We start from the raw sequence: 230,686 nt of genomic DNA on the forward strand, positions 1-230,686 counted from the left end.
TTCAGAAAGTATTTGCCACGAACAGCAGCGGATTTAGATAAGTCCCGCACAGCAGTCAATCTTCCATTGATGCGCTATGCTGATGTTTTATTATTATTGGCTGAAACCTTAAATGAACGTAATCGTCCTGCGGATGCCATCCCTTTGATCAATCAGGTACGCCAAAGGGCCGATATGCCGGCACTCCCTTTGAATTTGTCTGTTACCGAAGTCAAAAAACGTATTGAACATGAGCGTATCGTGGAGTTTGCCTTGGAAAATACCCGATTCTATGATATGAGAAGATGGGGGAAAGCGAAAGAAGCATTACAAGCCATCGGGCGGAATAGTTTTGATCCGGCTAAGCACAACTTTTATCCTGTCCCATTATTGGAGATCAAGTCAAATGATAAAATTAATTAAAGCGCATGTTTACCGTTTTTTTTATCATGCTTTTAGGTGTAGGAATAGGGATAGGACTTCGGTCCTTTCCTATTCTTAAACATACAGGTATTCTTGTCCGATTGGTCATATTTGTCTTATTGTTTCTTTTGGGACGAGAGGTCGGACAAAATCCAAAAATAGTAGACAATTTGGATACATTGGGGTTGCAAGCTATACTGATCACATTGGCCGGGGTCGCTGGGAGCGTTCTTTGCTCATGGTTAATTTATCGTTTATTCTTTAGCAAACATGAAAGGTAGTTTGATCATTCTCGCATTTTTTATCGTGGGTGTTTTTGTCGGTTTCAAGGGAATTATTCCAGCCGAATTGTTGAAAGAAGAATGGAATACTTATGTCCTCTATGCACTGATGTTGTTGGTCGGAGTTACCATTGGGTATGATAGGGAACTCTTGGTATCTCTCCGAAAAGTTAATTTAAGCATCGTACTCGTTCCCCTGGCAACTATCGTTGGAACATTGTTAGGTACGTTTATCATCAGTTTCTTTATCCGGGACTGGAATGCTGCTGAAAGCATGGCGGTGGGATCTGGATTTGGTTACTACTCTTTATCAAGTATTTTTATTACACAATATAAGGGTGTCACATTAGGAACCATAGCGTTGATGTCGAATTTGATGCGTGAACTATTGGCGCTATTAATGGCTCCATTAGCTCGAAAATGGTTTGGCCCATTGGCACCGATTTCTATTGCCGGAGCCACAAGTATGGATACTGCATTACCCGTTATCACACAATATTCCGGCAAACAATATGTTCTCGTTGCGATCATCCATGGTATTTTGATTGATCTCAGTGTACCCTTTTTAGTTACTTTTTTTTGTTATTTATGAGAAATAAGATCAAAACCTTGTGGGTTACAATTAGCTTTTGTTTGATTTTGATGGGATGTAATACGGTCAAGTCTCCTAAAATGGATAGCTATGGTGGATTGTTAAGGGTCGAGCAGCAACCAGAAGGTTCCACTCGCCGAACAAATCCCTTTTATACTGACCGCGGGGCTTGGATCGGATTTGGCATTCACGAAAATAAGAACGTGACCGGTTTTTGTGGACCCTATGATCTGGATGGACGGACCTGGTTAAGTAGTGCATTGCTGCAGATTGGAACAGCTCCGACAGGAGAACTAAATCTCCTGAGCCGTGACAGCAGCTGTTATTATCCGGATCGCCTGTGGATGCGTTTGCGGGGAAAGGATATGGAAGTAGAACAAACCTTAAAACAGGTCTCATCAACAACAGCCATATTGCATATTAAAAACAGATCATCAAAGGTACTATGGATATATGGCAATCTCAATCAGGGGAAATGGACACTGGTAGGCAATACCCTGTGGTCTAAACTTCCAAATGGAGAACTTCTTTTACTGTCTTTTAAGGCTGGTGTGAAGCTAAACTGTGATCAGGGAAAATATGAAGCTTGTTTAGAAAAAGCAGATACAGAGATTGTCCTGACCCATTATGCCAACCCGATCACTTTAGAAAAAGCACTTGTGGCGGTAGAAGCTGTGCTTGAGCAAAGCAGGACTTTGAGCGTACAACATACAGCACGCTGGGCGAATTATATCAGCTCAAATACTCGTCGGGAACTGTCCATGCAGGAACATCGCATTATGGTAAAAAGTATAATGACGCTGATGAGCAATTGGCGGAGTGCAAAAAAGGAATTAAAACATGATGGTGTGGTCCCGTCCCATGTAGCCGACTACTTTGTTGGATTTTGGGCCTGGGATTCATGGAAGCATGCCGTTGCATTGGCGCAGATAGATCCCGCTTTGGCGAAAGATCAGGTTCGCGCTATGTTTGACTTTCAGGATAGCGTCGGGATGATTGCCGATTGTATCTACACGGACCATCGCGAAAATAATTACCGTGATTCCAAACCGCCATTGGCTGCCTGGGCCGTTAATGCGATCTATGAAGCCGATCATGACCTATCGTTTGTACGGGAAATGTATGATAAACTGGTCTTGTACCATCAATGGTGGTTCCGTTACCGGGATCACAATAAAAATGGTATTTGTGAGTACGGAGCCACAGATGGAACATTGGAAGCTGCTAAGTGGGAAAGTGGTATGGACAACGCTATTCGGTACGACAGTACCCAGATGTTATGGAATGAAGAAGGTGCCTGGAGCATGAATCAAGAGTCTGTGGAGCTCAGTGCTTATCTCGAGCTGGAACGAAAATATCTGCTGCATTTTGCGGAATTGCTCAGTGTGCCATTTCGGGGGAAAAAAGAACCCTACCTTGCCATGGACTACTTCTTCGATCAAGAGCAAGGGTATTATTTTGACCGCAAACTGGATGGAGCGCTTATCCCTTGTTTTGGTCCCGAAGGTTGGTCACCATTGTGGACTGGTTTAGCTACGGTGCCGCAAGCTGAAGCTGTAATTCGAGTGATGCAGGATACGGCTAAATTTGCCTCCTTTGTACCTTTTCCTACTGCGGCTCTAGACAACGCCAAATTCATGGATAGAGGATACTGGCGCGGGCCTATTTGGTTGGATCAAGTCTATTTTGCCGTTTCTGGTTTAAGGAAATACGGTTATCAAAAGGAAGCCGATCTGTATACCAAACAGGTCTTTGAGCGACTGGAGGGATTATCCGATAATGGGCCAATTCATGAAAACTATGAGGCACGCACGGGTAAAAGACTCAAAGCACCCCATTTTAGCTGGTCTGCTGCTCACTTATTTTTGTTATATAAGGAACTGAAAACTCCTCAGCAGAAAAAATAGATAGGTTGAAAATAGTCGAGATAACAACACTTCGGATCTGGTAAGTTGTACGATCTATGCCGAATTTGAAGCGTTGTTTATTTAATATGCATTACTGAAAACTATAGTTATGTAATAGAGATGGACTTTTGTCTTTTTGTATACTATATGTAAGATTTATCTAATTGAAGCCTAGTTTTATTGATTGCCCCTAACTTTTCTTATTTTTGTATCCATGGTCTATTTATACGCAAAAGCAGTTCATATTATCTTTGTGGTTTGTTGGATGGCTGGATTATTTTATATTGTTCGCTTATTCATTTACCATACCGAAGCTAAATCCAAATCTGCAGAAGAGTATGGGGTTTTGCATAAACAGTTTATACTGATGGAGAGTAAATTGTGGTGGATCATCACGACACCTGCCATGTATCTCACCATTGTGGCTGCCCTCGTTATGCTATATATTAATCCGGGATTGTTGACCATGGGCTGGATGCATGTTAAGCTTACTTTTGTATTAGGGCTGATCCTTTATCATTTCGCTTGCCAACGTATTATGTTTCAGTTAAAAGGGGAATCATCGACGTGGTCCTCGACCAAATTGCGCCTTTGGAATGAGCTGGCGACCGTCTTATTATTCGCAATCGTATTTACCGTTGTATTAAAGTCTGCTCTCAATTGGATATTTGGTGTCCTCGGACTTTTAATATTGTCGATCTCCTTAATGATGGCTGTGAAGCTCTACAAAAAGTTCAGAAATAAAAGTAATTCGAACAAAACGTTAAATTCTTAGTTTTCTTAATCCTTTTCTATTCTCGTTAGTCGAACGATTATAAATTGAAAAAGGAATATGTACAAGAGACTTTTGACCGTGATCATGTTGCTTGCTATTGCAACTGGAGGATTCGCCCAACGTTATAGACCTTATGGCGGAACATTAAATATTTATTCGACCGATGTTCCCTTCTTTCTTTATATCAATAATGTTTTGTACAATAATAGACCGTCGATTGACCTTCGTGTGCCAAATTTGCAAAACCCGAGATATAATTTGCGTATCGTATTTGCAAACAGACAGCAGAGAACTTTAAACGGAAGAGGTGTGCAGCTCGTCAACCGAAAAGGTCAATATATGGATGTTGTATTTTCAGTAAGCAGCCGTGGGGGGAATCGAGGGATTGTACTGGAATCCATGCATCCTGTAGGTCGATATAATGATAATTATCGTAACGGGGATAGCTACGATGATGATAACGACGATGATGGTGATTACAATGAGGATAGATACGATCGGGATCAACAACAAGACGAGCGATATGGCCAGTCTGAGGATGATAGAAGTAATAATCAACAATATCAGGAAGATCCGATCGACAATACTGGTTATCAGGATAAAAACGATGCGAACCAGTTGAATGATCTGCTCAATCAAAAGGAAAATGATCAGGATCGTTTGCAGGTCGCTGCGCAGGAATTGAAAAATAGACGATTGCGCAGTTCAGAAATCATAGACCTCATGGAATTATTTATAAGAGACGACAACAAATTGGCTTTTGCTAAATATGCCTATCCAAGCTGTATGGACAAAGAGAATTACGATAAGGTAGGCGATGCATTGTCATTTAGTTCAACTCGGGAAAAATTGACAGCATTTATTAAAACTCAGCGTTAACTGAGAACTAAGGGGCTATTTGTGTCAAATTTCCAAACAACAATGGATTTTGTGTCATAAGCAGCCCCTTTTAGATGAGTATATCGTATTTATTCGGCGAAACAGATGTACTTCAATTCCATATATTCATCGAGTCCATGTTTTGATCCCTCACGACCGACGCCAGATTGTTTTACCCCACCAAATGGGGCTGCTGCATTTGATATTAATCCCGTGTTAACGCCTACCATGCCCGCCTCCAATTGTTCGGCAACACGGAAACAACGATTGATATTGGTACTGTAGAAATAGGAGGCAAGACCAAATTCAGTGTGATTGGCCATGGCGATACCATCTTCTTCTGTTTTGAAACTGAATAATGCGCAGACTGGACCGAAAGTTTCCTCATGGAATATTAGGGCCTCTTTAGGAATATTGGTCACTACAGTTGGCTGGAAGAAGAGGTCTTTGATCACATTACCTCCTGTAGCCAGTTCTGCTCCATGCTTTAGAGCATCTTGGACGTGATGCTGTACTTTTTCCAAACCTTTGGCATTGATCAAAGGTCCAACTTGAACCCCCTTGTCTAAGCCGTTGCCCACCTTTAGTTGACTTACAGCTTGAGTGAGCTTTGTGGCGAAAGCATCGTATACATCTTCCTGGACCAAAAAACGGTTTATTGAGACGCAGGTTTGTCCGGAATTACGGAACTTACCGGCGATAGCACCTTCAACGGCGGCATCAATATCTGCGTCATTAAAAACAAGAAAAGGTGCATTTCCTCCGAGTTCCATGGAGACTTTCTTAATGTTTGAGGCGGACTGTTCGATCAATGTCCTGCCGACTTCAGTAGACCCCGTAAAAGAGAGTTTTCTGACCAGATCGTTGGTGGCAAGTTCCTTTCCGATACCAGCGCTGTCCTTTCCGGTAATGACGTTAAAAACACCTTTTGGCAAACCTGCTTCTTCGGCCAGTTTGACTAATGCGATTGCAGATAAAGGCGTTTGGGACGCAGGTTTGAGTACTACAGTACAACCTGCAACGAGTGCCGGAGCGACCTTTCGGGTGATCATGGCCAAAGGGAAATTCCATGGTGTAATCGCAGCAACGACACCAACTCCCTGTCGGATTGTCATCATTCGTGTGCCTTTTTTCTGAACGGGGATAGTCTCGCCATAGGCCCTCTTACCTTCTTCGGCAAACCACTCAACAAATGAATTCCCGTAATCTACTTCTACTTTCGATTCATTGAGCGGTTTTCCACTCTCTAGTGTCATAATTTCAGCAAGCAGGTCTTTATTTTGTTGAATAAGATTATACCAATTGCGAACAATAGTACATCGTTCCGAAGTTGTCGTGTTTTTCCAGCTTTTCCAGGCTTTATCAGCAGCCTGTATGGCTTTTGTGCAATCTGCAACCTTTAAATCAGGTAAGGCTGCGATTGTTTTTCCAGTGGCGGGGTTGACGACATCAAACGTATTTTTTGATGTGATGAATTTTCCGTTTATATAGGCTTTGTCAATTAAGAGTGGGTTTTTCATTGAATTCATTATTTTTTGTTAAGGCATCGCTTTTACATGTGCCCCTTACTTATTTATTCTTGTGGACATATCATCCTGGCCTGCCTGTTAAAGCAGCTGCTGTTGGAACAAAATTCTTATGCTATTGTTTCGTAAACAAACGATTTTATGGGAAGCCTATCTAGACGAATTTTTTTCGTTGTTGCTCATTGGGAACCGTACAATACTTATTTGTGCCAAACCATTTGTAGCGATTTTTTGCAAAGTAATCATAACCTGCGTCACGCCATTTTTTTGGCAGTATTTTTAAAAAATAGACGATTGAATAGGGAAGGCCTAATGTTTTGCAGATATTCAATATCGCCTCGCTTTTAATATAACTACCTGTAGGTGATAAATAAATGATGGAATCTATATTTTTTGGAATCACATTTAAACTATTTTTAGCGAAGTCAGACTGTAAGGAACTAAACAGAAACCTATTATTGGTATCTATTTTCAATAGAATTTGAACAAAACGATTACAAACTAAGCAATCACCGTCAAAAAAGATGATATGTTTCCCTTGCGTATCCATTAGTATAAAGTTACGTCAATTTCCCGAAAGTACTGCCATGATAACATCACATCTTTCATAAAAAAAGCGGTGTTTTTTCCTAGAAAAACACCGCTTTTTGAAATTCTTTTCGATCTTTATTATAAGTTCTTCATAATGGTATGACCCATACGATCCCTTTTTGTTTTCAGATATTCCTCATTGTAGGGGTTCGCTGTTATTTCAATTGGAACGTTTTCTACAATTTCTAAACCATAACCAACCAATCCTGCACGTTTTGTTGGGTTATTGGACATCAGACGCATTTTAGTTACCCCGAGGTTTCGCAGGATCTGTGCTCCTACACCATAGTCTCTCAAATCAGCTTTAAATCCAAGTTGTACATTGGCATCAACAGTATCCAATCCATTTTCTTGCAATTTGTAAGCATGCAATTTATTGATTAGTCCAATACCACGGCCTTCCTGATTCATATAAACAATCACTCCTTTTCCTTCTTCTTGGATCATTTCCATTGCCTTGTGAAGTTGAGGTCCACAGTCACAACGGCAAGAGCCAAAAATGTCGCCTGTCACACAAGAACTATGAACACGGACAAGAATAGGTTCATCTTCGTTCCATTCTCCTTTATAAAGAGCAAGATGTTGTTCACCAGTATCTTTTTGTGTAAAAGCTTTCATTTGAAAATCACCATATTGCGTAGGCATATTGACCGTTACTTCTTCATTGATCAATGAATCGTGTTTTAAGCGGTATTCAATAAGGTCCTCAATACTGATAATTTTTAGATCAAATTTTTTGGCAACTTCCATTAATTCTGGCAGTCTTGCCATTTCACCATCTTCTTTTAAGATTTCGACTAATACACCTGCTGGTTCAAAACCCGCCAAACGAGCAAGGTCAACAGTTGCTTCGGTATGTCCTGTACGGCGCAATACACCACCGTCTTTAGCAATCAATGGAAAGATATGTCCCGGTCTGCCCAACTCTTCGTAGTGAATATTTGGGTCGATCATTGCCTTGATGGTCTTTGAACGATCAGATGCTGAGATCCCTGTTGTACAGCCATATCCTTGTAAGTCAATAGAAACGGTGAAATTAGTCTCGTAAATGGCTGTATTTTGCCCCACCATAAGGTCAAGATGTAAAGCATCAGCTCTTTCTTTGGTAATAGGAGCACATACTAAACCCCGGCCATGGGTTGCCATAAAGTTGATAATTTCGGGAGTTGCGTTGCGGGCGGCGGTGACGAAATCACCTTCATTTTCACGATCTTCGTCATCTACGACGATAACTACTTTTCCTGCCTGTATATCAGCGATCGCTTCTTCGATCGTGTTTAATTTGAATTCCATTTATTGTTAAATTGTATTGATACAAAGTTAGTGTAGAATCTAATTTTATTTATAATAAGGCTGTCACAAATCTAATGGGACTCCTTTAATTTATTCTTTTTACCAAATTTCTCTTTGATCCATTTCCAGGCTGCTTCAGCTTTTAATTTATACTGATCTATATCAAATAGTGCTGAATCTGTGGTTGATTTATACGTTAAAAATGCCGCTAGTGGCGTCAATATGATAATGGCCATCCACATACCCACAGCTGACGATATCGCACCATCTTTGGCTGTTTTTTCGGCGACAGTAGAGATGATATGATAGATTAAAAAGAAGATGATGGCCATAACGACCGGAAGACCGAGACCGCCTTTTCTAATAATAGCGCCTAAAGGTGCTCCAATAGCAAATAAAAGAAGACAGGATACCGCTAATGTGAATTTTCTATGCCATTCGATCCGATACCGAATATCTTTGGTCTTGTAGTCCTTAAATTCGAGTGTACGGCTATTGAGATCTTCTTTTAAATAGTTTAGCTGGCTCAGGGCATTCATGGTGACCTGTGTCCGTTGTTCAGGCTGTACTAGATCAGCTATTAAATCGTTATAAGGCTTCACTTTCGCTTCTTTTACTTTAGCTTGCCCCGGTTGAACGGCATTAAAATACTTTGAATAGATATTGTACCGTGTATCCAAGGTTCTTGTAATTGCCCTGCCCATACTGTCAATTTTGATATGGTTCGAGTCAATGTACATGTCCAATTGCTTGAGATTCAGCATGGCATGGTGGCTTTTAAAAAGGCTTTCATCCGTTTTGCCCTGTTGAAAACTCCCCATGTCAAACTTCTGTTCCGTCTCCTTAAACTTGAAGCGTGTGAATTGCTGGCGTGGATCGTATGTTTTTGAGTTCTTGGTTCGCGACTCTTCATAGCGTATTCCATCCTTCAATTTGAGGATCATATAGCTGTTGTCAGGCGAATTATAAATGTATCCCTCTTTAGCCATCAAAACATTGTTGGCTGTACTACCTCCACGATGATCATAAATCATCAGATCATATAGAATCGTTCCTTCCTTATTTTTTCCTCTTGCACGAATGGAGTATCCCGGTATTGTATTGTTAAAAATACCCGGTTTGATTAGAAAATCAGCTTTTTTATTGCGGACATCTGTCAATAGGGTTCCCATTTTTAGGTTGACAACCGGTAAGATATAATCGGAAAATAGAAAGGAACTTGTGGCAAAAATTGCGACCAGTACAAATAGGGGAGTCATGGCTTTGCGTAGCGATACACCCGCAGCCTTTATCGCCACGAGCTCATAGCTTTCCCCAAGGTTACCGAAAGTCATAATGGAAGACAATAGCATGGATAAGGGCATTGCCATTTGAATTTGAACAATGCATTGGTACCCAATAAGCTCCATAATGGTGTACCACTCAAATCCTTTTCCGATCAAATCATCAATGTATTTGAATAGAAAAAGCATTAATAATACAAACATCACAATAAAAAATGTGACGATGAATGGTTTAATGAAAGCTTGAAGAATAAGTAAATGAACTTTTTTCATCCGTGACGCTAAGCAAATTGATGCCTTTACATTAAAGCATCTTCCAGCCAAGGAGCTCTTTTAGAGCCCTTGGTGAAAATATATTGCAAAGATAGGTTTTTTTATGCACCTATAACACTCTGAAGATAGACGATTGAATTTTTCCAGATTAATTTTCTATTTTCCAAGTCCTCTTCTTTAGCAAAATCTGTTATTTTAAGTGCAACATCGTTTGTCAGCTCATCCTGATCTATCTCCAGATCGAAATAGTATGGATCATCATCGAGCCACTTAAAACGCACTGATTTGTTTTCTTTGGAAGCTACGATTTTTGCGCGATGCGGTTCATCATCCCAAATGAAGGTATAAACAGTGTCTTTGTAGTTTACATCATCTGCAAACCATTGAGCCAGTTCGTTTGGTTCTTGCAAATACGGAAATAAAATTCTAGGTGAAGAGTTGATGATATATTCTAGTTGGAATTTTATTTTATCTGCCATATAAATGTTTTTTTAAATTTTAGTTTGTTTAAATCAAAAATAAGCTATATTTGCATTCCCAAAATGGCGGGGTAGCTCAGATGGTTAGAGCGTTGGATTCATAACCCAAAGGTCGGCAGTTCGATTCTGCTCCCCGCTACAAATCTCTTTCCATTTTGCTTTCTATCGCATAAACTTATTATTTGTAATAATACATATTTATTTTGTTATTGCAAGTTTTTTTGTGAAAAGTTGAAGGCTTTTTCACAATTTTTTGAATTAAAAATCTTCACCATCTTATCCCGACTTTTTTTGCGACTGAGTCATTATTTTACTTCGTTAAGAATGAGTTTGTTGTGTGGGATATAGCTTTTTGGTCGTAATAAATCCTTAAAAAAAATAAAAAAATCTTTTGAATTGACAGGTGAAGTGGTATATTTGCATACCGAAACGGCGGGGTAGCTCAGATGGTTAGAGCGCAGGATTCATAACCCTGAGGTCGGCAGTTCGATCCTGCTCCCCGCTACTAAAAAAAGGAAAGTCTATATTCAGACTTTCCTTTTTTTTGAATAAATTTTTGGAATAATCCTGACAATCCCCCTTAAGTCAAGAGGGACCGTTTCTTACCTTTTATTCTATTACTATAATGAACTTCAGACCTATTCTTATTCTGGTGTGGCTTATCATCAGTTTTCATGCTATTGCGCAAAAGCAAGCAATAACCCATGTTGTCACGCACAATCGTAGTACTGTTATTTGTGATGCTTCTAAAGGTGCAAATCCTTATCCTGCATGGGGCGTATTTCCTCAGGCCGAATACCCTGTAAGAAAAATAACTATGCATGTCACTTTGGGAAGTCCTGATAGCTTGAACACAGCACATTGGGATTATCTGGATCATATCCTATTGAGACGTAAAGGAGGAGCGAAAGGAGAGGAGCTCAACTACGAATTGGGCCGGATGCTTACGCCTTATGGGAGCATTTACAACAAGGGGTGGAACTGGAAGTGGCAGGTAGATGTGACTGACTTTGCCCCTTTTTTGCGGGATAGTGTTGAGATTGTATATGTACACTCGGGTTTTGAGGATAAAACTGTAGGTTGGGCACTTAGCATAGATTTTGAAATTCTATCGGGTCCTCCAGTTGTTACTCCTCTGGGTGTAACACCTTTGTGGAACAGGGCCTATAAATACGGTGATCCCAACGAGAAGATAGAAGAGAATTTAACGCCGGTGACTTACGAATCGCTGAGGCATGCGGCTTTAAGCCGGATACGTATTCAGCATACTGGACATGGTATGGACAAGCCTCGTGGTTGCAGTGAGTTTTGTACGCGATGGCGTAAACTCATGCTCGATGGAAAGGTTGTTGACCTACGGGATATGTGGAAAAAGTGTGGCGATAACCCTTTATACCCACAAGGCGGGACCTGGATCTTTGATCGGGCGTATTGGTGTCCGGGTGATCTGCAGCAACCCGATGTAATTGATGTATTCACAAAGCCGGGACGGCATACTGCAGCTTTGCGCATGGAACCCTATACTGCCGCTGATAATATACAGGCGGTTGAAAATATCTCAGCTTATTTGTTTCATTATTCGAAACCCAAGCAAAAAATAGATGTAGCCGTCGAATCTATTATGGTACCAAACGACGAACAACGTTTTTCAAGATTAAATCCAGCCAGTTCTGGCCCAAGGATATCTTTTAGAAATCTCGGGGCGGATCCATTGCATTCGCTTACAATAGTGTACGGCACTAAAGGCTTTCCTTCCAAAACATTTCATTGGAGGGGAGAACTTTCTTTTAATCAAGTGGCAGATGTGTTGCTACCCGGGGAAATTCAGGAAAAAGACGGTGAAAATGTCTTTCATGTAGAACTTGTCAAACCGAACGGTAAGAAAGATGCATGGTCGGAAGACAATGAAATGAAAGCTTTTTTTACGGCCCCAGAGAAATTTCCCAATGAATTTGTTGTGAAATTTCTTACAAATAAAACACCTCAAGACAACAGTATTTTTTTAATGAATGCTCGGCAAGATACAATTTTTCAAAAGAAAGCAGCACAGTTGACTGCCCTCACACTTTATACTGATACGATACGCATTGCTGAAGGCAACTACTCTTTTCGCCTGATAGATACGGCTGGAAATGGACTGCAGTTTTGGGCACAACCCGAAAAAGGAGATGGTTATCTTCGCGTTTTTGATCTGAAAGGAAATCTTATTCATGCATTTGAAAGTGATTGTGGAATAGGAGAAATGTTTAGCTTTAAGGCTGTTTCGGGTTTTGAAATGGATACAACAAAGGCTCGTTATGCATTTTCCCTGTATCCAAGATCTGTGGTTGATCAAACGCAATTAAGTGTGGTATCGAATAAGCTGAGCGATATGACCGTGCGGATAACAGTTGACGGTGTGCAGTGGCAAAAGCACGAATATAAAGCTGTTAAGGATGCCGTGTTCAACTACGATCTTAATCATCTTCCTAAAGGAAGGATAATTGTCGAAGCTTTTATGGATGGTATCAGCCGGTTTAAGGGGCGGATCAATAAAAAGTAATGGTGAAAAATACACAGGTTCTGTCTATTGGAGCCTGTGTATTCATGTAATTGCTTAATTGTCATCAAAGGCGAGGCTTTTCCAATCGTCTTTTTGGAGATATTTGAGCATAATAAAAAATAATAACCAGCCAAGCGCCGCTAAACCCCATACCAAAAGTTCATATTGAAAAATCACTTTATGGAGATAACCTAAAAGTCCCAACAAGCCTAAAATCAATAAATTGACCAGCGCTTTGGAACTGGACTGACTCGCTTTGGAAAAAGGATAATTTTTGACCAGAAAGAGCATGATTAGAATACTTTCTATCCCACCGACAGCTGAGGATAGCAATAAATCATTAATCGAACCGATGCCGAATAATGGAACACAGATACAGAGAAATAAGAGATTAAATGGCAGTACATATTTAATGAGACAGGCTTTAAGTACCCCTGTCATAAATTGACCCGGACAGTTCATTGGAGCAACATAGTAGATCCAGGCTGCTTTATATTTATTGCTCTGCGTGATCAGCTGAAATACTGTTAAAATGGTTAGCAGCGATAGATAAAACATAATGATATATAAGCCCGATTCTCTTAGCTTGGTCAGCTTCTCTACAAATGGCAGCCCCTCACCGGTCCGTAAAAACAGGAATATAAAATAGATGGGCAGATAAGCTAAGGATGGATAGAGCTGCTGTTTAAATTCTCTTGTTTTTGCACTTATAAGCCATACAATACTAAATCCAGCCTCTTCGAGCGGAGATGAGCATACGCCGGCTCCCAATTTTTTATAGAATGGTCGTCCTGTATTGGTGTGTGAAATTGCCTGATCGGTTTCAGATAAAGGTGTATCACCACTTGCAAGAGCGGCTATTTTGGCATTAAAACCTTTGGAAAATAATTTTGTACAAGCATAAACACCAAAGAAAGGAACAACTAAGCCCAAAAGGGAAAATATAATGGACTGTAGGCTATGGTTGCCCTGAAGCAAGGACTGAAAAGAGGCGATCCAAGTACTGGGAAATATCCATAGAAATTTAAGTTGTTCAATTGTCAGCTGTGACTCAACGATTGTTTGAATCAGATTGGGACCAAGATAATAGGCTAGAAAAATGACCAATGAAAGTCCGATCTGTATATAGGCAATAATATCCTTAAATTTTTGGATGGGGAGATATTTGATGCTGATCATATAGAACCCGTTAACGAAAACCAGGGCAATCAGTGTACTCAATAGAAGTTGTAGAATCAATAGAAAAATACTCGTAATATCCCAGTTAAATGAGACATAAACCACTACTGGTAGGCATAATGCAATAATCTGATTGAAAAGCTTAATGGCGATAAATGTTATTCGCGATAAAGCCACGGTCCTATCGCTAACAGGCTTGGGCATAATAATGTACTGGTCCCGAGTGTCTAAAAGTATAGGTGAAAAGTCTGATACCAATGTAATGCTGAGCATGCTGGTAAAACAGAGTAACATAATGGAAAGTGCTAAGTAACGATCTGGAATGAGGATGAGAATAACCATGAACATCAAGCCAATGATCATATACATAATAAATTGTATAATGGAGGTGGACGATGAGGATTTCCCGGCATTCCGTTTCTTAAATGTAATCGGTTTTCTATTATCTAAGGTAACTTTTGTTTCTAAAATAATTTTAAACTGCGTATAGTTAACACCCAGGCTTTCCCAGGCACCCTTAAACAGAAGAATAAATCGTAAGATAAATTTTTCCATATTATTGAATAGCGCTAATGATGTTAGATGCATCCAATGCACCGTTATCGGTATTGGTTAATTTTGCGAATATGTGTTCGAGTGATTCATTGGGATCCGACTTCAGTTCATTGATAGTACCATCGGCAATGATACTTCCCTGATTGATCAACAGGATTCTATCGGAAACTTTTTCAACGACGTCCATCATGTGGGAACAGTAAAAAATAGTTTTACCTTCTTTGGCCAGCAGTGATATGAGTTCTTTTACAAAAATCACCGCGTTGGCATCGAGTCCGGACAGGGGCTCATCCAGGATGATAATTTGTGGATTATGGATAATGCCAGATATCAAAAGCACTTTTTGACGCATGCCTTTTGAAAAGGTATCCATTCTACTCGTAGCATTTGCGGCCAGGCCAAATGCACTTAATAATTTTAAGGAACGCTCTTGAATTGTATCGTCTTCCATACCATATAATTTTCCGACAAAATCAAGGTATTCCATCGGAGTCAGGACTTCGTACAGCTCTGCATTTTCGGGGACGTATCCGAGCTGGGATTTTATCGAAAGAGGATCTTTTTGAATATCGATACCTTTGATTTCGACCTGACCAGTAAAATCTTCGATCAAGCCGGTCAAGATCTTGACTGTCGTGGATTTTCCTGCCCCATTGGGGCCTATATAACCGATGACCTGGCCCGGAAATATATCCAGATTGATTCCTTTTAAAATTTCTTTAGTTCCGTATGATTTTTTTAGGTCAATAATACGAATGAGCGGTAAGGTACTTTCCATGTATTTAAATCTTTCAACATAAACTTACATAAAAATACAGAGTTACACACTTTATTTGAATGCTGAATCCCATATTTCTTTGCAAAAATGTAATATACAAAAAAAGGAGTCCTAAGACTCCTTTCAAAACTACTTTATAATCGGAAAACTACCTATCATTTTTTGGATATCCCTCTTCATCAAGATCCGCTCTCAAATCTTCTTCGTTCTCGGCCAATTTTTTATCCAACGGGGATAAACGGTCATGTTTGAAGGTATCTATACGCATATGTGCATCCTCGAGATCCTCTTCCTCCAAATCTTCGCGATCTGCATACTCATCGCCTACAAAAGGGTTGGAATCGTCATAACTGGAATCATCGTCTATTGCCCCTTCAGATAGTGTATCATAATCTGCCGGATGATCATAATCCGGATCATTATCATCTACATCCAGTTCATAACTTTCCAGCTCTTCATTATAAGCTAAGTTTTGATCTGAATCTGGATAATCCGATTCGACCTTTCCCTTCGTTTTTTTGTGTTCTGTGCCAGCCATAATCTTATGATTTATCTACAGTAATAAAACAGGCCAGAAGATAAAAAGTTTTAAAAATTAATGTTGATAATTAGGAAAATGCATTGTTTTTTTTACCCCGAAAATGGCTTTGAAGTAACTGCCATAAAAACGTAAAATTTATCCTGATAAAGCAAACAAATTGAGAACAATAATGTTTAATTAAAAACAGTAAATCTTGGCCACTATGATTTTCAAGCGTTTAAATTATCAGACATTACAGAGTTTACGTCTACAGGGGTATAATATCCTGTTGACTATCGGGCGTTCGGAAGATGAGAACCCAATTTATTTTCCCATGAAAATGGAGTCGTTCAATTCCACGCCGGCAAATACCAATAGCGAGGCAGAGCAGACAGTTCAAGGACAGAAGATATTGGTTTTAGACGAAGCAATACAACGGTCATTGAACAATGACCTCAATGGAATCATTCAGCTTGATCATTAGCTAGATCCTTTCTTCGATCTTTTGTAAGCGCTTGGGGTTGTATTTCTTTTTTTCTTATAAAAGTTGGTGAGGTGGCTTTCGTCATTAAAGCCTAGTTCATCTACAATCTGTTTCATTGTGTATTGGCTAGACGCTAACCTGTCTTCAATAAGTTGGATACGGATATCATCAATGTATAGTTTGTAGCTTTTCTGCTGTCTTTTCTTAAAAAAAGCACCAAAGTAATTAGCTGAAATCTGAAAATGATCTGCTATATTTTTAATTTGTAGTTTGTCAGGGAAATAGATGTTCTGTTGAATATAGGCCTCTAATTCCTCAGACATTTCGCGGGACTCATTGACCGTTAGGTTCAGTTCCTTTAATATATTTTCAATGAATGCAAACAGCGACATCACTTGATGAAAGATAAATGTGGAAGTTGCCGCATCTTCAGATTCCGCCTGTTGATAAATCAGCGACAAGATTTTTTCGATTATCTTGCGGTTTTCTTTTTTTAGGGACAGGCTTTTATTTAGTAATGTTACCGAATTGAAAATATGCTGTGGATTGTGGGACAGACAAAAATTTTGCTGTATATGATGCAGATCTTTGAAGTAGTGACTTGAAAAATATAAAATAAATACACTTGAATCTTTCTTACTTTCAAGTATTTCTGAACCAGTGTTCAGAAAAAGTAAATTTTCTTTAAGAAATTTAGCTCCGGTATTTTTCGATACCAAGAGACCTTCCGAGATATAAACTAAGGCAAAATCAAAGCCTAATTCGTGCAGATTTATCTTTTGTTTATGTTTGATTTTTTCGGGTAGGAAGGATAAACTCATTAGACGTATGTAACTTTTATTTTATAATTGTTGATGAATCAGAATGCCATGATAGTTCTTTAGCTGTCTAGTGTATGCCAATATATTCTGTATATCCAGCTGAATCGAAGAGCCAAATATCGTTATTTTGGCGTTATATCCGTTGATTTTTACAGAAAACAATAGATTTTTCTTGAAATAGGGAAATCACTAGGTACTTTTTGCATTTCGCGTCATTTTCTCAATGTTGTCCCATTGTTCTTCGGGAATAATATCCAGACCGTTAAACTCCCCTGCGCCTTTTAACCATTCTCCACCATCTATTGTTATCACATCGCCATTGATGTAGCTCGAATAGTCAGATACCAGATAGGCGGCGAGATTTGCCAGTTCGTCTAATTGACCTAGACGTCCGAGGGGTATCCGTTTGGTCGGCGATAAAAGCTCACCCAACTCGCCCGGAAGCAAGCGCTCCATAGCGCCGGAAGTCTGAAACGGCCCCGGGGCAATAGCGTTTAAACGTATCCCTTTTTTGCCCCATTCGACAGCGAGAGATCTTGTCATGGCTAAGACACCGGCCTTGGCTGTAGCCGAAGGAACAACGTATCCTGAACCCGTCCAGGCATAGGTGGTTACGATACTGAGCACCGTTTTGTTTTGATCCTTATTTTCGATCCAGCGTTTGCCCAGGGCCAATGTATAATTTATACTTCCCTGAAGAACGATTCCAATGACGGACTCAAAAGCACGATGACTCAGGCGTTCGGTGGGGGATATAAAGTTACCGGCAGCGTTGTTGATTAAGATGTCTATCCCGCCCAGTTGTTCATATCCGTAAGCAACTACACGTTCTACATCTTCATAATTCCGCACATCGCCGGCTATGGCTAGGCATTTGCCTTGATGTTTGTCGGACAATTCTCTTGCTGTATGTTGAATCACATCATCCTTTCGGCTGCTGATCAGGCAGGAAGCACCTAACTCCAAGAAATAATCAGTCATCGCTTTTCCTAGCCCGGTACCGCCGCCGGTAATTAAAATGCGTTTGCCTTTTAGTGAATCTTCTTTTAGCATGCCCATATCTTATTTCATTTTTATGTATGATTAAGTTACATAAATTTGAATGAAAAAAAAAGCGGTAGCTGAAAGACAGGGAAACACGAAAGGCTGATAGCAATTGATAAGGAGATGGACTTGTAAGGGGTGAGCCTCTATATATAAAAACAGGGACTATTTTGTGAATAATCCCTATTTTTATTTTACCGATCTATTGCTAGAAAGGGAACTGGCTTATGCGCCTAATTGTACGCGTTTGAAAGCAGTTACTGTTAATCCTTTAGAAACTGAATCCAAGAATTGAGCGATATTTTTAGAAGAATCTTTTACAAATTCTTGGTTCAACAAAGTCGTGTCTTTGAAGAATTTATTCAATTTACCTTGAGCGATTTTCTCAGCCATATCTGCTGGTTTTCCTTCAGCAATGATTTGTTCTTTCGCGATAGCGATTTCACGCTCAATTGTGTTTTGATCAACACCATCTTTATCAATTGCAATAGGGTTCATTGCAGCGATTTGCATTGCAACATCTTTACCTGCTTCTTCAGCACCAGCTGCATCAGCAGAAAGACCTACTAATACACCTAAGCGGTAGTTACCGTGGATATAAGCGATTACTTTCTCAGCAGAGATTGTTTCGTATTTAGAAACGTCAATTTTCTCTCCGATTACACCAGTTTGCTCAATCAAAGCATCAGCGATTTTCTTGCCATCAAGTTCCAAACCTTTTAATTCTTCCAAAGAAGCTGGTTTGTTGTTCAATGCTAGGTCTGCGATTTTTTCTGCGAAAGCTACGAAATCTGAGTTTTTAGCTACGAAGTCAGTTTCACAGTTTACTTCAACTACGATACCTGATTTACCATCAGCAGTTGCTTTAGCGATGATAACGCCTTCGTTAGAGTCGCGATCCTGACGGCTAGCAGCTACCTTAGCACCTTTTTTGCGCAAGTAATCTACAGCAGCTTCAAAGTCACCATTAGACTCAACCAAAGCTTTTTTACAATCCATCATACCAGCGCCAGTTTGTTGACGCAATTTGTTTACATCTGATGCAGAAATTTGTACTGACATGTTTTATTTCTTTTTATTATTGTTTACTACTGAAAATATTATACAATATTAACTTAAAGCATGTTAAGCTAATATGAAGTTTAACATTCCTTGATCATCAAGTGTTGTTAAACCAAAAAACCGGACAGATAGGCTAGTTCAAGAAAAGTAATCTTTTCCAGAAACTAACGCTACGCTATCCGGTTTGGAATAAAAATATTATTCTCCGTCTTTCGCTTTGCGAGGACGTTTAGCTTCTGAAGCTTCACTATTGTCAACTTTTGCTTTAGCAGCAGCAGCATCTTTTTCAGCTTCTTCTTCTTTGTCGCGTTTGCGCTCGTCCAAACCTTCTTGGATTGCTTGACCAATAATGCTTGCGATTAAGCTAATAGATTTACTAGCGTCATCATTCGCAGGGATTGGGAAATCAATGTTTGAAGGATCAGAGTTTGTATCTACCATCGCGAAAGTAGGGATGTTCAATTTCATTGCTTCAGAAACAGCGATGTGTTCCTTTTTCACATCAATGATGAATAAAGCAGCTGGCAAACGGTTCAAATCAGCGATACCTCCTAAAAGGTTTTCTAATTTGATACGCTCACGTTGAATCATCAACTTTTCTTTCTTAGACAATACATCATAAGTACCGTCTTTTTGCATTTTGTCGATGTTAGACATTTTTTTGATAGACTTACGAACTGTAGCGAAGTTAGTAAGCATACCACCTAACCAACGCTCAGTAACGAAAGGCATATTAACCTCTTTAGCTTGCTGTGCGATGATTTCTTTTGCTTGTTTTTTCGTTGCTACGAATAAAACTTTACGACCTGATTTTACGATTTGTTTAATAGCTGAAGCAGCTTCTTCTAATTTCGTAAGAGTTTTGTTCAAGTCAATGATGTGGATACCGTTGCGCTCCATGAAAATGTACTTAGCCATTTTCGGATCCCATTTACGTGTAAGGTGACCAAAGTGCACACCTGCATCCAATAAATCTTGATAAGTAGTTCTTGCCATTTTTTGATCCTCCTTTGATTAACGTTTACTGAATTGGAATCTTCTACGAGCTTTACGACGTCCTGGTTTCTTACGCTCAACCATACGGTCATCACGTGTTACTAAACCTTTAGCGCGTAATGCAGGTTTAACTTCTGGGTTAAGCTCAACCAAAGCTTTTGCGATCGCTAGACGAACAGCTTCTGCTTGACCTTTAACACCACCTCCGTTAACGTTTACTTTTACATCAAAGTTTGCTAATTCACCCGCTACGCCTAATGATTGTGTAGCGATGTATTGCAAAGGTAATGTTGGGAAATACTCTTTGTAGTCTTTACCGTTTATAACAATGTTTCCGCTACCAGCAGTTAAGTAAATGCGGGCAACAGCAGTTTTTCTTCTTCCTGAAGTGTTAGTTGTTGACATGTCGATTCTCCTTAAAATTTAACTGGTTTTGGATTTTGTGCTTCATGCTTGTGCTCAGTACCAGCATAAACGTAAAGGTTCTTAAACAATTGACGACCTAAACGGTTTTTAGGAAGCATACCACGAACAGCTTTCTCAATGATGCGTTCAGGGAATTTAGCCATTAACTCTTTAGGAGAAACGAAACGTTGACCACCTGGATATCCAGTGTAGCGTACGTAAACTTTGTCGCCTAATTTGTTTCCTGTCAATCTAATTTTGTCTGCATTGATAACAATAACGTTATCTCCACAGTCTACGTGTGGGGTGAATGTAGGCTTGTGCTTACCACGAATTACCTTCGCGATGTTGCTCGCCAAACGCCCCAAAATCTCTCCTTCAGCGTCAACAACGATCCACTCTTTGTTAACGGTGTTCTTGTTGGCAGAGACAGTTTTGTAACTTAACGTATTCACTTGCTTTTGTTTAAATAATTTGTAAAATTTTATTTATCTTCCCCTTATCACAAGGGTCTGCAAAGGTACATCTATTATTCTATATTTTAAAATCTATTTCACTTATTTTATTGAAAACGAGCCAAGTTTCTTGCGGACTGGGCTAATCTCAATATTTTTACAACTTACGCGAATGAATATTGTTACATTAGTTAGTATATTGCAGGAAGAATTTTTAATTATTTAGTGGAAGTAGATGAGATTGACTTTTTTAAATAAGCGTGTTATTTTAAGTTTTGTTGGATTTCTCTTTGGTACTGTCAGCGCTTTGCAGGGGCAATCATTGGAGAAAAAAAGTAGACCTTATGATGCACGACTCAAAAATGTACAAGAGATATTAAAGCAAGGGAAAATTGGTCCAGGCGTGGATTCATTGGATGCTATACTCGCAGATTATCCCAAAGCAGATGATATCTATTTTACAAAAGCGATCCTTTTTGCCCAAATGAGAAATCAGGACGGCGCGATTGATGCAATAAAAGCCGCGTTGGAAATTGAACCAAAACCCGAGTACCTCAGCTTCGCCGTAGATGCATTCAAAAGCAAAAATGATGCAGATAGTGCATTGATCTATTTGGATAAATTGATTGATTTAGATGATAATAATACGGCTTCATTAAAGCGTGAACGAATTATGCTACTTTTTAACGGAGGACATAAAGACGTCGCGTTGGAGTATTTTTATAAAACAAAGGAAATTGAATCTGCTTCCGATACATTGGATATGGTGGGTAGTGTGCTGTTGAACGATGCCGGTAATCACAAGGCGGTAATCGACCTTTTGAAACCCTGGGCTGACAATGGAACCAAATTGGCCCAAGTATATGGGCAACTGGCGCAGGCTTATAATCTTTCCAAAAACTCAAAACTTGCCCTAGAGTATATCAATAAAGGAATTCAAACTTCACAGGAAGATTTTCTTTATTTTGATTTAGCAGATCTGTACCGCTTTGATAAAAAGACCAAATTATCGTTCGATGCCTTAAAAAAAGGCTTTCAATCTAAAAAGATTGATTTTGGTGATAAAAATAGAATCATTATGACTTTGTTGGGGCCAAAAAGCCCCTACACAAATGCGCAGCTTTTGGAGTTGGCTAATATCTTAGTTGAGGTCCATCCGCGAATTGCGGAAAGTCACATGGCCAAAGGACAGGTATTGTGGCTCAACGAAGATAAAACGGCGGCGCAAAGTTCCTTGGCTGTTGCCGTAACTATGAATTCTTACCAGATCGATGCTTGGCGGATGTTAATGAGCCTGGATATGGATAAGGGCGAGTTTGATCAAGCCATTGCCCATGGTGGTGAAGCCCTGCATTATGTGGCCAATAATCCGACCATACTCTATTTCACCAGCATGGCTTATCTGATGAAGAAGGATACAGAGAATAGTCGCAAGTTTATGGAGGCTGCATTAAATAATGCCCAGGATGAAACTCCTTTTTTACAAGCCAATATCTACGGTGGGCTGGGCGATATCTACAATACATTGAAGATGTATAAAGAATCGGATGCAGCTTATATGGAAGCGATTCGACTGGATAGCACAAATGTGACGGCCATGAACAATTTAGCGTACTATTTATCGTTAAGAAAAGAACGACTTGATGAAGCGACAAAGTACGCTGCTATGGCTACAGCAATGCAGCCTAATAACGGTACATTTGAGGATACTTATGCCTGGGTCTTGTTTGCCGACGGTAAATATGAGGATGCGTTAGTCTGGATTCAAAAGGCGCTAAAAAATACAAATCCGCAGACTGCAGTGTTACTGGAACATTATGGAGATATTTTGGTTAAGCTCGGTAAGACGACAGAAGCGGTAAAGCAGTGGAGTCTGGCATTGGAAAAAGGAATGGATTCTGAAGAAAGTAAACAGAAACTAAAAAAGAAGATTGAGACTAAAAGTTATGTGGAATAAAATTGTTTGGGTAGGTATTCTGGTACTTCTGCTTTCTTCCTGTAGCTCAAAAAAGAAACTGCTGAAAGGAGCGGATCTCAAATCAGAGAATGAACTGGTCATCAAAGACGATACACGGGAGGCAAAGAAAACGACTTTGCGTAATCTCTTTTTGACCAATTTAAATTACTCGACCTTTTCAGGAAAAGCAAAAATGCGGCTCGACCTTGGTAAGGATAACTTCGATGTCACCTCTAATATCCGGATTGAAAAAGATAAGAAAATCTGGATTTCGATATCAGCAACCCTCGGGATCGAAGTCGCTCGTGTGTTAATAACACCAGATAGTGTGCAGATCCTGAATAAGTTTCAGAGCGAATATATGGTCAAACCATTTGATTACCTATACCGTTTTGCCAGTCCGGATCTTACTTTTGCTAATCTACAGGATTTATTATTGGCTAATCTGTCTGTTAACCTCTTGTCGGATATTGATGCAGTGAACTTTCAGCAGGATCCGAATTCTGTACAATTGGACGGAAAATTGAATGAGCTTGATTTTCTATATCAATTGAACAATAACAATCGGCCTTACCAGTTCCGGTTGTCACAGTTGTCGAAGAAACAGTTGCTCGAAGCAAACTATGGTGAATATGCAATGGCTTCCGGACAGGAATTTCCGATGCTGTTAAAAGTGATTATCTCCGATGGACGTCAGGAGATAAAAACAGAAATTAATTTTAACAAAGTTACGTTTAATGAACCTGTTGAAATGCCTTTTTCAGTGTCATCGCGATATAAAGTAATCCGATAAGAAGTGATCTATTTCCGTTAGATTTATTACTTTCGCATTTAGTTTGCTAGTGTAGATGAATATAATGGAGCTGGGAAAGGGGTAAATACGAAATAAATAGTACTGTAAATGAACTTTAAGAAAACGATATTTGGTATAGTAGCATTCATTTTGATGATTGGTATTTCTGCGGCCCAGACAAGGGCTGAGCTGGAAAAGCAACGGGAGAAACTCAATCGTGAAATTGCTGAATTGCAGAAAACTGTTAAAGAAATTGCCAAGGAAAAATCGTTGACACAACAACAGGTGACAGCGTTGAGTAAGCAAATCAACTTACGTGAACAAAAGATAAATACAATTACTTCTGAAGTAGCAGTAATCAATAAACACATCAATGCCAATACAGCTGCAGTTAACAAATTGAAAGCTGAACTGGAAAAAATGAAACGTGATTATGAAAAAATGGTCATGTTCGCTTTCCGTAACCGTAATGCCTACAATAAGTTGATGTTTATTTTTGCTTCCAAAGATTTTAACCAAGGATTTAGACGTGTAAAATATTTGCAGCAATTTAATGATTCCCGAAAATTGAAGGCCGCTGATATTGAGAATACAAAGAAACAGATCGAGCAAAAAATTGCGCAGTTGAAGGCTGACCGAAATAAACAGGTAGCACTTATGAAGGAGCAAGAAAATGAGAAGCGAACCATCGCTCAACAGCGCTCTGTTTACTCTGGGCAACTGAGTGAACTTATTGTTACGGAACGTGGTGTGAAGAAAGATATTACGCAAAAGCAAAAAGAGGAGCGTCGTATCAATGCAGCGATCAAAGAAATCATAAGAAGGGAAATTGAAGCTGAAAGAAGGCGTGCAGAAGCTGCCCGTCGTGCCGCTGAGGCTGCCGCTGCGCGTAATCGGAAAGCCAATGAATCAGCAAATGCGTCGAAAGGTAAAAACAATGCGAATACAAAGAGTGGCAATACCGCGCGTAAATCAGATTCTGAGGTCTTGCGTAGCACACCAGAGGCGATCAGGCTTTCCAACGATTTTAGATCTAACCGTGGCAGCTTGCCTTGGCCAGTTTCCAATGCGAAGGTCATGCAGGGCTTTGGTGGAGAAAGTGTTGGTAGAAATGTAAACTGGGATCACGAATCCGTGAAAATTCAAACCTCCACTGGCGCTGCTGTCAAAGCTGTTTTTGCAGGTGAGGTAAGTAGTGTGTTGACGATGTATGGACAACGTATTGTGATGATCAAACACGGTGAGTACTTTACAGTATATAATAATTTAGGTAGTGTAAGTGTTTCTAAAGGGCAAAAGGTAAGTACAGGTCAAACAATAGGTACGGCGGATGTGGATTCAGATACGGGCGTACCAATGGTAGACTTTTCTGTTTATCAGGGGTCAACCCCGCTGAACCCGATGTCCTGGTTGGCGAGATAAGAAATAATTACTATATTTAATAATTATCATTACATTTGTAAGGAGAGAGAAAAGATTTAGTTTAAAAGAATTGAAAAACAAGAAATTATAGTTATGTCAACATCATTATTAATCATGGGAATCGGGGGGCAGGAGTTAATTATCATTGTAGTAATATTGTTACTATTATTTGGTGGCAAGAAGATTCCTGAATTGATGCGCGGATTGGGTAAGGGCGTGAAGGAATTCAAAGAAGGCCAAAAAGATGAGTCTTCCCCTGAAAAAAAATCCGAAGTAGAAGATAATACCAAATAAGGGAGATCACGTCCCTAGTAATATAGATACGATTTTGTGTTGAACAAAATCGTATTTTGTTTTATCCTGGACCTATAGCTGAATAGGCCAGAACCATTTTTATACTAAAATCCATTTCTAAACGTTTAGATTATTGTTGATTTTTTAAGAGAAAAAATCGAACCTGGATTTAACAGTAAATTTATGATCGGAAAACAGACGTTAATTTCAATACTAGGAGGGGTGTGCTATGTGCTACCGCTCATGGCTCAAGAAGGCGCTGTGGAAGGCATGAGAGAAGCCACGCATCAAATCATCCAAGGAAGGATTGAAAAAGAAAAACACGAGATTTATCAATACTTAGACAGTGTTAAATCTTCAGGGAATAGTCGAAATGATGATGCTACCATTACCGATGAAGAAATACAACTTGTTCGCAAACTCAAAGCAATAGAGCGGGAAATACCTTTAGATTACTCTCCACGGGTAAAAGATCTGATCTCCAAATACACCTCTGATAATTACAATCCATATATGTGTAGAATGATGGGACTTGGCCAGTATTACTTTCCAATGTTTGATCGTATTCTGGATGAAGTTGGTGTACCTAGGGAACTGAAATACCTCAGTGTGGTCGAATCGTCGTTGAACCCCAGGGATATTTCGAGCGCCGGTGCTACAGGGCTGTGGCAGCTGATGTATTATGAAGCAAAGACCTATAACTTGACTGTTGATAGTTATACCGACCAACGCATGGATCCAATTGCTTCGAGTTATGCGATCGCGAAGATACTGAAAGAGGCCTATGACCAATATGGTGACTGGCTTTTGGCAATCGCATCCTACAATGGCGGAAAAGGTGCTGTGGGCAGGGCAATTCAACGATCGGGTAAAGAAAAGCCTACCTTTTGGGATATTGCCCCCTATCTTACTCAACAAACCCAAAATTATATTCCCAAATTCATCGCCATGACTTATGCGATGAAATATGCAGAGGAAAACAACATAAATGCCGCTGATACTGAGCTTTCTCTACGAACTCAAGCATTAGACGTCAATAAACGGATCTCGTTAAACCAGATCGCGGAAGTGATGAATGTATCCAAAGAAACACTCCGTGCGCTAAATCCGAGCTTTAAAAAGAATATTTTAAATGGTACGGAAGAAACTCCTCTAAGATTGGTATTGCCTGTATTGGATAAGAAAATAGCGACCGAAGAACTTTACGCTGCACTTAATACACCTATTCCTGCTGCGATAACAACGACGAATAGCGCTGGCACCAGCGAGCCTGCCGAGCTTTTAAAAGGTGGAAAATACAAGGTCAAAGTAGGGGAAACATTCGCTTCCATCGCTGAAAAGTTTGAAGTTACTGTTCAGGATATAAAATCATGGAATAATTTGCGCGGAAATAAGATTGTACCCGGACAAAATTTAACGATCAAGAAGGAAGATAGTTATGTCAGTACAAGGCTAGCGCATAACGCTGAGAAATCGGCCAAGAAGAGCCAACAACGTGCTTCTACACGTACAGCATACTATGTCGTAAAAAAGGGGGACACCTTATCGCACATAGCCAATAAAAATGGTGTATCCGTTGGCCGCTTAAAAAGTGATAATGATCTGAACGGAAGCCGGATTAAGCCGGGAATGAAACTGAAAGTGTCAAAGAAATAGCAACATGGTTATACCAACCATGCTGCATCTTCTTCGTTATCAAATTCTTCGAGGGTAACCGTAACATGTTCTTTTAGGATCGTAGACAATTTAGTGCCATAGTAGTCACTAAAGATCGGGAATTTGTGGTGGCTCCTATCGATCAGTACGGCCGTTCTCATCTTCTTCAATGGAACATTCAGGAATACACCCAAACCGTAAGCCAGCGCTCTGCCACTATTTAATACATCATCCACCAGGATGATCGTTTTGTCTTTTGCCATGTCAACAGGTAAATCCGTGCCCGCACTCAATGACCGGCTTGTTTTCTTCATGGTAACTTTAATCAAAAGAATTTCCTTGTCTGAGATATCCTTTAATATCGCCTGAAGGCGTTGTGCAAATACATAACCCCGATCGGCAATCCCAACCAAAACAAGTGTTTCGTCTTCAAAATTGTCTTCTAAAATCTGATAGGCAATACGGATAGACTTCTGTTTTATTTGTTCTTTATTTAAGATGAGCGTTTTCTTTGAAGACATAATAGTATTTCAATGATTATAGGGTAAAAATAGGATATTAAATTGTATAAAAAAAGTCCAAAGCTGTTTAAAGCTTTGGACTTTTGTATCTCGATAACGGAATCCTTAATTCAGTTTATTATCTTTTTCTGCTTTTAATATTTCGGCAGTGAGCGATTTATGATCTTCTGGCAAACGGCCACCATTATAATAGTAGCGTCTCCAATAGGGCTCGTCCAAGTTGCTGATCATAACACCCTTGCTGGACGAAGCATGAGCAAATTTATTATCACCAATATATACACCTACATGAGTGATGCTTCTGCTTCTGATTTTGAAGAATACCAAATCTCCTGCTTTCAATTCATTCTTTTCTACAGTCTTTACTTGCGAATACTGATTACGGCTGTTGTAGCCCAAAGAGGTGTTAAACACCTTGTCGTATAATTCGTAAGAAAATTTAGAGCAATCAATACCTCGTTTGGAGTCTCCGCCCAACCGATATGGCGTACCTAGCCATTCGTAAACAAATTGATAAAGTTTTGTATTTGTGGTTGCTGAGACTGCAACTCCCATGATTTGTGAGAAGTATTCTTTGGCGAGATTATCAGGATCTGATTCTGGTTTGGAGTTTCTGTTGGTTTGTGCCTGCGACACTAGACATAAGCCGATAAATAGCATTGATGCTATAAATTTCTTTGTTTTCATTAAATCGCTTTTTTGTACAACATTTAACTTTTTAAAATTCAATACTGTCATCTATTTTGGACAGCACTGTTGCGAATATAATACAATATCAGTTTAAGGTCAAATTTTTTTTAGGCGATTTAACGAAATTTTAACAATTTTAACATCTTTCTTAACGCTTTTTGAACATATTGAAATTTAATCGGTCTGTCGAACTTTTACTACACGCAAGTAGAGGTATCGGTTCATATAAAACAACCGGCTTATGTTAGAATATCATTCTTTAAGACTTGTTTTTGTGAATCTGAAAAAAAATATTAATTTTCTTTAGGAATGTGATAATATTTGTTCTATATTTACTGCACATAAGCAATAACAATGAGCACAAACACAATTATTACAACGATTATTATTACCACCGGGATAAAACTTAGGAGGAAGTAGTTTCATTGTATATAATTGTAGACACAATATTTCGAAGCGCTTTCCTCAAAAGGGAAAGCGCTTCTTTTTTATCACATAAATCAAACTAAACAAACAGTATAAATCAGTATGAAAGTTTTAAAATTTGGAGGAACTTCAGTCGGAACAGTAGAAAGTCTCAAAGCAGTCTTAAGCATTGTTAAGAAATCCTATGATGCTAAGGAAAAGCCACTGGTGGTATTATCTGCGATGTCAGGAGTAACAAATTTACTAACCCAGTTGGCAGAGGACGCGGCAGAAGGAAAGTCCTTTTCTGATGGACTTAAATCTTTGGAGGATAAACATTTTGCAGTCGTGAAAGAGCTTCTCGCAGTTAAGTTTCAAAATCCAGTTTTCACCAAACTTAAGTTATTTTTCAATGAGATCGAGGATCTGCTCCAGGGAATTTTTGCACTGAAGGAGCTAAGTAATCAAAGTAAGGACCTGATTCTGAGTTATGGTGAGCGATGCTCGAATTATATGGTTTCTAAAGTAATGGAACAGTATATACCGGAGTCTCTATTTATTGATGCCTCGCATTATGTAAAGACCGATTCCGACTTTGGTAATGCCCATTTAAATGAAGCCCTGACGGAGCAGCTCGTGAAATCAATGTATATCACACACAGTGATAAATTGCTTTTTGTAACCGGTTTTATCGGTAGCAATGAGAATGGTCGCATCACCACCTTGGGAAGAGGCGGATCGGACTATACTGCTGCCATTTTTGGGTCGATACTTGATGCGACAGCGATTGAAATCTGGACTGATGTTAATGGCATGCTGACTGCTGATCCCCGGATCGTGAAAAAAGCCTTTTCACTCCCGGTGCTTTCCTATACTGAAGCAATGGAGCTTTCTTATTTTGGTGCTAAGGTAATCTACCCACCAACCATGATACCCGCATTTTTGAAGAAAATCCCGATTGTCATCCGCAATACTTTTGAGCCTGATTTCTCGGGTACGGTAATCCAATTTGATAGCGGAAAAACAGCGTTGCCAATCAAGGGGATTTCTTCTATCTCGGATATTTCTGTGATCAATTTAAGTGGATCAGGAATGATCGGCAAGTCTGGGTTTAGCGGGCGACTTTTTACGCTGTTGGCAAGGGAGCAGATTAATGTTGTATTGATCACGCAATCTTCTTCGGAGCATAGCATCACCTTTGCGGTTAATCCCTCGGATGCGAAGCGTGCAATACAGTTGATTGAAATTGAATTCGAACTGGAAATCCAGGCAAATAAGCTGGTTATTCCTGCTATAGAGGATAATCTTTCTGTATTGGCCATTGTTGGCGAAAATATGAAACGGACTCCGGGGATGTCCGGAAGGTTATTTGCTGCCCTTGGACGAAATGGTATCAATGTAAGAGCTATAGCACAAGGGTCATCGGAATATAATATCTCCGTCATCATCGGTAAAGAAGATTTGGCCAAAGCGCTCAACGCTGTTCACGATGCTTTTTTCGCGGAGTTGAAAAAAACATTGCATGTATTTAATATCGGTACAGGTAATATTGGTGCAACGTTATTTAAACAATTGGAGGATCAACATGATTTTCTGCTGGATAAGAACGATATCGAGATCAAAGTGGTTGGAATTTCCAATAGCCGTAAGATGTTATTTAATACCGAAGGTGTAGAACTAAATAATTGGTCGGCTGAGCTCGAAAAGAATGGCTCCGAGGCGGATCTGGCTTTATTTATTGAGAAAATGAAAGCCTTAAACTTACCAAACTGTGTGTTTATTGATAATACCGCAAGCAAGTTGCCAGCCACGTATTATGAAGATATTTTTAAATCCAATATCTCCATCGTAACCTGTAATAAAATCGCGAATTCTGGAAAGTATGCACAATATAAGACGCTTCGCGATACTGCCCATAAACATGGGGTGGACTTTTTCTATGAGACGAATGTCGGTGCCGGGCTACCTATCGTAAGGGTTCTTAAAGACTTGATGTTGAGTGGCGACCGTATCTTAAAGATCGAGGCCATTCTTTCAGGTACGATATCTTACATCTTCAACAATTTCAAAGACTATGCTACTTTTTTCAATGTTGTTAAGCAAGCGCAAGAGTTGGGCTATACCGAACCGGATCCAAGGGATGATTTGGGGGGAATAGACTTTATGCGTAAAATGTTGATTTTGGCAAGAGACGCTGGCTATGCCGTTGAAGCGGAAGATGTAGATCTGGGACCGATTCTTCCGGAAGCCTGTCTAAAGGCCGATACCGTGGACGCCTTCTATGCGGAATTACAAAATGAGAATGCTTATTTCGAAGATATGAAAGCAAGAGCTGCCCGTGAGAAGAAAGTAATACGTTATATCGGAAAGCTTGAAAATGGAAAAGTTTCTATAGCGATCCAATTTGTAGACGAAAACCACCCTTTTTACGCGTTATCGGGTAGTGATAACATTATTTCCTTTACCACAGAAAGATACAAAGAACGCCCTTTGGTTGTCAAGGGCCCCGGAGCCGGTGCTGAAGTGACTGCGGCGGGCGTGTTCGCAGATTTGGTTAACGTTGGAGCATAAGACTATTTTGAAGTAAATAACGATTGAAGTAATGGCTAATAATTTAAATGTAGAATATCTAAAAGGTAAAGTCATCGATTTGGACAAGATGCTGCCGGAAGTTCGGGTATTTGCTCCTGCAACTGTTGCGAATATGATCTGTGGTTTTGATATACTGGGTTTTGCGGTGGAGCAGCCGGGAGATGAAGTTATCATGCGGCGCAAACAGCAGCCCGGAGTGACCATAAAAGAGATCACAGGAGATGATGGTAGACTCCCGCTCGACCCCAGTAAAAACACCGTGTCTGCTTGTGTTCAGTACCTGTTGCAAGCGCTAAATATTGCGTCGAAAGTCGGTGTCGAAATTGAATTGCACAAGCACATGCCAATCGGATCGGGTTTGGGCTCCAGTGCGGCGAGTACGGTGGCAGGACTTTTTGCGATCAATGTTATGCTTGGCAACCCATTAACGAAAGAAGAATTGTTACCGTTCTGTGTCGAGGGGGAGCGATTAGCCTGTGGTACCGGTCATGCCGATAATGTTGCGCCGGCACTTTATGGAGGTATAACGTTAATCAGGGGCAATGAGCCTTTGGATGTTGTTTCTATTCCTTCACCGAAGGAATTAGTGGCAGCAGTGGTGTTTCCACAGGTCGATGTCCCTACACGTGACGCACGACAATTAATCAAAGATAAAGTCTTATTAAAAGATGCTGTGACGCAATGGGGCAATATTGCCGGATTGGTAGCGGCTTTATTTAAAGAAGATTATGATCTGATTTCCCGGAGCATGAAGGATATTCTTATAGAGCCCACGCGTGCGATATTGATTCCGCAGTTTTATGAAATGAAGGAAATCGCACTACAGCATGGAGCTCTGAGCTTTGGTATATCAGGTTCAGGCCCCTCGGTCGTTGCAATGACACGGGATGAGCAGATAGCCAAAAAGATTGCAGACAGCATCCAGGCTCATCTCAAGGAAAATGAAATTGACAGCTTTGGCTACGTCTCAAAAGTAAATATAGAAGGACCGAGAGTATTAAATTAAAAATTTGCCATACCGTGTTTATAAAAATAGTACATGGAAGGTGGCGCCTGACTGATCGTATGACCACTGTATCATATACAAGGGGACCGTATTCAGTATAGATGTATGTTAAAGTAAATATTAAAAGATGAAGTTTTACAGTACAAATAATAGAACATTGGCTGTCTCTTTCAAAGATGCCGTATTTAATTCATTGCCAGCGGATAAAGGGTTGTATATGCCTGAACAAATCCCGCAGCTGGACCCTTTATTCATCAAAAATATCCAACAATATTCTTTGCAGGAAATTGCGTTGGAGGTAGCCTCGACACTTTTAGGGAGTGATATTCCTAAGCCGGATTTAAAGAAAATCGTCGATGAAGCGATTAATTTTGATGCACCCGTAAAATTCCTGACCGATAGTACAGCTGTACTAGAGCTATTTCATGGACCTTCTTATGCTTTTAAGGATTTTGGAGCTCGATTTATGAGCCGTATTATGGGATACTTTTCTAAAGCTGATGATAAATTGCTGGATGTGCTCGTCGCAACTTCAGGCGATACTGGAGGAGCTGTGGCATTAGGTTTCTTGGGAGTAGAGGGGACTCGTGTGACCATATTATATCCCAAAGGCAAAGTTTCCGAGGTACAAGAGCTACAGTTGACAACAAACGGGCAAAATATACGTGCCCTTGAGGTCGATGGTACATTTGACGATTGTCAGGCGCTCGTGAAACAGGCGTTTAATGATGAAGGGCTCAATCAAACATTGCGATTGACATCTGCCAATTCAATCAATATTGCCCGATTGATCCCGCAAACCTTCTACTATTTTTATGCTTATGCCCAACTGAAATCCCAAGGCATCAATGAAGTCGCATTTACCGTGCCAAGTGGTAATTTTGGAAATATTGGCGCAGGTTTGTTAGCTTACAAAATGGGGCTTCCTGTCAAACATTTTGTGGCAGCGACAAATGTCAACGATACCGTACCGAGATTTCTTGTTTCAGGACAATACGAACCCAAACCTTCTGTCCAGACATTGAGTAATGCCATGGATGTGGGAAACCCAAGCAATTGGGTGCGGATTCAGGATCTTTTTGCAGGTAATCTTGCAGAGCTAAAAGCAATGCTTTCTTCCTATACGTTTACTGATAAAGAAACAAAAGTTGGGATGGATAGACTCGTGCAAGAAGCAAATTACATTGCCTGTCCACATACGGCGATTGCTTGGCTTGGTGCGAAAGCTTATGCTAAAGAAAATCCGGGTCATTACGCCTCGGTATTCTTATCTACAGCACATCCCTGCAAATTCCCGGATGCGATAGATGCTGAAGTGTTCGCAAAAATTGCATTGCCGGACGGTGCAGAAGCGTTGCAAGGAAAAGAAAAACTAGCGGAACCTTTGGCGGTAGACTTCGAAGCGTTCAAAAGATATCTAATCAACCATAACTAAACGCGGAGGGGGATGTCCAGAAGATTGGACTCCTCCTTTTTTTTATTTTACTCGTAAATCCTCTTACGATCTCTTTCCAAATGTTTAATTCTTAAGAACTTCGCTTTCACTTTCTGGATAGTGTTTTTATAAACTAGCTTTTGTCGTTTAACACTTGGGTATTCGCTGGTTTTATTACTTAGGCTTTTTATATCGTATGTTTCATTTGGATGTCGAAATAATAAGTTAATTTTGCAGTAATGAAATCAGTTTATTTGAATAAGGGTAAGGATAAAGCTGCCTGGCAATTGCATCCTTGGGTATTTTCTGGAGCAATTAAATCATTGTCCGATAAGATAGAAGATGGCGAAGTTGTTGGCGTATACAATGCCGAGCGAGAGTTTATCGCATATGGATTATTTCACAATAGTTCCCGGGTAGCCATTCGTTTATTGGAATGGAATCCAAACGCTCAGATTGATGCGGATTGGTGGCGTACCCGTATTCAAAAGGCGGTAGCGGCGAGAGAGCATTTACTCCAGGATGGTATGACGAACACGGTCCGCCTCATTTTTGCGGAAGCAGATTTTCTGCCTGGATTAATCGTTGATAAGTATGCTGATTTTATTTCCATTCAAGTTCATTCGGTAGGGGTAGAGAAGGTTAAAGATATTATTATCGCAGAATTAAATACCCTACTCGATCCTACAGGTATCTACGAACGGAGCGATCTAAAATCCCGTGAACATGAAGGTTTACCTGATACAAATGGTCTTTTGTCTGGAGAGTTGCCGCCTGAATTTGTAGACGTTATCGAAAACGGCCTTCATTATAAAGTAAATATTATTGACGGACAAAAGTCGGGATTTTACTGTGACCAGCGGGAAAATAGATTGTTGACCGCAGGATATGTCGCCAATAAACGTGTATTGGATTGTTTCTGCTATTCTGGTGGATTCACATTGAACAGCTTAAAAGCTGGAGCAAGTCAAGTCGTTTCGGTGGATAGTTCGGCATTGGCCATTGAAACGTTGGAAAAAAATGTTATCGAAAACGGATTTGAGCCAAGTCGGCATAAAGCAATATTGTCCGACGTCAATAAGCAATTGCGCAAGTTTATGGATGAAGGAGAAAAATTCGATCTGATTGTCCTGGATCCACCTAAATATGCGCCTTCCCGGTCAGCTTTGGATCGTGCGTCACGGGCTTATAAAGATTTAAACCGTAGGGGCTTAATGCTGCTGAATAGCGGTGGATTATTAGCGACCTTTTCTTGCTCTGGCGCAATGGATATGGATACCTTTAAGCAAGTACTAGCATGGGCAGCATTGGATGCAGGCAAAGAAATACAATTTATTAGACAATTCCACCAGCCAGAGGATCACCCTGTACGGGCCTCCTTTCCAGAAGGTGAATACCTCAAAGGATTGTTGGTACGTGTAATATAAATGCAGATATATAGGTTGATTTGAATGAATCGACCTTTTTAATTTAAGCGAAATCATGATCAGAGAAAAAGAAACCAGACCTATTTTTTCTATTTTGTTTGCCGTGAGTATGGTGCACCTGCTGAATGATCTTATTCAGGCTGTAATCCCTGCGACCTACCCTTTATTAAAAGAAGAGCATCACCTGAGTTTTTCACAGGTTGGGATGATTACATTGGTGTATCAGATTGCTGCGTCAATTTTTCAGCCTGTTGTAGGGTCTTTTACCGATAAGCGCCCTGTGCCATATTCGCAGATTATCGGTATGTCCTTTTCCCTTGTGGGCATGTTGCTCTTTTCCCAGGCACATACATATGCATGGATCTTGTTTTCCGTTTTCCTGGTAGGTATTGGTTCCTCGATTTTTCACCCTGAATCTTCGCGGGTAGCCTATATGGCTTCGGGTGGCAGACGCAGTATGGCTCAGTCTATATTTCAAATCGGCGGAAATGCAGGTACGGCTTTGGCACCTATTATCGTTGCTTTTCTGGTCTTACCTCGCGGTCAACAGGCCATCGCCTGGATGTGTTTATTTACCATTGTTGGTCAGTTTATCTCCTATTATATTGGTACTTGGTATAAACGTAGGCTTGCAAATGTTTCCAGAACGACAAAAAGAGTTATTCGTGTACCGGATCTACCCAATTCACGTATTGTGACTACCGTTGTTATTCTACTGTTGTTGATCGTGTCAAAGTATTTCTATATCGCCAGTATTACAAACTATTTTCAGTTTTATACCATGAAAAAATTTGGGATAAATGAAGTTGAAGCACAGGTGTACCTGTTTTACTTTCTGATAGCTGTTGCGGTTGGTACCTTGCTCGGTGGAGCTTTCGGGGATCGTTTTGGCAGGAAATATGTAATTTGGTTTTCGGTTTTAGGTGTAGCACCTTTTGCATTGGCTTTACCCTACGTTGGTCTAACCATGACCGGAATACTGATTGTCATTATCGGACTGATATTGTCTTCGGCCTTTCCAGCCATTATAGTCTATGCGCAGGAATTACTGCCTAAAAAGCTAGGAATGGTTTCGGGGCTATTTTATGGTTTTGCATTCGGCATGGGCGGGATAGGATCTGCCGTTCTCGGTTGGCAGGCAGATCATACCTCCATCGAGTTTATTTATCACCTGTGTTCATATTTACCCTTGATAGGTATCGTCGCTTATTTTCTTCCAGACTTACAAAAGACCCCTTACAAAGAGATTTAGTATACGATTTAATAATAAATAAGAGGGCGGATATTGCCAAAATATCCGCCCTCTTCTCTTGTTTATATTATTTGATGCAATCCATCCAGGCTGTTGCCATCATTTGTGCTCCTGCTAGCGTAGGGTGTACACCATCCGCTGCCCAATAGGCTCCCGGAGCTGTCTTTTGTGCGTTATCAAAGATTTTCTGATAGGGGAGGAGTATCGCATTGAATTCTTTTGCGATTTCACGTGCAGTCTCCTGATAGGCTAAAAATTTGGGATACCAGGCATCTGTGATATGGCCAACACCTTTTACGGCAAAAGGTTCTCCAATTATCAGTTTAACATTCGGAAGTTTCTGCAAGGTCTCTTGCAACAATTGTTGGTATTGGGATTTATATTCTTCAACAGTTGTTTTGGCTCCACGGTCTATGGTTCGCCAAAAATCATTTACACCGATTAAGATACTCAATACGGTTGGTTTGATTGCTAAAGTATCCTCTGCCCAGCGTTTTTGAAGGTCGGGAACACGATTGCCGCTGATTCCGGTATTGTAAATTTTTAGATTCTTTGCGGCATATTTATTCAATAGTTCGCTTGCAGCCAATAAAGCATAACCGCGCCCCAAGGCGTTGGTGTCATTGGCTTTTCTGTTATCCCTATCGCGGCCCACATCCGTAATGGAGTCGCCCTGAAATAGGATGACGTCTCCATCATTCAAACTTATTTTTGAAGATTTGAAGCTGTCTCCATAGGCGTAAGCTTCGTTGTCCAATAAATTAGCACCAGTCAAAAGACCGGCACCAATTATGCTTTTTTTGATAAATGATCTGCGGTTTGTGCTCATTATTAGGTTTTTGTTATGCTTTAAAGTTACATACTTTTAGCATATTTTTCTAAACCTTTTACAATGATGTTACAGGCTTTTTCTATTTCAGCTTCGGTAATGGTCAACGGTGGGGCTACACGAAGTGCCGTTTCACAATGAAGGTACCAGTCGATCATCACTCCCTGTTCAGCACAATACTTACTGACACTATAGACTTGCTCAAAGCTGTCCAATTGTAAGCACATCATAAGTCCTAGTCCACGGATTTCTCTGATTGCCGGATGGCTGAGTTTTTTACGAAATAAATTAGCCTTGTAAGCTACCTGTTCTACCAACTTCTCCGATTTAATTACAGCAAGCGATGCACGTGCAGCGGCGCAACTTACAGGATGGCCTCCGAATGTGGTGATATGACCCAACATCGGATTGTCTTTAATGACATCCATTACTTCTTTAGCGGCAACAAAGGCGCCCAATGGCATACCGCCACCAATGCCTTTGGCCAACATCAGTATATCAGGTACAATACCGAAATGTTCGAAGGCAAACAGTTTTCCTGTACGACCAAAACCAGTCTGGATTTCATCAAATATGAGTAGTGTGCCTGTCTCATCACAACGTTTTCTTACCGCTTGCATATAGGCTATATCAGGAACTCTGACGCCAGCTTCCCCTTGAATGGCTTCTAGGATGACGGCTGCAGTTTTATCTGTAATATTCGCTAAGTCCCCGGGATCATTAAACGTAATAAAGTCTATTTCCGGAAGGAGTGGGGCATAGGCCTGACGGTATTCATCGTTCCCGATAAGACTAAGAGCACCTTGTGTACTACCATGATAAGCCTTCTTGGCTGCGATAATTTGCCTTCGTCCGGTATACTTCTTAGCTATTTTCATAGACCCTTCTACAGCTTCTGCACCACTGTTGGTCAGGTATACCGATTGAAAATTTGAAGGTAATTCTGCTAATAATTCTGTTGCAAACAGGACTTGTGGCGCCTGAACAAATTCACCATAGACAGTGACATGCAAATACTGATCGAGTTGAGTCTTTATGGCTTCGAGCACCTTGGGGTGACGATGCCCAATATTGCTCACATTAAATCCGGAGACAAGATCCATATACTCCTCTCCATTAGGCCCATATAGGTAAACCCCTTCGGCCTTAACCACTTCAACCAATCTAGGTGAGCTAGAGGTCTGAGCGGTGTTCATTAAAAATAATTCTCTATTGCTTAACATGATTTTACAAATGTCCGAAAATAAAAAAGAAGTCTTTAAGACTTCTTTTTTATTTTCGGGATTATCTACCCCTATTTTTTAAAGATTTATAGAGATGTTCCCTGAACTCCTGCTCTACTTCAAAGAATTGTGAAGCCCGGGCATTGCCTATTACTTTGGCAAATTTTGAGCGGTACTCTTTTTTTATCTGTACCTCTTTGGCATCATACTGTAATACATCCCTCGATCCACCTCTAAAACTGTTTTTAGGAGCACCATTTAATTTTTCTTTCCGGATATCCCATAACGTCTGGCTATATTCATTATACAGCGGAAAAAATTGCTGTGCTTCTTTGGGAGTCAAATCTAGTTCTTTAGTGATGTAAGCTATTTTTTCATTTTCAATAGCTTGGAAACGATTTTTGTCTTGTGCAAAGCCCAAGGCAATAGAAAATATACTAAAGAACAATGTTATCCATATGTTTTTTTTGTTGAACATCATTATAAGGTATAGTTTAGATAATCTTCTATCTCTTGTTTAGATATATTAGTGCCAAATCCTTTTGTCGGAAGATTTGTTTCATCCGTATATTGGGACATATATATAATGTCATCCCCTGAAGCAGAAGCAGAAAGATAATTAATAATTTCCTGCTTTGGTATTTCAGATAAATGTTGACTCAACTGTTCTTCGGCTAAGTTATCTTGCTCTTGAGCAAAAGCATTTTGTTGCTGGTATTGGTATCCCCAATACCCCCCAAGGCCTAACATAGCTGTGAACGATGCTGCTACGGCATATCTAGCATACCATTTTTTTGGTTTCCCTAAGTGATGGATAGGCGTTGAATCTCTTTCTTGTTCAGCTTCCTGAATAGCGCCAATAATCTTATCTGAAAGATTATCAAAATAATGAGAGGGAATATCAAAACCTGCCGCGGGAATGGCATCTTTTAATTTTTCTTCAGTAACACGGGCTAAAATAGTTGCTTCAAGATCTGAATGATAATTTACAGGAACTTCAAAACCCTCTGTTGGTACAGCCTCCTTCAATTTTTCTTCAGTAATACGGGCTAAAATAGCTGCTTCAAGATCTAGCTGATAATTTACAGGAACAGCAAAGCCATCTGTTGCAACAATATCCTTTAATTCTGTTTCTGCAAGAGTTGTAGTGATATTTTGCTCAAGCGTTTGAAAATAACCTGTTGGCACCGTAAAGCCATCCGATTGGATTTTTTCTTTTAAGTTTTCTTCTGAAATTCGATGAAAGATATCTTCTGTTAATATCGCAGCATATTGTTCAGGAATAGTAAAGCCCTCCAAAGTGACCTTGTTTTTGAGGGAATCCTCCGCTATTTTGCTCAGCACGAGATCTGGGAGTGAATCAAAGTATCCTTCAGGAACCTCAAATACAGATTCATCCTTGCATTCCATCCATTTGACTTGCCCTATTATTTTAGATTCCAAATCACTGAAATAATTTTCAGGCACGGCAAAAGGATTTTTACGCAATGATTCTGGAAGATGATTAAACTCCAGCCCATCATGATATGTGCTATTTTCCTTCATAGTATCTATTAGAGCCTAGTTGGGCTAAAAGGTTTAATCGTGGTTATTAAAAAAAGACTCTATTTTTTTTACGGCCAAATGATAGGAGGCTTTTAACGCTCCAACACTTGTACCCAGTACTTCCGAAATCTCTTCATACTTCATATCTTCAAAATATTTCATGTTGAAAACCAATTTCTGTTTCTCGGGCAATGTCAATAAAGCCTGTTGCAATTTCATTTGCGCTTTGTCGCCATTAAAGTAATTGCCATCAGCAAGTGTTTCTGCTAAATAAGCAGTCGTGTCGTCGTCCAACGACACGTTCTGCTTTTGCTTTTTTTTATTTAAGAATGTAATACATTCATTTGTTGCGATCCGATATAGCCAGGTGTACAATTGTGAATCTTCACGAAAGTTACCAAGGTTCTTCCATACTTTGACGAAAATATCCTGCACGACATCATCTGCATCATCATGATCGATTACCATTCTTCGCACATGCCAATAAATCTTTTGTTGATATTTTTTCAACAATAAACGGAAAGCTTCTTCTCGCGTATTTTCTTCGGCGAATTTTGCTATAATTAAAGCGTCATCCATATATTGACCTGTGTAGTTTTCTTATTTTCTTTTGATTACCTTTTGAGCAGCAGCAACGATAGCGTCTGCGTTCAAACCATATTTCTCCATAAGTTGTGCTGGAGTACCTGATTCTCCAAAGCTGTCATTTACGGCTACATACTCTTGTGGGCTAGGTAATTCTTTTGCCAATACCTGTGCAACGCTGTCCCCCAATCCGCCTAGACGGTTGTGTTCTTCAGCAGTCACGACACATTTTGTTTTTGCAACAGATTTCAAAATCGCTTCCTCATCCAACGGTTTGATGGTATGGATATTGATGATCTCGGCACTGATGCCCAATTCAGCTAATTTTTCTCCTGCTTGAATGGCTTCCCATACCAAGTGACCTGTAGCGATGATGGTTACATCTGTGCCTTCATTTAATAGGATCGCTTTTCCGATGACAAATTCCTGATCCGCAGGTGTGAAGTTAGGAACTACCGGACGGCCGAAGCGTAAATAAACCGGACCTTCAAATTTTGCTGCCGCAATAGTAGCCGCTTTTGTTTGGTTGAAGTCGCAAGGGTTAATTACAGTCATTCCGGGTAACATTTTCATCAATCCAATGTCTTCCAAAATCTGGTGTGTTGCACCATCTTCACCTAAGGTTAATCCAGCATGAGAAGCGGCAATTTTCACATTCTTATCTGAATATGCAATAGATTGACGGATTTGGTCATAAACACGGCCCGTAGAGAAGTTGGCAAATGTACCTGTGAAAGGAACTTTACCACCGATAGTAAGTCCAGCAGCGATACCCATCATGTTTGCCTCAGCAATACCGATTTGGAAAAAGCGCTCTGGGAATTCTTTGATAAAATCGTTCATTTTCAATGATCCGATCAAATCAGCACATAATGCTACTACATTTTCGTTTTGTTTTCCAGCTTCCAATAAACCAGCCCCAAAACCTGAACGTGTATCTTTTGACTCTGTGTAAGTATATTTTTTCATTTCTAGTAATCTCCTAAAGTTTCAGTAAGTTGATTCAATGCCGACGCCAATTGTTCGTCATTTGGAGCAACACCGTGCCATTTATGAGAACCCATCATGAAATCAACACCTTTTCCCATCTCTGTGTGCAATAAAATAATCACTGGTTTACCTTTTCCGGTACGTGATTTTGCTTCTGCTAAGCCAGCAACTACTGAAGCCATATCGTTTCCTTTAGTCACTTCCATCACATCCCAGCCAAAAGCTTCCCATTTAGCACGAAGATCGCCTAATGACAGTACCTGATCTGTAGATCCATCGATCTGTGCATTATTGTAATCAACTGTAGCAATCAAGTTGTCAATTTTGTTGTGCGGCGCATACATTGCGGCTTCCCAAACTTGGCCTTCCTGCAATTCACCATCACCCATTAATACATAAACTAGATTATTGTCTTTATTCAATCTTTTTGCCTGTGCGGCTCCAATAGCAACGGATAATCCCTGACCCAAAGATCCTGACGCAATACGGATGCCCGGAAGGCCTTCGTGTGTCGTTGGGTGACCTTGTAGTCTAGAATTGATTTTTCTGAATGTTGCCAGTTCGCTTACTTCAAAATACCCCGCACGTGCCAATGTACTGTAAAATACAGGTGAAATGTGTCCGTTTGACAAGAAGAATAAATCTTCACCTTTTCCGTCCATATCAAAGGAAGGATTACGTTTCATTGCATTGAAATAAAGCGCCACAAAGTAATCTGTACAACCTAATGAACCACCTGGGTGTCCTGATTGACAAGCGTGTACCATACGTACGATATCACGTCTTACTTGTGATGCAATTTGTTCTAGTTTGTTAATATCTGCACTCATTTTTTTTGTTGGTTTCACAATTGGTCGTAAAGTTAACTATTTTTAAGCTAGATGCTTGTTAAAAAGTGAATTTCTTTATTTTGATCAGCCCCTGACCTGTGGACTGCCCCCATTTCAACTTTTAACTTTTTGATGTTGACTTTTTTTGTACCTTGCTTTTAATTATAAAACCCACAATTTTCAAGATAATGCCCTGTCATTCTAAACGCTTATTGCTTGTTGCTGCATTTTCCGCATTACAATTCTATTCTTTCGCTCAGGATAAAGCCATTTATCATCAAGATTGGATCGATTTCAATAAAAACGGTAAAAAGGATGTCTATGAGGATTCCAAACAACCCATAGCGAGTCGCGTAGATGATTTATTGAGCCAGATGACTACCCAGGAAAAGGCTAATCAAACCGTTACCCTCTATGGGTATGGACGAGTTTTGAAGGATGAACAGCCTGCCGCCGCCTGGGACAAGGAAATATGGAAGCATGGATTGGCCAATATTGATGAAATGTTAAACAGCTTAGCCTATAATAAGTCCGCAAAAAGTTCTTTTTCCTATCCCTTCAGTCGTCATGCTGTCGCTTTGAATAATGTGCAAAAGTGGTTTATTGAACATACTCGCCTGGGGATCCCTGTTGATTTTACGAATGAAGGGATACATGGTCTAAACCATGATAGGGCGACACCATTACCGGCACCGATCAATATCGGAAGTACCTGGAATACAAAATTGGTTAGAACCGCTGGTGAGATCGTCGGAAGAGAAGCTAAATACTTAGGATATACCAATGTCTATGCGCCTATCCTCGATGTTTCTCGCGATCCGCGCTGGGGACGCGTAGTGGAAACTTATGGTGAAAATCCCTTTCATATTGCTGAAATGGGGAAACAAGCTGTATTGGGTATTCAGCAAAACGGCATTGCTTCAACCCTGAAACATTATGCCGTTTATTCCGTACCTAAGGGTGGGCGGGACGGAAACGCACGGACAGATCCGCACGTTGGATTTCGTGAAATGCATGAACTCCATTTATATCCTTTTAAAAGAGTGGTTAAAGAGGCTAAGCCGCTGGGGATTATGAGCAGTTACAACGACTATGATGGTGTACCAGTTTCTTCAAGTAAATATTTCCTGCAAGATTTGTTGCGGAAGGATTATGGATTTGAAGGTTATATCGTTTCCGATAGCGAAGCGCTCGAATTTATTAGCAGTAAACACCATGTTGCCACAGATTATAAAGACGCCATACGGCAAGCATTGGAAGGCGGACTTAATGTCCGGACGAATTTCGATCCGCCGAACACTTACCTGACTCCCTTGATGGAACTTATCGACGAAGGTGGACTAGACATGAATGTATTGAATCAACGTGTTCGAGAAGTGCTGACGGTCAAGTTTAAACTGGGACTATTTGATCATCCGCTTGTCGACAATACCAACTTAGCGGATCAGAAAGTCCATACCCAAGCCGACGAAAATATTTCGCTGCAGGTGAACAGGGAATCCATTGTTTTGCTAAAAAATGAACAGGATCTCCTTCCTATTGATATCAATAAATACAAGCGCATTTTGGTCACAGGCCCCATGGCCGAGGCAACAAATTACACGACAAGTCGCTATGGTCCATCCAATAATCCAATAACAACTATTAAGGATGGTATTATAGCATATGCCAAGGACAAAGCACTGCAGGTAAACTATACGAAAGGGGTGGATGTTGTCGATAAAAACTGGCCTGAAAGTGAAATTATACCAACGGATCTGTCGAACGAGGAAATTGAAAGTATGACCACAGGTGTCCGCCTTGGGCAGGAATCAGATCTAATTATCGCCGTCATGGGCGAATCAGAACGTGAAGTTGGTGAAAGCCGATCTCGCTCAGATCTCAATCTGCCCGGTAAACAGCGTGATTATTTGATGAAGTTAAAAGAAACCAGAAAGCCTATCATTCTGGTACTCGTAAATGGAAGACCGTTATCCATCAATTGGGAAAATAAATACTTGCCTGCGATTGTGGAGAGCTGGTTTCTCAGTGGTCAATCTGGACATGTTGTGGCAGATATGTTATTTGGTGAGTATAATCCGAGCGGAAAGCTTCCGATTTCTTTTCCTAAATCTGTTGGACAGATCGAAATGAATTTCCCGACCAAACCCGCGGCACAGGCGGGGCAACCCGGTGTGGGGCCCAATGGCTGGGGAAATAGTCGGGTTGTTGGATTCCTTTATCCTTTTGGTTATGGCTTAAGTTATACCGACTTTCAATTTTCAAATTTGCGGCTGAATAAAAAGCAAATACGGCCAACAGACTCGTTGACTGTTACGGTAGATGTACAAAATATCGGAAAAAGAAAGGGAGCGGAGGTCGTTCAACTATATGTCAAAGATGTGGTTTCTTCCGTTACAACTTACGAGATGGATCTGCGTGGTTTCGAAAAAATCGAATTGAATCCCGGTGAGAAAAAGTCTATTCAGTTTTCAATTTTACCGGTACATCTAGAGTTGTTGGATCAATATAACAAGTGGACTGTAGAGCCGGGAAGATTTGAAATCTTTATCGGAAATTCATCCGCTAATCTGCCGTTGAGAGATTCTTTTGATGTCGTCAATTAGTGATGTCGTTGTGCTTGCATCAATAGAGATATCAAATCGCTCTAAAAATAGAAAATGGATCCGGTACATGTGCCGGATCCATTTTCTATTTACTATTGGTTGGTATGAGTTCCTACATTGCTTCTGCAACGACTTCCGTTACACCCGGAACCATACGTTTTAATAAACCTTCGATACCAGCTTTTAACGTAATCGTTGATGAAGGGCAACCACTACAGGATCCCTTTAATTCAACGGTTACGATACCTTCGTTGAAGGATTTGTAATGAATGGCACCGCCATCCTGTTCAACGGCTGGCCGTACATAATCATGTAATACCTGTTGTATTTTTACTTCTGTCTCTGTGCCTTCAAAGTTTACTTCTGAATCATGATGCACAGCTTTTACTGCAAGCTCAGATTCAACAGCACCTTTTACAAAGTCTTTCAATAAGGCTTCAATATCTTCCCATTCCGCATCTTCTGTTTTGGTAATGGTCACAAAATTGCTTGCGAAGAATACACCGTTTACAAAATTGAATTTGAACAACTCCTGTGCGAAAGGTGAATCTTGTGCAGCTTCTTTATTTGGAAAATCCACACTACCGTTGATCAATAATTTATTGACCAAAAACTTCATGGTTGAAGGATTGGGAGTAGATTCTGTATATACGTTGATAGTAGCCATTTAAATTTTATTTTTATTCCAAACAAAGATATATCAAAAGAAGCGTTGTTAAGGTCATCTATAAGTCAAAGCTTATAAAGTGACACCTGTGTAATTAGAAGGGCTGATTGCTTTTAATTCCGCTTTTACCTCTTCAGAAACATTGAGATTGTCCACAAACGATGCAATGGTCTCTTTGGTCACCTGTGTATTGGTGCGTGTGAGATCTTTCAGTGCTTCATAAGGTTTTGGATAACCTTCCCTGCGCAAGATTGTTTGTAACGCTTCGGCAACAACAGCCCAATTATTTTCAAGATCATTCGCTAAGGCCTGTTCATTCAATATTAATTTACGTAAACCTCTCAATGTCGATTTTACCGCAATTAAGGTATGTGCAAACGGAACACCGATATTACGTAACACAGTTGAATCTGTTAAGTCCCTTTGAAGACGTGAAATCGGTAATTTGGCCGCTAAATGTTCAAATATAGCATTGGCAATGCCTAAATTTCCTTCTGCATTTTCAAAGTCGATTGGATTGACTTTGTGTGGCATTGCAGAAGAGCCAATTTGACCGGCAGTGATTTTTTGCTTAAAATATTCCATGGAGATATAAGTCCATATATCACGGCACAGATCGATGATAATATTATTGACTCGTTTTAATGCATCACAGCTAGCGGCAAAATTGTCATAGTGCTCAATTTGGGTCGTGGTTTGTGAACGATCCAATCCCAAGATAGTATTGACAAAGTTATTACCGAAGTCAATCCAGTTGGTTTCTGGATAAGCTACATGATGAGCATTGAAATTACCCGTTGCCCCACCAAACTTTGCTGAATACGGTACGGTATGTAAAAGCTGCAACTGACGCTCAATACGTTCGACAAAAACATAAAGTTCTTTACCTAAGCGAGTTGGAGATGCAGGTTGTCCGTGGGTACGGGCGAGCATAGGAATGTCAGACCAAGAGGTTGCCAAAGACCTTAATTCATGGAGCAATTCATCAATGACCGGTGTATAACATTCTTTGATAGCCTCTTTCCAGGAAAGTGGAATGGCTGTGTTGTTGATATCCTGAGATGTTAAGCCAAAGTGAATAAATTCAAGATAATCCTGCAAGCCCAGTTTTTCAAATTGATCTTTTAAAAAATATTCAACAGCTTTAACATCATGATTGGTAACTTTTTCGGTATTCTTGATCCAGATTGCATCTTCTTCAGAAAAATTTCGATAGATATCTCTTAATTTTTCGTTCAACGTTTTATCGAAATGTTGCAACTGAGCGATTCCTGATTCGCTTAACGCTATAAAATATTCGACTTCGACGCGTACTCGATATTTTATTAAGGCAAATTCAGAGAAAAAAGCCGCAAGTTCATTGGTGTTATTGTAATAGCGTCCGTCAATAGGCGTAACTGCTGTTAAGGATGATAAAGCCATAGATTGAATGATTTTTGGCAAAGGTAAAAAAATGCTTGGAGCTTAGCAATTTAATTGGAATAGATATAGAAAAAGCCTCCGTTAACGGGAGGCTTTTATACTGTTAAAATTCTGTTTCGAAGAATTAGTGAGCAGCTTTAGTTGAGTCAACAGCAGTTTTAGCTGAGTCAACAGCAGTTTTAGCTGAATCAACAGCAGTATTAGCTGAATCTAAAGCAGTGTTAGCTGAGTCTAAAGCAGTGTTAGCTGAATCAGTAGCTGCGTCAGTTTTTTTACCAGTTTCACCACATGAAGCGAAGGCTACAGTTAAAGCCAATCCTAAGAAACCTAATTTGAATGCGTTTTTCATTTTATTAAAATTAAAAGTAATTTCTAAATCTTGTTATTTAAGACTTGATACCGGTAAATGAAAAAGGTAACCCTGCTCTTCAATATTTTTTTAAAAAAAAGAGGCTTCTCTTGCGAAAAGCCTCTCCGAATACGTTATTCAGTTTCTAAAATTATTTTTTAGTAGCAGCTGAATCAACTTTAGTAGCAGCTGAATCAACTTTAGCAGCAGCTGAATCTACAGTAGTTTTAGCTGAATCTAATGTGTTAGCAGCAGAGTCAACTAAAGCAGATGCTGAATCAGCAGCACCTTCAGCTTTTTTCTCAGTGTTGTTACAAGATGCGAAAGCTACAGTTAAAGCTAAACCTAAGAAACCGAATTTTAATGCGTTTTTCATTTTCTAATTTTCTAATTTAAATTGAAATATTTTCTTTTTCATCTCTTAATACACCGAACCCAAAAAGGTAACCCTTTAAAAAAATATATTTTTTTTAAAAGATATAACTACCTGAAATTTAGTTTTTTATTTGTAAAAAATAATCTTCAAATTAGTCCTTTTTAACTGATCTATGGGCGAGAAATTAAAAAAGGCACAAACGAATGGTTCGATATTCTTGTTTGGAGAGTTATATAGGATACGGGTAAAAATAGGAAAGCAGGGTGTTACTTGCTGGTCGTTTGCACAAACAATTTTCAATTATTTTTATTAATTTATGAGGAAACGCTCTAAAAAAGAATGACGATTATGTTTGATAAAGTTAAGAATATAATGGATTTGGCAAAATCAATAGACTTTGGCAAATTGGAGGAAATCTCGAAAAAGGTAGATCTAGGCGCTGTCATGGATGCGGTCTCGAAGATGGACGATAAGCAGCTCCATGGTTTAATGAAGATGCTTAATGCCGGTAATCAGAAAAAAGAATTGCCCCCTATCAATGGAGATTTCTACGATATGGATAGCAAATTAAATGGATCAGACCGCCAACTTCAACTAAAGGTACGTGAGTTTATGGAGGAGGAGGTAAAGCCTATTGTCAATAAATATTGGTTAAGGGACGAATTTCCTTTTGAAATTGTACCAAAACTAGCAGCCTTAAATATCTGCGGATATACTTATGAAGGATATGGATGTATGGGCGGAAGTTCGCTGATGGAAGGCATTATTGCTGCGGAGATTGCTCGGGTAGATGCTTCAGTCGCTACTTTTTTTGGTGTACAGAGTGGTTTGGCCATGGGTTCGATTTATATCTGTGGATCAGAAGAACAAAAGCAAGAGTGGCTGCCAAGAATGCAAAAGATGGAAGTAATTGGTGCTTTTGGTCTTACCGAGCCAGAAGTCGGTTCTGGAGTCGCGGGCGGTTTGACAACAACTTGTAAGAAGACTGACGAGGGATGGCTGTTGAATGGTCAGAAGAAATGGATTGGCAATTCGACCTTTTCTGATATCACGATTGTCTGGGCAAGAGATCTGGATGATGGTGAGGTGAAAGGTTTTATTATCCGTAAAGACAATCCCGGTTTTTCAGTTGAAAAAATCAAGGATAAAATGGCTCTGCGGATTGTTCAGAATGGATTGATTACCTTAGATAATTGTATCGTTTCCGAGGCAGATCGACTGCAAAATGCCAATTCTTTTAAAGATACGGGCAAAGTACTTCAGATGACGCGCGCGGGAGTGGCATGGATGGCAGTAGGCTGCGCGCGTGGAGCTTATGAAAATGCGCTGGATTATACACGCAAAAGAAAACAATTTGGTAAACCTATTGCGTCTTTTCAGTTGATCCAAAATCATTTGGTCGAAATGCTTTCTAACCTTACGGCGATGCAAACGCTCGTCTTTAGGCTTTCTGAACTCCAGGATGCAGGGCAGCTGCGGGATGAACATGCTTCACTTGCTAAGGTCTTCTGTTCATTGCGTACGAGAGATATTGTATCTAAGGCGAGGGAAGTCATGGGGGGGAATGGCATTTTATTGGAATATAATGTCGCCAGATTCCTTGCCGATGCCGAAGCTATTTATTCTTATGAAGGGACCAAAGAAATTAATTCGCTTATTGTTGGACGAAGTATCACTGGGTTTAGTGCCTTTGTTTAAAACGTTTGCCAAATCCTGATGGGAGCGAGAGAAGGCTGTAATGAATAAAAAAAGATAAGGCGCTGTTAATTCCAGCGCCTTATCTTTTTTATTCTATTTGCGCTTAAATCTCATAATGGCAATATCACCCATGATAAAAGTCAGTGTATTTTCACTAACATCGTAGCTGTTTACTTTTTCTAATGTAGAAAAGAAAGTCGCTTCGCCGCTACCCTCACAAGCCATTTTTGTAGACATGATCGGTCCAAAACTGATTTGATGCCCGTTTGTCTTAAAAGTAGCGTTGTAATTGTTACAACTGCTATTTCCATTTATCTTGCCATCTACAGTGTTGAATGTCATCGTTGGTTTACGATTCGGATATAATCCCTCAAAAGCGATACGTGGTCCGGAAATGTAATCGAGTTCCCAGGTTCCGCTTAAATTTTGCTTTTCCTCCAATAATTTAAATTTTGCTAAGGGAGCCATTCTTGCTTTATTTAAACTGAGGATACCATTGTTAATGGTATAGTTGTCTGCTGTGATCAACGCTTTGGATAAAGCTTGCTCGATGGACATATCCGGACACGCCATCATCGTTGACATTCCCTGTGCGAATTTGATTTTTCCATTGGCAGAAAAAGTAAGTTCACCACCTATGCCGTTACAACCAGCGCTGGCGCTGTATCTTTTTTCTTCCAGTTTGAGGAAAGGAACTTTGCCATTGACCTGGGCGGCGACCGCTTTCCCACCGACTTCTATTAATTGCCATTTTTTTCCAATAAGAAGGGTAGATGTATTGTCCGTGTCTTGTTTGTCTGAATTCTTTTTCGATACTGCGCAACTTGTCAGCGCAAGAACAGCCATCATCAATACCAAAATGTTTCTAAATCTCATCTTTTAAATTTTTATATAAAACACTATTTCTAACGTTTGGTTTGGCAAAGCGCTACAAAAGGCACTTAACAAAATAAGGCTTCCCATTGGGAAGCCTTATTTATCAGCTATATAAATTGTACTATTTATTTTTGTTTTGTTGTGCTTGTTGCTGAGCACGCATCATTTCTTCCATTTTAGCTTGGAAGCTAGACTTCTTTTCAGCTTTAGGATTCTTTTTATTTTCCTCCAGTTTAGCTAAGATTTTATCGTCATTTACCATTGAACGGATTACTAACTGTGTCAAGAACGTAAATAATGCACTTAAAAAATAGTAATAGTTCAAACCAGCAGGGAAGCTATTCAAGACAAAGAAGAAGATCAAAGGCATGATATAACCCATGTATTTCATTTGACCAGTTGCGCCCGAAGTCGCATTGTTATACCAAGTGGTCAACAATGTTGTTAGGGTCATCAAGATACACATCAAAGAGATGTGGTTGAATGATCCAAAGATGGGTGCAAATGTAAACAAGGTGTCATAGGTAGACATATCCTTCATAAACAAGAAGCTCTGTCCTCTTAATTCAAATAAATTTGGAAAGAAATAGAAGAAAGCAATTGTAAATGGCATTTGAAGTACAAGAGGTAAACAGCCTCCGAGTGGATTCACGCCGACCTGTTTATACAACTTCATCTGCTCCTGTTGCATCAACATTTGATTGTCTTCACCGACTTTCGCTTTGATCTCATCCAACTGCGGCTTTAATACCCGCATTTTAGCCATAGATACGTATGACTTGTAAGTCATTGGTGAAAGAACCAGTTTTAACAATAATGTAAGTAACAAGATGACAATACCATAGCTCATATGGAAACCATCCAAAAAGTTAAATGCAGGCACGGTGATCCATTGATTGATCCAGCGCATAGGTCCCCAGCCCATGTTGATAATGGATTGGTAGTCATTTCCTTCTGCTTTTAATACATTGTATTGATTTGGCCCAAAAAAGAAGTTCAAAGAATAATTATTGTCTTTATGGTTGTCAAAAGCCAATTCAGCGTTGGTGTTGTAAAATTTTATGACATCACCTTCCGTCGCATGTTTTACATCGATTTTCGCGTTAACGAATCCATCTTTGGCATTTAGGATATTGGAGAAATAATGTTGCTTAAAAGCAATCCATTGTACTTTCTTTTCCAGTGCTTCATCATCATCCTTCGATTCTGACAAATGGTCTACTTTATTATCTTCTTGATAATAAAGGGTAGATTTTTGTCTCTCAGATTCAATATTCTGTTCTTTTTGTCTAAGAACGGTACTCCAGTTCAATGTCAATGTTTTTTGACTCTGTGGGATCAGGTTTTGAATACCTTTTGTATTGACATTAAGAGCTACATTGTAACCTTTTCCGGCAATAGAATATACATACTCAATATATTGATCGGCACTGTAATTCAGTTTGAATTTTACTGATTGTTTTCCTTCGCCGGAAACCTGAATGTCCGAAGATTCAGTATTAAAGAATAAATCGTTTGTCGAGATGTTCTGTCCTGCTGCATTGAAGAGGAAACCAAACTTATTATCTTCACCGTCAAAAAGCATCAAAGGTTTTCCATTGAAATTCTTTTCACCTTTGAGTTCGACTGATTTCACTTTACCACCTTTTGTGCTGATTTTGGCAATGATGGCATCATTTTCAAGTGTAATGATTTTTTCAGTTCCAAATTTTGATGCACCAAAAGGTTTTTTCAGTTCAGCTGAATCTGCAATCACTGCTGTTTGCGCTGTTTTAGCTTTTGCGGTAGAGTCACTTGTTGCAGGTTGTCCTTTTGCAGCCTGAGCTTTAGCCTCCTGTCGCGCTTGTTCTTGTTTGATTTCTGATTCTGAAGGCTTCATCAGGTAAAATGAACCAGTGATGATGGCAAACATCAGGACCAAACCAATTAGGGTATTTCTATCCATCTTTAATAACTAAACTTAATTAATTTTATCCTTCTAATACTACTTTGATTTCTTGTTGGCCAAAGCAGCGGCTACAAAGCTAACAAAAAGTGGGTGAGGATTTGCAACAGTTGACTTTAATTCTGGATGAAATTGTCCGGCAACGAAAAAAGGATGGTTTTTCAATTCGACAATTTCAACTAATCCAGTCTCCGGGTTGAAGCCCGAAGCGATCATTCCTGCTGCCTCATATTGTTTTAAATAGTCATTGTTAAATTCATAACGGTGACGGTGTCTTTCGGAAATTTTTGTTTTTCCATAAATGGCAAAGGCTTTGGTGCCTTTTTTAATTTCACAGTCGTAAGCACCTAAACGCATTGTGCCACCCATATTGGTGATGTTTTTTTGCTCTTCCATCAGATTGATGACAGGATTGCTGGTGTTCGCATCCATTTCAAAACTATTGGCATCTTTTAATCCCAATACATTTCTGCCAAACTCAATGACCGAACATTGCATACCCAGACAAATACCAAAGAATGGAATGTTATTTTCACGTACATATTTGATCGCGTTTAATTTGCCGTCCAGACCACGTTCGCCAAAGCCTGGAGCGACCAATACACCGTCCATACCTTTTAGCTTTTCAGCGACGTTTTCTTTTGTAACACTTTCGGCAGCGATATAACTCACCTTTACTTTACATTCATTTGTTGCACCGGCATGGATAAATCCTTCAGTAATGGATTTATAAGCGTCTGGAAGTTCAACATATTTTCCCACTAAAGCAATGCAAACTTCACTTGTTGGATTTTTGAGCTTACCTAGGAAGTTTTTCCAGTTTTCCAGATCCGGCTCGTTTTTATTGGAAAGTTTTAGCTTTGTTAGGGCCGTTTTATCCAGATTTTCTTTTAACATTAATAAAGGAACGTCATAGATGGTCGAAGCATCGATAGATTCCACGACAGCATTGATGTTAACATTACAGAACTGTGCTAATTTTTTGCGGATTTCCTGAGATAATTTGTGCTCTGTACGGCATACCAGGATATCTGGTTGTACCCCATATTCCAATAATGTTTTGACGGAGTGCTGTGTTGGTTTGGTTTTAAGTTCACCGGCTGCAGCTAAATATGGGACCAAAGTTAGATGAATAACTAAAGAATTATTCGCCCCCAGTTCCCAGCGTAGCTGTCTTACAGCTTCAACAAATGGAAGGGATTCGATATCCCCTACAGTTCCACCGAGTTCAGTAATAATGATATCATATTCACCGGATTCACCCAAAAGCTGCATGCGGCGTTTGATCTCATCAGTGATATGTGGGATGACTTGAACGGTTTTTCCTAAATATGCCCCTTCACGCTCTTGTTGGATGACGTGTTGGTAGATACGACCTGTTGTTACATTATTCGCTTGTGAGGTAGGGACGTTTAAGAAACGCTCATAGTGGCCAAGGTCAAGGTCAGTTTCGGCTCCATCTTCAGTAACATAACATTCACCATGCTCATAAGGATTCAATGTTCCTGGGTCAATGTTAATGTAAGGATCGAATTTTTGAATAGTCACTTTGTAGCCACGTGCCTGGAGAAGTTTAGCAAGGGAGGCTGCAATAATACCTTTCCCTAACGACGAAGTAACGCCGCCCGTAACAAAAATATATTTAGTCATAACAATTAAAGGATTTTCAATTTTATGTGGTCAAAATGACCAATAATAGTTGCTTTATGTACGGGATACAAAGATAGCAATTTTTTATTCAATATTATAATTGAAAGATTCACTGAATAAATAAATTAAAAATAGATGTTGCCCTGGTTATCGATTGTAGCCTTTAAATCGGGTTGCGATTTCGACTTAATCTCAATGCGATAGAACTTATTGGCATTGGAAAAGACAAGTTGATAATGCTTATTGATATTAATGATTTCAGGGTAAAATTTGCTCAATTCATCAAGAGACGTTGCATAGCGCTTATTTGCATTCCAGTAAATTTGTTGCATGTAAAAAATATTCCAGACAGTTTTTTCCAATGCCAAAAATTGTTCATCTACGAATTGTTGTTCGTCTTGATCCACAAATTTGATATGTCCCCATCGTTCGGGATAATGCATGTTAATCAGACCAATGGGCGACCATACCCAGTTTTCTTCCGCAAGTGTCTTGCCAGTATTATCCTTTCTTTTGATATAACCTTTTCCATTGACATCATAGTGCCATTGTACGCGGGAGAAATTTATCTTCCACACTTCATTTGCCTTGATTTGATTTCCTTCACCAAAGTATTTTAGACTTTTGACCGGGATCTTCATTTCGACGGTCCAAAAATTATCTTTATCGGTTGGATTATTTATTGTTCCATCTTTATAAACAGCACTTTGGATATCTTTGGTGTCCCAGTTTAAGTTAGCTTTCCCACCAAAACGATAAGGTTTGGTCATGAGGAGATCCATGATCGTATTCAGAGCATTAACTTCAATTTCAATATATTCAGGAGATTGCAGATTAGGTTTCAGAAATACCTCAAAGTCATTGTCATGATAGATGATGGTGTCTTTCTGTCTGAGGTAACCATTGATATGAGGTTCTTCCAACTTAGCAAACAGATAGAGATTTTCGTTATCCCAGAGCATTTTGACACGAGTTTCTAGCGCAGGTTTTGGTTTACTGTTTCCTTCTATGTCTTTGAATGTATTTGTCCATGCTGCCTTTGCCCAAGATATTTCGTCATCTTTACCATCAATTTCGATCGCGGTTTGAGCTTTTTGGACAAAGTAAATCTCTGGCTTAGACTGTAATCGGAGAAAATCACCTACATTTCGCTGTGCAAAAATGGTTGTCGTCTGTAGGGTAAGAGCTAATATAAAAAAAACAGTTTTCATCAAGATATTGTATGTCTATTAGTTACCAAGAAATTTATGTAAGCGCGCTTAATGGGGCTGTTTTTATAAAATCCTAAAATTTCCATTGATTTCTATGTATGGAAGATTGGCAGTGCTAAAAGTAAGTAAAATGTTTTAGCTAAGCAAAGAGGGGTGATTCTTTTTAAGAAATCAGATTCGATTGTCTTAATTTTATTACATGGGGTTTCGTGTTGATCTAAGTGGTAGGGTGAGCGGGGTGGATTTGTCCCGGGTAGGAAGATGGTTGATTTGGTAGGAAATAAAAAAAGGCTTTGATAAAATTCAAAGCCTTTTTTTATGCCGTGGTAGTCGTAATTAGATTCTTTTTGATTTAATACGAGCAGCTTTACCGGTAAGGCCACGTAAATAGAATAATTTAGCGCGACGAACTTTACCATAGCTGTTTACTACAATTTTTTCAATGTTTGGTGAGTTTACAGGGAAAATACGTTCAACACCTACACCGTTTGAGATTTTACGAACGGTAAAAGTAGCGTTAGCACCTTCGCTGTTTAATTGGATTACTACACCTTGGTACACCTGAACACGCTCTTTATTTCCTTCGCGAATTTTATAATGAACGCTGATGGTATCTCCGGCTTTGAAAGCGGGAATTTCATTTCTTACTACCGCTTGTTCTTCTACAAATTTTACTAAATCCATGATTTCGAGTAATTATTAACGATTTATATCCTGTAAAAATCGGAATGCAATATTACGACTTATTTTTTGAATATGAAAATACTTTTTGAAAAAACTATCGACTGTTATTCAAATCGGACGCAAAGATATGAAAATGAAATGGATAATCTAAAGTTATTTTGAATATTCCTTTATATGGTTATTTGACCGTGTTTTTGCGCTTTAAAATGGTCCTTATAGATGCTGCTGATAAAAATATTGGTCAATCAATCAGTAATTTAGTATAAAAAATGCATTGAGGTATTGACAAATTCAAAAATTGATTCGATATTTGTGCCACACAAAACAAAGGTGATACCTTTTCGGGGTGTAGCGTAGCCCGGTATCGCGCCACATTTGGGATGTGGAGGTCGTAGGTTCGAATCCTGCCACCCCGACTAAAGAGCTCTAACGAAAGTTAGAGCTTTTATTGTTTCTAGGCAGGACGAGAACCTACGGCCGGTTAAGTTGCTATGGGGTTCGATCCGAAGGAGGCTCAGGGTGGTGTCTGGGCCATGTGTGGCTGAGCCAATCCTGCCACCCCGACTAAAAAGCGCTAACGAAAGTTAGAGCTTTTATTGTTTTATCGTTTCCGTCTATTTTTCTTCTTGGCTCCATTATTGTATCAATTCAGTTGCCGATAGCAAGCAAAAGAATAGGGGATCGCGGAAACAAGATGGATATGACCTATAAATAGCCTTTTAGGATCCAATTTTTTCGTGACGATTTACCCAATGTGGATGGAATTCTTTAGTTTTGGCTCTGCTAGCTAAGGAAGATTACACTATTGCCTCCTCGGCAAAGAAACGTTTGGAAAAACTCAGAAATACGGACGAACAATGATATTGAAAGAAAAAATCGGCGACACCTACCTGAAATGCCTGCTTACTGGAGTACTTTCGGCTATGTTAGTTACAGGACATGCGCAGGAAGTGGTGAAACAGCAGAAAGAGAAGCAACAGCCGCAACAAAAAGAAAAGCAACAGCTACCCGAGCAACGAACTGCGGAGCAAGTCCAGACCATGGATTCCATTGATGTCGTACGCGATTACCGGCCGATGCTGGCCGATGCCGTCAAGGTGCGCAGGAGTCCAAATATGCAACTTATCAACCGCGATGCGATCGAAACGGAGCTGCGTCAGATCGCTACCAGCATCTATTTGGCACAACAAAAATATAAACAGGCATACTACCATGAGTTGATGAAACGTCATCCGGACGCTTCGCAAAGCAATATCGACAATTACCGCATCAGCTATCTGGCTTACGGGGCGGGCGAATACAAAAGAGCGAGCGGTATGTTGGAATCGATGAAACCTTCGGATGCCTTTTATCAGGGCGCGATCATGACTTTGGGCCATATTGCTCTGGAAGCGGGCGACAAGCAAGGGGCACGAAATGCCTTTGTCAAAGCGATGAAACTGGATCTCGACCGGCAAGTGAAAGCCGATGCGCTCTTTAACTACGCCAAAGTGCTGTTTGCCATGGATTCCACCCAGGCTGCCCAGCAAGTTCTTGAGAAATATATCGCCCAGGAAGTGAAGCCTGCAGATCCGGGTGCCAAAAGACAGGAAAGTCCGGAAATACTATCAGCTGAGATTCTGCGAGGGACGACCAACTTTCATGCAGGGGTCAGCATGTTGGAATCGCTGAAGGAACGCGGCAAGGAAGTCGATGCGATCTATCAAAAGGTAACCTACTACCGTGGACTGGAGTTCTATAACGAGCGTGCTTTCGAAAATAGTATATCTATGTTTATGCGTTCGGAAAAATTTCCGATCAATGCGGAAATGGCGGCTCTGGCGACCTACTGGAAAGCGGAGGCAATGTATGAAGTGCGCAAATTTGGGGAGGCGGTAGAAAATTTCTCCCGGTTCCTGAGCTTGCCTGCGGCAAAAAACAACGAGGTCTATAATTACGCCAATTATGGGCTAGCCTATGCGGCCTACCGAAATAACCGTTTCGCGCTGGCAGCCGATTATTTTGAGCGCTTTCTGAAGGCCGGGGCAAGTACCGTAGATGAAAATATACGGTATGACGTGATCGCACGTCTGGGCGACTCGTATCTGTGCCTACGTGATTACGGCCGGGCCAACAGCTACTATGACAAGCTGATCAACGGGAAAGCGCCCAATCAGGACTATGCGTTGTTCCAACGCGGTGTACTCTTTGGATTGCAGGGCGATAATGAAACGAAGCTCAGTACCCTGCGGTCCGTTCTAAAACAATTTCCGGCTTCGAACTATGCCGATGACGCGGCCTTTGAGATCCCTTACACCTATTTCACTATGGGCGATTATGAGAACGCGCTCACAGGGCTGCAAGCAATGATCGAAAAGTACCCGCGCAGCAGCTATGTCCCACGTGCGCTGATGACCATTGGGCTTGTACAGTATAATAACGATGAACCCGAACCAGCGAAGGCCACCTTCCAACAGGTGGTGGAAAAATATGCGCGAACCGCCGAGGCAGAGCAGGCGATGCGTTTCATTGAAAACATCTACCTCGATCAGGGCGATGCGACGAGCTACATCCGGTATGCGATCGGTAGCAATGTGGGTAATTTGAGTCCTGCGGAGCAGGATGATCAGGCTTTCCAGGCAGCCCATTCCCTCTTTGCCCGGGGAGAATATGGAGCCTCTGTGGAGGCGATCAATGCTTATTTTGATAAATTCCCGAAACCCAAACAAGAAAAATATGCTCGCTACATCCGCGGGGTGAGTTCGTATAAGACCGGGCATCCGCAGGAAGCGCTGCACGATCTGAATATCATCCTGAACGACTGGACAAGTAAGTATACGGAGAATACTTTGCTGACAGTGGCTGCTTTATATCTGGACTTAAAGGAATACAACGAGGCCATTGTCCACCTAAAAAAATTGGAGCTAAATTCCGAATATAAAAAACACTATGGCTATGCGGTAACTAACCTGATGATCTGTTATTTCGAACTCGGTGATATGGAACAGATGGCCAAATATGTACAGTTTATAAAGGCTTACGATGGTGCAACAGAGGAGGAAATTGCCAAGGCACACTTATACAGTGGCAGGGCTTTTCTGAAGGACAAGGATATAGTGTCTGCCATGAAAGAGCTCAATCTGGCCGCTCTGAAGAGCCAAACGGAGGTAGGCGCAGAGGCACGGTACCGTGTGGCACAATTGCAGTATGATAACAAGGAGTACGACAAAGCCCAAGAGACAGCCTTTGATGTGATCAATAATAGGGAGGCATATGAATATTGGGTGGCAAAGAGCTTCGTATTGCTTGCAGATACCTATGCGCGTAAAGGCAATTCTTCCCAGGCCAAGAGTACGTTGAAAAGTGTGATTGAAAATTATGAAAAAGATGATGATATTGTCCCCTCAGCAAAAGAACGTTTACAGAAATTAAACAAAAAGTAACAGCAATTTTTTTATGATTGAAAAAGCGTTAACGAAAGTTAGCGCTTTTTTGTTTAATCCTAACAGTCAACAAAACCAAAAATCAATACATACGGTAGTTGCATTTCTGAGAAAATAAAGATCCATTTATAAGGAGGCCTGAAACTATATGTATATTATCTTACAAAACCAATAGTTACAGACGATTCTTAAATGATAAATACAATCGTAAGCTAATTTTATTCTATTTGCTGTACTGTTAATGATGACTCCGATAAATGCTTTCTTAATTTCTGTATCGGTAGATATGTAAATAAAATTGATAGTACACCAGCCAGAAGCCCATCTAAAATAGCCATTGCGGTTGCATTTAACCTATAGTGTGTAGACAGATTATATTGTGCCAGCAAGAGACATAGGAATACAAATAAACCCGTTGCGAAGCCATGGATAATACACAGCTTCGTAATAAATTTATTCCTGTTCAGTTCACTGTCTACTGTTAAAGCGATTGACTCCTGTTCTATGGCTGCGATCACCCGTTTGATAATATCCATTGTAAGGACAACAGGTAAAAATATGGCCATCGGTAGCGTCAGTCGAGCCAAACTTTGCGGACCAGCGAAAAAGTGCGTATATCCCAGCTCCTGGAAGCTGGCGTAAGCAACCAGGAAATTGAAGAAAACATTGGGGAGGATATAATAAATTGCGCGCTTTCTTAAAAATCGCCTGAGCGTTGTTTTTTTTATTTTCTTTGATTCCGTAAACTTCGTCATGTGTATTCTATAGGGGCAAGGTCATGAATGCAATAGCCGTATCTTTTATTTTAATCGCTTCTTCTTTTGGTAAAAAATCTTCATTGGACATAAACGTAAAATCCATTTGTTGATTAAAGGTCGTTGTAACCAAGGTATTTGAATTCAACCAGGGGAAAGCCACTGTTGGACTGTATATGGTTTCCAAGGTGAAGTTGTTGTACTCGTTTGGAATTTGGAGCTTACCCATATTGGATAGCGTGAGGTCATGTCCTCCCGGACTTGATTTTAATATGGAAATCATGCGTTCCACCAGCGGGTGCATCTGTTCGCCCATCCAGAGCAGCTCCCGGGCTTCCATCTTTTCTATTTTTTGTGTGAGTGCCCTTTTTATGTCTTTCGCGTTATACATGATATTATCGTTTCCCTTTTTTAGAGAAAGTTCCACTGTCGGAGCAAAGGCGAACATATGATCTTGTTTAATTTCCGGGATAAAGTGGCGGATGTCAACCGGGCTGATCACTTTATTTTTTGCAGCCTTACCTTGCACCTCCCGAAAAGCTTGCATAAATGCCGTACATAAGAGTGCATGGACAGTAATGCCTTGCGCCTTGCAACCTTGGGTTATGGCCGCCGTTGTTTCCGCATCCAGTTTCCAGTGCATCGCATAGTTTTTCCCCTGGTTTCTTTTTCTGCTCTTTCGTTGCAGGAAAAAGAAGAATCTCGCCAGCAGTAAATAGAACTTGGCTTTGCGTGATTTTTTTCGGAGCTCGAAGCTCTGTGGTAGAAAGTCATTAACCGATTCAAAGAGCTGGTAGGGTTCGAGTTCCTTATCGGGGTTATCCAATAGGTAAAGTAGCTCCCGCATCAACGTTACAATACTGGTTCCATCGCAGACACAATGTGGTAATACCCAAAGCAACTCCGAATTGGAATCCCCTTTGATCCATACCAATTGGGCTAGTGGTTTACTGTCAGCTTTAAATGGGCGATACCATTCCCGTTCCGATTCGGCGAGCCAGTCCATATCCGTTTGACGGCTGACTATAACGAGTGGAATGGATTCCATGTCTTCCTGTACAACAAAATGGGGCTGTTGTGCATCTGCCATCTGGATGACTGATCGGAGCAAAGGGTGTTTCCGTTGAATTTTTGCCAGCGCGCTCCGAAGATGTCCTTCAGCGATCTCCCCATTGATTTTAGCTGCAAATACACAGTTTAAGGGCGTTTCGGTATCAACATACATGATCCGTTCCACCATCATTAGTTTTCTTTCGATCATGATGCCACCTGATAATCTAATTGTTGTCTGATCCGGTCTATGATCACATCCCGGATGGCCAATGCTTCACTATAGGGGAGGTAACCTTCGCTTCCCATAAAGGAAAAATCCATTTGTCCACGAAAGGTAGAGGTGACCATTGTCGTTGTATTGCCCAAAGGACCAATGACCGAAGGACTGAAGATTGTTTCCAGGTTGAATGTGCGATATTGATCGGGTATCTGTATACGGCCCAAATTAGAAAACATACAGTCATTGGATGATTTACCCCGTTTTAAGAGTTTGGTAAAGTTCTTCAGCGCATCATGGGCCGATTCCATCACCATCATGGTGATATAAGGATTGAGTTTCGCTGTTTTGCGTTCCACTTCATCCTGCATCAACCGGAGGTTATCCAAAAAGCTCATCTTCTGGTTCGAAGACATGACAATCATCAATCCGAACGCAAAAATATGGTCATCTTTTATCTGTGGCGCAAAACGTCGGATATCTACGGGACAGGAAATTTTATTGAACGCTGACGAACCACGTACGCTATGGAATGCTTCCAAGACCGTAGCCCCCAGAAATGTGTTAACAGTGATATCCAATGACTTGCAATAAGAAATAAGTTGCCTGCTGGTGCTTTCGTCCAGCTTCCAATGAATTAAATAGTCCGTCTGTCGATCGATCGCTTTTCTGCCGACCGGAATACATTTAATCGCTAAAGCTGCTAATCGACCGATTGTTTTTGCCTTAAATCGCTTCTTACCACTCTGTAAGATATGTTCCGGTACGACATCTTCAATACCACGGATAGGATTTTCCAGCCCGATCTCCGCAGTAGGGTTGTCCAACACCTTTAAAAATTCATGTAATAGTGCCATGGCCGAGCCGCCATCGCACAGACAATGATGGAAAACAAATAGCATATCCGAAACATCTTCACCCCTTATCCAGACAAATCGGATTAGCGGTTTGGACTGATAATCGAAGGTCGAATGCCATTCCCTTTTGGACTCTTCCTGCCAGTCATCATCGCTTTGTCGGTTTACGAACCGTACCGGAATCGATATGGTTCGTTCCGGAACTTGAAACCAAGGTATATTCCTGTCATCATGTTGGATGAGTGCCCGTAGCCAGGGATGCTTTTCCTGAAGGCGGCTTAGGGCATATCGAATGTCCTCTTCGTTGAAAACACCACGTAGCCGAAAAGGAATAACGGCATTGAAGGGTTCGGTTCCATCCCCCAGCAGCATACGTTCACCAAATAGTAGTTTTCTTTTCATAGCCTATACCTGTGCCAACGTCGAACATTCTTGTTTTACAAAGCCTTCCAATAGCGCTACAGCCTGATCGTTGCCACCAGCTGTTTGAAAAGTTTTTTGTACCTCCTTAGCGGCATTTCTGTATTTGGGGTTATTCAATAACTCAAATACAGTGTCGCGTAGGGTGTCAATGCGCATGCGTTTGTACCGGATACTCAATCCGCATCCGGCCTGCTCAATGAGTTTGGCCGTATGAAAATGATCATACGCAATCGGCGTGATCAGCATGGGCAGACCGTTTGTAAAGGTATCGTTGACCGTATTGAAGCCTCCGTGGCAGATAACCATGTCCATCTGCGGCATCAGAGCGGATTGGGGAACGAAGCCGCTCACGATAAAATTGGAAGGCCATTCGTCGAATATTTCCGGTGGAGTAGCCGCAATAATTGTCACCGGCTCATTTGCGAAAGCCTCGATCAGTTTACCAAAAAATGCTTTTCGAATATCCACGAGTAGTGTACCTAAGGATACAAATATCTTCGGAGTACTGCTTGCTGCCAAACGTTCCCAGTCAAAAGGAGTGTTATTTGGACGACCTTTGACCGGTCCGACAAATTTCATGTGTGGCGGTACCGTTTCAAAGCCGGCGAAAGCTTGTGACGTAAATATCAGGTTGAGCTGATGAGAGTGTATAAAGATGCCATCGTCATAAATTCCTACGGCCTTCTGAAGATCTTTGATCAGGTTTTGCTGCCATTCAAATATCTTAGGTGCATTCTTTTCCGTGTCACCCATGACGTCCGGAGGAACAGGGGTTGTTGTCACACAAGGGATCTGATGTTTATGTGCGAATAGCGCGCCTCCAAAGGTAATGCAGTCGTTTACGATCACATCGGGCTGCCATTGGCCGAGAAGACGTTCCAATCCCGGCATCATCATTTTTGCGATCGGCACATAGGTTTCTTCCAGTGCCAGTTTCATGACTTCGGGGCCTGAACAGGAAGGACCATCGTCCTGACGTTTCAATAGCTGTTGGAGTTCCTCCTGAAAAGGTACCAGATCTTCTTCCGGATAGATATAACTTCCACCTGTAGGAATATGATGATCAGCTAATGGCGTTATGCCAAACCATCGGACTTCATGCCCACGGGCAAGCAGGCTCGCACCAACGCTTAACGTTGGACTGATATGTCCGAAAAATGGTGGTACAACGATGAGGAACTTCGCAGGCATTTCCGCCCTTGGGGTAACAGAGACAGCTGCCTTTTCCAATAAGTCTGCTGCAGATTTTGTGCCTCCGGCTTCGATAAAGGACTGCCGTACAGTATGTGCAGCTTCGCGGTAGGATGGATTGTTTAGAATGGTATGAACACACTCTTTTAAGTGATGCGCCTTAAAACGATTGAAATTCAGTCGTTCACCGGCACCAGTACGAACTACGCGGCCAGCTACATGCGACTGGTCGTAAGCGATCGGGATGACCACAAATGGCAGACCCTGTGAAAGAGTTTCGGAAACGGTATTATGGCCGCCATGGCATACGACTGCATCCAGATGCGGTAACAAATCCAGTTGTGGGATGTGTTGATAAACCATGAAATTCTGGGGCCAGGATTCAAATAGCTGCGGATCTGAAACAACGACGACAGTCAAGTCCTCGCCGGCAAACGCATCGATTACTTTTTGGAAAAATGCTTTCTTATGATCATGATCAAAAGTGGTACCGATACTGACCAGGATTTTTTTTCGATTACTGGTATGCAGTTTATCCCAGTCAAATCCCACGGATATCCGACGTTCGGACAGGACAGGTCCCGTAAAATGATAGTTTGGGGCGAGCTCCATCTCTCCAAAGAAATAACGGGATGTTAAGACAAGTGTAAGCAGATCCGAGCAATCCAAAGATTTATTTCCAGTTACCCCGAGCTCCTGTTGTAAAGCGACGATCTGCTTTTCTTCCCATTCGTGCACTTTTGGGAGTTCACTAACAATTTTAATGGCTGCGGGAGCCGTTACAGTAGTCGCATAGCGAAATCCCAGTTTTTTTGCCGCAACAGCAGCGGCGAATAACTGATGGTCACCAATGACGAGATCGGGTGCACATGTTTCTAATAAGTCAAGAATACCTTTATAACAATGTCTATTTAAAGGAATAAGCACATCTTCGTATAGAAATTTAATGCTATCAATACCATAAACAATCTTTTTTGAAATAATATCGAGATATTGTTCACTTTCTTTTTTTTCTTCATCGGTCTGGTCATACTGAATAAGCAATAGCTTCCCTCCAGCCGGAAGTTTATCGGTTAAGTTTTTGTCAAGACTGATCCAGGCCACCTCATGTCCTCTTTCCAAAAGTTCAGCACCAATGCTCAACGTCGGATTGACATGACCTGTCAGTGGGGGGACAACAAACACAAATTTAGCCATGGTTTTGTAATAAAGGGTTAGATAAAAAATGAACGATAGTTTCAGCTATCCGTACAGGTTCTTGTATGGGAATATTATGGTCTCCGGGAATAAGCTCTAGCTGTGCACCGGGGATTTTTGTTTGTAGCCATTCGCCCGTTGGCTTGCAATTGGAAACATCTCCATACAGCAACAGGGTAGATGGTGGCAACGCCGTTGCATCTATTTCATGGAGGAAATATTTCTCCTTGATCATATCGGCTTTGATACTCGTCTGATTGAATAAAAATTCGTAGAGGCGATGGTTTTTTTCAAATTGTCGCTTACCCATTTTCATTTTCGTCGTATCGGTAAAATTTGCGATATAATGCTCCAAAAACTCCTTGCTATATTCATCTATAATATTGCGTGCTTTTTCATCCTGCGGATCCGGAGCTTCCATAACGACTAACTTTTCCACACGCTTAGGCATCCGCAATGCCGTCTTAAGTGCAATAAGTCCACCAAAACTATATCCTAACAGATGGATGTTTTTAAGCTGTAGCGTATCCAACAAAGCAATTAGATCGGATGACATATTTTCAAGATCATAGCCTTCCAATGCACGGTCGCTCATGCCATGACTTTTGAGGTCATACATGACGACGTGAAAATGCTGCGCCAGGACTGGGGCAATATTAAAATAGTAAATAGAGAGGTTGCTGAACATACCGTGGATCAGTACCACGGTATGTTCAGCGCCTTTGTTAAGTTCTTGTATGTGAACTTTCCTGTTGTTGACCGTAATTATTGGCATTCGTAGATATAATTGATGATCATACGGAGGTCAAGATTGATCAGTTGATCCAGGTCCATCGAAGATAACCAGCCGGTAAAATCAATCTGCTCACCAAAATGTGCTTTGATTTTCTCGGAAAAAGAAACAATTTCAATGCTGTCCATTTCGAGATCTTTTGTAAAGGAGCTTTCCGGCGTGATATCCATCTCTTCAACAAATTCTTCGCCGATAACTTCTGTGATAAAGCCTTTTAATAAAGCGAATAATTCTTCATGATTTAATTTTAGTGTCGTGTTTACAGTGTCCATCCGATAATATAATTTTGGTGTTTGATCGTTTTTATTTCTATTTGATTGATCCAGAGATGATCTCCCTCGATACGTTTTACTTCGTGTCTTTTGGGGTTACCTTTTAAGCCGGTGCCCAGGAATTTTCCATAAGCTTCCTTCGCTACCCAAAAACGGGTTGTCCATTCGGCCTGCTCTCTGCCTTGGAGCAATTCCATTTCCGCATCGGTAAAAACCAGTGGGTAAAAACCGGCACTCCGTTCCTCGATGACTTCCATGTCAATGCCAACCGGTTTGTCCTTCCGGGCTATAGCCACAGCATCCTTACCTTTATGAGCCAGTGAGATATGAATATCGTTTGTCATATCGCCCAAAAGATAAGGTTTGCCTACTTCGTCTGAGCGGATTTCAAACGTAATCGGATAACAGGGATGATTTTTCTGACGGTTTAAAAGCTGTCGTACCGCGTCTTTTACCGCAACACGACTTACCATCCAACTTTTTCTGCGATTGGGCAGCAACTGTTGGTAATGCTGTTTTTCAGTTTGGTTGAAATAACGTTTCAGAATAAAGTCCCAGGAAGCGACACGCGTATAAGCCTGGTGAAAGAAGAAAACAGCTGGTGCGATTTCCGTTGAGAGTCGGTTGTGCAACGGTGACATGGAAACATTCCAGAGTGCCTCATCGATTTCCAGCCGTCTATTTTGCCAGCCACGGATTGCGCACCATACTTTTCCGTTTCGTTGGAGCGTAATGTTTGCGATAGCAAACTCATCGTTCAGCTCCGTCAACATACAGGTGCATTCGAATAGACCTTCTTGGTTATGTATATCGTCGAAAAATTCAATTTCCTTAATTTTAACAGGAAATGCAATGCGATCTTTTGTCAGCGTGAGCTGCAGCCATAAACCAAACAGTTGCCCCGCATTATCCAGTAAAGAGCCTTTGCCGCCATTGCCTTTGATCTTACCTGTTATCCCTTTTTTACCTATGGCAGTTACCTCCATAATCCCTTGATAAGCTGTTCCGTGAAACATATGCTTCTCATAAATCTCTTCAGAAGTACGTGTAATAGGTAAGGTTTCGCCGATGGAAAGGTCAAAGCTTGGCGGTGGGGGATATGCAGTTGATAAGCCTACCTCCGCATTTGCAAAATTCTCAATATCCAGATAGGCGCGTTGTGGAGTGCGCCATTCACCCTTAACTGTTTTTTCAAAAGGTTTGGCTACGTTCATCCATTGAAACACACTTACCTGCATGATTTTATGGATTTTTGAGCCGGATTGCTCCGCCTGTGCCATTTCAGCTAGCAATTCAAAGATCATGGTCATCGGAATCACAGGTTCCATATCGGCAACCTCTGACCATCCCTGTGGCTGCCTTAGTAGACTATGGTCGATCAGGTAGGGATGGCTCTCCAGATTGATCTGTAGTTTATTTGAGAAATGGGTACTTACAGGTTTCTCTAAGACAGCAGGTGGCGCTACAACCGAGACAAAAGCAGGTTGTGGCCTATTTTGGAAGAGATTTAATACTTCCTCTTGCATCCTGATCATATCGGCGATATTCTCCCGAAATGTCTGTACCAAAGGATGGTTGTCTTTTACAACGGTATTTGCGTTCAATTGAGCCTGGGCTGTCCCCAAAGATTTTCCTAAATTTTTGAGCGCCTCAAAATCGCGGACAATAGGTGATCCAAGCTGCAACGTCATCCCTTTATTTGCTGCTTTTTTTGTGTGGTTTTGTAACGCCAGAAAATCCAGCGCGACCGTTTTACCTTCCACAAACAACGCGGCGACGACACGTTGTAACTGGGCAAGCGCCGAACGCGTTGTGACACTGGAGGCCAATGTGCTAAATGCTTTTCCTTTTAAGGTGTCGTCAATAAAACCGATCAATCCACCGGTACCCACCTGGATGAAGAAACGGACACCTTCTTCATATAGCTTTTCCGTCAGCTCACGAAAACGGACTGGCTCGACAAGGTGTTCAGCACTCAATTGACGGATAGCCTGTTGGTCCGATGGGTAAGGCATTAATGTTGTCGCTGACCACAGAGGGATCTTGGTCTGCTGAAATTGCACTTTTTCCATGCCTGCCAGGATCAGGTCAAGTTTGTCTGCTACAAAAGGTGAGTGAAAACCCGACTGGAACGGTAAGATCTGATGAAATATCTGCTTTGCCTTCAATAGGGGGACAAGCTCATCCAAAGCCGCATTACTGCCACAGAGTATGACCTGATGTGGGCAATTGTCATTGGAAACATAAATATTGGCGATCTCCGCGATCAGAGGGGTGATTTCCGCAAGGCCTGTTCCGATGGCAATAAACTTGGAATCCTTGAGTTCAAATGTCTGCGGGTTAAGTACATCAATAAGATCTTTGACCGAACTTGCTTCCGCCAGCTCCGAAGAGTAGCCGGCGAGCCATTCGCCCAAACTATGTCCGGCGTTCATATCAGGATAGATCCCCAGTTTTTTGAGGGAATTATCAAGGATGCTACAGGCATTGAAAATATCCAGTGCATCGTTCAATAAACCTTCACCTTCCGTTTGTATGGGCGCTGTCAATCCAAAATAGCGGCTGACCGAGTCTACCTCTCCCTTGGCTAAGCCATCTAACCCCGGGAAGACGAAGGCAACCTTGCCTCCCTCTTGTAATAATGGCATAGAGGTATACCAAATATCTTGTTTGTTGCGCCAGTCCCTATCTTTAGCGACAATTTTGATTGCTTTTTCAATCCGTTCCGGTGTTGGGTCAAATAGAGCGAGACGATAATTGCCTTCACCTACTGCTGTGTCGTTATGCTGTAAGGCCGCAAGCAGTTCCGCATGTGTTGGCCGGGCAAGTAACAATACCGGATCTTTTTTCGGCATATCGTAACCCGTTAATACCACATGTGCATTGATACCGCCAAAACCAAAAGCATTGACTGCTGCCACTTTGGGTAGACCTGTCTTTGACCAGCTTTTTGCTTCCTGCACGGGTGCAAATCGCGTTGTCTGCATATCAGCGGTCGGATTTTCGCAATAAAGCGTCGGTGGTAATGTATCGTGATGAAGCGCCAAACAGGTTTTTATCAGCCCCGCGATTCCTGCCGCAGGCATGGCATGACCGATATTGGATTTGACCGAACCGATTCCAGCAACAGGCGCAGCCACATCCTTACCAAAAAATTGCGCTAAGGTCTGCAGCTCTGTTTTATCCCCAAGTGGAGTTCCCGTACCGTGTGCTTCCAGGTAACCGATCTGTTTTTCGTCCAGTTCAGCATTTTTCCAAGCCTGTTGTAGTGCCTTTAGCTGACCTTTAACGGACGGACTCATGAGACTTGTGCCATGACCATCGCTGCTCACGCCGACCCCTTTGACGACAGCATAGATTTTATCTTGGTCATGTATAGCATCTTCAAGCCGCTTTAATACAACAAAACCACAGCCTTCACCGATTAGTAAGCCATCGGCATCCATGCTGAATGGTTTGATCTGCTGGTTGTGGGAAAGGGCTCCCAACTGTGTAAAGATACTCCAAAAAGCAGCATTTTGCCCTGTATGTACGCCACCGGCAATCATTAGGTCACTACGGCCACGCTGCAATTCCTGCACCGCATGGTCCACCGCGATTAGTGCGCTGGCGCAAGCTGCGTCTACCGTAAAGGCTACGCCGCCTAGATTGAAGCGGTTGGCAACAAGGGAGGCAACAAGGTTGGGGATTAAGCCCATGGCCGTATCAGCGGCAAAGCGCCCCTTGCGTTCCTGGAATGCTTGCTTTACCTTTTCGATATCAGCTGTAGGAACTTGCGGTAAAAGTTCCTGTAAAAGTGATGAGATCTGTTCGCCCGTGCGTACGATTTCTATGGCACGCGTAGCACCAGGACCAGTATAATTTCCTTTTCCGATCACAATTCCTGCCCTTTCCAGGGATTTTTGCTTTTGGAATACGCCGGCATCTTCCAATGCTTTCTGTACCAGGTCAAGCGTGAGCAGGTGGTCGGGTTCGGTACCCTCAACAGCAAGGGGCAATATGCCAAATGCTGTCGGATCGAAAACATAGTCCGAAATAAAACCACCACGTTTGCAATAAAAGCGGTCCACGGTTCCCGGACTTCCACTAAAATGGATCGGGTCAATCCGATCAGCCGGCGCAAATTCGGTAGAATCAACCTTATTGACGATATTTTGCCAGAACATATTGGCATCCTGTGCTCCCGGAAAGACACAGGATAAACCAACGATGGCAACATCTGTTTTCTTCATAATCAATGGATGTGACGGTTTACCAATTTTTGCCTGACATAATTAAAACTTGGCTGTCCGTGCCGTACTTGATCTCATTAAGGAAAATTTCTTTTCCTTCATCCAAAGGAATCAGGGAGATGCCACGACGTTCATATTCTGTCTCCAAAGTTTGTGAAACCATACCGGCACCCTTCCATGGTCCCCAGTTGATTGAAAGAACTTTTCCTTTTAGGCGTTTATTCAATACATTGGCATAATCATCCAAAACACTGTTTGCTGCAGCATAATCTGTCTGGCCTTTGTTTCCATAAACAGATGCTATACTGGAGAACAGGACGACGAATTGACAATCTGAACGCAGTTGTTCGGCCAGCACGCGCAGTGGTTTTACTTTGGTGTCAAAGACACGTCCGAAGGAGCTGGTTGTCTTTTGCTTGAAGAGCTTATCTTCCAACAGCCCGGCACCGTGAATAACACCATCGAGCTGTCCATATTGCTCATAGATCTGGTGGAGTAAGGCGGTTAATCCAGCTTCATCACAGAGATCCAACGACTCATAAACGACGGTGTTTCCCAGTTGCTCCATATCACGGACCGTCCGCAGAATCTGATTGTTTTTAAAGATGCGCAGGGTCTCTTTCTCGATTTGTGCCGGAGCATGGAATAGCCCCGATTGAATGAGGTGGGCCCTGATCTGTTCCTTGGAGGTCATCGTCTCCAATTCTTTTGCAATAGGCGTATCTTTTCTCGGATCTACTGATCTACCCACAAGAATGTAGGTACAGGGATAGGAGGCTGACATGTGTTTTACCAATTCGGAAGTAATACCCTGTCCGCCACCAAGTACAAGGACAACAGATTTTTGATCCAGTTGGATTTGCACTTCTTCGTTGCCTGTTGATAGGGGCGAAGGAATAATATCGATGGTATGTCGTTTGTCATTTTTATAGATAACCTCTACGGTTTTATCTGTCGTTAAGATTTCTTTTAGTGCAATTTCTGCAATTTGATCCGACTCCTGTGGCGTGTTTAAACTGATCAATCGACAGCTGGTCTGTTCAAACTCACGGGCCAGACTTTTAAATAATCCTGGGTAACCCTGGTAATGACGTAGCGCATGTGTATCGTTTGCTTTTGTGACATGTGCCGGGATGTCTGAGATTAAATAGACCCATTTGGCCCGATCCAGATTCATTTTTTTGATCAGATCAACTTGGTCTATAATATTATGTTGGATTTTTGCTGAAAATATGTCGGAGATAATCAGTCCATCGAAGACGGCAAGATCATTTTGCGGATTGACCAATTCCGCAATAGCACCATGTTTTTCGAGCATGTTTTTGATAGCCAAGGTCTGTTGCCCATGGTCCGGAGCAAGGGCAAAACGTTTGCCTTGCAGAATTTCAGTATTCTGTGCTGAAGCATTATCTGTAGGTGTCAGATCAAAACGAAGTCTGGATAAGAGGTTCTGTTCCGGAGCGGTATCACTGACTTCACTGATCCATGAAGCAAGACCGTTAAGGGTCTTAATGGCTGCGAGGGTTTCCATCAGATCTTCGGCCTGTTCAAGGTCCTCACCAAAACCGATTTTGGTTTTTAGTTCGGCAATGATTTCCATACGTTTGATCGAGTCTATGCTCAAGTCCGCTTCGAGGTCCAGGTCTAATCCTAACATCTCCTTTGGATAACCGGTTTTTTCACTGACAATATTTAGGATTGCTGTCTGTAGTTCCGGAAGGGAGAATGAAGACCTGTTTGCTGATGTTATTTCCATTGTTGGTACTCCTGTTGGAATGCCTATTACCGGTTCCTCTGTTGCGCCGCTGAATTCCGTTAACCAGGAAACCAGGCCATTCAAGGTTTTTATGGCGGCCAATTGTTCCATGATCGTGTCTTCATTTGCATCATCGAACCTTAATGTTCCGAGCTCAGTGCGCAGTGTTCCGATAATTTCGACCCGTTTGATGGAATCGATACTGAGATCCGCTTCCAGATCCATTTCCATGCCCAGCATTTCATGCGGATAGCCGGTCTTGTCGCTCACCACCTGTAACAATAAAGTTTTAATGTCTTTAGTTGCTGTTTGTACGGCTGTTGCGACAGCGGGACTTTCGTTGAGAACTGGTTGTACCGGAATCTGAGCAGAACGATCTGTGGTCCCATTTACCGTTGGGTTCGAATAGACCGGCATCGGTGCCACTTGTGGGTTTTGTCCCAAAAAGGAAAGCATGACATCACGTTGTGCCTGGATCAGCATTTTCATGCTGTTCAAATATTCTTGCAGCATACGTTCTGCAGCTGGTTGTGCAGCTGTTGATGCGGCTATAGGATTATTAAGGTTACTCATTTTAATGGGGCTTATTATTGGCAATGCGCCATTGACAGGTAAAGTTCCTGTTGTTGGATAGGCAGCCTGTCCATTGACACGCCAGATAGCAGGGTTTTTCTTATATAAGTTTGGCTGATCTAGCTGGATAGGATGAACCTGACGTCCTTCAAAAAGTTTGTCAATAGTGAAATTGCGGCCAGTTCCCAAATATTGCGCAAACATACAGAGGAGGTGCGTGAGTTTGTTGCGGTTGTTGTCCTCCACATATAAGGTCAATTGATCTTGCTCCAGACAGGATTTGGTCAGGCCTGTCAGCACTTTGCCCGGGCCTACCTCAATAAATATCCTTGCGCCATCTGCATACATGGCCTGAAGTTCCTCAACAAAGCGGACAGGTTGGACCAGATGATTTGTTAGTTGGACCTTTATTTCTGATGCGGTAGTAGGATACAAACCTGCAGTTGTGTTTGACCATACGGGCATTTGCATTTCACGGAAAGGAACATCCTTTAATACACCTGCATAAAGCTCCTTCGATCTGGCGACCAAAGGGCTGTGGAAAGCACAGGCCACTTCCAGTTTTTTAGCAGAGACACGTTCCTGTTTTAACAGCTCCAGCAGTTTCCCGATGGCTGCTGTGCTACCTGCGACAACACATTGTGTCGGTGAATTGTAATTCACAGGATAACAGCCTTCGACACGATCGAGGAGCGTCTTCAACCGTTCGGCATCTGCATGAACAGCAACCATGGCACCGGGATCGCCATTTTCTACCGAATCCAGGATGGATTGGGCACGTTTGCTGCTCAGTTCGACTAGTTGATCTTCGTCAAATACACCTGCGAAACATAATGCCGGTAACTCGCCGTAACTATGTCCAGCCAGCATATCCGGGATGATACCCAGTGATTGGAGAAATTTCGCTAAAGCTAAATCGACAATACCCAAAAGTGGTTGTGCCAGACGTGTATCTTTAATGGTTTCTTTTTGTTGTTTTAAGGATTCGGCATCAAACGTACTTGAAGGAAAGACCACTTTTTCCAGTTCAGGATATTGTGCAATAAGTTTCCGCATTTCAGGGAATACCACAAAGAGATCACGAGCCATATTGATGCGCTGACTGCCCTGTCCCGGAAACAGGAATGCTGTTTTACCTTCGCGTTTATTGACAATAAAGGTGTCTTTGCTTTCAATGCCAGATAATGCTAGTTCGATTTTCATCATCAGGTCTTCGGCGGTATCGGCAACAATACTGAGCTGGATCGCTTTTTCAGAAACTATGGCTAAGCTGTAGGCGATATCTTTTAGCAGGAGGCTATCGTTGATATCTAAAAGTGCTTTTACCTGACCCAATTGTCCCTTAGCTTCGTCGTAGTTATCGCCACGAAAAACGAATAGTTCCGATGGCCATGATTGCAATGTGATTGTACTATCCTCCTGCGGATGGTTTGCAATCACGGTATGGAAATTCGTCCCGCCAAAACCAAAAGCACTGATGCCGGCATAACGTCTTTTTTCTCCCCATAAGCCAGTTTCGGCATGGAAAGCAAAGGGGCTAGTTTGTGCGTTATAATATGCATTTGGCTGTTGGAGATGGAGTGTCGGCGGTTTTACGCCATGAAATACAGCCAGGGAAGCTTTGATCAATCCTGCTAATCCCGCGGCGCATTTTGTATGGCCGATCTGCGTTTTGACTGAACCTAAATGCGTTTGTGCCGGTAGTGCTCCTGAACGGCTGAATAAGTTTGTCAGTGCGCTCAGCTCTGTTTTATCACCGACCACTGTGCCCGTACCATGGGCTTCGACCAGTCCAACAGATGCTGCGCTGATACCCGCTTGGCTATAGGCCCGTTCCAAGGCCCGTACCTGACCGATTTTTCGCGGAGCTGTAAGTCCTAGCGCTTTACCATCGCTGGAACCACCGACACCTTTGATGACTGAGTAGATGCGGTCACCATCACGTATGGCATCTTCGTAACGCTTGAGTACCAATATGGCTACCCCCTCACCCAGAGCGATACCATCCGCTTCGCTGTCAAATGTAGCACATCGTCCTTTGCGTGAGAGTGCGTGAGTGCTGGAAAACATCAGGTAATCGTTAATCCCGTTATGGAGATCAGCTCCACCGGCAAGTACCATATCCGATTTACCAAGGATAAGCTCCTGGCAAGCAAGGTCAATCGCCGCGAGAGATGAGGCACAGGCGGCATCAACAGTGAAATTCCGGCCGCCAAGATCTAGTCTATTGGTGATTCGACCGGCAATGACATTCGCTAGAATACCGGGGAAGGAATCTTCGGTCGTATGGGGAAAAGCTTCTTTCACTTCCTGATGAAGTTCTCCGAATACCTGTTTGTAGTATCCTCTAAAGCTGTAGCTATTGGCAAGGTCATTACCACCTTCGGCGCCGATGATAACAGAAATATTTTCGCGGTTGATTTGCTTTTCGCCATAACCGGCATCTTCCATAGCACGTTTGGCAACCAATAAAGTCAGTAGTTGTGTCGGTTCAATGGCGGCGAGGGATTGCGGTGGAATCCCGAAAGCTAGTGGATCAAAATCAATTTTCGGAATAAAACCACCCCATTTCGAGTGGGACACATCGGGGCCGTCTGTGTTAGGTTGATAGTAGATATCTTTGTTCCAGCGTTCATCCGGCACTTCGGTAACGCTATCTTTTCCAAGGATGATATTGCGCCAAAATTCTTCTAGATTTTTGGCTCCAGGAAAGATACATTCCATCCCGACAATGGCGATATCCAACGGTTTTTCGCTGGAAAGCGGTTCTTCCGGTAATATTGCTTCATGGATATACTGCTGATTGCCAATGCCGACATGTTGGTGCAGCGTGTCTAGGGAGATCACCTGGTTCTGCATGGTTGCAATCTGGCCGATCATATACATACCCAGATCCAGTTGTTCACTCTTGGGGATGTTGACCAGTTGATCGCCTTGACGGTCGAGACCTTTAGCAGCGATACGCAGGCGGCCGACGTTTAATTTTTCGAGTTTTTCCCAGACTTCTTTCTTATCTATGCCTGCAGTCAATAGTTTGGCTTTCTCATGGTTGAAATGTTGGGCAAAAGCGGTATTTAGGCAACGTGTTTCATGACCCGGTGCGGTCTCCAGTAGAACGGTATCTTTGGCTTGCATAGCTTGTCTCTGAAATTCTTCCTGAATAGCTCCGCTGCTTACCGCTTCATGTGTATAAAGATATGCAGTTCCCATCAGTACGCCTACTTTTACACCACGCGCAGCTAAAGGAGCTGCCATAATGGAGACAAATGCCGTAGAAAACGCATCGTGGATACCGCCGGCAAAGAAGACGCTGATCTGTTCCGGGTGATCTTCTTTTAAGATACGTTCAATTTGTTTTTCCCAGAGGACAGTGCTTGAGAGAGGCCCTACATGACCGCCGCATTCGCGACCTTCGAAAATGAAATTTTTTGCGCCTTCTTTGAGGAACATGTCGAGCAGTGCTGGGGAAGGAACGTGCAGGAACGTTGTTATACCTGCTTTTTCAAAGACTTTAGCCTGTGCGGGACGACCACCGGCAATCAGAACAACGGGAGGTTTTGCTTCTAGAATATAAGCACTCTGTTCTTCACGCAATTCCTGTGGTGCAAAGCCTAAAATCCCCACTCCCCAGGTTTTGTCTCCTGCAAGCTGTTTGGTTTCCATCACCAAGGCTTTGGCCTGTTCGCCGCGAAGCAGAGATAGCGCGACAAAGGGGAGTGCACCGGCTTCTGCCACAGCATTTGCAAAAGCAGGCACATCACTGACACGGGTCATGGGGCCTTGTGCGATCGGGTAACGTAAGCCAAGTTGTTTCGCTAACGCATTATTTCCGTCGATGGGGCGCAAGGCTTTGGCCTGTTTTAAATGGCCATACATCGCCTCTTGAAACCCAAAAACAAGTTTTTTCAAGGTCCTAAAATCTTCGTAAAGATCGATGGCTAGGGAAATGTCTTGTCCCATAGGGATATAGCTGACTGCTGGATTTAAGTCAGTAAAATACCTTCTGAGTTCGGAGGCATCGACCTGGTCAGATAGTACAGGTGAGTTTGGCCGCACTAGTACACGATGGTTCGCGATCACCTTAGTTTCTGTTCCGTTTAATTTTTCACAGCGTGTTTTAAATTCCTGTGGAATGGAACACTCCGGGAAAAGAGCAAGTTGACTGTCCAATACGATTCCAGTGGCACCGAGGGCTTTCGCTGCAGCAGCGGTATGCAGACCTATGCCGCCTTGTACCCATACGGGGATAGACTGGATTTCTTTGATAATGCGCTGGAAGAGCACAAATGTGGATTCATAGCCGACCAAGCCTCCGGCTTCATTTCCTTTGACGATAATTCCTTTTGCATTAAGTTTTTGGGCTTGAATGGCCTCTTCGAGACTGCTGACCTGATACACAATGGACAGTTGCGGGGCTTTGGGAGCCGGAGTTCCGAAAGGAACAATGACGACACTCACTTTTTCCGGAATATGAAGGGACAGAAGTTTGTCATCTGGAAAATAAATTCCATAATTAAATACAGCAGTCTGATCAAGTTGATTCAGTGCTTCCTGAGCGCAGGCTAAGTCGTACCCCAAACTTAATACGGGAAATGCCCCCGCCTGATGGAGTTTGGGCATAAGATTGACGTCAGGCTTTTCAAAAGGTGTTAATCCAATAATGGTTAAATTTTTCATGCATTGATGAATTTGAACATATAATAGCAGGAGATCCCATAACAAACATCAAAATCTTTGTGGTTTTGATAGGAGGGTTGTTATGTTGGAATAAAAGTAGTTAATTTTTATTATATATTTAATGATAAAGGTAATTTGGTAATGATTTTTTAACAAAAAAGTAGTAGATACTTGAGTGTTGTTAACCGATAGGCTACAAATTTATTTAAATTTGGTTTTGATTTTTATTTTTTGCTGACTCTTGAGAAAAATAACAGAATACGTTATGTTTGAATAACTAAATGGATAATTTTATCTCATAAACTTTTATTGATAATGTTTCTTGGTAATTGCTTGTTTTTTTTAACTGTTTGATCATCGTTGTAAGAACTTATTTGGGATGTTTAGAAATGATAAGAACAAATCGACAGATTGAATTTTGTGTATGGTATAATAGTTGGTGTATTTAACTTTAAAATTAAATATTAATAATAGTCAATATATCAGTTAATTAGTTTTATTTTTATGGTAATGCTTGCAAAACATGCATAAGAAGCGTATATTTGTGCCACACAAAGCAAAGGTGATACCTTTTTCGGGGTGTAGCGTAGCCCGGTATCGCGCCACATTTGGGATGTGGAGGTCGTAGGTTCGAATCCTGCCACCCCGACTAAAAAGCTCTAACGAAAGTTAGGGCTTTTTTTGTTTCTAGGCAGGACGAGAACCTACGGCCGGTTAAGTTGCTATGGGGTTCGATCCGAAGGAGGCTCAGGGCTGGTGTTTGGGCCATGTGTGGCTGAGCCAATCCTGCCACCCCGAAAAAAGTCACTTATTATCGGTGGCTTTTTTGGTTTTCGGACATATTTCGGATAGAATCTTTAAATTTTAGATCTGGTAAAGTTGGAGGAAGTGGGGTTCATGATGACATATAAGTACTGATATATCCACCAATAACACACGGTGTTGACTTCAACCTTAAATTTATCTTTCTCAATGAAGGATTTCTTCCAACAATGTTTTCTAAAGGATAAAACCTCTATCTGGATCGCTGTGGTCATGAAGGATACGGCTAAATCTCTCGGTAGTATGGTTTTCTAAAGCAAATATGTCTTCGCGACCTTTAAAAAAGTTGAGAAGATAGGTTATGTCATCGTTAGTGAATTTCACTTGTTTTTATTTTGGTTTTAAGATAATGAATTGAGATATACATCTTAAAAATATTAATAAACTGGTACGCTTTCGTTTATTAAAGGTGCTTACTGAGATTTGGTATTAAACGTTGTTTTTTGGATAATTGTTACTTATCTTTACCAATCGTGGAACGATAAGACCCAATTTTTAGGTCTTATCGTTCCACAAAAGGTAATATGGCAGACAGCGTTTATATATCAGCACACCTCACCAAACCCCAACTCGAGTTCTTGAAGTTGCTGGATGACTATGAAATTCAGCTATTCAAATTTACCGAAATCGAACAGTTGTTGGGGCAAAAGTTTGACAACTTAAGTGAAATCTTAGAAAATCTGGTGGACAAGGAACTGATTGTACGGATTGAGAAAGGTAAATTTTGCAAACAAGGTTTTAGGGATGAATATGTCATAGGGACTTTCGTTGCTGAAAATAGTGCTGTTGCGTATTGGTCTGCACTCAATTTACATGGGTTGACGGAACAATTTTCTAACACTGTCTTTATTCAAACGACACATAAAAAATACGACAAATCAATTCTAGGTACTTCTTATAAATTCGTTAAGATTGCGCCCAATAAAAAATTGGGTATCATGCACAATGGTTACGGCAACCTTCAATATCCGATCACTGATGTAGAGAAAACAATAGTTGATTGCTTTGATCTGCCCCAACATTCTGGTGGCTACGCAGAATTGATCAGAGCAGTTGGTCAAGCGCAAATGCACCCCACTAAATTAGTCGAGTACTGCAAGGCTGTGAATAATATAGCGGTTATCAAACGAATTGGCTATTTGGTCGCACTTCTCCAAATTACTGGTATGGATCCTTTTATAGATTTTGCAAAGAAACAGGTAAATAATAGATATAACTTGTTTGACCCCCAGGGATTGGACGAAGGTGAATTTGTTGCGGAGTGGCGATTAAGGTTAAATATCAGCCGGGAAGAATTGTTAGACATATCCAATAAGCAATATTAAATGATACTGAAAAAGGAAATAGAGAAAAAAGCTTTGGAACACGAAGTGTCCAGAAGTACCATTGACAAGGATTGGGCATTAGGACATTTTGTCGACGCTATATTTTCGATAGATTCCTGCAGAGAAGCGCTAATCTTCAAAGGAGGAACATGTTTACGAAAATGTTATATACCAGATTATCGTTTTTCAGAGGATTTAGATTTTACATCTATCAATTCAGATTTTCAATTGGATGAAGACTTATTGCGGCAAGTAATGTCAATAGTACAAGAACGTACTGGTATGCAATTACATTTAGAAAAGCTCACCGATCTTCGGCACAATGATATGCCGACTGGCTACGCTGCGGTTGTTAAGTTTTGGGGAGCCGATCATTCCAAGGACCAAATTCCACCAGATCCTTCCCGTTGGACGACTTCGATTAAAATTGAAATTATTCTGTACGAGAAGATGCTATTTGCACCGACTTTGAAGACGGTGTACCATGACTATTCTGATCAGCTGAGTTCTGCAGTCGATGAAATTGCCTGTTACGATATAAGAGAAGTGTTGTCTGAAAAGTTAAGAGCCTTGATCCAACGCTCCTATACAGCACCTCGAGATTATTATGATATTTGGTATTTATCCAAGTATGCAAGTGATCTTGATTGGGCAGAAATCAAACATGCTTTCTTAGAGAAAATGGCTTTTAAAGGGCTTGAATTTACTGGGATAGATCAGCTTCTGAATGCTAAAAGTGAAAACACGGTTAAACGAGCATGGAAAAATAGTTTAGGACATCAGATCGCAACTAGAAAGCTACCTGCTTTTGATGAAGTTAAAAAGGACTTGGAATTATTGTTTAATACAATCTTCAAAAGGATATAATGGCATTAAATGAAAACTCACGAGTAAAGATTCCGACGTTATTACATTTAATGCGTTTGGGGTATACGTATGTCTTTTACGAGAACGAATTAGGAGACAGGATTAGTTAGATAGCATACAGCGAATTAATCTAATCTGAATATGCTTACTCTATGAATCAAAGCTGAAATCATAAAAACAAGAAAGTGGAGTTGAATTTGGAGCTTAAGAAGCTAAAGGAGCAGGCTGAAAGTTTATCGTTAAAACGTTACCCCAATTTTCTAATATCAAAGATTATCTTTGCCCTTTCAGCATCTTCATGAGGTCTAGATCTTTCAATCATACCACGATCTGCCAATTGGTTTAATCTATTAAACAAAAACATGTCACCTATACATCCTCCACCGAAGCTATCCCAGATATCACAAAGCGTGTAGCCAACAACCAATGAAGATCTTTGCGGAGCATCACTAATTCTATTCAATAGATAACCGTCAAAAAAATCCTCATCTCCCGAAACGTATTCTCCTGACCTATCTTAACAAATGAATTTACCGCATGAATTCGTTGAAAAGGATTATTGGGTAACATTCGCTTTGTTCCATATTTTCAAAAATGATATAGGCAAAGAAACCGTTTTTAAAGGCGGAACAGCATTATCAAAATGCTTTGGAATGATACAACGGTTTTAGGAAGATATTGATTTGTTGGTATTGAGAAACGAAAACGAAACAGGAAACCAACTGAAAACAAAAATCAGAAAGATTTCCAAATGCGTTTCAGACGTACTTCCCGTTATTGATATTCGGACAGCAAAACAATTCGTTTTACCGGACTTATGTCATGCTGATGATTGGAGTTTGGTATAATACTTGTAAATGTACCCCCAAAATATAAATCATGAGCGGTAGTATTTTTGAAATTATTTAACAATATATCAGTAAGTTAAGTGTGTTGTTGTGAAATAGTTTGTTTTCAAAATATTTTTAGTGTACTTTTGTGCCACACAAAACAAAGGTGATACCTTTTTCGGGGTGTAGCGTAGCCCGGTATCGCGCCACATTTGGGATGTGGAGGTCGTAGGTTCGAATCCTGCCACCCCGACTAAAAAGCTCTAACGAAAGTTAGAGCTTTTATTGTTTCTAGGCAGGACGAGAACCTGCGACCGCTTAGGTTGCCATGGGGTTCGATCCGAAGGAGGCTCAGGGTTAGTGTTTGGGCCAAGTGGGACTGAGCCAATCCTGCCACCCCGACTAAAGAGCTCTAACGAAAGTTAGGGCTCTTATTGTTTCTAGGCAGGACGAGAACCTGCGACCGCTTAGGTTGCCATGGGGTTCGATCCGAAGGAGGCTCAGGGTAGTGTTTGGGCCATGTGTGGCTGAGCCAATCCTGCCACCCCGACTAAAAAGCTCTAACGAAAGTTAGGGCTTTTATTGTTTCTAGGCAGGACGAGAACCTGCGACCGCTTAGGTTGCCATGGGGTTCGATCCGTCGGAGGCTCAGGGGTGTGCATGGGAACTGTGGCCAAGTGGGACTGAGCCAATCCTGCCACCCCGACTAAAAAGCTCTAACGAAAGTTAGGGCTTTTATTGTTTCTAGGCAGGACGAGAACCTGCGACCGCTTAGGTTGCCATGGGGTTCGATCCGAAGGAGGCTCAGCCAATCCTGCCACCCCGACTAAGAGCGCTAACGAAAGTTGGGGCTAAAGAGATTTCCGGATGATAACTTGAGTAGGATTGCGTTCGTTTAAAGTTTTCTTTTGAAGTATAGCTTCTGCCGCCGCCTTTCCCATCGCCCAAAAATCAGTAGATATGACCGTAATGCCCCCTTCAAGGATCTCTTTGACGTCAGTGTCATTGTAGGAAATAAGACCTATATCCTCCCCCAATGTAAACCCATGTTTCTTTGCCAATTTAATTAAGGATACATCATCGGAATCATAGCGGCTAAAGGTGATAAAGGCGGTGTACTGCTCAAATTTTGTCTCATCTACTTCTGGTAGAATGTCATAATTGATTCCCGATTCCTTACAGTAACGGACGAATCCATTGATAACATGTTGGGCATGTAAGGCTTCTGGATGTGCTATAAGTATAATTCTTTGATATTTTTTGATATTGTGCTGCAGTAGCGTAAGACTATTATAAATATCGAATTCATAATCCTGATAAATAGCCGTATAATCTCCTGAGAGCCCAAGTTGATTATAGTCGATGATAATCCGCTTATTTGGTGGTATGAGGTTGATGATGGGGGCGGGATCATCTTTCAAAAATGTAACAATGACAAAATGCGTATAGTTGTTGATGTTTTCGGTAATAATATTACGGAATACATTAAAGTTGTGATGGTGAAAGTAGACATCGATCGCCGCTGCACCTTTAGTTTCAGTTAATAACGATTGATAGATCTGTTCACGCATGGTATTCATTTTGTCGAGAAGAAGCAGGATACGGTAAGAATGTTGTACCTGTTTTTTCTTGACATAATATCCTTTCCGATAAACAGACTCAATTACCCCCTTTTCGAGTAGATAGTTAAGACCTTTCAAAACCGTTTCTTTGCTCATGCCGAGCTGATCCTGCAATTGATTTAATGAAGGGATGCGGTCTCCGATATGTAAATCATCCTTTTCGATCAATGTATGGATGTGATCGACCAATTGAAGATACTTCATTCGGGAGCCGTTGCCTGTTTCGCTTGTAATGGACATGTGATGAATAGTGATTTACGATAATAGAGTCAAACTTAGATAAACTTGCTTTTATATGCAAGTTTTGGTGTATCCTAATCCAGAGGTAGGTTTAACTATTTTCTCTCCTTTTAAGACGATCTCTAAAAAAAATAACATCTTTTTTCACTTTTTTTTTGCAACGGCAAAGATAATTTATACTTTTATAAAAGCAAACCAGTCTAGACCAGACTAGATTGCAAAAAATAACTAATTATAAATACGACTATGATGCTATTTAATTTAAGGGTTGCCCTGCTCTTGGGTACTCTTTTTCTCTCCTACTTTGCTTTTGGTCAACAGTCCTCGACTGTGAAGGGTGGAGTATTCAATACGGAAGGAAATCCTTTAGTTGGGGTTACGGTTTCAAATCAAAATAAATCTAAGACAACGACCACAGATTCGCTCGGCAACTTTTCAATAACTGTAATTTCACCTAATGAGCCACTGCTATTTTCAATGGTGGGTTATGTTGCTGTAAAGAAAACAGCAGCATTGGGCCAGTTTATGCAGGTCAAATTACTGCAAGATACGCGCATGCTGGATGATGTTGTCGTTATCGGTTATGGTACGACCACTAAACGTGATCTGACCGGAGCGGTAGGTCAGGCTAATCTAACAGATATGCGCAAAGCCCCCGTAGCCAACTTTGAGGAGGCCTTAGCTGGTCGGGTAGCTGGCGTTAAGGTGAGTTCAAATGATGGACAACCGGGTGCGGAACTCAGTATCGTTATTCGGGGTAATAATTCCGTCACCCAAGATAATTCCCCACTATATGTGGTTGATGGATTTCCCGTCGAAACATCTGTTGGCAACACCATTAATCCCGAAGAGATTGAATCTCTGGAAGTATTAAAGGATGCTTCTGCGACAGCGATTTACGGAGCCAGGGGAGCAAACGGGGTTGTCCTCATAACAACCAAGAAAGGTAAGGTTGGAACTCCGGTTATTAACTACAACGGCTGGGTAGGACTCAATCAGATCATCAAAACGCAGGAGCTGCTAAATCCTTATGAATTTGTGAAATATCAATTGGAACAGAATCCCACCCTCTATACAGATATTTATCTAAAGGATGGTAAGACTCTGGAAGATTACCGCGGCATGGAGGGTATCAATTGGCAGGACAAAGTTTTTAGAAATGCAGTTACCCATAATCATTCTATAGCTATACGTGGTGGTACCGATCGTACACGATATGCCGTTTCCGGATCATTATTAAATCAGGATGGGATCATACTAAACAGTGGGTTTAATAAATATCAAGGAAGAATTGTGCTGGATCAGACCATAAACAAGAAATTAAAAGTAGGGTTGAATTTAAACTATACAGCCTATAAGCGATATGGTACCGTAGTGTCAGAGTCTCAGCCTAGTCCGACAGCGAGTCTGATGTATGGAATATGGGGATTTAGGCCAATCACCGGAAATCCACTTACAGATGCCTCGCTGATAGATGATCTTTTTGACCCGGATATGGATCCTAGCTTAGGTACTGATTTGCGAATCAATCCCTATCTAGCCGTGCAGAATGAATATAATCCACTGTTCAGTGCAAATCTCGTGGCCAATGGCTATTTCGAATATAAATTGGCAGATGAGTTGACGTTTAGGGCGACTGGTGGTTATACACGTATAAACCAGCGACGGGAAGTGTTCTTTAACTCAAAATCCAGAGCAGGACATCCATTTTCAAACAATAAAGTAAATGGTTCTATTTGGAACAATGAGATCACAAATCTATTGAATGAGAATACGCTGTCTTATGACAAGAAATTTAAAGGTGGGCATAGGCTAAAGGCTGTAGTCGGGTTTACAGTGCAAGATATTCGAAACTATACCAACGGTTTTACATCTATTTTGGTACCTAATGAAACATTGGGTATCAAAGGGTTGGACGAAGGGCAGATTACGATGGCGCCGGTTACGGACGCTTCCAGCGGACTGATTTCCTATCTAGGGCGGCTTGATTATAATTATCGCTCAAAGTATTTGCTGACATTGTCTTTCAGAAGTGACGGCTCCTCCAAATTTCCAAAATCAAACAGATGGGCTTATTTCCCTTCGGGATCTTTTGCATGGCGATTGAAAGAAGAGAATTTCATGAAGCCGATAAAGATCATCAGTGATGCAAAGTTGCGAGTTGGAATAGGTTCAACCGGAAATAATCGCGTATCAGAATATGCTTCATTGACTGCCTTGCAGATGAATCCAGCCTCAGGCTACAGTGTGGGCAACAGCGCCGGTCAGGGAATGGTACCGACGAATCTTGGAAATCCAAACTTAAAATGGGAGACCACCGTTCAAACCAATGTTGGCCTCGACCTATCCATACTCAAGAATAGAGTGTCACTTACTACAGACTATTATCACAAAGAGACGCGTGACCTATTATTGAATGCGACCTTGGCTCCCAGTATGGGATTCCTTACCGGATTCAAAAATATCGGTCGGGTATCTAACAGCGGAATCGAATTTACATTGGAGACCAAAAACGTACAAACGCCCAATTTCTCCTGGAATTCGAGCTTCAATATCGCATTTAACAAAAACAAGGTCCTTGAACTCAACGAAGGGGAGCCGAGTTTGGCTACACGCGTTACCTGGGGTAATTTCAATAATGCCTATCCTTATATAGCAATACCCGGACAGCCGATCGCTTTATTTTATGGCTATCTTTTCGATGGTGTATACCAATACGCAGATTTTGATCTGGCCAACGGGAATTATCTACTTAAAGCAGGTCAGCCTAATAATGGTACCCCCAGAACAAATATTAAACCGGGCGATATCCGTTTCAAGGATATCAATGGTGACGGACAGGTAGATAATTATGACCTCACAATAATAGGTAATCCAAATCCAAAACATATTGGCGGATTCAACAACAACTTTAATTATAAAAACTTCGATCTGAATGTCTTTTTACAATGGAGTTATGGAGGAGACATCTTAAACGCCAATCGCATTGAGTTTGAAGGTGGGGATCCTGTTGCGCGTGGTTTTCTGAATATGTTTGCATCTTTTGCCGATCGCTGGACGCCAGAAAACCAGACCAATGCACTCTATCGTGTCGGAGGCCAGGGGCCAGCTGTTTATTCTTCCAGAACGATTGAGGATGGATCCTATTTGCGACTAAAGACCTTGTCTTTAGGATATACATTCAGTACTGATCAGCTCCGAAGATTACGAATGAAATCCATACGACTCTATGTGGCTGCACAAAATCTAGTTACATGGACAAAATATTCAGGGCTCGATCCCGAAGTGAGCACCCGTCCTGGAGCATTGACCCCTTCATTTGACTGGTCGGCTTATCCGCGTCCTCGTACGATGACCGTAGGACTTGACATTAATTTTTAAACTAACCTTTGATCAAGATGAAACGCATTTTTATTTTTTCCATATGTATCGCTTGTCTAACCAGTTCATGTTCCAAATTGCTGGATAAAGAACCTGACTTTGTGACCACTGAAAACTATTTTCGAAATGAAAGCGAATTGATGAACAGCCTCAATGGCGTTTACAACAGACTCATCGATACCTATGGGCGCATGTATAGTCGAGGGCTTTTCAGTTATTTTGTCGTGAGTGACGAAGCCTATTTCAAGAATATATCAATCAACAATATTCGAGTGATGGTCATGGACGCTGCTGATCTGGACATTACTAGATTGTGGGAGACTTTATACGAAGGGATAAATCGGACAAATTTATTATTGGAAAATGTCGATCGCGTAGAGATGGATGGCACCAAGAGAAACGCCATCAAGGGCGAAGCACTCTTTATGCGTGGATACTACTATTATCTCTTGACCGATTTCTTTGGAAAAGTACCTTTAAAACTGTCCTCTACGCAATCACCCAACGACCCTTATCCCGCTCAGGCTACACTGCCCGCTTTGTATGCACAAATTGTGAAAGATATGCAAGAAGCAGAAAATTTGGTCCACGAAAGCGGTGTCGTAGCCAACGAAAGAGTGTCCAAAACAGCCGTTCAGGCCGTACTGGCCCGTGTGTTCTTAAAAATGGCCGGACAGCCTCTTAATGACCGGTCTCGTTATCAGGATGTTATCGAATATACGGATAAAGTAATTGCTTCAGGGAAACATCTGCTCAATCCCAATTATAAGCAAATATTTATCAACCATTCACAAGATATCAACGAACCGAAGGAATGCCTTTGGGAAGTTGGCATGTTTGGAAATAAGATCGGCAACATCGATCAGGCTGGTATGGTTGGTATCGAGAACGGTATAGAATGTCCCGATGAACGTATTGGGTTTTCAGGCGGAGCAATGCGGGTTACAGCCAAATTATACGATCTATTTGGTCAGAAAGATACAATGCGGCGCGATTGGAGTATCAGCCCCTATCGATTTGTTACTACTGCAGGGGTTACGCAAAAGCAATATTATAGCACAGCTCAGCTTTACGAACGAAACCCCGGAAAATGGAGACGGGAATATGAGGCCGGTACTAAAGTGAGGAGTGCCAATTCGACCAATTTTCCAATTATAAGGTATAGCGATGTCTTGCTGATGAAAGCGGAAGCAGAAAATGAGGTCAATGAATCCCCCACAATAGCAGCCTACGAAGCACTTAATCAAGTTCGTAGGAGAGCTTTTGGTAAGGCATTAAATGAGGTCAATGGAGCTAGTGATGCGCCGATCGGAATGGATAAACTAGCCTTTTTAGACTACATACGCGACGAGCGCCTGCGTGAATTTTGTTTCGAAGGTACCCGTAAGCATGATCTGATTCGTTGGGGCATTTACGTGCCCATTATGAATGCCTTGGGACGTGAAATTTCGGTCAATGCACCCGCTGCACACCGATATGGCGGTAATGCTGGCCTGAATACGACAGAGAGAAACGTGCTGTTTCCCATACCAAACACAGAAATAACCATTAATAAACAGATTATTCAAAATCCGGGTTGGTAAATCTGGTGGATCATAAAATAAATAGATGAAGATGAAAATAGTGTTAATATATCTCATGCTGGCCATTTTGTGCGTCAGTTGCATGAAAGAAGATATCGCCAGTGCCGATATGGAGGTCAGGACAGATGCCGCTAGTTACAAGGTTGGCGACACCGTTGTCTTCCGATTTGAGGGTGCTCCAGACAATATTGTATTTTATTCTGGAGAGAACGGACACAACTATGAACTGAAGGATCGTCTTTATGCGGATAACGATTTACAGGTGGATTTCAAAACACTTGTCCAATGGGGTGTTATTTATGACAACCTAAAATTATTGGTTTCCAATGATTTTACCGGAATATACACAAAAGAAGAGATCGACAAAGCCACGTGGACCGATATTTCCGAAAAAGCTACTTTCTCCACTGGGCAAGACAATACACCTTCTGGAATCGTAAGCCTGAAATCATATCTCAGTCCAGTTGATACGGCATCACTTTATCTGGCATTCCGATACACAGACGCTCAAAAGGCCCAACAAAATAGATGGGTCGTTCGCAGTTTTAATGCGGTAAAAGTATCACCTGAGGGCGTGCAGACTAATGTTGCCACGATATCCAATGCGGGCTGGAATGCCGTAAGTTTTCTAAATGACAGTAAGGTATGGACCATTTCCGCAACACAGCTATTGATGCATGGCGGTGTTGCATCCGATACCGACAATGATGATTGGGTGATTACCAAAGGCTTTAAAGTAAGGGAGTCCATCGCGGACAAAGGCGTAGCACTAAAAAACATCAGCTCAAACCTGCGGGAATACAAATATGTATACAAAACTCCCGGAGTCTATAAAGCCGTGTTTGAAACCTCCTCCGTGTGGTACAGTGGCCGCAAAGAAGGGTACGCCGAAGTAACAATTAATATCCAGCCATGATAGATATGCAGCTGTTAACTAGAAGATACGGTCATTGCGACGGAGTATGGAGGACGATGATAATACTGCCATTGCTTTGCTTTGCGAGTGTTTTCGCACAAAGCGGGGCTGATGTGAGCTTGAAAAATAGTAAGCTACAACTGATCTGGAGTCGCGATAAAAATGGTTATCATCTTCAGTCCGTTACCCTAAACGATGGCCTGGGGCAAAAGGAGCATTTAACGATGGCTGCACAGCAGCGAACGATCCTTTACGCAAAAAATAAGCCGCTGGACAGATCTACAATTGTTTATGATCATGCTGGGAAGCTTATTCACTTCCCCGATTCTCAATATCGCTATGTGATTCCAGTGTGGTCACAGAGTTTGTCACCTGTGAGCCTGAATACTGCAGGTGAAATATGGCACTATCAACCGACTGCAGTGACTTCAACTTCACCCTCGGGGCTGAGATTTCAATACGAAAACGAAAAAATTGCCCTGTCAGAAGAATGGAACCTTGATCCGGATCAAATGCATGATATCCGTGTAAAGATAACTTTAAGGGCGAAAGAAAACGGTTATTATTCCTTGTCCACGCCATCACTGGCGATTGCCGATCGCCAGCAGTTTCAGTGGGCGGTGATTCCGGGATTATTTCAAGGAGCGGCGCTCAATCCTGACTTTGTGGATGCCTACGCTTACGGACACGGTATCCCGGATCGTCCGGTCATCGTCCGCGAACGTACTGTCTCCACCTTAGCTTCGCTATTGACCACGCAATCTGGAGTGACCTTAGCAACCGTGGCCGAACCGGGAACAGCAAGGGACCCTTGGTCAAAAGATGCAAAGACACATTCAGACTGGAAGCTCGGATTGTCATTGATGAACCGAAATAAGGAGCTAACACCGACACTCTATCACCCGGTTCTAGGTGAGGAGGGGTCCTATTTGAAAGAAGGACAAGAGATAACATTTTCTTTTCGCTATACAATTCAGAGAACTTCTTGGTATAATGTACTGGGGCATGTGATAAAAGATGTTTATAAGTTTAGTGATTTTTTAAAACTGAAAGAAACAAATCGCTCCTTAACGGATCGTCTTTACGCGATGTATGATTATGTCATTGCCGATAGCACCTCCAAGTGGCGGACAGCAAACTATAAGAATGCAGTAATCGGAGCCCAGGATTATCTGGGGGGAGTATACGGGTCTGAGAAAGATGCCATGAAAAACTCCGATTACGGTGCCATGTGGATGCTGGCTACGCTGACCGGAGATAACAAACTGAAGCAACAGCGACTACCGGCAGCCTTAAACTTCAAGTTGCAACAACAGCAACAGCAACCGGGATTCTTTTATGGATCAGCCGCAGGACAGTATTTCCTATATCGCGGTCAACGGTTTACCGAAGAATGGGGGCCCTATAGCGAACCCATTGGTACCAGCTATTACATGTTGATGGATATCGGTAATATATTACTTTTTGAGCCAGATCGCTCTGATCTTAAGCAAGCGTTACGCAAAGCCGCAGATTGGTTGTTGTCCAAAATGCATCCCGATGGGCATTGGGAGGTTGCCTATGATAATAAGACCGGTAGCGCCATGTTTGAGGATGTATCCGATCTCCGGCCAACATTTTATGGACTATTGGTTGCGCATCAGTTGTTAAAGGACGAAAAATATAGAGAAGGAGCAATCAAAGCCGCAAACTGGTTTGTCAGACACGCAGTGGAAAAAGGATGGTTCCTGGGAGTTTGTGGCGATACGCGATTTGCACCTGATTTTGCAACGGCACAGTCTATACAGGCCCTCCTCGATATGTATACATTGACCGGCGATCTACGCTATCAGACAGCAGCCTCTCAGGTCGCCAGATATTATACAACATCAATCTATACACACCCCATCCCCACTCGGGAGGTTAAGCATGTGAATGGTATCGATCGTCAGGATTGGGAGATTAGTCAAGTAGGGTTGGGATTTGAACATGGCGGTATTATGGGGTCTGCAAATCATCATGGTCCTATTTTGCTGTCGAGTCATGCGGGGCTGTTTGTAAGACTGTATGCACAGACGAAAGACAGCTTATTGTTGAATATGGCAAGAGCCGCTGTCTGGGGACGGGATGCATTTGTGGATGCAAATACCGGGGTTGCTTCTTACTACTGGGATGCGATGAATAAAGGGGCAGGGCCATTTCCGCATCATGCCTGGTGGCAATTGGGATGGATTACCGATTATCTGCTCTCCGAAGTAACGGTTCGTTCCAATGGTAACATCTCCTTTCCGAGTGGATTTATAACACCTAAAGTAGGGCCACATCGCAGCTATGGTTTTGAAAAAGGGAGCATATTCGGCAAGCCTGTTAATCTGAAAATGAAAAAAGGGCTTATCAGCCTTGATAATGCACATATAGACTACATTCTTGCTACCAACAGCGACAATAAAGAACTCTATGTTGTTTTGCTGAACAATAGCGTGAATCCACAACAGGTTGGGCTGAAATTAGATGCAGGCCAATCCCGGGATCTTTTTGAACTAATTCATAAGGAGGCCTATCTTCTCAATTCCGACGGGACGGATGAGATGCGGATGGCAGCATCCTCAGACTGGAAAATTTCCCTGCCGGCAACAGGGCTAAAAATAATGAAAATCAGTTATCAATAACCATTTAAACAACCAATAACATGAATAGCAACATGAAACAGAAAAAAAAATACTGGATTATATCCATATTCTTTGGAATGATGTTTACGGTCTTAAGTTGTACTGGAGTCGAAAAGAGTTTACAGGCAAATGAAACGCAGGTAGAAAATAAGCTTGCACGAATGGCATCTGCAGCCGGACAGTTAGATTCACCCATGGTGAAAAGTCTGGCTTATCAGGTGATCGTCAACAACGATACCCTGGACGTATGGCAAGAAACCTGTTATGATCTGGCTGAAAATGGGGGGCAAACCGATGTACATACCGCTTTATTTACGTATGTGCCAGGTACTCAGGTCAAGATTATTTGCAGCAGTTCTTTCTCAAATTTTACGCTGTCGCCCAAAAGGTTGGATATACCGGTTACCAAGAACGGAAATGAATTGACGTTTACCATCCCGGAGTACTACAATTATGCATTGGCTATCCCAGGTCGTGCACCCTTACTTTTGTTTGGATCTCCGAATTATAGCGCCTATAAACAGGGGGCAGTTGTTTTTGCCAAGGGAATCCATCATGGTGTAAATGGAGTTTTTAAACTTGAATCCAATAAAACCTATTATTTAGAAGAAGGGGCGATTCTCAGGGGAAAAGTATTGATAGAAAACGTATCCAATGTCAAATTGATCGGTCGGGGCTATATTGATGATCGCACCGCTCCTGTAGCGGGAAATTTTGTTAAGGTCTACCGTAGTCAGCATGTGGAACTTCGGGGATTTGGCGTCCGGCATGCGGCTTTAGGCTGGCAAGTAGATATGGTCAATTCGTCTAATGTCGATGTGTCCCATCTCAACCTGTTGAGCTTTGGGCAGAACAATGACGGCTTGGATTTGGGCTCAGGATGTCAAGATGTGCATTTCTCCCATTGTTTTATCGGATCAGGAGATGATGGTTTTGGTTGGCACGCAACAAATGCAGCTGCAGATGGTGAAACACCGCTTTTAAATTGTCATGCCCACGACTGCATGATCTGGAAAAACCAGGTAGGCGTGGGTATCCGCATAGGATCTTCCTTGGAAACCAGTAGTGTCGAACAGCTCACCTTTAAAGATATTGATATCGCCAAAATGGCCTGGGGTGGTCATTCGGTAGCGATCCCACATTCTGACTGGGCGGATGTTAAGAATATCACGTTTGAGGGCATCCGTGATGAGACCTCTGGAAATACCCGATTTGTACTGATGTATATTAAGCAAAATGCAAACTCAAATCCTGTTTATAGGCCCGGGACTATTTCTGATATTCGATTTATTGATTGCGTCAGCAGTGCGACGGCGGCAATTTTCGAGGGCTATGACGCCGATCACATGATTAAGGATGTGACTTTCAAAAACGTAAAAGTCGGGGGTAGGGATATGTTGCAGTCTGATATCGTAGCGAATTCCTTTACCTCGAATATCACCGTCGTGAATTGATGTTCAACTAAATTATGATCACTTAAATCAACGAGATGCGTACCTATCAATCAGTTATAACTTTCCTATTGGTTTTTTTAATAATGACCGATCTGAGGGCGCAGAATAGTGTGGAGCTCAACAAGATTGCAGCCTCACAAGGTGCCGCTTCGCAACTGTTATTTTCTGTGGATCTGGCGAAAGAAGAACTTATTGCGCCTGGTGATTTTAAGCGTGATGATGAGTGCGTCGTGCGTGGTGGTATGCCTAATTTTTTTGCCAAGGTCAGCAAGGGGCAGGATGTAACAGTAGCATTCATCGGTGGAAGCCTGACACAAGCCAATTATTGTTACCGGATGCAGATTTCAGCTTACTTGCAGGCACGCTACCCATCCACCAGATTCAAGTGGGTCAATGCTGGCGTATCCGGAACAGGCACGGACTTGGGATCTTTTAGAATCAGGGAGCAGGTTTTATCACAGAATCCCGATCTGGTCATCATTGATTTTGCAGTCAATGGCGCCTATGCTGCAGGCATGGAAGGTATGGTCAGGCAGATTATCCAACATGATCAGCATACCGATATCTGTTTAATCTATGCCATCTTGGCTGCGCAGACCAAGGTATATAATAATGGAAAGATACCGCCACATATTGAAGCTTTGGAAGCATTGGCCGATCATTACAGTATTCCTACAATACATTTGGGAATGGAGATTGCGCGCTTGGAATCTCAGGATAAGTTGTTGTGGAAGGGAGAGGTAGATTCTGCAGGAGATCGTATTTTATTTTCTACGGACGGAATCCACCCGCTGAAAGCCGGTGGTGATCTTTACGCTGCAGCCATTGCCCGCGGGATTGAGAAGATGAAAGGACATTCACAAATGGAGATACATCCATTGCCCCAGCCGCTGATATCTGATGAGTGGGATATCGCAGGGATGTACATACCCACCGATCTTGCTGATTTTGATGTTAAATGGACCGCGTTTCCTACAGAAGGATCTAAATTAAGGGCCTTCAATGGATGGTTTGACAGCTTGATGGTAGCTGATGAAAAAGGCGCGCGCTTTTCATTCACTTTTGAAGGTGATCTATTTGGCCTGTTTGACATAGGTGGGCCAGAGGTGGGGCAGCTTGAAGTATGGGTAGATGGTCATCAGATAGGGCTCCATAAATCGCCGTCCGGGGGATTTCAACCTTATCAAATGACGGCAGAGAATCACGACAATATCCTGTTGAATCGATTTAACGCATACTGTAATAACCGATATCGAGGTCAATATGATGTGATCAAGGTACCCAAAGGAAAGCATGAAGTCAGTTTTCGTATATCGCCATTGAGAGCGGATAAAAAGATGATATTGGGTCCGTCCCAACAAGAAGATATTGACCGGCATCCTGCGAAATACGATTCATCCAAGATTTATTTAGGACGGATACTGTTACGTGGCAAACCAATTTTAAAGACTACTGGAAAAGAAAATGGATGAGACGACCGAAGGCCGCGTGAACCGAGTGTACCAAACGATTGAGCTTACGAAAACCTTAAAAACCAATTTAATGAGTAAACGATGAATATCATAGAAAATAAATACTTATGAAGAGTGCCTTGGTTAAAGAATAATTGATGAACAAATAATTTAAACGGATGAAAATAACTCAGCTACTAAAGCGATTAAACTGCCTGTTACTCTGTTTGGGTATGACATACACTTATGCCCAATCTGTATTGACGCAACAGCAGAAATGGGAGCAAAAGATACAACGTTACGAACGTCTGGATGCGCAAAATCCACCGCCCAAAAACGTCATTCTTTTTGTTGGTAGTTCGACTATCGAAAATTGGAAAACGTTAACGGATGATTTCGCAGGGCAGGCTGTACTGAATAGAGGAGTATCCGGCACCAAGACAGTGGATCTTTATACCTATAGAGAACGGTTGATTACGCCATACGATGCAAAGCAGATTTTTATTTATGAAGGCGACAATGATATTGGACTTCGTTGGTCGACAGACCGCATTGTTGAACAGTTCGCTGCTTTATTTGGTGCAATAAGAAAGTCGAAACCGCATGCCGAAATAATCTATATATCCATCAAGCCCTCACCACGCCGATTGAAAGATAAAATACAGATCGAAGAGGTTAATGCTAGAATTAAACAATTTATGGAGCAGCAGCCCAATACCGGATATGCTGATGTGTATGCCCCGATGCTGGATGCCAGTGGGGATTTAATACCAGCATATTATCGCGCGGACGGACTGCACCTCACTGCCGAGGGATACCACATCTGGAAAGATGTGATATCCAAATTTATAAAATAGGTGGATGTACCCAGGAATAATTAAATAATAAATTGAATTACAAAAAGGATAAAAAAGAAAGAATATATGATTTATAGTAAGGGAGGAGCCTCCAGGACGTTGAAGAAAGAAGTTATTGCCGCAGATCTCGTAGTTGTTGGCGGTGGGATGTCTGGCGTGTGTGCTGCGATTACGGCAGCCAGGCAAGGTTTGCGTGTCATCTTGGTGCAGGATCGCTCTGTACTCGGAGGGAACGCCTCCAGTGAGGTGAGGTTGTGGATATTGGGCGCCACTTCCCATATGGGTAACAACAATCGTTGGAGTCGGGAAGGTGGTGTTATTGACGAGATATTGGTTGAAAATGTGTATCGAAATCCGGAGGGCAATGCTGTTATATTGGACATGATTTTACTCGACAAAGTAAAGCAAGAGGCCAACATTCGATTGTTGCTCAATACCAGTGTCTACGAAGTCCATAAGGAAGCTGGTGATCGTATAAAATCTTTGAGCGCTTTTTGCAGCCAGAACTCGACACAATATGAGCTATTGTCATCCTTATTTTGTGATGCGTCCGGAGACGGGATAGTCGGCTTTTTATCTGGAGCAGCTTTCCGTATGGGCGCTGAACCCCGGGAAGAATTTGACGAAGCTATGGCACCCGACACCTCCTATGGAGAGCTTTTGGGGCACACGCTCTATTTCTATACCAAAGATGTCGGAAAATCAGTGTCTTATACAGCCCCGGCTTTTGCCATGGATGTCACCAAAGAAATACCGAGATTCAAAAACTTCAATGCCAAAGAACATGGATGCAAGCTGTGGTGGGTGGAATACGGCGGGCGTCTGGATACGGTGCACGATACCGAAGAGATCAAATGGGAACTTTGGAAAATCATCTACGGTGTGTGGGATTATATCAAAAATTCCGGACAATTTCCCGAAGCCGACACCCTGACATTGGAATGGGTTGGAATGGTTCCCGGAAAACGGGAAAGCCGTCGGTTTGAAGGCGATTATATCCTGACACAAAAAGACGTCGTCGAACAGCGTCAACATCCGGATGCCGTAGCCTATGGGGGCTGGTCCATCGATCTCCATCCTGCGGATGGCGTCTTTAGCGACCGTCAGCCCTGTAACCAGTGGCATAGTAAAGGCGTTTTCCATATCCCTTATCGTTGTTTATATAGCCGTAATATTGAAAACCTCTTTTTGGCGGGTCGTCTGATCAGTGTATCCCATGTCGCATTTGGAGCGACTCGGGTAATGGCGACATGTGCGTATGTTGCACAGGCTGTGGCGATGGCCGCAAAACTATGTGTTCAGCAGCAGCTTTTACCAAGAGAGATCGGTCAGCCAGGTTACATGAAGGAATTACAGAAAGAACTGCAACGATCCGGTCAATATATCCCCGGCTTTCATTTATCCGATAGCAGCGATCTTGTACAGCAGGCCGAACTAACCTCTTCGAGCAACCTGGACTTTAAGGGATTCTCCAAAGAGAATATGCTGTGGAAACCCCTGACTATAGCTGCAGCACAACTTATTCCTGTCACTGCTGGTACCTTGCCCATCTTTTTTTTGGATATTGAAGCCACGCAGACAACAGTGTTGGATGTGGAGCTCAGGGGCAGCGAAAGAAAAGGTGGATTCACGCCAGACCGGGAGCTGGCGAAAATGCAAATTCGTGTAAAACCCGGCTTTCAGACAATAACACTGGATTTTGGATTGGAGATCAATGAGGATCAGTATATTTTCCTCACATTTCTCCAAAACGAGCATGTGCGATTGGCCTATACCCATCAACGGGTATCCGGATTACTATCCGTTTTTAACGGCGTGAACAAAGCTGTTTCAAACAACGGGAAACAGGTAGCCCTGCCGGGATCTGGAGTAGATTCATTTGAATTTTGGACGCCACAACGTCGCCCTGAAGGTCATAATCTCGCCATTCAGCTAACAGCGGGCCTTTCCGTCTTTGGAGTCGAAAATGTGCGTAATGGCATAGACCGGCCGACAATTCGTCCGAATGCCTGGGTTGCTGCAACTGACGATCGGCAGCCTGTAATTTCGATTAAATGGAAGCAGAAGCAGCGCATAAGAAGGATCGAAATTAATTTTGATACCGACTGGGATCATGCAATGGAGTCTGTATTAATGACCCATCCCGAGACCGTTATGCCATTCTGTGTGCGGAATTATACTATCGAAGATGGTAATGGAAAGATTATTTATACGCAGCAGGGAAACTTTCAGACCAGAAATGTGATTGAACTTCCGGAATCCTGTGTTACAGACCAGCTGATTATAGCTCTCGAGCACCCTTCTGCGGAAGTGCCAGCCGCCATCTTTGCTATTCGGTGTTATGCATAGTCAATAAATGATAATATTCAGTAATTTAATGTTTAATACAGATGATAGATACAGTAGTTATAATCGTTTTTTCGGTATTCATAATGCTTGTTGGGATAAGCTTCTCACGAACCGGAAGAAACCTGAAGTCCTTTTTTGCTGGCGGCGAATCCGTGCCCTGGTTTATAGGAGGGATGTCCCTGTTCATGAGCTTTTTTTCAGCCGGAACTTTTGTCGCATGGGGCTCCATAGCCTATAGCCATGGCTGGGTAGCAATTACCATTCAGTGGACGATGTGTATAGGCGGACTGATTACAGGGCTTTATCTAGCTCCTAAATGGAAGGCTACAGGAAATCTTACTGCTGCCGAGTTTATTAAGGAGCGCCTGGGGAGCGCTGTGCAGAAGTGTTACATCTACGTCTTTATGATCGTGTCGGTATTTCTCAAAGGGTCGGTTTTGTATTCGGTGGCCAAACTTGTTTCCGAATCGTTGGACTATCCTTTGATACCCGTTACTATCGTTTTGGGAATCTTAATGATTGCTTATACAGCCATCGGAGGGTTGTGGGCGGTCATGGTGACAGATATTTTACAATTTGTCGTCCTGACAGCAGCGATCGTGATTGTCATTCCATTGGTTTTTGAGGAAGTTGGCGGTGTGCAGTCCTTCTTGGATAAAGTGCCTGATGATTTCTTCAATGTTGTCAATGGTGAATATACATGGGGTTTTATTGTCGCTTTTGCCTTATATCATATTTTTTATATTGGAGGTAATTGGACGTTTGTACAGCGCTATACAAGTGTTGATACACCCCGGTCAGCATCCAAAGTTGCTTATTTATTTGCTGCCTTATACATCGCTAGCCCGATTTTGTGGATGATTCCGCCCATGGTTTACAAGGCGATCAATCCGGATTTGACCGGATTGGCTACAGAGACGGCCTACATTATGGTCTGTAAGCAAGTGCTGCCTGCGGGATTACTTGGATTGATGCTTACGGGGATGTATTTCTCTACATCGGCATCCGCAAATACAGCCTTGAATGTTGTATCAGCTGTTTTTACAAACGATATTTATAAGGGAACATTAAACCCGCAGGCATCGGAAAAAAAGCTGATGTTTATTGCTCGTGCGTCATCTTGGTTTTTTGGATTTTTTATGATTATTGTAGCGCTGATTGTACCACTGATTGGAGGGATAGTAGAGTTTACTTTGAGTATAGGCGCCATTACAGGAGGTCCTCTATTGGCGCCGCCGATATGGGCATTGTTTTCAAAGCGATTGACAGGAAAGGCAACCCTGTATATAACCGCTGTTAGTCTGGGCGTCAATCTTCTGTTTAAAATTATTTTCCCTTTGTTGATAGACTATAAACTTACCAGAGCCAATGAGATGCTGCTTGGTGTTATGCTGCCCTTCGTTTTGTTGGCTTGTGTTGAACTGTATGCGAAATCACGTGGACAGGTAAGTTCGGAATATATTGCGCTCAAACAAATTAAAGCCGCGCGTAAGGAAAACGTACAGCAGATTGATAAAGAAGAGGAAATAGCATTGAAAAGCCAGAATAAATTTGGATTGAAGATGATCGCATTTTCGCTCACCTTTATTGCGCTGCTACTTTATATATTGTGTTTTTTCTTTGCAGACCGTTCGCCATTAGTTGGCGGAATTGCCACGGTAATACTTATCACTGCGTTGATTCCATGGCGAGCAGCTAGTAAAGTTTTTATAAATCGGGTTTAAATTGATGTCAGCACAGATTATCTGCGGCACTTCGTTTTCTTAGTGTTTTTTAACTTTATATGCTTGTAAACCCGCTATTAAACAGTTAAATTGCTTAAAATTTATTGTCAATTAGAATATAAACATAAATAAGATGAAAAGAAATACGGCTTTTCTTTTGGGGATTTTAGCTTCTTGCGCATTGCCACAAGTGATTTCTGCTAAACCACTCACAAAAGAATATGTACATTACGGGCAAGAAGTTGAAGGAAAAGAGTTGATCGGACGCTGGGATATTGAAGTCGATGTCAATGGTACTCCGGCACCTTCCTGGCTTGAAGTGAAATTGTCAGGCTACAAGACTTTGGTAGGCCACTATGTAAGCACTTCAGGAAGTGCACGGCCTGTTTCACAGGTTTTTTATGAAAACGGGAAGTTCAAATTTGCGATACCACCACAATGGGAAGGCGGAAAGATGAATTTAAGTGTAGAAGGGGAGATCTTAAACGGAACATTGCAGGGCACTATAACGGAACCAGATGGAAAAACACATCGTTTTAAAGGAGTACGTGCACCCGAGTTAAAAAGAACGGCCGCCGTAAAGTGGGGGAAACCGATCCAGCTTTTTAATGGAAAGGATCTGTCGGGATGGAAAGCGACTGGAAAAACCAATCAGTGGATTGTGAAAAATGGTATTTTAACCAGTCCACAATCGGGTTCTAACCTAGTCTCGGAACAAAAATTTGAAGATTTCAAATTGCACGTTGAATTTAAAATTCCTTCGGGCAGCAATAGTGGAGTTTATCTTAGAGGGCGCTATGAGGTACAGATTGAGGATAGCCCGAAAGATGCGCATCCTAATGCCGTCCTTTTTGCGGGCGTCTATGGTTTCCTGGCAGCCAATGAGATGGTGAACAAAGGAGCCGGAGAATGGCAGACCTATGATATTACATTGGTGGGACGCCTGGTGACTGTCGTTGCCAATGGTAAAACAGTGATCAGCAATCAAGAGATTCCGGGGATTACCGGCGGAGCACTGGATAGTAAAGAGGGCGAACCTGGTCCGATCTATTTCCAGGGTGATCACGGACCGGTTGAATTCCGTAAAGTGGTTATTACCCCGGCCATTAAATAACCCTAAAAGTTGGACCAAGTTAGAAAGTAATTATTCATGTGATGAGCTCGATATTTTATCGGGCTCATTCCTTTTAGATTCCAATTACAACGACCACCACGTCTTCGTTCTGGTAAGAAGTATAGTACCGATCAATTGAACCACTTTCTTTGTAATCCTGTAGTTCCTTAAATATCATTTTTTTTAAGGTACCTTTTCCCTTTCCGTGGATAAATTTGATTTCGTTCATCTCCCAATAAATGGCTGCATCCAGGTTGGACCTGAGGTAATCAATAGATTCTAGCATAAGTTCGTCAGCCGAGTAGTCTTCCCAGTCTTCGAGGAAAGCATCTGCGTGTAGATCAACTATAGCGGGTGGTTTGCGCATGATTCAAATATATAACAATGCCGCAAATGTAAAACAAAACAACGACTTAGTAGGCGAGATCAGCGATGAAATCAACAGCCCGGACGAATTTTTCATACCATTTTTTTATAATGGCAGCAATTTCATATTCCTCTCTTTCAGCATGATTTAACATCAATAACTCCAGCGATTGCAATAACTGCTTATGATCCAGGAACAAACCGTCGTAATCACGATAAGCAGAAACTGTTTCTTGAATAAGTTGCAGACTTTCGTGTCTGGACAGGATTGTCACATGCCGGGAGGAAATTCGGTCTAGGAGACATTCTTTCTGAAAATCGGACGCGATATGCCTATCGCATGCTTGATTAAACAATAATTCAAATTCAACGAGCTGGCTTTCTAAACCATGTATAGCGGACTGGAGCTCCTCAAAAGTGCCGATGATCCTTTCCTGTATTTCCATGTTTTTTGATATAATAGCCATGATATTTTTATCTAAATTTTATATAATGTTGGTTATTAGAATTTTAAATAAAAGCATGTAAGGTATATACAAATGGTTTGAATAAATGTTTTTCTTAATTTGAATAATAGTTGACCAACGATAGTCGGAGTTCCACATAACAGTTATTGGACCTTGAGGGCTTCCGTGAAAAAGCGGAGTAGATTATCCTAATTGCCCTGTAGCTGAAAAATAGGTATTTTGCTTTTTTTTTGCGTTATTCGCATTGCGTAAAAACGGGTTAAAAATAGAATTGAATGAAGGAGAAAACAATCGGAAGTTATCAATTGGAAATATGTTCCAATTCAGTGGCATCAGCAATCGAGGCGGAGAAAGGCGGTGCGACACGTATTGAATTTTGTCAGAATCTGGAGAATGGTGGAACCACACCTTCTTTTGGTCAACTGAAACTGGTGCGTAAACTCGTTCATATCGGAATTCATGTCCTGATCAGACCACGGGGTGGAGACTTTCTGTATACGGAAGAGGAAATGCTGGAGATGATCGCCGATATTGAGCTCTGTAAGGAATTGGGTATGGATGGTGTTGTCATCGGGGTATTGAATGCCGATGGTACCGTGGACAAGGTCAGTACGAAGCGTCTGGTTGATGCTGCAAGGCCTATGCATGTAACATTTCACCGTGCTTTTGATCGTGTACAGGATCCCCTTGCTGCATTGGAAGACGTTATTGCCCTAGGGATTGATCGTATTTTAACTTCGGGTCTGCGGGATTCAGCGTTATTAGGTGCGCCATTGCTCAAACAATTGATTGAACAGGCTGCCGGACGTATTGTGATTATGCCGGGGGCTGGAGTGGATGCCTCCAATATGAAGACGATCTTGGCGGAGACAGGAGCCATTGCCGTTCATAGTTCAGCAAAGGAGAGCCAGCCATCAAAGATGAAATTTTCGCAGGATCAGGTGAAAGGAATGGATGAGGCGCAGTGGATGAGCTCAAAAGAAAAAGTCCACCAAATGGTAGACTTATTAAAAAGCCTTTAAAGTATAACTTTAAAGGCTGCTAATTTCTTTGTGCTTATTTAGCTTCTGCAGCTAATTGATTTAAGATAGCATCGTTTTTAACGATTTGGTTGTCAGCTTTCATTTTTGATCTTGAACCTAACTCAACGTTAGTTCCCAATTTCAAGAACTGAACTTCAACACGTGAAACAGTTTTATTTCTTCTATCTTTTCTTTTTAAACGTGTAACTCCCATTTTGATAATATTTTTATTGTTTAAAATAAAACGAGGTCGGAAGCGGATTCGAACCGCTGTAGGAGGTTTTGCAGACCTCAGCCTAGCCACTCGGCCATCCGACCCTATTTTTTTCCTTTTGAAGGTCTGCAAAAATAAAACTTATAATTGGAATTAAAAAATCTTTGTGATAAAACTTTTGCGTTTTTGAGCATTATCTTGAAAACCAAGGGGGTAGTTTTTGAGTATGTTGCTTATGCAGGCTTTAAGAGTAGAAATACGAATGTATACGATCAGTTGAAAACGTTAAAATTTCTATAAGCTACTGTATCATTTAGAGGACATTCAAAAAAAATATGGCACGAGTTTTTTCTTTTGTTTTGAAGTGAAAATGAATAGTTTATGCATTTTGGAATAGATATTGCAAATGTCACTGTAATAAATCTCATACAAGAAATATATGAGAGTAAATGATAGAAGAACAAAGTAAATTAAATTAGGAAACATGAAAAAACTATTATTATCTGCAGCAATTTTATTTGGTTCATTAGGAGCTTTTGCGCAAGGTGGATTGGGATATGGACTCCGTGCGGGTGTAAATATTCCTAAATACTCATTAGATAATGAAAGCACAGAATCGAATACAGGATTTTTTGTAACGGGTTACTTGGATGCTCCTGTGTCACCTAACTTTTCCATTCAACCGGGATTATCTCTTCAGAATAAGGGTGGCAAATGGACACCAGGATCTTCTTCCGAAATTAAGGAGAGTGTGATGTCCTTGGACATACCGGTGAACGCTGTAGCGAAATTTCCTACGGGTTCAGGTAATTTCTTTATCGGAGCTGGTCCTTATGTTGGATTTGCATTGAGTGGAAAACGTAAAGGGGAAATTGGAGAAGGAGATGTAAAAATAGAACGAGACCTTAATTTTGGAAGTGATGATACAGATGATTTAAAGCGTACTGATTTTGGTGTGAATTTCTTAGCAGGGTATCAATTATCCAATGGATTTCAGATCAATGCTGGTTACGGTTTAGGTTTAACCAATTTGGCTCCTGCACCTGGTGATAAGGCTAAAAACCGCGTATGGTCGATAGGTATCGGTTTTGGACTATAAGAAATATAAGTATTTAAGCTTATTATGAGGAAAGAGTCCCTGCATTAGTAGGGACTTTTTTATTTCCCTCAACTTAAGTCAACCGAAATTGTTATTTTTATTCAAAAGAATATTCAATGAAAAGATTCCTCTCTTTACCATTCTATGTCAAGTTAGCCTGCGTATTAATCAGTATCCTGCTATTGGGATATCTGGCCAAGATTGGTGATACCATACTTATCCCGATGATTTTAGGCTTACTGTTTTCTCTGCTTTTGATTCCACTGAGCAATTTTATGGAGCGTAAGTTGCATTTTCCAAGAACATTGGCCGGAATACTCAGTGTGATTCTCTTTTTTGGCGCGTTAGGTTACGGCTTATTTCTTCTGGCTTCACAGCTTACATTGCTCAAAGAAGATTTCCCAGCATTTAAAGAGCAGATTATGGACGGCGCAGGTAAATTGCAAAGCTGGGTCAGTCAACAGTTTGGAATACAGCACAAAGAGCAAATGGAATTTATCAATAAAACAGCTTCAAAGTCGGTTGATTCAGGTACGCTATTTTTAGGGACGGCGTTGGTTTCACTGTCCTCCCTGTTTATTTTATTTGTTTTCACATTTCTTTATACCTTCTTTCTACTGATTTATAGAGGTCATATAGTGAAGTTTCTTTTATTTGTCAACCGTGTTGAAGATCGACTTATTGTTGTGGATGTTGTTAGGCAAATTCAATATGTCGTCAAAAAGTATCTGATCGGTTTGTTGATCCAAATGAGTTTGGTTTCGCTTTTGGTTTTTATTTGCCTCTCCTTAATTGGTGTGAAGTACAGTCTACTCTTGGCTTTAATCACCGGCGTATTCAATGTACTGCCTTATGTGGGTATTTTCTCATCGATGCTGATTATTTCCATTCTTACCTTTGCTACCTCATCGTTGACACATGTGGTATTAGTGATCTTAGCATTGATTATTGTACACATGATTGACAGTAATTTTATTGTCCCCAAGATTGTCGGATCCAAAGTGAAGGTCAACTCCCTTTTTGCCATGTTGTCCATTATTATTGGCGAGATGGTCTGGGGTATTTCGGGAATGTTTTTAGCAATCCCTATTTTGGCGATAGTCAAGATTGTGATGGATCGCATTAAAGAGCTTAAACCTTGGGGATTTTTATTAGGGGAGGAGGATAGCAAGGATGAGGTCTACAAAGACTTATTTGAGACTTTAAATCCGATTGAGAAGAAAATTATTGAGAATGAAGCGAAGGAGTAGGTTTGCATTTGGTTTTGGGCTTGTGAGCAGTTTTATCTTCTAATCCGCGATCTTTTAATTGTTGAATTTGGTCATCTATCGTGAAAGCTTTCTTTTCATACATAGAATGTGGCTTAAAAAGGTTATAAAACAAAAGACACGCCCTGGGACGCTGTTCTTACGGGTAGCGTGGCGTGTACTGTTACTACAAACATAAGTATCTGTTTACTTTTTTGCAAATTTAAAATAAAAGTAATGAACATAAATATTTAACACTCTTTTTCATTCAAAATTAAATAAATATAAGGGTAAAATTGTTCCCAACTTTTTCCGTTTTCTGAATTTTGAGATAGTTTTATCCCTTCCTGGGGGGAATGTGGATGTTACAACACCTGATACAAGTCAAAATCACGAAATAGCTTTTTAAGGCTGTACATATTCCGAGGATATGACGGAATGCCATACCATAGCGGCGCTTTAACAAACATAGTATACCTAAACCAGAACCGGAATCGAGGGGGCAGCATGCTCCGGTAATATCTGAATCTCATTTTTTTTAAAAAGGATTTGTTTCGTTTACTTGCTGTTGATTGTCGTTGTTTGCTTACTTCTTAGCTTGATAAATATTTGTTTTCTTTTTCTTATGTGGGTGTAGTCTGTGTTTAATGAAACTAGATTTTTGTAGATCACTTGATAGATTGGTAAGTTTCAGCCCAGGATAATATTTCCATATGATTTGTTTGACAAATTTCAATTCTAACCCATTACTACTAATGAACTCATCATCCTTTGCCAAAATTTCATCTATAATAAAAGGAACAGATGGGGCGTCTGATAGTATTTTATTGTATTCACTGTTTCTAGAATGTTTCTTTTTTAAAAATTCACGAAAATCTTCTGGAACAGTTTGTAGCTCGGTGGTAAATTTTCTAAAATCGGCAATAAAAAAATCACATGCTTTTTGAATTGTATAAGGAGCAAGTTCATAATTCTTTTCTCCAGCTAAAATGTATTCAAGCCATCTTTTTGAAACTTCTAATATGTTTGCAAATACCTCGATAGTTAATCCACTTTTTTCAAAATGATTCTTAATGTTTTCAGTCGTTATTTTAGCATTGTAAGCTTTCATAACTACAAACAAATGATCTAAATCAATTAATAATCCGCAATTAATTTCTTTTTAATAATTAATTTGTGTAGATTTGAATATTGATAATCAAATAAATGTTTGATTATAGGTATTGAATACAAGAGTCTCTCGTGCAAATTCCGAGTTTTGTTCAGGACGAGGCAATAGGTTTTCAATGTCCGTAATGATATTTTGTGTATTTTTGATGCACACTATAGCATTATGGGCCCTATTGTTTATCGGTCCTATGGCCCTCGGAAGCCTGCACGACGATAGCATAGGGCCTTGCTATAGTTCCTTTCTTCAATGAGACTCGTAACTATAACGAGTTATGAAAAAACAAATTATCAAAAACAAAATCAAGCCAGCAGAGTAGCTCTGTCTGTAAAGTCATATAATGACTTTCCCATAATCTTGAAGAGCGTAGCGACCCTATTATATACCTTTGAAAACACCATTCCAGCGCTCTTAGATTTAGCTATTAACCATTATTTTTTATTGTGGCCTAAGCTAGGTTTAGGAGCTTTGGATACATTCGTTTATATCGATATCTGAATTCTTTCCTTTAGGCCGCAGCCATTAAAACCTTTTAAAAATGACCAATTTTTACAAGGGTGGGAGAGAACTGTCTAAAGGAAAAGATTCCTCCGGCTCACCAGAAATTAAATCAAAAAAAATCAGGGTTCAATTACCTGAGTTACTAGCCAGTTTTCAACTGTTTTTTACCCACATATTTCAAGTATGCGTTAAGCACTACTTAAGCACAGATATAGCACTATTTACGCAATCGTTGCGTAGGAAAATTGACAATGGAAAAATGTACTATAAAGGTACTTGTCCAGTGCTACAAAAACGTTTGCAGAGCAGCGATCAAAAAATAACTAAGCAGGAGATTTCTTCGGGCGTCCTTCGGGCTTTGTTCGGGTGGCCTTCGGATCTGCTCCGTACCTGCGTCGGCCCTTCTTCGGGAGTGCTTCGGCTGCTGTTCGGCTGTTCTTCGGGACGTTCCCGAAGCGCAGTCGAAGCGGACTCGAAGCCGAGCCGAAGCGTAGCCGAACATGTCTCGAACAAGCCCCGAAGAGGTCCCGAAGCGTTGCCGAAGAGCACCCGAAGAAGGGTAGGAGCGTCACCTTCTTCGGACCTTTGCCTAACCAACTTCGCCCCAACTTCTGCCTTTCATGCAGTGGGTCATCAGTCTTCCTCGAATTTTCCTTTGATTTTTCCCGTGGGTGACCCGAAGCCCACCCGAAGAAATTCCGAGCAACGCTGGGAGAAAGGGCGAAGTTGGTCAGGAGTTGGTAGGTACTTAAATGGTCTATTCCTTGGCACGAAAGGTACCGTTAGTTCACCATTAAGCTACCGGGAGTGTACCGAAAGGGTACCAAAAAGGTACTGGGAATGTACTAAAGAGCTACCGGAGATATACCAAAGAGGTATTAAACAGGTACGAGCTGTCAGTAGCTCACTGGTGGATCTTGGGTATAAGTCTGATACTGCTGTAGCACAGTCTGCAAAAGGAGAGGATACGGAATTGGATAATGGAAGAGAGGGAAGTTGTTTTAAATTTAATGGTTTTAAGACGTTTTATGAGCGTGTTGTCTCTGTTATCGATTCTTTTATTGTTGATGTTGTTTCAAAGGCTCAGAGGGCTTTAAAATGCTTTGCTTATTTGTTCGATAATAAAAATACTTTTCGCATGTCGCTGACATGCTTGGCTTTAGTTTTTCGATCATCTAATTTTTCTTTTAAGGCATTAAAGAGCATCAGAGCTCTTATGGTATTAGCTCTGATGGTTTCTATGTTTAGTTTATCGGCTCAGACGCCCCGCAAGGACAGCGGGGCCGATGGGCTATCTGATCTTACCGCACTAAAGCCGGGAGATAAGATCCCTGATGCGGTTTGGAATCAGTCGCTCGAACTGAACTATTTTAATGGTAAAAAGAAAACGATCAGGTTTTCCGATCTGAAAGGTAAGCTGATCCTGTTGGATTTTTGGTCAACGGGCTGCCCGAGCTGTATTGAGGGGATCCCCGACATGGAGTTGATCCAACAACGCTTTAAGGATAAGGTAAAAGTTGTCATGGTCAACAGCAAGCGCAATAAGGATACGCCTGAGCGGATAAATAAGCGTTTTAAAAAATATAAAGAGGACTTTAATTATACGCCTGTATTACCGACACTACTTGATGATACATTATTCACATCGCTTTTGCCGCATAATACTTTGCCGACGATAGGGATTATCAGTGCCGAGGGGCAATTTGTCCTTAATTCATTTGCAAGTTCCGTAACGGAGGATATTATCCAGGATTTTTTGAAAACTGGAGTTTCAAACAGGTTTATCGAAAAATCGGAAATCAAAAATACCGCTCGGATAAACACGCAGCCTTTGGTGGATACCACAGGTCTTGTATTTTGTTCGGTCATGTCAGGTTATCGGGAAAACTATCTCGGCGTGTATCCCGCTGTGTCCTACAGCAAAGGAAGCTCGCTGTTTCAGGTGGGGAATTACTTTCTCAATACCTGCTATCAGCTCGCTTTTCCTGATGTCTTCCAGGGGGCAAAATCGAGTCTTTTCGTTTTTGATGACCGGATCAATAAGGAATTTATTGATCTCATATACGATTTTAAAACAACAAAAGGACAGTTTTGGTACCAATTATACCTGCGTGATAGTATCACACAGGAGTTAGCTTTCGATTATTTCAGAAAGGCATTGATTGAACGTTTTCATGTTACTGTCGAGCGGAAAAAAGGTGTTGTTGAGGCTTATGCACTTTCGCTAGATGAATCACGCCCGCTATGGAAAACCAAGGGCGGAATGTACATCAATAGTGTGGATAAAGGCAATGAATCTTTGATCCTGCAAAATGTGCCCATAAATGGTGTGATTAGTTTCATCAGGTCTATTCTGGATAAGCCCGTAATTTTCGAGCACAAAAGTGCGGAACGGATTGATCTGCGTTTGCCTGGAAACTTTCTTGATCTAACTATCGAAGAGAAAGTAGCTGTTCTGGAACAGCATGGTATAAAGTTGAAACCAGCAGAATACAATGGTGAATATCCCTATTTCTACTCAGTATCCACGCTACATACGAAGTAATGAAAGTGTTGTTAACAGCGCTTTTTACAAGCGTATTGTTTTTCGTGAGCAAGGCTCAGGAAAAAATATGGGTACAGGGTACAATTGTTTCAGCTAATGGCGGCAAGGTACTCGTAGGTGCATCCATACGGAACAAAACGTTGCATAACCAGGCCGCAAGTTCACTGAAAGGGAAATTCGATATTCAGGTAGGTAATAAAGAAGATTCTTTATTGATCAGTTGTATTGGTTATCTCGATAGGACAGTAGCAGCTGGATTTTTTGAGAAGAATAAGGTCTTAGCCCTTTCTGTCAAAGAGACTTATCTCGAAGAGGCTATTGTCAGTACAGGTTATCAAACATTGAAAGCCAATGAGGTGACAGGTGCTATTGATGTGGTAGATAATAAGATGCTCAATCAGCAGGTGGGAACTAATATTTTGGATCGGCTCAATAACATGACATCAGCAATTCGTTTCGACAATCAGCCGATTCAAAATGCCGACCTGCAGAAACTGAATATCTCTGTACGGGGTCTGAGTACAATCAACGGAAATCTGGATCCACTCATAGTGCTCGACGGTTTTATCTATGAAGGTGATATCAGTAATATTGATCCCAATAGCATTGAGAGTGTATCTATCTTGAAAGATGCTGCCGCGAGTGCAATATGGGGCGCACGTGCTGGGAATGGTGTGATCGTCATGACTTCAAAAAAGGGTGCTTTCTCCAAAGAGCAGATGACAAAAATAACGCTCTCGAATACAATAATTCTGAAGGAAAATAATGATCTGAATAAAATCTATCAGCCCCAAAATGCTGATTTTATAGCGCTAGAGAAATATCTTTTTGAAAAGGGTTATTACGATTCGGAATTGTTATATCAGCCATATCTAGCACAGTCGCCAGTGATCGACCTGTTGGATAGGCGCAAGCGTAACCTTATTTCCCCGGCAGATTCGGCCAGCGGTATAGCTAAATTCATGAGGCAAAATGGACGACAAAATTATATGGACGCTTTTTATAATGTGCCATTTGTCAATCAACACGCCTTGAATATATCGGGCGGAGGGACACGCAACTCCTATGGATTTGGTATTGGATATACGGGGAATAAATCCGAACTGGATGCTTTTGATCGAAAAATTAATATTCAACTGTCCAATAGTTTCAGGCCTACCGACAATATACAGTTAGACTTACAGGTGCTGTATACAAATCAGGATAGTAGAAATGGCAAACCTGAATTCTCATCGTTGAGCTATGGCAGTATGAAGGCTCCATATCTTCAATTTCTAAAGGAAGATGGAACTGAAATTCCATTTGAAAAGGAGTATAGGGGCAGTTATCTGAAAGAAAACTATGCGAAAGGTTATCTGCCATGGGATTACTATCCACTGTCGGAATACAAATATGCAAAAGACCGACGGCAGAATAATGAATGGTTTTCGAGCCTGAACCTGAAATATAAGGTATTGCCGTACCTTCACCTGAATATGGGCGGACAGATTCAGCAACAGCGCACAGAGAATAACGAGCTGAATGCGTTGGAAAGTTATGAAGCACGTAAGTGGATCAATGAGTTTACTATCATTGGTACAGGTACCACACCTACAAAATATAATATTCCTCTCGGTGGTATCAAACGCTATTCAGCTGCTGAGGGAAGATCGTATACCATGCGTGGTCAAATTGATTTTAACAAATCTATAGGTCGGCATCTGCTGGTCGGTATTCTTGGTGGAGAGGTACGGGAGAATAGGTCGAACACAAATTCCTATACAGCCTATGGATACAATGAATTGCCGATGTCAAGCACTTCGGTGGACTTTGTAACTCGCTTTCCAACTTTGCCAGATGATGGCATGCGGCGGATACCGGGAGCGCCTCAGTTTTTTAAAAATGTAAATCGATTTGTTTCGCTTTATACCAATATAAGCGATCGTTTTATGGACCGTTACGGCCTATCTATGAGTTTGCGTAAAGACGGGGCTAATATCTTTGGCGCATCGACCAATGATAGATGGTCGCCGCTCTGGTCCGTAGGCGGATCTTGGGACATTCATAAGGAGGCTTTCTTTAAGCTGGCCCTGTTTGATTATCTGAAATTGAGGGCAACTTACGGAACGAGTGGTAACGTAGATCTGCGACGATCGCCAGATCCAATTGCCTATATCGGCTCGGCAACTTATACCAGCTATCCAATGTATCAGATAAGCACCTTGAATGATCCCTTGCTAAAATGGGAAAGAGTGGCAACCACTAACTTTGGTCTGGATTTTTCATTAAGAAGAGGAAGATTGTCCGGACGTATTGACTACTATGTAAAGAAAGGCAAGGATCTATATGGACTGAGCGAATACGATTATACGGCATGGGGCTTACAGGGTACAGTTGTCAAGAATTTGGCAGGAATGCGGGGGCAAGGATTTGACATTGACTTAAATTCAAAGAATATAAGCGGAAAGATCAACTGGGATACGCGAATGATAATAAGCCTAAATAGGAACAAAACAACGCAATATTACAACCTACAAAACAGTATCACATCCTTTCTCTCGGGTGGAAATACCATCACACCGATCGTCGGTAAACCGCTGAACGCATTGGCGGCCTATAAATGGATGGGGTTGAATGAATTTGGTGAAGGGCAGGGCTTGCTGGATGGGCAGCTAAGCACAAACTATACGGCCATACGTAATCAGGCCGATGCATTACCAGAAGGAAATGAAAGTATCGTTTATTTTGGATCCTCCAAACCTCAGGTCTTTGGTAATGTAATCAACACACTGTCTTGGAAGTCTTTGATTTTTTCTTTCAACGTCAGTTTTAAGGGGAACTATTATGTAAGACGTCCTGTGACGTCCTATTTTTCATTGTTTGCCAACGGTACGGCCTATCCGGACTTTGATCAGCGATGGCAGCGGCCGGGGGATGAACAGCATACGCAGGTTCCCGGTATGAAATATCCTATAAATTCAATGTCAGACACATTCTATCAATATGCTGATATCAATGTCTATAAAGGGGATCATCTGCGGCTGGAATATGTTTCGCTAACCTGGCAAGGTAAGTATACCGTCGGAAATCGTGCATTTAATATGGGGCTGTCAGCAAATGCGGCCAACCTAGGGGTACTATGGCGTGCAAACAAGCTCGGTATCGATCCGGAATTTCCGTACCAATTAAGTCCACCGAAGACATTTTCCATTGGATTAAAAATTGATTATTGATCTAATATCATAAATGATGAAAAGATTTCTTAACATATTGTGGCTAGGGGTAATTGTTTTCTCCTTGTCCGCCTGTCAAAAATATTTAGAAGTGCAGTCAAACTATGGTTTGGCTGTACCGAATAGTTTGGACGACTTACAAAAGCTATTGGATGATAGTCAGATTATGAATCTGAAGTTTCCTTCTTTTGGGGAAGCGTCGGCAGATAATTATTATCTGAGCCAATCCGTATATGATGCATTGATTGACTATGGCCAACAGACCTATATCTGGCAGAATGATCATATGAATTTCGGAAATGACTGGTCCTCATCGTACAGCACTGTTTACAATAGCAACCTCGTGTTGGACCGTATAAAAAAGATCAATCGAGATGAAAGTAATGCTAATCAATATGATGCCATTTATGCTTCTGCTAAATTTTATCAGGCGAGCCAATATCTAGCGTTATTATGGACCTATTCAAAAGCCTATACCCAAGAATCGAAAACAGATATGGGGATTGTGCTGCGAAACAGTTCGGATTTTCATGCCCCATCGTATCGGTCATCCATAGCGGAGTGTTACGAAAAAGTAATCACAGACCTGAAAGAATGTAGTGGTATGCTTCCTGAGAAAACCAGTCATGTCATGCGTCCCAACAAATATGCGGCTTATGCGACATTGGCTCGCGCTTACCTATCAATGCAGGTATATGATTCGGCCAATTATTATGTTGATTTAGCCCTAAAATACAATGCTGACCTGCTTGATTTTAATAATTTATCAGAAGTAAAGATGACGGCATCCTACCCATTTACGATTTTTAATAAAGAGACTTTGTTTTACGCTGAATTATTAGTAAATATCAATTTGACTAGTTCGCGTGCTTTGACTGATACGCTCCTGTATCGGTCTTATGAAAGTAATGATCTGCGCAGGTCAGCATACTTCAAAGTAGCAGCCGATGGAACGACTACTTTCAAAGGCAGTTACGCAGGATCTTCTAAACTTTTTTCGGGAATAGCAACGGACGAGCTGTATCTTATGCGTGCGGAATGCAATGTGAGAATGGGAAATGTAGAGGCAGGAATGGCGGACTTAAACTATCTACTCAGGTACAGGTATAAGGTGGGCACATTTATTCCTTATGTGATAAAAGACAAAACAGAAGCACTGGCTTTAATCTTAAAAGAACGAAGAAAGGAATTACTTTATAGGGGGCTGAGATGGATAGACCTTAAACGGTTGAATGCAGAAGGAAGAGAGATTTCAATAGCAAGGAAACTAAATGGGCAATTGATTGCTTTACAGCCAAATTCCAACGCTTATGCACTTCCTCTTCCTGAAGATATCATTAGATTGACGGGAATGCAACAAAATCCGAAATAAAGAAAATGTACATAAAAAGAGGGAAGGGATAGTCCAAACGGACTATCCCTTCTTTTTCATTTATCCCCTATTGATCGGAGTAAATGGTGTGGAGCTGCTGCCACCAGTTCTAGATGGAATGTGATTTCCACCCGAGGTAGCCGTAGCACCTAACTGAATCTTTGCCGGATTCAGCTGATCTGAAGAATTCAGATCTGATTCATCTACAACCTGTGAGCAAGCCATAACGTTTGCACTGTTACAGTCCTCATCGTTGGATGTGGTATTCCAAAGTGATGCATCTTTAACCTGATTCGCATCTTTTGGATCACCATGGAAGTAAATAGTTACAGGAGCTAAACTCTTTCCTGCATAAGCCTCAGCACCTTTAAATGCTGAGAATCCGATAATCATGGCTCCTCCTAATATCATGTAGCCATAATTGTTTAAAAATTTGGTTAGCATGTAGCTACCCTCCTTTCTGTACAGCAAGCCATCTATTGGTTAGTAAAGATGTTGGCTTGCTACTTTTTTTTGTAAATAATTGTCGGTACGGTCCTGAGTACCGATCGTATCTGTATGCCAGGCTGCCTACTATAGGCCTACTGACGTCGTTGTGTTCTGGATAATAATATAGACTGTCCGGTGCATACCATACATCCTTTGACTTTGTATAATGGATATTCCTGTAGCTGATGGCTCCCATTGCTATAAAGCAAATCAGAAATAATGCGATGTTTGTCTTGCCCGTGATTACTCGCTCGCTATATTTGGCGACCTTGCGATGCAACCCCCATCCCGTTATAGAAAGGCCAAGAATCACAATATTTATCAATAGATGCGCAGTCCAGGAAATACGGCTCAGAAAGCTTGTGCACATACAGGGTTTCTGTGCATAGACATTTAATACGCCTAATCCAATATAGATCGTAAAAACGATGATCAATAGGGTGGAGGCTCTCCATCCCCATGCACGCAGTCCGACTGATGGTATGGCTAGTAATATCCCAACAGCGATTTCCATGAGCGGAAGTAACCAAAAGAGTATTGGAGCCAGATAACTGATTATGGGCTGCTGCTCGAGAGCAATCCGAAACGCGCTCAGCTGCCAGATCTTGTCCATACCTACATAGATCCAAAAAAGGATCATTACCGACCGAAGGATCTTATATATGATGCTACTTGTTTTATTCGCTTCCATAGCTTTAATTATTTGTACTGTGGTAGTTATTATTTCTTTCCGCTGATTTATTATTTCCGGCTGCGGTTTTATTATTTTCGTTTTCCAGCCTTAACTATCTAGTTTAGCACCTTTATTATTTATACTTAACTTATGCTAACTATTTGTATTTCTCTCCTAACTATTTATATCCCGGGCTTAATTATTTGTATTGCCGTGTTAATTATTTTTGAATGGGCTTTTATTATTTCTATGCTTCTTTAAAAACAGGGCGCCGTACCTGCCCCTCCATTAGGTACAGCGGCCTGCCTGAGCGTCAGCTTCTACTTTTTCGTACGCCTTAAATCAAAGGTACCACGGAAAATAGGCGAGCGTAGGTGTAACGAAATGACTAATTCGGAGAGTTCACCTGCCTCTATTCGGTTTAAACAAAGGGTGGGATGTAGTGAAGGGGTAATATGGTGGCAAAAAGGTTAGGTGCGGCTTCTTGGTAAAACCATTGGTTTTAGGATTGTAATGGCTGTTTTTGATAGATAGAACGAATGTGCTGAGGGGGTGTAACGCTAACATACCCCTATTTTTTTTAATTCTGTGTATTTTATTTATTTAATTCGGGAAATTGTTCATTCAGCTCGGCAAGCATGGTGTTTAATACTCTACGGATACGTACAGCTGCATGAAATTCAGCACTTTTGTCCATCCTTGTCAGGCTATGGGCAGAAAGTAAGGTGCCCTCCCTCGTTTTGATGAGTTTGGAAAACTCCTCGGCAACTTCTTTTTTCTCAGACGAGCGCATGATATTAGCCTTGACAGCGATGTGCATCCAGATCTTGAGCTCCTTGCCATTGAAATTGCTATGGATAAATCGTTGTGAATGATCATGCAATGTTGAATGCGGTTGCGTATTTTCGGCCTGAATGTACTCGCACATCAACTCAAGCAAACTCCTTCGATTGCTGTCATACGCAAAGTTGGGAATGCAGGAGAAATGTTTTGGAAAGCGTAATAGCGCATCCATAAATGAGGGATCTGAAATGTACAGCTCTTTCCAGCGGTTAAAGAATCCCATGTGGTTAAAATTGAAATTGACCATCACTACTAAAAACCGGTAATGCCAGTTCTTACCTTGGCGCTTGTCTTGTGCCAACTGCCGTAGCGATTCGACCAATTGGATCAGATAATCTTGATGTCGGTATTGAATATAAGGGATCTTGCCATTTTCAAATAGACTGTCCATGGCTGAAAGAATTTCACCAAGATAAACTTGTGGTATGTCTTTTTGAGCAAGACTATCGAGGATATAGGGCATATTGATGTAGACATATGCATACATCCTTTTGCGGTAATGGCTTGGTAAGGATGTAGCAGGATCGATGTCTCTTTTAAATAAAAATTCAATACGTTCGAGCAAGTCTTCCAGCGCTACTAACGCCGTACGGTCTCCGATATTGTTATCCCTACAGAAGCTATCGAGTTTTTGGTGTAGACGAAGTAATTGGGTATGGTATAGACGCACAGCCTGACTGGCGGAGTCGACATTACTGATCTGCCGGAAGGCCTGTAATGACAGCGCAAAATTATCGGAGCAGGCCACTGAAATCTCGTGTAAACGTGCCTGCGCTCCCTTGTTTTCCAAGTGATCCAAAGCTTCGATAAGTAAAGTCAGTGGGTATAGACTTACAATCATTTGTACCTCCTTTTGATATCTTTGTGGTACCACGGCCAGCCATAGACCCCAGGATGCATTTGCAGCAGGAGTGTGTCACCTACATTGGTCTGTTCATGTAACTGTGGGTTGACGTTTATGGACACCGTTTGCTCTTGCCCTTCATGCTTGAACGAAAACCACAATTCATGGATGTCACAACAAGGAGGGCATTTTTGGATGACAATGGCAGGTATGCGTACAGCTTTCGCATTTGGGATATGCTGACAATTGGCCATAATCAGCAGCATACGTATATACCAGATACAGGCAAGGATCATAATCGGAAATTGGATCCCATAAAGTTTGAAAAGGTTTATCTTTCTCCAAGAAAATAGATGTGCTAGCACACAGACGATGAAGGCTATCGGTATGCCTTTTCTTACAGCTGTCCAAAATGGCTGGGAACTGATCAATAGCTGATAGGGGAGGCGATCAAATAATGCTATGCTGCTAACTTGGATACAGGCAAAAAAGATAAAGAAAAGCTGCATCACGCGCTCTTGGTTGCGGATCTCTAAAAAGGGGATAAGCACGACCAGTACACCAATGCTATATACACGTTGGTCATGTGTCCGCGCCCAAAAAAGCCCATATAAGGTAATCAATACAGCAATCGTAATAAATATATAATTGCGGCTAAATGGGAGGACTGTTTTTGTTGTTCTCATGATCTATGGGTTTATAATCAGTGAACTATTACTTTTCAAAAATACCGATAACGACAGGAAATTTTTGCTGAATACCGCCTTAATTTCAACGAAGACCTGTTTTTTACAACGAAGGCTGATTTCTTTACAACGAAAGGTGCATTTTAAACAATAAAGGTTGAAAATTTTCATCCAACAGGGTAATTATTTAGGTTAGAGGGCGGAATGAAAAGGCCTATTTTTGAACTAGAAATATTGTTTAAAAAATAATTGGCTAAATTTATATAGTAAACATTTCTTCGTATAGGGAAATTTTTAACAAGAGTCCTTAAGCAATATCTAGCCATATATGCTTGAAGGAACCTCGGTATGTTGAAAAGTAATTTATAATAAGGTAAACTCTACCCGAATGAGAAAGAGCAAGCAAACTTGATGCGCATGTATGTTTGGATAGAGCTTTGATAAAATAGTATTGGAGTATATGAAAAGTATCGGTCAGGACAAATATCAAGATAATAAAGATTTGACTGTAAATTACCCGGATGTAATCTGGCTATTGATCGCGTCTTTCGTCTTTGGCGGTGTTTGCTGGTATTTGGGTTATCAGGGGGCTTTAGCTGATCGGCTTGCAAACTGGTCAATCATCTCTAGCTATCTATTTTTTGTGCTGATGGTGGCTATCACTTTTCTCTATATACGTTTGGTTATCGTGCTACTGGACAAAAGGCAAAATTGGTTGACCGATCCGGAGAAACGCATCGGTACACAACTGTTTTTTTGTTGTGTATTGCCCACACTATTTTTGTTCTGGATTATCGGTCCAGATGCAATGGCTAAGGATGAATGGCTTTTATTTCCTCTAATGGTCATATTTAGTGGGGTTCTGGTCTTGAATATGTGCTATACAGTGTATTTTTATCTCGCCAATTATCAAAGCCAAAAAAAGCTACTTGTTGAATTGACCGAAGTAAACCATCAGCAGCAATTAAAGATAACAGATCTTGAGGAGCGGATTGATCTGTTATCTCCGGATCTGGAAGAGGTGAGGGAAATCCTGGAAGCTGAGACGGGAGATAGAGATCCTGATTCCATGGATGAAATAGATTTAGTTCTGGTCAAATCCATGGATCCGGAGCAGGAAGTATTCTTGCTCAATAACAAAATCTTGTCCCAGAAGATACTGTATAAAGATTTGGGAATTTTTACTTTTAAAAATAGTATCGTCAGCCTTTATTTAAAAACTGCGATGCACGAAAATCTTACTTGTGGTGAACAGCGTAGCCTAAAGGAAGTCGTAAATAGTACAAAAGGATTCGTACAAAAGATAGATCGGGATAAGGCGATACCGTTTGGTATGATCCAGTCTTGTCATCAACTGAAGCGTGGCAGGTTGCGTATTGTGCTCAAGCTTCCGTTTGAAGGGCGTTATAATTTTGAGGTGTCTGATAAGATTGCTAAGCATATCAAAGAATGGATCATGTTGCAGGTACCAATAGAAAAGGAATGATACAATAAGAGATAAACTTTTAAAGATAGATTATGGAAAAAGCAAAGGATAATACCTGGAAATGCCGTGCTACTGGTAAAGTTGGATTTCCTTCTTTAATTGAAGCCCAATGGGCAATGCTTCATTTTAAGTTCAAATCACGGGTGAGAAACAAATTAGACGGCAGACGTATCAAACACCGGATGGGAAAAGATGCCTGCAAAAGGGCTTATTATTGTAAGTTTTGTAAAGGTTACCATATTACCAAATGGGATAAAGGACACTTTAGCAACTACAAAACTAAGGCGGAGTCTTGGAAGATACCGGATGTATTAGGAAACTGGAATTATTTGATTGAGTAGAATCAGTAGATGGTATTGGTTAACGCTCGCAGCTTCTACTATGGGAAAATTTTTGATTAAGTCTTTGAATACGTGTGTAGTCTAAATTACAGGCGGATAGAATAATCTTATAGCGAATCATTTACGAAAATTATTTTGCTTAATTTTCTTGTTGTGTTTCAGGAAATTATATCTTATTTTAGCTCTATATTTAATTTATTTTTTATGAAAAGAAAATTACTCTCAATTGCAGCAGCATTATGTTTTATTGCTGGAGCAAAAGCACAAACTTCTTATGGTTTTAAAGCAGGGGCAAACTTTGCGAACGTGAAAGAATCTCTTAATGGGCTTTCTTATACCTCCGACGCGGCAACGTCATTTTATGTGACAGGTTATGCGGATTTGCCATTGGCAAACAATTTTAGTATTCAGCCCGGGATTTCTTTACAAGGTAAAGGGCGTAAAATTTCGGTTGAGAAGTTGGCTGAGATCATCGGGGTAAGTGGAGCGACAGGGAATATCAAACAAGATTTTATGTACATTGAGGTACCTGTGAATTTTGTATATTCTATTCCGACGGGAAATGCCGGTAATGTCTTTTTGGGGGCCGGACCTTATGCGGGAATTGGAATTCATGTGAAAGAAAAAAGAGAGAATATGAGCGGACTCGACGAGCTTGGTGGTAATGGAACGGACAGTGGAAGCTTTAGTGATGCGGGTTTGAAAACTTTTGATGCTGGAGCAAACCTTTTAGCTGGATTTAAATTTACTAATGGTTTCTTGATTAATGCTGGTTATAGTCTAGGGCTAACGAATATAATGAAGGATTCTGGTGATAGTTCAGCTAAAAACCGCGTGTTTTCAGTAGGTATCGGTTATCAGTTATAATATTAAGGCAAGACAATAAAAAAGGGCTTTTCTTACGAAAGGCCTTTTTCGTTTATTGTCGACATATTTTAGCCATACTTCTTCCTCACATTCATGACAGCTAGACCTTATTCTCATTTCAACCGTTACTTCCGATCTTCGCAAGCTGCATCTACCAGTAAACATGTTTTCTTCTTTGGGCAATAGAGCTATTACTGCTATACAATTCAGTAAACTCGGGAACAGAGCATATCTATGGGTTAATATCGAGAAGTCTATCCCTTACAAGTAAACATGCTCCGATGACGCCTGCCTTTTCTTGCAGTTGCGATAGCTTGATTTTCGTGTCTGTACTTACGAGATTTAATGAATATTTATTGATTGCACTCTTTATTGGAAGTAAGATATAATCATTAGTTTGTGCTAAGGGGCCGCCTAGAACGATTAATTCCGGATTATAAAGATTTATTAGAATAGCTATCGCTCTGCCTAGCTTTTCACCGATTTTCGCTAGTAATTCAATCGCGAGTACGTCATCAGCATGAATGGCTGAAATGATGTGGCTTAAATTAATATTGTCTATCGGGACGGTCTGCGTTAAGGTTGTGGCATAGCCTTCGTTTACTTTCTGTATAAAAAGATCTTTTAAGGCACGCCCAGAAGCTTCGGTTTCCAAACAACCTTTTTTGCCACAATGACAGATGATTTCGTTGTCGAACATCGGGATATGGCCAAACTCGCCCGCGAATCCAGATTGGCCGTAATAAATCTGTCCATTTATTAGGGTGCCCATCCCAATGCCATAATCAAGATTAAGAAAAAGCACATTTTTTTCATGTTTAACCACCCCCGACATAAACTCTCCATAAGCCATTGCACGTGAATCGTTCTCGATAAAGGTTTTTATCTTTAAGGTTTCTTCCAGGTATTTGCTGAGCGGTGTCTCGCTGAAATAAAAGAAACTATAACTATATCCTGTTTTGTAGTTGATCCTCCCACTTAGGTTCAAGCCGAGGGCTAAGATCTTTTCCTTTGGAACGGCAGATTTTTTTATAAAATCCTTAATGATTTTACAGAGATCGTCTAATGACGCTTGATTATTGGCCAACTTATAGGGAAGATTCTCAGCAATAGATACAACATTTTTGTTGAGATCGATAAGCCCTATGTTCACATGGCTATGCTTGACATCGACACCCACAAAAAATCCTGAGGTGGGAAGTAACCCGTAGATATTTGGTTTTCGTCCACTAACGCTGGTCGATTTTCCGTAATCTTTCACTAGTCCTTCCTCTATCAATTCATTGATTACATTCGTGATCTTGGGCACGCTAAGTTTGAGTTCCTTGCTTAACTCTGCGATGGTGCTATTGCCATATACAGATAGGATCACAATAATATTCTTCTTGATAGAGTTGTTTTTATAAGCTACCCCAGAAATATTCTCGTCTTCAATATGCTCAAAAAATGTCATTGGATATAAATTGTAAGAAACAAATCTAACAAATTTAAATGGAGATATTTAATGTTATGTGTATTTAAGGTTACTATAATGTTATATATTTTTATAAAGGCTTTATTTATTAAATATTTTTAATAAATGTCTTTTATTATTAAATTTTATTTTTAATTTAGCATTGTCTTCTGCCGAGTACGCCTTATAACCCGGTTCAGAAGGTCGCAAAAAAGCCAACTAATAATTATGGATAAGCAGAATCGTAGAAAATTTTTAAAACAATCGTTTCGTACCGGACTTGCCGGAGTGGGAAGCTCGATTCTGTTGCAGCGTTGCGGTATAGAAGATGGGGCTGATTTGGAAAAAATCCCCACGATCAATACAGAGATTCGAGATACTTACTTGGTAAATTCCAACGATGCTCTTCCAATAACGGCAACTTTTCTTGATGAAATATCGCATGATATTCCACATCAGAATTGGGGCGAGCTGGAATGGGACCTAGATTTCAGGCATATGAAAAAAATGGGGATAAATACCGTTATTTTGATCCGATCTGGCTATCGCAAATTCATTACTTATCCTTCGGATTATTTACTTGCCCAAGGCTGCTATAAACCTAGCACTGATTTGCTTGATATGTTTTTACGTTTGGCGGACAAATATAACATGTTGTTTTATTTTGGCCTGTATGATTCTGGTGCATATTGGGATACAGGGGATTTATATAAAGAGGTAGAACACAACAAGTACGTGGTAGATGAGGTGTGGTCAAAATATGGGGTAAAGCATAAAAGCTTCGCCGGTTGGTATATCAGTGGCGAGATCAGTAGAAAAACCAAAGGGTCCATCCGCGCATTCCGCGATTTGGGGAGCATGTGTAAATCAATATCAGGTGGTTTACCGACCTTTATCTCTCCTTGGATTGATGGCAAAAAAGCCGTAATGTCAGCTTCAGCAGGTCTTTCCAAGTCAGATACCGTCAGCGTTAGGCAACATGAAGAAGATTGGTCGGAGATATTTGATGGTATACAGGGCGTTATCGATGCCTGCGCATTTCAGGATGGGCATATCGATTACAATGAACTCGATGCTTTTTTTACAGTAAATAAGCAACTTGCGGATCGTTATGGCATCGCCTGTTGGACAAATGCCGAAACATTCGATCGTGATATGCCTATTAAGTTTATGCCAATAAAATTCGATAAGTTGCGCTTGAAGTTGGAGGCAGCCAAGCGGGCCAACTACGAAAAAGCGATTACCTTTGAGTTCTCCCACTTTATGAGTCCGCAATCTGCTTATCGTCAGGCGGCAAATCTTTACGACCGCTATATGCAATTCTTTAACCGTTGATAACAATAAATACCAAGATACCTAATGAATAATATCATCGATATGAACAATAACCAAATAAACTTAAATTATATCGGCTTCCTCTCGGTCGTGGCAGCTATAGGCGGATTTCTATTCGGATACGATACAGCGGTTATATCTGGAACCATCGCACAGGTAACGACACAATATGGCTTGGATAACGTTTCTCAGGGATGGTACGTAGGCTGCGCATTGGTAGGTTCCATACTGGGTGTTACCTGCGGAGGCTACCTTGGTGATCGTTTTGGTCGTCGTAAAATGTTGTTTATCAGTGCTGTTCTATTTTCTGTTTCGGCAGTTTACTGTATGCTTTCTTCTGATTTTCAACAGCTTATTTATGCACGTATCATCGGAGGGATAGGTATTGGGGTGGTTTCGATCATATCACCTATGTATATTTCAGAGCTTGCCGTACCCCAATATCGAGGCAGGTTGGTGTCTCTCTATCAACTGGCGGTTACGATCGGGTTTCTGGGTGCTTATATCGTGAACTATTTACTTATGCAATATGCGATTGGTGATGCACAAAATTTACAAGGTGAATGGCTTCGGCTCATATTCTATCAGGAAGTATGGCGTGGCATGCTTGGGATATCTGGATTGCCGGCTGTTTTTTTCTTCCTCATTATCTTCTTCATTCCGGAAAGTCCACGTTGGCTGGTCATGCATGGTCGATCAGCAAAGGCGCAAGATATCTTCCGGCGAATTTATGGCTCAGACAGCGCTGCTAGGACAGAGCTCAATAAAATTCAGGATGCGAGTTCTGCAGAAAAAAAAGTCGATTGGAAACTGTTGGCTCAGCCTGGCGTGCGTAAGGCTGTGTGGATCGGCGCAGCAATAGCTCTTTTGGGGCAGTTCATGGGGGTAAATGCTGTGCTTTATTACGGACCGACAATTTTTGAGAGTAGTGGTATTTCTGGCGGTGACTCCCTTTTCTATCAGGTGATCGTTGGATTGGTCAATGTCTTGACGACCGTACTGGCTGTTTTTATCATTGATAAAATAGGGCGCAAGAAGCTGGTATACCTAGGCGTTTCTGGCATGATCGCTTTTCTTTTGCTTATTGGTATATATTTCTTTTGGGGCAAAGTCCTTGGGCTCCCAAGTTTGTTCATGTTAAGCTGTTTTTTAGCTTATGTATTTTGTTGTGCCATTTCTATATCAGCGGTAATCTGGGTATTGCTTTCAGAAATGTATCCAAATTCCATTCGTGGGTTGGCCATGTCCATAGCGGGTCTATCCTTATGGCTGGGTACTTACCTGGTCGGGCAGCTTACCCCTTGGCTATTGGATAATTTAAGTCCGGGTGGAACCTTTTTCCTTTTCGCAGCAATGTGCGTGCCCTATATGCTCATCGTGTGGAAACTCGTGCCGGAAACAACAGGCAGATCCTTGGAAGATATTGAACGACATTGGATTCATTAACCTGCTTATTGTAAATGAAAATATAAAGAATAATTAGATTATAGATGGATTTTAAAAAACTTACTGAACAGTACAAATCGGAACTGTTAGAGAACGTATTGCCCTTTTGGTTGGAAAATTCGTTGGATAGGAAATATGGTGGATATTACAGTTGCTTGGACAGGAAAGGGCAGGTTTTTGACACCGATAAGTTTATCTGGTTGCAAGCGCGTGAGGTTTATATGTTTGCAAGCATGTATAACAAGACGGAGAAAAAGCAGGAGTGGCTTGAGGCAGCAGAACATGGCGCCGCCTTTTTGCTGGAGCATGGACATGATGGTAACTACAATTGGTACTTTGCAATAGATCGTGTAGGTAACCCGCTCGTAGAGCCGTACAACATTTTTTCCTATACGTTTGCGACCATCGCATTTGGACAACTTCACTTGGCAACAGGCAACCCACGTTATGCTGAAGTAGCGAAGGAAACCTTTAGGCTGATCCGTTCGAAGCTTGATAATCCCAAAGGAAAGTGGAACAAAGCGGTCCCTGGCAGCCGTAGTCTCAAGAATTTTGCCCTTCCCATGATCCTCTGTAACCTGGCCTTGGAAATTGAACACCTGCTTTCAGCGGAGCTGTTGGATGGCTTTATTGATAACTGTTTGCATGAAGTGATGGCGGTTTTTTACAGACCGGAACTCGGTGGTATTGTTGTAGAAAATGTAACCTTGGAAGGGCAGTTGTCGGATACCTTTGATGGACGCTTAATCAATCCTGGGCATGCGATCGAAGCAATGTGGTTTATCATGGATCTCGGCAAACGCCTAAAACGCGACGACCTGATTCAGAAGGCCGTAGAGATAACGCTCAATATGGTCGAATATGGATGGGATCAGCAACATGGTGGAATTTTCTATTTTATGGATCGGTCGGGCAATCCCCCGCAACAGTTGGAATGGGATCAAAAGCTATGGTGGGTGCATATTGAAACCTTGATTTCGCTTATTAAAGGATATCAATTGACCGGATCGCCGGAATGTCTAGCTTGGTTTGAACGTGTGCACGATTATACATGGGCGCATTTTAAAGATACAGAATATCCAGAATGGTTCGGGTACCTAAACCGAAAGGGGGAAGTGTTATTACCTCTTAAAGGGGGGAAATGGAAAGGATGTTTTCATGTGCCGCGGGGCCTTTATCAGTGCTGGAAAGTACTCGAAGATATTGCCTGTAAAGATTTGTTTGTTCAAGTTGTTTAGGTTGGGGCTGGCCATTGCCTTAGGTCGGCCCCCTCTAAACGTTAATTTGCCTATTATGATAAAGTCAGTTTTGTTACTTTCGTTAAAACTTTCGCTCTTTTGCTATATTCCTTTATGCGCTTTTGCACAAGGAGCTAAAAAACAACCTTTAGCCTTATCGTTGGAAAAAGCGGTACTGGAAGATAAAATAAAGGGCGGATGGGCGGGACAAACAATAGGCGTAACCTATGGTTGGCCTACAGAATTCCGCTATCAAGGTACGTTCATTCAGGATTACGAACGTATTCACTGGGAAGATGATTACGTAAATCGCGCTATGCGCGAGTTTCCTGGATTATATGATGATGTGTATGTGGATCTTACCTTTATGGAAGTACTGCATCGATTGGGGCTAGATGCTCCGGTGGATTCCCTTGCGCAGGCTTTCGCAAAGAAAGAGTATGAACTTTGGCATGCCAACCAGGTAGCACGATATAATCTTAATAACGGCATTCCACCAGATAAATCCGGGCATTGGCTAAACAATCCGCATGCAGACGATATCGATTTTCAGATCGAAGCTGATTTTGCAGGCCTGATCAACCCGGCTATGCCGCAGGCTGTTACGGGTATCTGCGAAAAAACGGGAAAAATTATCGCCTCTGGTGATGGGTATTACGGCGGGCTCTTCGTTGCACATCTATATGCCCAAGCATTTCGAGTGAATGAAGTGAAGCCCCTGATCGAAGAGGCGCTGCAGGTGTTGCCGCCGCAAAGTAAATTCTACCAATGTATACGTGATGTTTTGGCATGGCACGCTCAGGAGCCGTTCGATTGGAAAGAGACTTGGTGGCAGATCCAGAAGAAATGGTCGGAAGATCACGGCTGTCCAAACTTTGTTTTCGACCCGCTGAATATCGATGCAAAGTTGAATGCAGCTTATGTTGTCATGGCATTACTGTACGGTAACGGCGATTTTTTTCAGACCATGAATATTGCAACCAGGGCGGGTCAAGATTCAGACTGCAATCCTGCGACAGCCTGTGGGATACTCGGTACCATGTTGGGGTATAGTCACATACCGCATACTTGGATGGGACCATTAAAGAAAGCAGAAGGTGTGCCCTTTAGTTATAGTAGCTATTCCCTCAATGATATATATCGTGTCAATATGGAACTTGCACTAGCAAGCATCGTTAAGGCAGGTGGTGTGGTGGGCAAAAATCGCGTAACCATACCCTACCAAAAAACAGTGCAAGTACCTTTCGAAGAAAACTTCGCCGGCCATTACCCAAAAGAGCGTGTAAAGGTTGCGAAATCTTTTCCCGAAAGCTATCAATTTAATTTCGAGGGTTGCGGTGTGGTGGTCAGTGGACACTTGCAAAAAGCGGATAATACGGTGAGCGATAAGGCGGTACAAGTGGGTTTGTATATCGATGATCAATTAGTAGAAACGGCAAGTCTTTTTTCCAATGCGAATATGCGCCGTCCGGAATTATGTTGGAGGTATCAAATGCCCGATAAAAAGCATCGGGTAGAGATAAAACTATTGACGGAAGAACCCGGGTATCAGCTCTACGTCACTGACTACTTGGTGTATGCATCTCATCCGCGAACGCTAATCCCATACCATCATGATTAAAATGACACTTTTGTTTACGGCGTTACTGTCGATGATCTGCCTATCAACAGCATGTTTTGCAAGGGGATTGGAAGTGCAGGGACAGGTGCGACAGGTCGAAGGCCAGCCGGTAGCAAAAGTGGCCGTTACTGATGGATATAAAATCGTCTTTTCTGACCATCGGGGACACTATCGTATCATTCCTTCACCTTTGGCCCGTTTTGTCTATATCACGGTTCCTGCTGGCTTTGAGATGTCCGCAAAAAATAACGGGGGTAATTTTTTTATCCCATTGCCCAAAGCGGGGACAACAGATGCTTTCAATTTCGTTTTGGAACCTATAGGAATTGATTCAACGCATGCATTTTTCGTATTGGGCGATCCGCAGGTATATAATGCTGCTGATGTGCAACGTTGTGAGCTGTTTGCAGCGGATATAAAAAACTACAAGGATAGCGCTTTGCGCAATATTCCCGTGCATGGAATGGTGGTGGGCGATATGGTGGGTGATAGGCCAGACCTCTTTGTTGGAGTGAAACAGGCATTTGAATTGGCAAATATGAGCTATTTCTTTAGCAAAGGTAACCATGATCTGCTTACAGACCAACGTTCAAATACCACGGCAAGTATGTTATACGAAGAAAATTTTGGCCCACGTTACTATGCATTTGATCGCGGTTCCATGCATTACATTGTGCTCGACGATGTTTTCTATTTGGGGCGCAGGGGCGAGTATGTAGGGTATATCTGTGAAGAACAGTTTCGTTGGCTCAGGCTGGATCTTCAAAAAGTGCCCAAAGGTAGTACGATCGTCATGATGTTCCATATTCCGACGGCTAGTAAGGATTTTCGAAAAATAGAGCGCAAGCAACAAGTCGTTAATGCTCAACATTTGTATACGATGTTGAAGGACTATAAGGTGCATATATTGTCTGGACATACTCATTTACACGACCATTTTCAGCCTGCGCCCCGTATTTTGGAGCATAACCAAGCCTCGATTTCGGGCATCTTTTGGCAAGAGAAAAATTCCTGTGCGGATGGAACTCCAGTTGGTTATTCCGTTTATGTGGCTAAAGGCGACAGCCTCACTTGGAGATATAAATCCCTCGGCTTGCCGGACAACATCCAATGCAGGGCATATGGTCTAGGAGAAAATCCAGAACGCCCCAATGAGCTCACAGCATTGGTATGGAATTATGATAATGCCTGGCGAGTCTCCTGGTATGAAGACGGTGTTTATGTGGGGGAAATGCAGCAGTTCACTGGACATGATCCGCAGACAAGAAAGAAAATCGTCGAAAATAAAGATAAATACGCTTACGATTGGATTTGGACGACAACAACAGACCATTTGTTTGCAGCGAAACCACTGAATCCAGATTCAGAAATGATGGTTTTGGTGGAGGATAGATTTGGAATTAAATACAAAACATATGTTCAACAGAAAAAAGATAGATAGCTTGTTCATGATGGCCCTGGTGATCCTTTTGTGCATCACATCCCCATCAATCCTGCTGGCTCAAACACCGTCGATTTCGCTTAGCAATTACACAATCCCACTGAATAGCAGGGGAGCTTATGTCGCATCCGTTAACGGTCCGTTGCCGCTGAGCCAGCTGCGGATGAAGATTGTCGGTGATACGGCAAAGCTTTTTACTTTGGGCAAAAACGGAAAAATTTATCTCCGGAAGTCAAAGCTGGTGTCCGCAAATGATGGTATCCGCGCGTATGGAATAACGGTAGAATTTGACAAAAAAAGGTACGAAGTGGAACTGGTGAAGGATGAATTCCTGCGCAACAAAGTAATCGCACATCGTGGGGCATGGCGTGCAGAAGGTGTCATGCAGAACTCCATCCGTTCTTTTCAACAAGCCGTCGCCCTAGGTTGTGCCGGTTCTGAGTTTGATGTATGGTTGTCTAAGGACCGACAGGTTGTGCTGTCTCATGATCCACATATCGGCGGTCTCGCTGTAGAAGAATCTACAGCACAAGAGCTTTATACATCAACGCTGAAAGGGGGCGATCCTGTACCCACGCTAATCGAATTCATCAAGCTGGCAAAACAGCAGAACAAAACGAAAATGATCCTGGAGATAAAGTCTTCGCCAACGGGTAGAAGCCTGGAGCTTGCGGATTCGGTTTTAGCTGTCGTGCACCGCCTTAAAGCACAGGGCTATATCGAATATATTAGTTTTGATTATGCTGTACTCTGCCATATCGTTAAACGTGATCCGAGTGCTCGCACGGCTTATCTATACGGGAACAAGACTGTCGGCGAACTTAAAGTAGATGGGCTCGCCGGACTCGATTATGATTTCTACCAGTATAGGAAGGACCCTACATTGATTAAGCGCGCAAAGGAAGCAGGACTATGGACCAATGTGTGGACAGTCAATACCGTAAACGAGCTGCGCAAGTTTCTCGATAGCGAAGTAGACTGGATTACCACTGACGAACCCGAGCTACTGTTAAAACTAATCAATGAAAAAAAAACTAAAATTTAGACTATGAATAAGCTGAGAAAACTTTTGCTGTCCTGGATGCTAATCCTTGTCTTGGTACCATTTGCTGTGATTGCACAGGAAGGTATATCCCTTACGTTAATTCCACCGACGACGATTACTAATCAGGTTGATCTCGACATCCGTGCTGGTTTAAGAAATGAGGAAGGAATGGCTAAAATTGTAGAACTATCTGTTTATTTAGGGAAGGAACGGCCCGAAAACCTGTTGTATTATTCAAAGAAGGAAGTAATGCCCCAAACAGCGTACGAAATCAAGCATATCCTCCCGACAAAAAATTTGGTGGGAAATCAAAAGATTACCCTTGTGGTCAAGGACGGTAATAAAAAATATCGAAAAGTTCGCGATATAGAAGTTATCGCTTCCCAACAACGTTCCACTGGGCTTATTGATGGCGCATGGGCAGGCATTTATCATTGGAGTGAAACTGAAGGTAAGCACTGGAATAATGATATCAAACAAATGACCGAAGAGCAGTGGCGTGAAATGGTGCGCGCCATGCACAAATTAAAAATGGATATTGTTGTTGTTCAGGAAGTCTTTCGAAATGAAGAATATGTTGGCAAGCATGAGACGACGGTAGATTCCTATAAAGGCAAGGCATTTTATCCATCTGTACTGTATCCGGAGCGGGTTCCGATCACAGCAACAGATCCCGTGGAGGCCATTTTAGATGAGGCCGATAAGCAAGGTATGCATATTTTTGTCGGTGTGGGGATGTTTGCTTGGTTCGATTTTACCAAAGAATCGCTGCTTTGGCATAAGAAAGTGGCCAAAGAGCTGTGGGACAAATATGGACATCATCCATCGTTCTATGGTTTCTATGTTTCGGAAGAAAGTGGTGGTAACTTAGATAATTGGGAGCATAGCGAAGTGATGCGAATGCAGCGCAAAAAAGAGATTGTTGACTTCTTTCGTGAATTCAAAGCCTACTGCAACCAAATTGCACCTGCTAAACCCGTCATGCTGGCCACTAATAGCATGCAGGTACCCGTGGGGCTAGATGCTTATCCAGCACTGCTACAGAATCTGGATATTCTTTGCCCCTTTGGCTTCGCTCGGATGCCCGAAGGTGACCTGACGGGCAAAGAGGCTGCCGATCTATTGCAGTCGCTATGCAATCAAGCGGGAGCTCATCTTTGGTTTGATTTGGAAACTTTTTTGTTTAATGAAGATCAATCGCTTTATCCGCGGCCCGTGGAGGAAATTGTCCGTGACCTTAATCTTTTTCAAAACTTTGAAAAAATACTTTGTTATCAATTTCCGGGTGTATTTAACGATCCTAAAATGTCGATCCGAATTGGTGAAGAGCGTACAATAGATCTCTTTAAGGCATATCAGCACTATCTGGAAAAAACAACGAAAGAGCGACTATCAAAAGACAGGCGATCCAGTAAGTAAGGGGTAGCGCAGCAGCATTGTTAATTTCAGATGAAGTTTTTTTAAAGGAATTTATTTGACATATTTTATATTTTAAAATATTTTAATATTGTACCGTTTTATAGATATTTTTATTAAAAATATAGGGTACAATTACAACTACTAACCACAAACTTTTATGAAACCATTTAAACAAAAGAAATCAAGCAGAAAGGGGCGGAGACGTAATCTTACGTTCTCTCATTCCTTGTTTGCGCTGTGTCTCGTTTCTTGTACTCTCACAAGATCCTATGCACAACAGTCACGACTTGAAGGTGTCGTTCGCAATGCCACAAACAGGCAACCAATAGAAGCGGCGAGCATACGCGAAACAGCAATGAAGCTCAATGCAGCGACAGACGTACTGGGCCGCTTTTCGCTACCAGTCGATGGAAATAAGGTCCGCCTGTTGCTTACGGCGATTGGGTACGTCTCAAAGGACACTGTAGTCACAGTGGGTAATGGGCCCATTGAGTTTCTGCTGAAAGAAGATAATACCCAATTGGATGAGGTTATCATTGTGGGCTATGGGCAAATGAAAAAAGCAAGTGTTACAGGAGCCATTGCACAGATTAGCGGCGATGAATTAAAAACAGCGCCGACGGCCAATCTTTCTTCGATGCTACAGGGACGTCTACCGGGATTGGTGACCCGCCAAAGCAGCGGCCAACCGGGATCCGATGGCGCTTCGCTCATGGTGCGCGGCTATAGTACATTGGGAAACAACTCACCACTGATTATCGTGGATGGTATAGAACGTGACTTTCCGCAGATCAATCCCGATGAGGTAGAAGCGATCACGGTTTTAAAGGATGCGTCGGCGGCCATATATGGTGTAAGGGGTGCTAACGGCGTAATCCTAGTAACAACAAAAAAAGGAAAGCAACAGAAACCTACCCTACATTACAAGGGATCTTATGCGCTAAGTAAAAATACCGCTTTTCCCGAGTTTTTAAATGCTGCGGATTATGTAAAATATTACAATAAAGCACAGGAACTCGATGGTGTTGCTGAAGCGTCGCGTCGTTTCAATGCAGATGAGATTGAACGCATCACCAATGGTGACCCACAAGGGATATTTGGGAATACGGATTGGTTCGGTATGCTTTTTAAAAGCAGCGCTCCAACTGTGACCAATAACTTGACTCTCAATGGTGGTTCAGACCGGTACCGTTATTTTGTATCTGCAGGTGCTTTTAATCAAGATGGTATCATCGATCGTACATCCTACGACCGGTATAACGGGCGTATAAATTTCGATGCAGATATCTTTGATAACTTCAAACTTTCACTAAATGTTGCTTATCGGGATGACATCCGTAAGGAACCGGGATTATCTGCTGGTCTGGGCAATAGTTATGCCTCAGTGTTTGCACAAGCCATGATGTCCTATCCGTTTTTACCTGCTTACAACGCCGCTGGCATTCCTGTCGGAAGCCTGAATCCAGGAAATGGTAATCAGAATCCATTGGCTGCAAGAGATTTATCCGGCGAAAACTCAACACGGTCCAACCGTTTCCAAAGTAATCTTTCCCTTGAGTATGAAGTGCCCGGTGTGTCTGGCCTTCGGCTGAAAGTAAATGGCGCCTTTGATAAAGGGTATACGATGCGTAAAGCCTATCTGTTGCCTTATCAATTGGATGTATACAACAATGCTACCCGGCAATATACATTAGCTTTTGCACGGCATGCAAATGGTGGGGTAGCAAATTTAAACCAATGGTTTACTGACTCATGGCAAAAGACGATCCAACCATCAATAAGCTATACCAATAAGTTTGGAGCACATTCGGTCAATGCGCTATTTCTCTACGAATATTTGCGCACAGATAATAGCTCGTTATCTGGCGGGCGACGTGGCTATCCGATCACAGACATTATGGACTTGAACTTCGGTGAGGAAGTTATTGATAATCTGGTGAAAGGAGGGCATGGGATGTTCAGTAGAGCCGGCTATTCGTTCCGTTTCAACTACGACTACGCAGATAAATACTTGTTGGAAGTGTTGGGACGTTATGATGGCTCGCCAATGCTCCCCGCCCATACACGCTGGGATATCTTTCCTGCCGTATCTGCCGCTTGGAGAATCTCCAAAGAACCTTTTTTCCAAGAAGCATTTGATATGGTGGACGATTTAAAAATCCGTGGATCGATTGGTAGGCTCGGAAACGACAGGATTGGAGACTATCAATTCTTACGGACGATGAGTCTCGGTGCTGATCCCGTGGTCCTGATCGGAAATACGTTAGGTAAGCCTCTTAATGTTAGTACGTTCCCTAATTTTGATATAAAATGGGAAACAACCACGACCTATAATGCTGGTCTGGAAGCTACCTTATGGAAAGGCCTTCTTGGCGTGGAAGCCGATGTATTTTATAGGGTCACCAAAGATATCTTGCAGAATCCATCTAGTTTAAATCCACCATCATTTGGCGGATATTTTCCCAGCTTTGTCAACTCGGGTATAGTAGATAGCCGGGGCTTTGAGCTTATTTTATCGCATCGGAACAATATCGGTGATTTTAATTACAACGTACGTGGAAATGTAAGTTTTGCACGTAGTAAAGTAATCGAAACAACCGAAGATGCCAATGTACCCGATTATCTTCGTCGTGCCGGAAGACCTATCGGTCTGAAATATGGTTTCGTAGCAGACGGATTTTTTCAAAGTGAAGAGGAAATTGAGCGCAGTGCACTTTTTGGCCCTACCCGCGTTGGAGAGATTAAACTGAAAGATCTTAACGGTGATGGTCGTATCACGTTCGATCAGGATTGGACGGTAATTGGTAAGGGTGATTTGCCAGAAATGATGTTCGGGCTCAATTTGGGAGGCTCTTATAAAGGTTTTGATTTCAACGCTTTCTTTCAGGGAGCAGCACGTTCTGATGTCGCTTTGTCAGGTCTTTATACCAATTCAGGAATCTATGATAATACCTTCTATACGATGCCTTTTTATCAGGATGGGAATTCGCCAAAATATTTAGTGGAGAATGCCTGGACACCGGAGAACACAAATGCGAAATATCCTCGTTTGAGTACGCAGTCGGCACAGAGCGGCGGCAAATTCTCATCTTTCTGGATAAAAGACGGCGCTTATCTACGTCTGAAAACAGCGCAGATCGGTTATACGTTGCCCGCATCTTGGTTGAATAAAGCCAAAATTCAACAAGTACGCTGTTTTGTTTCGGGTAGCAACCTGGTTACATGGAGCAGTTTGCCCTATCTGGATCCCGAAATGCCGAGTGTGAATCAAGGCTATTATCCGCAACAGCGTGTTTATGAATTTGGCTTATCTCTTACCTTTTAATTTTTTAATTAGTACAACGATGAAATTGATATATAAATATAGCATATTGGCCTTAACCGCCATGCTGAGTTTTCAAAGCTGTTCGATAGAACCGGAACTTACCGATGTATACGATGAACGGGTGGCCTGGAGCGGTGAAGCCAATGTAGAGCTTTCTCTAAACAAGTTTTATCCATTGATAGGGCAATCCTATTATTCTGCACATGTCAATCAGGATGCCTACGCTGACTTGCTAAAGAAGAATACTCCGAATGATGAGGTCAATCTTTTGATCTTAGGTTCATCTACGATTACACCGGGAGCTAATCCACTCGACAACTGGTCTTGGGGATACACCTGGATCCGACATTGTAATGAATTTTTGGATGGGTTGAAAACAAAGGGTACGGGATTGCCCACAGAATTTTATCAACGGGTAGAGGGGGAGGTTTTGTTTTTCAGGGCTTACGTGTATTTTGAATTGGCAAAGCGATATGGGGCTAGCGTAATTTTGTATGATGGCCTGAATGATGGGGTCGGACGCTCACTCAGCATGCCAGATGAGGTGTGGGATTTTATTGCTGCGGATCTGGACAAAGCTGCAGCGCAGCTGCCCGCGATTGTTCCGGCTGCAAAAAGGGGAAAGATAACCAAGGGGGCAGCCTTAGGTCTTAAAGCGCGTGCGATGCTCTATGCAAGACGTTGGAAAGCCAGTTCTGATGCAGTAACCGCCTTGCAGGCACTTAACCTGTATGATCTTTATCCTGATTACAAAGCTTTATTTAACCAACGCCGGAGCGAGGGAACTGAAAATAAAGAGAGCATTTTGGAGTTCGGTTTCTTGGCACCTAATTTTACTTACTCTTTTGACTATTTCTTTTGCCCGCCGTTGGATGGTGGATATGCCCAGATTAGCCCCACAGAAAATTTGGTAAAAGAATACCAGATGGCAGACGGAACAGACTTTACTTGGAACAACCCTGTACATGCAGCCAATCCGTACCAAGGGAGAGAACCTCGTTTCTATGCGTCAATACTTTACAATGGTGCTCCATGGAAAGGGCGTATCTTGGAAACCGTAGTGGGATCGAAAGAAGGATATGCCGTGGGCGGTGGAACGACCTCAACCGGTTACTATATGCGTAAATTCTTTGATGAAAGACTGACAGATCTCGGAAGAGGCGAATTGACTTTTTATTTCATGCGGTACGCAGAAGTGCTCTTGATCCAAGCCGAGGCCATGGCCGAGCAGGGACAATTGTCGGCAGGACTGGAAGCTTTGAACAAAGTGCGCCGTCGCGCTGGCTTTACAAGGGATCTCGCGGCGACAAATACAGGGCAGTTGTTGAACCTAATTCGCCGAGAACGGATGGTGGAGCTGGCATTTGAAGGACACCGTTTTTGGGATCTTCGCCGATGGGGACTGGCACCGAGTGTATTGAACGGTACACATGCTACAGGTGTTAAAATTACCAAAGCGGCCAACGGAGACTTGACTTATGAATTGGTGGATGCCGATAATGGACGCAGTCGTGTTTATCCAGAAAAATACAATCGCTTCCCTATTCCGATAGCGGAACTGCAACGAAATCCAAATATAGAGCAATTTAATGAGTGGAAATAAACCAAGATACGGACCGATGAAAAATTATCTAAAATATACACTGCTGGTGTTGTCCAGCCTCAGTTTGCTATCCTGCCAAAAAGTGGAATTGCATAAAGATGTTGAATTTAATCGTGGATTGTTAAATTTCATGTTGGCTATTCCAGGGCAGACTACCGAGTACATGGCTAAAACCACTGGACCTTATGCTGATGGGGATACCATCTATGTCGAAGTACCGACAACGGCGGAAGAGCCTATTGATATCTCAAAGTTAAAAGCTACAGCTAGCTTGGAAAATAATGCACGCATGGAGCCGGCGCTGACAGGTGTGATGGACTTTACCTATCCGCTTGAAGTACGAGTAATTGATGGTGATGGAAATAGCAAGCGCCATATTATCAAGGCTGTGCCGACCCTTCCACGCACTGTATTCAAGAAACGCTGGTTCTATACTGCTGACAAAATGGGGATACTTCGCACCAATATCTCTGGAATGACAGTGGTAAAAGACCAACTATTGGTTGCCGATTTTTCAGGAGGCAGCCTTGGGGAAACAGTAGGGGTGCGGGTGTACAATGCCAGCGACGGCACCTATGTGAAGACTATCCCTGCGCCAACAACATTCTGTATGCAGGTGAGCGCAGATGACGCGGATCATTTTGTGATCAACCGATACAATATCTATTCGGCAGGATTGATGTTGTATTACTACGAAAATGTGGATAGTGAACCCAAGCTTATCCTGAACTATACAGCTGCGGATGGAGCTCCAGCTGAGCTGGGACGTAAAATTTCTGTCATCGGTAATTTAAAACAGGGCAAAGCTTATATTTATGCAACAGCGCCAGCGGTCAATAATCAGATTTATTATTGGGAGTTTAACAACGGTGTGGTCGTGAATTCAAGCCCAACGGTAATTCGCTATGCTGCGGCAGATCCATGGACATTTGCAGCGGTACAGCGTAAATCTTTGGATGCCAATTCAGATCACTACCTGACATACTGTAACTACGTGGCTTCAGATGCCAACCGGGAAAAAGGAAGCCGCTTTGTTAAATTTACACCAACAATGGATGTCGTTCAAATGGCTCCATCGAGCCATTATTATAAGATCTTAGACTTCGAAGTATTTAATGTAGAAGGAAATCAGTTCATGGCTGTTCTTACGCAAGGTTTTTTCGCTTGGGATGCAACACACATTAAGGTCTATGATATTACAGACCCGGACAAAATGATATTGCTGGAAGATTCTCCATTTTATCGCGATTTTATGCTATTCGAATCGGATGCCTATGGTGGTACAAACTACAACCGCTACGGTGACATCGATGTACGCGTGGTGGGTAAAAAGATTTCGATCTTCGCTACCATGGCAACAAATGATAAAGCGTATGCCGGAGTGATGGCCTACGACATGAGTTATAACAGGTAAATTACATAAAGTAACAAAACTCGACACTTTACCCTCAAGGATAACGTGTCGAGTCTTTTTTTAAGATGGAAAAAATAATAGCAATTTTATTCTTTGTTTTGGGATGCGTTTGCAATTGCCTTTCACAGGATAAAGCAGGGCGACAGCTCCCCGCAAACACAGCAAGTGTTACCTATGTCGGACGCACGGTTACCAATGCATGCGGGGAGGTGACGTTTGATTGGGTTGGAACTTATTTTGAGTTTACGTTGGCCGGACAATCTGTAGCTATGCGCGCTTCGGATACAGGGGAAAGTTATTACAATGTTTTCGTTGATGGTAGACTAGAGAAGACTTTTCTGATCCATAGCAAGGATACCGTGATTACGATCGTTTCAAACCTAAAAGGCAACAGGGCACATCACATACGTGTACAAAAACGCTCGGAAGGCGAGTTCGGTTGCACGACGATAAAAGGTTTTATGCTTGGCAATAAGTCTTCACTCGATGGTGCTTTGCCTCGACCAAGTCGATTTATAGAATTCATCGGCGACTCTTTTACGGTAGGATATGGCGCGGATGGAACGAACAGAGAGCAGGACTTTAGTGTGGAAACTGAAAATGCGGATAAGACCTACGCCTGTATACTGGCGCGGTACTTTCAAACAGACTACGCCCTGATTGCACATTCGGGACGTGGTGCAGCTAGAAACTATGGCGATTCGTTAACCAGTTCCCGATACACCATGAAGGATGCTATGTTGAATACCTTGAATAGCGATTCATCCACACGCTATAAATTTGATCAGTACAAACCTGATTTAGTTATTATCAATCTGGGATCAAACGATTTTTCTACGCAACCAATTCCTTCGCAAATAACATTTGAAAAAGCGTATCTCCGCATCATTCGACAGTTGCGTGATGCATATGGTCCCGAGGTGAAAATTTTATGTGTCGTATCTCGGTTAGCGGATCCGGTTGAAAGCTACATTGCCGAAATTGTAGAACGTGCTGGAGACATCAATCTGCACCATACAGCATCCTTAAAAAATGTTATGAACAATGATTCGGACATGGGAGCTGCTTGGCACCCTGGCGTACGTGGGCAGCAGAAGATGGCTACTTTTTTGGTGCCTTACGTCGCTACAGTAATGGACTGGTCGCTGGAAGACCGCGTTATAAAATAAAGTGATTATGAAAATGTACAAACTTACATCCTATTGGCATAGATTATTATATCTAGTGCTGATCGTTGGTGTCCTCCCCAGCTGTGGTACAACAGCACCAGACCCACTAATAATTCCTACACCCGAACTGCCCAATGGTTCCGAAAAGGAATCATTTATTGAAACACCTGCACTAAAAAAAATAAAGGGCAACTCCATACAGATTGATCCGGAGATACTTTACCAACAACAGATCTCCCCGGAGATGCTGGTTGCTGATCTTCGTATGGCCAATGTACGATCGGTACATTTTTTTATAGTTGGTAACTGGGATGGCAGTAAGAATGACCAATTGTTGAAGCCTGCGTATTTGCAGGCTCTTAAAGCAGAAAAAATTGCTGTTTGGTTTATGCTGCTCGGGAATTGTATCTATGGCAATTCTGATCTGCCCAGCGACTGGCAAATGGAGTTCCTTAAACCTTATCCAAATCCCGGTATCAAGTTTTATTCTTTCCACAGACCGGAGTTTGTCGATTGGCAAGTAAATCGCGTGAAGCGAATCTTGCAAAATTATGAGGTGGATGGGATCGAATTTGCGGAAAGTTACTTTCCCGAATGGAAAACATTGAATGGAAATGGTTTTTATGGTGATGTGAGCGCGTTTGCGCGAAAGAAGTTTACCGAGAAATATATAGGAGCTGGATTAGCTACCGTTTCTTTTGATTATATCGTAAAGAATCCGGCTATTTATAGCAAGTGGATGGATTTTAGAGCAGAAGCAATTTTGTCCTTTAACAAGCAGATAAAGAAGGCCATTAAAGAGGTTAATGCCGATGTCCTTTACGCGATATGGGGGATGGGCATCAGACAAGGCACCATTGCTGAAATTCGGGAACACTTTGGCTTAGATATGCCTGCACTTGCCAAAGAAGTGCAGCCGGATGTTATGGTTTTGCAAACTGCAGCTCAGGATTGGCTGGATCCAAAACTTCCTTACAACTATCTACAGGATTATGCCCCTTTTGCTAAGGCCATACAGGCAGCCAACCCAAAGGTTGCATTGAGTATCCAGGCAGATATCGTCTCCTTGAGCTATAGCAATCCGTCTGTAGAAAAGCGATACCCAATTTGGTGGTTGTCGTTTTTTGATTTAGCTCTGCAATCGGGGTACTATAGCAATGTGGCTTACGAATACGCCTTTTCAAAAAAAGAAGGTATCTGGCCAACAAATAATATCGACAATCCGGTGTCAAGAAAACTCTATAGGGACCCTTCGCTGCAATCAGCTGTGATTAGCGATGCCATCGCACCATTAGCACTAATAAAAGAGCTGGATGCGCACTGGAAAATGGTCTATACGGAGAAAGGGTTAGGCTGGTTCTATATCAATTAATTATATTTTATACTAAAATTTTGCCTAAATATCATGAAAAAATTATTCGTTAAAATAGGATGCTTTTTGTTTGTCGTTAGTTTGCTGACTGCTGCGGTTGCTGTAAAGCTCCAGGCACAGGACTTAAAACCATTAAAAGGTACATGGCTTAATTTACCTTACCAAGATGTACGTAATAAATACATGAATCCGGCGCATGTCGATTGTCTTGCGCCAGCATTCTGGAAAACAAAAATTGGGGAATACGCGCAGATGGGCCTCAGGTATCTCGTTCTCATGGCGGTGGCCAACGACGGCAAGGCATTCTATCCTTCCTCTTTTATGCCGGCAGCGTATCCAGCGGGGCAACAAAGTCCTGTCGAAGCCATCGTGGAGGCTGCGGATCAATATGGCATGCACGTATTTATGAGTTGTGGTTGGGCTGAAAATCAGGATGATAACATACGCGATCCGAAGATTAAAGCGTTGCAACAACGTATTATGCAAGAAACCGCCGCTCTATTCGCAACAAACAAATCATTCTACGGCTGGTATCTACCTGTGGAGGATAGCATGGAACCTATTCTTTCTGATGAAGCGGTCCATGCTGCAAATACACTTACAGCGATAGCCAAAAATTTAACTCCTGATAAGAAGGTGATGATATCACCTTACGGTGTTTGTTACGCCGCGTTGGAAGACCCGAAGTTTGCCCAACAGATCAAGAAGCTAAACGTCGATATCATCGCCTATCAGGATGAAGTTGGCTGCGTGCGCGAACCGATGCCTTTGCCACGTGTTAGGGAAAACTTTAAAAAACTGGGCAAGATACATGAAGGCACAGGGATAGAATTTTGGTCCAATATCGAATCGTTTACCTGGCAGAAGGAGGACAACTCTCGAGAATCTGCGTTGATTCCGGCTGCTTTTCCACGCTACCTGTCGCAGCTTGTTGCCGCTTCACTGGCTGGAGCAAAAAATGTGATCAGTTTTTCAGTTTATGGTATTATCGATGATGCAAACTCGATTATGCCAATTGGCCAGCCCATCGAGTCGGCACAGGCGTTCATCGATTTTACGGATTGGAAGCAGCGTAAGGGACGTTGGCCTTTGTTGGAAGCAACCTTTAAAGGCGATTTGGCCAACGGTGCGATCGGTTCTGCCGTAAAATTGGAAGACAACAATTTAAAAGACGCTGTACAACAGAAATTGACGGATGGCAAATTCGGAATGGAACATACAAATGACTTGAACTGGCTAGATTTTGGAAATGGAAAGATGAGCGTCGTACTGGACCTGAAGAAGCAGTCGCCGATTACCTCGTTAGCAGCACGTTTTCTGCACTACCGTCCTGGGGGTGTTTTATTGCCTTCGGCCGTGCATTTTTATGTTTCTACGGATGGAAAACATTTTGACCGAATGAAAACCGTGATCATACCAGCTTCCAACAATGATCAACATGATTGCTGGATCGACATCGCCTGGACTGGGGAGATGAAAGCAAAGGGAAGATATGTTAAAGTAGTCGCCGATCAAAATGCTACGTTTCGGATATTATGTGATGAAATACTGGTTAACGCTAATTTTGGCTCTTAGTTTTTCCCATATATGACCCCATAACTATAGACACGGCAATGACTTTGGAAGAAATTATTCTTTAAAAAGGACGCCAAACGTAACATCCTCTACAAATAATCTTTATATAATTAATGCGATGAAGGGGCATCGCTATTAGACGATTATAACAAAAAAGGGCTTTTCTTACGAAAGGCCCTTTCTTTTTTCAGTGACTGAAATCTATCACACTTTGATTTCTACTTCAACACCTGAAGGCAATTCAAGTTTCATCAATGCGTCAACAGTTTTAGCGTTTGATGAATAGATATCCAACAATCTTTTGTAAGCACACAATTGGAATTGCTCACGTGCTTTTTTGTTAACGTGTGGTGAACGTAATACCGTGTAGATTTTTTTCTCAGTAGGCAATGGAATAGGACCACTAACAACTGCACCTGTAGGTTTTACTGTTTTTACGATTTTTTCAGCTGACTTGTCAACCAAATTGTAATCGTATGATTTCAATTTAATTCTGATTCTTTGGCTCATTTTTATTTATTTAAAATGATTGCTAATTAGAGCTATTCACAACTAGCAATCGGTGTGTATTTTTTGATTAAAGAACAAAGAGAAAAGACTAGCGTCCTTTATCTTTGTTCCATTATCCTTGTGTTATATTATTCAACAGAACCTTTGATTCTGCCTTTTGATTTTGCGATTACTTCTTCAGCAACGTTACGTGGAGCTTCAGCATAGTGATCAAATTCCATTGTAGATGTTGCACGACCTGAAGTGATTGTACGTAATTGTGTTACGTAACCGAACATTTCAGAAAGTGGAACCAATGCTTTGATTACCTGTGCACCGTTACGTGAATCCAAACCTTGCATTTGACCACGACGACGGTTCAAGTCACCCATTACATCACCCATGTTTTCTTCTGGAGTCAATACTTCAACTTTCATGATTGGCTCCATCAATACTGGAGAACATTTAGGTAATGCCTCACGGTACGCCATTTTAGCTGCCAATTCGAATGACAATGAATCTGAATCGACTGCGTGGAATGAACCATCAATCAAACGAACTTTCATGCCAGAAAGTGGGTAACCAGCTAATACACCATTATTTAATGACGCTTCAAATCCTTTTTGAACGGATGGGATGTATTCTTTTGGAATCGCACCACCCACAATTTCGTTTACGAATTGAAGTGCTGATTTTGTTGTATCGTAATCTGCATCGATAGGAGAGATAACAACTTTGATATCCGCGAATTTACCACGACCACCTGATTGTTTTTTGTATACCTCACGGTGCTCAGTAGTACCATTGATAGACTCTTTGTATGCTACCTGAGGAGCACCTTGATTAACCTCAACTTTGAATTCACGTTTCAAACGGTCGATCAAGATCTCTAAGTGAAGCTCACCCATACCTGAGATAACTGTTTGACCAGTCTCTTCGTCAGATTTAACAACGAATGTAGGATCTTCTTCAGCCAATTTACCAAGACCAATACCTAATCTATCAACGTCAGCTTGTGTTTTAGGCTCAATCGCTAAACCAATTACTGGCTCAGGGAAAGTCATGGACTCTAATACGATAGGCGCTTTTTCGTCACATAGTGTATCACCAGTTTTGATGTCTTTGAAACCTACAACAGCACCGATATCACCTGCCTCGATAAAAGGAATAGGGTTTTGTTTGTTCGCGTGCATTTGGAAGATACGTGAGATACGCTCTTTGTTTCCTGAACGTGTGTTCAATACATAAGAACCTGCATCTAACTTACCAGAGTAAGCACGGATGAAACATAGACGACCTACGAATGGGTCAGTCGCAATTTTGAAACCTAAAGCTGCGAAAGGCTCACTAACAGATGGTTTACGCTCAATTTCTTCACCAGTATCAGGATTAGTACCTTTTACAGCCTCTACATCAAGAGGTGAAGGCAATAATTCCATTACAAGATCCAACATGGTTTGAACACCTTTGTTTTTGAAGGATGAACCACAAACCATAGGAACGATAGAGTTATCCAATACTGCAGCACGTAATGCATTTAAGATTTCACGCTCAGTCAATGAATCTGGATCTTCGAAGAATTTCTCCATCAAAGACTCATCATAACCAGCTACTGCTTCCAATAATTTCTCACGGTATTCAGCAACCTCGTCCAACATATCCTCAGGAATTGGAACTTCAGTGAAAGTCATTCCTTTATCATGCTCGTTCCAAACGATACCACGGTTGTTGATCAAGTCAACCACACCTGTGAACGTATCTTCAGCACCGATAGGCAATTGTAAAGCTACAGCATCAGAACCCAACATATCTTTTACTTGTTTTACAACTTTCAAGAAGTCAGCTCCTGAACGGTCCATTTTGTTAACGAAACCGATACGAGGTACTTTGTAACCATCAGCCAAACGCCAGTTTGTTTCAGATTGAGGCTCAACACCATCAACTGCTGAGAACAAGAATACCAATCCATCCAATACACGTAACGAACGGTTTACCTCAACCGTGAAATCCACGTGTCCAGGTGTATCGATAACGTTTACTTGGTATTTGTTGTTACGGTAGTTCCAGAATACAGTTGTTGCAGCAGAAGTGATCGTGATACCACGCTCAGCCTCTTGCTCCATCCAGTCCATTGTTGAAGCACCTTCGTGAACCTCACCAATTTTATGGTTTACACCTGAGTAATAAAGGATACGCTCAGTTGTTGTAGTTTTACCAGCATCGATGTGTGCAGCGATACCGATATTTCTAGTGAATTTTAAATCTCTTGCCATAATATTTTTAAGCAGCTGGCCTTACGGGCCTTATGTGTTTAAATGTAATGTTAAATAAGTACACCGACCTTGATAAAAGAGTGTTCGTTTATCGGAGGTCGGTGTAATCATATTTTTTTGAATGTCTTCAAAATTAGAATCTGAAGTGTGAGAACGCTTTGTTAGCTTCCGCCATTTTGTGCGTATCTTCTTTCTTCTTAACAGCAGCACCTTCACCTTTAGAAGCTGAAATGATTTCTCCTGCTAATTTTTCGAACATTGTTTTTTCACCACGTTTACGAGCGTATGAAATTAACCATTTCATACCCAAAGCAATTTTACGCTCTGGACGAACTTCCATAGGAACTTGGAAGTTGGCACCACCCACACGGCGTGATTTAACTTCAACAGCAGGCATAACGTTGTTCAAAGCTTTTTTCCAAGCTTCTAAACCGCTTTCTTGTGTTTTTTGTTCTACTAATTCTACTGCATCGTAAAAAATATCGTAAGCAATGGATTTTTTACCATCTACCATCATATTGTTTACGAAACGTGTTACCTGAACGTCGTTAAACTTTGGATCAGGTAAAATGATTCTCTTTTTCGGTTTTGATTTTCTCATTTTTCTTTCCTCCGTTTAATTATTTCTTTTTACCTTTTGCTGGAGCTGCCGCTGGTTGTCCTGGTTTAGGACGCTTAGTTCCATATTTAGAACGACGTTGGTTACGACCTGCTACACCTGAAGTATCTAATGCACCACGGATGATGTGGTAACGCACACCTGGTAAATCCTTAACACGACCACCACGGATCAATACGATCGAGTGCTCTTGTAAGTTGTGACCTTCTCCAGGGATGTAAGCGTTGACCTCTTTACCGTTTGTTAAACGTACACGAGCTACTTTACGCATTGCTGAGTTTGGTTTTTTAGGGGTAGTAGTATATACACGTGTACATACACCTCTTCGCTGTGGACATGAGTCCAACGCTGGTGACTTACTCTTATCAACCAGAGCTACTCTACCTTTTCTAACTAATTGTTGAATAGTAGGCATTTACCTGTTTTTGTTTATAAATTTGATACCTAAATTATTTTAAGTTCGCAAAGATACTGATTCCGTTTTGAATATTAAATAGTTAGTGTATAAAATTTAGATTATTTTTTCGCACTGACAGCTCTCTTTTCCCCGAGGCGGAGCCATTTCCCCTCGTGGTTTGACAAGTCCGCGCTCCTTCTTCTGGATATTCTCCATCGTCTAGATGATTTAGTCGGGTGGAACTTTCATTTACTCACCTGTCGAAATCATTTCGACACACGACTAAGTCATTTTCCCTTGTGACGATATGGTTTTGTCAGGCGTCGGAATGATTTAGTCGCCTGTCTGTTCCGTTTTTTCCTTGGTCTGGATGATTTAGTCAGGTGGAATTTTCATTTCCCCACATGGAAAAATAGCTTCGACACTGGTTTGGCTCATTCCGACACGACGCAGAATTCATGTTTTACTTGGCGAAATGGAGTAAACACAGTGCGGAATGTTTCCTTTTTCGCGATAGCGCAATAATATGTAAGATTTGCTGTGATAATATTGCGCTCGCAAGTTTAGCAGCTGTTACTGGGTTAATATGATGTTGTCAAATAAGGACAATTCGGGCAATCTTGTTGAGCTGATCGTGAAAATAGACAGGCTCCGTGTATGATTCATAAACTATCCTTACCTTATTGATTACTAGTTATTCCGTATTTTTTCAGAAAAAATATTCTTCTACTGGTTTTCCAGTATATTGATCTTTTTGCGTGTTTTTGCATCTATTTGGCAAGAGGTTTGTCAAACACGGACAGATAATTAACAGTAAAAACAAATTAAAGTATGCAAATTATGAAAATCAAATCGATGTATTTAATGGTATTAACGCTTGTGACGCTTGCGTTTGTGGGATGTTCGAAAGATGATGATCCAAAACCGGTGAACTTCAAAGATCATGATATCACGGCAACAATCACTGTTTCGAAAGAGTTTAAAAAGGCTGAAAATGATAAATTTGACGTATCTATCAGTGGAATGAAAACAAATAGCGTTTTTGTGGATTGGAATGTAAATGGTGTGAAAGTGACTGATGATATTATAAACTTAGGAGCCGATGATTTTAATGGTGGAAAAACGGTCATTTTCAAATCATTGGAAAAGTTTCAGGTTGGTGATTTAACTATGAGTGGGATTAAATTTGGAGCTACACCATTTACCGTCACCTGGAAAATTGAAGATAATGGGAAAGTAGTGGAAGAAGGTAGCAAAGTGATCGTTAAGGGTGCTGATCCTAACTTTTTGAAAGTATTCAGATTTAGCGAGGTCGAATAAAAACAGCGTAATATTTTCAAAAGTAATTACAAAATAAAAAAGGAGAATGAGTTCTCCTTTTTTATTTTGTAATGCTACGACAACAACGTAAAATCTATCTGCCTTTTATCCAGGTCCACTTTCTTTACACGGATCTGCACCTCATCACCCAGCTGGAATTTCTTTTTCTTCCGCTGGCCAATAATCGCATAGTTCTTCTCATCGAGTACATAGAAATCATCCGTGATATCGCGCAAGCGTACCATACCCTCACACTTGTTCTCCTGAATCTCCACATACATACCCCATTCGGTCACACCTGATACGATACCAGTATATTCGGTGCCAATCTGGTCTTGTAGGAATTCTGCCTGTTTATATTTAATGGATGCACGTTCAGCTTCTGCTGCCTTTTTCTCCATCTGCGAAGAGTGCTCTGCCATCTTTTCATAGTGCTCGGCATTGACCTTGGTGCCACCATCCAGGTAGAACTGCAAAAGACGGTGCACCATCACATCGGGATAACGACGGATAGGGGAGGTGAAATGGGTGTAATAATCAAATGCCAATCCATAATGGCTCGTTTTCTTTGTCGTATAGATGGCCTTGGCCATGGAGCGCACCGCCAATGAAGTCAGCATATTCTGTTCCTTGCTACCTTCGATCTTGGTCATGATGGCATTGAGGGATTTTGCTGTTTCCTTGTCTGTTTTAATGGTCAGCTTGTGACCAAATCGTGCAGCGAATTGCGAAAATGTCGTTAAGGTCTCTGGGTTTGGTACATCGTGATAACGGTACACAAACGTTAATTTGTTTTTACCGCGACCTTGCTTGCCGATATATTCGGCCACCTTACGGTTGGCCAGCAACATAAAGTCTTCAATCAGCTTGTGGGCATCTTTACGTACTTTGGTATATACACCCGTAGGTTTGCCATTCTCATCCAGGGTGAATTTGACTTCCTCACTTTCAAAGGCGATCGCTCCATTCTTAAACTTACGCTCACGAAGGATATAAGCAAGTTCATTCAATTTTAAAATTTCATGGCTGAAATCACCGGATTTCGTCTCAATGACCTCCTGTGCTTCTTCATAACTAAACCGTCTGTCCGAATGGATAATTGTACGGCCAAACCATTGATCATGTATCGTAGCCTTGTCATCGAGCTCAAATACTGCCGAAAAACAAAGTTTGTCTTCATGTGGCCGTAATGAACAGACGCCATTGGACAAACGTTCCGGAAGCATTGGAATAACACGGTCTACCAAATAAACGGATGTCGCACGGTTAAAAGCTTCTTTGTCCAGTTCGGTATCCGGAATCACAAAATGGGATACATCGGCAATATGCACACCGATCTCGTAATTGCCATTCTCCAGCTTTTGGAAAGATATGGCATCGTCGAAATCTTTGGCATCGGCGGGGTCGATCGTAAAGGTTGGGACGCCTCTGAAATCACGTCTTTTGGCAATCTCTTCCTTGCTGATTTTCTCCGTGATCTTATTAGCTTCTTCTTCTACCTTCTTCGGGAATTCTAATGGGAAACCGTAGTCCGCCAAGATCGCATTCATCTCGGTGTTGTTTTCTCCTTTGACCCCAAGGACATGTTTGACCGTTCCTACGGGGTTTTTACTGCCACTCGGCCAGTCAATGATCGAAACCACGACTTTCTCCTTGTCCTTGGCACCATTCAGGTTATCCAAGGGGATAAAGATATCGTGGAGCATCTTGCGGTCGTCGGCGATAAAAAAAGCGAAATTATTTGAGATGCTGATCGTTCCGGTAAAGTCGGTTTTGGCCCGTTGTAAGATTTCGACAACTTCGCCTTCTTTTTTACGGCCACCTTTTCTTTTCTCAAAAGTATGGACTTTGACAATATCCCCATGCAGGGCCTGTCTTAATTTACGGGGTGCAATATAGATATCGTTCTCAAACTCATCGTCTGGGATGATATAGGCGGAGCCGTCAGCCGTCATATCCACTCTTCCGGTCACATATACCTTAAGCTGCTTTAGGTTGAATTTTCCGCGCTCGACCTCGACAAATAGCCCGCTCCGGACATTGTCCTGCAAAATATCGGCAATAGCCACTTTGGAATCGTTGTCTGTCAGGTTCAGTTTGGAAGAAACTTGCTTGTAATTAAGCGGTTTGTTGTCTGATTTTTCGAAAATATCAATAATCAGCTGCGTTAATACTTCTTTATAGGGATTTTCTTTTCTTGTCTTCATTCGTGTTATTTTTATGCATTTGTTTTGGCCTCTAGGGGCATTTGCATGGCCACCTCATACCTCTACAAGGTACAAAAAAATCAGCATTTGCCCGTATAATAGCCAAGCTAATCGGAGTAATTCCGATTCCCAAATTATAGACAGATCAAGCGGGAAATTGTTTTGTCGTTGTTCAGTGGACTTATTTTTTACAGTGATTACATACGCCAAGTGCGTTTACAGCAATCGCCTCCAGACTGAACCCATTGGGGATAGAAACTTTTGGTAATGTAATTTCATCCAAGCAATAAACGGAGTTGCATATCCGGCAGATGAAATGCACGTGCTGATCGTGGTGGTCGTGTTCGGAACAGTTGGTGGAACACATGGCATAGGTGGCGGTACCGTGTAGGTCAAAGATCTTATGGATAATACCTTTTTCCTCAAAACTGGCCAGCACACGATACAAGGTCACACGGTCGATATCCTTACCCAGTAATTTCTCCAATTCAGGCTGGGAGATGGCCGAATCTTTTGTTGAAATAATTTCAAGCACCTTCAGCCGGGGCTGGGTGACTTTTAAGCTATTCCGTTTCAGAATTTCTGGATATACGGTATTGGATTGTTCCATGGACTTCTTCGTTAAACCTTAGATCAACCACAAAAATACGGAATTTATCCACATAAGAAAACCGATAAGGTTAAGAATATTGTCATCTTCCCCTTATCGGTTTAAAAACTATACTGAAATACAGCTTATTTTATTTACCTGCAGCTTTTGCGTGGTCAGCTAAGAATGTGGCTAAACCGCTATCTGTCAAAGGATGTTTCAATAAAGATAAAATTGCCGACAATGGGCCTGTCATTACATCTGCTCCGATTTTAGCACAACCTAAGATGTGTGCGCTATGGCGTACAGAAGCGGCCAAGATTTGCGTTGGATATTGGTAGTTATCATAGATCAAACGGATGTCTTCGATCAATGCCAACCCGTCAGTTGAGATATCATCCAAACGGCCAATAAAAGGAGAAACATAAGTTGCGCCTGCTTTTGCGGCCAATAAAGCTTGTCCGGCAGTGAATACTAATGTACAGTTTGTTTTAATACCTTTTTTGCTGAAATATTTAATTGCTTTCACACCATCTTTGATCATAGGAACTTTGACCACGATCTTGCTGTCAAGAGTTGCCAAGGCTTCGCCTTCTTTGATCATTTCTTCATAAGTAGTCGAAATAACTTCAGCACTCACGTCGCCGTCAACAATAGCACAGATTGCTTTGTAGTGGTTGATTACGTTCTCATCACCGCTGATACCTTCTTTAGCCATTAAACTTGGATTGGTCGTTACACCATCTAATACGCCTAAATCTTGGGCTTCCTTGATTTGCTCTAGGTTCGCTGTGTCAATAAAAAATTTCATTGTGTATGTTATTGAATGATAATTATTTGATTATTTTAACGTTCGAAATAATAGGTGCAAAGTTATTGATTATATTCCAGTATTACACATTGATTTCAATGAATTGCATCATTATTTTTGCAAATTAGAATCTCTTCTCTTTCTTTTTTGTTATACTTTTATAGTATTATCTTTCAATATGCAGGTTTTTAGGTCTCTCCATTATAGAAACTTCCGTTTACATGTTATAGGACAAGCAATTTCCCTGATGGGAACTTGGATGCAACGGATAGCGATCAGCTGGCTGGTGTATGAACTGACAAGTTCTGTGTTTTGGTTGGGTTTCGTTCAGTTTATTTCCCTATTGCCCTCGTTGGTGTTGTCGCCTTTTATCGGAAGCTTCGTCGATAAGCACAAAAAATACAAATTGGTATTATTGACGCAGATCGGCCTGATGATACAGGCCGGTATACTCACTTTGGTGGTTTACCTCAAGTGGGAGAGTGTCCTGTGGCTCTCGGTCCTTGGTCTGATACAAGGGGTCATCAACTCCTTTGATGTGCTCGGCAGGCAGTCGTTGATGATGTATCTGGTCGGTGACCGTAAGGACTTGCCAAATGCGATTGCACTCAATTCCACCATCTTTAACGCTGCACGGATGCTGGGACCTGCGATTGGGGGCATTTTGCTCAGTACTTATGGCGAGCTGGTCTGTTTCGCATTGAATTTTATCAGTTTTGTACCGGTTATCATTACCTTGTTAATGATGCAGGTGGATGAAACTAAAGGGCAACTCAGTAAAGGGAGCAACTGGGAAGGCTTGGTTGAGGGGTTCCGCTACCTCAAGCGTTCGCCACATATCTCCTCCTTGATTATTATCATGACGTTCTCCAGTTTGATTGTGATCCCTTATACCTCGCTCTTACCGGCCATAGCAAAAGAAATGTTCCATGGGGATGAACGCACATTCTCCTGGTTTGAAAGTGCGGCTGGATTGGGAGCCATGATCGGTGCATTTAATATGGCTCGCTTGAAGTCAGGATCAAACCTACGGTATCAGGTGATGGGGGCTGCTGCATTGATGGGATTGGCCTTGCTCTTCCTTGCTCATTCGAGCATGTTGCAGATGGCGCTCGTCTATGTCATGCTGGTTTCCTTTGCAATGATGATGCAGAACTCGAGCATCAATACGTATATTCAGACCCATGCCATACCGATATACCGGGCCCGGGCTATTTCATATTATGTCATGGCCTTCCAGGGCATTTTTCCGATAGGAACATTGATGATCGGCTCCCTGGCCAGTTATTGTGGTCTAAGGGCGACTTTATATACCATGGGGGGATTGGGGATATTGATCGCTATCCTCTATTATACTTACCTTCGTCTACATATTCACAAAAGGCTTTTTAAATTCTAGTATTGCGTAGTTAGTCGTGCGATTTTGCTACAGCAAGCGGGCGGCTTACTTACTCTTGATTTTTCGGTCGCGTAAGCGTAATGTCTGCTTGGCGTAATCAATGACGGCACCGTAGTCGGCAAAAATATCACCCCCCAACACCCCAATGACGGGATCAAGTTCCATTTGCCCGTAGGCATAATTGATGGAACTTAAGTCCAATACTGCGGTTTTTAATTTGTTGATTCGCCAGGTGCCGATCGCCAGGCTAGGGATTTCCATTGTAAAGCTCTCCATGGAATTGGTACCGAGACCTGTTGAAAGGGTTTCTGATGGCTCCAGCAGCAACTGATCTTCCAGAAGATGTGCCATTTGGGTTTTGTCAAATACAGTTTTGGATGCCCCCGTGTCGATCACCATTTTAAAATTGCGTTCGTATAGCGTTACATCAACTAGAATATGCGTTCCTTGCCCCTGAAGATCCAAGATTTGAAATGGTACTTTCGTCATATTCCCAAACATAGCCAAAAATTTAATTAAAAAAAATTTTGACGCCGGCTTATTATCTTCACCTCTAAGGTAAATTTAGGTTGTCATCTGTCAGATAGATGGTAACGGATAAATAATCTATTCTTTTAATGGCGAACTGTAGCGTGGGGGCGTCCGGTCGGGATATGACAAAAAAGGCTGTCATTTTAAAATAACAGCCTTTTTTTTCGTTTGCCTATACCAATTATAATGCGTTGATTTCTTTTAATACGTTATTCATGGCGCGTACCGCATCGGCACTCTTACTGAATTTTTCTTTATCCTCCTCATCCAACTGCAATGGAATAATACGGTCCCATCCTTTTTTGTTAATGATAACCGGAACACCCAGGTTAATATCTTCTTGTCCAAATTCCCCTTCGAGGTAAACGGAAGCAGTGAATAATTTACCTTGGTCGCGCACGATGCTTTCCACGACCGCAGCAGTAGCGGCACCAGGGGCGTACCAAGCTGAAGTGCCAATCAGACTGGTTAATGTGGCCCCACCGACCATCGTCTTATGGACGACCTCTGCCTGCTCCTCGGCTGTAAGGAAGTTGCTGACCGGAATGCTGTTCCACGTGGAGTGCTTGATCAACGGAATCATGGTGGTATCACCATGGCCACCAATGACAATGGCGTTGAGATCCGCCGCCGAAGCATTTAATTTTTCACTCAATTGATATTTGAAGCGTGCAGAGTCCAATGTTCCTCCCATTCCGATAATCCTATTTTTAGGCAAGCCACTCGATTTGAGCGCAAGATAAGTCATCGTATCCATTGGGTTCGATACAATAACAATAATAATATCGGGAGAGTGTTTTACTAAATTTTCTACCACTGATTTGACGATATTTGCATTTGTTCCGATCAATTCCTCACGGGTCATTCCCGGTTTACGGGGAATACCAGAAGTAATGACAGCAACAGTGGAGCCCGCAGTCGACAGATAATCATTGGTTACACCTTTGATTTTGGATTCAAATCCCAATAGAGCCGCCGTTTGCGCCATATCTTGCGCTTTCCCTTCCGCAAATCCTTCCTTGATATCCAATAATACAATTTCTTCGGCGACATTTCGACGGATTAAATTGTCTGCTGTAGTTGCGCCTACAGCTCCAGCACCAACAATAGTTACTTTCATATGTAAATTATTTGTTTATTATGGGCATATGGAATATCCAGTCCATTTTCACGAATGCTTGTACCGTTCTTTTGCATGGATATTTCATGAGCATTAATGTGGATTAGTAAATAATACTTGAATTTAATGAATTATTATCAGTAAATCAATCAATTTCACGGGAATAACTTGATTTTGGTTTAGAAAGGATATCCAATAGCTAAATTGAACATCAGGTTATCTTTTCGCCACTTCGAACTGCCAAAATCGATATCTTTAAATACCCAACGTTCTCCTTTTGGTAAGTAAGGGATACGGAAGGGAATCGAAAAATCCGTCCGGACAATTAGGAAAGTAAAGTCAAAACGTAAGCCGGCGCCACCACCTACGGCAAGTTCATTTAGAAAGTTTTTACTGAACTTGGCTCCGGGTTTGTTGACATCTTCACGTTGCAACCAGACGTTACCGGCATCAATAAATGCTGCCCAATGTACAAAACCAGCCAGCTTAGCCCGGTATTCGGTATTCAATTCCAATTTGATGTCACCGGTTTGATCAGCATAAAACAGGCCATTGCTCAGTTTTTCCGGAGCAAGAGTTCCCGGACCAATAGCGCGGGCGCCGAAAGCACGGATACTGTTTGGACCGCCGACATAATATTGTTTCAAATAGGGAAGGGAACGCGAGTTTCCATAGGAATAACTCAGACCGAGGCTCACCCTTGAGGCCAGTTGTGAATTCTCCGATAACTTAAGATAATGTCTTCCGTCACCGCTTATTTTGATATACTGAGAGAAGTATGCGTCGAATAACTTGAAGGTTTTGCCTTTATTAAAATCCGCTCCCTTGATCAGACCGAGGATATTTCCCGACAGGTCTAGATTTCCTTTGAAATAGAACGTATTCTTCAAATGCTGCTTCATCGTATTCTGGAACGTGAAGTTGTAATTTGGTCCGATCGTAAACTGGGGATCGATCGCATGCCGCAAAGCAGGGATCGTATCCATTTGCTTTTGGTAAGTCTCCGAAATGCCTTTCGGCTGTACATAGGTAATTTCCAGTAAAGCCAAATCATGCTGCTTTTCTTCCGATTCCTGCCAGATGTAGCCATAATCCAATGCAATGGAATTGAGGGTGTATGCCTTGCGGCGGTTCAAGAATTCGTATCGGCCTTTCACATAGGTTTTGGGAATAAAACGACGCGAGGGATTGATATGCCCGAAAGGAGAGAGTATCCTCGGAAAAGTTACTGTAGCTTCCATTCCGTAGCGGTAATAACTGGAATTTAGATCCGCATTTCCCCCAGTCTGGGTTTCATATCCGCCAAAGACGTTAAAGCTCAATTGCTCCGCGCCTTTAAATGCATTGCGCAACGTCCAGTTGACGTTGACCTCTGTACCGTTGTAGACTGATGCCATTTTTCCTAAAAGCTCTACCCGCAACGATTTTTTCGGCAACGGTGTCAGATAGTAGTAGACATCCAGTGCATTGGGGACTTCCTTGCTATCCACAAAATTGTTCTTCACAAATTTCCAGCTATTCAGGTTTACCAAATGACTGATTGTCTGATTGTGTGCCGTACGGTTATAAACATCTCCCGGCTTAAAGAAAATATGGTTGGCAATGACCGGCTTGCGAAAGGTACGCCTTCGATCAATAAAATAGTAACTGCTGTCAAAGAGTTCGGCATTGCGCGTTGACCGCTGGTAGCCCGAACTGGTTTCTGTGTAGTTGGGGAAAATATAGATTTTATTGATTTTAGACGGGATCTTCGCTTGGGCAGGTGTTTCCTTTTTTACGGTCACATACATGTCTACCCTATTATTTCGATGTGAGCTATCGACTTCCACCAAAATATAATCCGGACTAAAATAGTAGTAGCCCTTGTTCTTAAGGTCATTGTCAATACGGTCGCGCTCATTCAGAATAACATCAAGACTGTAATTTTTCCCTATCTGGAGTAAGCTTTTGTCTGAAGATGAAAGAATATCCCGCCCCAATTGGCTAGTGCTATCTATGTCAAACTTGACCGATTGTATCCTATAGATCAGATTCGGTTTAGCCGTATAATTGATAGTTGCCTTTTTTTCTTCAACCAGGGTGTCTGATCTAACCTCGGCATTGAAAAAGCCAATGTTCTCCATGCGGTTACGTAGCAGATTTTCATTGTACTCACGGTTGACGTCGCTCAACAGTACGGGTTCTTCTCCAATTTTCTTGAAGAATCTTTTGATCATGTTTTTGTTAGCGGAATCTCCGGCCATATTGTTAAAATATAGCTTAAATGGGACACCCGCCAGGCGTTTATTGGGTTTTGGCATCAAGGACGACTGGAGATAGGTCGAAAGTTTTTCCTTGTTCTCTTTTGAAATGGTGTCTGAATCTATAATGACATTGCCTTTGACATACAGGCTTTCCCCTTCTTTCAAATTCTTGGTAGAAGAGCAGGATGCTATGATCGTAGTCAGTGTCAATATTCCGATAGCAAATTTCAGCTTAGCTCGCATGATAACTCCTTTCCTCATCTTCATTTTTAATCGCAGTCGTTCTGATCGTATCTAAATTTGTTTTTGGATCCTGATTTTTTGGTGCATTCTTGCTTGAGTCCAATTCTTGTTTACGTTTTTCTTTTTCGCGTTCTTCAATACGTTTTCGATATGCAGGGCTATGGAGCATCAAACTGTCTCTAATCACTGTACGTACGCTGTCCCGATAGACCGAGTCGGTTTCCATCCGCTCCACATTAAAGCGTTTTCTAAACCCTTTGCTGTCGGTATCATAGTACTCTTTGAGTTTTTTTGAACTCATCCATATCTCTTTAAACTTATTATAATCCATATTAATAATGAATCCGATACCGGTCTCCACATATTGCCCTTGAAGGGTCACCTGATATTGGTTTTTACGATACATACGGGCAAAATAGCGGCCATCTTGTGAAAGTTGGTAATCCAATTGAATATCGCCAGCGATATTATTGGATGCTTCGCCAGGACGGGTATTGCCTTCAACTTCAAAATTGGAACCTATCGTAATTTTTAGCCGGTCATTGAGGAGCATTTTTGAGACACCGATATTCAGATCTGTCCTTGTCTGCCCAGCCCCGGTAGTATAGTCCTCTTCAGAAGTCAAGTTGAAATCCAATTCTACACCCGTAATTAATTCTGAAGCCAAACGATTTAACTGTCCACTCAAAAACGAACTGATGCTATTTCTGACAATGGCTTCTGTGCCGCCGCCTCCGGATAAACTTTCAAATGGATTAGTTGACATAAATCTTCCCAATACAATGAGTGAGAATACCTGCTTATTAAGTTCTGACGGGTTTTCGCGGAGGGTAGTCAATGCATTATTTACTTTACTGACCACATCTTGAGACACAATAGAGTTGTTCTCATCCAAATCAATGTCAAAACCCAATTGCGGCTGGAACAGCTTATCCGTAATTTTTAGCAACACGTTGAATGGTACACGCTGTTTATACAGATTTGAGTTTTCCGAACCCAATTGCGTCGCAACTAATTCCAAGGTAGGTGCTTTGGTCGTATATGCTGCTGTGATATTCAGTCGTGCATCCAAGGGATCTCCATTCCAGGTGATGGTACTTCCTTTTTGAAAAGTAAAATCTTTTTTCACTGGACCAAAGCTAAATGAGTAACTCCCTTTGTCTACAGTAAATGTTCCGGACAAAGTAATTTTACTGCTGGCATCTATGCCGGCATTTAATTCCGCCTGACCTTGGATATTAAGGGCATCCTGCGAGCCTGCATCCAGAAGGATTTTAAATTTAGCCTCTTTGTCCGTCTGCAGGTTCAGATCCACATCCATTCCTGTCAATTTGGTAACGGTCATCGAATCCAGCTTGGCAAATATATTCGCACGGGTTGTATCACTCTTATCAACAAATTCGACCACCCCTTTACGGTCAGCCATCCCCGGGTTTTCATTAGGCATGACAAAGGTGAAGTCAGTTTCGTCAAGTACTTTAATTGTTCCATCGACAACAGGCTTATCTAGGTTTCCTCTGATCCGCAGATTGGAGGTTAGGTACATCTTGCCATAGAACATGTCGTTGTCTGTCTGGGTAGAGTTTAACACCTCAAAATTGTCGGTATTGACGTTGAGATTAAAATCAAAATCAGTATAGGTTTTTGTATCGATCGAACCCGTCACCTTAGCGATATTTCCTTTTTTGTCTTCCAATGCAAATTTTGGAAAGCTGATCCCGCTATTATCAAAATGCACCGTCTCATCTTTTGCTTTGAAAAGGGCGTTGAGCATTGCAATGTTAAATTGAGCATCTTTAAACTTGACATCGCCAGCTATAAGCGGTTTGGAAGGGGAGCCTGTTATTTTTAATTGACCTTCGAGGTTTCCTTTTGATTCCTTCAGATAGCCCAAACTAAATGCTTGCACAGTCTGCATGGTCAATGGCTGAATATCCAAGGTGAAATCCAGGCTCGATTCTCCTTTCGGTGGACTGATAAAATCCCCGCTTAACACCACGTTGTTGCCATTTTCGCTGATACTGATGTTTGCATTATAGGTATTTTCCTTTTCATTATTGACTTTGATGTTCACGTTTCCAACGGTATCTTTTCCGACATAGAATTTATCGATGACCAGATCCGAAACAAATACAGGATTACTTTCCAGCCGTGATATCGTAGCCTGCCCATTGATGCCACCGCCCAGATCCATAATATCGCTTTCGAGCATTTTACTTATAGTCTCAATACGGAAATTATTGAAGGAAATATTGACAGGCGAATTCAAAACGCTGTCCTGCGAAGAGATACTCAATTCTTGTCCCTTGTTGCTCAGGACAAAGTCTTTTGCCTGAATCCCCGTACTTCCAAATTTGAGCACGTTGGACGGGTTTACGGTCCATTTGTCGTAGTTCAGCATGAGTCCGTCCTGGAGTAGACTAAAGACAAAAGCCCCATTGTCCACGCGCATATTGGCACCTAAATGATATTGTTCCTTCTCTTTCTTATCCTTGATCCATAACCCGAAATCCAGGTTATTCTGGATGACCTTACCACTAAACACGGTATTGACTAGCTCAATATTACTGACCTTGATCTTATTGATCAGAGCAGAATAATAAAGGGTGCTATCCAAGGTATTGATATCCAGGGTAACGTTATTTATTTCTGTTCCGTTATAGATTATTTTAGGGGCATCCAGTTTGGCCAATATGGTTTTCGTCGCACTATTGAACATTCCATCTAAGGTGATATCTTTCATTTCTGTCAATTCCGGAACAAAATCCTGTACAAATTTGGTCCGGGTCAATTGTGCTGAAAACTCGATGTTCTGTGGTTCATAAGGTGGTACCTTTACAGGTTTTCCAGGTTGATAATAAACTTGTAAAATATCCTGAATGGCATTTTGTAGCTCTAGAATCTTATATTTCCCGACCAAGTGGGCATTGAAAAAAGCAGATTTAAGAAGCAACAAATTTCTGGATGTATCCGATTTTGCAATCAGGGAAATACTGTCCAAAGAATAATAGGCATCGTTGTAGGCGATTGATGAGTTGGTGATATGTGCCTCCCCATTGAGAAAGTTTGGATCAGCTGAAGTAAAATGCCCGACCATCTTACCGTGGTATTTAAAATCATCCGCCATTAACTTCAGATTTTTGAGGTTGATGGTATCCACCATCAATTCAAAATCCACCTGGGGATACTTGGATTTCATATTGGCCGTGGCATCCAGTTTCAGCTTAATATTGGGGTCAGGACTCACGACCGATGCTTTGATATCACCTTTGTCTGCAGTGAGATTCATATCGATATTCTGATACCGATAGCCCATGGCATCCATGCGGTTTACTTTACCATCGAAATTGGCGACAAGTTTCTTGGGATCCGTGCCATGTCCTTTTATTTTTCCTTCAAAGGAAAGTATCCCTAAGGTACTGTCCATTTTCATGATCTTACCGATATCAAAATCGCGTATGCTAACAAGAGCATCATAGCTGGTATCTCTGTTTGCCATGCTGACTTTACCGTCAAATTTTGCTGTTCCTTTTTCGGTCACCAGTGAGAGATTGGTGTCAAAAGCAGTCATACCGCCTTTAAAGGTACCTGTTAGTCCGATCGTATTTGGCAGTTCGATATTAGCTGGAAGCATGGATTTCGCAACGAGTTTTTCAATATCCGAACGTCCTGTGGTTAATTTTTTCAGATTCAGGTCCATGGACATTTTATCCACATTTGGCAATCCTTTCAGTCGCATACTGGCGATTACCCGCGTATTGGATAGGGTCTGGAAATCAATATTAGGAATATTGAGGTCGTTTAACTTGCCGATCACACGTCCATCAATATTGAACTTTTTGTCCATCAAGGGTTTCATGACCTGCATCGTATCAAGGAAAGGAGCAAAGTAATAAATGTCGCGCATATCGACATGGCTCTTTTTAAGCGTCGCATTCACATAGATCAATTCCGGTTTTTTGGTAATGATATCCAGGGAAGGGTAGGTTACTTTGAAGTAGTCCCGAATAAGCGTGCGCGGTGTTTCCGCGTAGAGGTTTTTAATTTCTGCCCCGGTATTTGTATACTTGAATTCACCTTTGAGCTGTTTGATAACCAAGCCTGAGTGATCGGATGCGGTCAGCTCGTTCAGTGCCCCACTAATGGAGTCCGCACTATAATATAAGTCGGTTAGATTGGTTTTTATCCCCGGAATTTTAATATTGAAATAATCAAAGCCTTTCATGCGTGCCTGATTGTCATCCCGATAAGCCAGTGCAGTATTATTGATCGTGATGTCTTTGGCAGAGACGATCCACTTGATTTTTGTGGTATCCGTTGGGGTATTGCCCGTAGGCTGTGTTTTCTTCGCTATTTTTCCAAAGAGCACCTCATTGTCGGAGCCATCGAGCTGGATGGTTTGAATATCAACTAGCTCCTTGTTTAAATCAATCTTGTTGATATCTGCTCTTAGATTTTTGATGTTAAACTTTGTTTTAAGCGAGCTGGATTGATCCTCATAGCGGACAAGGATATTGGCAAGGTCGGCAATTTGTATTCCCACATCCGGAAGAAGGGTAGTGGTTTGTGCGGTTTTGTCCGTAATGCCAAAGTCTTCGACCGATGGAGCAGTGCCGTCCATGACAGGTTTCCATTGTTTTACGGTCGCATTCAAACCGTCTATTTTTACCTTCGGTAGGTTGAAGGCCATATTTTTGGTCAGGTCAAATTTTTTAATATTGGTATTTAGCGTGCCCAGATATACATCAGCGCTTGTTCCAATAACATCATCAGCATAAACGATATGAGCTTTATCAAGCTTTACCTTGTCCAGATTAAAAATGAGGGCAGAAGTGGTATCTGCCGTAGGTTTACTTTCCTTTTCGGAGGCAAATGCTTTGACGATATAATCAAAATTAAAGGAACTGTCAGGCAATGTTCTTCGGATTTTTGTAGTGATCCCCTCCGCTTCGATACTTTGGATTTCTACGGTGTTTTTCAGAAGCTTGAGCATGTTGATGTCCACAGCAATACTTTTTCCGGCAACGAGCGTGTCCTTGCTCTGATCCTCCATATAGATATCTTGCAACACTAACTTTTTCGGAAAATCAATATTGATGTAACCGATTTTAACCGGAGTGCCTATTTTTCCTTCGACATAATGCGTTACTTTTCCGGCAATATAGTTTTGAACGGCGGGTATCCGGATTAAAAATACAACTAGAATAATCAGCGCAATTATTACTCCAATAATCCACAATATTGTTTTGAATGCAATTCGGGTAAATCTGTTCAACGTATAATTTGATTTAAGTATCTATTAATAAAAACTAAAACGGAAAAAAGTTTGCAAAGTTTTTCAGATATTAAGTTATATCCCCGCCATTTCAGCAAACTAAGATAAATTTGCTTGTATATGCAAGTTTAATTTCTGCTACATAACGTTTAATTTGCGCTACATATACGCATATGTAAACCTTGAACCGTCCTCCATCTCCCGCTAAATTCCCTGCTATCGAGGAGGTATTCTATAAACCCATCAAATAATTGACCAAACCATTTTTGGAGTATAAAGTTTTTTATTTTTTAATTTTATACTAACAAAAACATACAATCCCTATCAATTTCTTAACAATAGGAATTTCTCCCTGACAGGATCCTGTCGTTTTTGTTTGGACGAACAGGACAATTACGCCATCAGTTTTTTGTATTTCCCCCAATTTTCAAATACGACCCATAGCCAAATGACGAAAAGTACGGCCCAGATAATTAATCCCTGTTGGCTATAAAAAACCATATTATGCGTAAAAATACCAATTAGTATTGGCAGGATAACCAGTGCACCAACAGTTCTTGTTTTAGGGAACAGAAATAACAATCCACCGATGATTTCGATGACACCGACAAGGGGCAACAACCATTTTATTGTGCCGAAAGCTTCAAATACCTTTTGCATGTCCATGTCCATTGGTGGGATAGGCATATAATGAAGGATTTTATCTAAGCCTGCATTCATAAAAAGCAGACCAAACAAAACGCAAACAATATTCTTTAGGATTTTCATGATCGTAAATTTTTAAGGTCAAATTAGTTGACAGTGATCGTTGTCGGTGGTTCTGAGGGACCATCCTTTTTATCCTCTTCCTTCTTTTCGCTATTGCGTTCTACCGTAATTGTGCATTCGGTTAGCAAGGCTGCCACGGCGCCAATTGCGGCAAATACCGGCGCCAGGATCAGTCCGATCGCGCCAACTGTAATCGGAAAACTCATGATTTCTTTACCATGCTTGTCCGAGATACTGATTTTATTTACATTACCCTCTGCAATGATTTCTTTGATCTTTTGTAAGAGGTTTTCTCCGTTGATTTGAAATGTTTCCTTGAATCCCATAATGATATAATTTAAGTTCGTTCTTATAAAGTTATTCATTTTTTTACAGGAATCCGTATAAAGTTAAAAATCAACAATGAAGCTAGCATATAAAAGGATACGATTCTACCAAACCATAAACGGATAGGGAAGTGCACCTCAAAAAAAAAGTCCCGCGTGCTTCGCGGGACTTTAAAAAATCAGGATATTATAGGTTTTAACCTAAAGCTGTTAAGCTTTCTTGAAGTATCTTAATTTTAGTTTCCGCGTCTGCCTTCTTGCTTTTTTCGTTTTCAACGATTTCAGGTTTTGCATTTTGTACAAAGCGCTCGTTTGAGAGCTTTTTGTCTACAGACACCAGGAATCCTTTCAGGTAATCCAGCTCTTTTTCGATACGCTCACGCTCAGCATCGACGTCGACATTATTTTCCAATAACACATAGCATTCATCTTTTCCTGCCAGGAAGCTTGTTGCGCCGGCTACTTTTTCAGTCACAAAAGTGACCGACTCCAAGTTGGCAATTTTTGTGATGATGGCAATATATTGCCCAAGATCAATATCAGATTGTTGATTAATCGCTAGCGGTAATGCTACTTTTGGAGAAATGCCTTTTGAGTTGCGAATATTACGCACTTCGGAAATGATTTGTTGCGCTACCGCAAAATCTTTGATAACCTGCTCCTCAAAAGCCTTGACTTTTGGGAATTCAGCAACAATGATACAATCTTTCTCTTCTTTTGCACCGAACAGTTCATCATGCCACAGTTCCTCCGTTAAGAAAGGCATAAACGGATGTACCAACTTCAACACACGTTGAAAGAAAGATGTTACTGTGTCTAGGGTTTCCGAAGCGATAGGTGAACCATAAGCCGGTTTGACCAATTCAAGATACCAGGCACAGAAATCGTCCCAGACCAATTTATAGGTTGTCATCAGGGCATCTGATAAACGATAGTGTTTGAAGTTTTCTTCAATTTCTGCCAATGCCTGGTTGAATCTTGCCTCAAACCATGACGCGGAAATTTTATCGGATTCCGAAGCCGGAGCATCGGTAATCTCCCAGCCTTTTACCAGACGGAAAGCATTCCAGATCTTATTGGCGAAGTTACGGCCTTGGACACAAAGCTCAACATCAAAAGGCAGGTCATTCCCTGCAGGAGCTGTCAATAACATGCCCATCCGTGTTGCATCGGCACCATATTCATTCATTAGATCAATCGGATCAGGTGAATTACCTAAAGATTTTGACATCTTGCGGCCTAGCTTGTCGCGGACAATACCAGTGAAATAAACATTTTCAAAAGGCAATTGTCCTCGGAATTCGTAACCCGATACGATCATACGTGCTACCCAGAAGAAAATAATATCCGGTGCAGTGACTAGATCTTGCGTTGGGTAGTAATAGTTGATCTCTTCATTTTCAGGTTCATTAATACCATTGAATACCGAAATTGGCCATAACCAAGCTGAAAACCAGGTGTCAAGCACATCTTCGTCCTGACGTAGATCTGCAAGTGTTAGACCCGCATTGCCCGATTTTTGCTGTGCCAGTGAAAGCGCTTCTTCGGCGGTCTGTGCAACAACAAAATCATCGTTACCATCACCATAGAAATAAGCAGGTATTTGATGTCCCCACCACAATTGTCTTGAAATGTTCCAATCTGTTACATTTTCCATCCAGTTGCGGTAGCTATTTTTGAATTTCGTTGGATGGAATTTAATGGTATCGTCCATGACATTATCCAGGGCAGGTTTTGCCAGGTCTTCCATTTTCAGGAACCATTGGTTGGAGATTTTTGGCTCAATAACCGCACCGGTTCTTTCCGATGTGCCGACATTATTGGTATAGTTTTCTACTTTTTCCAGCAATCCCTTTTCTTCAAGTTCCTTTTCAATCTCTTTACGGACTTTGAAACGATCCATACCGGCATAATGTAAGCCGTTGTCATTTAACTTTGCTTCGTCTGTAAAGATATCCACAAATTCCAGATCATGCTTTTTGCCGAGTTCGTAGTCATTGACATCGTGCGCCGGAGTTACTTTAAGGCAACCCGTACCAAATTCAAGATCCACATATTCATCTTCGATGATATTCACTTTACGGCCTACAATCGGTACGATTACCTGTTTTCCTTTTAACCAAGTGTAGCGTTCGTCATTTGGATTGATACATACGGCTGTGTCACCAAAGATTGTTTCTGGACGGGTCGTGGCAACGACAATATATTTGTCCGTTCCTTCAACCTGATATTTTAGGTGGTATAATTTACCGTTCTTTTCCTTGTAAATAACTTCTTCGTCGGAAATATTGGTTTTTGCTTCTGGATCCCAGTTAACCATGCGGTAACCACGATAGATTAATCCTTTATTGTAAAGGTCAACAAATACACGGATCACCGATTGATACAATTCAGGATCCATGGTAAAACGGGTACGGTCCCAGTCACAGGAAGCGCCTAGTTTTTCCAGTTGCTTTAAGATAATGCCACCGTACTTTTCTTTCCATTCCCAAGCATGCTTTAAAAAATCCTCACGCGATAGGGATTTTTTATCAATGCCTTGCTCCTTTAACATAGCGACGACCTTAGCTTCAGTGGCAATGGAGGCGTGATCAGTCCCCGGTACCCAACAAGCGTTTTTACCCTGCATACGTGCGCGGCGAATCAAAACGTCTTGAATGGTATTGTTCAGCATATGACCCATGTGCAATACGCCAGTGACATTCGGTGGCGGCATTACAATCGTATAAGGTTCACGTTCGTCAGGAGTGGACCGGAAAAATCCGTTCGCTTTCCAATAGCTGTACCATTTTTCTTCAGCTTCTTTTGGATTGTAAGTTTTCGCTATGCTCATTTTAAATTTTATATTCAAATTTTTAAGGAATACAAAAGTAAGGAATTCTATGTTATTTTCCTTGTTATCATTGATCTTGTTGTTGATTGTAGATCAAAGACCAAGGATAGGGGCGCAATACTCAAACCTTAATACTTTTTTAATCTTTTCTTCATATTACTAGTCAATTAGCCTAGTTTTAATGTAAATTAATGTAAATTTGCCTGTTTTATTTTTACACGAAGGGATGCAACGATTTGCGAACGAACTTAGAGCGTTAACACAATATTTCTTGTTTTGGCTAATTATCTGTTTTCTAGATAGATTTATTTTTATTTTTGCTTTTTTTGAGAAGATCGGAGCAGGGCATTTCACCGAAATTTTTAGAATTTATTTTCATGGATTAAGCCTTGATTTTTCAGCAGTATCCTATATTTGCGCCCTTCCATTTCTTATTTATTGTATTCTGGGATTCTTTCCAAAGGTTCAACCAAAGCGTACCATCCTTGATATTTATACCGTTATTGTACTCGTTTTATTTTTCGTAACAAGCTTTATCAATGTCAATATCTATCGCGAATGGGGCGACAAAATATCAAAACGTGCGATAGATGCTTTCTTGGCTTCGCCTTCCGGAGCTGTAGCTTCAGCGGAATCTACACCGGTTTTTCTTCCGATATTGGGTATGTTAGCGGGCATATTCTGTGGCTATTTTCTCTATCGCTGGATGTTTAAAAAGGTACATTTTTATAATGTTAAATCACCGATTGGCAATTTTTTCAAATTGGTGGTAGGCGCCTTTGTTCTTTTTACCTTTATCCGCGGGGGCTATGGCCGCGCGACACTAAACCCCAGTAAAGCTTATTATTCCGAAGTGACCTTTTATAATCATGCGGCGGTGAATACACAGTGGTCGCTTTTGCGTGACTTTTTTACGAAAAGCACCAAGTTAAAAAGTCCATATGATTTCTATGGATCGGACGATAGGGCTATTCAGGAACTGCTAAAGCCAGTTTTTCAGAGCCAGCCCGATTCTGCAGTTGAGGTATTAACCACCACACGTCCGAATGTTGTGATCATCATGCTGGAAAGTTTTGTCGGTGATCTTGTTCAATCTTTGGGCGGTGAGAAGGGAATTGCACCGCATATGGAAGAACTGATCAAAGGCGGGATTTTATTTGATCATATCTACTCGGCGGCTGACCGTTCGGATAAGGGGATGGTTGCTATTTTAAGCGGCTTTCCGGCCCAGGGACCGGAAAGTATCATTAAATACATCGACAAGCATGAAAATATGCCTGCCATTGGGCAGGAATTTGATCACGCGGGCTATGAAACCTCATTTTATCATGGCGGACAAAGTGAATTTTATAATTTCAAGTCCTATATGCTGACACACGGTATCTCCAAAGTAGTTGATAATGGCAGTTTTGGACTGGATGCCGAAAGAGCTTCCTGGGGCGTATACGATCATGTCGTGTTTAATCAGATGATCAAAGATTTTAACAAAGAAAAACAGCCGTTTTTTTCAACAATCTTTACCTTAATCAATCACGAACCATTCGAATTAAAGCATGGTTATAAATTTGGCAGTACCAATAATGCGGATAAGTTTAGAAGTACGGCCAACTATACGGATTCGGCTGTTTTCGATTTCATTGGCAAAGCCAAAAAGGAAGCATGGTATAAAAATACGCTTTTTGTCATTGTTGCGGATCATGGACATCGTTTGCCCTCGGAAAAATGGGAGCTTTATCACCCGAATAGATTTCATATTCCATTGATCTTTTTTGGCGATGTAATTAAGCCTGAATATCGGGGCAAAATCTTCGATCGCATCGGAAATCAAACAGATTTAGCAGCCACGTTATTAACGCAACTGAAGCTCCCGACCAATAGATATCATTGGAGCCGTGATTTATTTAACCCAACGACATCGCAAATTGCGTTCTATAACTCCAAAGACGCCTTTGGTGCAATCACAGCCAAGCAGGCGGTATCTTTTGATAATGTGGGCCGAATTATCAATTATCGAGCTAACAAAGATTATCCTGCAGCTAAAACAGACAGTATTTTAAATATTGCCAAAGCATATTATCAACAGGTCTATCGTGAATTTCTAAAATATTAACCGGATGAAATTAAGAGGAATACTAGCACCCTATATTGCAGTCGCCATTCGTTTTGCTTTTCTTTTAATCATTTATGCCCTGCTGAGATGGGGATTTTACCTATTGAATTCCTCCTTATTTCCCAACGTAAATACGGGAAAACTTTTTGTGATGTTTGGCGGGGGCATCCGTTTTGATACCGTTGCTTTGCTCTATCTGAATATTCTCTACATCGTTATGCAAACGGTACCCGGACCATTCATCTATAATCCGACCTATCAGCGGGTTTCCAAATGGATCTTTGTCGTAGTCAATTCACTGGGGATCGCGTTGAATCTAATCGACTATGCCTATTATCCTTTTACACTAAAACGGACGACAGGTACGGTGCTAAGTCAATTCTCAAATGAATCCAATCTTTTTAAATTGGCATTTGACTTTTGTCTTGATTATTGGTATCTCCTGCTGGTATTTGCACTGCTCGTTTATGGCCTGTCCAAATCGTATCGGTTGATCCAACTGGAACAACCAAAACGTTATTCCTGGAAGCCTTTCCTGATTCAGCTTCCTTTCTTTCTACTGACCGCTTTTCTTTTTATAGGTGGTGTCCGTGGCGGATGGGCACACAGTACGCGTCCGATCACTTTGAGCAATGCCGGTGATTATGTAGATACCCCCGAGGAAATGAATATTGTGCTGAATACGCCATTTAGCATTTTGAAAACTTTAAAAGCCGTGAGCCTTAAGCCAGTGAATTATTATCCGGAACAGGAGCTGGTAAAGCTTTATGATCCAATTCATCTGCCGCAAACGGGCAAGCCCTTCAATAAAAAGAATGTCGTTGTCTTGATTTTGGAGAGTTTCGCGAAAGAACATTTTGGTGAATTGAACAAAGACATTCAAGGTGGTCAATACAAAGGCTATACACCTTTTCTAGATTCGTTGATTCGCAATGGCTATACCTTTACAGATACTTATGCCAATGGTCGTAAATCCATTGATGCATTGCCTTCGGTCATTACGGGTATCCCTTCCATCGGTGAGCCCTTTGTACTCTCGGTGTATTCTGGTAATGAGACGACCAGTCTAGCTAAACTCCTGGGGAAAAAGGGCTATGAGACTGCATTTTTTCATGGTGCTCCAAACGGAAGTATGGGCTTCTCGGCCTATATGAAACTAGCGGGAATCCAACACTATTTTGGCAAAACCGAATACAATAACGATCAGGATTTTGACGGTATCTGGGGAATCTGGGATGAACCCTTTTTACAATTCACCGCCAATAAGATCAATACGTTAAAACAGCCATTTTTTGCAAGTTTCTTTTCGCTGTCATCACACCATCCTTTTAAGGTGCCTGAAAAGTATCAGGGGAAATTTCCCAAAGGACCACTGCCGGTACAGGAGCCGATCGGCTATACCGACAATGCCCTGCGTGAATTTTTTGCGACGGCCTCTAAAATGCCCTGGTTCAACAATACCTTATTTGTAATCTGTGCCGATCATGCCACCGTAAGTTACCTGCCGGAGTATCAGACCACAGCGGGTGGTTTTCAAATTCCGATCATATTTTATGCCCCCGGAGATGGATTGGTCGGCAAAGCGGATAAATTGGTCCAACAAATTGATATTATGCCGACAGTCTTAAATTACCTCCATTATGACGAACCTTATTTTGCATTTGGCGCTGATGCATTTAAGCCGGGGCGGGATAATTTTGTGCTGAACAATAATGCAGGAAGCTATAATTTTTATTATAAAGATTACATGATGTCTTATGATGGTCTTAAACCGGTATCTCTTTATAATATGAAGCAAGATCGTTTGATGAAGCAAGATTTACTCAAACAGCATCCTGCGATCCTAGATACAATGGAAACCAAGATGAAAGCTTTTATTCAGCAATATAACAATCGAATGATTGAAAATAAGCTGACCTATAAAAAATAGGCCGGCTTACTCCGGTTGTCTTTGCTGAAATTTAGCCCTGATACTCCTGTCAACAACAAATAAGGCGAGGCCATAGATAATATAAATCAGAGGTAGCGTAAATAGAACCAGGAGGATATAACCCCGGGCGTTATGCGCAAAAATGCCATTGACCAAGTAATTTGCCAGACTGGTCCAAAACCAGCAAAAGCCGTAAAATGATGCCGGTACAATAAGATTTCCCAGCAGTAGCGCATAGCGATAAGCACCGGTTTTGTATTTTTTGTAGATATACCTGATGTGTAAATAAAGCAGGAGAATGGATCCGATCAGGGCAAGGACTTCGGGATGGATCCAAAGGAGTGCCTTTGCGGGGAACGCTATTTTTTCACCTACCTCGATTTTAAAACTGCTTTGTTTTCCGGGGGATTCAATGATCCAGTGAACGAGCGTGTCTGTTTGCTGTTTAGGAGCGCCCAAATTCTGCGCATAAGCCTTCATCTTATTTCCCGTATGCAGGTACAGATCAATTGGTCCAAAGGAAGACCAGTACTTCGAAGGAAATAGGAGGTATTCAATTTCATATTTTGTGAGGATATCCCGACGGTCATAACCCATCAAAGCACGGTACTGAATTTTAATACTGTTTTCACCCTTATGAAGTTTGGCTGTAAAATAAAAGGCGTCATTTAGGTTAATTTGCTCCCATTCCGCATTTCCATAGCTGATCTCATAGTAGCCATCTTTGAACCGTAAAAACGGTAATTTAGGATTTTTTTGATCTAATGGAATAGATTTAATCTCTTTTTGGTTAACAGTCACGTTTTCTAATCCATCTAAATTGAGCGCAAGAAACACCAAGGGAAAGTCCATGTTTTCCTCTGCATGGATGATATACTCGATATTGAATAGGCTCTGATAATCATAATCTACCGTGTCGCGCACAAGGTGTATATCAATTCGTTCGCGAAGTACTTTTGCTTTACCCGCAGGAACCAATTGGGCCGTAATGCTATGGGGACCAAATGGATTGGCCATGTTGGCTGAGAGTGCCAACACCGAAAGCAAAAGAATAATCGTTAGACCTATTATCTTACTGTTCATAATTGTTTATTTAATGCATCTTCCATTCCGCTGGCTATAAATGAACCTCGTAGGCTTATTTAATTCGCTGATTGCTTCTTAGCAAACAAATATCTACAGGTGAAAGTATAAATTAAAAAGAAGAAATGAAAACCTTGATATAGATTCGCAGCGGCAAGTTCGGCAAAAGGTACGTTGGACGGTCTAATGTGGTGCGGGATAGGGAGCAATGATTAATATCCGCAAAAAGAAAAGACCTATACGACAATCGTATAGGTCTTTTTGTTATCATATTTTGGCAACAATTATACACCCAACAATAAACGAGCTGGATCTTCCAATAATTGTTTTACACGAACCAAGAAGCTTACTGACTCACGACCGTCAATAATACGGTGATCGTAAGAAAGCGCGATATACATCATTGGACGGATCACAACCTGACCGTTCTCAGCGATCGGGCGTTGAATAATGTTGTGCATACCCAAGATTGCTGATTGTGGTGCGTTGATGATAGGCGTTGACATCATGGATCCAAATACACCACCATTAGTGATTGTAAATGTACCACCAGTCATCTCGTCGATCGTTAATTTGTTGTCACGTGCTTTACCTGCCAATGTAGCAATCGCTTTTTCGATTTGCTCCAAAGACATAGATTCCGCATTACGGATAACAGGTACAACCAGACCTTTAGGTGCAGAAACTGCAATAGAAACGTCAGCGAAGTCCGAGTATACGATTTCATTTTCTTCGATACGAGCATTTACTGCTGGCCATTCTGCCAATGCTGTTGTTACTGCTTTAGTAAAGAAAGACATGAAACCAAGACCGATACCAAATTTCTCTTTGAACGTATCTTTATATTTGGCGCGAAGATCCATGATTGGCTGCATATTGACTTCATTGAATGTTGTCAACATGGCCGTTTCGTTTTTAACAGCTACCAAACGTTTTGCGATTGTTTTACGTAAAGACGATAACTTCTCACGACGTTCATTTCTTGAACCAGCAACTGGAGCCGCTGCAGGAGTAGCAGCCGGAGCCGCAGGTTTTGCCGCTGGAGCAGCAGTTTTAGCAACAGGTTGTGCTTTTTCAGCATCTTCTTTCGTGATGCGGCCATCTTTACCTGTTCCTTTTATTGTTGAAGGATCAATTCCTTTTTCTCTCAAAATTTTTGCGGCAGCAGGAGAAGCCGTACCAGCAGCGTAGCTATCTGGATCTTCGTCTTTTGCAGCAGCAGCTGGAGCTGCAGTTGATGATGCCTCAGCAGCAGGTGCAGCAGCCGGAGCTGAACCGCCAGCAGGAGCTTCACCTTCTTCAATTGTACAAACGACAGCACCGATTTCTAAAGTATCACCTTCTTGTGCAATGATTCTTAAGATACCTGCTTTTTCAGCTGGTAATTCAAACGTTGCTTTGTCTGACTCCAGTTCGGCGATGTTTTCATCCATCTCCACATAATCGCCATCTTGTTTCAACCATTGTGATAAGGTTACCTCCGTGATAGATTCACCTACGGTTGGTACTTTAATTTCTAAGCTCATATATAATGTTCTTTATTGACAATTGCGTCCTGTAGATAAGACGCAATTGATTTTAAATTGTTTTTATTCGAATGATTTATTTAAGATTGCTGCTTGTTGGGCAACGTGTTGTTTCATATAACCTGTCGCTGTACTTCCGCTTTCTTTACGTGCTACGAAACCTGTAAACGCAATGTCGGTACCCATCAGTTTGCGGCAGTAGTAAGACCATGCGCCCATGTTCTCATTTTCCTCTTGCACCCATACAAACTCTTTAGCCTTGTTGTATTTTTTACGGATCGCTTTCAACTGCTCAGCCGGAATTGGGAATAACTGCTCGATGCGAACAATTGCAATATCTTTACGTTTGTCAGCTTCTTGTTTTTCCAATAAATCATAGTAAACTTTACCAGAACAGAACAATACACGTTTTACATCTTTTGCAGCAACATTTGCATCGTCAATCACTTCCTGGAATACGCCTTCCGTGAAGTCTTTCAATGGAGAAACCACTTTCGGGTGACGCAACAAGGATTTTGGCGTAAAGACCACCAATGGCTTACGGAATTCGCGTACCAGTTGACGGCGCAACAAATGGAAGTAGTTTGCCGGTGATGTACAGTTTGCCATGATCATATTCTCATCCGCACATAATTCCAGGAATCTCTCGATACGTGCCGAAGAGTGTTCAGGCCCCTGTCCTTCCATACCATGTGGAAGCATCATGACCAAACCGTTTGAACGTTTCCATTTTGTTTCCGCACTTGACAGATATTGATCTACGATAATTTGAGCTCCATTGTAGAAATCACCGAACTGTGCTTCCCAGATTGTCAATGAATTTGGATTAGAAGATGCATAACCATATTCAAAACCCAAAACAGCATATTCTGAAAGTAAAGAGTTGTAGATCGAGAACTTGTCACCACCTTTGATATTTGCCAATGGAACATATTTCTCTTCGGAATCTTCTAGCGTCAATACCGCATGGCGGTGTGAGAAGGTGCCCCGTTGTACATCCTGACCGGAGATACGAACACGATTGCCCTGATCCAATAAGGTCGCATAGGCCATTAATTCACCCATTGCCCAATCGTATGCATCATTGCTAATCATTTTGGCACGGTCTTCAAATAAACGGGTGATCTTACGGAAGAATTTTTTGTCCGCAGGTAATGTGGTAATCTCTTTCGCTAATTTCAGGAACGTATCTTTCGCAACTTGTGTTTTATCGGTTGTTGTTAATACTTCTCCTTTTTTCGCTGGACGTAATCCTTCCCATGCACCTTTAAACATCGGAATTTCTTCAGTCAATACTTCAACTGTTTTTGCTTCCTCAAATTTAGTCTGCAATTCCGCTTTAAATTCTTTCTCTATATTTTTCGAATACGCTTCATCAACGCTTCCTTCAGCAATTAATTTTTTTGCGTATACTTCTTTCGGATTTGGATGTTTTTCAATGATTTTGTACAACAAAGGTTGTGTAAACTTAGGCTCATCCGCCTCGTTGTGACCAAATCTTCTGTAACATAACAAATCAATAAATACGTCTGTTTTGTATTTTTGACGGTATTCAACAGCTAAGTTGATCGCGTAAACGACAGCCTCAGCATCATCTCCATTGACATGGAATACGGGCGAAGACGTAATTTTTGCTACATCTGTACAATAGGTGCCAGAACGTGCGTCTTTATAGTTTGTTGTAAAGCCAATCTGGTTGTTAATAACGATATGGACGGTACCTCCTGTTTTGTAACCATCTAGTTTGGACATTTGAGTGACCTCATAGACAACGCCCTGACCGGCGATTGCAGCGTCACCATGGATAATGATAGGTGCAATTTTCGATGAATCGCCATCGTATTTGAAGTCGATTTTAGAACGTACCATACCTTCGACAATTGGATCTACTGTCTCCAGATGGGAAGGGTTTGGTGCCAGACTAAGATGCACAGATTTGCCGTCGTTGGTTTTTACTTCTGAGGAGAAACCCAAATGGTATTTTACGTCACCACCGAAGTTGACTTCAGGATCATCCGCATAGGTTTTGCCTTCAAATTCAGAGAATACGGATTTGTAGGATTTACCCATAATGTTGGTCAAAACATTCAAACGACCACGGTGCGCCATACCGATCACAAACTCTTGGATACCGATGTCAGCACCTTTCTCGATGACAGAGTCCAATGCAGGGATTAAACTTTCCGCACCTTCTAATGAAAAACGTTTTTGACCCAAAAATTTGGTTCCCAAAAAGTTCTCAAAAGCAACAGCATCGTTAAGTTTGTTTAAGATTCTCTTTTTGGTATCCAAAGAAAATTTTGGCATATTACGATCCGCTTCCATGCGGTCTTGCAACCATTTTATCTTTTCTGGATTACGGATATATTTGAATTCTGCACCAATAGAACGGCAATAAGTGTCTTCAACCAGTTGACGGATGTCTTTTAATGTTGCTGGACCTAAGCCCACTTCGACACCTGCATTGAAAACCGTATTCATGTCTGCTTCAGCAAGACCAAAGGTTTCCAATTCCTTCCCAGGGTAGTACTTACGTCTTTCGCGAACAGGGTTGGTGTGTGTGAAGAGGTGGCCGCGGTCACGGTAACCGTTGATCATGTTCAGCACATTGATTTCTTTCAATACGTGCTCAGGAGTAGCTTCGCCTACTGAACTTGTCGTTCCACCAGCATTTTGACCGAAATCAAAACCTTCAAAGAATTTTTGCCATCCGAAATCTACCGATTGGGGATCTTGCTTGTACGATTGATATAAGCCATCGACATAAGCCGAATCAGCATTACTCAAATATGTCAGATTGTCCATTTACAATTAAAACTATGAAATTTGTCAAAGTTATGAATAAAAAAAGAGTTTCTAATACTGAAATTGAATAATTTAATCAATAAATCTATCCAATTCTTAACATTTTTAGCATGATTTAAAAAGGGCTTACAGTGCCTTACAAATTTCTTTTGTTTTGAAATTATTTATTTCTGCCGAAGATTTATTTAGCCAATATTTCATCCAATTTTGGAAGTCCATTTGGGAAATTTGTTTTGATAAGTTTTTGCCAGTCCAAGGCCTTATTGTCCTTGTCACTCGTCCCGACACCGGCGACATGTGACCATTGGCCATATAACGTAGCCGGAGAATAATCCAATAACTGTTCTTCAAACCAGGAAGCGCCCTTTAACCAATTCACATGATATTCATGCACAAGGTAACTTGCTGCAATTAATCCGGCCTGGTAGGGGATGTAACCTGTTTTTTTGAGTTGTATCATGGTGCTATTGATAAAGTCATGATCCGTCTGTCCGGATTTCCACTTCTCAAATAGATCCTCGTTTACCGTTAATGATGGAATATCGACTGCATTGCTATTTTTCGTGCCCAAAGGCTTGAAAAATATATTGGGATATTTTTTGAGCATAAAACGGAAATAGTCCCGCCAAAGTAAAATGTCTATTATTTTCTCAAATCGTTTATCTTTTTTTCCTTCTCCTAATTTCTTAATGTTGTTGTAAAGAAGAATTGGCGATAAGGCTCCGGCAGCGATAAAGGGACCCAATATGACCGGATCCTGCTCTGTTTCCGGATAAGTGGACAAAACCGAATGCATAATACTCAATGCCGTGTCTTCGCCGCCCAATATATAGATGTCATCAACAGACTTAATCTGCTGGTCCGAATAGCCTAGGTCCTTTAGCGTTGGAATCTTGGTGTCTTCCAGATGTGGTGGCGTCAAGAAATTTGACGGGAAAGGAATCGGTTGGCGCACCGAACTTTCACGTTCTACTTTTTTCTTAAAAATGGAAAATCCATTAGGAATATCCTTAATTGGAAAAGGGAGATCTTCTTTGTGGTAAAGTGTATGGCCTATAAAATGACGGAGATTGATTTTGCTGCTCCATAATTCACTTTCTACTTTCTCGGAAATAGAAGTCTCGCGAAGGGCAACTTCCCGGTGGTGGTAGACTTCGTTGACCTGGTATTTTTGAGCAATTCGCGGGATAATATCTTCCGGCTTGCCAATATAAGTCAGCAGGTCACTACCATGGCTTTTTAATTTCTCTTTTAGGGCCGTGACCGCTTCGATCACGAAAGCTGCACGCAGCACACCTGTATTTAGCGTACCAAATCGATTGCGCTCAAAATAACGGGGATCAAAACAATAGACCGGAATGATGAAAGAACTCTTCTCAGAGGCTTGATAAAATACTTCATTGTCATGAAGTCTTAAATCATTTCTAAACCAGATCATTGTAGCCCTTTTGTCCATAGAGGTGAAGATAAATACTTTTTAGTGCAGCCTATTTTCAGAAGATTTACAAATATATAAGGATATTGTGTTTATGAAAATATTTGGGCATGAATTGACATAAAAAGGACAAAGAAGAGGTTTGGGACAAAATTGCGGCGGGGAATAAATACCGAACAGTGTCTTTGCCGGTTTTTAATTCAGTGATAGAAAATGGCTTAACTGACCGATGATCATCCCTTTGGTAGGAAAAACAAGGTCTCCGAGTAGAAAAATAAAAATAGTGTTAAACTTATTTGATGTTTCTCTGTTCTAAAATCAGGGAATTATGATATTAGTTAGTCAGCATTTTGGAAAACAAAACCATCTGGAGCTTACACAATTTATTGGACAGCTCGAATGGGATAGACCGATAAAATCAACTCATTTATGCCATTGAAAGCGAGTGCTCAGAAATAATTATAAGGATGAAAAAGGTTTTAATCAGTGGGCTAAATACCTATTTAGGACGGCGGGCGTCATGCTATTTACAAACGAAAGATTTTCATGTTACGGGTTTGGTGCGAAACCTATCTATTTTTAATAAAATTGTGAAAGAGAAGGTGACGGCAAAACTTTTTGAGCTGGATCTTTTACGAAAGGGACCTGCGTATGATAATTTTCAGATCAGTGACTTGAATTTCGGTATTTATTTTACACAGGTTCCTTCGCTCGATAATGATATTCAGCTTCAACTGGAACTGCTGGGGCTCCGTAATTTTGTTGAAATCTGTAAGCGGTCGGGCAATGATCGCGTGATTTATGTGGCTCGATTAATGGATGAACATTTTTTGGATCCTGTTCGCAACCTCCTGGAGGCTTTGCGCGTACAGTATACCATTGTAGTCAAAAGCAGCGTTATCGGAAAGGAAAGTGTCTTAAATCGAATCTTTGGCAAACTGGCCAAAAAGCAGACTATATTCTATTGGAACTGGGTGGCCTCCCTGAAATTTCATCCTTTACCTTTGCTGGATGTTTATCGCTGGCTTCGGGAAATGCCCTGGGAAAACAATTTTATTTCTGAGGTGATTTACCTCGGCGGACATGAAGAGGTGACATTTAGAAGCTTATTTTATCAATTTCTTAGCTCCACTTCCAGTTCACAAAAACGCGAGATCGGAGTGAATAAATTCTTTGCGAAATTACTCTTGAGCCGGTTTAACGATATCAATAAAGAAGATATTGATGAATTTAGACGGGTGCTTTATTACGAAAAAAATGTAGACAACTCGACTTGGCAGAAAGTCCAGACCTTTGAATTCACCCCTTTGAAAGCCTATGTCAGTATGGATACCTGATTGTCTAATACCTGTTTATCCAGTGCCAGTCAGGTGTAATCCCTTCCTTTGATTTTACGGTCTTTGATGCATTGTGCACGAGTTGGTTTTTTCTGGTGTGAATAATTATTTACTTCTGATTTATTCTGTTAAATTTGTGGATTAACGCGTTGATACAGATTTAATATATGGGATACAATAGTCTCGCAGCATGTGTTGCGGATCTTGAGAAACATGGTCATTTAATCCGGATTAAAGAGGAGGTCGACCCTTACCTTGAAATGGCTGCAATTCATATGCGGGTGTTTGATGTGGCCGGACCGGCACTGTATTTTGAAAATATCAAAGGGTCGGAATTCCCTGCCGTATCAAATCTATTTGGAACGTTGGACCGTTCTAAGTTTATGTTCCGTGATTCATTGGACCATCTAAAAAAATTGGTAGATGTCAAAATGAACCCGGGGGCTGTTTTAAAAAAGCCATTCCAATATATCGGTTCATCCATGACCGCCCTGGGCGCCTTGCCCTGGAAGAAGAAATCAGGGGCTCCGATCCTACATGGTAAAACAAGCATTGGTAAACTTCCTCAAATTGTCAATTGGCCAATGGATGGTGGGGCCTTTGTTACCATGCCACAGGTGTATACCGAAGATGTAACTAAGCCGGGAATCATGCATGCCAACCTGGGCATGTACAGGATTCAGCTTTCAGGCAACAATTACATTCCGGATCGGGAAATTGGACTGCATTATCAGTTGCACCGCGGAATAGGTATTCATCAAACGAAAGCCAATGAGCTCGGTATACCACTTAAGGTCAGTATCTTTGTGGGCGGTCCGCCGGCGCATCCTTTGTCTGCGGTCATGCCGCTACCCGAAGGACTTTCTGAAATGATCTTTGCCGGCGCATTGGGGAATAGAAGGTTTCGCTATTTTTACGATAATGAAGGTTTTTGCGTTTCGGCAGATGCAGATTTTGTTATTACAGGTACAGTATACCCCAATGAGAACAAACCGGAGGGGCCTTTTGGCGATCATATTGGCTACTACAGTCTTACCCATCCTTTTCCCCTGATGAAAGTACATAATGTGTACCATAAGAAGGATCCGATCTGGTCCTTTACCGTGGTAGGACGCCCGCCACAGGAGGATACAAGCTTCGGGGCACTTATTCATGAAATCACAGGGGCTGCGATTCCACAGGAGATCTCCGGACTGCATGCTGTCAACGCAGTAGATGCGGCAGGTGTGCATCCCTTGTTGTTTGCGATCGGATCGGAGCGCTATACACCTTATCAGACCGTGGACCGTCCGCAGGAAATTTTAACCATTGCCAATCAGATTCTCGGAAAAAATCAGCTGAGTTTAGCCAAATATCTTTTTATCTCGGCGCATGAGGATAATCCCAAATTGGATATCCACGATATTCCGGGATTCTTCGGTCATATCCTGGAGCGCATTGATCCGACTAGAGATCTCCATTTTCAGACCAATACGACGATAGATACCTTGGATTATTCAGGTGATGGATTAAACGCGGGGTCAAAGGTGGTGTTTGCCGCTGCAGGGACCAAGAAAAGAGTGCTTGCGCGTGAACTGCCGGCAAATTTTGATCTGCCAAGACCTTTCAACCGGGCGAAGTTTGTTATTCCGGGTGTATTGGCGGTTGAAGGTGCGGCCTTTACGAACTATGCGGATGAAGCTACGCTGATCAGGGAATGGTGCCGTGCCGCCGAAGGGCTGGCTTGGGAAGGCTTTCCGCTGTTGGTATTGTGCGATGATGCTGGTTTTACCGCTGAGACAGTCAATAATTTTGTCTGGACAACCTTTACACGCAGTAACCCCGCATTTGATATTCATGGCATTAAGAGTTTTACTGCATTCAAACATTGGGGCTGTGAAGGGCCAATTATTATTGATGCACGTAGCAAACCACATCATGCCCCGGCACTGATCAAGGATGCGGCCGTTGAGAAGCGAGTTGACGAATTGGGAGCTAAAGGGGGCTCGCTGCACGGAATTATTTAAGGACAACTAAACAAAATAAGTATAGACAATTTAATCTGATGAAAACAGAAGAATTATTAGCCAGATCAAAAGAGAATCAGCTGCAGTTTCAGGAGGTTCTGGATCATATTGCAGAAAACTATCATTATAGTCCAGCGGCATTTCAAAATGGAAGCCTGAAAAATATGGCAACGGAAAATCAGGGAAGTGCAAAAGTATTGTATTTTGCCAAACGCCACGATCTTTCGGCAGCAGACACCTTGTTTTTGTTTGCCGAGCATTATCAAAATGTGTTGGATAACCCAACAGGCGAAGGGCATCAAAATATCCGACAGTTTATGGCGAATGGCTGGAACGGTGTTGTTTTTGATGCCGAGGTCCTAAGCGCTAAGTAAAATCAGGTAGGTAGCTTTGCCGTTTAGTCGAATGCAAACCAATGTCGCACAGAATGGTGTTGTTACCATAAAATAGAAAGGGGCTTCAATTGGAAGCCCCTTTTCTATATGCTGATCTATCGCATCACAATTTTTTTAGTCTTTGCTTTCACAATCTTCATCTTTGCTGCCACCGAAATAGACCATCCAGCAGATGCCAAACTGATCTTGGAATGAGCTGTATAGCTCCGCGAAAAATGTTTCACCCAAAGGCATTTCCACTACTTTTGCGTTGACGCTGAGGGCTTCATGGAGTGTTTTGGCTTCATCAGCATTGTCACACATCAACATGACATAGGTATTGTTGCCCTGTACATATTGCTGGCCGAAAGCAGGAATAACGTCTGCTCCCATAAGCATGCTCTCGCCATTGATTGAAATGGCGGTATGACAGATCTTGTTTTTGGCTTCATCCGGAACTGGGGGCATTTGCGGATCTGCAGGAATATCACCATATCGCATGTACCCCGGATTTTTTGTTTTAAAGACTTTTTCGTAAAATGTGAAAGCTTCTTCACAGTTACCGTTGAAATTTAAATAAGCGTGTAATTTTGCCATGATTTCTAATTTTTGGATATATTGATTTTCTCAAATTTTTCTTTCCTATAGTATAGCAACCAGGAGGGCTATCTTCGGAAGTGAAGATAAAATTAAGCGGAACTTTCGATAAAAATCTTGCCCTAAGGCAAGATTTGAAAATAGACTTTTGTCGATGGGAAGAGCATTAATTGCCGTGAACAATTTCTTTGCGGATTCGGCTCAACGAAGTATCTGTGATGCCCAGGTAAGAAGCAATATGTTTCAGCGGGGCCTGCTGAATCAGGATGGGTTTTTCTTTTATCAGGTGCAGATAGCGGCTAGTCGCTGGCTCGGTAATCATTGCGATAGCTCTATTTTTGCTGTGAACCAGTTCCTGTGCCATCCATGAACGCCCCCATTCCCTAAATTCGGGGATGCGATGAAATAATTCCTGATGATCTTCAAATCGTATTTTCCAAAGTTTTGTGTCCGTAAGCGCCTGTATATTTTCCACGGTTGGGGTGCGCTGGAAAAAAGATGCGACCTCGATCACTACGTCATTATCACTACAAAAACCGATGGTGACTTCGTTGCCTTCGTAGTCGTGTAAAAAAGACCGTGTAAGTCCATGTTCTATTAAATAATAGGCATTGGAAACCTGCCCTTTGCTTAAGATAAAATCGCCTTTTTTTATTGTAATGGCCTGGTGTTTCTCTTTTATGGAATTCAGTTCGTCCGTCGTGATAGCGAGGCCACTGTAAAAAGTTCCTATTAGATCCATTGTCCTTGGTTTATTTGATTACGTAGTGAATTTAAAGATAAATCTTGAAATGCTTTGTTAATTTGATGTGTGATTATTGTAAACAAAAAGCTGTTTTGTTGCTAATTTGATTTGTTTGAATAATGTTTGTTGATAAAAATATAATAAAATTTAAAAATTATTATGAATTTAGTTTTTAATTGTTTTACTTTGTATCAATAACATAATGTAAAAACGAAATATTTAAAATTTTCATAATATGTGTGGAATTATTGGCGCTTTTGAATTGAAGCAACCCGCAGACTCATTGAGATCCCAAGTATTGGAAATGTCGAAACGTATTCGTCACCGTGGTCCAGATTGGTCTGGTATATTCACTGGCGAGAAGGCTTTATTGGCGCATGAGCGATTAGCTATCGTTGATCCGAAATCGGGTAGTCAACCTTTGTACAGTCCGGATGGCAAAGTAGTACTGGCTGTGAATGGCGAAATCTATAACCACCATGAATTAAGAAATAGTCTTCCGGATTATGAATTTGCAACACAGAGTGATTCCGAGGTGATATTGGCGCTTTATCTGGCCAAGGGGCCATCGTTTGTCGATGAGCTGAATGGTATCTTTGGTTTTGCCCTATATGATTCACGTGATGATTCATTTTTTGTAGCCCGTGACCACATGGGAATTATCCCGTTGTATTATGGAAAGGATGCACAGGGACAACTGTTCGTGGCCTCTGAATTAAAATCACTGGAGGGGTTCTGTGAAACGATTGAACAATTTCCTCCGGGACATTATGTATATAGCAAAGAAGGTATGGCCCCACAACGCTGGTACCAACGGGATTGGGAAACTTATGATACGGTAAAAGACAACGAGACGGATATTGCTGTTTTGCGTAAAGCCCTCGAAGATGCAGTACATCGTCAGCTGATGTCGGATGTACCTTATGGTGTATTGCTGTCGGGGGGACTTGATTCCTCGGTGATTGCTGCCGTGACCAAAAAGTTTGCGTCCAAGCGTATTGAAACGGACGATAAAGAAGAGGCCTGGTATCCACAATTGCATTCTTTTGCCGTGGGGCTGAAAGGGGCTCCGGATTTAATCGCTGCAAAAAAAGCAGCAGATCATATCGGAACAATCCATCATGAAATCAACTTTACCATTCAGGAAGGCCTGGATGCTATCCGTGACGTGATCTATCACTTGGAGACCTATGATGTCACGACCGTGCGTGCTTCAACACCAATGTACCTTTTGGCGCGTGTGATTAAATCAATGGGCATTAAAATGGTGCTATCCGGTGAAGGTTCTGATGAGCTTTTTGGGGGCTATCTGTACTTCCATAAGGCGCCAAATGCACAGGAGTTTCACGAAGAAACTGTCCGTAAGCTAAAAAAACTGTATCTCTACGACTGTCTACGTGCCAATAAATCACTGGCAGCCTGGGGTGTTGAAGGGCGTGTTCCTTTTCTTGATAAGGAATTTATGGATATTGCCATGCGTATCAATCCATCGGATAAGATGATCCGTGATGGCCGAATGGAGAAATGGGTCGTACGTAAGGCTTTTGAAGATTATCTTCCGGAAAGCATTGCTTGGCGCCAAAAGGAACAGTTTTCAGATGGGGTCGGATATAGCTGGATTGATACCTTAAAGGAACAGGCTGAAAGCAAGGTTTCAGATCAGGAATTTGCTGCCGCTGCAGAACGTTTTCCGATCAACACGCCAAAAAATAAGGAGGAGTTTTTGTACCGTACAATCTTTGAATCGCATTTTCCGTCTACTGCAGCTGCGCAGACCGTTCCGTCAGTGAAGTCTGTCGCCTGTAGCACGCCAGAGGCACTGGCATGGGATGCTTCATTCCAGAACCTGAACGATCCATCGGGTAGGGCTGTAGCCTCCGTACATCAGGAAAGTTATGAGAAATCCAAAGTCGAAGCCGTGTAACTAATCAACCAATCTCATATAATGTTGTAATAGGGGTATCCGAGGATATCCCTATTTTTTTGAGCTGTAGATTCTCAAAGTCTGATCCCTGCTTCGTAAAGGCATAGGCAGCTGAAGAATTGCTTTGACATAAACAAGGGCTATGCGTATGTTTTTTGAATTATCTTTTGTAATTTTCCGAAAACCAATCCTGCCGAACCTACAGGATGCTGAACGAATTAACATACGAATGAAAGAATATACGAAACAAAGAAATCTGAAGTCTTTTGGACTGGCATTTTTGCTGTTGAGCAGCACAGCTATTTTTGCGCAAAATAAGGATGCCGTCGTTGCTGCCATTGTCCAGGAAGCTCAGGTCAATTCGCAGCTCGAAAACTATGCGTTTGAACTCGTTGATATGATCGGTCCACGGCTGGTCGGAAGTCCGCAGATGCAGCAGGCACATGACTGGGTCGTGAAGCAGTATACCGCGCTGGGTGCGGATGCACGTAATGAGGCCTACGGTGAATGGCGCTCCTGGGAAAGGGGCACCTCCCAGGTGACCATGACTTATCCGCGGATTAAATCGCTCGAAGGAACACAGCTGGCTTTTAGTCCGGCGACAAAAGAAAAAGGTGTGGAAGCTGAGGTGGTGGCGATGCCGCCATTTCGTTCTCAAGCTGACTTCCAGTCCTGGCTAAAGACAGTTAAAGGTAAAATTGTCCTGATCGGGATGAACCCCATTTCAGGTCGATCCGATGCCAACTGGAAGGAATCGGCTTCTGCCAAAGCTTATGAAAAATATCAGGCGCTCAAAAGTGAGCAGCTTAGGCAATGGGAGCTCAGTATGTCCTATACGGGGAGTACGCGACGGACTTTGCCATTGGCACTGGAAGCTGCCGGAGCTATAGGGGTAATCGATTCCTATTGGACCGAACTGCCCGGTATTACCCGTATTTTTGACGCAAAATCCAAACAGATTCCGGTCTTTAATATCGCTTTGGAAGATTATAGCCTCCTTTATCGCATGGCTGAACGTGGTGTCAAGCCGCGCATACTTTTGCAGGGAAAATCCCGGGAACTGGGAACGGCGAAGACGTATAACAGCATTGCTGAGATCAAGGGAAAAGAAAAACCAAATGAATATGTGGTCCTGTCGGCGCATCTGGATTCCTGGGATGGAGCTTCAGGGGCAACGGACAATGCAACCGGGGTCATCACGATGATGGAGGCTGTTCGTATCCTGCGAAAAGTGTACCCTGATAACAAAAGAACCATTCTGGTGGGCAACTGGGGCAGCGAGGAACAGGGGCTGAACGGCTCGTCGGCTTTTGTCGAAGATCATCCCGATGTCGCTAAAAATATTCAGGTGGTTTGGAACCAGGATAATGGAACCGGACGTATTGTGCGCATCGCTGGAAGTGGTTTTGAAAAAGCTTATGAATATATTGGCCGCTGGTTGCAATATCTACCCGAAGAATTTCGTACTGAAATCCAGACGAGCTTTCCTGGAATGCCGGGAACCGGTGGGAGTGACCACTCTTCTTTTGTCCAAAAAGGAATTCCGGCTTTTGGTCTTTCTTCCACCTCCTGGGATTATGGAAAGGTAACTTGGCATACCAATCGGGATACTTACGATAAAATTGTCTTTGATGAGGTTCGGCAAAATGCGATTATCGTCGCGGTGTTGACTTACCTCGCCTGCGAGGAACCGACCTTGGTGTCGCGCGACAAAATTGTGCTGCCCATTGATAAGGCAGGTAAACAAATGTCCTGGCCGACAAATTTACAATCCAAAAGAACAAGTGGTAATTGATGCTGAAGAATGGACTTGTGCCGTCTGTCTTTTTCCGCTGTCCGGGGTTGGTCTTCGGCCGTGCCGTCAGCGAGAAACTGCTATCTTACGGTCTGATCAGCGTTGGCTCCGATGCCTGGTTGGCTTAAGGGCAGCAGGTGCGCAATGGCAGCATTGTGCTGATTCCTGGCAATGGTAATAAGTTATGTTTTTTTATTGTCTTTCCCTTGCGTAACCGGATTGCAGAATAATACCGGTATCTTCTAATCGACTAATAATACTGGGCCAAATCCTTATTCAAAGGCGCCGATCGGAAAGAAAGGCGCCTTTTATATGCTCGTCTATTTTTTAAGGTGCTGATTAAAATAATCGGCAATTTTCTCGTACATATGAATGCGGTCCTTGCCCATTACATTATGTTCGTGGGTAGGGTATAAGAAATAATCGACCTGTTTTCCGGCTTTAATGCATGCTTCCAAAAATTCCATGCTGTTTTGTTGTACAACGACCGGATCCTGTGCGCCATGGATGATTAATAAACGTCCTTTCAGTTGATCCGCTTTATTTAGTAAAGACGTCAATTTATATCCTTCAGGGTTTTCCTGTGGGGTGTCCATATAGCGTTCACCGTACATAACCTCATAAAATTTCCAGTCGATCACCGGCCCCCCGGCGACTGCTGCTTTAAAAATGTCGTTATGATGCAACATAAATGACGTTGTCATAAAACCACCAAAGCTCCAGCCGAAGATGCCCATGCGTTGTTGATCGACAAAGGATTTTGATTTCAGAAACTCAATTCCTTTTAGCTGATCGGCCATTTCATTTTGACCAAGGTTACGATGGGTAGCGGTATAAAAATCCCGGCCCCGGTAATTGGTGCCGCGATTGTCCATGGTAAATACGATGTATCCCTGTTGCGCCATATAGAGATCAAAGTAGCCTGCACCACCCAGCCATTTGTTGGAAACCAGTTGGGAATGGGAGCCACCGTACAAATAGTACATGACCGGATACTTCTTGGCCGGATCAAAATCATTTGGATAGATAATGCGGCCGGTCAATGGGTATTTGCCATCTGCCGAAGTCAGCTGGACAAATTCTATTTTTGGATTATTGATTTTTCCGTTGAACGGATTGTCAGCTTTGATCAGTACTGTTCCTTTGCCTGATTTGACCGCTTTGACCTGGATCATATTCGGCGTCTTGAGATCGCTATATTGATCATAGATATATTTTCCGTCATCACTCAGCGAGGCCTGGTGTATACCGGGTTCGTTTGTCAACTGAACCGTTTTTCCGGATTTAAGGTCTACCTCAAATAGCTGACGGTCCATGCCATTGTTGGTGACACCGATATAGCTTACTTTGTTTCCGTCCGCAGAAAAATCCAATAGATTGTCCAGCACAATATCCTGATAACCTAATTTTTTGATCAGTTTTCCTTCTGTATTGTAGAGGTACAGCTGGTTGTAGCCCTCTTTGTCGGACTGGTAAAGAAATTGGTCTGGCTTGTTAGGTAAAAATGTGAGCGGATTTTCCGGTTCTACCCAGGTCGTTGCAGTTTCCTCAAACAATGTTTTGACCAATGCGCCGTTTTCGGCATTGTATTTATTGAACTTAAGGTCATTTTGATCCCGGTTAAGTACACCCACATAGATAAATTTACCTGAAGGGTCCCAGGTTACGCAGGTTAGGTATTGCTCACTGTGGTCTCCGGTTTGTAATGTTACCTTTTGCCCTGTCACTGTATTATAGATGACTAAGGTTACCTCTTCTGACTTCTGCCCTGTCATGGGGTATTTTATCCATTTAATCTCGGCTACTTTAGGGCTCCATTGTGGCAGTGGATAGTTGGCAACCATAGTCTCGTTCTTGCGATAATAGAGCAGCTTGTCATTTTGAGCATTCCACCACATTCCTTTTTTTATGCCAAACTCCTGACGGTGGGTATAATCACTGCCATTGACGATACCTTTGTCGCTGTCACTGGTAACTGCAGTCACTTTTCCATCTTTGTCAACGATAGCAATGTTGTTGTCGAGTAGATAAGCAACTTTTGAAAAATCTGCGCTCAATTCACGGTTTGCTCCCTGACTATCGTTTCCGATAAAACTTTCGATGCTTTTTGATTTGACGTTGTAGGTTACGGTGTATACCTTTTCCTTTCCGTTTACCTGAAGCAACAATGAATTACCGTCACGCCATTTGTAGTCATAAGGAAACATTTGCAAATGGAATGTCTCGTTTGGAATCGCGGCTTTTAAAGCTGCCTCAAGTTCTGTTTTCGACAGCAAGCTTGTTTCAGTCCAGTTGTTTTCCGCGCTTTTGGAGAACAGGTTTTGGTACGATTTATCGAGGTAAGAGAAGCTGTTTGATTTTGGGATCCAGGAAGTGGCAGGGATGGATGCTGGTGCGTAGGTGCGTGGTCCAAATACCGTTTCTTCCAAATTAAGGTTTCGTTGGGCATGGCTGGTTAGAGCGCTTGCCAACAAGAAGAATAGCGCAATTCTTTTCATTAGAATATTTTATTTTTAATGATGCTGTACCATCATAAGTGCTTTTTGTCGCTATGATGGCATTTGCTTTTAAATTTTATAGGGCTAAATTAGGTAAATAGCCCTATAAAACCTAGTACAGAATTGTTGCTTGTCTAACTGAAATTGTTGCCAATGCCTATAATTTGCGGAGCCAGATGTTCCTGAACTGCACCAGATCCCCATGATCTTGCAGGATAATAGGGCCCGGCCCATGGCTCACCTGTTTCGGTAGTCCGATGTATTCCGTTGTACCGTCAATCTGGGTGTTGTTTTGGACAATGACACCGTTGTGAAGGACAGTAACTGTACCTTTGCTGATCAATAGACTGTCTTTATTAAACTGAGGTGCTTTGTAGATAATGTCGTATACATGCCATTTGTCGGCTACAATAACCTGCGCTAGTGGTGGACGCTGCTTGTAAAGGCTTCCGGCGCCGCCATTGACATAGGTTGGATTGTTGTTGTTGTCGAGGACCTGGATTTCATAGAGGCCCTGCAAGAATATGCCGCTATTGCCCCGACCCTGGCCTTCACCTTTGATCAGTTCAGGACTTTTCCACTCAATATGGAGCTGAAAGTCGGTGAAATGCTCGGTGGTCTCTATATTTCCGCTTCCGGGTTTTACTTCAAGCGTATTATTGGCTACCGTCCAATTTGCTTTCCCCTTTTCGCTCTTCCATTTGCTCAGATCCTTGCCGTCAAAAAGTACGATGGCATCGCTCGGGATTCCTTTGTCAAGCGTTACCGTAGGCGGGACAGGACTATAATATTCTGTGTCGCTAGCTTTCATATTTGTCTGGGCATAGACTGCGCTGGCGCCGCATAGGATCGCCATCGTTAGTGCCGAAGGTAAAGAAAAGTTCATCTGTTGGGTTTTTGTTGTATTTAAACTTAGGAAAATTTGTTTTTATATACAATTATAATTTCAGAATAGCGCGTATCCCGCTGCTAATGTTGGCGTATTGAGGCCGTTTGCATGAGCTGGACATCATGGAATTCGCGGAGACCATTGTTTTTTTGATTTGGAACAATTTGCTTAGGTTTGTGCATGGCAACCATTTTACAGACAGTATCCCTGAAAGAGGCGCGATTTTATGCGCCAATTGGCTATTACGAAGAAGAGCAGATTCTCGGTAATGAATTTTTTGTGTCCATTGATGTCTGTTTTCCTTTTCATAACACGGAAACAGAGGATTTGCGCAATACTTTAAACTACGAAGAGCTGTACCAGATTACGGCAAAGGTGATGCAGCCCCGACGGAAATTGCTGGAATCTGCCGCCGCAGAGATTCTGGAGCAGATTAGAACGGCCGTATCACATGCCGAAACAATCGTGGTTGTTATTCGTAAATCAAACCCACCTTTCGGCGGAGATCTGTCCTTTTCGGAGGTCAGTCTTAAATACCTGAAAGATTAATTTTCAAACTGGACCAGCGGAAGCCCGGAATGCTTGCTTAATTTTGCAGACCCATTGTATTAAAGTATTAAACTGATTAAATGAATATTTACGATCTTGTTATAGCCGATAAGGAAAAGATAGCACTAGCAGATGTTTTTTTAGCGGCTGATAGCCGGCAGAAGCTTCTGCAGCTGATCAAGGAACATCGTTATATCCGCGAACTTTCGGGATATGGCCTACCTGTAAGCAATAAGATTCTATTGCACGGTTATTCTGGCTGTGGAAAAACAACAACGGCAAAAGCGCTGGCGACAGCACTTGAGAAGCCCATCTATGTATTGAATTTAAGCAATCTGATCTCCTCCCGTATCGGTGAAACTTCACAGCATATCAAACAGGTCTTTGATAAGGCAGGTCGTGAAAAAGCGGTGCTGTTTCTGGATGAGTTTGACCAGATCGGGAAAGCACGCATCAGTGAAGAAAAAGATGTGGGTGAGATGCGACGCCTCGTGAATACGATTATCCAGCTGATCGACTATTTTCCAGCTGAAGCAGTATTGATTGCGGCAACCAATCATCCCGAAATACTGGACACGGCGATTATCCGACGATTCCAGCTTCGCCTGGCTTTTGAATTGCCCACTCAGGTACAGTTGGATGCTTATTACGATAAGTTGTTTTCGCCTTTTCCGCAATATGATGCCCTGGTATCACGCGTCTATGGAATTTCTTATGCCGAAGCAAAAGATTATACCTATAACGCGGTCAAATTTTTACTGATTGCGGCGCTGGAACATGGAGAAAAGCAGGGACAGGAAAGCTAAAGCCGTATTTTGATGTTTTGTCAAATTAAATTCTTCTGAAAACAGTTTGCCTACTGTGACGTTAATGCTATAACGGATAATGGGACATCGGCCCGTACTAGTGACAAAATCGTTCAATTTTAAAGCTGTTTTAAATCTTGATATGTCAATATGTCTTTTATTTCTGTAATTGAATGACATTTTGTCTTTGTTTTACGACTGGTACGTGAATTGAATATTCCCTACAAAAGAGTTAGAAAATAAAGCTTAACAAAAAATAAAAAAATTAGGAGGACAAAAAATGGCATTAATTAAATTCCCTACAAAAAGTTTAAACACCGATGCAGTAAACCCATTTGTGAATACCGTATTTGACAATCTGTTCAACGACAATTTTATCTCAGATCGTTTGGTATCACGTGTTCCTGCAGTAAATATCTCGGAATCTGAAAAATCATTTAAGATTGAAATGGCCGCTCCGGGATTGGATAAGTCAGATTTTAAAATCAATGTGGATAAAAATTTGATCACGATTTCAGCAGAGAAAAAAGACGAACAAACAAGTGAGGACAAATTGTACAGCAAAAAAGAATTCAATTATAGTTCGTTTTCAAGATCATTTACTTTACCCGAAACTGTTGACTACAGCAATATTGAAGCAGCGTACGAAGGTGGAATATTGATCTTAACTGTCGGTAAGAAAGAAGACGCGATCATTGCAAAGCGTTTGATCGAAGTAAAATAGTTTATACAACAGGTATCGTCTGACTTAAGGTCGACGGATGTTTCATAAGATAGTTTTTAGGTTTAGTTTATGTTTTAATCCCCCGGCATCCATTTAGATTCCGGGGGATTTTTTTATCCAATTTCTTCGTATCCTGTGGCGCGTGGCACTTTGGCCAAATAGGGTTCCATTTCTTCGGGCAGTTTGGTCAGCTTTCGTCGTTTTAAATCAAGCCAGGCGCCGTCAACGTTGACCGTACAACACAGCGCACCATCCTTGCGGTAGACCTGATGTACAAAAGAAAATCGGCTGTTTGTCTTATTGTATTTGGTTAATTCGACCTTTACCTGTACATACTCGTCGAGATGTACTTCCTTGGAGTAGATCAGCTCTTCCCTGAATAGAATCGGTCCGATCTGAAACTCGGCGAACTTATCCAGCGAAAAGCCCATTTTGTTTAACATATTGCTCCGTGCCTGTGCACAAATATCCGCATAAGCAGAATGGCGCATATGTCTATTGGCATCGATTTGCGCCCAGATGACCTGGCCTTCGTAAAATATATTTTCCATAATTATTATCCTGATTTGCCTCCTTTTTATGAACAATTTACATATTTTTAAATTAAGCTGTAACACTTTGTTTGTTTGCTATACTTATTAGCTGAAAAGATCTAAAAAAAATTACCATTGGCTCATTCGGAAACAGAATTTCTTCGATTGATTGACGAAAATAAAGGAATTATCGTCAAGGTGAGCCGTATGTATATGGATGACCATGAGGGGCGGCAGGATCTTTATCAGGAAATTGTATATCAGCTCTGGAAGTCTTACGCCTCGTTTAAGAATCAAAGTAAGTTTTCGACCTGGATGTACCGTGTCGCACTAAATACCGCGATGGTATTTTTAAAGAAAGAGAAGAAGCAGCAGATTTACGATAGCCTCGAGGAACGTCATGATTTTGCGGAAGAGTCCTATAATCCGGATAAAGATGAGCAGCTAAAAATATTCTATCAGGCAGTACATGAATTAAACGCGGTGGAAAAAGCATTGATCTTTTTATTTCTGGAAGGTCAGAGCCACCGCGAAATAGCCGCGTATTTAGGGATATCTGAAGTGAATGCGCGGGTTAAATTAAATCGTACCAAAGAGCGGATTCAACAAATCATTAAAAAATACAATTATGAATTTTGATGAATTAAAAAAATCTTGGCAAGAACAGCCCATGGATGAGGATTTGCAAAATCCAAATCTTAAACATTATAAGGAAGTCGGCAATATCATGGCCAAACTAAGACGTAATATCAAACGTGAATTTATTTCCTGGGTAGTCTGCATGTTTTTCCTGATTGCCGTACCTATGCTTCCTATCTATAAAATCTCCGGATATGCGGCTTTTGCCTATTACTTTTTTATTGTGCAGATCTCCCTGTCAAGCCTGCTTTACTATCGTCGGTTTTATTATCTGATCAAAAGTGCCAAACAGATTGATCTGCTCGCATCAAGGGAGCACCTTCTCAAACTGTATTATGATCTCAAATATGCCGTAGAGACCTATCGTATTGTCGCCTACGTCATGATTCCCCAGGGCTTATTTCTCTACCTCATTATGATTGGCCAAAATAGGGCAGTCGCCTGGTTTGAAAAATTGTATCACTTCAAGGAAACTTTACAGCAGGATCCTAACTTTATTTTTTGGATCATCTTGTCTGCAATTATTTCTATCGTAATTATTGTAGTGATTACTGAAATTATGATCCGTGTCTATTACGGGGATTACGTTAAACAGATTAAAGAAAATTTGGATCAGATGGAAGCTGAATAGCTTGTTTTTGGACGGCCGAAACCTGCTGGAGTAAGTGAATTTTTACTTTCAGCAAACCGTAAAGCGAAAAAGGTAAGGTTTTTGTTCCGTATCTTGTTTTCGAAAATCCTTGTCCATGATGTACAATCCGACCAAGAAGTTACAGCGAAGTTCCCAGATATTAAGCATATTGGCAAAATATGGTTTCAAGGATGCTATTGCCCGGCTGCCCTGGAAAGGGTCAAGAGCGAGCTTAGAACGTAATATTGATGTTGACAAGATTAGTGTATACACACGTATCCGAATGGCTTTGGAGGAGCTTGGGCCTGCCTTTATTAAGTTAGGGCAGTCTGCTTCCACACGTGAAGGGCTGCTCCCAAAAGACCTGGTCGAGGAACTCAAACGTTTGGAAGACAATGTGCCACCCTTTGAAGTCAACATTCGGGAATACCTTGCTGAGGAACTGGGATTAGACGTTACAGCGCAGTTTCAAACCATTGAGACCGAACCTTTTGCCGCAGCCTCTATCGCACAGGTATATCGGGCAACGCTAAAAGACGGAACAAAAGTCGTTTTAAAAGTACGCCGGCCTGGAATAGATGAGGTCATGCGCGTCGATCTTGCGCTCATGCGGGATATCGCCAAGATCCTGACCATGTACAACGATGCCCTGGAGAATCTTAATCTTTCGTTGATTGTCGAATCTTTTGCAATGACGCTGCAGGAAGAAATGTCCCTGGTCATTGAACGGCATAACATCGAACGCTTTGCCAAGAATTTTAAAGGCAACAAACTGATCAAAGTGCCCAAAGTCTATCCTGATCTGTCTACCGACCGCGTGCTCTGTATGGAATACCTCGACGGATTCAAAGTGACGGATGTTGCTGAAATAAAACGGCGAGGAATGGACGTGGAGACCTTAGTGAAAAATGGGATCAACCTTTACCTGGAACAGGTGATTATCCATGGCTTCTTTCACGGCGATCCGCACCCCGGTAATATGATGGTAATGCCTGATGGCCGTATTGCCTTTCTCGACTTTGGCAACATGGGGAAATTGCTCGGAATTGACCGACGGCAGCTCGAAGAGTTTATTCAGTCTGCAATTTCCGAAGATGCAGTGCGACTCGCCGACGTTATTGAAGACGTGGCTGTCGTGAGCCATATCCCTGACCGAAATCAATTTGAGCGTTCCCTGTACGAAATATTCGATATGATCGATAATGTTTCCCTGGGTGATCTTAGCCTCGATCTGCTGTTCAATAAACTCTGGAAAATCATCGGTGATAATCGTTTGTATTTCCCAGAATATATCTATCAGCTGATGCGCGGCATCTCACTGATGGAAGGCATCGGCCGTCAGCTTTATCCTGATCTGAATATCATGGAAAGTATTAAGCCTTTTGCACGTCGGATTATGATGGAGCGGCTTTCGCCCGAAGCTATTTTCAAGAAAGGAAAGCATAAGATCGAATCTTTCGCACGGGATGTGGAAAAGCTTCCGGAAGACATGCGCGCTCTGGTGCGCCTTTTTCGTACAGGGAATTTTACGCTTAACCATCGCTTGATCAGCGCGCGCTCGTTCAATGCCATTCTCCGCAAAGGGGTAAACCGGATTGTGATCGGTATTATGTTTATGTCTCTCAACTTATTGGGTGGAATGGTTATTGTCGCACGTATTGAACCTCAATGGCTGGGGATTCCTGTTTTTGCCTGGATATGTCTGGGGTCAGCCTGGATCTTTGCCGTATATTTGTTTATCGCCATGATCAGGGCGAAGGATAATGATTAAATGGCTTGCTGGCATTAGCCTATTTTTTTGAATGATTTATGCAATGAGTAATCTCGGATAATCTAATAGCACAACACATATAATGGAAATCAATCTAATTGGAAAAAAGGCCCTGATCGGTGCCAGTTCTACCGGTATCGGCGCGGGCATAGCCCGAGTGCTGGCATCCTGTGGCGCTTCGGTTACCTTGGCATCACGCAGTGAAGAGAAATTGAAGCATACGTTGGAAAGCTTGGATACCTCAAAAGGGCAGCGGCACCAATATATCCTGGTCGACTACAATGATCACGAAGCTTATAAGGTAAAAATAGATGACTATTTTCAGTCAAATAAAGTGGATATTCTGGTCAATAATTCCAATGGGCCGCAGGCGGGGACGATCGACCAGAAAAACCTGGCGGACTACCAGAATGCCTTTGAACTTTTGTTCCAGAATCATTGCTATACGACTTCCTGCGCATTGCCCTATATGTTGGCAAATCGATATGGACGGGTGATCAATGTATCGTCCTCTACAGTGAAGGAACCTGTATCCAATCTGGTTTTGTCCAATACCATCCGTACCGCATTGATCAGCTGGAGCAAATCGCTTTCGGATGATGTCGCAAAAGATGGCATAACAGTCAATAGTATTTTAACAGGGTTATTCGATACCGAAAGGATTCAATCGTTGACCAATTTGGATGCACAGCGGTTAGGTATATCGTATGAGGAAGCGCTACAGTTGCGTTTAAAACAAGTGCCGGCCGCACGCCTGGGCAAGCCCGAGGAATATGGTTATCTGGTTGCCTTTATTTGCTCGGAGTACGCCAATTATCTCACGGGGACCAATATTCCCCTCGACGGCGGCATGTTAAAAGGCTTGTAAGGTAAAAAAGAAATTCGCCCGGGAACAGGGAGCTTTTGGCTAAGTAAGCTGTAAGCTTTAAAAAAAAGTGGCTATCCAAAATCTTGAGTAGCCACTTTTCGTTAGTCTGTGTGATTTAATAATCTTTGCTTAGTTCAATACCAACTCCGTATTGACAATAATGTCGACATCAGAAGCAACAGCTTCTACACCCGAAGGTAATTTGTCGTTGTATTTTATACCAAAATCATGACGGTTAATTTTAGCTTTTGCTGTAAAGCCTGCACGTGTTTTCCCCCAAGGATCGGTAATGACTCCACCATTTTGGGTGACATCGAAGGTTACTTTCTTCGTTACGTCACGGATGGTCAGATCTGCTACCATGATGTATTTACCTTTCACTTTGGCATTTTTGAAGGTAATTGATTTTAACGTCATTTTTGGAAATTTCTCTGCGGCAAAGAAATCATCCGTTTTTAAGTGATTGTCACGTGCTTCAATGCGTGTATCAATGCTATTGACATCAATGGAGAAATTTACTTTTGCATTGTTGAAACTTGTTGCGGTTGCAGTTTCAACTGTTCCCTCCACTTTGGTAAACTGGCCGTCAACGAAACTGATGCCAAGGTGTTTGACATCAAATCGTGCATTGGTGTGCCCGGGGTCTGCCGACCATTTTACTTGTGCTACAGCAACATTAACCATTAACACTGCTACTGCCAGAAATTGGAAAAATCTATTCATGTTGTTTTCTATTTGTTTATTTATCAAACGTTTAATTGTTCAAAATGTTTGTTTGAACAAGCTTTTGCAAAGGTGAGATAATCTTAAATAGAAAAAATTGATGTAGGTCAAGAATTTCGATTGGGCTTTAAAATTTGTCTTTTTAAACGGCTTAAAAACTCTTGTGTGACCCCGAGATAGGAGGCCAGTTGCATATTTGATATCCGTGGATAGATTTTAGGATACCTTTTGATAAAATCCAAGTAGCGTTCCTGGGCTGTAAAACCTATGCTTGATATGATGCGGTGCTGGGAGGCGATTTGTGCCCGTTGGGCCATAATTCTGGAAAGCTTCTCATAGATCGGATGGTCTTCGTACAATTTATCTTTATCTGTTTTTGATAAGGTAAGTACAACCGAATCTTCTAGGGCCTGAATATTCTGCAGGGCCGGTTCCTGATAATTGAAACTGGCAATATCACCAACCCACCAGTCTTCAATGGCAAATTGCAGGATATGTTCGATACCGTCGGCTGTGACATAGAATGATTTAAACAGACCACTGAGGACATAGGCTTCATAGTGACAGATTTCACCGGCCCTTAAAAAGTATTCCTTTTTCTTGATTTTTCTGACATGATAACGCGATACAATATCATCTAATTCTTCTTCGCTGACATTGATACGCTTTTTTACAAATTCCTTGAATTGTTCCATTAGGGTGCAAAATACAAAATTTTGCTTTGCTAATTTAATACGCTGGTTGATTTCAGCCAATTTTAAGGCAAAATAACTTAGCGGCGAAACTTTGGGTGAAAGAAATAACGGTATTTGCTGAATATGAACAATATGATGGTTCAGGTATCTAGTAATTTGGACATTTTGGTGTAATATTTGAATAAAGAAAACGTAATTCAACTTGGTTTCATCAATAATTGGTATCTTTTATTGAAATTTTAAATTTTGGTAGAAGTCCAACGTTAAACATGTTCTAATGAAGTTTGTAGCACCGAATAAACTTGAAAATGATAAGGTCGTATTAAAATTGATTGACCCGGTCGATTTTGATGTCCTGTATCAAGTGGCTAAAGATCCTTTGATATGGGAACAACATCCTAATAAAGACCGCTGGAAGGAGGATGTCTTTCGTGCTTTTTTTGATGCGGCCCTGGAGAGCAAAGCAGCTTATCTTATTTTAGATAAAACAACCGGGCAATGCATAGGAAGCACCCGGTATTATGGTTTGAATGAAGCTGAAAAGTCTATTTTCGTTGGTTTTACCTTTTATGCGAGAGCCTATTGGGGAGCAGGAATAAATCCTTTGGTCAAGGAAATGATGTTTGACTTTGCCTTTAATTTTGTGGATAGGATTTATTTGCACGTAGGAGCCGAAAATTACCGTTCACAAAAAGCGGTAGAACGTTTGGGTGCGAGCAAGGTGGCCGAGAAAATGGTGTCTTATGTCAACGAGCCCGAACGAAAGAATTTTGAATATGCCCTGGATAAGTCCACATGGCTCAGAGCCAAGCGATAAACAGCTGTTGCTTAGCTGAATTATCCCTTGACTCCGCTCAATATACTGCCGATAATAACGGTCAATACAATCAATGTAATGATGATATAGAGCTTATCTTTTTCAATGATAAAACCGAAGAGGGAGCCGATTACCCGTACAATAGGTGTACAGATCAAGAGCAAAACCCCAAGTTGTATAATTTGGGGAATATTTTTGTTGAATACCCCAACAATAATCCCATGGATGGTGGTATTTGATTTTCCCTCACCGATAAAGTCTCTGTAGTTGGGTACTGAATCCTGTCCATGGACTACCAGATACCAGATACCACCGATCACCAGGATGGAGGAGGCCAGGATAACGCCTATGCGTAAAATTTGTCCCACCAAAAGTGAGATATCCTTATCACCCCAATAGTTTTTTGAAAATACCTGTTTCATCTGCAAATAATTATTTTTAAATGTTTATCGCCAACGGCAAAACGAAACGTATTATTGTTATTCGTTAAAGATTTGCTGCTTAAAATTTTTGTTGAAATCCATTAAAAATCATTTCGAGTGCGACCAATGTGATGGCTACAGCAAAAATAATACGCAAGGTCTTGGGGTTCATTCGTTTCAAAAGCTTTGACCCTGTAATAGCGCCACAAAGTACACCCAGAATGACAGGAAAGGCAATACCAGGATCCATATAACCCCGTTGTAGGTAAACCACGGCTGAAGCCGCTGCCGTCACCCCGATCATGAAATTACTTGTTGTTGTACTTACTTTAAATGGAATTTTCATCATGCTGTCCATGGCGAGTACTTTCAGGGAACCTGAACCTATGCCCAGTAGTCCCGAGAGCACCCCGGCAACGCCCATTAATGAAAAGCCACCAACGACATTAGTCAGTTTATAGGGAACGAGCTTGCCTTCCGAAGGGTAGGTACTGTTCAGTTTTAACTTTTCGGCCAAAGCCGAACCACCGGATAGCGCATGTTCATTTTTCTTGCGCACCGTCATTGCGGCCGAAAAGATCAATACCACACCAAAGATAATGGCAATGGTGTTGGTGGGCATGTAGATCGCGATAACGGCACCAATGACAGCGCCGATTGTCGTTGCGATTTCCAAAAACATCCCGAGCCGAATATTGGTAATCCCTTCTTTGACGTAGGCTGTAGCTGCACCCGAAGAGGTTGCTATTGACGCCAGTAATGCTGCCCCAATGGCGTAACGGATGTCAACGTGGAACAGGAGGGTCAGCAGTGGAATGACGACAACCCCGCCCCCTAAGCCTGTCAGCGAACCTAAGAGTCCTGCTACAAATGCACCCAAAAGGAGGATGAGTGTAAAGGTGAGAATAGTCATATAGTTGTTTGTTGCTCCGGGGACATCAGTTAGCCTCCGGAAGATAATTTGCTGTAAACTTAAGGGCTTTTTGTTGTTTTTGAAACTTTGTGGCCCGAATAGATACAAATGTTACATCAATAGGTGCCCCATTGCATCCGGTGAAAGAGATGCTGCCTTACACCTCACGGCGTAGGCAGCAGCGTCATCTTTCTGTTTGAAGATTGCAATATTGTTTTGCCAGCAGTGTTTTCAGGACTGCCAACAATATTTTGTTGACCAGTAGCATTGGCGGTTATAGCCGTTTTCTGTTGGGCGAATGCAATTGAAATTAAAAATAGAAAAAATAGCAAGGTTTTCTTTGTCATCATGATCATATGAAGCAAAGAAAAAGGACATAGATTAAAAGCGCCTTAATAAATGCTTAAAAAAAACTTAAAATTTAACTGTTTGACGATAAATAAAAGATGGTTCGATTTGTTTTTTAACCCATTATGGGTAAAAATGCGAATGGGTTTGAAGGAGCGGTCTATTGAGCATTGGTTAGGATATTTGCCTCTTTAGCTGCTGGTAAGGGAAACTTTAGCACAAATATATGCGTAGATTGCTGCATATCGGCTTTGTATTCAATGCTTGCTTGATGTGAGTCCATAATGCGTTTGACAATCCTTAGGCCTAGGCCCGATCCAGTAATTTCTGAAGCGTTCTCCCCTCGGCTGAAGGCCTCAAAAATACGCTTTTGATCATTCGTGCTGAGCGGGGCACCATGACTGCTGACCACTACTTTTAGCTGGCTCGAGGACTCATGGATAACAACAGTCACCTCGGGATGATAGGAATAGAGTGCTGCATTTTTGAAAAGATTGACAAATGCTATTTCAATCAGTTGGGCGGAGCAAAAAATACTCAGTGTAGGGTCGGCGACGCCTTTTATAGAAAAGTCGATCTGCAGGTCGGGAAAGGTCTTTACTGCCTTTTCATATGCCATAAAAATAATCTCATCGATGCGTTCTTCCTGATAAGTGGTCTGTAGTGTTGCCGAATCAAATTTTGAAAGCAGCATCAACGAGTTTGTTACTTCCGAAAGATGCTGTGTCTCCTTTGAGATATTGTCAAGTATATGGCTGACGTCTTCATCCAGCTGATGTTGATGGCGGAGGTTCTCCAGTTGAAATGACATTCTGGCCAGCGGTGTCCTCAGCTCATGGGAGGCACTGGAATTGAATTCTTTTTGGGATTCAAATGCATTGGACAGCCGCTTCAACATGGTGTTGAATGCCTGGGTCAATACCGCGATCTCGTCTGTATTTCCGGCATATTTAACCGGATTGGTCAGCTTACTGGCATTGATCTGCGTGATGTCATTTTTTAGCCTGTCTAAAGGACTTAATAAACGTAGAATAAGGTTGTAACTAAAAAACCAGATCAGCAGGGCACTCAGTAAAAATAAGATGGTTAATACGATGGCCAGGTGGTCCAATTTTTCGTTGCCCGAATAATCCTGGGCCTTTACCAAAAGATAGTAGGCCTGTTGGTTAATCAGATAATATTTGCCCAATATTTCATATTGATCCTGTTTATAGAAGATGCGTTTTTCATTTTCCAGTCGGTTGATAATGCGCTGATCCCAGGCAATGGTTTTGTCTTTTACCGTGCTGAAAATAAGTTTTTTGTTCTTGTCCAGGATAATGACGTCTTCATAAGAAAGTCCATCTTCAATATCCTGGAAGTAGATTTTATAAGATTCGCGGTCAAAGGAAGGGGTATTGGCAATGTAATGTGAAATATAGTCCAGCTTATCTATCAGGCGCTGGCGGAATTGATCATTCCTGAAATCGACGCTGGCGTAATAGATAATTAGCATTGCGATTCCAAATAAAATGGAGAAGGCAATGCTAAAACCGATCGCTATTTTCTTTTTTAAAGTCATTTATCGGCAGCAAGGTAATAACCAAATCCGGGGCGGGTGTGGATAAGCTTATTTTCAAAATTCTTGTCTATTTTTTTACGTAAAAAATTAATGTAGACTTCGATGGTATTTTGTGTTGTCTGAAATTGATTCTTCCATACTTCTTCTGAGATATACTGCTTGGACAAGGTGCGCCCATTGGCTTGAGCCAGGATTAGTAGTAACTGAAATTCTTTTTGTGTCAGGCTGATTTCTTCATTGGCCCGGAGGACGCGGGCTTCTTCGGGATAGATAACAAGATCATCAATAACCAAAGTTTTTAAGCTGAGGCTTTCCTTATACTGTTGCCGGCGCAGGAGGGAGTTGATGCGCATCAACAGCTCATCCAGCACAAAGGGTTTGACCAGATAATCGTCTGCGGCACGTAGGAATGCTTCCTTTTTGTCGTCGATATCATCATAGGCTGAAAGAATGATGATCGGGGTCAGCGCATCATGGCTTCTTATCTTCTTACAGATTTCAAGACCGTTGATCTTTGGGACATTGATGTCCAACAGGTAAAAATCATATTTTTTTTGATGCGTCTGCGCTAGAAACTCAATGCCGTCATAAGCCAGATCACAAGTAAAGCCCTGACTCAGTAAAAAGGATTTGATTTCAGTCGAAAGAACCCTGTCATCTTCGAGTAGCAAAATATCCACCATAATGTATGCATTGTCGTTTCGTAAAAGTAAACAAATTTTGCCAACCGCATCAAAAGTAACTTTGGGATAGCATCCTTTTGGTAAATCATTTAGTAACATAACATTTACACGAAGAAATATGAAACAAAAAGAAATCTAAGTAGATTCAAATCGAAATTATAGATAAACATTATGGAAAGCAGAAGAGAGTTTCTTCGAAAGACCTTGTTATTTTCAGGGGCCGCTGGTATTGCCAGCTTTATGCCGGCATCCATTCAAAAAGCCTTCGCGATAGATCCCGTGGCAGGGAGCAGTTTTCTGGATGCGGAGCATATCGTGATACTGATGCAGGAAAACCGTTCTTTTGATCATACCCTGGGAAGCCTATCCGGTGTACGTGGCTTCAATGATCCCCGTGCCGTACGCCTGCCCAATGGTCTGCCTGCCTGGTATCAGACGGATAAATCGGGTAAGGTATTTGCTCCTTTTCGCTTAAATCTCAAAGACAGCAAGGTGACCTGGATGGGCTCGCTTCCGCACAGCAGGGCAAGTCAGGTTGATGCCTTTAATGGGGGGAAATACGACCAATGGTTGACGGCAAAGCAATCCGGGAATAAGCAGTATGCCGCCATGCCCCTGACACTGGGTTATTTTAACCGCGAAGACTTACCTTTTCATTATGCCCTAGCAGACGCTTTTACCGTATGTGATCAGAATTTCTGTTCGGGTATGACCAGTACAACCCCCAACCGATCGTTCTTTTGGACAGGAAAGATCACCGAGATGAAGGATGGTCTGCAGAAGGTCAATATTCGCAATGATGATTTTGGTTATGGCAAAATGACCTGGCAGACTTTTCCGGAGCTGTTGGAAAAGAATGGCATCGATTGGCGCTTTTATCAGAATGAAACAAGCTGTGGCGGCGGCTTATCGGGTGAAGAACGTGCTTGGTTGTCCAACTTCGGCTGTAATCTGCTGGAATTTTTTCAGGCCTATCAGGTGAAGTTCAAAGATACCTATGTCAGCAACCTTGCAGCGCAGGTGCGCGATCTGCCGGGGCAGATTTCGGCACTCGAAGAGCGGTCGCCCGAATCGGAGCAAAAGGCAGAGAAAATCCGTGCTGATATCCGTAAGAAAAGCGAAGCGCTGGGACGGGCCGAAGCCGAACTGAAAGAATTCAATGCCGATCAATATAATAAGCTTTCTGATTTCACCAAATCGCTGCATCAGCGCGCATTTACCATAAATAATGGGGATGATAATTATCGTAAGCTTGAGAATCTGCAATTTAAAGATCAAGGTAAAAAACGGACGGTCGAAGTACCCAAGGGTGACGTGCTCGATCAGTTCCGAAAAGATGTTGATGGCGGAAAATTGCCTGCGGTATCTTGGCTGGCTGGTCCTAAAAACTTTTCGGATCATCCCAGCGCACCTTGGTATGGTGCTTGGTACGTCTCGGAGGTCTTGGATATCTTGACCAAAAATCCCGAAGTCTGGAAGAAGACTATTTTTATCATTACTTACGATGAAAATGATGGGTATTACGACCATGTGAAACCTTTCCTGATTCCCGATCTGATGAAGAAAGATACCGGGGCCTGTTCCGCGGGGATCGACAGCGAGGTGGAAATGGTGCGGTTGGACAATGAACTCAAACAGGGGATTCCGAAGAAACAGGCCCGTGAAGGGGCTGTCGGATTAGGGTTCCGTGTGCCGATGTATATTGCATCACCTTGGTCGCGTGGCGGAAAAGTCTGTTCACAGGTATTCGACCATACGTCTACCTTACAGTTTTTAGAATACTTCTTTAATCATAAATACAACAAGAATATCCGGCTAGATCATATCAGTGCCTGGCGAAGAACAATCTGCGGTGACCTGACATCGGCCTTTACACCTTTCGTCCAAAGACAAGAACAGCTTCCTTTTCTGGAGCGGAATCAATATATAGAAACTATCTACAATGCACAGTTCAAGAAAGACCCCGGCGGATTTGCGGAGATCACCGATCTGAACCGGGCTAAACAGCAGGTATGGATGCCGCAATTCAACCGTATACAGGAAAAGGGAATTCGTAAATCGCCCGGTTTGCCTTATGGCCATGATGCCCTTGGCTATGTGCAGAACGGTCAATTTCATATGACGATGCTGGTAGATACCGCCCTGTTTGGCAAGAAGACCAGTGGTGCGCCTTTCAATGTGTATAGTCCGCTTGCCTATACCGATGTGGAGGGACAAACCGAAACCTATCGAAACTGGAATTTTGCGGTTAAGGCGGGAGATCGACTTAGCTATCGATGGGATCTTAATAAGTTTGAAGGTGGAGAATATGCCTTTGAGCTGCATGGGCCAAATGGCTTTTACCGGAGGTTCGCGGGGCATAAAGATGCGCCGGCCCTCGTGGCTACGGTGTCGCCGGAATTTAAATCACTGACCAAAGCGCCAAGCGGGAAGCTGTTGCTGACTTTGAAGAACCTTGACGTCAAGACCGTTCAGGTGGAAGTCAAAAGTTTGAATTATCAAACCTATAGAACGACAAAAGAAATCGAAGCGGGCAAAGAACTGGTCCTGATTTTGGATGTTGCCGAACAGGGCAATTGGTATGATTTTACCATTTTGGGGCTGGGTGGCGCAAATTTCGGGTTGCAGCTTGCCGGACGATTGGAGAATGGCACGGAAACCACCACTGATCCTTTATTGGCCTAGTTTTTTGTTCGGCAGTATAGACGGGATAAGATTGCGGCAACAGAACTGAATTCGCTGCGAGATCTTTTGCGTCGTTAATTAGGCATTGGCTAATTATGCATAGAATACCGCAATGTGAAGATACCGTGACTTGCCTTAACGCGTGGCAGATAACGGTAAAGTCGGATCTGCGAACTGCCAAATGACATTATAAGGGATCAACTGTTATATGACAATAAAGTTGGTTTCCGGAAACCGGGTTTGAATATATGTCCGCAGATAGCGCTGTGTTTCTGCGCTAATGGTATTGTCTTCAGGTACAGGGAATGTGTTGTAGATCACTGTGTGCAGTTGAATCCTACGTCTGGCAATCGCCTCCAGGCTAAGAAGGGTATGGTTGATGCTACCTAATTTTCCGGACGTTACAAAAAGCAAAGGGTAGTCCATTTCCTTGATATAGTCTATAATCAGGTAATTCTCAGTGAGCGGCACCATTAAGCCTCCGGCGCCTTCAATCAGTACAGCGTCATAACGTTGGCTTAATTGTATTGTTGCCTGCCTGATTTTTTCAAAATTGATTTCCCGTTTATCTATGCATGCAGCCAGATGAGGAGAGGCCGGGTAGCTGAAAATTTCAGGCATGGTTATTTTTTGCATGTCCTCTTCCGTAAAAGTGATTCCCATAAGTTTACGGTGTAGGATAATATCTTCTGAAATTGACGTATTTCCTGTCTGTACCAGTTTCTGCGTTATTGTGCGCAGCCCCGCTGCATTCCATTGTTTTGCGATAAAGCCGGTTGCATAACTTTTTCCGATCCCTGTATCTATGCCAGAGACAAAATAAATGTTGTTGTTCATTTCTTTTTTATCATTTAATTAACTGCTTGCTTGTCCTTCGATAGATTTTTCTTTCGATCAGCCGATGTGTATACATGCATTTTTTCTGTTTAGCGATCCTTTCTTTTCTTTGCAATGATATAGATGGGATGGTAGGTCAGTGTAACCTCCCTTCCTACCGTATAGCGTGCCGTATAGGCGTTACAATACGCCTGCAGTTTGCCTTTTGTCCAGCGATGACTTGTTATGCCTGTCACGCCGGTTTGTTTCAGGTGATTAAGTACCTGTAAAGGGCTTTCAAGGTATAGTCTGAGCAGTTCTTCTTCCGCGAGCAGGATTTCATACCCCAGGGCGACTAGTTCTGCCACAAGTTCAGATTTCGAACCATAGTTGAGACCGACTTGTGTTGTTGCACTCATCTCGCGCATATTTTCCTCGCCAAAGGTGCTAAAAGCCAGAATGCCATTTTCAAGGAGGGTGGAATGACAGCGTGCAAAGAAAGAACCGCGGCCTTCAAACCATTGGATTGTGGAACAGGAAGCAATCACATCCAATTGTTGGGGGAGGGGACAGCTTTCGGCGTCATCACAGATAAAACTGTATTGGCTTGAAGGGTGTTGCGGCTTCACCATATCCGTCACCCGGGTTATCATTTCTGGACTGATGTCATTGAAGATGATATGCTTTGGTAAGAAATGTTGGAGCAATAGGCTGGAGAAAAGGCCGGTTCCGCAGCCTATTTCCAATACACGGTCTGGTTTCATTGGAATAAATCCCTGCAACAGCGTGATCATTTTTTCGGCAATTTGACCTTGGATCACCGCTGTGGAATGATAACTCATTGCGGCTTTGGAAAAGCGGGATCTAACACGCTGTTTGTCGATCGCTATTTTCATTTTAAACTATATGCATTTTAAACCTGCAGCAAAAGCTCTTGAACTAATTTTTGGGGGTAATGGCCAGCATCGAAAAACCTATGTGGGGTATGATTCCAGGCGCGTCGCTGATTTTCTGGGCTAAAAATTCTGTCTTCCGTTCCGATGTAAGCCTGATCCCATTGAAAGGCTGTGCCTGAATACGCTGCGACCTGCTCCCCAATAGCGATCAGCTCCTTTCGCAGGCTTTCGATATCACGCTTGGGTGTGTTGGCAAGAAATTGTTGCAACAGCTCCTTTGAGCCACACATCCGTAGCCGGAATTTATCCAGTGTCCGTTCGCTCAGGGTAGCGAGGGTACCTTTGAATACTTGGTTGGGAATACCTTTTTCATCATCGATCGGAAACGCTGTACCATTGATGGCTGTACAGGTACGAACCGGGTAATTTCTGGATTTCAGTCCGGGTAATACCTGTGCGGCAGCCCATACCCCCATAGACCAGGCAAAAACCTGGATCTCCTCATATCCCCGGAGCAGGCTTTCGTCCAGTGCCAGGGAATGGTAGTCATAGGCAATGATCAGATCCCGGTCGGACCTACCGTTTGATAAAAAGGGCTGTTCATCCATTCCCCAGCCCGCAAAGAATAATATGAGCTTTTTGTTGGGCGGGCTGATATAATCCATCAGAATTGGATTGTCCGGCTTTACGGTATGAAGCACCGGGGGGATTTTTTTGAGTATCATAAGCTTGCTGCAAGTTGATGGATGAGTGACGTTTTTATGCCTGCTGTTAATGAAATGCGTATCCTTGAGGTTCCTTCCGGTACGGTGGGTGGGCGGATAGGGAGTACATAAAACCCCTTCCGTTGTAGGTCTTCGGCTTTCAGTACCGCCGTCTTGCTGTCTCCGATAATCAGGGGAAGAATATGGCTTTCCGAATGACAATCATAACCTTTTGCGAGGATCTGCTGTTTGAGCAATTCGCTGTTTTTATGGAGTTGCTGACGGCGCTCTGTGAAACCGTCCAAGCGTTTTAGGACAAATAAACTCCACATGAGATTGACCGGAGGAAGAGCTGTTGTAAACAGTAGTGTTCGCATTTTATTGACCAGATAATCGCGGATAACTTGCCGGCAGACCAGATAGCCGCCCAGGGAAGCCAGCGCTTTTCCAAAGGTTCCGGTCAGGAAATCAATCTCAGCAATGCAATCTTGTTCTTCGGCACAACCCAGCCCCTTTACACCGCGGACACCCACGGCATGCGCCTCGTCGACATAAAGCAGAACGTTGGCATAGCGATGTTTGAGACTGACCAGGTAACCTAAGTCTGTGCAGTCGCCGTCCATACTGAAAATACTTTCGGTGACGATAATGATGCGCTCAAAGCGGGAAGCATACCTTGCCAATAATTCTTCGAGATGGGCGTGGTCGCCATGCCGGTACCGGAAATGCGGAGCCTTCGAAAGTCGGATGCCGTCAATTAGACTGGCATGTACCCATTTGTCGGCCAGGATGAGGGTGCCGCTATGGCAAATGGCAGGAAGGATACCCATGTTCATGTGGTAGCCACTGTTAAAAACCAGTGCGTTTTCAGTCCCAAACATCATGCTGAGCTGCGTTTCAAGTGCTGTGTACAACATATGGTTGCCTGTCAACAGGCGTGAGGATGAGGCGCTGAAAAACGCATTGTCCTTATCGAGCGACTGAAGGAATTCTTCGCGTAGTGCGGTATCTCTTGCGAGATCCAGGTAGTCGTTTGAGGAAAGATTATAGCTCGTTTGCTCTCCCTTTCGTATGGTATTTCCCTGTTGGGTAATCCAGGGGAGCTCGCGGCAATTACCTTGTTTTTTGAGTTCGTGGAGCTCTTCCGCGAAGCTATGCAATCGATTTTTTTCCATTAATTGATTTCTTTGACAACCCGGAGTAAAGCCTGTGTTAACCTGTCTAGCTCCGCTGTACTAATGATAAAGGGCGGCGTGATATAAACCAGTTTGCCAAAAGGCCTGATCCAGACACCTTCCTCAATAAATCGTTGTTGTATGTCGGCCATGGAGACTGGGCTTTTCATCTCGATAACAGCGATGGCGCCCAGCACCCTTACATTTTCCACCTGAGGGAAGTCTTTTGCTGGAGCAAGCGCTTGAAGTAGCTGTGCTTCGATGGATTTTACCTTTGCTTTCCAGTCTGTAGACAACAATAATTTGACTGACGCATGAGCTACAGCACAGGCCAGCGGATTTGCCATAAAAGTCGGGCCGTGCATAAATGTGCCGGGATTACCATTGGAAATCTTTTCTGCAATAGCAGTAGAGGTAATGACGGCCGATAAGGTCATATACCCACCTGTCAATGCCTTGCCGATGCAGAGGATATCCGGTTCTACGGCGGCATGTTCGTAGGCAAAGAGCTTTCCCGTGCGGCCGAATCCCGTGGCAATTTCATCAAATAGCAATAGGATGTTATGCTCTCTGCAAAGTTTAGCTGCCCGGCGCAGGTATTCGGGATGGTAGAAACGCATCCCGCCGGCACCCTGGACAATGGGTTCAAGGATTAGTCCGGCCAGTTCGTCCCGATGTGTTCGGATCAGTTCTGCCAGGGAAGCAATATCGCTTTCGTCCCAGGATTCATCAAACCCGATCTTGGGGGCTTCTGCAAAATAACGTATTGGAAGGGAATTGCCGAAAATGCGGTGCATTCCGGTTTCAGGATCGCATACGGACATGGCATTCCAGGTGTCACCATGGTAGCCTGAACGAACGGTGACAAAATTAGTTTTGTGAACCATGTTTTGCGCTACCCAGTATTGTACGGCCATTTTAAGTGCCACTTCCACGGCAACGGAACCGGAATCGGCGTAAAATATTTTGTCGAGCGAAGGTGGAGTGATCTCGAGAAGTGTTTTACCCAGCGCAATCGCCGGTTCGTGTGTCAATCCGCCAAACATCACATGGGACATGCTACCGAGCTGGGCAGTTACCGCAGCATTTAGTACCGGGTGGTTATAGCCATGGATGGTACACCACCAGGATGACATCCCGTCGATAAGCTGCTGCCCGTTGTCCAGTTCGATGGTACAACCCTCGGCGCGACGGACCTTGTAGGCCGGTAGCGGATCTGTGATGCGGGTATATGGATGCCATAAATGCTGTCTGTCGAAATCGTCCGTAGCGTTGTATTGTGTCATTATTTTTATTTTGTTTTCAAAAGCTGAACACTGACTTTGTTTTATTTCTCCTGTTGTTTGGCAAGGTTTCGTTCAATGCTATGATCAGGTCTCGACCATTGCGGGCGTTCGCCCAAAGCATGATATTGGGCAGCTTCTGCCGCGATGGTTTCGGGCTGGCTTTTTTTCTCAAAGGGCTGTTGCGGAATCAGGCCCAGAGTTTTGAACATCGCGAGGTCTTCATTGATGTCGGGATTGGGGGTCGTAAGTAGTTTGTCGCCTGCAAAAATCGAGTTGGCACCCGCAAAAAAGCATAGTGCCTGTCCCTCGCGGCTCATGTTACTACGGCCTGCGGATAGACGGACCTGTGTCTGTGGCAGTAAAATACGTGCGGTAGCAACCATACGTACCATTTCCCAGATGGATACAGCCTCCATTGCTTCCATCGGTGTGCCCGCGACGGGAACCAGCGCATTGATTGGTACTGATTCAGGTTGTGGTAGGAGAGCGGCAAGTGTAATCAGCATATCCGCACGGTCGGCTATGGTTTCGCCCATACCTATAATACCGCCGCTGCATACAGTAATGTTGGTTTTACGCACATTTTCGATGGTCTCAAGACGGTCACCGTAACTTCTGGTCGAGATGATTTCTTCATAATATTCGGCAGAAGAGTCCAGGTTGTGGTTATAGGCATAGAGTCCGGCCTCCGATAGCCGTTGTGCCTGATTTTCGGTCAGCATCCCCAAGGTGCAGCATACTTCCATGTCAAGCCTGTTGAGTGTACGTACCATATCCAATACCTGGTCAAACTCAGGCCCGTCTTTGACATTACGCCAGGCAGCACCCATGCATATCCGCGAACTCCCGCCAGCCTTGGCGGCCAGGGCCTGCGCTTTGACCTGCTCAACGCTCATCAGTCGTTCGGCCTTCACATCAGTATGGTAGCGCGCCGCCTGGGGGCAGTAGGCACAATCCTCCGGACATCCTCCTGTTTTTATGGAAATCAATGTGGAAACCTGTACTTTATTCGGGTCATGGTGACGGCGGTGGACTGTCGCCGCTTCGTACAGTAGTTCCATAATCGGCTTGTTATATAGGGCGACGACTTCGGCTTGTGTCCATTTTCTTTCTATACTCATGTTCTTCTGTTTGATCGTTTGTAAACCAGTGTGTTGTTGTTGTTGTTGTTGTTGTTGTTGTTGTTGTTGTTGTTGTTGTTGTTGTGAAATTACCTGTGTTTTAATTTTTTATAGACGTGTTTTTTTTGATGAATTGCAAAGATTACAGTTTAAACATTAACTTTGGTAGTCCGAAATAAACATAATGAGTAGTCCGGTAAATATAGCTTTTCATTCAATTATTAAGATTGATCGCCGCAAGGAGGATGCTGTTTATATACAGATCGTCTATCAATTTATTAATGCTGTCAAACGCAACCTGCTGGAGGAGGGGGATCTTCTCCCGGGAAGCCGAAAGGTTGCCATGGAACTGAAGGTACACCGGAAAACCGTCGTCGCCGCGTTAGCCGAACTGCAAGAGCAGGGCTGGGTGGAGATACTGCCAAACCGAGGTACCTTTGTGAAAAACCCCGAACGTGTTGCTAGTGCAGCTTCTCCGGCTGCAGCTTTTCGGCAGCCTCCGGATCGGGCTCCATATCCTTTTAGACGGGAATTGATTCTGGATACGCCTGTGTTTGAGATTCCCGAAAAATATTATTTTACAGACGGTACCCCGGATTACCGGATCATAGAGAGCGAAGAACTGGTACGTTTTTATGCTTCGATGGTGAAACGGAAAAAGAAGAGCGATGAATTGCCGGCCACGGCTGACGGGAATCTGTTTTTCAGGGATCAATTGAGTTATTATCTCAACCTAACACGTGGGTTTCATCTCTCCCGCAACTTTTTACTGCCCATTGCCAGCCGGGAACAGATCTTTTCTATTTTATCACGTTTATTGATCCAGCAGGGAGATATCGTGCTGATTGAGAGTTTAAGCTATTTTTTGCCGAATATGATCTTTAGCCAAGCCGGCGCCAGGCTTAAAACGGTGCCTTTGGATGCCGGGGGGATGGATATTGATTACATCGCAGCACAATTTAAGCCGGGTGAGATCAGATGTGTGTATATCAATACAAAATGCCAGTACCCGACTACCGTAAGCCTTTTGGAAAAAAGAAAAATACAACTGCTGCAGCTGGCCGAGCAGTATGATTTTATAGTGATCGAAGATGATGTTGATTTTGAGTCTTCGCTGGTCAAGGGCAAAGAGGAATCCCTTTTTCGGAAGAATGGCGGTCAGCGTGTCATTTACACAGGTACTTTCGGCCGTTTTCTGGATCCCGGCTTTCAAATGAATTTTTTGATTGCCCCCCAGGATCTTTTGGAAGAAGGGAAAAAATACCTCAGTCTCTTTGGGAAGCCCAATTTTATGATTGAAAAAACATTGGGTGAAATTATCCATCAAGGTGATATTTTTCGTTATCAGCGCAAGTTTCAAAAAATAGTCGCTGAGCGAAAAGACTTATTTGCGCAACTGCTGCATAACCATTTTGGAGATCAGATCACCTTTGAGGTTCCGGTGTCGGGATTGGCCTTTTGGGTCCGGTTTAATTCCAGTTTTTCGCTAACCGCCTTGCAGGAAAGAGCAAAAGAAAAAGGTGTGTTGCTGCCCAGTAATTGCCTGTATCAGAACAGGACCATCACTGCTCTCCGATTAGGTTTTGCCCATCTCGATGAAAGGGACCTATGCGAAGCAATTCAGCTACTGCATGAGGCTTATCAGGAACTGGAATCTGTGCTTGTAGTCTAAAACCTATTATGCCCTATGCTGAAGATATATGGCGGATTGTAGAATTATTGACGATTGTTATGTTTGTAGGGATGGGGTAAATATAACTAATTATAAAATCCGGGCAGAAAATCCTACGCAAGCCGCATTCGGAGAAGGAGAGAAGATCCATCGAAGATTGATTGCTGTCGGAGTGAGCATCATGCCGGGGAAGCGAAAATAAAAATGACAGGAAAAAGCCCGGAGAGGAATCAACCGGGCTTAGAGATTATATAAGGGGAATAATACTTGCTTAGAAAAGTGAAGACCTAGTCTTCATCGGTGATAATGTCATCACCATCTAACTCGAAACCTTCACCAAGGAAGGTATGTTCTAGTTCGAATAAATCTGAATCTTTAATCATTTTATTTCTTCTTTTTTGATATTCAAATTTATCCCCCTTATTTAAGCTTATCGTCAATATAACATGAAGTTTTTGTTAAGGTGTCGATTAGATTTTCTTTAATGAAATATCCAGTTTCTGTGCTTGGATGATCCGGCTAAAAAACTCTTTTAGATCAAAATACTCTTCGGGTAGAAACAGTGGTTTGTTGAATTGGGTTGCGCTCTCAATAAGAAGGACATTCGGATCTGTATTGCTGACTTTAAAAATATAACGGGCTGCACGTTCAGGTAAGGCCATGCTGATATTTTTTAATTTTGTTTCGGGAGCGTAGGTGTATCCTTTGGGCAGTTTTATCTCCATGTAACTTTCTTCCTGGATCAGGGAGCCAAAATCAATCGGGTAATTACGTTCGGTCAGATTAAACGGGTTTTTGGTGGTTTTGCTATCAAGATAGGGATTAAATGCCAGTTGGTCATTTTGTAGATTGGCAAAATTTTCAATTTCAATTTCAAACTCTTCTTTAAGCGGTTTGTCCAGAGAATCGCGATTGGATACCTTAAAGCTGTTGATTTTGATCCGGTTGTTTTCCTCATCCCATTTTTCGTAAAACTCCTCTTCAGAGTTGCTTTCTTGTAGACGTTCACGCATTCTTGACGCCATATAGCCATTCCGGGAGGTTATCCATTTTCCTTTAAGCGTGCCGTTCTCCATTAATTCACCGGAAAAGAAATTATGTTGCGAGGAAGATAGTTTTGATTCCAGTTTCACCCAGTCGGACTCGCCGGTCAAAGGAATAGAACGGCCTTGATAATTGACACATTTTAAGGGGATATTTCCGAAGGGTTCATAGGGCGAAGTAGCATCCAATAAATAATATTCCTCCCCAAGTTTTACCTGGGCAACGACATGGTTGAATTCCGATATTGCGGGCGCATACAGTCCCGCATAACCATTGTCGCGAGTTGATAAGATAACCGGGATAGCCTCCAGTTGCGCGTAACGAAGCGCATTGACCAGTCCAAGATTGATGTCGGCGCTGTTGCCCGTTCTTTTCTCCAGCGCTTCTTTAATGTTTTTTGCGTAGATGGAGTGCTTATTGTTCCATTTGATCTGTTTCTGGAAGTAGGTGTAGAGACGTGACGCCTTTGCGATGTCATTATTTGCCCCCCGCAATACAGGTTCAATAAAATCCTTCAGCGCACCTTTTCGTTTAACCTGGCCACCAAAACTTTCATCTGCGACCAATTTTTCCCGCACATTCTCCCAAGTAAGAGAGAAGTCTTTTGTGGGACCCATTGGGATACTATACCGCCCGAGTTCAAAAAATAGAATAGACCGAAAGTTTTTCGAAGAGGTCATATAGTCTTCACTGTGGAAGGCCGGAATATTCTCCATGATATAGGTCGTTCTATTGCCCAGAATATCACCGATTTCACTATGCAATCCTGTGTTGTAATTATCTGTTTTGCGGTCTTTGATGGGAAATCCCCCCTTTAAATTGGATTTATAATGACAGATTTCCGGTATACGCGTGACATACTCACTATAGATCTTGGGGATTTCCTCCTGAAATTCCCAGGCATTGAGGTTGAAAATAAAGGGTGATTCCGTTTTATAACGATATTCAATAATTGTTCCCTCCTGGACCTGTGGGATGGCTGCCTTGGTTAGGGAAAGGTTTTCCGATGAATTTTCGTTAAAGATATTGGCCTTTGTCATTTCGGTTTCGACAACTTTGTCTCCCTGAAGATGATAGGAGGCTCCTTTGATATCAGTGACAGTTTCGCGGTCATTTCCACTTTTGTAGAGTGGGATGCTGAAGTTTGCATGCTGGTAACCTTCCTTGTTCAATATTTTGATCCGGACGTGTTTGACGAATTCGACAACAAGGCCGGCATGCGAAGTGTAGTTGACCTGGGCGGAACCGTATTCTCGGATCACAAATGCATTGGCTGCGGTGTCCAGCTTACCAATATCAATGGAGAAATCCTCTTTTTTTACTTTACCAAATGAAAAATCTTGGGCATGAGCCAAAAAACTGCCGAAAAGAAGCAGACCGGTGAAAAAACATTTCATAAAAAGTCACTATATGGTTAAGAATTATATAGCGAATGTATGAAATAATTTTAAATTTTATCAACTAAAATTTCGTGTTGATGCTAATTATATAGGTTTTATTATTGCCCTGGTTTTGTCGGACTTTAATAGGTGAAATCGAAGGTTAGTGTGACGTATCGGTTGTCTTCACCTTTCCATTTTGGCCCTGAAAGTAAAATCTCTTTGGCTTTATTGTCCAAATAATCATTTGCACTTTGTAAGATGTTGATATTGGACGGGAACCCATCTTTATCTATATAGAAACTTAGGCGTACCGTGCCTTCATATCGGCTGTTGGCTGTTTTTTTCTTGACGTAATTGTTAAATGATTTCCAGCCCCAGACCGGTTCTGCGCTTTTTGTTTTCCGGGAGGACATGGTTGTGACGACCACCTCGTCCAGTGTTGCGCCGGAAGGCTGTAGTTTTACGTTCAGGTTCTTGTTGCGGCGCATATTTAATGCAACTGTATTATAACCCACAGCCATAATATCAACCAGCGAGTCTACTGTGCTTGGCTGAATAGTGGCTTTGCCTTGTGCATCGGTATTTGTAGCCAATTTACTATTTGGCTGCATGATCGTAACACCCGATATCGGCAGACCTGTCTCTTTATCACGTACAGTGACCTGTAAAGGGCTTCCGCTCGTTTGCGGGCTAACATTTATGCCAGCTACACGGCCGGCAAGGGTATTAAGCTGGTCTCCTCTGATAATAACATTACTTTCTGTGACACGCTGTTTTGCTTTTGGAGCGTAACCGTAAACAACGGCACTGTCCATCAATTTTGAATCGCGATTGGATCTATCCGATTGAATACCCCTGTTCATTTCAACCGGGGCTACACGCAGGGATTGTTCCTTTAGAGGGGGGATGCTCTCCTCCTGTCTGTGCTGAGGGTTATCGGACGGCTTGCTGTTGTTAGCCAAACGAGGATTATCCGGTTCCTTGAGATCGGGTTCAATAACAGTTGAGGCAGCAGAATCCGCTTGAGGGCTTAATTTTGATGACGGTGCATCAGCCGGCAAGGCAACATCGGCTGTACGGTTTGCTTCGGACGGGCTTTTCTGTTGTTGGAAATAGATAATTCCTATGCCTAAAATAGTAACCACACTGGCGGCAATGGCCAGTCGTTTCCAGTCAAAGACTTTTACTTTTGTCTTTCTATCGTCTTCGACACGTCGTGCAATACGTGCATTGAGATCGGAAGGAACAGCGTTTTTTTGATCTATTTCTATACCCATAAGAATATCTGCCAACATGGGATCACGTTGGGCCTCACGTTCAATGGCGTACATCTCTTTGGGAGAAAGTAGGCCGTTGACGTATTTCTTTAAGTATGCTATGTCGTAATTACTGTCGCTCATTCCAAGCCTCCATGCAATTTTTTAAATTCCGCTTCCCATTCTGGATATAACTCTTCACTTCATTTAAGCTATATCCTGTCGAGTCGCTGATCTCTTTGTAACATTTTTCCTCCAGAAAAAAGAGCCTGACGGACTGTTGCTGTTTGTCCGGTAGTTTTTCCAGACAGCCTTCCATGGCCGTCAATTGTTCCTCTTTTTCATCATGTTGTTCATACTGATGCAGATCTTCGGGATATTTCACAAATTCATCCAAAGAAATTTGTGATTTGTTCTTTTTCGATCTTAAATACATCAGGCAATGGTTTTTGCTCAATACATATAACCATCGTGGAAAGTCTTTGATTTCTTGTTTATTAACTTTGTAGATGAGCTCTTCAAAAATATTCATCACTGCATCTTTGCTCAGTTCCGGATCTTGAAGATACCGTAAACAGACATAATATACCATTTCAGTATGTCGTTGATAGAGGTCGCCCAATACCTTGAGATCTGTTGTCTCCTGATATTGTTGCAAGAGCTCATGGTCTTGCGTTGAATCCTTTTTTGACGACTTGAATGCGAACATTTTATTTGCTAAAAATATTTTTTTTTTCTGGTTTATGGAAATTTAATATTTGTCGCATCCCTTGACAAAAATGTGAAGGATATGAGAACAATACTTTTTTTAATAAGCCTGCTGTTATCCATCGGTGGATATGCCGGGCAAAAATATGAGGTGAAAGGGAAAGTAACGGATGCAACGACAAAATTGGCGCTAAGTGCCGTGGTGGTAACAAATGTGCAAACGAAAGAAAGCACATCCACCGATCGTGATGGGAATTACCGGATTCAGGCGGAAGCAGGGACGACAATCCTGGAATTCAGTTATCTCGGTTATATTACACAACGTATCCAGGTAAAGCGCAAGACGAAAGTGGACGTAGCCATGGTGCAGGATAACCGTGCACTGGATGAAGTTGTCGTTATGGGGGATCGTAAAGTTGCGAAAAGAAATACAGCAAATATGATGACTGCCTCTACGGCCTTAGCAGGCCAGACTCAGGGACTCTATATTCGTGGAGGGTATATACCCGATCAAAATCAGGAATCCTATCAAAAAATCAAAGAAAATAAGTTTATCAATCCACTGAAAGAGCCGCTGTCAACATTTGCTGTTGATGTGGATGCTGCTTCATATAGCAATATCCGTCGGTTTATCAACGCTGGCAGTTTACCCGATAAAGATGCCGTACGTGTTGAGGAGATGATCAATTATTTTCAGTACCGCGTAGCAGGACCGAAGAACGGCGAACCAGTAAATATTGTAACCGAATTGACCAAGGCCCCCTGGAACAATCAGCATCAGTTGATGCGTGTGACGTTAAAAGCCAAAGATATTCCAACGGACAAACTCAAAGCCTCTAATTTAGTCTTTTTGATTGATGTATCCGGATCAATGATGGGCGCCGGGCGATTGCCTTTGGTAAAATCTTCCTTAAAAATGTTGGTGGATCAGCTGCGCGATATTGACCGTGTTGCTATTGTCACCTATGCTGGTTCGGCCGGCGTGAAATTGGAGAGTACCAGCGGTAGTCAGAAAATGAAAATCAAAACGGCCATAGACGAGCTGGAGGCCGGAGGAAGTACCGCCGGTGCTGCGGGGATCAAAAAAGCCTATGCTATTGCCCGCCAAAACTTAATCAAGGGTGGAAACAATCGAATTATTCTGGCCAGTGACGGCGATTTCAACGTAGGGGAGAGTAGCGATGAGTCTATGGAAGAACTGATTGGTAAAGAGAGCAAATCGGGGGTTTTTCTGACCGTGCTCGGTTATGGTATGGGAAATTTGAAAGATGGTAAGATGGAGATTTTAGCCGATAAAGGACATGGCAATTACGCTTATATCGACAATATTTCCGAAGCCAGGAAAGCGATGGTCACCGAGTTTGGCGGCACATTATTCACAGTGGCCAAAGATGTCAAGATTCAGGTCGAGTTTAATCCAAATTATGTTCAGGCCTATCGCCTGGTCGGTTATGAAAACCGCCTGCTTGAAGCGGAAGATTTCAACAACGATCAAAAGATGGGCGGCGATATGGGGGTAGGTCATGTGGTTACCGCGCTTTATGAGATCGTTCCTGTCGGGGTCAATTCGACGATGGTTGGGACAGTAGATCCATTAAAATACCAGAAAAATTCGACGAAATACATTGAGGTCAGGGGAAATGGGGAATTGGCAGCAGTCAAATTTCGTTACAAAGAACCCGAGGGTGAAAAAAGCAAATTGCAGCAGCAGGTCGTGCCGACTAAGGTAACTGATTTGAATAAGGTCAGTGAAGATTTACGCTTTGCAACTGCAGTGGCCGAACTGGGACTTTTACTTCGTGATTCGGACTTTAAACAGCAGGCTGATTTTGATCGTTTGATCGCACGGGCGAAGACCGCAAAGGGAGCAGACGATGAAGGCTACCGTGCCGAATTTATCCGGATGGCTGAAAATGCACGTGACTTATCGAAAGCAAAATTGTAGTTAATTGCCCTGTTTAAATTTAAAGGAATAACGTGTTGAGGAAAAGAAGGGGAAAGACCCGGTGCAATGGATTGACAAATTGCACCGGGTTGATTCATTTTAAAGTGTTGTACAGAAAGAATAGCTATCAAATTGTTGTATGTTAAGTTTGTGCAAGCAGACTTTTGAAAAATAGGCATCGGAAAATCATAAATAAATAGATATTTTTAAGGCCGAATAATTGCTTACCGTTTTGTGTGCCGGCATGAACACCAGTACAGATTCAGAAAGAGCAGATAAATAACAAATTTCGAATGAAAAATTTCCTTTTATGTTGCTTCCTTTTAATAGGAATGGGGACACCGTCACAGGGGCAACATACGGCGCTCAACAAACAGCAAACCATAGCCTATATTAACAAGCTGTATAAGATGGCTTACCACTACAAAGAAACCAAAATTGACACCGTTACGGTGGACGGGAAAGTCCTGACTGTATTTCTGTCAACAGGGCAACATTACCGGAGTGATATTTCTAAGTCGGAACCCCTTATCATCGCAAGGGTAAAGGCCGGCTATCAGATCCGCTATAAATCGGCTGCGAGTACCGAAGAAATCTTATGGGCTATCCAGACCGAAGATGATGCCAAACGTTTGCAAAAGGCCTTACAGCATCTGATCGGGATCCTGAAAACAGAAAAGAAGACTGATCCTTTTGGAAGCTAATAGCTGAATAGGGTACCGTTGTTAAATTTATTTTGTGTTCTAAGATGTTCGGCGATACACGAACTCGCCGAACATAAGAGAAAGCAGTGGACCTCCACACAGAAGGTGTGTTTCGGAGTTGCTGAGTGGGTTAACCAAAATGTCCACTGATATAATTACGGGTGGTTTCGTGTTGTGGGTTGTTAAAAATCTGCTGAGTATCCCCCTGCTCGATAATCTCACCGAGATACATGAAAACTGTTTTGTCGGCCACACGCTGTGCTTGCTGCATATTATGTGTGACGATGACAATCGTATATTTTTTTTTCAAATGGTGAATAAGTTCCTCAATCTTCAGGGTACTCACCGGATCTAATGCCGAACACGGTTCGTCCATCAAAATAATTTCGGGGCGCAAGGCTACCGCGCGGGCGATGCAGAGTCTTTGCTGCTGTCCACCGGAAAGCCGGGTAGCAGGCTTTTTGAGATCGTCTTTGACCTCTTCCCAGATATATGCTTCTTCCAATGCCTTTTGCACGGTTGCCTTATCAGCAAGCAGATTGTTGATCTTGAGGCCATAGGTGATATTCTCGTAAATACTTTTGGGGAACGGATTGGCTTTTTGGAATACCATTCCCACACGCTTGCGCAAGTCCGTGACCTCCACATCCTTTTGATAGATCTCGCGGCCATCCAGTTTGATCTGTCCTTCTATCCGGGCTTCCGGATAGAGGTCATGCATCCGGTTGAGGCTTCGCAAGAGGGTACTCTTGCCACAGCCGGATGGCCCGATCAATGCCGTAACTTTATTTTCTTCAAATTCGATATTGATATTCTTCAACACCTGTTTGCTCCCAAACCATAGGTTGAGATGTTCAGCGACCAATTTACTTTTCATTATTTCTAAACTTATACCGAATATAGAAAGCTGTTAAATTCATAAGGAAGACCACGACGATAAGAACTAAAGCGGTACCGTAGGCGATGGGTCTGACCTCTTCGATAGACTGATGTTGTGTTGACAACATATATAGGTGATAGGGGAGTGCCATAAACTCCTGATTGATGTTGCCAAAGGAATTGGTGATATAGAATGCAGCCCCTGTAAAGAGAATGGGGGCTGTTTCGCCGGCAGCTCTGGAGAGTGTCAGGACAATTCCCGTCAGTATGCCGGGCAAGGAAGCGGGAAGCACTACGTCTTTGATGGATTCGAATTTGGTGGCACCCACGGCCAATGCTGCCTCACGCATGCTCCGGGGTATACGGAGCAGGGCCTCCTCAGTTGTTGTGATAATATAGGGAAGGGACAAGAGACCCAAGGTCAGTCCAGCTGATAAAATTGAAGTTCCGAAATTCAACGCCTGAACAAACAACGCCAGACCAAAGAGACCATAGATAATAGATGGGACACCGGATAAATTACGGATGGAAGCACGGATCGTTCGGGTCAGCCAGGTGTTCTCAGCATATTCGTTGAGGTAAATGGCGCAACATATTCCAAAGGGAATGGAGAAGATCGCTGTGATCAATGTCAGAAATACAGTACCAATAATCGGGGTTAGAATGCCGCCCTGTGTCATGCCATTGGTAGGCAGTTTGGAGACAAATTCCCAGGACAGCACGTGATAGCCTTTGGTAAAGATATCGTATAGGATCACGCATAAAAAGAAGCAGACTAGTCCTGTGGAGAGGAGAAGTGTACCCCATTCAACGATCGGCGCCAGTTTTTTGAATTTATGCTGCATGATATTTTCTAAAGCGGTTAATAAAATATTCACCAATTAGATTGGCTACCAAAGTCATAAAGAATAAGACAATCGCTATGGCAAATAGGGCATAATAGTGTGTTGTCTGATAAGGTACTTCACCCATTTCAATGGCGATCGTTGCGGTAATGGTTTTGACCGAATCAAAAAATCCTTTCGGAAAGATCGCTGCATTGCCAGTTGCCATGAGTACGGTCATGGTTTCGCCGATCGCTCTTCCCAGTCCCAGCATGACCGCTGCAATGATTCCCGGAGCTGCTGCCGGGATCGTAATCTTGCGCAATGTCTGCCAACGCGATGCGCCGAGGCCATAACTTGCTTCACGATAGGTTTGTGGTACCGCATGAATGGCGTCTTCGGAAATGGTAATGATGGTTGGCAGGGCCATAATCGCTAGTAAGATCGCACCATTTAACGCATTTAGTCCATTGGGCAAGTTGTTCAGATCTGCTATTCCGGGACCAACGAGCACGATCCCCAAAAAGCCGATCACGACGGAAGGGATTGCGGCAAGCATCTCTATGGTCGGTTTTAAAACTGTTTTGAGTTTGGGACTCGCATATTCGGAAATAAAAGCTGCTGTTCCCACACCAAGTGGGATGGCAATTAGCATGGCGCCCAGCGAAACAATCGAGGTGCTCACAATTAAAGGCAGGATACCGTACGCAGGCTCTGCAGCAGTGGGATTCCATTGGCTTCCAGTAATAAAATCGAGCGGTGAAACTTCCAGAAAGAAGGCAATGGCGTTATAGAGCAACATAAAGAAGATGCCTCCCAGAAGCGCAAGAACCAAATATCCGGTAGACTTGAATATGATTTTGGCGATCTTATCGATGGTTATTCGTTTTTTGTACTGCATGTTATTTTATTGGATAAGGTAATAACCTGAGTTTTCAATAATCTTCGTTCCTTCCCCTTTGGTCTCGAATTGGATAAATGACAGGACCTTGTCCCATGATTTTTCGGGAATAAACTGATAGAGGGGCCGTTGGAAAAAGTACAACCTATTTTTTATAGCTGTCGGATCTAAGGGGGAAATGGCATTGGAATCTACTTCATTTTTGATTTTCAATACCTTGATTCCTTTGTTGTCCTGAATCTTTTTGGATATATAACCGGCACCGACATAACCGATACCTGACTTGTCGATTTTGATGGCTTCCAATATCTGTGCATTACCGGTCATTTCTTTGGCCTTTTGGCTGTAGGCTATTTTTAGCTTCTTGCGAATAAATGAGTAAGTTCCCGAACTGCTCTGTCTACCATAGATATTGATTGGGACATCCTGTCCAGAAATTGATTTCCAGTTTTCAACCTGTCCACTCATGATTTTTGAAAGTGTTTTTACATCGATTTCCGTGATCGGATTGTCACTATGAACAACGAAAGCGGTAGCATCTTCGGCAAAAACAACAGTTTTCAGCCGTATATCTTTCTTTTGAAAGAGTGTCTTCTCTTCGTCAGTAAGCGGGCGTGAGGAGTTGGCAATATCTGCCTGTCCATTCAAAAGTGAAGTAATACCCAAACCTGAGCCGCCGCCGGAGATGGCTATGCTGAAGGTTGGATCCGTCTTGTTATATGCTTCGGCAAGATTAACAGCAAGGTTGACCTCGGTATCGGAACCTTTCATCTTGATGGTATGGTCATTATTTCCACAGGCGCATAAGAGGATACTGAAACTTAAAAGTACAGTAGAAATAAGACGATGGAAAGTCATGTTATTCATTCTTACTAAGTTAAACAGAAGAAGAATGATTTTGTGTTAGCGTTATGTTATCTTATTGTGAAGTCATATTTTGTAAATATATTTTCTGTTATCTGCCCATTGCACTCCTGAGTCCCTTTGGCGGAAAACCGATCACTTTTTATGAACTTTTTAGCAAAAAAGGGTAAGCGGACACGAAAAATGAAGAAAGATATACAATAGGGTTTGCATGTAGGCTTTGATGTTGGACGGGAGGAGGAGATGTGGATCGTGCAAAAAAAAACAGGCAAAAGCCTGTTTTCGTGTTATTATATCATAAAGAATTTCTGCGGGGATGTTTTAAAATAAGAGTATTGCGAAGACAGGAATCAGTGCAACCAAGGAATACATGACAACTGTCCTTTTGTGGAGATATAGACTGATGGATAGTAATAGCTCGTTGTTTTCCACACTCGCTATTGTTCCACTATTTCCCATAGCAGAGGGATTTATTTCGGCAATTTGGCCCTGTTCGTTTTCGATTTTCCAGGCTGACATCCACATATTTCGCGGGCTCCATTTGTATTTCTTTTCAATGAGGCTAATGGTCGCTCCACCGGTCCAATCGTTGTATTCGATGTCACCGATCAGTTCACCATGTTTATTGCGTATTTCAGTATATGGGTTGAAAAGCCCTTTGTTTTTAAAACTATATTGATCTGAGCGAATAGAAACATTGGCATCTAATGTCCAATCATTGGACTCCAACGAGCCGATCAGGCTATCATTGTTATATAACTTTGATTTATTTCCCAATAAATTGCTTTTCCAGTTGTAAATAGATCTCTTTTCCATAATTGTCTAGTTTAATATGTTTATTTTTCAAATTAGTATGAGCATCGGGAATTATGTTACAGTTTTTTTAAAAAATGTGATAAATATCTTATAGCCACCCTTATTCTAATAAAAAGATCGGCGATGTAAAGTGACCAATGGCGAGCCTGGGACGAAAACACCTGTTGATAACGGCGGATGTCATTTTGGGCGGTCTATTTCGTTTGCATCGTATGTTCAGTGATATGGACCGGGAGGTCGAGAAAGGAAACTCTTCTTTTCTGATGTTCTATTACGCTGTTTAAATGGGTGTTATGTTTTAGAAGTGAGTTATCCACACTATGTGGATAACATGTTGATAAGTATAAATGTGGCTATCTGTACTTTTCTGTTTCTTTTTTGGCTGGACACACAGCATTCATCATTTTGTCGTCAATAACTTTCAATGTATGTCATATCGGGCAAGAAAACTCAGGAAGTGCTACGGAAGTACGGTGTTCGATTTAATGATCTGGGTACTTTCAAAAGGGCTAACCGTTTTCGGAAGGTTTCGACGTAGTGCTGCTTTTTTTTCGATATTCCTTAAAATTACCCCGTTGTTTATATTCCAGTGCACCCTCCTCGCAGTAAGCGGAAAGATGCACGGAGAACTTGTTGCTTTGGCTTTTATCCACGCCCAATTCATCTAGAACCTCTGCTACGCGCTTAGGCGTATGAAAGAAACTGGAATGATAAACCAGATCGTCCAACTTTTTGCTAAGGGCAATTCTTTCCTGTACATCGGGAGGTAGGGAATAAGGAGGCTTGAATTCGATATCTTTTTCAAAGAAAGTTTTGGGCTGGATCTGGAGACTTTGACATAATAACAAAAAGTTCGTTAGGGTAAGGTCTTTTCCCTTTTCTATTCCATTAAGTGTACCTGTAGAAATTCCAGTCAGGTTTGATACATCCCGTAAGGAATAATAAAGCTCATGCCGTTTTGCACGAAACCGTAGCCCTATAGCTTGAAGTTTTCCTCTATCGTTATCCGTCATGCAACGAATTGAATGATATTTTGCGCAATAATATTATTAAAATTTTGTTTAAAAATTTGCAGTTATATTTTTCTTTTTTATATTCGTTGTAATATGATATTTAGAGAATATTTGGTATTTCAATTTTAAATATCTGTTCTTTTAGTGATATGTTGTTGAAGTGATGTTTTCTTTTTGGTCAGCGCATTTTAAAAATTGCAAAATTTCCCTATATCTGTTGTTCCGGGATAAACCGGTACATACCAATGAAAAGCAATAGAAATAAGTCAACTTGCCCAGCTCCGGCATTCCATCGAATCCGTCAATTTCGCCGAAGCTGGGGTAGGTTGCACAAGAGTATACATGTAATGTAAGGGTCTAGCGCATAAGTGGCTAAGCACACTTTGACTCGGATAAGCTCCTTTGATGCCAGCTGGCATCCATGCATTCTAATTGTGCAATTGGAATTATTACAATTTTATCGAGAAGATAAAATATAAAGCTAAGACGGTACACAAAAAACGTGCACTCACCTTTAATCTGCACTCATAAAATAATAGATCAAATAAAATACAATCAGCACACAAACGGCAATGATTAATGTGCGTTTGATATTGCGGCCTGCAGGTGCATCGTCTTTTTCTTCAACGGCTACATCAGGTAATTTTTCCTCCGGCTTGTCCTGGCTATGCTCTGGAGTATTGAATTGATTTTCCATTTTTTTTTGTGTTGTCCTATGCATAGAACATGTTTGGTGGGTAAATCGTTTAAGATGTTCAATTTTTTGGAAGAAAAAAGATTCCTCTTGTTATAGAGAACAGGCGGTGTGAATAAATAAAAGTCCAAAAGCGTTGCGTTTTTTAGAGTATTTGCATACATTGCAACTGCACTTAACACGAATAAACCTAAACAACCCGTAAACGTATGTTTACCATAACTTTCGTGTTGGATAGGTCGGTAATAAATAAAACACATGAAAAGAAGAACGCTTATCGGATCATTCATGGCTGGCTGTATGCTATTGGCCATCAATCCGACTTTTGCGCAACAGAAAGCCGCAAAGAAAGAAATTGGTCTACAGTTGTACTCCGTACGTGAGGAAATCAGCAAGAACCCAAATTTCGATCAAATTTTACAAAAGATCGCTGCACTTGGGTATACGGGCGTAGAAGCTGCCGGTTATAATGCTGGCAAACTATACAATCTGAGCCCGCAGGAATTTAAAGCCAAGGTAGAAAAAGCAGGGATGAAGGTCCTTTCTTCCCATGCAACCAAAACATTGTCTGCGCAGGAGCTTGCCTCTGGAGATTTCTCCGAATCCTTGAAATGGTGGGACCAATGTATCGCTGCCCACAAGGCCGCTGGAATGAAATATATTGTGACACCTTGGATGGATGTGCCTAAGACACTCAAAGACTTAGAAACACAATGCCGTTATCTAGATGCTGTGGGGGCAAAATGCCGTGAGCAGGGATTGCTTTATGGATACCACAACCACGCTCATGAATTCAAAAAGGTTGAGGATAAAGTAATGTACGATTACATGCTGGAGCATACCAATCCCGAAAATGTATTTTTCGAAATGGATGTCTACTGGGCAGTAATCGGTGATGTCAGTCCGGTTGATTACTTCAACAAATATGCGGGTAGATTTAAGGCTTTACATATTAAAGACCACCGTGAAATCGGTCAAAGCGGAATGGTCGGATTTGATGCGATCTTTAATAATGTCAAAACAGGTGGACTGAAATACTTGTTTGTTGAATTGGAAGAAACACATAATGATATTTACACAGGTCTTGAGCAAAGTATAGACTACCTGAAAAAGGCTCCTTTTGTAAAGGCCAGCTATTCTAAATAGCCGTTAATCGGGAGAAAATTGACGATGCTGAGACAATTGTCCGGTTGATAGATTTATTATTTTTCGTTAACTTGAGTGGATTAAAAAGGGATTTTTTAATCGTATTAAAACGGAAAATATGAAACGGATTATTGTTGCTACAGACTATGCTGAAGAGGCAGAACATGCCCTAAAGTTTATACTCGAAGTTTTTGCTGGTAAAAAATATGAGATCATCTTGTTCTCCCTGCAGAACCCTTCAATACATGCGATGAACGCACGTCTTTCTCCCGATTCCATGTTCAAAATTTTTGAACATCAAAACAAGGTTTTAACCGATAAAGCGGAGGGTATCACGCGGCAAAGTGGGGTGCCTGCTCTTCCTTATCTGGCAACGGGTTTATTCTACGATCAGATTACAAAATGTATTCAGGAGACGGGTGCCGACTTATTAGTCATGGGTATGGCCAAACGTTCGTTTGACCAGGATATGTTGGGTAATACTACTACGTCTGCCATCAGTAAACTAAAAATTCCTATTCTATCTGTTCCACTTGGGGCACAATTTAGCGGGCTTAAGCATATCCTCTTCGCCTGCGACATCGTACGCGGGGTGCAAAAAGAGATTCTTGAAAAGGTGAAAGATTTCGCAACTGACTTTAATGCCGTATTGGAAGTGCTTAATATCCGTAAAACCGTTGAGCAGCTAAATGAAGAAAAGGGAAATGAAACCCGGGCGGCAATCGGAGACGTCATGGGCATTGTCAGCTACTACTATAAAAATGTAACGTCTAATGAGGTGGTCAAAGCCATTCGTGACGAGGTTAAAGAAAGTAATACTGATCTTTTGGTCATGATTCCCTATAAATATGGTTTCTGGAACTCACTGACGCATCGGAGCAAAACGCGTATGATGGCCTCAGGCCTGGATGTTCCGCTGCTGACCATTTCAATATAATTGGTCAGGTCTCCTGGATTATTTGTAGTGTCTATAAAACTTGTTGTTGAAGAGTTCCGAAGGATCGTATTTTATTTTAGTTCTGAAAAAACTGCCTGCTTGCGGATAGACTTTTCTCATTTTGTCTTTTGCGATATGTAGGCGATAGGGGAGATAGTATGTCCCCTCGTTTTTAATGGCTGCATCTACCAGAAGATTCGTGAGGCTATGCATATCAGTCTCTTGCAGGGCTGTTTTTTTCTGATTGAACAAGAGCACAAAACCAAATACATCTTCCCGCGCATAATTTAAATAAGCGTCATGGTCCCGATTGACGGCGCGGATGGTAATGTTCAGCAGATCCAGTTTCGATTTTAATAAAATAGGTTTTATGTCCTGGATGAAATTCATGAAATTTCGTTCTGGAATAAAGTATTCGTGGAGCAGATCCGTCGATGTGGTATCTTTGTTTTCGATTAAGGAGACTTGGCTATCCATGATCTCATTTCGGGTAAATGTGAGATGCCGTGCAGGAATGGCCGAAGATGTTTCAAGATCCCAGCGGAGCCGCTTTCCATATTCGCTATTGACACTACCCCTAAATATCAGTCTTTTGGTTTCTTCAATTTTCTTTTCCTGTCGGAAAAGCTGTATCGGCGGTTCTTCTGTCTGTTCAAAATAATTGAGTGTCGCCTCCGCTAGAAAATGTTTTTTGGAAACGCGTAATCGCCCAAAAACCAGATCTACTTTCGGATTGTCAAGAATATATTTTTTATAATACTTCGTATAATTTTCTGGAGCTAAGTTGACGTAATGATATTTTAGGGACTGATTATCGACAACTTTGAGCTTTACATCGAGTATAATACCAAATAGACCATAGCCACCAAGCACATGATGAAACAGTTCCGTGTTCTCGTCGCGGCTGCAGAGGAGTACCTGACCTCGGGCATTCATTAGTGTAAAGGAAAGTACGCTGGAAGCTAAGGGCGGCGAATTCTTTTGCCATCCATGTCCATTGACACTCAGTGATCCGCCAACAGAAAATGAACTAAAAGCTTGCATCACAGCAATTGATTTACCATAATGGTCTAAATAGTGAATGGCATCCGACCAAAGTGCACCTGATCCGATGCTCAGTATATTGTTTACTGTGTCAAGCTGCATGTGGTTATAAGGGAGCATATTGATCACTATACCACCGGGATACATTGTATGCCCGCCCATACTGTGACGGGCTCCAGCCAACGCTATTTTTAACCCCTCGGTATTTGCATAATGCAGAATTTGCCGCAATTGATTTTCAATTGCCGACCTGTCTTTTGGTATAGCAATGATGGTATCGACTCTGGTCAGGTTAAGCGCGCTAGCATCATCCACATGCCGAGCAGGAAGCACCCTGTGATTATCTGTTTCTCTCCATTTGGTTCTGAGGAGATGGATAATGGGGAATGCAATAACCACTAAAAGAATAAGCAAGGTTAGCAATGAATAACGTTTGGTCCTTTGGGTTATACGCATGGTCTCCGTTCAATTTAATAATGTGAACGATCCCAAGGATAGTTCACTACCAAAATAATATAAATTTATTGTTTTTTAATTTTATTTTTATCCGAAAAGATAGTTAACCGAGTTCTGTAAAAAGTCTCAAAAAAAAATAATATGCGTTATGGAATTCCGTTGCTTGCTGCATCCCTGTTCAAATTATTACTTGAAAAGATGATAAAATATATCTCTTTGTGTTTATTTATCTGTGCTGCTCAGACGCTATTTGGTCAGGTACAACGTTACGAAGGTAAGATTACAGACGCCTTCGGAAGGCCATTGAAAGATGCTGCAGTGATTCGTGTTGCCGACAATGTCGTATCCAGTTTTGACGAACTGAATGCCGGATTACATAAAGGCAAGGTGATACACACTGATATCAATGGTGTATTTGGAATGGATCTCAATGACCGTGATAAAATACAGTTATGGAAATATCCAGTTCAGTTACCTAAGGCTTACCAGTTATATGAGTTTCGATCGGATCCCTTTAATAAGTCCGGAGGTTATCTTGTGGAGCTTGTGGCGGCAAGAGAACAACATACCGACGTGAATTTGTTTCCAATGGATACCTCGATCGCCAGAAGTTCCTCCAGGCCTGTCGTTTTGAGAAATAATGGCGGTTCTTACTATAGTATGAGTGAGAACAAAAATCGAGTGTATATCTATCAGAACCCAAAGCCGGGGTATGGATTACTAGATATCAATCTGACACTTGGTGGATCTATCAATAAAGCGGATGATCGTGTAAAATTACAAAGGGATTATGTACAGGGGCATGCGCTGAGTGGGCAATTGGTGGCTTCGAAAGATGTTCCTTACAGCTGGGGACCTTTGGTCGCCCAGACAGACCTACCTACAGTTTACAATAACAAAAATATCTATCGGAGCGGATATCAAGCCTCCACGACACTGGATATGACCTATAAGCAAGATGGCCTGGGAAAATTCTATGGAGAAGTCGAATATAGCAAGAAGCAGGGGGTATTTGATCCGAACAAAACTAATTCCTGGGGGGCGCAGCTAAATTATTCCCGTCAATTTGGAATAGGACATCGGCTCCAGGTTTTGAATAAATTCAATCAATCCGATGAAAAAATGCCTATGATAGGTAATAACTACGCTAATGTACTCATGGGAGCCTATCTATCGCCAGTAAATTTTGATGCTAAATCACAACCGAATGCTAATATTTCAACTGTATATACCAATCCCTGGTTTTTATTAAAAAATAATCGCGATAATCAATTCAATCAGAAATATCTAGGGACACTGAAATATGAATGGGATCATAACCGCTTTTTTTGGGGGGCACAGCTCAGTTATCAATACCAACAAAATACATTAAACTATGGCCTTGTTGGAAACATGGACGAAGGGGATCGGGATATATTTGTCAACCGTAAATTAAAAACAAAATTGTTTGATACGAATATACAGGGTAAGTATTATTTGGCGGCAGGCAAAAAGTTGTATTTACAGGGGAATTTCTGGTACAAAAACCAATGGATGTCTTTAAACCGTTCTGTAGCGAGTTTTGCGCCGGTCTCTTTGCTACATCGGTCTTCGGAATTCCAGGCCGGACTGATAGCGAAGGAATTTGGTGGTTACAATAACAACTGGACCTTTGACCTATTGCCGAGTATGTTGGTAAGCAACAAAAGCAAAAATAAGACAGTCTTCAATTTTGTTGGCCAAGTGGAAAGAAGGTTTGATTTTGATTTGTTTGACCGGGGAGATATTATCGCTAATGTATGGGGGCAATTCAATCTTTCACATCTTGAACCCAATCAGATCAATAATGATATACAATTTGGTCTGATGCGATATTCCATCAAGGATTTTCAATCCTTCCTACCCATGGACGAATTGCTATTGCGGGATCCTGTGGATAAATTGCAACGGAAAGTTAATTATGAGTTCGGTGCTTCTCTAAAACGACATGGGTGGAGCCTTGAAGGGAATTTTTATCAATTTTATGTGAAGAACGGTTATGCCCCAATTTGGCAAGACAATCAATATCGCTTGAACAATGCGGTTGATTATCAACAAAAGGGATTTCGGATGGCCATTTCTTCTCAGTTTGGAATCTTCAATAGCCCGTTGAACTGGTATCCAAGACTGGATTTTCACCGCTATATCAATAAGGTAGATAAAATCCATTTGGAAGCTGATCGTATCCAGATAGCTGGTATGCAGGAGATCAGTAAAAACTATATTGTTGGACAACCAGTCGGCGTGATTATGGGAACAGCATATGCGCGTACCGCTGACGGCCAGCTACAGATTGATGGAGATGGCTATCCTATTGTGGCCCCTGAGCAAAAGATTCTGGGAAACCCAAATCCCGATTTTGCTTTGATCTTTGGTAATACATTGCAATATAGGGGAATCCGTTTCGATATTGATCTCGAATGGAGCAGGGGAGGTAAAGTCTGGAATGGAACACGACAAATGCTCAATTATATGGGGCGCTCGTTAGAAACCGCCTCCGGACGATTGTTAAAAGATCAATTATTTCCGGGGATTGACGCACAGGGAAATAGAAATAATAAATTGGTAGACTATTATGATCCAGCAGCGGGTACTGAAAATAATAGGTGGGTGCGTTACGGTCTATCAGGAGTGGCAGAAGATGTTATCGAAGACGCAAGTTACCTACGTCTTTCCAGAATAAATCTCTCACGTAGTTTTGATATATCCTGGCCATATCTCAACAAAATTGATCTGACGCTTTATGCGGAGAACCTGATGTATTGGAGTAGATATAAAGGGAATTATCCCGGGGCATCCCTCTTAGGGCAGAGTAATGCCGTGGGCTTGGATTACTTTAACTCACCATTGATGAGGACTTTTGGTTTTAACGTTGTACTGAATTTTTAACCTAGATGCCATGATTAACGACAATATAAATGCTAAGGGAAAAAGGCTGGATAAAGGATCTGTGTTTGAGACCA

Annotated in this window: 179 protein-coding genes, 6 tRNA genes and 1 pseudogene (2 of these 186 running past the window's edge); 87 read left to right on the forward strand and 99 right to left on the reverse strand. The window is 41.9% G+C overall.

Annotated features, from left to right (window positions below; genetic code table 11):
* The 6 genes from DCO56_RS26525 to DCO56_RS26550 all read left to right on the forward strand — a co-directional run.
* Window positions 1–402 carry the end of a RagB/SusD family nutrient uptake outer membrane protein gene (locus DCO56_RS26525; RefSeq protein WP_108636716.1) on the forward strand. 1,122 nt of this gene lie to the left of the window's left edge, so 402 of the gene's 1,524 nt are visible here — the last part of the coding sequence; its start codon lies beyond the left edge, outside the window; its stop codon occupies window positions 400–402.
* A gap of 26 nt (window positions 403–428) precedes the next feature.
* The gene (locus DCO56_RS30145) at window positions 429–683 is read left to right on the forward strand and encodes a LysO family transporter (RefSeq protein ID WP_425444085.1); all 255 of its coding nucleotides are present in this window, start codon (window positions 429–431) and stop codon (window positions 681–683) included.
* Entirely contained in the window at window positions 673–1,275 is a 603-nt protein-coding gene (locus DCO56_RS26535) for a LysO family transporter (RefSeq protein WP_108636718.1), read from the forward strand. The genes DCO56_RS30145 and DCO56_RS26535 overlap by 11 nt, the downstream gene beginning before the upstream one ends.
* 50 nt (window positions 1,276–1,325) lie before the next feature.
* Window positions 1,326–3,182 (forward strand): MGH1-like glycoside hydrolase domain-containing protein, encoded by a 1,857-nt coding sequence (locus DCO56_RS26540; protein WP_181390687.1) that lies wholly within the window; start codon window positions 1,326–1,328, stop codon window positions 3,180–3,182.
* 214 nt (window positions 3,183–3,396) lie between these two features.
* Window positions 3,397–3,957 carry a CopD family protein gene (locus DCO56_RS26545; RefSeq protein ID WP_108636720.1) on the forward strand — a complete coding sequence of 187 codons (561 nt, stop codon included), beginning with the start codon at window positions 3,397–3,399 and terminating at the stop codon, window positions 3,955–3,957.
* 57 nt (window positions 3,958–4,014) lie between these two features.
* Window positions 4,015–4,836, forward strand: a complete 822-nt coding sequence (locus DCO56_RS26550) for a proline and serine-rich protein 1 family protein (protein WP_108636721.1) — start codon at window positions 4,015–4,017, stop codon at window positions 4,834–4,836.
* Window positions 4,837–4,925: 89 nt separating this feature from the next.
* On the opposite strand, the gene DCO56_RS26555 is transcribed toward DCO56_RS26550, so the two are convergent.
* From DCO56_RS26555 to DCO56_RS26575, 5 genes are all read right to left on the reverse strand, one after another.
* The gene (locus DCO56_RS26555) at window positions 4,926–6,356 is read right to left on the reverse strand and encodes an NAD-dependent succinate-semialdehyde dehydrogenase (protein ID WP_108636722.1); all 1,431 of its coding nucleotides are present in this window, start codon (window positions 6,354–6,356) and stop codon (window positions 4,926–4,928) included.
* Window positions 6,357–6,516: 160 nt separating this feature from the next.
* Window positions 6,517–6,912, reverse strand: coding sequence for a thiol-disulfide oxidoreductase DCC family protein (locus DCO56_RS26560; RefSeq protein WP_108636723.1), 396 nt, complete (start codon window positions 6,910–6,912; stop codon window positions 6,517–6,519).
* 119 nt (window positions 6,913–7,031) lie between these two features.
* Window positions 7,032–8,246, reverse strand: a complete 1,215-nt coding sequence (locus DCO56_RS26565; RefSeq protein WP_108636724.1) for a bifunctional 3,4-dihydroxy-2-butanone-4-phosphate synthase/GTP cyclohydrolase II — start codon at window positions 8,244–8,246, stop codon at window positions 7,032–7,034.
* A gap of 71 nt (window positions 8,247–8,317) precedes the next feature.
* Window positions 8,318–9,802 carry an LptF/LptG family permease gene (locus DCO56_RS26570; RefSeq protein WP_108636725.1) on the reverse strand — a complete coding sequence of 495 codons (1,485 nt, stop codon included), beginning with the start codon at window positions 9,800–9,802 and terminating at the stop codon, window positions 8,318–8,320.
* 101 nt (window positions 9,803–9,903) lie between these two features.
* Complete coding sequence (locus tag DCO56_RS26575) at window positions 9,904–10,281, reverse strand: START-like domain-containing protein (RefSeq protein WP_028070596.1); 378 nt, start codon at window positions 10,279–10,281, stop codon at window positions 9,904–9,906.
* A 65-nt stretch (window positions 10,282–10,346) separates the two neighbouring features.
* Here DCO56_RS26575 and DCO56_RS26580 point away from each other — a divergent pair.
* The 3 genes from DCO56_RS26580 to DCO56_RS26590 all read left to right on the forward strand — a co-directional run bounded on the left by DCO56_RS26580 (window position 10,347) and on the right by DCO56_RS26590 (window position 12,823).
* Window positions 10,347–10,420: transfer RNA gene (locus tag DCO56_RS26580), tRNA-Met, on the forward strand.
* 292 nt (window positions 10,421–10,712) lie between these two features.
* A tRNA-Met gene (locus tag DCO56_RS26585) sits at window positions 10,713–10,786 on the forward strand.
* Between the two features lie 120 nt (window positions 10,787–10,906).
* Window positions 10,907–12,823, forward strand: a complete 1,917-nt coding sequence (locus DCO56_RS26590) for a peptide-N-glycosidase F-related protein (RefSeq protein ID WP_108636726.1) — start codon at window positions 10,907–10,909, stop codon at window positions 12,821–12,823.
* A 54-nt stretch (window positions 12,824–12,877) separates the two neighbouring features.
* Here the strand turns inward: DCO56_RS26590 and DCO56_RS26595 are convergent, their stop codons facing one another.
* The 3 genes from DCO56_RS26595 to DCO56_RS26605 form a co-directional block, all read right to left on the reverse strand.
* Window positions 12,878–14,557, reverse strand: coding sequence for a hypothetical protein (locus DCO56_RS26595; protein ID WP_108636727.1), 1,680 nt, complete (start codon window positions 14,555–14,557; stop codon window positions 12,878–12,880).
* 1 nt (window position 14,558) lies between these two features.
* Entirely contained in the window at window positions 14,559–15,335 is a 777-nt protein-coding gene (locus tag DCO56_RS26600) for an ABC transporter ATP-binding protein (RefSeq protein ID WP_108636728.1), read from the reverse strand.
* 148 nt (window positions 15,336–15,483) lie between these two features.
* Window positions 15,484–15,873 (reverse strand): hypothetical protein, encoded by a 390-nt coding sequence (locus tag DCO56_RS26605; RefSeq protein WP_108636729.1) that lies wholly within the window; start codon window positions 15,871–15,873, stop codon window positions 15,484–15,486.
* Window positions 15,874–16,078: 205 nt separating this feature from the next.
* Between DCO56_RS26605 and DCO56_RS26610 the strand changes: the two genes are divergently transcribed.
* Window positions 16,079–16,339, forward strand: a complete 261-nt coding sequence (locus DCO56_RS26610; protein ID WP_108636730.1) for a hypothetical protein — start codon at window positions 16,079–16,081, stop codon at window positions 16,337–16,339.
* Here the strand turns inward: DCO56_RS26610 and DCO56_RS26615 are convergent.
* The 6 genes from DCO56_RS26615 to rplM all read right to left on the reverse strand — a co-directional run bounded on the left by DCO56_RS26615 (window position 16,336) and on the right by rplM (window position 21,122).
* Window positions 16,336–17,160: a helix-turn-helix domain-containing protein gene (locus DCO56_RS26615; protein ID WP_108636731.1), complete on the reverse strand. Its 825-nt coding sequence runs from the start codon at window positions 17,158–17,160 to the stop codon at window positions 16,336–16,338. The two genes, DCO56_RS26610 and DCO56_RS26615, sit on opposite strands and share 4 nt — an antisense overlap.
* Window positions 17,161–17,349: 189 nt before the next feature.
* Window positions 17,350–18,213 (reverse strand): SDR family oxidoreductase, encoded by an 864-nt coding sequence (locus tag DCO56_RS26620; RefSeq protein WP_108636892.1) that lies wholly within the window; start codon window positions 18,211–18,213, stop codon window positions 17,350–17,352.
* A 216-nt stretch (window positions 18,214–18,429) separates the two neighbouring features.
* Entirely contained in the window at window positions 18,430–19,266 is an 837-nt protein-coding gene (gene tsf, locus DCO56_RS26625; RefSeq protein ID WP_108636732.1) for a translation elongation factor Ts, read from the reverse strand.
* A gap of 198 nt (window positions 19,267–19,464) precedes the next feature.
* Entirely contained in the window at window positions 19,465–20,262 is a 798-nt protein-coding gene (gene rpsB, locus DCO56_RS26630; RefSeq protein ID WP_104385702.1) for a 30S ribosomal protein S2, read from the reverse strand.
* 18 nt (window positions 20,263–20,280) lie between these two features.
* Window positions 20,281–20,667: a 30S ribosomal protein S9 gene (gene rpsI, locus DCO56_RS26635; protein WP_108636733.1), complete on the reverse strand. Its 387-nt coding sequence runs from the start codon at window positions 20,665–20,667 to the stop codon at window positions 20,281–20,283.
* 11 nt (window positions 20,668–20,678) lie between these two features.
* Window positions 20,679–21,122, reverse strand: a complete 444-nt coding sequence (rplM, locus tag DCO56_RS26640; RefSeq protein ID WP_077437655.1) for a 50S ribosomal protein L13 — start codon at window positions 21,120–21,122, stop codon at window positions 20,679–20,681.
* A gap of 235 nt (window positions 21,123–21,357) precedes the next feature.
* On the opposite strand from rplM, the gene DCO56_RS26645 reads away from it, so the two are divergent.
* The 5 genes from DCO56_RS26645 to DCO56_RS26665 all read left to right on the forward strand — a co-directional run bounded on the left by DCO56_RS26645 (window position 21,358) and on the right by DCO56_RS26665 (window position 27,244).
* Entirely contained in the window at window positions 21,358–23,079 is a 1,722-nt protein-coding gene (locus tag DCO56_RS26645; RefSeq protein ID WP_108636734.1) for a tetratricopeptide repeat protein, read from the forward strand.
* Window positions 23,069–23,872 carry a lipoprotein insertase outer membrane protein LolB1 gene (lolB1, locus tag DCO56_RS26650; protein WP_108636735.1) on the forward strand — a complete coding sequence of 268 codons (804 nt, stop codon included), beginning with the start codon at window positions 23,069–23,071 and terminating at the stop codon, window positions 23,870–23,872. The genes DCO56_RS26645 and lolB1 overlap by 11 nt, the downstream gene beginning before the upstream one ends.
* A 108-nt stretch (window positions 23,873–23,980) precedes the next feature.
* The gene (locus DCO56_RS26655; RefSeq protein WP_108636736.1) at window positions 23,981–25,294 is read left to right on the forward strand and encodes a murein hydrolase activator EnvC family protein; all 1,314 of its coding nucleotides are present in this window, start codon (window positions 23,981–23,983) and stop codon (window positions 25,292–25,294) included.
* 93 nt (window positions 25,295–25,387) lie between these two features.
* Window positions 25,388–25,588: a twin-arginine translocase TatA/TatE family subunit gene (gene tatA, locus DCO56_RS26660; protein ID WP_108636737.1), complete on the forward strand. Its 201-nt coding sequence runs from the start codon at window positions 25,388–25,390 to the stop codon at window positions 25,586–25,588.
* A gap of 183 nt (window positions 25,589–25,771) precedes the next feature.
* Window positions 25,772–27,244 carry a LysM peptidoglycan-binding domain-containing protein gene (locus DCO56_RS26665; RefSeq protein ID WP_108636738.1) on the forward strand — a complete coding sequence of 491 codons (1,473 nt, stop codon included), beginning with the start codon at window positions 25,772–25,774 and terminating at the stop codon, window positions 27,242–27,244.
* Between the two features lie 8 nt (window positions 27,245–27,252).
* Here the strand turns inward: DCO56_RS26665 and DCO56_RS26670 are convergent, their stop codons facing one another.
* Together DCO56_RS26670 and DCO56_RS26675 are read right to left on the reverse strand one after the other, a co-directional pair.
* Window positions 27,253–27,765: a phosphoribosyltransferase family protein gene (locus DCO56_RS26670; RefSeq protein WP_104385696.1), complete on the reverse strand. Its 513-nt coding sequence runs from the start codon at window positions 27,763–27,765 to the stop codon at window positions 27,253–27,255.
* A gap of 105 nt (window positions 27,766–27,870) precedes the next feature.
* Window positions 27,871–28,452 (reverse strand): C40 family peptidase, encoded by a 582-nt coding sequence (locus tag DCO56_RS26675; RefSeq protein WP_104385695.1) that lies wholly within the window; start codon window positions 28,450–28,452, stop codon window positions 27,871–27,873.
* Between the two features lie 531 nt (window positions 28,453–28,983).
* On the opposite strand from DCO56_RS26675, the gene thrA reads away from it, so the two are divergent.
* The 5 genes from thrA to DCO56_RS26700 all read left to right on the forward strand — a co-directional run bounded on the left by thrA (window position 28,984) and on the right by DCO56_RS26700 (window position 36,572).
* Window positions 28,984–31,431, forward strand: coding sequence for a bifunctional aspartate kinase/homoserine dehydrogenase I (gene thrA / locus DCO56_RS26680; protein ID WP_108636739.1), 2,448 nt, complete (start codon window positions 28,984–28,986; stop codon window positions 31,429–31,431).
* Window positions 31,432–31,519: 88 nt separating this feature from the next.
* Window positions 31,520–32,458 (forward strand): homoserine kinase, encoded by a 939-nt coding sequence (locus tag DCO56_RS26685; RefSeq protein ID WP_108636893.1) that lies wholly within the window; start codon window positions 31,520–31,522, stop codon window positions 32,456–32,458.
* Window positions 32,459–32,585: 127 nt separating this feature from the next.
* Window positions 32,586–33,893, forward strand: coding sequence for a threonine synthase (gene thrC, locus DCO56_RS26690; protein ID WP_108636740.1), 1,308 nt, complete (start codon window positions 32,586–32,588; stop codon window positions 33,891–33,893).
* A gap of 239 nt (window positions 33,894–34,132) precedes the next feature.
* On the forward strand, window positions 34,133–35,320 hold the full coding sequence (locus DCO56_RS26695; RefSeq protein WP_108636741.1) for a class I SAM-dependent rRNA methyltransferase: 1,188 nt from the start codon (window positions 34,133–34,135) through the stop codon (window positions 35,318–35,320).
* A gap of 55 nt (window positions 35,321–35,375) precedes the next feature.
* A complete protein-coding gene (locus DCO56_RS26700; protein ID WP_165309068.1) occupies window positions 35,376–36,572 on the forward strand; it encodes an MFS transporter in 1,197 nt (398 codons plus the stop codon).
* A gap of 67 nt (window positions 36,573–36,639) precedes the next feature.
* On the opposite strand, the gene DCO56_RS26705 is transcribed toward DCO56_RS26700, so the two are convergent.
* From DCO56_RS26705 to DCO56_RS26735, 7 genes are all read right to left on the reverse strand, one after another.
* Window positions 36,640–37,401 (reverse strand): SGNH/GDSL hydrolase family protein, encoded by a 762-nt coding sequence (locus tag DCO56_RS26705; protein ID WP_108636743.1) that lies wholly within the window; start codon window positions 37,399–37,401, stop codon window positions 36,640–36,642.
* Window positions 37,402–37,427: 26 nt separating this feature from the next.
* A complete protein-coding gene (locus DCO56_RS26710; RefSeq protein ID WP_108636744.1) occupies window positions 37,428–38,624 on the reverse strand; it encodes an aspartate aminotransferase family protein in 1,197 nt (398 codons plus the stop codon).
* 61 nt (window positions 38,625–38,685) lie between these two features.
* A complete protein-coding gene (locus tag DCO56_RS26715) occupies window positions 38,686–39,105 on the reverse strand; it encodes a hypothetical protein (RefSeq protein WP_241254843.1) in 420 nt (139 codons plus the stop codon).
* Window positions 39,105–40,169, reverse strand: coding sequence for a hypothetical protein (locus tag DCO56_RS26720; protein WP_108636745.1), 1,065 nt, complete (start codon window positions 40,167–40,169; stop codon window positions 39,105–39,107). Before DCO56_RS26720 ends, DCO56_RS26715 begins: the two co-directional genes overlap by 1 nt.
* Before the next feature lie 33 nt (window positions 40,170–40,202).
* On the reverse strand, window positions 40,203–40,748 hold the full coding sequence (locus DCO56_RS26725; protein WP_108636746.1) for an RNA polymerase sigma factor: 546 nt from the start codon (window positions 40,746–40,748) through the stop codon (window positions 40,203–40,205).
* A gap of 21 nt (window positions 40,749–40,769) precedes the next feature.
* On the reverse strand, window positions 40,770–41,723 hold the full coding sequence (locus tag DCO56_RS26730) for a transketolase family protein (protein ID WP_104385685.1): 954 nt from the start codon (window positions 41,721–41,723) through the stop codon (window positions 40,770–40,772).
* A gap of 2 nt (window positions 41,724–41,725) precedes the next feature.
* On the reverse strand, window positions 41,726–42,574 hold the full coding sequence (locus DCO56_RS26735) for a transketolase (RefSeq protein ID WP_108636747.1): 849 nt from the start codon (window positions 42,572–42,574) through the stop codon (window positions 41,726–41,728).
* Window positions 42,575–42,762: 188 nt separating this feature from the next.
* Between DCO56_RS26735 and DCO56_RS26740 the strand changes: the two genes are divergently transcribed.
* Window positions 42,763–45,180 (forward strand): glycoside hydrolase family 3 N-terminal domain-containing protein, encoded by a 2,418-nt coding sequence (locus DCO56_RS26740; RefSeq protein WP_108636748.1) that lies wholly within the window; start codon window positions 42,763–42,765, stop codon window positions 45,178–45,180.
* Between the two features lie 112 nt (window positions 45,181–45,292).
* Here the strand turns inward: DCO56_RS26740 and DCO56_RS26745 are convergent, their stop codons facing one another.
* The 4 genes from DCO56_RS26745 to DCO56_RS26760 form a co-directional block, all read right to left on the reverse strand.
* Window positions 45,293–45,847 carry a NifU family protein gene (locus DCO56_RS26745; RefSeq protein ID WP_108636749.1) on the reverse strand — a complete coding sequence of 185 codons (555 nt, stop codon included), beginning with the start codon at window positions 45,845–45,847 and terminating at the stop codon, window positions 45,293–45,295.
* Window positions 45,848–45,919: 72 nt separating this feature from the next.
* Window positions 45,920–47,269: an adenylosuccinate lyase gene (gene purB / locus DCO56_RS26750; RefSeq protein WP_108636750.1), complete on the reverse strand. Its 1,350-nt coding sequence runs from the start codon at window positions 47,267–47,269 to the stop codon at window positions 45,920–45,922.
* Window positions 47,270–47,393: 124 nt separating this feature from the next.
* Entirely contained in the window at window positions 47,394–47,618 is a 225-nt protein-coding gene (locus DCO56_RS26755; RefSeq protein WP_108636751.1) for a hypothetical protein, read from the reverse strand.
* A gap of 151 nt (window positions 47,619–47,769) precedes the next feature.
* Entirely contained in the window at window positions 47,770–47,994 is a 225-nt protein-coding gene (locus tag DCO56_RS26760) for a PG1828 family lipoprotein (RefSeq protein ID WP_108636752.1), read from the reverse strand.
* Between the two features lie 348 nt (window positions 47,995–48,342).
* Between DCO56_RS26760 and DCO56_RS26765 the strand changes: the two genes are divergently transcribed.
* Window positions 48,343–49,692 carry an acyl-CoA dehydrogenase family protein gene (locus tag DCO56_RS26765; RefSeq protein WP_376786675.1) on the forward strand — a complete coding sequence of 450 codons (1,350 nt, stop codon included), beginning with the start codon at window positions 48,343–48,345 and terminating at the stop codon, window positions 49,690–49,692.
* A gap of 93 nt (window positions 49,693–49,785) precedes the next feature.
* On the opposite strand, the gene DCO56_RS26770 is transcribed toward DCO56_RS26765, so the two are convergent.
* The 5 genes from DCO56_RS26770 to rplS form a co-directional block, all read right to left on the reverse strand.
* Complete coding sequence (locus tag DCO56_RS26770) at window positions 49,786–50,568, reverse strand: META domain-containing protein (RefSeq protein ID WP_108636754.1); 783 nt, start codon at window positions 50,566–50,568, stop codon at window positions 49,786–49,788.
* 121 nt (window positions 50,569–50,689) lie between these two features.
* Entirely contained in the window at window positions 50,690–52,513 is a 1,824-nt protein-coding gene (gene yidC, locus DCO56_RS26775) for a membrane protein insertase YidC (RefSeq protein ID WP_108636755.1), read from the reverse strand.
* Window positions 52,514–52,552: 39 nt separating this feature from the next.
* Entirely contained in the window at window positions 52,553–54,163 is a 1,611-nt protein-coding gene (locus tag DCO56_RS26780; RefSeq protein ID WP_108636756.1) for a CTP synthase, read from the reverse strand.
* A 125-nt stretch (window positions 54,164–54,288) separates the two neighbouring features.
* Window positions 54,289–55,374 (reverse strand): carbohydrate-binding family 9-like protein, encoded by a 1,086-nt coding sequence (locus tag DCO56_RS26785; protein ID WP_108636757.1) that lies wholly within the window; start codon window positions 55,372–55,374, stop codon window positions 54,289–54,291.
* A 336-nt stretch (window positions 55,375–55,710) separates the two neighbouring features.
* Window positions 55,711–56,058 carry a 50S ribosomal protein L19 gene (rplS, locus tag DCO56_RS26790; protein WP_077437627.1) on the reverse strand — a complete coding sequence of 116 codons (348 nt, stop codon included), beginning with the start codon at window positions 56,056–56,058 and terminating at the stop codon, window positions 55,711–55,713.
* Between the two features lie 342 nt (window positions 56,059–56,400).
* Between rplS and DCO56_RS26795 the strand changes: the two genes are divergently transcribed.
* Together DCO56_RS26795 and DCO56_RS26800 are read left to right on the forward strand one after the other, a co-directional pair.
* A tRNA-Pro gene (locus DCO56_RS26795) sits at window positions 56,401–56,474 on the forward strand.
* A gap of 441 nt (window positions 56,475–56,915) precedes the next feature.
* The gene (locus tag DCO56_RS26800; protein WP_108636758.1) at window positions 56,916–59,480 is read left to right on the forward strand and encodes a tetratricopeptide repeat protein; all 2,565 of its coding nucleotides are present in this window, start codon (window positions 56,916–56,918) and stop codon (window positions 59,478–59,480) included.
* A 218-nt stretch (window positions 59,481–59,698) separates the two neighbouring features.
* On the opposite strand, the gene DCO56_RS26805 is transcribed toward DCO56_RS26800, so the two are convergent.
* The 8 genes from DCO56_RS26805 to DCO56_RS26840 are packed head-to-tail and all read right to left on the reverse strand — an operon-like array spanning window position 59,699 to window position 77,476.
* Window positions 59,699–60,235: a hypothetical protein gene (locus tag DCO56_RS26805; RefSeq protein ID WP_108636759.1), complete on the reverse strand. Its 537-nt coding sequence runs from the start codon at window positions 60,233–60,235 to the stop codon at window positions 59,699–59,701.
* A 7-nt stretch (window positions 60,236–60,242) separates the two neighbouring features.
* A complete protein-coding gene (locus tag DCO56_RS26810) occupies window positions 60,243–61,496 on the reverse strand; it encodes a condensation domain-containing protein (protein ID WP_108636760.1) in 1,254 nt (417 codons plus the stop codon).
* Window positions 61,493–62,764, reverse strand: a complete 1,272-nt coding sequence (locus DCO56_RS26815) for a condensation domain-containing protein (protein ID WP_108636761.1) — start codon at window positions 62,762–62,764, stop codon at window positions 61,493–61,495. The genes DCO56_RS26810 and DCO56_RS26815 overlap by 4 nt, the downstream gene beginning before the upstream one ends.
* A 3-nt stretch (window positions 62,765–62,767) precedes the next feature.
* Window positions 62,768–65,173, reverse strand: coding sequence for a glycosyltransferase (locus DCO56_RS29810; RefSeq protein WP_108636762.1), 2,406 nt, complete (start codon window positions 65,171–65,173; stop codon window positions 62,768–62,770).
* Entirely contained in the window at window positions 65,166–65,948 is a 783-nt protein-coding gene (locus DCO56_RS26825) for an alpha/beta fold hydrolase (RefSeq protein WP_108636763.1), read from the reverse strand. The genes DCO56_RS29810 and DCO56_RS26825 overlap by 8 nt, the downstream gene beginning before the upstream one ends.
* Complete coding sequence (locus DCO56_RS26830; RefSeq protein ID WP_108636764.1) at window positions 65,939–66,238, reverse strand: acyl carrier protein; 300 nt, start codon at window positions 66,236–66,238, stop codon at window positions 65,939–65,941. Before DCO56_RS26830 ends, DCO56_RS26825 begins: the two co-directional genes overlap by 10 nt.
* Window positions 66,226–70,470, reverse strand: coding sequence for a type I polyketide synthase (locus DCO56_RS26835; RefSeq protein ID WP_108636765.1), 4,245 nt, complete (start codon window positions 70,468–70,470; stop codon window positions 66,226–66,228). Before DCO56_RS26835 ends, DCO56_RS26830 begins: the two co-directional genes overlap by 13 nt.
* 19 nt (window positions 70,471–70,489) lie before the next feature.
* Complete coding sequence (locus DCO56_RS26840; protein WP_108636766.1) at window positions 70,490–77,476, reverse strand: type I polyketide synthase; 6,987 nt, start codon at window positions 77,474–77,476, stop codon at window positions 70,490–70,492.
* A gap of 575 nt (window positions 77,477–78,051) precedes the next feature.
* Between DCO56_RS26840 and DCO56_RS26845 the strand changes: the two genes are divergently transcribed.
* From DCO56_RS26845 to DCO56_RS26855, 3 genes are all read left to right on the forward strand, one after another.
* Window positions 78,052–78,125, forward strand: a tRNA-Pro gene (locus tag DCO56_RS26845).
* A 697-nt stretch (window positions 78,126–78,822) separates the two neighbouring features.
* Window positions 78,823–79,623, forward strand: coding sequence for a type IV toxin-antitoxin system AbiEi family antitoxin domain-containing protein (locus tag DCO56_RS26850; RefSeq protein ID WP_108636767.1), 801 nt, complete (start codon window positions 78,823–78,825; stop codon window positions 79,621–79,623).
* A complete protein-coding gene (locus tag DCO56_RS26855) occupies window positions 79,624–80,490 on the forward strand; it encodes a nucleotidyl transferase AbiEii/AbiGii toxin family protein (RefSeq protein ID WP_108636768.1) in 867 nt (288 codons plus the stop codon).
* Between the two features lie 247 nt (window positions 80,491–80,737).
* Here the strand turns inward: DCO56_RS26855 and DCO56_RS30150 are convergent.
* A pseudogene (locus DCO56_RS30150) lies at window positions 80,738–80,989 on the reverse strand (DUF3658 domain-containing protein); the annotation flags it as partial.
* A 25-nt stretch (window positions 80,990–81,014) separates the two neighbouring features.
* On the opposite strand from DCO56_RS30150, the gene DCO56_RS29995 reads away from it, so the two are divergent.
* Together DCO56_RS29995 and DCO56_RS26870 are read left to right on the forward strand one after the other, a co-directional pair.
* Entirely contained in the window at window positions 81,015–81,161 is a 147-nt protein-coding gene (locus DCO56_RS29995) for a nucleotidyl transferase AbiEii/AbiGii toxin family protein (protein ID WP_219929462.1), read from the forward strand.
* Between the two features lie 338 nt (window positions 81,162–81,499).
* Window positions 81,500–81,573 (forward strand) — tRNA-Pro (locus tag DCO56_RS26870).
* A 598-nt stretch (window positions 81,574–82,171) separates the two neighbouring features.
* Here DCO56_RS26870 and DCO56_RS26875 read toward each other — a convergent pair.
* On the reverse strand, window positions 82,172–83,182 hold the full coding sequence (locus DCO56_RS26875) for a GntR family transcriptional regulator (protein ID WP_219929463.1): 1,011 nt from the start codon (window positions 83,180–83,182) through the stop codon (window positions 82,172–82,174).
* Window positions 83,183–83,428: 246 nt separating this feature from the next.
* Here DCO56_RS26875 and DCO56_RS26880 point away from each other — a divergent pair, with 246 nt between their 5' ends.
* From DCO56_RS26880 to DCO56_RS26925, 10 genes are all read left to right on the forward strand, one after another.
* A complete protein-coding gene (locus tag DCO56_RS26880) occupies window positions 83,429–86,563 on the forward strand; it encodes a SusC/RagA family TonB-linked outer membrane protein (RefSeq protein ID WP_245935925.1) in 3,135 nt (1,044 codons plus the stop codon).
* A 17-nt stretch (window positions 86,564–86,580) separates the two neighbouring features.
* Window positions 86,581–88,146, forward strand: a complete 1,566-nt coding sequence (locus tag DCO56_RS26885; protein WP_108636770.1) for a RagB/SusD family nutrient uptake outer membrane protein — start codon at window positions 86,581–86,583, stop codon at window positions 88,144–88,146.
* Window positions 88,147–88,177: 31 nt separating this feature from the next.
* The gene (locus DCO56_RS26890) at window positions 88,178–89,062 is read left to right on the forward strand and encodes a DUF5017 domain-containing protein (RefSeq protein ID WP_181390688.1); all 885 of its coding nucleotides are present in this window, start codon (window positions 88,178–88,180) and stop codon (window positions 89,060–89,062) included.
* Window positions 89,059–91,710 carry a YyaL domain-containing protein gene (locus tag DCO56_RS26895; RefSeq protein ID WP_245935926.1) on the forward strand — a complete coding sequence of 884 codons (2,652 nt, stop codon included), beginning with the start codon at window positions 89,059–89,061 and terminating at the stop codon, window positions 91,708–91,710. Before DCO56_RS26890 ends, DCO56_RS26895 begins: the two co-directional genes overlap by 4 nt.
* A gap of 32 nt (window positions 91,711–91,742) precedes the next feature.
* A complete protein-coding gene (locus tag DCO56_RS26900; protein ID WP_108636773.1) occupies window positions 91,743–93,164 on the forward strand; it encodes a glycoside hydrolase family protein in 1,422 nt (473 codons plus the stop codon).
* Window positions 93,165–93,247: 83 nt separating this feature from the next.
* Window positions 93,248–94,636 (forward strand): SGNH/GDSL hydrolase family protein, encoded by a 1,389-nt coding sequence (locus DCO56_RS26905; RefSeq protein ID WP_181390689.1) that lies wholly within the window; start codon window positions 93,248–93,250, stop codon window positions 94,634–94,636.
* Window positions 94,637–94,794: 158 nt separating this feature from the next.
* Window positions 94,795–95,472, forward strand: a complete 678-nt coding sequence (locus DCO56_RS26910; protein ID WP_108636775.1) for a GDSL-type esterase/lipase family protein — start codon at window positions 94,795–94,797, stop codon at window positions 95,470–95,472.
* Between the two features lie 66 nt (window positions 95,473–95,538).
* Window positions 95,539–97,821 carry an FAD-dependent oxidoreductase gene (locus tag DCO56_RS26915; RefSeq protein WP_108636776.1) on the forward strand — a complete coding sequence of 761 codons (2,283 nt, stop codon included), beginning with the start codon at window positions 95,539–95,541 and terminating at the stop codon, window positions 97,819–97,821.
* A gap of 41 nt (window positions 97,822–97,862) precedes the next feature.
* Window positions 97,863–99,545 (forward strand): sodium:solute symporter family protein, encoded by a 1,683-nt coding sequence (locus DCO56_RS26920; RefSeq protein WP_108636777.1) that lies wholly within the window; start codon window positions 97,863–97,865, stop codon window positions 99,543–99,545.
* 133 nt (window positions 99,546–99,678) lie between these two features.
* The gene (locus DCO56_RS26925) at window positions 99,679–100,659 is read left to right on the forward strand and encodes a 3-keto-disaccharide hydrolase (RefSeq protein WP_108636778.1); all 981 of its coding nucleotides are present in this window, start codon (window positions 99,679–99,681) and stop codon (window positions 100,657–100,659) included.
* A gap of 73 nt (window positions 100,660–100,732) precedes the next feature.
* On the opposite strand, the gene DCO56_RS26930 is transcribed toward DCO56_RS26925, so the two are convergent.
* Both DCO56_RS26930 and DCO56_RS26935 read right to left on the reverse strand, forming a co-directional pair.
* Window positions 100,733–101,026 carry a Smr/MutS family protein gene (locus DCO56_RS26930; RefSeq protein WP_108636779.1) on the reverse strand — a complete coding sequence of 98 codons (294 nt, stop codon included), beginning with the start codon at window positions 101,024–101,026 and terminating at the stop codon, window positions 100,733–100,735.
* 46 nt (window positions 101,027–101,072) lie between these two features.
* Entirely contained in the window at window positions 101,073–101,492 is a 420-nt protein-coding gene (locus DCO56_RS26935) for a hypothetical protein (protein ID WP_108636780.1), read from the reverse strand.
* 275 nt (window positions 101,493–101,767) lie between these two features.
* On the opposite strand from DCO56_RS26935, the gene DCO56_RS26940 reads away from it, so the two are divergent.
* Window positions 101,768–102,514, forward strand: coding sequence for a copper homeostasis protein CutC (locus DCO56_RS26940; protein ID WP_108636781.1), 747 nt, complete (start codon window positions 101,768–101,770; stop codon window positions 102,512–102,514).
* A 34-nt stretch (window positions 102,515–102,548) separates the two neighbouring features.
* On the opposite strand, the gene DCO56_RS26945 is transcribed toward DCO56_RS26940, so the two are convergent.
* Window positions 102,549–102,728: a spore protein gene (locus DCO56_RS26945; protein ID WP_104385646.1), complete on the reverse strand. Its 180-nt coding sequence runs from the start codon at window positions 102,726–102,728 to the stop codon at window positions 102,549–102,551.
* A gap of 33 nt (window positions 102,729–102,761) precedes the next feature.
* Window positions 102,762–102,832 (reverse strand) — tRNA-Cys (locus DCO56_RS26950).
* A 380-nt stretch (window positions 102,833–103,212) separates the two neighbouring features.
* Here DCO56_RS26950 and DCO56_RS26955 point away from each other — a divergent pair.
* Window positions 103,213–103,827 (forward strand): porin family protein, encoded by a 615-nt coding sequence (locus tag DCO56_RS26955; RefSeq protein WP_108636782.1) that lies wholly within the window; start codon window positions 103,213–103,215, stop codon window positions 103,825–103,827.
* A 116-nt stretch (window positions 103,828–103,943) separates the two neighbouring features.
* A complete protein-coding gene (locus DCO56_RS26960; protein ID WP_108636783.1) occupies window positions 103,944–105,077 on the forward strand; it encodes an AI-2E family transporter in 1,134 nt (377 codons plus the stop codon).
* A 583-nt stretch (window positions 105,078–105,660) separates the two neighbouring features.
* On the opposite strand, the gene DCO56_RS26965 is transcribed toward DCO56_RS26960, so the two are convergent.
* Window positions 105,661–106,185 carry a hypothetical protein gene (locus tag DCO56_RS26965; RefSeq protein WP_108636784.1) on the reverse strand — a complete coding sequence of 175 codons (525 nt, stop codon included), beginning with the start codon at window positions 106,183–106,185 and terminating at the stop codon, window positions 105,661–105,663.
* 595 nt (window positions 106,186–106,780) lie between these two features.
* Between DCO56_RS26965 and DCO56_RS26975 the strand changes: the two genes are divergently transcribed.
* Genes DCO56_RS26975 through DCO56_RS26985 form a run of 3 tightly spaced genes read left to right on the forward strand, consistent with a single transcriptional unit; the run spans window position 106,781 to window position 113,872 of the window.
* On the forward strand, window positions 106,781–109,288 hold the full coding sequence (locus DCO56_RS26975) for a TlpA family protein disulfide reductase (protein ID WP_108636786.1): 2,508 nt from the start codon (window positions 106,781–106,783) through the stop codon (window positions 109,286–109,288).
* The gene (locus DCO56_RS26980; protein ID WP_108636787.1) at window positions 109,288–112,500 is read left to right on the forward strand and encodes a SusC/RagA family TonB-linked outer membrane protein; all 3,213 of its coding nucleotides are present in this window, start codon (window positions 109,288–109,290) and stop codon (window positions 112,498–112,500) included. Before DCO56_RS26975 ends, DCO56_RS26980 begins: the two co-directional genes overlap by 1 nt.
* Before the next feature lie 13 nt (window positions 112,501–112,513).
* Window positions 112,514–113,872: a RagB/SusD family nutrient uptake outer membrane protein gene (locus tag DCO56_RS26985; RefSeq protein ID WP_108636788.1), complete on the forward strand. Its 1,359-nt coding sequence runs from the start codon at window positions 112,514–112,516 to the stop codon at window positions 113,870–113,872.
* A 60-nt stretch (window positions 113,873–113,932) separates the two neighbouring features.
* Here DCO56_RS26985 and DCO56_RS26990 read toward each other — a convergent pair whose 3' ends face one another.
* From DCO56_RS26990 to DCO56_RS27005, 4 genes are all read right to left on the reverse strand, one after another.
* Window positions 113,933–114,283: a hypothetical protein gene (locus tag DCO56_RS26990; RefSeq protein WP_146191146.1), complete on the reverse strand. Its 351-nt coding sequence runs from the start codon at window positions 114,281–114,283 to the stop codon at window positions 113,933–113,935.
* A gap of 37 nt (window positions 114,284–114,320) precedes the next feature.
* A complete protein-coding gene (locus DCO56_RS26995; protein ID WP_108636790.1) occupies window positions 114,321–115,052 on the reverse strand; it encodes a MauE/DoxX family redox-associated membrane protein in 732 nt (243 codons plus the stop codon).
* Window positions 115,053–115,629: 577 nt separating this feature from the next.
* Window positions 115,630–116,718, reverse strand: coding sequence for a hypothetical protein (locus DCO56_RS27000; RefSeq protein WP_108636791.1), 1,089 nt, complete (start codon window positions 116,716–116,718; stop codon window positions 115,630–115,632).
* Window positions 116,715–117,407 carry a hypothetical protein gene (locus DCO56_RS27005; RefSeq protein ID WP_108636792.1) on the reverse strand — a complete coding sequence of 231 codons (693 nt, stop codon included), beginning with the start codon at window positions 117,405–117,407 and terminating at the stop codon, window positions 116,715–116,717. Before DCO56_RS27005 ends, DCO56_RS27000 begins: the two co-directional genes overlap by 4 nt.
* A gap of 460 nt (window positions 117,408–117,867) precedes the next feature.
* Between DCO56_RS27005 and DCO56_RS27010 the strand changes: the two genes are divergently transcribed.
* The 3 genes from DCO56_RS27010 (at window position 117,868) to DCO56_RS27020 (ending at window position 120,101) form a co-directional block, all read left to right on the forward strand.
* Window positions 117,868–118,893 carry an MFS transporter gene (locus DCO56_RS27010; protein WP_108636793.1) on the forward strand — a complete coding sequence of 342 codons (1,026 nt, stop codon included), beginning with the start codon at window positions 117,868–117,870 and terminating at the stop codon, window positions 118,891–118,893.
* A 32-nt stretch (window positions 118,894–118,925) separates the two neighbouring features.
* Window positions 118,926–119,234 carry a hypothetical protein gene (locus DCO56_RS27015; protein ID WP_108636794.1) on the forward strand — a complete coding sequence of 103 codons (309 nt, stop codon included), beginning with the start codon at window positions 118,926–118,928 and terminating at the stop codon, window positions 119,232–119,234.
* 204 nt (window positions 119,235–119,438) lie between these two features.
* Entirely contained in the window at window positions 119,439–120,101 is a 663-nt protein-coding gene (locus DCO56_RS27020) for a porin family protein (RefSeq protein WP_108636795.1), read from the forward strand.
* A gap of 232 nt (window positions 120,102–120,333) precedes the next feature.
* Here DCO56_RS27020 and DCO56_RS27025 read toward each other — a convergent pair whose 3' ends face one another.
* A complete protein-coding gene (locus tag DCO56_RS27025) occupies window positions 120,334–121,554 on the reverse strand; it encodes an ROK family transcriptional regulator (protein WP_108636796.1) in 1,221 nt (406 codons plus the stop codon).
* Between the two features lie 228 nt (window positions 121,555–121,782).
* Here DCO56_RS27025 and DCO56_RS27030 point away from each other — a divergent pair, with 228 nt between their 5' ends.
* The 13 genes from DCO56_RS27030 to DCO56_RS27090 all read left to right on the forward strand — a co-directional run bounded on the left by DCO56_RS27030 (window position 121,783) and on the right by DCO56_RS27090 (window position 141,557).
* Entirely contained in the window at window positions 121,783–122,889 is a 1,107-nt protein-coding gene (locus DCO56_RS27030; protein ID WP_108636797.1) for a DUF4434 domain-containing protein, read from the forward strand.
* A gap of 42 nt (window positions 122,890–122,931) precedes the next feature.
* On the forward strand, window positions 122,932–124,335 hold the full coding sequence (locus DCO56_RS27035; protein WP_108636896.1) for a sugar porter family MFS transporter: 1,404 nt from the start codon (window positions 122,932–122,934) through the stop codon (window positions 124,333–124,335).
* A gap of 44 nt (window positions 124,336–124,379) precedes the next feature.
* Window positions 124,380–125,573, forward strand: a complete 1,194-nt coding sequence (locus DCO56_RS27040; protein ID WP_108636798.1) for a n-acyl-d-glucosamine 2-epimerase — start codon at window positions 124,380–124,382, stop codon at window positions 125,571–125,573.
* Window positions 125,574–125,628: 55 nt separating this feature from the next.
* The gene (locus DCO56_RS27045) at window positions 125,629–127,194 is read left to right on the forward strand and encodes an ADP-ribosylglycohydrolase family protein (RefSeq protein WP_108636799.1); all 1,566 of its coding nucleotides are present in this window, start codon (window positions 125,629–125,631) and stop codon (window positions 127,192–127,194) included.
* Window positions 127,187–128,635, forward strand: a complete 1,449-nt coding sequence (locus tag DCO56_RS27050) for a calcineurin-like phosphoesterase C-terminal domain-containing protein (RefSeq protein ID WP_108636800.1) — start codon at window positions 127,187–127,189, stop codon at window positions 128,633–128,635. Before DCO56_RS27045 ends, DCO56_RS27050 begins: the two co-directional genes overlap by 8 nt.
* Window positions 128,610–129,680 (forward strand): glycerophosphodiester phosphodiesterase, encoded by a 1,071-nt coding sequence (locus tag DCO56_RS27055; protein ID WP_108636801.1) that lies wholly within the window; start codon window positions 128,610–128,612, stop codon window positions 129,678–129,680. Before DCO56_RS27050 ends, DCO56_RS27055 begins: the two co-directional genes overlap by 26 nt.
* Before the next feature lie 3 nt (window positions 129,681–129,683).
* Window positions 129,684–131,099, forward strand: a complete 1,416-nt coding sequence (locus tag DCO56_RS27060) for a DUF4434 domain-containing protein (protein WP_108636802.1) — start codon at window positions 129,684–129,686, stop codon at window positions 131,097–131,099.
* Window positions 131,100–131,256: 157 nt separating this feature from the next.
* Window positions 131,257–134,424 carry a SusC/RagA family TonB-linked outer membrane protein gene (locus tag DCO56_RS27065; protein WP_108636803.1) on the forward strand — a complete coding sequence of 1,056 codons (3,168 nt, stop codon included), beginning with the start codon at window positions 131,257–131,259 and terminating at the stop codon, window positions 134,422–134,424.
* Between the two features lie 19 nt (window positions 134,425–134,443).
* Window positions 134,444–136,027: a RagB/SusD family nutrient uptake outer membrane protein gene (locus DCO56_RS27070; protein ID WP_108636897.1), complete on the forward strand. Its 1,584-nt coding sequence runs from the start codon at window positions 134,444–134,446 to the stop codon at window positions 136,025–136,027.
* 16 nt (window positions 136,028–136,043) lie between these two features.
* Complete coding sequence (locus DCO56_RS27075) at window positions 136,044–137,441, forward strand: DUF5018 domain-containing protein (protein WP_146191147.1); 1,398 nt, start codon at window positions 136,044–136,046, stop codon at window positions 137,439–137,441.
* A 65-nt stretch (window positions 137,442–137,506) separates the two neighbouring features.
* A complete protein-coding gene (locus DCO56_RS27080) occupies window positions 137,507–138,610 on the forward strand; it encodes an SGNH/GDSL hydrolase family protein (protein WP_108636805.1) in 1,104 nt (367 codons plus the stop codon).
* A gap of 7 nt (window positions 138,611–138,617) precedes the next feature.
* On the forward strand, window positions 138,618–139,982 hold the full coding sequence (locus DCO56_RS27085; RefSeq protein ID WP_146191148.1) for a hypothetical protein: 1,365 nt from the start codon (window positions 138,618–138,620) through the stop codon (window positions 139,980–139,982).
* 33 nt (window positions 139,983–140,015) lie between these two features.
* A complete protein-coding gene (locus tag DCO56_RS27090; RefSeq protein WP_108636807.1) occupies window positions 140,016–141,557 on the forward strand; it encodes a DUF4434 domain-containing protein in 1,542 nt (513 codons plus the stop codon).
* A 204-nt stretch (window positions 141,558–141,761) separates the two neighbouring features.
* Here the strand turns inward: DCO56_RS27090 and rpsJ are convergent, their stop codons facing one another.
* From rpsJ to rpsL, 4 genes are all read right to left on the reverse strand, one after another.
* Window positions 141,762–142,067, reverse strand: coding sequence for a 30S ribosomal protein S10 (gene rpsJ / locus DCO56_RS27095; RefSeq protein ID WP_028070501.1), 306 nt, complete (start codon window positions 142,065–142,067; stop codon window positions 141,762–141,764).
* A 128-nt stretch (window positions 142,068–142,195) separates the two neighbouring features.
* The gene (fusA, locus tag DCO56_RS27100; protein ID WP_108636808.1) at window positions 142,196–144,319 is read right to left on the reverse strand and encodes an elongation factor G; all 2,124 of its coding nucleotides are present in this window, start codon (window positions 144,317–144,319) and stop codon (window positions 142,196–142,198) included.
* 133 nt (window positions 144,320–144,452) lie between these two features.
* The gene (gene rpsG, locus DCO56_RS27105) at window positions 144,453–144,920 is read right to left on the reverse strand and encodes a 30S ribosomal protein S7 (RefSeq protein WP_077437603.1); all 468 of its coding nucleotides are present in this window, start codon (window positions 144,918–144,920) and stop codon (window positions 144,453–144,455) included.
* A gap of 19 nt (window positions 144,921–144,939) precedes the next feature.
* Window positions 144,940–145,353, reverse strand: coding sequence for a 30S ribosomal protein S12 (rpsL, locus tag DCO56_RS27110; RefSeq protein WP_108636809.1), 414 nt, complete (start codon window positions 145,351–145,353; stop codon window positions 144,940–144,942).
* A gap of 822 nt (window positions 145,354–146,175) precedes the next feature.
* Here rpsL and DCO56_RS27115 point away from each other — a divergent pair.
* The gene (locus DCO56_RS27115; RefSeq protein ID WP_146191149.1) at window positions 146,176–146,655 is read left to right on the forward strand and encodes a hypothetical protein; all 480 of its coding nucleotides are present in this window, start codon (window positions 146,176–146,178) and stop codon (window positions 146,653–146,655) included.
* Window positions 146,656–146,729: 74 nt separating this feature from the next.
* Here DCO56_RS27115 and rnr read toward each other — a convergent pair whose 3' ends face one another.
* The 3 genes from rnr to fsa form a co-directional block, all read right to left on the reverse strand.
* Entirely contained in the window at window positions 146,730–148,862 is a 2,133-nt protein-coding gene (gene rnr, locus DCO56_RS27120) for a ribonuclease R (RefSeq protein ID WP_108636811.1), read from the reverse strand.
* A gap of 181 nt (window positions 148,863–149,043) precedes the next feature.
* Window positions 149,044–149,472: a Fur family transcriptional regulator gene (locus tag DCO56_RS27125; RefSeq protein ID WP_108636812.1), complete on the reverse strand. Its 429-nt coding sequence runs from the start codon at window positions 149,470–149,472 to the stop codon at window positions 149,044–149,046.
* Between the two features lie 130 nt (window positions 149,473–149,602).
* Complete coding sequence (fsa, locus tag DCO56_RS27130) at window positions 149,603–150,262, reverse strand: fructose-6-phosphate aldolase (protein WP_108636813.1); 660 nt, start codon at window positions 150,260–150,262, stop codon at window positions 149,603–149,605.
* Between the two features lie 178 nt (window positions 150,263–150,440).
* Here fsa and DCO56_RS27135 point away from each other — a divergent pair, with 178 nt between their 5' ends.
* Complete coding sequence (locus DCO56_RS27135) at window positions 150,441–151,661, forward strand: MFS transporter (RefSeq protein WP_108636814.1); 1,221 nt, start codon at window positions 150,441–150,443, stop codon at window positions 151,659–151,661.
* Between the two features lie 45 nt (window positions 151,662–151,706).
* Here the strand turns inward: DCO56_RS27135 and DCO56_RS27140 are convergent, their stop codons facing one another.
* From DCO56_RS27140 to DCO56_RS27170, 7 genes are all read right to left on the reverse strand, one after another.
* Window positions 151,707–152,162, reverse strand: a complete 456-nt coding sequence (locus tag DCO56_RS27140; RefSeq protein ID WP_245935927.1) for a retropepsin-like aspartic protease — start codon at window positions 152,160–152,162, stop codon at window positions 151,707–151,709.
* Between the two features lie 211 nt (window positions 152,163–152,373).
* Window positions 152,374–153,312 carry a malate dehydrogenase gene (locus tag DCO56_RS27145; RefSeq protein ID WP_108636815.1) on the reverse strand — a complete coding sequence of 313 codons (939 nt, stop codon included), beginning with the start codon at window positions 153,310–153,312 and terminating at the stop codon, window positions 152,374–152,376.
* A gap of 179 nt (window positions 153,313–153,491) precedes the next feature.
* The gene (gene tamL / locus DCO56_RS27150; protein ID WP_108636816.1) at window positions 153,492–155,822 is read right to left on the reverse strand and encodes a translocation and assembly module lipoprotein TamL; all 2,331 of its coding nucleotides are present in this window, start codon (window positions 155,820–155,822) and stop codon (window positions 153,492–153,494) included.
* Window positions 155,788–161,073: a translocation/assembly module TamB domain-containing protein gene (locus tag DCO56_RS27155; protein WP_108636817.1), complete on the reverse strand. Its 5,286-nt coding sequence runs from the start codon at window positions 161,071–161,073 to the stop codon at window positions 155,788–155,790. The genes tamL and DCO56_RS27155 overlap by 35 nt, the downstream gene beginning before the upstream one ends.
* Before the next feature lie 393 nt (window positions 161,074–161,466).
* Entirely contained in the window at window positions 161,467–161,841 is a 375-nt protein-coding gene (locus tag DCO56_RS27160) for a MauE/DoxX family redox-associated membrane protein (protein ID WP_108636818.1), read from the reverse strand.
* 23 nt (window positions 161,842–161,864) lie between these two features.
* Window positions 161,865–162,206 carry a DUF4342 domain-containing protein gene (locus tag DCO56_RS27165; RefSeq protein ID WP_241254838.1) on the reverse strand — a complete coding sequence of 114 codons (342 nt, stop codon included), beginning with the start codon at window positions 162,204–162,206 and terminating at the stop codon, window positions 161,865–161,867.
* A 157-nt stretch (window positions 162,207–162,363) separates the two neighbouring features.
* Window positions 162,364–165,000, reverse strand: a complete 2,637-nt coding sequence (locus tag DCO56_RS27170; protein ID WP_108636819.1) for a valine--tRNA ligase — start codon at window positions 164,998–165,000, stop codon at window positions 162,364–162,366.
* 226 nt (window positions 165,001–165,226) lie between these two features.
* Here DCO56_RS27170 and DCO56_RS27175 point away from each other — a divergent pair, with 226 nt between their 5' ends.
* Window positions 165,227–167,110, forward strand: a complete 1,884-nt coding sequence (locus tag DCO56_RS27175; RefSeq protein WP_108636820.1) for an LTA synthase family protein — start codon at window positions 165,227–165,229, stop codon at window positions 167,108–167,110.
* A gap of 4 nt (window positions 167,111–167,114) precedes the next feature.
* On the forward strand, window positions 167,115–169,040 hold the full coding sequence (locus DCO56_RS27180; RefSeq protein ID WP_181390690.1) for an LTA synthase family protein: 1,926 nt from the start codon (window positions 167,115–167,117) through the stop codon (window positions 169,038–169,040).
* 6 nt (window positions 169,041–169,046) lie between these two features.
* Here DCO56_RS27180 and DCO56_RS27185 read toward each other — a convergent pair whose 3' ends face one another.
* The 4 genes from DCO56_RS27185 to DCO56_RS27200 form a co-directional block, all read right to left on the reverse strand.
* Window positions 169,047–170,123 (reverse strand): hypothetical protein, encoded by a 1,077-nt coding sequence (locus tag DCO56_RS27185; protein ID WP_146191150.1) that lies wholly within the window; start codon window positions 170,121–170,123, stop codon window positions 169,047–169,049.
* 284 nt (window positions 170,124–170,407) lie between these two features.
* Complete coding sequence (gene odhB / locus DCO56_RS27190; protein ID WP_108636823.1) at window positions 170,408–171,649, reverse strand: 2-oxoglutarate dehydrogenase complex dihydrolipoyllysine-residue succinyltransferase; 1,242 nt, start codon at window positions 171,647–171,649, stop codon at window positions 170,408–170,410.
* Window positions 171,650–171,712: 63 nt separating this feature from the next.
* Window positions 171,713–174,454 carry a 2-oxoglutarate dehydrogenase E1 component gene (locus tag DCO56_RS27195; protein ID WP_108636824.1) on the reverse strand — a complete coding sequence of 914 codons (2,742 nt, stop codon included), beginning with the start codon at window positions 174,452–174,454 and terminating at the stop codon, window positions 171,713–171,715.
* A gap of 181 nt (window positions 174,455–174,635) precedes the next feature.
* Entirely contained in the window at window positions 174,636–175,892 is a 1,257-nt protein-coding gene (locus tag DCO56_RS27200) for a deoxyribodipyrimidine photo-lyase (RefSeq protein WP_245935928.1), read from the reverse strand.
* 464 nt (window positions 175,893–176,356) lie between these two features.
* Here DCO56_RS27200 and DCO56_RS27205 point away from each other — a divergent pair, with 464 nt between their 5' ends.
* The 3 genes from DCO56_RS27205 (at window position 176,357) to DCO56_RS27215 (ending at window position 179,606) form a co-directional block, all read left to right on the forward strand.
* On the forward strand, window positions 176,357–177,226 hold the full coding sequence (locus DCO56_RS27205) for an NAD(P)-dependent oxidoreductase (protein ID WP_108636826.1): 870 nt from the start codon (window positions 176,357–176,359) through the stop codon (window positions 177,224–177,226).
* A 167-nt stretch (window positions 177,227–177,393) separates the two neighbouring features.
* Complete coding sequence (locus DCO56_RS27210; RefSeq protein ID WP_108636827.1) at window positions 177,394–179,232, forward strand: UbiD family decarboxylase; 1,839 nt, start codon at window positions 177,394–177,396, stop codon at window positions 179,230–179,232.
* A gap of 38 nt (window positions 179,233–179,270) precedes the next feature.
* Window positions 179,271–179,606, forward strand: a complete 336-nt coding sequence (locus tag DCO56_RS27215) for a HopJ type III effector protein (protein WP_108636828.1) — start codon at window positions 179,271–179,273, stop codon at window positions 179,604–179,606.
* A gap of 135 nt (window positions 179,607–179,741) precedes the next feature.
* On the opposite strand, the gene DCO56_RS27220 is transcribed toward DCO56_RS27215, so the two are convergent.
* Window positions 179,742–180,203, reverse strand: a complete 462-nt coding sequence (locus DCO56_RS27220; protein WP_108636829.1) for a VOC family protein — start codon at window positions 180,201–180,203, stop codon at window positions 179,742–179,744.
* Between the two features lie 166 nt (window positions 180,204–180,369).
* On the reverse strand, window positions 180,370–180,945 hold the full coding sequence (locus tag DCO56_RS27225; RefSeq protein WP_108636830.1) for a Crp/Fnr family transcriptional regulator: 576 nt from the start codon (window positions 180,943–180,945) through the stop codon (window positions 180,370–180,372).
* A gap of 238 nt (window positions 180,946–181,183) precedes the next feature.
* Between DCO56_RS27225 and asnB the strand changes: the two genes are divergently transcribed.
* A complete protein-coding gene (gene asnB / locus DCO56_RS27230; protein WP_108636831.1) occupies window positions 181,184–182,872 on the forward strand; it encodes an asparagine synthase B in 1,689 nt (562 codons plus the stop codon).
* A gap of 229 nt (window positions 182,873–183,101) precedes the next feature.
* The gene (locus tag DCO56_RS27235) at window positions 183,102–184,667 is read left to right on the forward strand and encodes a M20/M25/M40 family metallo-hydrolase (protein ID WP_108636900.1); all 1,566 of its coding nucleotides are present in this window, start codon (window positions 183,102–183,104) and stop codon (window positions 184,665–184,667) included.
* A gap of 320 nt (window positions 184,668–184,987) precedes the next feature.
* Here the strand turns inward: DCO56_RS27235 and DCO56_RS27245 are convergent, their stop codons facing one another.
* Window positions 184,988–187,165: a S9 family peptidase gene (locus DCO56_RS27245; RefSeq protein WP_108636832.1), complete on the reverse strand. Its 2,178-nt coding sequence runs from the start codon at window positions 187,163–187,165 to the stop codon at window positions 184,988–184,990.
* Between the two features lie 157 nt (window positions 187,166–187,322).
* Complete coding sequence (locus DCO56_RS27250) at window positions 187,323–188,051, reverse strand: 3-keto-disaccharide hydrolase (protein ID WP_108636833.1); 729 nt, start codon at window positions 188,049–188,051, stop codon at window positions 187,323–187,325.
* Between the two features lie 183 nt (window positions 188,052–188,234).
* On the opposite strand from DCO56_RS27250, the gene DCO56_RS27255 reads away from it, so the two are divergent.
* From DCO56_RS27255 to DCO56_RS27265, 3 genes are all read left to right on the forward strand, one after another.
* Window positions 188,235–188,603 carry a dihydroneopterin aldolase gene (locus DCO56_RS27255; RefSeq protein WP_108636834.1) on the forward strand — a complete coding sequence of 123 codons (369 nt, stop codon included), beginning with the start codon at window positions 188,235–188,237 and terminating at the stop codon, window positions 188,601–188,603.
* An 80-nt stretch (window positions 188,604–188,683) separates the two neighbouring features.
* Entirely contained in the window at window positions 188,684–189,409 is a 726-nt protein-coding gene (locus DCO56_RS27260; protein ID WP_108636835.1) for an AAA family ATPase, read from the forward strand.
* 280 nt (window positions 189,410–189,689) lie between these two features.
* On the forward strand, window positions 189,690–190,133 hold the full coding sequence (locus DCO56_RS27265; RefSeq protein WP_104384090.1) for an Hsp20/alpha crystallin family protein: 444 nt from the start codon (window positions 189,690–189,692) through the stop codon (window positions 190,131–190,133).
* A gap of 113 nt (window positions 190,134–190,246) precedes the next feature.
* Here the strand turns inward: DCO56_RS27265 and DCO56_RS27270 are convergent, their stop codons facing one another.
* A complete protein-coding gene (locus DCO56_RS27270; RefSeq protein ID WP_108636836.1) occupies window positions 190,247–190,684 on the reverse strand; it encodes an acyl-CoA thioesterase in 438 nt (145 codons plus the stop codon).
* Between the two features lie 117 nt (window positions 190,685–190,801).
* Between DCO56_RS27270 and DCO56_RS27275 the strand changes: the two genes are divergently transcribed.
* The 4 genes from DCO56_RS27275 (at window position 190,802) to DCO56_RS27290 (ending at window position 194,575) form a co-directional block, all read left to right on the forward strand.
* Window positions 190,802–191,305: an RNA polymerase sigma factor gene (locus tag DCO56_RS27275; protein WP_108636837.1), complete on the forward strand. Its 504-nt coding sequence runs from the start codon at window positions 190,802–190,804 to the stop codon at window positions 191,303–191,305.
* Window positions 191,295–191,936, forward strand: coding sequence for a hypothetical protein (locus DCO56_RS27280; RefSeq protein ID WP_108636838.1), 642 nt, complete (start codon window positions 191,295–191,297; stop codon window positions 191,934–191,936). Before DCO56_RS27275 ends, DCO56_RS27280 begins: the two co-directional genes overlap by 11 nt.
* A gap of 115 nt (window positions 191,937–192,051) precedes the next feature.
* Window positions 192,052–193,707, forward strand: coding sequence for an ABC1 kinase family protein (locus DCO56_RS27285; protein WP_108636839.1), 1,656 nt, complete (start codon window positions 192,052–192,054; stop codon window positions 193,705–193,707).
* Window positions 193,708–193,789: 82 nt separating this feature from the next.
* Window positions 193,790–194,575, forward strand: coding sequence for an SDR family oxidoreductase (locus DCO56_RS27290; protein WP_108636840.1), 786 nt, complete (start codon window positions 193,790–193,792; stop codon window positions 194,573–194,575).
* Window positions 194,576–194,704: 129 nt separating this feature from the next.
* Here DCO56_RS27290 and DCO56_RS27295 read toward each other — a convergent pair whose 3' ends face one another.
* Both DCO56_RS27295 and DCO56_RS27300 read right to left on the reverse strand, forming a co-directional pair.
* Window positions 194,705–195,298 (reverse strand): YceI family protein, encoded by a 594-nt coding sequence (locus DCO56_RS27295; protein WP_108636841.1) that lies wholly within the window; start codon window positions 195,296–195,298, stop codon window positions 194,705–194,707.
* Window positions 195,299–195,405: 107 nt separating this feature from the next.
* Window positions 195,406–195,993, reverse strand: a complete 588-nt coding sequence (locus DCO56_RS27300) for a Crp/Fnr family transcriptional regulator (protein ID WP_146191151.1) — start codon at window positions 195,991–195,993, stop codon at window positions 195,406–195,408.
* Window positions 195,994–196,270: 277 nt separating this feature from the next.
* Here DCO56_RS27300 and DCO56_RS27305 point away from each other — a divergent pair, with 277 nt between their 5' ends.
* The gene (locus tag DCO56_RS27305; protein WP_108636843.1) at window positions 196,271–196,810 is read left to right on the forward strand and encodes a GNAT family N-acetyltransferase; all 540 of its coding nucleotides are present in this window, start codon (window positions 196,271–196,273) and stop codon (window positions 196,808–196,810) included.
* A 20-nt stretch (window positions 196,811–196,830) separates the two neighbouring features.
* On the opposite strand, the gene DCO56_RS27310 is transcribed toward DCO56_RS27305, so the two are convergent.
* The 5 genes from DCO56_RS27310 to DCO56_RS27330 all read right to left on the reverse strand — a co-directional run bounded on the left by DCO56_RS27310 (window position 196,831) and on the right by DCO56_RS27330 (window position 200,836).
* Complete coding sequence (locus DCO56_RS27310) at window positions 196,831–197,232, reverse strand: DUF1634 domain-containing protein (RefSeq protein ID WP_108636844.1); 402 nt, start codon at window positions 197,230–197,232, stop codon at window positions 196,831–196,833.
* Between the two features lie 79 nt (window positions 197,233–197,311).
* Window positions 197,312–198,145, reverse strand: coding sequence for a sulfite exporter TauE/SafE family protein (locus tag DCO56_RS27315; protein WP_108636901.1), 834 nt, complete (start codon window positions 198,143–198,145; stop codon window positions 197,312–197,314).
* Between the two features lie 164 nt (window positions 198,146–198,309).
* A complete protein-coding gene (locus tag DCO56_RS27320) occupies window positions 198,310–198,495 on the reverse strand; it encodes a hypothetical protein (protein WP_146191152.1) in 186 nt (61 codons plus the stop codon).
* A 158-nt stretch (window positions 198,496–198,653) separates the two neighbouring features.
* Window positions 198,654–200,054: a HAMP domain-containing sensor histidine kinase gene (locus DCO56_RS27325; RefSeq protein WP_108636846.1), complete on the reverse strand. Its 1,401-nt coding sequence runs from the start codon at window positions 200,052–200,054 to the stop codon at window positions 198,654–198,656.
* Complete coding sequence (locus DCO56_RS27330; protein WP_219929464.1) at window positions 200,051–200,836, reverse strand: response regulator transcription factor; 786 nt, start codon at window positions 200,834–200,836, stop codon at window positions 200,051–200,053. The genes DCO56_RS27325 and DCO56_RS27330 overlap by 4 nt, the downstream gene beginning before the upstream one ends.
* A 72-nt stretch (window positions 200,837–200,908) precedes the next feature.
* On the opposite strand from DCO56_RS27330, the gene DCO56_RS27335 reads away from it, so the two are divergent.
* Window positions 200,909–203,422 carry a phosphocholine-specific phospholipase C gene (locus DCO56_RS27335; RefSeq protein ID WP_108636847.1) on the forward strand — a complete coding sequence of 838 codons (2,514 nt, stop codon included), beginning with the start codon at window positions 200,909–200,911 and terminating at the stop codon, window positions 203,420–203,422.
* A 204-nt stretch (window positions 203,423–203,626) separates the two neighbouring features.
* Here DCO56_RS27335 and bioD read toward each other — a convergent pair whose 3' ends face one another.
* The 6 genes from bioD to bioB form a co-directional block, all read right to left on the reverse strand.
* The gene (gene bioD, locus DCO56_RS27340) at window positions 203,627–204,259 is read right to left on the reverse strand and encodes a dethiobiotin synthase (RefSeq protein ID WP_108636848.1); all 633 of its coding nucleotides are present in this window, start codon (window positions 204,257–204,259) and stop codon (window positions 203,627–203,629) included.
* Between the two features lie 89 nt (window positions 204,260–204,348).
* Window positions 204,349–205,134 carry a malonyl-ACP O-methyltransferase BioC gene (bioC, locus tag DCO56_RS27345; RefSeq protein ID WP_108636849.1) on the reverse strand — a complete coding sequence of 262 codons (786 nt, stop codon included), beginning with the start codon at window positions 205,132–205,134 and terminating at the stop codon, window positions 204,349–204,351.
* A gap of 17 nt (window positions 205,135–205,151) precedes the next feature.
* Window positions 205,152–205,859 carry a DUF452 family protein gene (locus DCO56_RS27350; RefSeq protein WP_108636850.1) on the reverse strand — a complete coding sequence of 236 codons (708 nt, stop codon included), beginning with the start codon at window positions 205,857–205,859 and terminating at the stop codon, window positions 205,152–205,154.
* Complete coding sequence (locus DCO56_RS27355; RefSeq protein WP_108636851.1) at window positions 205,856–207,013, reverse strand: 8-amino-7-oxononanoate synthase; 1,158 nt, start codon at window positions 207,011–207,013, stop codon at window positions 205,856–205,858. The genes DCO56_RS27350 and DCO56_RS27355 overlap by 4 nt, the downstream gene beginning before the upstream one ends.
* Window positions 207,013–208,299 (reverse strand): adenosylmethionine--8-amino-7-oxononanoate transaminase, encoded by a 1,287-nt coding sequence (gene bioA, locus DCO56_RS27360; RefSeq protein ID WP_108636852.1) that lies wholly within the window; start codon window positions 208,297–208,299, stop codon window positions 207,013–207,015. The genes DCO56_RS27355 and bioA overlap by 1 nt, the downstream gene beginning before the upstream one ends.
* Before the next feature lie 41 nt (window positions 208,300–208,340).
* The gene (bioB, locus tag DCO56_RS27365; protein ID WP_108636853.1) at window positions 208,341–209,420 is read right to left on the reverse strand and encodes a biotin synthase BioB; all 1,080 of its coding nucleotides are present in this window, start codon (window positions 209,418–209,420) and stop codon (window positions 208,341–208,343) included.
* A 184-nt stretch (window positions 209,421–209,604) separates the two neighbouring features.
* Between bioB and DCO56_RS27370 the strand changes: the two genes are divergently transcribed.
* Window positions 209,605–211,092: an aminotransferase-like domain-containing protein gene (locus DCO56_RS27370; RefSeq protein WP_108636854.1), complete on the forward strand. Its 1,488-nt coding sequence runs from the start codon at window positions 209,605–209,607 to the stop codon at window positions 211,090–211,092.
* Window positions 211,093–211,562: 470 nt separating this feature from the next.
* Here the strand turns inward: DCO56_RS27370 and DCO56_RS27375 are convergent, their stop codons facing one another.
* From DCO56_RS27375 to DCO56_RS27385, 3 genes are all read right to left on the reverse strand, one after another.
* Window positions 211,563–213,533: a transglutaminase domain-containing protein gene (locus DCO56_RS27375; protein ID WP_108636855.1), complete on the reverse strand. Its 1,971-nt coding sequence runs from the start codon at window positions 213,531–213,533 to the stop codon at window positions 211,563–211,565.
* Window positions 213,534–213,658: 125 nt separating this feature from the next.
* Window positions 213,659–214,918, reverse strand: a complete 1,260-nt coding sequence (locus DCO56_RS27380) for a carboxypeptidase-like regulatory domain-containing protein (protein ID WP_108636856.1) — start codon at window positions 214,916–214,918, stop codon at window positions 213,659–213,661.
* Window positions 214,905–215,483, reverse strand: a complete 579-nt coding sequence (locus DCO56_RS27385) for an RNA polymerase sigma factor (protein ID WP_108636857.1) — start codon at window positions 215,481–215,483, stop codon at window positions 214,905–214,907. The genes DCO56_RS27380 and DCO56_RS27385 overlap by 14 nt, the downstream gene beginning before the upstream one ends.
* Before the next feature lie 81 nt (window positions 215,484–215,564).
* Between DCO56_RS27385 and DCO56_RS27390 the strand changes: the two genes are divergently transcribed.
* Both DCO56_RS27390 and DCO56_RS27395 read left to right on the forward strand, forming a co-directional pair.
* A complete protein-coding gene (locus DCO56_RS27390) occupies window positions 215,565–217,427 on the forward strand; it encodes a vWA domain-containing protein (RefSeq protein ID WP_108636858.1) in 1,863 nt (620 codons plus the stop codon).
* A 293-nt stretch (window positions 217,428–217,720) separates the two neighbouring features.
* Window positions 217,721–218,131, forward strand: coding sequence for a hypothetical protein (locus DCO56_RS27395; protein WP_146191153.1), 411 nt, complete (start codon window positions 217,721–217,723; stop codon window positions 218,129–218,131).
* A gap of 130 nt (window positions 218,132–218,261) precedes the next feature.
* Here the strand turns inward: DCO56_RS27395 and pstB are convergent, their stop codons facing one another.
* The 5 genes from pstB to DCO56_RS27420 all read right to left on the reverse strand — a co-directional run bounded on the left by pstB (window position 218,262) and on the right by DCO56_RS27420 (window position 222,415).
* On the reverse strand, window positions 218,262–219,008 hold the full coding sequence (pstB, locus tag DCO56_RS27400) for a phosphate ABC transporter ATP-binding protein PstB (RefSeq protein WP_108636860.1): 747 nt from the start codon (window positions 219,006–219,008) through the stop codon (window positions 218,262–218,264).
* Window positions 218,998–219,855: a phosphate ABC transporter permease PstA gene (gene pstA / locus DCO56_RS27405; protein ID WP_108636861.1), complete on the reverse strand. Its 858-nt coding sequence runs from the start codon at window positions 219,853–219,855 to the stop codon at window positions 218,998–219,000. Before pstA ends, pstB begins: the two co-directional genes overlap by 11 nt.
* Window positions 219,845–220,735: a phosphate ABC transporter permease subunit PstC gene (gene pstC / locus DCO56_RS27410; protein WP_108636862.1), complete on the reverse strand. Its 891-nt coding sequence runs from the start codon at window positions 220,733–220,735 to the stop codon at window positions 219,845–219,847. The genes pstA and pstC overlap by 11 nt, the downstream gene beginning before the upstream one ends.
* Window positions 220,736–220,741: 6 nt before the next feature.
* Window positions 220,742–221,602, reverse strand: coding sequence for a PstS family phosphate ABC transporter substrate-binding protein (locus DCO56_RS27415; RefSeq protein WP_241254836.1), 861 nt, complete (start codon window positions 221,600–221,602; stop codon window positions 220,742–220,744).
* A 318-nt stretch (window positions 221,603–221,920) separates the two neighbouring features.
* Window positions 221,921–222,415, reverse strand: coding sequence for a hypothetical protein (locus tag DCO56_RS27420; RefSeq protein ID WP_108636863.1), 495 nt, complete (start codon window positions 222,413–222,415; stop codon window positions 221,921–221,923).
* Window positions 222,416–222,552: 137 nt separating this feature from the next.
* Here DCO56_RS27420 and DCO56_RS29405 point away from each other — a divergent pair, with 137 nt between their 5' ends.
* Window positions 222,553–222,699 carry a hypothetical protein gene (locus tag DCO56_RS29405; protein ID WP_181390691.1) on the forward strand — a complete coding sequence of 49 codons (147 nt, stop codon included), beginning with the start codon at window positions 222,553–222,555 and terminating at the stop codon, window positions 222,697–222,699.
* Between the two features lie 225 nt (window positions 222,700–222,924).
* Here DCO56_RS29405 and DCO56_RS27425 read toward each other — a convergent pair whose 3' ends face one another.
* Window positions 222,925–223,428, reverse strand: coding sequence for a helix-turn-helix domain-containing protein (locus DCO56_RS27425; RefSeq protein ID WP_108636864.1), 504 nt, complete (start codon window positions 223,426–223,428; stop codon window positions 222,925–222,927).
* Window positions 223,429–223,942: 514 nt separating this feature from the next.
* A complete protein-coding gene (locus tag DCO56_RS27430) occupies window positions 223,943–224,125 on the reverse strand; it encodes a hypothetical protein (RefSeq protein WP_146191154.1) in 183 nt (60 codons plus the stop codon).
* A gap of 255 nt (window positions 224,126–224,380) precedes the next feature.
* Here DCO56_RS27430 and DCO56_RS27435 point away from each other — a divergent pair, with 255 nt between their 5' ends.
* Both DCO56_RS27435 and DCO56_RS27440 read left to right on the forward strand, forming a co-directional pair.
* A complete protein-coding gene (locus DCO56_RS27435) occupies window positions 224,381–225,268 on the forward strand; it encodes a sugar phosphate isomerase/epimerase family protein (protein WP_108636866.1) in 888 nt (295 codons plus the stop codon).
* A gap of 118 nt (window positions 225,269–225,386) precedes the next feature.
* On the forward strand, window positions 225,387–226,205 hold the full coding sequence (locus DCO56_RS27440) for a universal stress protein (protein WP_108636867.1): 819 nt from the start codon (window positions 225,387–225,389) through the stop codon (window positions 226,203–226,205).
* A gap of 18 nt (window positions 226,206–226,223) precedes the next feature.
* Here DCO56_RS27440 and DCO56_RS27445 read toward each other — a convergent pair whose 3' ends face one another.
* A complete protein-coding gene (locus DCO56_RS27445) occupies window positions 226,224–227,705 on the reverse strand; it encodes an FAD-binding oxidoreductase (RefSeq protein ID WP_108636868.1) in 1,482 nt (493 codons plus the stop codon).
* 141 nt (window positions 227,706–227,846) lie between these two features.
* On the opposite strand from DCO56_RS27445, the gene DCO56_RS27450 reads away from it, so the two are divergent.
* Window positions 227,847–230,612, forward strand: coding sequence for a TonB-dependent receptor (locus DCO56_RS27450; RefSeq protein ID WP_108636869.1), 2,766 nt, complete (start codon window positions 227,847–227,849; stop codon window positions 230,610–230,612).
* Between the two features lie 10 nt (window positions 230,613–230,622).
* A protein-coding gene (locus tag DCO56_RS27455) for a TonB-dependent receptor plug domain-containing protein (protein WP_108636870.1) crosses the window boundary here: on the forward strand, window positions 230,623–230,686 show its 5' portion. 4,646 nt of this gene lie beyond the right edge of the window; 64 of the gene's 4,710 nt are visible here — the first part of the coding sequence; its start codon is at window positions 230,623–230,625; its stop codon lies off the right edge, out of view.

Source organism: Sphingobacterium athyrii, from assembly GCF_003071065.1.
Lineage (GTDB): Bacteria > Bacteroidota > Bacteroidia > Sphingobacteriales > Sphingobacteriaceae > Sphingobacterium > Sphingobacterium athyrii.

Bases quoted from the DNA above. Each gene is read 5' to 3' on its own strand.
- DCO56_RS30145 (WP_425444085.1), top strand. From the start codon at position 429: ATGCTTTTAGGTGTAGGAATAGGGATAGGACTTCGGTCCTTTCCTATT.
- DCO56_RS26535 (WP_108636718.1), top strand. From the start codon at position 673: ATGAAAGGTAGTTTGATCATTCTCGCATTTTTTATCGTGGGTGTTTTT.
- DCO56_RS26540 (WP_181390687.1), top strand. From the start codon at position 1,326: ATGGGATGTAATACGGTCAAGTCTCCTAAAATGGATAGCTATGGTGGA.
- DCO56_RS26545 (WP_108636720.1), top strand. From the start codon at position 3,397: ATGGTCTATTTATACGCAAAAGCAGTTCATATTATCTTTGTGGTTTGT.
- DCO56_RS26550 (WP_108636721.1), top strand. From the start codon at position 4,015: ATGTACAAGAGACTTTTGACCGTGATCATGTTGCTTGCTATTGCAACT.
- DCO56_RS26555 (WP_108636722.1), bottom strand. From the start codon at position 6,356: ATGAAAAACCCACTCTTAATTGACAAAGCCTATATAAACGGAAAATTC.
- DCO56_RS26560 (WP_108636723.1), bottom strand. From the start codon at position 6,912: ATGGATACGCAAGGGAAACATATCATCTTTTTTGACGGTGATTGCTTA.
- DCO56_RS26565 (WP_108636724.1), bottom strand. From the start codon at position 8,246: ATGGAATTCAAATTAAACACGATCGAAGAAGCGATCGCTGATATACAG.
- DCO56_RS26570 (WP_108636725.1), bottom strand. From the start codon at position 9,802: ATGAAAAAAGTTCATTTACTTATTCTTCAAGCTTTCATTAAACCATTC.
- DCO56_RS26575 (WP_028070596.1), bottom strand. From the start codon at position 10,281: ATGGCAGATAAAATAAAATTCCAACTAGAATATATCATCAACTCTTCA.
- DCO56_RS26590 (WP_108636726.1), top strand. From the start codon at position 10,907: ATGAACTTCAGACCTATTCTTATTCTGGTGTGGCTTATCATCAGTTTT.
- DCO56_RS26595 (WP_108636727.1), bottom strand. From the start codon at position 14,557: ATGGAAAAATTTATCTTACGATTTATTCTTCTGTTTAAGGGTGCCTGG.
- DCO56_RS26600 (WP_108636728.1), bottom strand. From the start codon at position 15,335: ATGGAAAGTACCTTACCGCTCATTCGTATTATTGACCTAAAAAAATCA.
- DCO56_RS26605 (WP_108636729.1), bottom strand. From the start codon at position 15,873: ATGGCTGGCACAGAACACAAAAAAACGAAGGGAAAGGTCGAATCGGAT.
- DCO56_RS26610 (WP_108636730.1), top strand. From the start codon at position 16,079: ATGATTTTCAAGCGTTTAAATTATCAGACATTACAGAGTTTACGTCTA.
- DCO56_RS26615 (WP_108636731.1), bottom strand. From the start codon at position 17,160: ATGAGTTTATCCTTCCTACCCGAAAAAATCAAACATAAACAAAAGATA.
- DCO56_RS26620 (WP_108636892.1), bottom strand. From the start codon at position 18,213: ATGCTAAAAGAAGATTCACTAAAAGGCAAACGCATTTTAATTACCGGC.
- tsf (WP_108636732.1), bottom strand. From the start codon at position 19,266: ATGTCAGTACAAATTTCTGCATCAGATGTAAACAAATTGCGTCAACAA.
- rpsB (WP_104385702.1), bottom strand. From the start codon at position 20,262: ATGGCAAGAACTACTTATCAAGATTTATTGGATGCAGGTGTGCACTTT.
- rpsI (WP_108636733.1), bottom strand. From the start codon at position 20,667: ATGTCAACAACTAACACTTCAGGAAGAAGAAAAACTGCTGTTGCCCGC.
- DCO56_RS26645 (WP_108636734.1), top strand. From the start codon at position 21,358: ATGAGATTGACTTTTTTAAATAAGCGTGTTATTTTAAGTTTTGTTGGA.
- lolB1 (WP_108636735.1), top strand. From the start codon at position 23,069: ATGTGGAATAAAATTGTTTGGGTAGGTATTCTGGTACTTCTGCTTTCT.
- DCO56_RS26655 (WP_108636736.1), top strand. From the start codon at position 23,981: ATGAACTTTAAGAAAACGATATTTGGTATAGTAGCATTCATTTTGATG.
- tatA (WP_108636737.1), top strand. From the start codon at position 25,388: ATGTCAACATCATTATTAATCATGGGAATCGGGGGGCAGGAGTTAATT.
- DCO56_RS26665 (WP_108636738.1), top strand. From the start codon at position 25,772: ATGATCGGAAAACAGACGTTAATTTCAATACTAGGAGGGGTGTGCTAT.
- DCO56_RS26670 (WP_104385696.1), bottom strand. From the start codon at position 27,765: ATGTCTTCAAAGAAAACGCTCATCTTAAATAAAGAACAAATAAAACAG.
- DCO56_RS26675 (WP_104385695.1), bottom strand. From the start codon at position 28,452: ATGAAAACAAAGAAATTTATAGCATCAATGCTATTTATCGGCTTATGT.
- thrA (WP_108636739.1), top strand. From the start codon at position 28,984: ATGAAAGTTTTAAAATTTGGAGGAACTTCAGTCGGAACAGTAGAAAGT.
- DCO56_RS26685 (WP_108636893.1), top strand. From the start codon at position 31,520: ATGCTGCCGGAAGTTCGGGTATTTGCTCCTGCAACTGTTGCGAATATG.
- thrC (WP_108636740.1), top strand. From the start codon at position 32,586: ATGAAGTTTTACAGTACAAATAATAGAACATTGGCTGTCTCTTTCAAA.
- DCO56_RS26695 (WP_108636741.1), top strand. From the start codon at position 34,133: ATGAAATCAGTTTATTTGAATAAGGGTAAGGATAAAGCTGCCTGGCAA.
- DCO56_RS26700 (WP_165309068.1), top strand. From the start codon at position 35,376: ATGATCAGAGAAAAAGAAACCAGACCTATTTTTTCTATTTTGTTTGCC.
- DCO56_RS26705 (WP_108636743.1), bottom strand. From the start codon at position 37,401: ATGAGCACAAACCGCAGATCATTTATCAAAAAAAGCATAATTGGTGCC.
- DCO56_RS26710 (WP_108636744.1), bottom strand. From the start codon at position 38,624: ATGTTAAGCAATAGAGAATTATTTTTAATGAACACCGCTCAGACCTCT.
- DCO56_RS26715 (WP_241254843.1), bottom strand. From the start codon at position 39,105: ATGATGTTCAACAAAAAAAACATATGGATAACATTGTTCTTTAGTATA.
- DCO56_RS26720 (WP_108636745.1), bottom strand. From the start codon at position 40,169: ATGAAGGAAAATAGCACATATCATGATGGGCTGGAGTTTAATCATCTT.
- DCO56_RS26725 (WP_108636746.1), bottom strand. From the start codon at position 40,748: ATGGATGACGCTTTAATTATAGCAAAATTCGCCGAAGAAAATACGCGA.
- DCO56_RS26730 (WP_104385685.1), bottom strand. From the start codon at position 41,723: ATGAAAAAATATACTTACACAGAGTCAAAAGATACACGTTCAGGTTTT.
- DCO56_RS26735 (WP_108636747.1), bottom strand. From the start codon at position 42,574: ATGAGTGCAGATATTAACAAACTAGAACAAATTGCATCACAAGTAAGA.
- DCO56_RS26740 (WP_108636748.1), top strand. From the start codon at position 42,763: ATGCCCTGTCATTCTAAACGCTTATTGCTTGTTGCTGCATTTTCCGCA.
- DCO56_RS26745 (WP_108636749.1), bottom strand. From the start codon at position 45,847: ATGGCTACTATCAACGTATATACAGAATCTACTCCCAATCCTTCAACC.
- purB (WP_108636750.1), bottom strand. From the start codon at position 47,269: ATGGCTTTATCATCCTTAACAGCAGTTACGCCTATTGACGGACGCTAT.
- DCO56_RS26755 (WP_108636751.1), bottom strand. From the start codon at position 47,618: ATGAAAAACGCATTCAAATTAGGTTTCTTAGGATTGGCTTTAACTGTA.
- DCO56_RS26760 (WP_108636752.1), bottom strand. From the start codon at position 47,994: ATGAAAAACGCATTAAAATTCGGTTTCTTAGGTTTAGCTTTAACTGTA.
- DCO56_RS26765 (WP_376786675.1), top strand. From the start codon at position 48,343: ATGTTTGATAAAGTTAAGAATATAATGGATTTGGCAAAATCAATAGAC.
- DCO56_RS26770 (WP_108636754.1), bottom strand. From the start codon at position 50,568: ATGAGATTTAGAAACATTTTGGTATTGATGATGGCTGTTCTTGCGCTG.
- yidC (WP_108636755.1), bottom strand. From the start codon at position 52,513: ATGGATAGAAATACCCTAATTGGTTTGGTCCTGATGTTTGCCATCATC.
- DCO56_RS26780 (WP_108636756.1), bottom strand. From the start codon at position 54,163: ATGACTAAATATATTTTTGTTACGGGCGGCGTTACTTCGTCGTTAGGG.
- DCO56_RS26785 (WP_108636757.1), bottom strand. From the start codon at position 55,374: ATGAAAACTGTTTTTTTTATATTAGCTCTTACCCTACAGACGACAACC.
- rplS (WP_077437627.1), bottom strand. From the start codon at position 56,058: ATGGATTTAGTAAAATTTGTAGAAGAACAAGCGGTAGTAAGAAATGAA.
- DCO56_RS26800 (WP_108636758.1), top strand. From the start codon at position 56,916: ATGATATTGAAAGAAAAAATCGGCGACACCTACCTGAAATGCCTGCTT.
- DCO56_RS26805 (WP_108636759.1), bottom strand. From the start codon at position 60,235: ATGACGAAGTTTACGGAATCAAAGAAAATAAAAAAAACAACGCTCAGG.
- DCO56_RS26810 (WP_108636760.1), bottom strand. From the start codon at position 61,496: ATGATCGAAAGAAAACTAATGATGGTGGAACGGATCATGTATGTTGAT.
- DCO56_RS26815 (WP_108636761.1), bottom strand. From the start codon at position 62,764: ATGAAAAGAAAACTACTATTTGGTGAACGTATGCTGCTGGGGGATGGA.
- DCO56_RS29810 (WP_108636762.1), bottom strand. From the start codon at position 65,173: ATGGCTAAATTTGTGTTTGTTGTCCCCCCACTGACAGGTCATGTCAAT.
- DCO56_RS26825 (WP_108636763.1), bottom strand. From the start codon at position 65,948: ATGCCAATAATTACGGTCAACAACAGGAAAGTTCACATACAAGAACTT.
- DCO56_RS26830 (WP_108636764.1), bottom strand. From the start codon at position 66,238: ATGGACACTGTAAACACGACACTAAAATTAAATCATGAAGAATTATTC.
- DCO56_RS26835 (WP_108636765.1), bottom strand. From the start codon at position 70,470: ATGAAGAAAACAGATGTTGCCATCGTTGGTTTATCCTGTGTCTTTCCG.
- DCO56_RS26840 (WP_108636766.1), bottom strand. From the start codon at position 77,476: ATGAAAAATTTAACCATTATTGGATTAACACCTTTTGAAAAGCCTGAC.
- DCO56_RS26850 (WP_108636767.1), top strand. From the start codon at position 78,823: ATGGCAGACAGCGTTTATATATCAGCACACCTCACCAAACCCCAACTC.
- DCO56_RS26855 (WP_108636768.1), top strand. From the start codon at position 79,624: ATGATACTGAAAAAGGAAATAGAGAAAAAAGCTTTGGAACACGAAGTG.
- DCO56_RS29995 (WP_219929462.1), top strand. From the start codon at position 81,015: ATGAATTTACCGCATGAATTCGTTGAAAAGGATTATTGGGTAACATTC.
- DCO56_RS26875 (WP_219929463.1), bottom strand. From the start codon at position 83,182: ATGTCCATTACAAGCGAAACAGGCAACGGCTCCCGAATGAAGTATCTT.
- DCO56_RS26880 (WP_245935925.1), top strand. From the start codon at position 83,429: ATGATGCTATTTAATTTAAGGGTTGCCCTGCTCTTGGGTACTCTTTTT.
- DCO56_RS26885 (WP_108636770.1), top strand. From the start codon at position 86,581: ATGAAACGCATTTTTATTTTTTCCATATGTATCGCTTGTCTAACCAGT.
- DCO56_RS26890 (WP_181390688.1), top strand. From the start codon at position 88,178: ATGAAAATAGTGTTAATATATCTCATGCTGGCCATTTTGTGCGTCAGT.
- DCO56_RS26895 (WP_245935926.1), top strand. From the start codon at position 89,059: ATGATAGATATGCAGCTGTTAACTAGAAGATACGGTCATTGCGACGGA.
- DCO56_RS26900 (WP_108636773.1), top strand. From the start codon at position 91,743: ATGAAACAGAAAAAAAAATACTGGATTATATCCATATTCTTTGGAATG.
- DCO56_RS26905 (WP_181390689.1), top strand. From the start codon at position 93,248: ATGACCGATCTGAGGGCGCAGAATAGTGTGGAGCTCAACAAGATTGCA.
- DCO56_RS26910 (WP_108636775.1), top strand. From the start codon at position 94,795: ATGAAAATAACTCAGCTACTAAAGCGATTAAACTGCCTGTTACTCTGT.
- DCO56_RS26915 (WP_108636776.1), top strand. From the start codon at position 95,539: ATGATTTATAGTAAGGGAGGAGCCTCCAGGACGTTGAAGAAAGAAGTT.
- DCO56_RS26920 (WP_108636777.1), top strand. From the start codon at position 97,863: ATGATAGATACAGTAGTTATAATCGTTTTTTCGGTATTCATAATGCTT.
- DCO56_RS26925 (WP_108636778.1), top strand. From the start codon at position 99,679: ATGAAAAGAAATACGGCTTTTCTTTTGGGGATTTTAGCTTCTTGCGCA.
- DCO56_RS26930 (WP_108636779.1), bottom strand. From the start codon at position 101,026: ATGCGCAAACCACCCGCTATAGTTGATCTACACGCAGATGCTTTCCTC.
- DCO56_RS26935 (WP_108636780.1), bottom strand. From the start codon at position 101,492: ATGGCTATTATATCAAAAAACATGGAAATACAGGAAAGGATCATCGGC.
- DCO56_RS26940 (WP_108636781.1), top strand. From the start codon at position 101,768: ATGAAGGAGAAAACAATCGGAAGTTATCAATTGGAAATATGTTCCAAT.
- DCO56_RS26945 (WP_104385646.1), bottom strand. From the start codon at position 102,728: ATGGGAGTTACACGTTTAAAAAGAAAAGATAGAAGAAATAAAACTGTT.
- DCO56_RS26955 (WP_108636782.1), top strand. From the start codon at position 103,213: ATGAAAAAACTATTATTATCTGCAGCAATTTTATTTGGTTCATTAGGA.
- DCO56_RS26960 (WP_108636783.1), top strand. From the start codon at position 103,944: ATGAAAAGATTCCTCTCTTTACCATTCTATGTCAAGTTAGCCTGCGTA.
- DCO56_RS26965 (WP_108636784.1), bottom strand. From the start codon at position 106,185: ATGAAAGCTTACAATGCTAAAATAACGACTGAAAACATTAAGAATCAT.
- DCO56_RS26975 (WP_108636786.1), top strand. From the start codon at position 106,781: ATGACCAATTTTTACAAGGGTGGGAGAGAACTGTCTAAAGGAAAAGAT.
- DCO56_RS26980 (WP_108636787.1), top strand. From the start codon at position 109,288: ATGAAAGTGTTGTTAACAGCGCTTTTTACAAGCGTATTGTTTTTCGTG.
- DCO56_RS26985 (WP_108636788.1), top strand. From the start codon at position 112,514: ATGATGAAAAGATTTCTTAACATATTGTGGCTAGGGGTAATTGTTTTC.
- DCO56_RS26990 (WP_146191146.1), bottom strand. From the start codon at position 114,283: ATGATATTAGGAGGAGCCATGATTATCGGATTCTCAGCATTTAAAGGT.
- DCO56_RS26995 (WP_108636790.1), bottom strand. From the start codon at position 115,052: ATGGAAGCGAATAAAACAAGTAGCATCATATATAAGATCCTTCGGTCG.
- DCO56_RS27000 (WP_108636791.1), bottom strand. From the start codon at position 116,718: ATGATTGTAAGTCTATACCCACTGACTTTACTTATCGAAGCTTTGGAT.
- DCO56_RS27005 (WP_108636792.1), bottom strand. From the start codon at position 117,407: ATGAGAACAACAAAAACAGTCCTCCCATTTAGCCGCAATTATATATTT.
- DCO56_RS27010 (WP_108636793.1), top strand. From the start codon at position 117,868: ATGAAAAGTATCGGTCAGGACAAATATCAAGATAATAAAGATTTGACT.
- DCO56_RS27015 (WP_108636794.1), top strand. From the start codon at position 118,926: ATGGAAAAAGCAAAGGATAATACCTGGAAATGCCGTGCTACTGGTAAA.
- DCO56_RS27020 (WP_108636795.1), top strand. From the start codon at position 119,439: ATGAAAAGAAAATTACTCTCAATTGCAGCAGCATTATGTTTTATTGCT.
- DCO56_RS27025 (WP_108636796.1), bottom strand. From the start codon at position 121,554: ATGACATTTTTTGAGCATATTGAAGACGAGAATATTTCTGGGGTAGCT.
- DCO56_RS27030 (WP_108636797.1), top strand. From the start codon at position 121,783: ATGGATAAGCAGAATCGTAGAAAATTTTTAAAACAATCGTTTCGTACC.
- DCO56_RS27035 (WP_108636896.1), top strand. From the start codon at position 122,932: ATGAACAATAACCAAATAAACTTAAATTATATCGGCTTCCTCTCGGTC.
- DCO56_RS27040 (WP_108636798.1), top strand. From the start codon at position 124,380: ATGGATTTTAAAAAACTTACTGAACAGTACAAATCGGAACTGTTAGAG.
- DCO56_RS27045 (WP_108636799.1), top strand. From the start codon at position 125,629: ATGATAAAGTCAGTTTTGTTACTTTCGTTAAAACTTTCGCTCTTTTGC.
- DCO56_RS27050 (WP_108636800.1), top strand. From the start codon at position 127,187: ATGATTAAAATGACACTTTTGTTTACGGCGTTACTGTCGATGATCTGC.
- DCO56_RS27055 (WP_108636801.1), top strand. From the start codon at position 128,610: ATGTTCAACAGAAAAAAGATAGATAGCTTGTTCATGATGGCCCTGGTG.
- DCO56_RS27060 (WP_108636802.1), top strand. From the start codon at position 129,684: ATGAATAAGCTGAGAAAACTTTTGCTGTCCTGGATGCTAATCCTTGTC.
- DCO56_RS27065 (WP_108636803.1), top strand. From the start codon at position 131,257: ATGAAACCATTTAAACAAAAGAAATCAAGCAGAAAGGGGCGGAGACGT.
- DCO56_RS27070 (WP_108636897.1), top strand. From the start codon at position 134,444: ATGAAATTGATATATAAATATAGCATATTGGCCTTAACCGCCATGCTG.
- DCO56_RS27075 (WP_146191147.1), top strand. From the start codon at position 136,044: ATGAAAAATTATCTAAAATATACACTGCTGGTGTTGTCCAGCCTCAGT.
- DCO56_RS27080 (WP_108636805.1), top strand. From the start codon at position 137,507: ATGGAAAAAATAATAGCAATTTTATTCTTTGTTTTGGGATGCGTTTGC.
- DCO56_RS27085 (WP_146191148.1), top strand. From the start codon at position 138,618: ATGAAAATGTACAAACTTACATCCTATTGGCATAGATTATTATATCTA.
- DCO56_RS27090 (WP_108636807.1), top strand. From the start codon at position 140,016: ATGAAAAAATTATTCGTTAAAATAGGATGCTTTTTGTTTGTCGTTAGT.
- rpsJ (WP_028070501.1), bottom strand. From the start codon at position 142,067: ATGAGCCAAAGAATCAGAATTAAATTGAAATCATACGATTACAATTTG.
- fusA (WP_108636808.1), bottom strand. From the start codon at position 144,319: ATGGCAAGAGATTTAAAATTCACTAGAAATATCGGTATCGCTGCACAC.
- rpsG (WP_077437603.1), bottom strand. From the start codon at position 144,920: ATGAGAAAATCAAAACCGAAAAAGAGAATCATTTTACCTGATCCAAAG.
- rpsL (WP_108636809.1), bottom strand. From the start codon at position 145,353: ATGCCTACTATTCAACAATTAGTTAGAAAAGGTAGAGTAGCTCTGGTT.
- DCO56_RS27115 (WP_146191149.1), top strand. From the start codon at position 146,176: ATGAAAATCAAATCGATGTATTTAATGGTATTAACGCTTGTGACGCTT.
- rnr (WP_108636811.1), bottom strand. From the start codon at position 148,862: ATGAAGACAAGAAAAGAAAATCCCTATAAAGAAGTATTAACGCAGCTG.
- DCO56_RS27125 (WP_108636812.1), bottom strand. From the start codon at position 149,472: ATGGAACAATCCAATACCGTATATCCAGAAATTCTGAAACGGAATAGC.
- fsa (WP_108636813.1), bottom strand. From the start codon at position 150,262: ATGAAATTTTTTATTGACACAGCGAACCTAGAGCAAATCAAGGAAGCC.
- DCO56_RS27135 (WP_108636814.1), top strand. From the start codon at position 150,441: ATGCAGGTTTTTAGGTCTCTCCATTATAGAAACTTCCGTTTACATGTT.
- DCO56_RS27140 (WP_245935927.1), bottom strand. From the start codon at position 152,162: ATGTTTGGGAATATGACGAAAGTACCATTTCAAATCTTGGATCTTCAG.
- DCO56_RS27145 (WP_108636815.1), bottom strand. From the start codon at position 153,312: ATGAAAGTAACTATTGTTGGTGCTGGAGCTGTAGGCGCAACTACAGCA.
- tamL (WP_108636816.1), bottom strand. From the start codon at position 155,822: ATGAAGATGAGGAAAGGAGTTATCATGCGAGCTAAGCTGAAATTTGCT.
- DCO56_RS27160 (WP_108636818.1), bottom strand. From the start codon at position 161,841: ATGAAAATCCTAAAGAATATTGTTTGCGTTTTGTTTGGTCTGCTTTTT.
- DCO56_RS27165 (WP_241254838.1), bottom strand. From the start codon at position 162,206: ATGAATAACTTTATAAGAACGAACTTAAATTATATCATTATGGGATTC.
- DCO56_RS27170 (WP_108636819.1), bottom strand. From the start codon at position 165,000: ATGAGCATAGCGAAAACTTACAATCCAAAAGAAGCTGAAGAAAAATGG.
- DCO56_RS27175 (WP_108636820.1), top strand. From the start codon at position 165,227: ATGCAACGATTTGCGAACGAACTTAGAGCGTTAACACAATATTTCTTG.
- DCO56_RS27180 (WP_181390690.1), top strand. From the start codon at position 167,115: ATGAAATTAAGAGGAATACTAGCACCCTATATTGCAGTCGCCATTCGT.
- DCO56_RS27185 (WP_146191150.1), bottom strand. From the start codon at position 170,123: ATGAACAGTAAGATAATAGGTCTAACGATTATTCTTTTGCTTTCGGTG.
- odhB (WP_108636823.1), bottom strand. From the start codon at position 171,649: ATGAGCTTAGAAATTAAAGTACCAACCGTAGGTGAATCTATCACGGAG.
- DCO56_RS27195 (WP_108636824.1), bottom strand. From the start codon at position 174,454: ATGGACAATCTGACATATTTGAGTAATGCTGATTCGGCTTATGTCGAT.
- DCO56_RS27200 (WP_245935928.1), bottom strand. From the start codon at position 175,892: ATGATCTGGTTTAGAAATGATTTAAGACTTCATGACAATGAAGTATTT.
- DCO56_RS27205 (WP_108636826.1), top strand. From the start codon at position 176,357: ATGAAAAAGGTTTTAATCAGTGGGCTAAATACCTATTTAGGACGGCGG.
- DCO56_RS27210 (WP_108636827.1), top strand. From the start codon at position 177,394: ATGGGATACAATAGTCTCGCAGCATGTGTTGCGGATCTTGAGAAACAT.
- DCO56_RS27215 (WP_108636828.1), top strand. From the start codon at position 179,271: ATGAAAACAGAAGAATTATTAGCCAGATCAAAAGAGAATCAGCTGCAG.
- DCO56_RS27220 (WP_108636829.1), bottom strand. From the start codon at position 180,203: ATGGCAAAATTACACGCTTATTTAAATTTCAACGGTAACTGTGAAGAA.
- DCO56_RS27225 (WP_108636830.1), bottom strand. From the start codon at position 180,945: ATGGATCTAATAGGAACTTTTTACAGTGGCCTCGCTATCACGACGGAC.
- asnB (WP_108636831.1), top strand. From the start codon at position 181,184: ATGTGTGGAATTATTGGCGCTTTTGAATTGAAGCAACCCGCAGACTCA.
- DCO56_RS27235 (WP_108636900.1), top strand. From the start codon at position 183,102: ATGAAAGAATATACGAAACAAAGAAATCTGAAGTCTTTTGGACTGGCA.
- DCO56_RS27245 (WP_108636832.1), bottom strand. From the start codon at position 187,165: ATGAAAAGAATTGCGCTATTCTTCTTGTTGGCAAGCGCTCTAACCAGC.
- DCO56_RS27250 (WP_108636833.1), bottom strand. From the start codon at position 188,051: ATGAACTTTTCTTTACCTTCGGCACTAACGATGGCGATCCTATGCGGC.
- DCO56_RS27255 (WP_108636834.1), top strand. From the start codon at position 188,235: ATGGCAACCATTTTACAGACAGTATCCCTGAAAGAGGCGCGATTTTAT.
- DCO56_RS27260 (WP_108636835.1), top strand. From the start codon at position 188,684: ATGAATATTTACGATCTTGTTATAGCCGATAAGGAAAAGATAGCACTA.
- DCO56_RS27265 (WP_104384090.1), top strand. From the start codon at position 189,690: ATGGCATTAATTAAATTCCCTACAAAAAGTTTAAACACCGATGCAGTA.
- DCO56_RS27270 (WP_108636836.1), bottom strand. From the start codon at position 190,684: ATGGAAAATATATTTTACGAAGGCCAGGTCATCTGGGCGCAAATCGAT.
- DCO56_RS27280 (WP_108636838.1), top strand. From the start codon at position 191,295: ATGAATTTTGATGAATTAAAAAAATCTTGGCAAGAACAGCCCATGGAT.
- DCO56_RS27285 (WP_108636839.1), top strand. From the start codon at position 192,052: ATGATGTACAATCCGACCAAGAAGTTACAGCGAAGTTCCCAGATATTA.
- DCO56_RS27290 (WP_108636840.1), top strand. From the start codon at position 193,790: ATGGAAATCAATCTAATTGGAAAAAAGGCCCTGATCGGTGCCAGTTCT.
- DCO56_RS27295 (WP_108636841.1), bottom strand. From the start codon at position 195,298: ATGAATAGATTTTTCCAATTTCTGGCAGTAGCAGTGTTAATGGTTAAT.
- DCO56_RS27300 (WP_146191151.1), bottom strand. From the start codon at position 195,993: ATGGAACAATTCAAGGAATTTGTAAAAAAGCGTATCAATGTCAGCGAA.
- DCO56_RS27305 (WP_108636843.1), top strand. From the start codon at position 196,271: ATGAAGTTTGTAGCACCGAATAAACTTGAAAATGATAAGGTCGTATTA.
- DCO56_RS27310 (WP_108636844.1), bottom strand. From the start codon at position 197,232: ATGAAACAGGTATTTTCAAAAAACTATTGGGGTGATAAGGATATCTCA.
- DCO56_RS27315 (WP_108636901.1), bottom strand. From the start codon at position 198,145: ATGACTATTCTCACCTTTACACTCATCCTCCTTTTGGGTGCATTTGTA.
- DCO56_RS27320 (WP_146191152.1), bottom strand. From the start codon at position 198,495: ATGATGACAAAGAAAACCTTGCTATTTTTTCTATTTTTAATTTCAATT.
- DCO56_RS27325 (WP_108636846.1), bottom strand. From the start codon at position 200,054: ATGACTTTAAAAAAGAAAATAGCGATCGGTTTTAGCATTGCCTTCTCC.
- DCO56_RS27330 (WP_219929464.1), bottom strand. From the start codon at position 200,836: ATGTTACTAAATGATTTACCAAAAGGATGCTATCCCAAAGTTACTTTT.
- DCO56_RS27335 (WP_108636847.1), top strand. From the start codon at position 200,909: ATGGAAAGCAGAAGAGAGTTTCTTCGAAAGACCTTGTTATTTTCAGGG.
- bioD (WP_108636848.1), bottom strand. From the start codon at position 204,259: ATGAACAACAACATTTATTTTGTCTCTGGCATAGATACAGGGATCGGA.
- bioC (WP_108636849.1), bottom strand. From the start codon at position 205,134: ATGAAAATAGCGATCGACAAACAGCGTGTTAGATCCCGCTTTTCCAAA.
- DCO56_RS27350 (WP_108636850.1), bottom strand. From the start codon at position 205,859: ATGATACTCAAAAAAATCCCCCCGGTGCTTCATACCGTAAAGCCGGAC.
- DCO56_RS27355 (WP_108636851.1), bottom strand. From the start codon at position 207,013: ATGGAAAAAAATCGATTGCATAGCTTCGCGGAAGAGCTCCACGAACTC.
- bioA (WP_108636852.1), bottom strand. From the start codon at position 208,299: ATGACACAATACAACGCTACGGACGATTTCGACAGACAGCATTTATGG.
- bioB (WP_108636853.1), bottom strand. From the start codon at position 209,420: ATGAGTATAGAAAGAAAATGGACACAAGCCGAAGTCGTCGCCCTATAT.
- DCO56_RS27370 (WP_108636854.1), top strand. From the start codon at position 209,605: ATGAGTAGTCCGGTAAATATAGCTTTTCATTCAATTATTAAGATTGAT.
- DCO56_RS27375 (WP_108636855.1), bottom strand. From the start codon at position 213,533: ATGAAATGTTTTTTCACCGGTCTGCTTCTTTTCGGCAGTTTTTTGGCT.
- DCO56_RS27380 (WP_108636856.1), bottom strand. From the start codon at position 214,918: ATGAGCGACAGTAATTACGACATAGCATACTTAAAGAAATACGTCAAC.
- DCO56_RS27385 (WP_108636857.1), bottom strand. From the start codon at position 215,483: ATGTTCGCATTCAAGTCGTCAAAAAAGGATTCAACGCAAGACCATGAG.
- DCO56_RS27390 (WP_108636858.1), top strand. From the start codon at position 215,565: ATGAGAACAATACTTTTTTTAATAAGCCTGCTGTTATCCATCGGTGGA.
- DCO56_RS27395 (WP_146191153.1), top strand. From the start codon at position 217,721: ATGAAAAATTTCCTTTTATGTTGCTTCCTTTTAATAGGAATGGGGACA.
- pstB (WP_108636860.1), bottom strand. From the start codon at position 219,008: ATGAAAAGTAAATTGGTCGCTGAACATCTCAACCTATGGTTTGGGAGC.
- pstA (WP_108636861.1), bottom strand. From the start codon at position 219,855: ATGCAGCATAAATTCAAAAAACTGGCGCCGATCGTTGAATGGGGTACA.
- pstC (WP_108636862.1), bottom strand. From the start codon at position 220,735: ATGCAGTACAAAAAACGAATAACCATCGATAAGATCGCCAAAATCATA.
- DCO56_RS27415 (WP_241254836.1), bottom strand. From the start codon at position 221,602: ATGAATAACATGACTTTCCATCGTCTTATTTCTACTGTACTTTTAAGT.
- DCO56_RS27420 (WP_108636863.1), bottom strand. From the start codon at position 222,415: ATGGAAAAGAGATCTATTTACAACTGGAAAAGCAATTTATTGGGAAAT.
- DCO56_RS29405 (WP_181390691.1), top strand. From the start codon at position 222,553: ATGGCGAGCCTGGGACGAAAACACCTGTTGATAACGGCGGATGTCATT.
- DCO56_RS27425 (WP_108636864.1), bottom strand. From the start codon at position 223,428: ATGACGGATAACGATAGAGGAAAACTTCAAGCTATAGGGCTACGGTTT.
- DCO56_RS27430 (WP_146191154.1), bottom strand. From the start codon at position 224,125: ATGGAAAATCAATTCAATACTCCAGAGCATAGCCAGGACAAGCCGGAG.
- DCO56_RS27435 (WP_108636866.1), top strand. From the start codon at position 224,381: ATGAAAAGAAGAACGCTTATCGGATCATTCATGGCTGGCTGTATGCTA.
- DCO56_RS27440 (WP_108636867.1), top strand. From the start codon at position 225,387: ATGAAACGGATTATTGTTGCTACAGACTATGCTGAAGAGGCAGAACAT.
- DCO56_RS27445 (WP_108636868.1), bottom strand. From the start codon at position 227,705: ATGCGTATAACCCAAAGGACCAAACGTTATTCATTGCTAACCTTGCTT.
- DCO56_RS27450 (WP_108636869.1), top strand. From the start codon at position 227,847: ATGCGTTATGGAATTCCGTTGCTTGCTGCATCCCTGTTCAAATTATTA.